This is a genomic window from Falsiroseomonas oleicola (genome assembly GCF_019029495.1).
In the GTDB taxonomy this organism is placed as follows: Bacteria; Pseudomonadota; Alphaproteobacteria; order Acetobacterales; family Acetobacteraceae; genus Falsiroseomonas; species Falsiroseomonas oleicola.
Genome location: NZ_JAERQM010000001.1, coordinates 547,689 through 776,357, shown reverse-complemented (window position 1 = coordinate 776,357; position 228,669 = coordinate 547,689). Strand labels below are relative to the sequence as shown.

Annotated in this window: 180 protein-coding genes and 1 tRNA gene (2 of these 181 running past the window's edge); 91 read left to right on the top strand and 90 right to left on the bottom strand. The window is 70.8% G+C overall.

The genetic code is table 11. The annotated features are described in order from the left end of the window. The 3 genes in view from JJQ90_RS03635 to JJQ90_RS03625 are tightly spaced (at most 60 nt apart) and all read left to right on the top strand, a layout consistent with a single transcriptional unit that may run on beyond the window. Positions 1-654: the 3' portion of a mandelate racemase/muconate lactonizing enzyme family protein gene (locus tag JJQ90_RS03635; RefSeq protein WP_216873075.1), read on the top strand. It extends 492 nt beyond the left edge of the window; 654 of the gene's 1,146 nt are visible here — the last part of the coding sequence; its start codon lies beyond the left edge, outside the window; it ends in the stop codon at positions 652-654. Between the two features lie 60 nt (positions 655-714). After that, positions 715-1,626, top strand: coding sequence for a DMT family transporter (locus tag JJQ90_RS03630; protein WP_216873074.1), 912 nt, complete (start codon positions 715-717; stop codon positions 1,624-1,626). After that, entirely contained in the window at positions 1,626-3,200 is a 1,575-nt protein-coding gene (locus JJQ90_RS03625) for a D-aminopeptidase (protein ID WP_216873073.1), read from the top strand. The genes JJQ90_RS03630 and JJQ90_RS03625 overlap by 1 nt, the downstream gene beginning before the upstream one ends. Here the strand turns inward: JJQ90_RS03625 and JJQ90_RS03620 are convergent. After that, the gene (locus JJQ90_RS03620) at positions 3,167-3,763 is read right to left on the bottom strand and encodes a class I SAM-dependent methyltransferase (RefSeq protein WP_216873072.1); all 597 of its coding nucleotides are present in this window, start codon (positions 3,761-3,763) and stop codon (positions 3,167-3,169) included. The genes JJQ90_RS03625 and JJQ90_RS03620 overlap by 34 nt on opposite strands. 140 nt (positions 3,764-3,903) lie before the next feature. On the opposite strand from JJQ90_RS03620, the gene JJQ90_RS03615 reads away from it, so the two are divergent. Both JJQ90_RS03615 and JJQ90_RS03610 read left to right on the top strand, forming a co-directional pair. Next, positions 3,904-4,632, top strand: coding sequence for a class I SAM-dependent methyltransferase (locus JJQ90_RS03615; RefSeq protein WP_216873071.1), 729 nt, complete (start codon positions 3,904-3,906; stop codon positions 4,630-4,632). 579 nt (positions 4,633-5,211) lie between these two features. Then, positions 5,212-7,302 carry a putative bifunctional diguanylate cyclase/phosphodiesterase gene (locus tag JJQ90_RS03610; RefSeq protein WP_216873070.1) on the top strand — a complete coding sequence of 697 codons (2,091 nt, stop codon included), beginning with the start codon at positions 5,212-5,214 and terminating at the stop codon, positions 7,300-7,302. Positions 7,303-7,321: 19 nt separating this feature from the next. On the opposite strand, the gene JJQ90_RS03605 is transcribed toward JJQ90_RS03610, so the two are convergent. From JJQ90_RS03605 to JJQ90_RS03595, 3 genes are read right to left on the bottom strand one after another with little or no spacing between them, the layout of a single operon-like run. Beyond that, entirely contained in the window at positions 7,322-8,698 is a 1,377-nt protein-coding gene (locus JJQ90_RS03605; protein WP_216873069.1) for an HlyD family type I secretion periplasmic adaptor subunit, read from the bottom strand. Then, on the bottom strand, positions 8,698-10,854 hold the full coding sequence (locus JJQ90_RS03600; protein ID WP_216873068.1) for a peptidase domain-containing ABC transporter: 2,157 nt from the start codon (positions 10,852-10,854) through the stop codon (positions 8,698-8,700). Before JJQ90_RS03600 ends, JJQ90_RS03605 begins: the two co-directional genes overlap by 1 nt. 50 nt (positions 10,855-10,904) lie before the next feature. Then, positions 10,905-11,903 carry a UDP-glucuronic acid decarboxylase family protein gene (locus tag JJQ90_RS03595; protein ID WP_216873067.1) on the bottom strand — a complete coding sequence of 333 codons (999 nt, stop codon included), beginning with the start codon at positions 11,901-11,903 and terminating at the stop codon, positions 10,905-10,907. Positions 11,904-12,086: 183 nt separating this feature from the next. On the opposite strand from JJQ90_RS03595, the gene JJQ90_RS03590 reads away from it, so the two are divergent. The 3 genes from JJQ90_RS03590 to JJQ90_RS03580 are packed head-to-tail and all read left to right on the top strand — an operon-like array spanning position 12,087 to position 19,824. Further along, positions 12,087-17,198, top strand: a complete 5,112-nt coding sequence (locus JJQ90_RS03590) for an alpha-2-macroglobulin family protein (RefSeq protein WP_216873066.1) — start codon at positions 12,087-12,089, stop codon at positions 17,196-17,198. Next, on the top strand, positions 17,198-19,312 hold the full coding sequence (gene pbpC / locus JJQ90_RS03585; protein WP_216873065.1) for a penicillin-binding protein 1C: 2,115 nt from the start codon (positions 17,198-17,200) through the stop codon (positions 19,310-19,312). Before JJQ90_RS03590 ends, pbpC begins: the two co-directional genes overlap by 1 nt. Positions 19,313-19,353: 41 nt before the next feature. Then, positions 19,354-19,824, top strand: a complete 471-nt coding sequence (locus JJQ90_RS03580; protein WP_216873064.1) for a DUF29 family protein — start codon at positions 19,354-19,356, stop codon at positions 19,822-19,824. Between the two features lie 166 nt (positions 19,825-19,990). Here the strand turns inward: JJQ90_RS03580 and JJQ90_RS03575 are convergent, their stop codons facing one another. Further along, on the bottom strand, positions 19,991-20,677 hold the full coding sequence (locus tag JJQ90_RS03575) for an RluA family pseudouridine synthase (RefSeq protein ID WP_329959359.1): 687 nt from the start codon (positions 20,675-20,677) through the stop codon (positions 19,991-19,993). 52 nt (positions 20,678-20,729) lie between these two features. Between JJQ90_RS03575 and JJQ90_RS03570 the strand changes: the two genes are divergently transcribed. After that, positions 20,730-21,635, top strand: a complete 906-nt coding sequence (locus tag JJQ90_RS03570; RefSeq protein WP_216873062.1) for a PfkB family carbohydrate kinase — start codon at positions 20,730-20,732, stop codon at positions 21,633-21,635. Positions 21,636-21,812: 177 nt separating this feature from the next. Here the strand turns inward: JJQ90_RS03570 and JJQ90_RS03565 are convergent, their stop codons facing one another. Together JJQ90_RS03565 and JJQ90_RS03560 are read right to left on the bottom strand one after the other, a co-directional pair. After that, positions 21,813-22,190 (bottom strand): hypothetical protein, encoded by a 378-nt coding sequence (locus tag JJQ90_RS03565; protein ID WP_216873061.1) that lies wholly within the window; start codon positions 22,188-22,190, stop codon positions 21,813-21,815. Next, on the bottom strand, positions 22,191-23,465 hold the full coding sequence (locus JJQ90_RS03560; protein WP_216873060.1) for a UbiH/UbiF/VisC/COQ6 family ubiquinone biosynthesis hydroxylase: 1,275 nt from the start codon (positions 23,463-23,465) through the stop codon (positions 22,191-22,193). A 198-nt stretch (positions 23,466-23,663) separates the two neighbouring features. Between JJQ90_RS03560 and JJQ90_RS03555 the strand changes: the two genes are divergently transcribed. From JJQ90_RS03555 to JJQ90_RS03540, 4 genes are all read left to right on the top strand, one after another. Beyond that, a complete protein-coding gene (locus JJQ90_RS03555) occupies positions 23,664-24,002 on the top strand; it encodes a P-II family nitrogen regulator (RefSeq protein WP_216873059.1) in 339 nt (112 codons plus the stop codon). A gap of 61 nt (positions 24,003-24,063) precedes the next feature. Then, positions 24,064-25,392, top strand: coding sequence for an ammonium transporter (locus JJQ90_RS03550; protein WP_216873058.1), 1,329 nt, complete (start codon positions 24,064-24,066; stop codon positions 25,390-25,392). 93 nt (positions 25,393-25,485) lie between these two features. Beyond that, on the top strand, positions 25,486-25,899 hold the full coding sequence (gene arfB / locus JJQ90_RS03545) for an alternative ribosome rescue aminoacyl-tRNA hydrolase ArfB (RefSeq protein WP_216873057.1): 414 nt from the start codon (positions 25,486-25,488) through the stop codon (positions 25,897-25,899). A 157-nt stretch (positions 25,900-26,056) separates the two neighbouring features. Next, positions 26,057-28,618 carry a DNA translocase FtsK gene (locus JJQ90_RS03540; protein WP_216873056.1) on the top strand — a complete coding sequence of 854 codons (2,562 nt, stop codon included), beginning with the start codon at positions 26,057-26,059 and terminating at the stop codon, positions 28,616-28,618. 1 nt (position 28,619) lies between these two features. On the opposite strand, the gene JJQ90_RS03535 is transcribed toward JJQ90_RS03540, so the two are convergent. Both JJQ90_RS03535 and JJQ90_RS03530 read right to left on the bottom strand, forming a co-directional pair. Next, the gene (locus JJQ90_RS03535) at positions 28,620-28,973 is read right to left on the bottom strand and encodes an MmcQ/YjbR family DNA-binding protein (RefSeq protein ID WP_216873055.1); all 354 of its coding nucleotides are present in this window, start codon (positions 28,971-28,973) and stop codon (positions 28,620-28,622) included. 92 nt (positions 28,974-29,065) lie between these two features. Then, positions 29,066-30,748, bottom strand: coding sequence for a methyl-accepting chemotaxis protein (locus tag JJQ90_RS03530; RefSeq protein WP_216873054.1), 1,683 nt, complete (start codon positions 30,746-30,748; stop codon positions 29,066-29,068). Between the two features lie 173 nt (positions 30,749-30,921). On the opposite strand from JJQ90_RS03530, the gene JJQ90_RS03525 reads away from it, so the two are divergent. Next, positions 30,922-31,530 carry a DUF4412 domain-containing protein gene (locus JJQ90_RS03525; RefSeq protein WP_216873053.1) on the top strand — a complete coding sequence of 203 codons (609 nt, stop codon included), beginning with the start codon at positions 30,922-30,924 and terminating at the stop codon, positions 31,528-31,530. A gap of 145 nt (positions 31,531-31,675) precedes the next feature. On the opposite strand, the gene JJQ90_RS03520 is transcribed toward JJQ90_RS03525, so the two are convergent. Continuing rightward, positions 31,676-32,725 carry an Ldh family oxidoreductase gene (locus tag JJQ90_RS03520; RefSeq protein ID WP_216873052.1) on the bottom strand — a complete coding sequence of 350 codons (1,050 nt, stop codon included), beginning with the start codon at positions 32,723-32,725 and terminating at the stop codon, positions 31,676-31,678. Positions 32,726-32,859: 134 nt separating this feature from the next. Here JJQ90_RS03520 and JJQ90_RS03515 point away from each other — a divergent pair, with 134 nt between their 5' ends. Next, a complete protein-coding gene (locus JJQ90_RS03515) occupies positions 32,860-34,506 on the top strand; it encodes a methyl-accepting chemotaxis protein (protein WP_216873051.1) in 1,647 nt (548 codons plus the stop codon). A 179-nt stretch (positions 34,507-34,685) separates the two neighbouring features. Here JJQ90_RS03515 and JJQ90_RS03510 read toward each other — a convergent pair whose 3' ends face one another. The 4 genes from JJQ90_RS03510 to JJQ90_RS03495 are packed head-to-tail and all read right to left on the bottom strand — an operon-like array spanning position 34,686 to position 38,263. Next, positions 34,686-35,558 (bottom strand): amidohydrolase family protein, encoded by an 873-nt coding sequence (locus JJQ90_RS03510; RefSeq protein WP_216873050.1) that lies wholly within the window; start codon positions 35,556-35,558, stop codon positions 34,686-34,688. A gap of 13 nt (positions 35,559-35,571) precedes the next feature. Next, positions 35,572-36,543 carry a tripartite tricarboxylate transporter substrate-binding protein gene (locus JJQ90_RS03505; RefSeq protein WP_216873049.1) on the bottom strand — a complete coding sequence of 324 codons (972 nt, stop codon included), beginning with the start codon at positions 36,541-36,543 and terminating at the stop codon, positions 35,572-35,574. A 26-nt stretch (positions 36,544-36,569) separates the two neighbouring features. Next, positions 36,570-37,469: an ABC transporter substrate-binding protein gene (locus JJQ90_RS03500; protein WP_216873048.1), complete on the bottom strand. Its 900-nt coding sequence runs from the start codon at positions 37,467-37,469 to the stop codon at positions 36,570-36,572. Continuing rightward, positions 37,466-38,263, bottom strand: a complete 798-nt coding sequence (locus JJQ90_RS03495) for an HpcH/HpaI aldolase family protein (protein ID WP_216873047.1) — start codon at positions 38,261-38,263, stop codon at positions 37,466-37,468. Before JJQ90_RS03495 ends, JJQ90_RS03500 begins: the two co-directional genes overlap by 4 nt. 58 nt (positions 38,264-38,321) lie before the next feature. Between JJQ90_RS03495 and JJQ90_RS03490 the strand changes: the two genes are divergently transcribed. Continuing rightward, entirely contained in the window at positions 38,322-39,146 is an 825-nt protein-coding gene (locus JJQ90_RS03490) for an IclR family transcriptional regulator (RefSeq protein ID WP_216873046.1), read from the top strand. 153 nt (positions 39,147-39,299) lie between these two features. Then, on the top strand, positions 39,300-41,702 hold the full coding sequence (locus tag JJQ90_RS03485; protein ID WP_216873045.1) for a recombinase: 2,403 nt from the start codon (positions 39,300-39,302) through the stop codon (positions 41,700-41,702). Between the two features lie 85 nt (positions 41,703-41,787). Here JJQ90_RS03485 and JJQ90_RS03480 read toward each other — a convergent pair whose 3' ends face one another. From JJQ90_RS03480 to JJQ90_RS03465, 4 genes are read right to left on the bottom strand one after another with little or no spacing between them, the layout of a single operon-like run. Then, the gene (locus tag JJQ90_RS03480; RefSeq protein WP_216873044.1) at positions 41,788-42,894 is read right to left on the bottom strand and encodes an ABC transporter permease; all 1,107 of its coding nucleotides are present in this window, start codon (positions 42,892-42,894) and stop codon (positions 41,788-41,790) included. 2 nt (positions 42,895-42,896) lie between these two features. Further along, positions 42,897-45,656, bottom strand: a complete 2,760-nt coding sequence (gene rbbA / locus JJQ90_RS03475; RefSeq protein WP_216873043.1) for a ribosome-associated ATPase/putative transporter RbbA — start codon at positions 45,654-45,656, stop codon at positions 42,897-42,899. Next, positions 45,620-46,693, bottom strand: coding sequence for an HlyD family secretion protein (locus JJQ90_RS03470; protein ID WP_216873042.1), 1,074 nt, complete (start codon positions 46,691-46,693; stop codon positions 45,620-45,622). The genes rbbA and JJQ90_RS03470 overlap by 37 nt, the downstream gene beginning before the upstream one ends. Positions 46,694-46,712: 19 nt before the next feature. After that, positions 46,713-47,012 carry a phasin family protein gene (locus JJQ90_RS03465; protein WP_216873041.1) on the bottom strand — a complete coding sequence of 100 codons (300 nt, stop codon included), beginning with the start codon at positions 47,010-47,012 and terminating at the stop codon, positions 46,713-46,715. Positions 47,013-47,223: 211 nt separating this feature from the next. Between JJQ90_RS03465 and JJQ90_RS03460 the strand changes: the two genes are divergently transcribed. Genes JJQ90_RS03460 through fabI form a run of 4 tightly spaced genes read left to right on the top strand, consistent with a single transcriptional unit; the run spans position 47,224 to position 52,349 of the window. After that, the gene (locus tag JJQ90_RS03460) at positions 47,224-49,002 is read left to right on the top strand and encodes a PHA/PHB synthase family protein (RefSeq protein ID WP_216873040.1); all 1,779 of its coding nucleotides are present in this window, start codon (positions 47,224-47,226) and stop codon (positions 49,000-49,002) included. A 5-nt stretch (positions 49,003-49,007) separates the two neighbouring features. Next, positions 49,008-50,414: a bifunctional enoyl-CoA hydratase/phosphate acetyltransferase gene (locus JJQ90_RS03455; RefSeq protein ID WP_230410322.1), complete on the top strand. Its 1,407-nt coding sequence runs from the start codon at positions 49,008-49,010 to the stop codon at positions 50,412-50,414. Next, a complete protein-coding gene (locus tag JJQ90_RS03450) occupies positions 50,411-51,574 on the top strand; it encodes an acetate/propionate family kinase (protein ID WP_216873038.1) in 1,164 nt (387 codons plus the stop codon). The genes JJQ90_RS03455 and JJQ90_RS03450 overlap by 4 nt, the downstream gene beginning before the upstream one ends. 1 nt (position 51,575) lies before the next feature. Further along, positions 51,576-52,349: an enoyl-ACP reductase FabI gene (gene fabI, locus JJQ90_RS03445; RefSeq protein ID WP_216873037.1), complete on the top strand. Its 774-nt coding sequence runs from the start codon at positions 51,576-51,578 to the stop codon at positions 52,347-52,349. Here fabI and JJQ90_RS03440 read toward each other — a convergent pair whose 3' ends face one another. Together JJQ90_RS03440 and JJQ90_RS03435 are read right to left on the bottom strand one after the other, a co-directional pair. After that, positions 52,350-55,475 carry an efflux RND transporter permease subunit gene (locus JJQ90_RS03440; protein ID WP_216873036.1) on the bottom strand — a complete coding sequence of 1,042 codons (3,126 nt, stop codon included), beginning with the start codon at positions 55,473-55,475 and terminating at the stop codon, positions 52,350-52,352. Next, entirely contained in the window at positions 55,472-56,599 is a 1,128-nt protein-coding gene (locus JJQ90_RS03435; RefSeq protein WP_216873035.1) for an efflux RND transporter periplasmic adaptor subunit, read from the bottom strand. The genes JJQ90_RS03440 and JJQ90_RS03435 overlap by 4 nt, the downstream gene beginning before the upstream one ends. Positions 56,600-56,848: 249 nt before the next feature. On the opposite strand from JJQ90_RS03435, the gene JJQ90_RS03430 reads away from it, so the two are divergent. Beyond that, positions 56,849-59,557: an HAD-IC family P-type ATPase gene (locus tag JJQ90_RS03430; RefSeq protein WP_329959358.1), complete on the top strand. Its 2,709-nt coding sequence runs from the start codon at positions 56,849-56,851 to the stop codon at positions 59,555-59,557. Between the two features lie 10 nt (positions 59,558-59,567). On the opposite strand, the gene JJQ90_RS03425 is transcribed toward JJQ90_RS03430, so the two are convergent. Next, positions 59,568-60,314 (bottom strand): 2OG-Fe dioxygenase family protein, encoded by a 747-nt coding sequence (locus JJQ90_RS03425; RefSeq protein ID WP_216873034.1) that lies wholly within the window; start codon positions 60,312-60,314, stop codon positions 59,568-59,570. Between the two features lie 346 nt (positions 60,315-60,660). On the opposite strand from JJQ90_RS03425, the gene JJQ90_RS03420 reads away from it, so the two are divergent. Beyond that, positions 60,661-62,181, top strand: a complete 1,521-nt coding sequence (locus tag JJQ90_RS03420; RefSeq protein WP_230410321.1) for an ABC-F family ATP-binding cassette domain-containing protein — start codon at positions 60,661-60,663, stop codon at positions 62,179-62,181. 48 nt (positions 62,182-62,229) lie between these two features. On the opposite strand, the gene gyrB is transcribed toward JJQ90_RS03420, so the two are convergent. Both gyrB and recF read right to left on the bottom strand, forming a co-directional pair. Next, positions 62,230-64,698 carry a DNA topoisomerase (ATP-hydrolyzing) subunit B gene (gene gyrB / locus JJQ90_RS03415; RefSeq protein ID WP_216873032.1) on the bottom strand — a complete coding sequence of 823 codons (2,469 nt, stop codon included), beginning with the start codon at positions 64,696-64,698 and terminating at the stop codon, positions 62,230-62,232. Positions 64,699-64,773: 75 nt separating this feature from the next. Beyond that, entirely contained in the window at positions 64,774-65,940 is a 1,167-nt protein-coding gene (gene recF / locus JJQ90_RS03410) for a DNA replication/repair protein RecF (protein ID WP_230410320.1), read from the bottom strand. Between the two features lie 125 nt (positions 65,941-66,065). Here recF and JJQ90_RS03405 point away from each other — a divergent pair, with 125 nt between their 5' ends. Then, positions 66,066-66,425 (top strand): hypothetical protein, encoded by a 360-nt coding sequence (locus JJQ90_RS03405; RefSeq protein ID WP_216873031.1) that lies wholly within the window; start codon positions 66,066-66,068, stop codon positions 66,423-66,425. Positions 66,426-66,478: 53 nt separating this feature from the next. Here JJQ90_RS03405 and JJQ90_RS03400 read toward each other — a convergent pair whose 3' ends face one another. Next, a complete protein-coding gene (locus JJQ90_RS03400) occupies positions 66,479-68,098 on the bottom strand; it encodes a peptide chain release factor 3 (protein ID WP_216873030.1) in 1,620 nt (539 codons plus the stop codon). A 17-nt stretch (positions 68,099-68,115) separates the two neighbouring features. Continuing rightward, positions 68,116-68,736, bottom strand: a complete 621-nt coding sequence (locus tag JJQ90_RS03395; protein WP_216873029.1) for a class I SAM-dependent methyltransferase — start codon at positions 68,734-68,736, stop codon at positions 68,116-68,118. Between the two features lie 101 nt (positions 68,737-68,837). On the opposite strand from JJQ90_RS03395, the gene JJQ90_RS03390 reads away from it, so the two are divergent. From JJQ90_RS03390 to JJQ90_RS03375, 4 genes are all read left to right on the top strand, one after another. Further along, a complete protein-coding gene (locus tag JJQ90_RS03390; protein WP_216873028.1) occupies positions 68,838-69,848 on the top strand; it encodes a hypothetical protein in 1,011 nt (336 codons plus the stop codon). Between the two features lie 29 nt (positions 69,849-69,877). Then, positions 69,878-70,843, top strand: a complete 966-nt coding sequence (locus tag JJQ90_RS03385; protein ID WP_216873027.1) for a tripartite tricarboxylate transporter substrate-binding protein — start codon at positions 69,878-69,880, stop codon at positions 70,841-70,843. A gap of 145 nt (positions 70,844-70,988) precedes the next feature. Next, positions 70,989-72,080 (top strand): methyltransferase domain-containing protein, encoded by a 1,092-nt coding sequence (locus tag JJQ90_RS03380; RefSeq protein ID WP_216873026.1) that lies wholly within the window; start codon positions 70,989-70,991, stop codon positions 72,078-72,080. 108 nt (positions 72,081-72,188) lie between these two features. Continuing rightward, positions 72,189-72,626, top strand: a complete 438-nt coding sequence (locus tag JJQ90_RS03375; RefSeq protein WP_216873025.1) for a DUF6481 family protein — start codon at positions 72,189-72,191, stop codon at positions 72,624-72,626. 183 nt (positions 72,627-72,809) lie between these two features. On the opposite strand, the gene JJQ90_RS03370 is transcribed toward JJQ90_RS03375, so the two are convergent. The 6 genes from JJQ90_RS03370 to JJQ90_RS03345 form a co-directional block, all read right to left on the bottom strand. Further along, complete coding sequence (locus JJQ90_RS03370; RefSeq protein ID WP_216873024.1) at positions 72,810-73,550, bottom strand: maleate cis-trans isomerase family protein; 741 nt, start codon at positions 73,548-73,550, stop codon at positions 72,810-72,812. Continuing rightward, positions 73,547-74,695 (bottom strand): FAD-dependent oxidoreductase, encoded by a 1,149-nt coding sequence (locus JJQ90_RS03365; protein ID WP_216873023.1) that lies wholly within the window; start codon positions 74,693-74,695, stop codon positions 73,547-73,549. Before JJQ90_RS03365 ends, JJQ90_RS03370 begins: the two co-directional genes overlap by 4 nt. Then, positions 74,685-75,947, bottom strand: coding sequence for an MmgE/PrpD family protein (locus tag JJQ90_RS03360; protein ID WP_216873022.1), 1,263 nt, complete (start codon positions 75,945-75,947; stop codon positions 74,685-74,687). Before JJQ90_RS03360 ends, JJQ90_RS03365 begins: the two co-directional genes overlap by 11 nt. After that, on the bottom strand, positions 75,944-76,924 hold the full coding sequence (locus tag JJQ90_RS03355; protein WP_216873021.1) for a Bug family tripartite tricarboxylate transporter substrate binding protein: 981 nt from the start codon (positions 76,922-76,924) through the stop codon (positions 75,944-75,946). The genes JJQ90_RS03360 and JJQ90_RS03355 overlap by 4 nt, the downstream gene beginning before the upstream one ends. A 70-nt stretch (positions 76,925-76,994) precedes the next feature. Next, positions 76,995-77,801: an enoyl-CoA hydratase gene (locus JJQ90_RS03350; protein ID WP_216873020.1), complete on the bottom strand. Its 807-nt coding sequence runs from the start codon at positions 77,799-77,801 to the stop codon at positions 76,995-76,997. Positions 77,802-77,931: 130 nt separating this feature from the next. Continuing rightward, positions 77,932-79,125, bottom strand: a complete 1,194-nt coding sequence (locus JJQ90_RS03345; RefSeq protein WP_216873019.1) for a CaiB/BaiF CoA transferase family protein — start codon at positions 79,123-79,125, stop codon at positions 77,932-77,934. Between the two features lie 93 nt (positions 79,126-79,218). Here JJQ90_RS03345 and JJQ90_RS03340 point away from each other — a divergent pair, with 93 nt between their 5' ends. From JJQ90_RS03340 to JJQ90_RS03330, 3 genes are all read left to right on the top strand, one after another. After that, positions 79,219-79,962: an FCD domain-containing protein gene (locus tag JJQ90_RS03340; protein ID WP_216873018.1), complete on the top strand. Its 744-nt coding sequence runs from the start codon at positions 79,219-79,221 to the stop codon at positions 79,960-79,962. Between the two features lie 83 nt (positions 79,963-80,045). Beyond that, on the top strand, positions 80,046-81,068 hold the full coding sequence (locus tag JJQ90_RS03335; protein WP_216873017.1) for a TAXI family TRAP transporter solute-binding subunit: 1,023 nt from the start codon (positions 80,046-80,048) through the stop codon (positions 81,066-81,068). Between the two features lie 99 nt (positions 81,069-81,167). After that, positions 81,168-83,198: a TRAP transporter permease gene (locus JJQ90_RS03330; protein WP_216873016.1), complete on the top strand. Its 2,031-nt coding sequence runs from the start codon at positions 81,168-81,170 to the stop codon at positions 83,196-83,198. A gap of 111 nt (positions 83,199-83,309) precedes the next feature. On the opposite strand, the gene JJQ90_RS03325 is transcribed toward JJQ90_RS03330, so the two are convergent. Then, on the bottom strand, positions 83,310-84,056 hold the full coding sequence (locus JJQ90_RS03325; protein ID WP_216873015.1) for a prephenate dehydrogenase/arogenate dehydrogenase family protein: 747 nt from the start codon (positions 84,054-84,056) through the stop codon (positions 83,310-83,312). A 384-nt stretch (positions 84,057-84,440) separates the two neighbouring features. Between JJQ90_RS03325 and JJQ90_RS03320 the strand changes: the two genes are divergently transcribed. Then, the gene (locus JJQ90_RS03320) at positions 84,441-85,643 is read left to right on the top strand and encodes a peptidoglycan-binding domain-containing protein (RefSeq protein ID WP_216873014.1); all 1,203 of its coding nucleotides are present in this window, start codon (positions 84,441-84,443) and stop codon (positions 85,641-85,643) included. A gap of 145 nt (positions 85,644-85,788) precedes the next feature. Here JJQ90_RS03320 and JJQ90_RS03315 read toward each other — a convergent pair whose 3' ends face one another. From JJQ90_RS03315 to JJQ90_RS03305, 3 genes are all read right to left on the bottom strand, one after another. Continuing rightward, positions 85,789-86,334, bottom strand: a complete 546-nt coding sequence (locus JJQ90_RS03315; RefSeq protein ID WP_216873013.1) for a hypothetical protein — start codon at positions 86,332-86,334, stop codon at positions 85,789-85,791. 79 nt (positions 86,335-86,413) lie between these two features. Then, on the bottom strand, positions 86,414-87,136 hold the full coding sequence (locus JJQ90_RS03310) for an SDR family oxidoreductase (RefSeq protein ID WP_216873012.1): 723 nt from the start codon (positions 87,134-87,136) through the stop codon (positions 86,414-86,416). Continuing rightward, positions 87,133-87,972, bottom strand: a complete 840-nt coding sequence (locus JJQ90_RS03305; RefSeq protein ID WP_216873011.1) for an alpha/beta hydrolase — start codon at positions 87,970-87,972, stop codon at positions 87,133-87,135. Before JJQ90_RS03305 ends, JJQ90_RS03310 begins: the two co-directional genes overlap by 4 nt. Before the next feature lie 71 nt (positions 87,973-88,043). Between JJQ90_RS03305 and JJQ90_RS03300 the strand changes: the two genes are divergently transcribed. Both JJQ90_RS03300 and JJQ90_RS03295 read left to right on the top strand, forming a co-directional pair. Next, entirely contained in the window at positions 88,044-88,526 is a 483-nt protein-coding gene (locus JJQ90_RS03300; RefSeq protein ID WP_216873010.1) for a peroxiredoxin, read from the top strand. Further along, positions 88,523-88,792, top strand: a complete 270-nt coding sequence (locus JJQ90_RS03295) for a hypothetical protein (RefSeq protein WP_216873009.1) — start codon at positions 88,523-88,525, stop codon at positions 88,790-88,792. The genes JJQ90_RS03300 and JJQ90_RS03295 overlap by 4 nt, the downstream gene beginning before the upstream one ends. 59 nt (positions 88,793-88,851) lie before the next feature. Here JJQ90_RS03295 and JJQ90_RS03290 read toward each other — a convergent pair whose 3' ends face one another. Continuing rightward, a complete protein-coding gene (locus JJQ90_RS03290; RefSeq protein ID WP_216873008.1) occupies positions 88,852-89,256 on the bottom strand; it encodes a rhodanese-like domain-containing protein in 405 nt (134 codons plus the stop codon). A gap of 75 nt (positions 89,257-89,331) precedes the next feature. On the opposite strand from JJQ90_RS03290, the gene ftrA reads away from it, so the two are divergent. From ftrA to JJQ90_RS03270, 4 genes are all read left to right on the top strand, one after another. Further along, entirely contained in the window at positions 89,332-90,330 is a 999-nt protein-coding gene (gene ftrA / locus JJQ90_RS03285) for a transcriptional regulator FtrA (protein ID WP_216873007.1), read from the top strand. A gap of 105 nt (positions 90,331-90,435) precedes the next feature. Continuing rightward, on the top strand, positions 90,436-91,011 hold the full coding sequence (locus tag JJQ90_RS03280; protein WP_216873006.1) for a GbsR/MarR family transcriptional regulator: 576 nt from the start codon (positions 90,436-90,438) through the stop codon (positions 91,009-91,011). Between the two features lie 3 nt (positions 91,012-91,014). After that, positions 91,015-92,382, top strand: coding sequence for a cytochrome ubiquinol oxidase subunit I (locus JJQ90_RS03275; protein WP_216873005.1), 1,368 nt, complete (start codon positions 91,015-91,017; stop codon positions 92,380-92,382). Next, complete coding sequence (locus JJQ90_RS03270) at positions 92,379-93,392, top strand: cytochrome d ubiquinol oxidase subunit II (RefSeq protein WP_216873004.1); 1,014 nt, start codon at positions 92,379-92,381, stop codon at positions 93,390-93,392. The genes JJQ90_RS03275 and JJQ90_RS03270 overlap by 4 nt, the downstream gene beginning before the upstream one ends. Here JJQ90_RS03270 and JJQ90_RS03265 read toward each other — a convergent pair. Beyond that, complete coding sequence (locus JJQ90_RS03265) at positions 93,386-97,504, bottom strand: NACHT domain-containing protein (RefSeq protein WP_216873003.1); 4,119 nt, start codon at positions 97,502-97,504, stop codon at positions 93,386-93,388. The genes JJQ90_RS03270 and JJQ90_RS03265 overlap by 7 nt on opposite strands. A gap of 459 nt (positions 97,505-97,963) precedes the next feature. Next, entirely contained in the window at positions 97,964-98,269 is a 306-nt protein-coding gene (locus JJQ90_RS03260; protein ID WP_230410404.1) for a winged helix-turn-helix transcriptional regulator, read from the bottom strand. A 116-nt stretch (positions 98,270-98,385) separates the two neighbouring features. Between JJQ90_RS03260 and JJQ90_RS03255 the strand changes: the two genes are divergently transcribed. Beyond that, on the top strand, positions 98,386-99,195 hold the full coding sequence (locus JJQ90_RS03255; protein ID WP_268958573.1) for an NADPH-dependent F420 reductase: 810 nt from the start codon (positions 98,386-98,388) through the stop codon (positions 99,193-99,195). 68 nt (positions 99,196-99,263) lie between these two features. Here JJQ90_RS03255 and rnhA read toward each other — a convergent pair whose 3' ends face one another. The 3 genes from rnhA to ispH are packed head-to-tail and all read right to left on the bottom strand — an operon-like array spanning position 99,264 to position 101,665. Beyond that, positions 99,264-99,710, bottom strand: coding sequence for a ribonuclease HI (gene rnhA / locus JJQ90_RS03250; RefSeq protein ID WP_216873751.1), 447 nt, complete (start codon positions 99,708-99,710; stop codon positions 99,264-99,266). 4 nt (positions 99,711-99,714) lie between these two features. Next, a complete protein-coding gene (locus JJQ90_RS03245; protein ID WP_216873000.1) occupies positions 99,715-100,695 on the bottom strand; it encodes a homoserine kinase in 981 nt (326 codons plus the stop codon). A gap of 10 nt (positions 100,696-100,705) precedes the next feature. Further along, positions 100,706-101,665, bottom strand: a complete 960-nt coding sequence (gene ispH / locus JJQ90_RS03240; RefSeq protein ID WP_216872999.1) for a 4-hydroxy-3-methylbut-2-enyl diphosphate reductase — start codon at positions 101,663-101,665, stop codon at positions 100,706-100,708. Between the two features lie 164 nt (positions 101,666-101,829). Here ispH and JJQ90_RS03235 point away from each other — a divergent pair, with 164 nt between their 5' ends. Continuing rightward, positions 101,830-102,393 (top strand): hypothetical protein, encoded by a 564-nt coding sequence (locus JJQ90_RS03235; protein ID WP_216872998.1) that lies wholly within the window; start codon positions 101,830-101,832, stop codon positions 102,391-102,393. A 79-nt stretch (positions 102,394-102,472) separates the two neighbouring features. Here the strand turns inward: JJQ90_RS03235 and JJQ90_RS03230 are convergent, their stop codons facing one another. The 4 genes from JJQ90_RS03230 to JJQ90_RS03215 form a co-directional block, all read right to left on the bottom strand. Next, positions 102,473-103,081 carry a glutathione S-transferase family protein gene (locus JJQ90_RS03230; RefSeq protein WP_216872997.1) on the bottom strand — a complete coding sequence of 203 codons (609 nt, stop codon included), beginning with the start codon at positions 103,079-103,081 and terminating at the stop codon, positions 102,473-102,475. A gap of 73 nt (positions 103,082-103,154) precedes the next feature. Beyond that, positions 103,155-103,625 carry a GlcG/HbpS family heme-binding protein gene (locus JJQ90_RS03225; protein WP_216872996.1) on the bottom strand — a complete coding sequence of 157 codons (471 nt, stop codon included), beginning with the start codon at positions 103,623-103,625 and terminating at the stop codon, positions 103,155-103,157. 312 nt (positions 103,626-103,937) lie between these two features. Then, positions 103,938-105,374, bottom strand: a complete 1,437-nt coding sequence (locus JJQ90_RS03220) for a hypothetical protein (RefSeq protein ID WP_216872995.1) — start codon at positions 105,372-105,374, stop codon at positions 103,938-103,940. A gap of 103 nt (positions 105,375-105,477) precedes the next feature. Next, positions 105,478-107,130, bottom strand: coding sequence for an electron transfer flavoprotein-ubiquinone oxidoreductase (locus JJQ90_RS03215; protein ID WP_230410319.1), 1,653 nt, complete (start codon positions 107,128-107,130; stop codon positions 105,478-105,480). Between the two features lie 99 nt (positions 107,131-107,229). Between JJQ90_RS03215 and JJQ90_RS03210 the strand changes: the two genes are divergently transcribed. The 3 genes from JJQ90_RS03210 (at position 107,230) to moaB (ending at position 110,518) form a co-directional block, all read left to right on the top strand. Next, positions 107,230-108,027 carry a uracil-DNA glycosylase gene (locus tag JJQ90_RS03210; protein WP_216872994.1) on the top strand — a complete coding sequence of 266 codons (798 nt, stop codon included), beginning with the start codon at positions 107,230-107,232 and terminating at the stop codon, positions 108,025-108,027. Between the two features lie 366 nt (positions 108,028-108,393). Next, entirely contained in the window at positions 108,394-109,959 is a 1,566-nt protein-coding gene (locus JJQ90_RS03205; RefSeq protein WP_230410318.1) for a lytic transglycosylase domain-containing protein, read from the top strand. Positions 109,960-109,978: 19 nt separating this feature from the next. Further along, positions 109,979-110,518, top strand: a complete 540-nt coding sequence (gene moaB, locus JJQ90_RS03200; protein WP_216872992.1) for a molybdenum cofactor biosynthesis protein B — start codon at positions 109,979-109,981, stop codon at positions 110,516-110,518. Between the two features lie 40 nt (positions 110,519-110,558). Here the strand turns inward: moaB and JJQ90_RS03195 are convergent, their stop codons facing one another. The 5 genes from JJQ90_RS03195 to JJQ90_RS03180 form a co-directional block, all read right to left on the bottom strand. Further along, positions 110,559-111,734, bottom strand: a complete 1,176-nt coding sequence (locus JJQ90_RS03195; RefSeq protein ID WP_216872991.1) for a M20 aminoacylase family protein — start codon at positions 111,732-111,734, stop codon at positions 110,559-110,561. A 56-nt stretch (positions 111,735-111,790) separates the two neighbouring features. Beyond that, positions 111,791-112,447, bottom strand: coding sequence for a DUF1028 domain-containing protein (locus JJQ90_RS03190; protein ID WP_216872990.1), 657 nt, complete (start codon positions 112,445-112,447; stop codon positions 111,791-111,793). A 209-nt stretch (positions 112,448-112,656) separates the two neighbouring features. Next, positions 112,657-112,890, bottom strand: a complete 234-nt coding sequence (locus JJQ90_RS27700; protein ID WP_329959354.1) for a glutathione S-transferase family protein — start codon at positions 112,888-112,890, stop codon at positions 112,657-112,659. Continuing rightward, the gene (locus JJQ90_RS03185) at positions 112,851-113,348 is read right to left on the bottom strand and encodes a glutathione S-transferase family protein (protein ID WP_230410317.1); all 498 of its coding nucleotides are present in this window, start codon (positions 113,346-113,348) and stop codon (positions 112,851-112,853) included. The genes JJQ90_RS27700 and JJQ90_RS03185 overlap by 40 nt, the downstream gene beginning before the upstream one ends. After that, positions 113,345-115,573, bottom strand: a complete 2,229-nt coding sequence (locus JJQ90_RS03180; protein WP_216872989.1) for a hypothetical protein — start codon at positions 115,571-115,573, stop codon at positions 113,345-113,347. Before JJQ90_RS03180 ends, JJQ90_RS03185 begins: the two co-directional genes overlap by 4 nt. Positions 115,574-115,701: 128 nt before the next feature. Between JJQ90_RS03180 and JJQ90_RS03175 the strand changes: the two genes are divergently transcribed. From JJQ90_RS03175 to JJQ90_RS03150, 6 genes are all read left to right on the top strand, one after another. Beyond that, positions 115,702-117,495 carry a hypothetical protein gene (locus JJQ90_RS03175; protein WP_216872988.1) on the top strand — a complete coding sequence of 598 codons (1,794 nt, stop codon included), beginning with the start codon at positions 115,702-115,704 and terminating at the stop codon, positions 117,493-117,495. A gap of 94 nt (positions 117,496-117,589) precedes the next feature. Continuing rightward, the gene (locus tag JJQ90_RS03170) at positions 117,590-118,603 is read left to right on the top strand and encodes a hypothetical protein (protein ID WP_216872987.1); all 1,014 of its coding nucleotides are present in this window, start codon (positions 117,590-117,592) and stop codon (positions 118,601-118,603) included. A gap of 28 nt (positions 118,604-118,631) precedes the next feature. Then, a complete protein-coding gene (locus JJQ90_RS03165) occupies positions 118,632-119,690 on the top strand; it encodes a hypothetical protein (RefSeq protein ID WP_216872986.1) in 1,059 nt (352 codons plus the stop codon). After that, the gene (glpK, locus tag JJQ90_RS03160) at positions 119,690-121,204 is read left to right on the top strand and encodes a glycerol kinase GlpK (RefSeq protein WP_216873749.1); all 1,515 of its coding nucleotides are present in this window, start codon (positions 119,690-119,692) and stop codon (positions 121,202-121,204) included. Before JJQ90_RS03165 ends, glpK begins: the two co-directional genes overlap by 1 nt. Continuing rightward, positions 121,201-122,379, top strand: coding sequence for an aminotransferase class V-fold PLP-dependent enzyme (locus tag JJQ90_RS03155; protein WP_216872985.1), 1,179 nt, complete (start codon positions 121,201-121,203; stop codon positions 122,377-122,379). Before glpK ends, JJQ90_RS03155 begins: the two co-directional genes overlap by 4 nt. 34 nt (positions 122,380-122,413) lie before the next feature. After that, positions 122,414-123,052 (top strand): hypothetical protein, encoded by a 639-nt coding sequence (locus JJQ90_RS03150; RefSeq protein WP_216872984.1) that lies wholly within the window; start codon positions 122,414-122,416, stop codon positions 123,050-123,052. A 22-nt stretch (positions 123,053-123,074) separates the two neighbouring features. On the opposite strand, the gene JJQ90_RS03145 is transcribed toward JJQ90_RS03150, so the two are convergent. Beyond that, positions 123,075-124,913, bottom strand: a complete 1,839-nt coding sequence (locus tag JJQ90_RS03145; RefSeq protein ID WP_216872983.1) for a class I poly(R)-hydroxyalkanoic acid synthase — start codon at positions 124,911-124,913, stop codon at positions 123,075-123,077. Between the two features lie 216 nt (positions 124,914-125,129). Between JJQ90_RS03145 and JJQ90_RS03140 the strand changes: the two genes are divergently transcribed. The 5 genes from JJQ90_RS03140 (at position 125,130) to recJ (ending at position 132,109) form a co-directional block, all read left to right on the top strand. Then, on the top strand, positions 125,130-125,660 hold the full coding sequence (locus JJQ90_RS03140) for a hypothetical protein (protein WP_216872982.1): 531 nt from the start codon (positions 125,130-125,132) through the stop codon (positions 125,658-125,660). Between the two features lie 47 nt (positions 125,661-125,707). Further along, positions 125,708-126,919 (top strand): LL-diaminopimelate aminotransferase, encoded by a 1,212-nt coding sequence (locus JJQ90_RS03135; protein ID WP_216872981.1) that lies wholly within the window; start codon positions 125,708-125,710, stop codon positions 126,917-126,919. Between the two features lie 28 nt (positions 126,920-126,947). Further along, a complete protein-coding gene (locus JJQ90_RS03130) occupies positions 126,948-128,240 on the top strand; it encodes a homoserine dehydrogenase (protein ID WP_216872980.1) in 1,293 nt (430 codons plus the stop codon). Between the two features lie 1,071 nt (positions 128,241-129,311). Further along, positions 129,312-130,316, top strand: a complete 1,005-nt coding sequence (glpX, locus tag JJQ90_RS03125) for a class II fructose-bisphosphatase (RefSeq protein WP_216872979.1) — start codon at positions 129,312-129,314, stop codon at positions 130,314-130,316. Continuing rightward, entirely contained in the window at positions 130,313-132,109 is a 1,797-nt protein-coding gene (recJ, locus tag JJQ90_RS03120) for a single-stranded-DNA-specific exonuclease RecJ (RefSeq protein ID WP_230410316.1), read from the top strand. Before glpX ends, recJ begins: the two co-directional genes overlap by 4 nt. Here recJ and JJQ90_RS03115 read toward each other — a convergent pair. From JJQ90_RS03115 to JJQ90_RS03105, 3 genes are read right to left on the bottom strand one after another with little or no spacing between them, the layout of a single operon-like run. After that, complete coding sequence (locus JJQ90_RS03115) at positions 132,106-132,987, bottom strand: amidohydrolase family protein (protein ID WP_216872978.1); 882 nt, start codon at positions 132,985-132,987, stop codon at positions 132,106-132,108. The two genes, recJ and JJQ90_RS03115, sit on opposite strands and share 4 nt — an antisense overlap. Positions 132,988-132,998: 11 nt before the next feature. Continuing rightward, a complete protein-coding gene (locus JJQ90_RS03110) occupies positions 132,999-133,985 on the bottom strand; it encodes a Bug family tripartite tricarboxylate transporter substrate binding protein (protein WP_216872977.1) in 987 nt (328 codons plus the stop codon). A gap of 14 nt (positions 133,986-133,999) precedes the next feature. Further along, positions 134,000-134,998: a Bug family tripartite tricarboxylate transporter substrate binding protein gene (locus JJQ90_RS03105; protein WP_216872976.1), complete on the bottom strand. Its 999-nt coding sequence runs from the start codon at positions 134,996-134,998 to the stop codon at positions 134,000-134,002. 269 nt (positions 134,999-135,267) lie between these two features. Here JJQ90_RS03105 and JJQ90_RS03100 point away from each other — a divergent pair, with 269 nt between their 5' ends. Continuing rightward, positions 135,268-136,059, top strand: coding sequence for a DNA-binding transcriptional regulator (locus tag JJQ90_RS03100; protein WP_216872975.1), 792 nt, complete (start codon positions 135,268-135,270; stop codon positions 136,057-136,059). Between the two features lie 156 nt (positions 136,060-136,215). Then, a complete protein-coding gene (locus JJQ90_RS03095) occupies positions 136,216-137,127 on the top strand; it encodes a DUF6282 family protein (protein WP_216872974.1) in 912 nt (303 codons plus the stop codon). A 243-nt stretch (positions 137,128-137,370) separates the two neighbouring features. On the opposite strand, the gene JJQ90_RS03090 is transcribed toward JJQ90_RS03095, so the two are convergent. Both JJQ90_RS03090 and JJQ90_RS03085 read right to left on the bottom strand, forming a co-directional pair. Continuing rightward, complete coding sequence (locus JJQ90_RS03090; protein WP_216872973.1) at positions 137,371-138,753, bottom strand: MmgE/PrpD family protein; 1,383 nt, start codon at positions 138,751-138,753, stop codon at positions 137,371-137,373. Continuing rightward, positions 138,750-139,742, bottom strand: a complete 993-nt coding sequence (locus JJQ90_RS03085) for a Bug family tripartite tricarboxylate transporter substrate binding protein (RefSeq protein WP_216872972.1) — start codon at positions 139,740-139,742, stop codon at positions 138,750-138,752. The genes JJQ90_RS03090 and JJQ90_RS03085 overlap by 4 nt, the downstream gene beginning before the upstream one ends. A gap of 238 nt (positions 139,743-139,980) precedes the next feature. On the opposite strand from JJQ90_RS03085, the gene JJQ90_RS03080 reads away from it, so the two are divergent. Beyond that, the gene (locus JJQ90_RS03080; RefSeq protein ID WP_216872971.1) at positions 139,981-141,045 is read left to right on the top strand and encodes a mandelate racemase/muconate lactonizing enzyme family protein; all 1,065 of its coding nucleotides are present in this window, start codon (positions 139,981-139,983) and stop codon (positions 141,043-141,045) included. A 5-nt stretch (positions 141,046-141,050) separates the two neighbouring features. On the opposite strand, the gene JJQ90_RS03075 is transcribed toward JJQ90_RS03080, so the two are convergent. The 8 genes from JJQ90_RS03075 to JJQ90_RS03040 form a co-directional block, all read right to left on the bottom strand. Further along, positions 141,051-142,004: a tripartite tricarboxylate transporter substrate binding protein gene (locus JJQ90_RS03075; protein ID WP_216872970.1), complete on the bottom strand. Its 954-nt coding sequence runs from the start codon at positions 142,002-142,004 to the stop codon at positions 141,051-141,053. Between the two features lie 4 nt (positions 142,005-142,008). After that, positions 142,009-142,908: an amidohydrolase family protein gene (locus JJQ90_RS03070; protein WP_216872969.1), complete on the bottom strand. Its 900-nt coding sequence runs from the start codon at positions 142,906-142,908 to the stop codon at positions 142,009-142,011. A 10-nt stretch (positions 142,909-142,918) separates the two neighbouring features. After that, positions 142,919-143,692 (bottom strand): SDR family NAD(P)-dependent oxidoreductase, encoded by a 774-nt coding sequence (locus JJQ90_RS03065; protein WP_216872968.1) that lies wholly within the window; start codon positions 143,690-143,692, stop codon positions 142,919-142,921. Between the two features lie 16 nt (positions 143,693-143,708). After that, positions 143,709-144,665: a Bug family tripartite tricarboxylate transporter substrate binding protein gene (locus JJQ90_RS03060; RefSeq protein WP_216872967.1), complete on the bottom strand. Its 957-nt coding sequence runs from the start codon at positions 144,663-144,665 to the stop codon at positions 143,709-143,711. Positions 144,666-144,687: 22 nt separating this feature from the next. Beyond that, positions 144,688-145,512 (bottom strand): amidohydrolase family protein, encoded by an 825-nt coding sequence (locus JJQ90_RS03055; RefSeq protein ID WP_216872966.1) that lies wholly within the window; start codon positions 145,510-145,512, stop codon positions 144,688-144,690. Positions 145,513-145,522: 10 nt separating this feature from the next. Beyond that, positions 145,523-146,374: an amidohydrolase family protein gene (locus JJQ90_RS03050; RefSeq protein WP_216872965.1), complete on the bottom strand. Its 852-nt coding sequence runs from the start codon at positions 146,372-146,374 to the stop codon at positions 145,523-145,525. A gap of 94 nt (positions 146,375-146,468) precedes the next feature. After that, complete coding sequence (locus JJQ90_RS03045) at positions 146,469-147,221, bottom strand: helix-turn-helix domain-containing protein (protein WP_216872964.1); 753 nt, start codon at positions 147,219-147,221, stop codon at positions 146,469-146,471. Between the two features lie 20 nt (positions 147,222-147,241). Continuing rightward, positions 147,242-148,258 (bottom strand): NAD(P)H-quinone oxidoreductase, encoded by a 1,017-nt coding sequence (locus JJQ90_RS03040; protein ID WP_216872963.1) that lies wholly within the window; start codon positions 148,256-148,258, stop codon positions 147,242-147,244. A 169-nt stretch (positions 148,259-148,427) separates the two neighbouring features. Here JJQ90_RS03040 and JJQ90_RS03035 point away from each other — a divergent pair, with 169 nt between their 5' ends. From JJQ90_RS03035 to JJQ90_RS03020, 4 genes are read left to right on the top strand one after another with little or no spacing between them, the layout of a single operon-like run. Further along, entirely contained in the window at positions 148,428-149,432 is a 1,005-nt protein-coding gene (locus tag JJQ90_RS03035; protein ID WP_216872962.1) for a Bug family tripartite tricarboxylate transporter substrate binding protein, read from the top strand. Further along, entirely contained in the window at positions 149,429-150,244 is an 816-nt protein-coding gene (locus JJQ90_RS03030; RefSeq protein WP_216872961.1) for an amidohydrolase family protein, read from the top strand. Before JJQ90_RS03035 ends, JJQ90_RS03030 begins: the two co-directional genes overlap by 4 nt. Before the next feature lie 29 nt (positions 150,245-150,273). Beyond that, positions 150,274-151,257 (top strand): Bug family tripartite tricarboxylate transporter substrate binding protein, encoded by a 984-nt coding sequence (locus tag JJQ90_RS03025; protein ID WP_216872960.1) that lies wholly within the window; start codon positions 150,274-150,276, stop codon positions 151,255-151,257. Between the two features lie 17 nt (positions 151,258-151,274). Then, positions 151,275-151,712 (top strand): nuclear transport factor 2 family protein, encoded by a 438-nt coding sequence (locus JJQ90_RS03020; RefSeq protein ID WP_216872959.1) that lies wholly within the window; start codon positions 151,275-151,277, stop codon positions 151,710-151,712. A 20-nt stretch (positions 151,713-151,732) separates the two neighbouring features. Here the strand turns inward: JJQ90_RS03020 and JJQ90_RS03015 are convergent, their stop codons facing one another. Then, complete coding sequence (locus tag JJQ90_RS03015) at positions 151,733-152,635, bottom strand: cupin domain-containing protein (RefSeq protein ID WP_216872958.1); 903 nt, start codon at positions 152,633-152,635, stop codon at positions 151,733-151,735. A 69-nt stretch (positions 152,636-152,704) separates the two neighbouring features. Continuing rightward, complete coding sequence (locus JJQ90_RS03010) at positions 152,705-153,496, bottom strand: IclR family transcriptional regulator (RefSeq protein WP_216872957.1); 792 nt, start codon at positions 153,494-153,496, stop codon at positions 152,705-152,707. A gap of 123 nt (positions 153,497-153,619) precedes the next feature. On the opposite strand from JJQ90_RS03010, the gene JJQ90_RS03005 reads away from it, so the two are divergent. Further along, positions 153,620-154,393, top strand: a complete 774-nt coding sequence (locus tag JJQ90_RS03005; RefSeq protein ID WP_216872956.1) for an HpcH/HpaI aldolase family protein — start codon at positions 153,620-153,622, stop codon at positions 154,391-154,393. A gap of 85 nt (positions 154,394-154,478) precedes the next feature. After that, complete coding sequence (locus tag JJQ90_RS03000; protein ID WP_216872955.1) at positions 154,479-155,744, top strand: NAD(P)/FAD-dependent oxidoreductase; 1,266 nt, start codon at positions 154,479-154,481, stop codon at positions 155,742-155,744. 178 nt (positions 155,745-155,922) lie between these two features. Here JJQ90_RS03000 and JJQ90_RS02995 read toward each other — a convergent pair whose 3' ends face one another. Together JJQ90_RS02995 and JJQ90_RS02990 are read right to left on the bottom strand one after the other, a co-directional pair. Next, positions 155,923-156,867: a dihydrodipicolinate synthase family protein gene (locus JJQ90_RS02995; RefSeq protein ID WP_216872954.1), complete on the bottom strand. Its 945-nt coding sequence runs from the start codon at positions 156,865-156,867 to the stop codon at positions 155,923-155,925. 29 nt (positions 156,868-156,896) lie between these two features. Beyond that, entirely contained in the window at positions 156,897-157,847 is a 951-nt protein-coding gene (locus tag JJQ90_RS02990; protein WP_216872953.1) for a LysR family transcriptional regulator, read from the bottom strand. 94 nt (positions 157,848-157,941) lie between these two features. On the opposite strand from JJQ90_RS02990, the gene JJQ90_RS02985 reads away from it, so the two are divergent. The 4 genes from JJQ90_RS02985 to JJQ90_RS02970 are packed head-to-tail and all read left to right on the top strand — an operon-like array spanning position 157,942 to position 161,853. After that, positions 157,942-158,826, top strand: a complete 885-nt coding sequence (locus JJQ90_RS02985; RefSeq protein ID WP_216872952.1) for an FAS1-like dehydratase domain-containing protein — start codon at positions 157,942-157,944, stop codon at positions 158,824-158,826. Then, a complete protein-coding gene (locus JJQ90_RS02980; protein ID WP_216872951.1) occupies positions 158,823-160,028 on the top strand; it encodes a CaiB/BaiF CoA transferase family protein in 1,206 nt (401 codons plus the stop codon). The genes JJQ90_RS02985 and JJQ90_RS02980 overlap by 4 nt, the downstream gene beginning before the upstream one ends. Further along, positions 160,025-160,990 (top strand): Bug family tripartite tricarboxylate transporter substrate binding protein, encoded by a 966-nt coding sequence (locus tag JJQ90_RS02975; protein ID WP_216872950.1) that lies wholly within the window; start codon positions 160,025-160,027, stop codon positions 160,988-160,990. The genes JJQ90_RS02980 and JJQ90_RS02975 overlap by 4 nt, the downstream gene beginning before the upstream one ends. Positions 160,991-160,992: 2 nt before the next feature. Then, a complete protein-coding gene (locus JJQ90_RS02970) occupies positions 160,993-161,853 on the top strand; it encodes an HpcH/HpaI aldolase/citrate lyase family protein (RefSeq protein ID WP_216872949.1) in 861 nt (286 codons plus the stop codon). Between the two features lie 12 nt (positions 161,854-161,865). On the opposite strand, the gene JJQ90_RS02965 is transcribed toward JJQ90_RS02970, so the two are convergent. From JJQ90_RS02965 to JJQ90_RS02955, 3 genes are all read right to left on the bottom strand, one after another. After that, positions 161,866-163,182 carry an NtaA/DmoA family FMN-dependent monooxygenase gene (locus JJQ90_RS02965; protein ID WP_216872948.1) on the bottom strand — a complete coding sequence of 439 codons (1,317 nt, stop codon included), beginning with the start codon at positions 163,180-163,182 and terminating at the stop codon, positions 161,866-161,868. 31 nt (positions 163,183-163,213) lie between these two features. Then, on the bottom strand, positions 163,214-164,503 hold the full coding sequence (locus tag JJQ90_RS02960) for an NtaA/DmoA family FMN-dependent monooxygenase (protein ID WP_230410314.1): 1,290 nt from the start codon (positions 164,501-164,503) through the stop codon (positions 163,214-163,216). A gap of 149 nt (positions 164,504-164,652) precedes the next feature. Then, positions 164,653-168,381, bottom strand: a complete 3,729-nt coding sequence (locus tag JJQ90_RS02955; protein ID WP_216872946.1) for a beta strand repeat-containing protein — start codon at positions 168,379-168,381, stop codon at positions 164,653-164,655. 125 nt (positions 168,382-168,506) lie between these two features. On the opposite strand from JJQ90_RS02955, the gene JJQ90_RS02950 reads away from it, so the two are divergent. The 3 genes from JJQ90_RS02950 (at position 168,507) to JJQ90_RS02940 (ending at position 171,066) form a co-directional block, all read left to right on the top strand. After that, positions 168,507-169,166: a DsbA family oxidoreductase gene (locus JJQ90_RS02950; protein ID WP_216872945.1), complete on the top strand. Its 660-nt coding sequence runs from the start codon at positions 168,507-168,509 to the stop codon at positions 169,164-169,166. Between the two features lie 30 nt (positions 169,167-169,196). Further along, entirely contained in the window at positions 169,197-169,754 is a 558-nt protein-coding gene (locus JJQ90_RS02945) for a LemA family protein (RefSeq protein WP_216872944.1), read from the top strand. A gap of 139 nt (positions 169,755-169,893) precedes the next feature. Then, positions 169,894-171,066, top strand: coding sequence for a M48 family metalloprotease (locus JJQ90_RS02940; RefSeq protein WP_216872943.1), 1,173 nt, complete (start codon positions 169,894-169,896; stop codon positions 171,064-171,066). Here JJQ90_RS02940 and JJQ90_RS02935 read toward each other — a convergent pair. The 3 genes from JJQ90_RS02935 to JJQ90_RS02925 all read right to left on the bottom strand — a co-directional run bounded on the left by JJQ90_RS02935 (position 170,960) and on the right by JJQ90_RS02925 (position 173,143). Next, on the bottom strand, positions 170,960-171,592 hold the full coding sequence (locus JJQ90_RS02935) for an aspartate/glutamate racemase family protein (protein ID WP_216872942.1): 633 nt from the start codon (positions 171,590-171,592) through the stop codon (positions 170,960-170,962). The two genes, JJQ90_RS02940 and JJQ90_RS02935, sit on opposite strands and share 107 nt — an antisense overlap. 8 nt (positions 171,593-171,600) lie before the next feature. Further along, entirely contained in the window at positions 171,601-172,050 is a 450-nt protein-coding gene (locus JJQ90_RS02930) for a hypothetical protein (protein ID WP_230410313.1), read from the bottom strand. A 199-nt stretch (positions 172,051-172,249) separates the two neighbouring features. Continuing rightward, positions 172,250-173,143 (bottom strand): LysR family transcriptional regulator, encoded by an 894-nt coding sequence (locus JJQ90_RS02925; protein ID WP_216872940.1) that lies wholly within the window; start codon positions 173,141-173,143, stop codon positions 172,250-172,252. Between the two features lie 143 nt (positions 173,144-173,286). Here JJQ90_RS02925 and JJQ90_RS02920 point away from each other — a divergent pair, with 143 nt between their 5' ends. Together JJQ90_RS02920 and JJQ90_RS02915 are read left to right on the top strand one after the other, a co-directional pair. After that, a complete protein-coding gene (locus JJQ90_RS02920) occupies positions 173,287-173,700 on the top strand; it encodes a cyclophilin-like fold protein (protein ID WP_216872939.1) in 414 nt (137 codons plus the stop codon). A gap of 148 nt (positions 173,701-173,848) precedes the next feature. Beyond that, complete coding sequence (locus JJQ90_RS02915) at positions 173,849-174,940, top strand: alpha/beta hydrolase (RefSeq protein ID WP_216872938.1); 1,092 nt, start codon at positions 173,849-173,851, stop codon at positions 174,938-174,940. 64 nt (positions 174,941-175,004) lie between these two features. Here the strand turns inward: JJQ90_RS02915 and JJQ90_RS02910 are convergent, their stop codons facing one another. From JJQ90_RS02910 to JJQ90_RS02890, 5 genes are all read right to left on the bottom strand, one after another. After that, positions 175,005-176,216 (bottom strand): MFS transporter, encoded by a 1,212-nt coding sequence (locus tag JJQ90_RS02910; RefSeq protein WP_216872937.1) that lies wholly within the window; start codon positions 176,214-176,216, stop codon positions 175,005-175,007. 17 nt (positions 176,217-176,233) lie between these two features. Continuing rightward, positions 176,234-177,136, bottom strand: coding sequence for an FkbM family methyltransferase (locus JJQ90_RS02905; protein ID WP_216872936.1), 903 nt, complete (start codon positions 177,134-177,136; stop codon positions 176,234-176,236). A 169-nt stretch (positions 177,137-177,305) separates the two neighbouring features. After that, positions 177,306-178,331: a class I SAM-dependent methyltransferase gene (locus JJQ90_RS02900; protein ID WP_216872935.1), complete on the bottom strand. Its 1,026-nt coding sequence runs from the start codon at positions 178,329-178,331 to the stop codon at positions 177,306-177,308. Positions 178,332-178,381: 50 nt separating this feature from the next. Next, positions 178,382-178,849 carry a thioredoxin-dependent thiol peroxidase gene (bcp, locus tag JJQ90_RS02895; RefSeq protein WP_216872934.1) on the bottom strand — a complete coding sequence of 156 codons (468 nt, stop codon included), beginning with the start codon at positions 178,847-178,849 and terminating at the stop codon, positions 178,382-178,384. A 12-nt stretch (positions 178,850-178,861) separates the two neighbouring features. Further along, on the bottom strand, positions 178,862-181,852 hold the full coding sequence (locus JJQ90_RS02890) for a bifunctional [glutamine synthetase] adenylyltransferase/[glutamine synthetase]-adenylyl-L-tyrosine phosphorylase (RefSeq protein ID WP_216872933.1): 2,991 nt from the start codon (positions 181,850-181,852) through the stop codon (positions 178,862-178,864). 17 nt (positions 181,853-181,869) lie between these two features. On the opposite strand from JJQ90_RS02890, the gene JJQ90_RS02885 reads away from it, so the two are divergent. Next, entirely contained in the window at positions 181,870-185,067 is a 3,198-nt protein-coding gene (locus tag JJQ90_RS02885) for an AsmA-like C-terminal region-containing protein (protein ID WP_216872932.1), read from the top strand. Here the strand turns inward: JJQ90_RS02885 and JJQ90_RS02880 are convergent. Further along, positions 184,988-186,715, bottom strand: coding sequence for a DUF6311 domain-containing protein (locus JJQ90_RS02880; protein WP_216872931.1), 1,728 nt, complete (start codon positions 186,713-186,715; stop codon positions 184,988-184,990). The genes JJQ90_RS02885 and JJQ90_RS02880 overlap by 80 nt on opposite strands. 144 nt (positions 186,716-186,859) lie before the next feature. Beyond that, positions 186,860-188,077, bottom strand: a complete 1,218-nt coding sequence (gene tyrS, locus JJQ90_RS02875) for a tyrosine--tRNA ligase (protein WP_216872930.1) — start codon at positions 188,075-188,077, stop codon at positions 186,860-186,862. Positions 188,078-188,140: 63 nt separating this feature from the next. Here tyrS and JJQ90_RS02870 point away from each other — a divergent pair, with 63 nt between their 5' ends. Beyond that, positions 188,141-189,235 carry an anhydro-N-acetylmuramic acid kinase gene (locus JJQ90_RS02870; RefSeq protein WP_216873747.1) on the top strand — a complete coding sequence of 365 codons (1,095 nt, stop codon included), beginning with the start codon at positions 188,141-188,143 and terminating at the stop codon, positions 189,233-189,235. 71 nt (positions 189,236-189,306) lie between these two features. Here the strand turns inward: JJQ90_RS02870 and JJQ90_RS02865 are convergent, their stop codons facing one another. Further along, the gene (locus JJQ90_RS02865) at positions 189,307-189,975 is read right to left on the bottom strand and encodes an alpha/beta hydrolase (RefSeq protein ID WP_216872929.1); all 669 of its coding nucleotides are present in this window, start codon (positions 189,973-189,975) and stop codon (positions 189,307-189,309) included. Positions 189,976-190,486: 511 nt separating this feature from the next. Between JJQ90_RS02865 and JJQ90_RS02860 the strand changes: the two genes are divergently transcribed. The 8 genes from JJQ90_RS02860 (at position 190,487) to JJQ90_RS02825 (ending at position 201,304) form a co-directional block, all read left to right on the top strand. Further along, positions 190,487-190,966 (top strand): Rrf2 family transcriptional regulator, encoded by a 480-nt coding sequence (locus JJQ90_RS02860; protein ID WP_216872928.1) that lies wholly within the window; start codon positions 190,487-190,489, stop codon positions 190,964-190,966. Further along, positions 190,950-192,062 carry a cysteine desulfurase family protein gene (locus JJQ90_RS02855; RefSeq protein ID WP_216873746.1) on the top strand — a complete coding sequence of 371 codons (1,113 nt, stop codon included), beginning with the start codon at positions 190,950-190,952 and terminating at the stop codon, positions 192,060-192,062. The genes JJQ90_RS02860 and JJQ90_RS02855 overlap by 17 nt, the downstream gene beginning before the upstream one ends. A 6-nt stretch (positions 192,063-192,068) precedes the next feature. Next, positions 192,069-193,262 (top strand): cysteine desulfurase family protein, encoded by a 1,194-nt coding sequence (locus JJQ90_RS02850; protein ID WP_216872927.1) that lies wholly within the window; start codon positions 192,069-192,071, stop codon positions 193,260-193,262. Between the two features lie 8 nt (positions 193,263-193,270). Continuing rightward, positions 193,271-193,600, top strand: a complete 330-nt coding sequence (locus JJQ90_RS02845) for a ferredoxin family 2Fe-2S iron-sulfur cluster binding protein (protein WP_216872926.1) — start codon at positions 193,271-193,273, stop codon at positions 193,598-193,600. Then, positions 193,600-194,295, top strand: a complete 696-nt coding sequence (locus tag JJQ90_RS02840; RefSeq protein WP_230410312.1) for a TenA family protein — start codon at positions 193,600-193,602, stop codon at positions 194,293-194,295. The genes JJQ90_RS02845 and JJQ90_RS02840 overlap by 1 nt, the downstream gene beginning before the upstream one ends. Then, positions 194,292-195,389 carry a tRNA 2-thiouridine(34) synthase MnmA gene (mnmA, locus tag JJQ90_RS02835; protein WP_216872925.1) on the top strand — a complete coding sequence of 366 codons (1,098 nt, stop codon included), beginning with the start codon at positions 194,292-194,294 and terminating at the stop codon, positions 195,387-195,389. Before JJQ90_RS02840 ends, mnmA begins: the two co-directional genes overlap by 4 nt. A 24-nt stretch (positions 195,390-195,413) precedes the next feature. Continuing rightward, positions 195,414-195,490, top strand: a tRNA-Met gene (locus JJQ90_RS02830). A gap of 537 nt (positions 195,491-196,027) precedes the next feature. Beyond that, the gene (locus JJQ90_RS02825) at positions 196,028-201,304 is read left to right on the top strand and encodes an autotransporter domain-containing protein (RefSeq protein WP_216872924.1); all 5,277 of its coding nucleotides are present in this window, start codon (positions 196,028-196,030) and stop codon (positions 201,302-201,304) included. Positions 201,305-201,430: 126 nt separating this feature from the next. On the opposite strand, the gene rsgA is transcribed toward JJQ90_RS02825, so the two are convergent. After that, entirely contained in the window at positions 201,431-202,501 is a 1,071-nt protein-coding gene (gene rsgA / locus JJQ90_RS02820; protein ID WP_216872923.1) for a ribosome small subunit-dependent GTPase A, read from the bottom strand. Between the two features lie 124 nt (positions 202,502-202,625). On the opposite strand from rsgA, the gene JJQ90_RS02815 reads away from it, so the two are divergent. The 5 genes from JJQ90_RS02815 to JJQ90_RS02795 are packed head-to-tail and all read left to right on the top strand — an operon-like array spanning position 202,626 to position 207,901. Further along, on the top strand, positions 202,626-204,329 hold the full coding sequence (locus JJQ90_RS02815; RefSeq protein ID WP_216872922.1) for a cation:proton antiporter: 1,704 nt from the start codon (positions 202,626-202,628) through the stop codon (positions 204,327-204,329). Between the two features lie 56 nt (positions 204,330-204,385). Continuing rightward, the gene (locus JJQ90_RS02810; protein WP_216872921.1) at positions 204,386-204,946 is read left to right on the top strand and encodes a TetR/AcrR family transcriptional regulator; all 561 of its coding nucleotides are present in this window, start codon (positions 204,386-204,388) and stop codon (positions 204,944-204,946) included. Next, positions 204,943-205,980: an efflux RND transporter periplasmic adaptor subunit gene (locus tag JJQ90_RS02805; protein WP_216872920.1), complete on the top strand. Its 1,038-nt coding sequence runs from the start codon at positions 204,943-204,945 to the stop codon at positions 205,978-205,980. Before JJQ90_RS02810 ends, JJQ90_RS02805 begins: the two co-directional genes overlap by 4 nt. Then, positions 205,977-207,182, top strand: coding sequence for an ABC transporter permease DevC (gene devC, locus JJQ90_RS02800; RefSeq protein WP_216872919.1), 1,206 nt, complete (start codon positions 205,977-205,979; stop codon positions 207,180-207,182). Before JJQ90_RS02805 ends, devC begins: the two co-directional genes overlap by 4 nt. After that, complete coding sequence (locus JJQ90_RS02795; protein WP_216872918.1) at positions 207,182-207,901, top strand: ATP-binding cassette domain-containing protein; 720 nt, start codon at positions 207,182-207,184, stop codon at positions 207,899-207,901. The genes devC and JJQ90_RS02795 overlap by 1 nt, the downstream gene beginning before the upstream one ends. A 106-nt stretch (positions 207,902-208,007) precedes the next feature. Here JJQ90_RS02795 and JJQ90_RS02790 read toward each other — a convergent pair whose 3' ends face one another. The 7 genes from JJQ90_RS02790 to JJQ90_RS02760 all read right to left on the bottom strand — a co-directional run bounded on the left by JJQ90_RS02790 (position 208,008) and on the right by JJQ90_RS02760 (position 216,944). Next, on the bottom strand, positions 208,008-208,988 hold the full coding sequence (locus JJQ90_RS02790; protein WP_216872917.1) for a Bug family tripartite tricarboxylate transporter substrate binding protein: 981 nt from the start codon (positions 208,986-208,988) through the stop codon (positions 208,008-208,010). Between the two features lie 6 nt (positions 208,989-208,994). Next, positions 208,995-209,531 (bottom strand): 3-isopropylmalate dehydratase small subunit, encoded by a 537-nt coding sequence (locus JJQ90_RS02785; protein WP_216872916.1) that lies wholly within the window; start codon positions 209,529-209,531, stop codon positions 208,995-208,997. Beyond that, positions 209,528-210,811 (bottom strand): 3-isopropylmalate dehydratase large subunit, encoded by a 1,284-nt coding sequence (locus JJQ90_RS02780; protein ID WP_216872915.1) that lies wholly within the window; start codon positions 210,809-210,811, stop codon positions 209,528-209,530. The genes JJQ90_RS02785 and JJQ90_RS02780 overlap by 4 nt, the downstream gene beginning before the upstream one ends. Positions 210,812-210,959: 148 nt before the next feature. Further along, on the bottom strand, positions 210,960-211,832 hold the full coding sequence (locus tag JJQ90_RS02775; RefSeq protein ID WP_216872914.1) for a phosphotransferase family protein: 873 nt from the start codon (positions 211,830-211,832) through the stop codon (positions 210,960-210,962). After that, positions 211,832-212,962 carry a peptide chain release factor 2 gene (gene prfB, locus JJQ90_RS02770; protein ID WP_216872913.1) on the bottom strand — a complete coding sequence of 377 codons (1,131 nt, stop codon included), beginning with the start codon at positions 212,960-212,962 and terminating at the stop codon, positions 211,832-211,834. The genes JJQ90_RS02775 and prfB overlap by 1 nt, the downstream gene beginning before the upstream one ends. A gap of 109 nt (positions 212,963-213,071) precedes the next feature. After that, on the bottom strand, positions 213,072-215,678 hold the full coding sequence (locus JJQ90_RS02765) for a penicillin-binding protein 1A (RefSeq protein WP_230410311.1): 2,607 nt from the start codon (positions 215,676-215,678) through the stop codon (positions 213,072-213,074). Positions 215,679-215,801: 123 nt separating this feature from the next. Beyond that, positions 215,802-216,944, bottom strand: a complete 1,143-nt coding sequence (locus JJQ90_RS02760; protein WP_216872912.1) for an N-acetylmuramoyl-L-alanine amidase — start codon at positions 216,942-216,944, stop codon at positions 215,802-215,804. Between the two features lie 861 nt (positions 216,945-217,805). Between JJQ90_RS02760 and JJQ90_RS02755 the strand changes: the two genes are divergently transcribed. The 4 genes from JJQ90_RS02755 to JJQ90_RS02740 form a co-directional block, all read left to right on the top strand. Continuing rightward, on the top strand, positions 217,806-221,024 hold the full coding sequence (locus JJQ90_RS02755) for an Rne/Rng family ribonuclease (protein ID WP_216872911.1): 3,219 nt from the start codon (positions 217,806-217,808) through the stop codon (positions 221,022-221,024). A 115-nt stretch (positions 221,025-221,139) separates the two neighbouring features. Then, positions 221,140-222,159 (top strand): C-terminal binding protein, encoded by a 1,020-nt coding sequence (locus JJQ90_RS02750; protein WP_329959351.1) that lies wholly within the window; start codon positions 221,140-221,142, stop codon positions 222,157-222,159. 429 nt (positions 222,160-222,588) lie between these two features. Next, positions 222,589-223,863, top strand: a complete 1,275-nt coding sequence (locus JJQ90_RS02745) for a glycosyltransferase family 4 protein (protein WP_216872910.1) — start codon at positions 222,589-222,591, stop codon at positions 223,861-223,863. A 63-nt stretch (positions 223,864-223,926) separates the two neighbouring features. After that, positions 223,927-228,669, top strand: partial view of a type I polyketide synthase gene (locus JJQ90_RS02740; protein WP_216872909.1) — the 5' portion only. 2,556 nt of this gene lie beyond the right edge of the window; 4,743 of the gene's 7,299 nt are visible here — the first part of the coding sequence; it begins with the start codon at positions 223,927-223,929; the stop codon falls past the right edge of the window.

Genomic DNA, 228,669 nt, shown 5'->3' with positions numbered 1-228,669 from the left:
GCCAACCGCGCCGCCTATGCCGCGGGCCTCGCCCGCATCGCCGCCGTGCGCGCGGCGATCGGCCCGGATGTCGACCTGATGGTCGACGCGCATTGGCGCTTCTCCCCCGGCAGCGCCGCCCAGCTCATTCGTGATGTATCCGCCGAAAATCTGTTCTGGCTGGAATGTCCGGTGGCGGAGGCCAATCACCGGGAGATCCTGCGGCTGCGCGGCCTGGCCAATGCGCGCGGCATGCGGCTGGCAGGCGCCGAGAGCCTGTCGGGCCTCGCCGCCTATCGCCCGCTGGTCGAGGCCGGCTGCTACGACGTGCTGATGCCCGATGCGAAGCACGCCGGGGGCCTCGACGAAGTCCGCCGCATCGCCGCCTTGGCGCAGACGGCGGGGGTGGAGATCGCGCCGCACAACCCCACCGGCCCGGTCTGCCACGCCCATTCCGTGCATCTCTGCGCCACCATCCCGAACTTCCTGGTGCTGGAGGTGCAATATGGGGAGACGGAGGCCTTCTTCGACATCGTCCAGGGCGCGAGCCTGCGCTTCGCCGAAGGCACGGCGGTGCTGCCCCAGGTGCCGGGCCTCGGCATCACGCTGAACCCCGGCGCCTTTCCCGCATGGAAACGCATGGACCGCCCTTGGCTGGACCCGCGCCTGGGCTGATAAATGCCGGATGATGATATCGGCAGAATGCTCTGACCTGCGCCGTCCGTCCGGCGCGCCATGATACCCGGCTGGATCGGCTTCACCGTCTCCGCCGCGCTGTTCCAGTGCTGGCGGACCGCGCAGCAGCAGAAGCTGCGCGGGCAGCTTTCGGTCAATGCGGCGGGGGTGGTGCGCTACCTCTATGGCGTGCCGGTGGGGCTGCTGATCTTCGGGCTCTACAGCGCGATCATCGGCGGCGTGCTGCCGCCGCTTTCCGTCGCGGTGCTGGCGCTATGCGCCATCGGGGGCTTCGGCCAGATCCTCGGCACCAACCTGCTCATCATGGCCTTCGGCCACCGCAACTTCGCCGTCGGCACCGCCTATTCCAAGACCGAGGCGATGCAGGCCGCGATCGTGGCCACGGTGCTGCTGGGGGAGCATCTGGCGCCGCTGGCCTGGATCGGCATCGCGGTGGGCGTCGGCGGCGTGCTGTACCTGTCGCTGGCCGGGCGCGGCACCAAGCCCAGTGAGCTGCTGCGCGGCGTGACGCAGCCGGCGGCGCTCTGCGGCATCGGCGCCGGCTTCTGCTTCGGCTTCACCGGCGTGCTCATCAAGGCGGCGAACCAGACGATGCCGGGCGCGGATGTGATCTACAAGGCGCTGCTGATCCTGGTCATCACCAATGCCATGCAGACGCTGATGCAGGGCGCCTGGCTGGCCTGGAAGGAACCCGCGCAGTTCCGCGCCGTCTTCGCCACCTGGCGCGACAGCGCGCAGGTCGGCGCATTGTCCGCCATGGGCTCCGCCTGCTGGTTCTCCGCCTTCGCGCTGGCGCCCGTGGCACTGGTGCGCGCGGTGGGGCAGGTGGAAATCCTGTTCACTTTGGCCTTCAGCCGCTTCTACCTGCGGGAGAAGGCGACGCGTTCCGACATCATCGGCGCGCTGATCGTGGTGGCAGGCGTGGTGCTGGTGCTGTGGGGAAGCCGCTGATGTCCGATCTTTCGACGCGTCTCGACCGCCTGCTGCGTGACCTGCCGCGCCGCTATCCCGGCCCGGGTGGCGCCATCGCGGTGCTGCAAAAGGGCGAAGTGCTGGTCCGCCACGCCTGGGGTTTCGCGAATGCCGAGCGGCGGATCGCCTTCACCCCGCGCACGCTGTTCCGCATGTGCTCCATCACCAAGCAATTCACCTGCGGCACCATGCTGCAGGCGGTGCCGGCACCGGAGGCGCTGGATGGGGCGATCCGCGCGCGGCTGCCGGAGCTGGGCGATGCAACGCCGGGCGTGCGGCACCTGGCGCATAACCAGTCCGGCCTGCGCGATTACTGGGCCGTCGCCATGCTGCACGGCGCGCCGGCCGAATCCGCCTTCGGCGATGTGGAGGCCGCGCGCGTCATCGCCGGGACCGCCTCCCTGCAATTCACGCCGGGCACCCGCTACGCCTACTGCAACCAGAATTTCCGCCTGATCTCCGATGCCCTGCAGGACGTCACCGGCCGCAGCTTCGCCGAGTTGCTGCGATCCCACATCTTCGGCCCCATCGGCATGGACAGCGCCATCCTTGCCGCAGAGACCGCCGCCATGCCGGACGGCACCGAAGGCTATGAGGGCATGCAGGCCACCGGCTTCCGCCCCGCGGTGAACCGGGTGATCTGGACCGGCGATGCCGGCCTCGGCGCCAGCCTGGACGACATGATCGCCTGGGAACGCCATATCGACGCGACGCGCGACGATGCCGAAAGCCTGCATGCCCGCCTCGCCGCGCCGGTCACCTTCGCCGATGGCGCCGTCGCGCCCTATGGCTTCGGCCTCGGCCGGGCGGAGGCCTTCGGCACGCCGGTCCTGGGCCATGGCGGCGCGCTGCGCGGCTGGCGCAGCCATCGCCTCTACGCGCCGGCGGAGCGCATCTCGGTCGTGGTGATGTTCAACCACCTGTCGGACGCCAATGCAGCGGCGACGGAGGCGCTCGCCGCGATGCTCGGCGCCGCCACGCCGCAGCCGGATGCCACGCTGCCGCCGCCCGACTGGCTCGGTGGTTATGTGGAGCCGGAGACCGGCCTCGCCGTGCGGATCGACAGCGCGGCGCCCGGCATGCTGCGGCTGCGCTTCGGCCATGGCGCGGAACGGCTGGAACTGCTCGCGGATGGCAGCGCCGGCAATGGCCGCACCCGGCTGCGGCCGACGCCGGAAGGCCTTCGCATGGACCGGCCCCAGGAGAACCAGGCGAGCCTGCTGCGGCCCTGCCAGGGCGTGGCACCCGCCGACATCGCCGGCCGCTACCGCTGCGCCGAGCTGGGCGCGGACCTACTGGTGTCGGATGGCGGTGGCGTGCCCTATGGCGGCTTTTCCGGCCATCTCGGCCAGGGACGGATGGAGCAGCTGGAGCCGATCGGCCCGGACCTCTGGGCGCTGCCCTGCTGGCGGGCGCTGGACCATACGCCGCCGGGAGACTGGACCCTGTCCTTCCGGCGCGACGCCAGCGGCCGCGTCAGCGGTGCGACGGTGGGCTGCTGGCTGGCGCGCGGCCTGGATTACGGGCGGGTGGCCGAGCCTCCGCCCATATAGGCGGTGGCCCAAAGGGCAAAACTCTGGTCGCGCACGACGCGGACGATGGGGAATCCGGCCGCGAGCAGCGAGGACTCCAGCGAACGCGCGGTGAAGCCGCCGCGATGGCCCATGAAGGCATTGCCCTGCGCCAGCGACCCGCCATGGCCATACAGCATGTCGAGCGGCGTGATCGGCCCCATCGGCGACATATAGGCCGGCTCCGTCAGCCGGTCCTCCGCCACCAGCTTCGCCACCTGCTGCAGGTCCGGCATGGTCATCAGCGCGAAGCCGTCCGGCTTCAGCACGCGGCGGAATTCGCGCAGTGCCAGCGGCACCTCATGCGGGAAGAGGTGTTCCAGATTGTGCGAGGACCAGACGGCATCGACCGAGCCATTCGGCACCGCCGCCATGTCGGTGATGCTGGAGACGACGTCGGGCGCCACATCCGGGTCGATATCCAGCCGGATCTCCCGCCATTCCCCGGCCGGGAAGAAATGCCCCGGCAGCTTGTCGGGCGAGGCGGCGCCACAGCCGACATGCAACACGCAGCGGGTCTGGATTTGGGGCGGAAGCGTGTCCATGCGTCGGGTTTTCCGAAACGGGTGTGGCGCCACTCTGCCGGGAAATGGTGAACGGATGCTGCATGCGCGCCATCCTTCACGCTCCGTTCAGGCAAATCCTGTCAGATGCCGCGCGAGCTGCCGCGCGGAGAAAACCCCCGATGACCCATCTGACCGAGATCATGATCGCGCCGGAGGCGCGCCTCGTCGCCCCCCTGCGCCAGGCGCTGTCGGAGGCGCTGGCCGCGCCGATCGACCGCGCCCAGGGCATCTACAATATCGACGGCATGTCCGGCGCCCGCTACCGCCACTTCATCAACGGCCTGCTGCGCAAGCTGGGCCGCACCGGCTATCTGGAAGTGGGAAGCTGGATGGGATCGACGCTGTGCAGCGCCATCCATGGCAATGCGGTGCAGGCGGTGGCGATCGACAATTGGAGCCAGTTCGGCGGCCCGCGCGATGCCTTCATGGGCAACCTGGCGCAGTTCCGCACCGAACAGGCGGCGGTGGAAGTGATCGAGGCGGACTTTCGGGCCGTGCCCTTTGCCGAGCTCGCCACCCGCCACGCGCCCTTCGAGGTCTATCTGTTCGACGGCCCGCATGAGGAACAGGACCAGCATGACGGGCTGATCGCCGCCCTGCCGGCGCTGGCCGACGAATTCGTCTTCATCTGCGACGACTGGAACTGGTGGCCGGTGCGCGCCGGCACGCATCGCGCCATCGTGCAGGGCGGGTTGCAGCTTCTGTATGGCGCGGAAATCCGCACTACGCTGGACAACACCCATCCGCAGATCGCCTTCAAGGAAAGCGACTGGCACAACGGCTATTTCGTCAGCGTGCTGCGCAAGCCGCATGCTGCCGTGCCGCAGGCCCTGCCGATCGCGGCCTGATACCAACGGCCCTTTCGCGTGACCGCTCCGGGCCCACTCAGTCGTGCCGCAGGCACGCCAGAGGCGTGACGGGCGGAAACCGCCGGTTTCCTTGGCTTCGTCGCGCCGAAGGCGCGCCTTCGGCGCGACGCACTTGCGGCGGCGCCCATTCGGGCGCCCGGACCGGTCAAGATACCGGTCCGCTGGTATGAGACCGGGCGCCCCCGGACGCGAGACAGTGGCGGCCTCCGTCAAGGAATACGCAAACATCTTCCTATAAATACGGTCGTGGACAAAAAACGAGACGATCTTGTATCATTTAGTTGCCGTGCGCGGATTCGGGAACGACCAAGGCTTGTTCCCGGCGCCGCTGCGGCCTGGCCCGAAGCTGCGGCTCGTCGATGTCGCTGTCTTGACCGGCGAAACGTGCTTCGGCCTGGAACCATTGATTTCGCAGGGATGTTCCTTGCCCCATATGGTCCGGGAGCATGAGGTGGGGCGTGAGGCGGAACGCCCGTTCTGGCGGCGGCGTGCACAGGCGCGCCTTCCGCTGCTGCGTCCGCGGCGCGTCGCCCATGGCCTGAACGCGGGCGCCCATCGATGACGGACGTCATCGACGCATCCGCCGCCACGTCTTCGGAGGCGGATGGCCGGGACCCTGCCAGCATCCTGGACCGGCTGATCGCCGCCATCTGGATCTTCGATGTCGACGAAGGCCACGTCGTCTGGGCCAATGCCGCGGCGCTGGAGGTCTGGAACGCCGCATCGATGGCGGAACTGGCATCGCGCGATCTGAAGGCGGATATGTCGCCGGCGGTGGCCCGCAGGCTGCGCCAGTACCAGGGCGACTTCATGAGCCATGATGCAAGGTTCACCGAGATGTGGACCCTCTATCCCCGCGGCGTGCCACGCCCGATGGAGGTCAGGCTCTGCGGCGTCAGGCTCGATGACGGCCGCATGGGCATGCTCTGCGAGGGGCGGGACCAGGCGCGACTTCAGCCGGAAGCGATCCGCAGCGCGGATGCGTTGCTGCATACCAAGCTGATGATCTCGTTGCACGATCTGGACGGGCGCACGCTCTATTGCAATCCCGCCGCACGGGCCAGCTTCGAGTCCCCGCATCAGGACCTGCCGTCGCGCTTCCTGCACCGGCGGGACTTCGAACGCATGATGGCGCAGCTCCACAGCGAGGCGGAGCTCAGCATGATCGCGGAGGTCGTCAGCGCCGCCGGCCAGCGCTGGCATGAGCTGACCGTCCGCTCCTGCCACGACCCGGTCTCGGGGCGTCCCTCCATCCTGGTCAGCGAGACGGATGTGACGGAGTTGAAGGAGGCCGAGGCGCTGGCGCAGAACCGCGCCCATCACGACCCCCTGACCGGCCTGCCGAACCGGCTGGCCATGCCCGCGCGGTTCAAGGCCATGCTGAGCCAGGCGGAACAGCGCGCCGCGCGGATCGGCGTGCTGTTCATCGATCTCGACCAGTTCAAGGCCATCAACGACACGCTCGGCCATCTGCACGGCGATGGCGTGCTGATGGAAGTGGCGCGCCGGCTGTCGGAGCTGCGCGTCGGCGACGATACGGTGATCCGTCTGGGCGGCGACGAGTTCCTGTTCCTCGCCACCGAAGGGCCGGGGGAGACGGGGCGCATCAATGCGCTGGCGGAGCAGATCCTGGATCGCCTGTCCCTGCCGGTGCATGCCGAGCGCCGCAAGCTGATGGTGACGCCGAGCATCGGCATCGCCTGCTTCCCCATTCACGGCACCAACGCGCAGTTGCTGATGCAGCGCGCGGACCTTGCGATGTATGAGGCGAAGGCCGGCGGGCGGAACCAGTACCGGCTGTTCGACGAAAGCATGCGCAACCAGCGGGAGGAGGAGCTTCAACTTCTCTCGGACCTGCGGGACGCGCTGCGGGACGGCCAGATCGTGCCCTACTACCAGCCGCGCTACTCGGCGACCGCGCAGCGCACCGTGGCGGTGGAGGCGCTGGCGCGCTGGATCCATCCGGAACGCGGGTTGATCATGCCCTCCGACTTCATCCCCATCGCGGAGAAGTCGGGCCTCATCAACCAGATCGGCGCCTCGATGCTGGAACAGGTGGTGCGGCAGCGTTGCGCATGGGAACGTCGGGGGCTGGACGTCTCCGTCTCCGTCAACGTCTCCCAGCGCCAGCTCTGCGAGGCGGACTTCGCCGCCATGGTGCAGCGCATCCTGCACGACAATGGCTGCGATCCCTCGCGGCTGGAGCTGGAGGTGACGGAGACGCTGCTGATCGAGGACAACCCCGTGCTCAGCGCCAACCTGGCGAAGGTCCGAAGGCTCGGCATCCGCATCGCCATCGATGATTTCGGCACCGGCTATTCGAACCTGGCCCGCCTGAACGAGATGTCCGTCGACTGCATCAAGATCGATCGCAGCCTGATCCAGGGCCTGCCGCGCAACGAGGAAATCGTGCGCCTGGTGATCGCCATGTGCAATTTCATGCAGGTCACCATCGTCGCCGAAGGCATCGAGACCCTGGCCGAGGCCGAATGGGCGCAACGCCATGGCTGCCACGAATTGCAGGGCTACTTCTACAGCCGTCCCGTCAGCGCCATGGAGGCCGAGTGCCTGATGCGCGGACAGGCCGCCTTGCCGCAGGGCATCCGGCCAGGGCGGTTGGAACCGCGCGAATGGTTCGTGGGCCACTGACCGGCAGGCGGGCGCGCTGCTACGGCTCCCGCAGGCTTTCCTGCAACCCGCGCAGCAGCGGGTTCAGGATGTAGCCGAGCACGCTGCGATCGCCGACCTTCACTTCCGCCGCCAGCGTCATGCCCGGGATCAGCGCCAGCCCCGGCGCCAGGCGCAGCGTCGTGCCTTCGGCGATTTCCACCTGGCCACGATGCACGGCGCCGCCGGCGATGCCCGGCAGCGGTTCCGTGCCGGCCGGCTGGTTGGCGCCAAAGCTCTCGCGGCTGACGGCGCGCAGCGTGCCGTGCAGCGGGCCGTGGCGCTGGAAGGGGAAGGCATCCACCTTCAGCACCACCGGATCGCCGATGCGCAGATGGCCTATATCGGCGGAGCGCAGCGTGATCTCCGCGATCAGAGGTGCATCGGCCGGCACCAGGGTCACCAGCGGCTCCGCCTCCCGCAGCACCGATCCGGCGGAACGGCGCGCCACTTCCAGCACCACGCCATCGGCTGGCGCGGTGATGGTGCTCATCGCCGCCAGCCGCGTTGCCTTGCCGAGGGATTCGGAGACGCGCACCAGCTCGCCGCGCAGCCGCACGGCTTCTTCCAGCAATTGCCGGGTCCAGTCGTCCCGGAAGCCTTCGCGCTCGGCGCGGCGGGCCTCCAGGCTGTGCGCCAACTCCTGCTGCCGGCTGCGTGCCGCCTCCAGCGCCTGCTCCGCCTCCAGCCGCGCGCTGCGGGCGGCGAGGAGGTTGAGGCGGGAGCCGATCTGGCCCTCGGTCAGGCGCAGGCGCATCGCTTCCACGTCGCGGGCGATGGCGGCACGCTCGGCCAGGCTGGATTGCTGCGCGGTCAGCGCCAGCAGTGCCTGGTCCAGCGCCCGTGCCTCCGCATCCAGGGCCTGCAGGCGTGTGGCGCGCAGCGCCTGGCGCTGGTTGTGCAGCACGGCCTGCAGCGCGGCATCGGGGTTGCCGGCCGGGGCGGGCGGCGTGCCCGCCAGCTCCGCCTCCACCCGCGTGAGCTGCGCCTGCAAGGATTGCGCCTGGGCCGCGAGGGCCTGGCGGTCGGCCTCCGCGAAGGTGGGGTCGAGCAGCGCCAGAATTTCACCCTGTCGCACCACTTGGCCCGGGCGCACGCGCCATTCGCGCAGCACGGCGCGTTCGATCGGTTGCAGCACGATGGGCGGCGCATCCGGCACCAGCCGGCCGCTGCCGGTCACCACCACATCCACCCGCGCCAGCGCTGCCCCGCCCAGCAGCGCGGCCACCAGCAGCGCCAGCAGCCAGGGGCCGCCGCCGAGGAAGCGTGAGGGCGGCTCGGCGATCAGCGCTTCCAGGTCATCCTGGAATCCGATCGCCTCCTTCGCCACCGGCGGCCGCGCGGGTTTCGCGCGGCGGCGGGCAGGGCGGAGCCGCATCAATGGATGAACTGCGTCTGCTGCTGCCATAGGTGCCGATAGATCTCGCAGCGCTCCAGCAGCACGCCATGCGGCGCGCAATCCAGCAGCCTGCCCTGTTCGAGGACGAGGATCGCATCCGACTTCACCAGCGAGGACAGGCGGTGGGAGACGATCACCATGGTCCGCCCGCGGGCGATCTCCGCCAGGTTGCGCTGGATGATCGCCTCGCTGTCCGGGTCCAGCGCGCTGGTCGCTTCGTCGAAGATCAGCAGGCGCGGCCTGGTCAACAGCGCGCGGGCGATGGCGATGCGCTGGCGTTGGCCGCCGGAGAAGTTGCTGGCACCTTCCTCCACCAGCGTGTCGTAGGACATCGGCAGCCGGTCGATGAATTCCTGCGCGCCGGCCAGCCGCGCGACCTCGATGATTTCGTCCAGTCCGGCATCCGGGCGGGTGGCGGCGATATTCGCCCGGATGCTGCCGCGGAACAGCAGGTTGTCCTGAAGCACCACGCCGATCGACCGGCGCAGATGGTTCAGGTCGATATGCCGCAGGTCGACGCCATCCAGGTGGATCAGCCCGGATTGCGGCGCGTGGATCGCCTGGATCAGCCGGGTGATGGTGGTCTTGCCGGAGCCGGAGCGGCCGACCACGCCGATCACCTGGCCTTCCTCGACCTGGAAGGACACGCGGTCCAGCGCCGGCGTCGCCGCGCCGGGATAGCGGAAGGTGACATCCTCGAAGGCCAGGCGGCCGCTGATGGCCGGGCGGGCCATGCGGGTGGTGCCGGTGCGCTCCGGCGTGGTGTTCATCACCGTGCCGAGCATGCGCACGGACAGCGCCGCTTCCTGGTATTCGTTGATGAGGGCCACGATCTGCACCAGCGGCCCGCTGACGCGCCCCGAGAGCATGGTGAAGGCGACCAGCGCGCCCATGGTCAGTTGCCCGTCGAAGACCAGCGTGGCGCCGGTGGCGAGCACCGCGATCTGCATCAGCTTCTCCAGCGCCCCGGTGGCGACGCTGCCGGCCGCACCGATGCGCCCGACGGCGGCATGCTGGCGCACCGCGGCGGCCAGCTTGCGGTCCCAATCCGCCTGGCGCGCGCCTTCCAGCACCAGGGATTTCACCGCGCGCATATTGTGCAGCGTCTCCACCAGATGTGCCTGGCGCGCGCCCTCGGTCTCATACAGCCGGTTCAGCCGCGCCCGGAAGCTTGGCACCATGGCGCCAATGACCAGCGCGATGGCCAGCGAGAAGCCCAGCACCACCGCCGTCAGCACGCCGGAATACATCGCCAGGAACAGCAGCAGGATCGGCAGCAGCGCCGCATCCAGCAGCGTCTGGAACAGCCGCCCGGTCAGGAAGTGGCGCAGCTTTTCCGTCTGCTGCATGTGTCGCACCAGCACGCCGGCGGCATGGCTCTCGAAGAAGCTCAGCGGCAGCGACAGTAGATGGCGGAAGGTGCGCGCGCCGAGCCGCGCGTCGATCTTGTTGCTGGCCAGCAGCATCAATTGCTGCCGCATATAGCCGAACAGCGCGTCGAACACCGTCAGCAGCACGAAGGCGCCGACCACCACATACAGCGTCCGCCAGGCCTGGTGGGTGATGACCTTGTCGATCAGCACCTGGAACAGCAGCGGAATCGCGAAGCCGATGAGGTTCGCCACCAGCGCGGCGATGGCGACTCCGGCGAAGCAGCGGCGGTGGCGGATGATCTCCGGCAGGAACCAGCGCAGGCCGAAGGGCTGTTCCTCATCGGTCAGGGCATGAACGCGCTTCACCAGCACCAGCGTGCCCGACCACTCGGCCAGGAATTCCGCGCGCGGCATCAGCCGCACACCCTCCGCCTCCCGCACCGGGTCGAGCACGGCGGCGACTGGCTGGCCATCGGCGTCGTCCAGGATATGGATCAGGATGACCCAGCTTCCGTCACTGCGCAGCACCAGTGCCGGATAGGCGGTGCCGAGCCCGGCGGCCTTGTCCCAGCCCGCGCGGCGCAGCGCCTGGGCCTTCAGCCCCGTCCCCTGCAAGGCGCGCAGCACCTCCGGCACCATGTCGCCATGGCCCGGCTGCGGCAGCTCATCCGGCGCGAGCTGGAGGCCGTGATGCATGGCCACCAGGAACACGCAGCGCAGGGCCGTGAGCTCCGGTGCCAACCTTCTGTCGGCGACTGTCATGCGGGTAGCCTAACCTCGCCGGGGTTGCCCGCCGGTAAACCGGAAGCGGATCAGCGCGCCGCCATTCGCGTGGTGCCGCCCGCCAGATGAACCGGCTGCCGCAGTTCCAACAGATCGGAAAAGTAGGCGATGGTCCGGCGCAGCCCTTCCTGCAAAGGCACTTCCGGCTGCCAGCCCAGCAGGCTGCGCGCCAAGGTGATGTCCGGGCAGCGCTGCATCGGGTCGTCCTGCGGCAGCGGGCGCAGCACGAAGCCGGCGCGCGACCCGGTCTGCCGCGCCACCTCCTCCGCCAGTTCGCGGATGGTGAATTCGGAGGGGTTGCCGATGTTCACTGGCCCGGTCACGCCATCCGGCGCGCGCATCAGCCGGATGATGGCGTCCACCAGGTCGTCCACGTAGCAGAAGGACCGCGTCTGCCGCCCATCGCCATAGAGCGTGATCGGCTCCCCCCGCAGCGCCTGCACGATGAAGTTGGACACTACGCGCCCATCCTGCGGATGCATGCGCGGGCCATAGGTGTTGAAGATGCGCGCGACGCGGATCTCCACCCCGTCCTGGCGGTGATAGTCGAAGAACAGCGTTTCCGCGCAGCGCTTGCCCTCGTCGTAGCAGGCGCGGATGCCGATGGGATTGACGTTGCCGCGGTAGCTTTCGCGCTGCGGATGCACCGCCGGGTCGCCATAGACCTCCGACGTCGAGGCCTGGAAGATCCGCGCGCCGAGCCGTTTCGCCAGGTCCAGCAGGTTGATCGCGCCATGGACGGAGGTGCGCACCGTCTGCACCGGATTGTGCTGGTAATGCACCGGGGAGGCCGGGCAGGCCAGGTTGTAGATCTCGTCCACCTCGACCTGGATCGGCTGGGTGACGTCGTGGCGGATCACCTCGAAATGCGGATGCGGCAGCAGGTGGCGGATATTGTCGCGCGACCCGGTGAAGAAGTTGTCGAGGCAGATCACCTCCTCCCCCTCCGCGAGCAGGCGCTCGCACAGGTGGGAGCCGAGGAAGCCGGCGCCGCCGGTGACCAGGACGCGTTTGCGGGCGCGCTTCATGCGATGGCTCCCAGAAAGGGTGGGGCTTTGCCCCGGCCCAGGCAGCCTGCGCCCAGGGGGTTTGCGAAAGTGTGAATCCGGCGGGGCGATGCCGGGGATTTTTGTCGGGCGATGGCCCCGGCCCGCTGCCGGCCGCCGCCCCGGCATGCCATGTTCCCCAAAACGCCGCGCGGGAGCCGCCCAATGTCGCCACGCTTGTTGCTGCCTGTCCTTATGCTGCTGGGCTGGCTGCTGCCGGGGGCCGCCCAGGCCTTCGACCCGCCGGGCCTGACGAATGACGCGGCGGTCTATGAGAACAGCCTGTCCCGCCGCTTCCCCGCCGGCGGCACTCCGCAGCAGCGCAGCCAGGCCGAGGCCCGCGCCCGTGCAGCGGAGGCCCGCAACGACTGGGCGGCGGCGGCAGCGGCCTGGGAGGAGCGGGCCGGCGCGGGCCAGGCCACCGCCGATCATTGGATGGCCCTCGCCCGCGCCCAGCTCGGCCGCAACCCGCCGGAGGCGCTGCGCGCGCTCCAGGCCGGCTGGCGCGCCTATATGATGGTGCCCGGCGGCGCGCCCGAAATTCCCTCCCTGACCGTGATGGCGGAGGCACTGCGGCGGCTGAACCAGCCGATGTGGCAGATCGAGGCGCTGGAGGCCGTGGTGGAACGGGCGCCGGAGGATGTGAAGCAGCGCGAACTGCTCAGCGCCGCCCGCCGCGCCGCCGGCCTGCTGGTGCGCCGCATCCAGACGGAGCCGGATGCCGAGCCGGCGCGCGCCTGCCTGACCTTCACCTCCGCCCCCGCCCGCCGCACCGATTGGCAGCCGCAGGACTGGCTGACCGCCGATCCGCCGCTGCCGGAGATGGCCGTGACTCGGGAGGGTGACGTGATCTGCGCTGCCGGCCTGCCCTGGGGCCAGACCACGCGGCTGACGCTGCGCGCCGGCCTGCCGGGTGAGGATGGGCTGCGCATGCTGCGCGACACCACGCTGCGCATCGCCATGCCGAACCGCCCGGCCCGCATCGCCTTCGACAGCCGCGCCTTCCTGCTGCCCCAGGGCCAGGACCCGCGGGTGACGGTGGCCACGGTGAATGTCGCCGCGCTGCATCTGCGTCTGGTGCGGGTCACCGAGCGCAACACCGTGCCGCTGATGCGGGACTGGCGGCCGGGCCAGGTGATGGATGAATGGGTGGCGGAGAACCTGTCGGAGGATCTCGGCCGCGTCGTCTGGGAGGGCCGCGCCGAACTGTCGCCCGCCGAGCCCAACCGCATGACCCGCAACGCCCTGCCGCTGCCGGAGGCGCTGCGCAGCGCCGGCCCGGGGATGTATGTGCTGGTGGCGCGGCCGGGGGATGGCACACGCGGGCGCGGCAGCGCCTCCCTCGCCGTGCTGGCGACTGATCTCGGCATCACCGCCTGGCGCGGGCCGCAGGGGCTGGCCGTGCAGCTTCGTGGATTCTCGGATGCCGCGCCGCGTGCCGGCGTGCGGGTGGCGCTGCTGGCACGCAACAACGACGTGCTGGCGGAAGCCGAGACCGGCGCCGATGGCCTGGCGCGCTTCGGCGCGGCGGCGCTGCGTGGCGCCGGGCAATTGGCCCCGCTGGCGGTGCAGGCCTTCTCGGGCGAGGATTTCGCCACGCTCAACCTGGAAAGCGCCGCCTTCGACTTGACCGATCGCGGGGCGGAGGGTCGGCCACATCCGGGGCCGCTGGACGCCTTCCTCTGGCTCGACCGCGGCATCTATCGCCCGGGTGAGGTGGTGCGCGTGGGCGCGCTGCTGCGCGATGGCGGCGGCCAGCCGGTGGACCTGCCGGCGCGGCTGCGCATCAAGCGCCCCAATGGCCAGGTGTTTTTCGAGAGCGTGCCGGACCGGGTGGCGGGCGCGGCCTTCGTGGCGCCGGTGACGCTCTCGGCCAGCGCGCCCGCGGGCGCCTGGACGGTGGAGGTGCTGGCCGATCCCAACGCCCCGCCGATCGGCACCACCACCTTTCGGGTGGACGCCTTCGTGCCGGAACGGTTGGAAGTGACGGCTGGCCCCACCCCCGGCCCGCTGGTGGCCGGACAGGCGCTGGATGTGCCGGTCACGGCGCGCTTCCTCTATGGCGCGCCCGGCGCCGGCCTGACCGGCTCGGCGGAGCTGCGCCTGTCTGTCGATCCACAGCCCTTCGAGGCCTGGCGCGGCTGGCGCTTCGGCCTGATGGACGAAAGCTTCACGCCGGACATGCAGGCCTTCGACGTGCCGGAGACCGATGCGGAGGGCAAGGCGACCCTCTCCCTGCTGCTGCCCCAGGCGCCGGACACCACCCGGCCGCTGCGCGCCGATGTGTCGGTGCTGATGTCGGAACCCGGTGGGCGCACCAGCGGCACGCGCCTGTCCCTGCCGGTGCGCGCCCGCGGCACGCTGCTGGCGATCCGCCCGGCCTTCGAGGGCGGGGCGGTGAATGACGGGGCGGAAGCCGCCTTCGATATCGCCGCGGTGAACCCGGATGGCGTCGCCACCAGCGGCACGCTGCGGGTGCGGCTGGTGCGGGAAAGGCCGGATTGGCGCATCGTCACCCGCGAGCGCCTCGCCCGGTACGAGACGGTGTGGCGCGACGAGCCGGTGGATTCCACCGATGTCCAGGTCGCCCCCGGCCGTCCGGCGCGCTTCGCCCGCAATCTGCCCTTCGGCCGCTACCGGCTGGAGGTGACGGAGCCGAGCGGCCTCGGCATCGCCAGCTACCGCTTCCGCGCCGGCTGGGCGCAGGCGGAATCGGCCGAGGTGCCGGACCGCGTCGATGTCGCCGCCGACCGCCGCGCCTATGCGGCCGGCGATACTGCGCGGCTGCGCATCACCCCGCCCTTCGCCGGCCGCGCCAGCATCGCCGTGCTGACCGACCGCCTGGTCTCCCTGCGGGAGGTCGAGGTGCCGGAGGCGGGCGTCGAGGTGGAGGTGCCGGTGGCCGCCGAATGGGGTCCCGGCGCACATGTCGCCGTCACCGTCTTCCGGCCCGGCAGTGCCCCGGCGGGGCGGCCCGCCCGGGCGCTGGGCCTCGCCTGGATCGGGCTGGACCCGGCGGCGCGGCGGATGGATCTGGTGATCGACTCGCCCGCCCTGGCCCGCCCGCGCACGCGCGTGGACGTGCCGATCCGGCTGGCCGGCGCCAGCGGCACCGCCATGGTGACGTTGGCGGCGGTGGATGAGGGCATTCTGCGGATCACCAATTTCGCCTCCCCCGACCCCGTCGCGCATTTCCTGGCGCGGCGTCGGCTCGGGCTCGATATCCGGGACGATTACGGGCGCCTGATCGCGCCGGCCGAGGGTGAGGCGGCGCTGCTGCGCCAGGGTGGCGATGGCAGCGAGGGTGGCGCCGGGCTGCAGGTTCCGCAGCGTCTGGTGGCGCTGTTCGAGGGGCCGGTACAGCTCGCCGCCGATGGCACCGCGACCATTCCGCTCGACCTGCCGGATTTCGCGGGCGAGTTGCGGCTGATGGCGGTGGCCTGGGATGGCAGCCGCATCGGCGCGGCGGCCAGGCCGATGACGGTGCGGGAACAGGCCGTGGCCGAGATGCTGCTGCCGCGCTTCCTGGCCCCGGGTGACGAGGCGCGGCTGCCGCTGCTGCTGCACAATGTGGAACTGCCGGCGGGCGATTTCCGCATGGCCCTGACCGCGACCGGCGCCATCGAACTCGCCGGCCCGGCCAGCTTCGACCAGTCCCTGGCCAGCGGCGCCCGCGCCCTGCCGGCGACCACCCTGCGCGCGACCATGGTGGGGCAGGGGACAGTGCGGCTCGCCGTCACCGGCCCGGATGGGTTCCGCACGGAGCGCGAGGCGGAGATCACCATCCGCTCCTCCCGCCCCCCCGTCACGGAAGTGGCGGTGAGCACGCTGGCCCCCGGTGCCACCGCGCCGCTGGCCCTGCCATCCTCCCGCTTCCTGCCGGGCACCTGGCGGGCCACGGCAAGCTGGGGTGCGCCGGTGCGCTACGACCCGCAGGCCCTTCTTTCCGCGTTGAAACGCTTCCCGCTGGATTGCGTGGAACAGGCGGCGTCCCGCGTGATGGCGCTGTCCTACGCCCCGGCCAATCCGGACACGGCGCAGGAGGATGCGGCGCTGCTCGGCCGGGCCATCGCCTCCGTGCTCGATCGCCAGACCTATTCCGGCCGCTTCGGCTATTGGAGCGCGGAGGGCCAGGTGCAGGAATGGGCCAGCCTCTATGCGACGGAGGCCCTGCTGCGGGCGCGGGCCAATGGCGCCACGGTGCCGGAGGCGGCGCTGAACACCGCGCTCCAATCCATCGAGGACGATCTGGAAGGCGGCGGCGAGACGGCGGAGGTGCTGGTCGTGCAGGCCTATCGCGTCCATGTCCTGGCGCTGGCCGGGCGCAACCGGCTGGGCGCGGCGCGGCGGCTGGCGGAACAGCTCGACCGGCTGCCGACGCCGCTCGCCAAGGCGCAGCTCGCCGCCGCCTTCGCCCGTGCCGGTGATCGTGGGCGGGCGGAGGCGATCTTCGCCGATAGCCTGGCCGCCCCGGCGCGGCAGGTCTGGCACAGCGATTTCGGCAGCGCCTCCCGCGACGCGCTGGCCACCGCCCTGCTGCTGCGCGAAAGCGGCGTGGCACAGGACCGGTTGCCGGCGCTGCTCGGCCGCCTGCCGGGGGCGGAGTTCACCCCGGCGGTCAGCAACACCCAGGAACAGGCCTGGGCCGTCGCCGCCGCCTTCGTGCTGGGCCGGGATGGCCGCCCGGCGCGCATCACGCTGGATGGCCGCGACCTGCCGGTGGCCGGCGTGGTGACCGCGCCGCTGACGGCGGCGGGTGAGGTGCGCAACCGGGGCGATGCGCCGGTGGTGCAGGCGGTGTCGCTGACCGGCGTGCCGACCTCGCCCTTGCCGGCGGCCTCGCAGGGGATGCGGGTGGCGCGGCGCTTCCTCGCGCTGGATGGCCAGCCGCTGAACCTCGACACGCTGCGCGCCGGCACCGGCTTCGTGCTGCTGATGGAGGTGCGCGCCACCACCAATGAGCAGCACCAGGCCATGCTGATCCAGGGCCTGCCGGCCGGCTGGGAGATCGCCGGGCGGCTTGATCCGGGCGAGGTCCAGGGCATGGCCTGGCTCGGCACGCTGACCGAGCCGGAGGCTCAGCCCGCCCGCGACGACCGCTACGCCGCCGCCGTGACCCTGACGGCGCGCGAGCCCCTGGCGCGCTTTGCCGTGCGGGTGCGCGCGGTGACCGCCGGGCGCTTCGAACTGCCGGGGATGGAGGCGCAGGACATGTACCGCCCCGGCGTTTTTGCACGGCAGAACGCGGCGCGGATCACGGTGCTGCCGAGCGAGTGATGCCGGAGGGAGACCGCAAAAGCCCTCTCCCCCTGACAGGGGGAGGTTGCGGCACTGCCGCAACGCCGAAGGCTGGTTGGGTGAGGGGGGCTTTGGATGGCGAGGGCGCGCCTTCCAATCCTCGATCGCCCTCACCCCAACCCGTCAGGCGGAGAGGGAGGCGCCTGGTTTTCGCTGGTTGTCTCGCCGTCACGGCCCTCGCGACCCTCTTCACCCTCGACCGCTTCTTCCCCCCCAACCTCGCCCGGCTCCACGCCGGCGTCGAAATCCTGGACCGCCAGGGCCGCACGCTCTCCACCCTGCCGGGCCCCGGCGGCATCTGGCGGCTGCCCACGGCGCCGGCCGATGTGCCGCCCCACCTTCTCGCCATGCTCATCGCCGCCGAGGATGCGCGCTTCCGCTGGCATCCGGGCTTCGACCCGCTGGCGCTGACCCGCGCCGCCTTCCAATGGGTTCGCGCCGGGCGGATCGTCTCCGGCGGCTCGACGCTCACCATGCAGGCCGCCCGCCTGCTGGAACCTCGGCCGCGCACGCTGCGCAGCAAATTCGTGGAAATGCTGCGCGCCCTGCAATTGGAAGCGCGATTCAGCAAGGACGAGATCCTGGGCATCTGGCTGACCCTGGCCCCCCAGGGCGGCAATCTGGAGGGGCTGCGCGCCGGCTCGCTCGCCTGGTTCGGCCGCCCGCCGGGCCAGCTCGACGCCGCCGAATCGGCCCTGCTGGTTGCTTTGGCCCGGCGGCCCGAGGCGCTGCGGCCGGATCGCCATCCAGCAGCCGCCCGCCATGCCCGAGACGCCCTGCTGCGCGAGCGCGCCCCCGGCGCCGGGCAGGTGAGCCCGGCGGAGCGGGAGCTTGCCCTGGCCAGCCCGGTGCCCGCCGTCCGCCAGCCCATGCCCCGCCTCGCGCCACACCTCGCCCGCCAACTGGCCCAGGGCGCGGAACCGGGCGCGCGCATCCGCACCACCCTCGACCGCGACCTGCAACGCGCGGCGGAGGCGCTGGCGGAGGACCGGCTGCTGCCCCTGTCGGACCACGCCGCCCTGGCCATGGTGGTGGCGGAGATCGAGAGCCGGGAAATCCGCGCCTTGGTCGGCGGCAGTTTCGGCGTCGAGACCCGCGCCGGCATGCTGGACCTGACCCGCGCCATCCGCTCCCCCGGCTCGGCCCAGAAGCCGTTCCTCTATGCGATGGCCTTCGAGGCGGGGTTGGCGCGGCCGGACACGCTGGTGGCGGACCTGCCCTTCCGCTTCGGCAGCTATGCGCCCGAGAATTTCTCCCGCGACTTCATGGGCCGCATCACCGCCGCCGACGCCCTGCGGCAATCGCTGAACCTGCCGGCGGTGGCGCTGCTCAGCGAGCTGGGCGTGCTGCGCTATGCCACCGCGCTGAAGCTGGCCGGCAGCCCGCCACGGATGGCGCCGGGGGCCGAACCCTCCCTGCCGCTGGCGCTCGGCGGGGCGGGGACGACCTTGCGGGAGCTGGTGGCGCTGTATGCCCTGCTCGGCGATGCCGGCCGCGCCGCGCCATTGGTGGCGCTGCCCGGGGCCGCGGCCGCGCCTGTGCAGGTCCTGCGCCCGCGCATCGCGTCCGAAGTGGCAGGCATACTCGTAAATCCCTTTCCGGGGGGCGGGCCGGAGGGGGTGGCCTGGAAGACCGGCACGTCCTGGGGCGGACGGGACGGCTGGGCGCTGGGGCTGGATGCGCGGCATGTGGCCGGCGTCTGGGTCGGTCGGCCGGATGGCACGCCGATTCCGGGCCTCACCGGGCGGGCCACCGCTTTGCCGGTGCTGGCCGCGATCTTCGCCCGCCTGCCCGCCGCGCCGCGCCAACCGCTGCGCATCCGCGCCACGCCGCGCCCCTTCGCCGAGGCCGCGGACCGGCTGCGCCTGCTGTTCCCCATGCCGGGCGCCGAACTGTCGGAGGGCGCCGGCCATGTCACGCTCCGCGCCGCCGGCGGCCGCCGCCCGCTGACTTTTTTGGTCGATGGCGCCCCGCTCGATCATCACCGTGCAAGGCGCGAGGCCGCCTGGACCCCGCCCGGCCCAGGCTTCTACCGGGTGACGGTGCTGGATGCGGATGGCGTGGCGGCGGCAGCCGAATTGCGCGTGCGGTGAGCGCGGCGAAGCCCTAGCTTCAGGCCTGGAAGGAGCCTGCGATGCCCGATGATCTCTGGCGCGACGACATCGTCACCTGGTCCGAACAGCAATCGGACCGGCTGCGCCGGCTGCGGGCCGGGGAGCGGGTGAACGATCTCGACTGGGACCATATCATCGAGGAGATCGAGAGCTTGGGGCGCCGCGAGATCGAGGCGGTGCGGTCGCTGCTGGTCCAGGCGGTGCTGCATCTGATGAAGCTGCACGCCTGGCCAGGGCATCCGGCGGCGCGGAAATGGCGGGTGGATGCGGCGGATTTCCTGATCCAGGCGCAGGATGGCTATCGGCCCTCCATGGCCCGCAGCCTCGATCTGGCGGGGGCGGTGGGCTATGCGCGGCGGCGCCTGCCGGTGCAGCGCTTCACCACGCCGGCCCAGGACCTGCCGCCGCTGGGCGCGATCCCGCTCGCGGCATTGGCCGACCCGGCCTTCACTCTCGAAGACCTCGAAGCCGCGCTGTTCCCGCCGGCTTGATATCAGGGCATGTGGACAGTTGGGCTGCGGGCGCGTCCGGCGGTACTTTTCCGCGCTGGCTGCGTCAGCCATGCTCGCCGATGGAAAGCCATCGGCTCCGCTGTCTTCCTTCCCAGCACGAAAAATCCCTCGCCGGCCGCATCCCGGTCCCAACTGTCCACATGCCCTACCCCCCGCAGGCGCGGATCGCCGCCTGCATATGCGCGGGCACCGGGGCTTCGAACCGCAACTCGGGCTCCAGCGGCAGGGTCAAGGCGCGGGCCAGAAGGTGCAGGCCACCGGCCTGGCCGCCGCCATACATCGCATCGCCCAGGATCGGGCAGCCGAGATGCGCGCAATGCACCCGCAATTGGTGCGTCCGCCCGGTCTCCGGCGCCAGTTCCAGCCAGGTGAGCCCCGCCCCGCGTCCCAGCACCCGCCAGGGGCTGCGCGCGGGATCGCCCTTCGCATCCACCTGCATCCGCCAGCCCTGCGCCGCGCTGCTGATCTTTTTCAACGGCGCCTCCACCACGCCCGATTCCCCGCCGGGATCGCCGCGCACCACGGCCCAGTAGGTCTTCTGCACCCGTCGCGCCGCGAACAGTGCGTTGATCCGCGCCAGCATCGGCGCGGTGCGGCCGAGCGCCAGGCAACCCGCGGTATCGGCATCCAGCCGGTGCGCCGGCTGCGGCAGCCGCTTCTTGCCCAGGCGCAGGGCCGGCAACCAAGCCTCCAGGCTTTCCCCCTGGCGGGCCGAAACCGGCATGCCGGCGGGCTTGTCCAACACCATCAGTTCAGGATCCAGGTGCAGGATGCGCGCGCGCAGCCAGTCGGGCAAAGCCGGCACCGCCGCAATCTCTCTTCCATGCGGCACCGCCGCAATCTCCGCTTGGCGAAACCCTCCGCGTGATGGAACCCTGGGTCGCATGACCGAGCCTGACCTCCCCCCGATCGTCGTCTGCCTGGGCAGCGTCGTCATGGACCACACTTTCCTCGTGCAGGATATCGTCCAACCCCCCTCGAAGAACCGCGCCACCGGCTACAGCCTCGGCGCGGGCGGGCTGGCGGCCAATGCCTCGGTCGCCGTCGCCCGGCTGGGCGGGCGCTGCGTCTTCTGGGGGCGGGTGGGGGATGACCTCAACGGGCCACCTTTGCTGGAGGCGCTGGCGGAGCAGGGCGTCGATGTCTCCCACTGCCACAAGGCCACGGGTGGGCGCACCCCGGTTTCCGCCGTGCTGGTGGACCCGGTGGGGGAACGCAGCATCTACGCCTATCGCGGCGACAACCTCGGCACCGATCCGGCCTGGCTGCCGCTGCATATCCTCGACGGCGCCCAGGCCTTCCTGTGTGACCCGCGCTGGGCGGAGGGCAGCGCCCGCGCCCTGGACTACGCCCGCGAACGCGGCATCCCCACCGTGATCGATGGCGAGAAAAGCGAGACGCGCCTTCTGCTCGACCTGATTCCGCGCAGCGACCACGCGGTGTTCTCCGAGCCCGGCCTGGCCAATTACGCGCCGGGCGCCCGGCCGGTGGAGGGGCTGCGCAAGGCGATCGCGGAGGGCTGCCAGGTCGCCGCGGTGACGCGGGGGGAGAAGGGCACGCTGTGGCTGACGGCGCAGGACCCGGAACCGCGCATCACCCCCGCCTTCCGTGTGATGGCCACCAATACCACCGGGGCGGGGGATGTGTTCCACGGCGCCTATGCGTTGGCGATCGCGGAGCGCCAGAAGGTGGACCGCGCCATGCGCTTCGCCTCCGCCGCCGGCGGCCTGCGGGCGCGGGATGGCGCGACGCCGAGCCGCGCGATGGTCGAGGAATTGCTGCGCGGATAGGATTTGCTCGGGGGTACCAGCGGACCGGTCTCTTGACCGGTCCGAGCGGCCGAATGGCCGCCGCCGCAAGTGCGGCGAAGCCAAGGAAACCGGAGGTTTCCGCGTCACGCCGCAGGCGTGCCTCCGGCACCACCGATTGAGGGGCCCTGGAGCGGTCACGCGAAAGGGCCGTTGGTATCACACCAGCCCGGCGATCCGCCCGATCCCAAGGCCCAGCAGCGCCAGCAGCAGCACATCCGCCACGCCGAAGCGCAGCCAGAAGTCCGGCACCGCGCGCAGCCGCGGCGCGGTGCGGATCAGCAGCAGCAGGGCCAGTCCGAACCAGCCCAGCACGGCCATCAAGGTGCCCGTGGCGGCCTGCTGGCGCGGCACCGGCGGCAGCAGCGCATCGGCGAACAGCAGCACCAGCAGCGGCACCGCCAGGAAGGCGAGGTACAGGCCGATGGCGCGCAGCGTGCGCCCGGCAAAGGCGCGGGTGACGCGCGAATCGGAGGCCGCCTGCACCACCGTGGCGGCGCCGAGCGCCAGGAACAGCAGGATGAGCGCGGCGGCCATTCAGCCCCGCATCAGCCCCTGGCCACCCAGCAAGCCACTGGCCCCGGCCATGCCCATGGCGCGCTCCGCGAAGGCGCGCTTCAGCCGGGGCATGCGGTCCACCGCCGCGATGCCGAGCCGCCGGGCGATGCGGATCGGTCCGAAATCATTGCCGAACAGCTTTTCCAGCACATGCGTCGCGCCCAGCATCAGCGCCGCATCCGGCCGGGCGCGCTGTTCGTAGCGGCGCAGCGTTGCCTGGCCGCCGGGGTCCTCGCCCAGGGTCACCGCCTCCATCACCGCCTCCGCCAGCGCGGCCACGTCCCGGAAGCCGAGGTTGAGGCCCTGGCCGGCGATCGGGTGGATGCCATGCGCGGCATCCCCCACCAAGGCGAGCCGCGTATCGGTCTGCCGCTGCGCCCAGAGCGCGGTCAGCGGATAGGACCAGCGCCGCCCGATCGGCCGGATTTTTCCGAGATGGTCGCCGAGCCGGCGCCTCAGTTCGCGCCCGAAGGCGGCGTCATCCATCGCCAGGAAGCGGCTGGCCAGGTCGCGGCGGTCGGACCAGACGAAGGCGGAGGCATGCGGCAGTTCCGCCGTGCCGAAGCCGCCCGGTCCGGCCAGCGGCAATTGCGCGAAGGGGCCATTCGGCAGGAACATCTCCAGCGCCGTGCCGTTATGCGGGCGTTCATGCGCGAAGGCGCCGACCATGCCGGTCTGGCCGTAATCGTGCCGCGTCACCGCGATGCCGGCCTGCTGCCGCAGCGGGCTTTCGCGCCCTTCCGCCGCCACCACCAGACGGGCGGCGATGAGGGTGCCGGAATCGGGGCCGGAGGTGATGCGGATGCGGGCGCCCTCCGGCGCGCGTTCCACCGATGCCTCGGCGGGGGCGAAGACGCGGAGGTTGGGCAGGCGCGGCAGGCCGGCATTCAGTGCCACCCGCAGCGCCCGGGCCTCCACCATCCAGCCGAAGGGGTCGGGGCCGACCTCGGCGCTGTCGAAATCCAGCTTGAGCGGGGAGGGGGCATGGCCCGGCCTGCCATCCGCCACGCGGATGCGATGGATCGGCTGCGGCGGCTCCGGCAGCCGGTCCCAGATGCCGGATGCCGCGAGCAGTCGTTGGCTGGTCAGGGCGATGGCGAAGGCGCGGCCGTCGAAATCCGGCAGTTCCATCGGCGGCAGCGGCGCGCGGTCCAGCACCGCGGTGGGGATGCCGGCCGTGGCCAGGGTGGCGGCCAGGGTGGCGCCGACCGGGCCGGCGCCGACGATGCAGACGGTGGTTTCGAGATCGCTCATACGCTGAAAGTCGCCCCGAAGCGGCGCTTCGGCAAGGGCGAGGCAATTGCCTAAAAAAAGGGCATTATTGTTGCGCTGCATCGCGGAACCGCCGCCCCGCAAGGCGCGAGTCCGGCGCAAAGCAAGGGGCGGGCGCTGTGGCACGTTCCTTGGATTGCATCGCAGCGATATCGCCTTGGGAAGGGGAACTGCGGCGCGATGAAGCTGGTCATGGCCATCATCAAGCCCTTCAAGCTGGACGAGGTGCGCGATGCGCTCACTCCGCTCGGCGTGCAGGGGCTTACGGTTACCGAGGTCAAGGGTTTTGGTCGCCAGAAGGGCCAGACCGAGATCTATCGCGGAGCCGAGTATCACGTGAGCTTCCTGCCGAAGCTCAAGATCGAAGTCGCCGTTGCCGCCAGCATGGTGGATGCGGTGGTCGAGGCGATCGCGGGTGCCGCGCGCACCGGCAAGATCGGCGACGGCAAGATCTTCGTCCTGGATGTGGAACGCGCGCTGCGCATCCGCACCGGGGAAACCGACGACCAGGCGCTGTAGCCGCATGTCGGGCGACAACACACCCAAGGTGAAGACCGGGGGCATGATGAGGAACGGGGGAATGACGAGGATTGCGCGCGCCGCTGCCATGGCGCTGCCGGCGCTGCTCGTATCCGGCGCGGCCTTCGCGCAGGACGCGACCATCGACACCGGCGACACCGCCTGGATGCTGACCAGCACGGCCATCGTGCTGATGATGACCGTGCCGGGCCTGGCGCTTTTCTATGCGGGCATGGTCCGCAAGAAGAACGTGCTGGCCACAATGATGCAGTCCTTCGCGGTCTGCGGCCTGGTTGGCGTGCTGTGGATGGTGCTGGGCTACAGCCTCGCCTTCGGCGACGGCAATGCCTATATCGGCGACGTCTCGAAGCTGTTCCTCTCCGGCATGGGGGAAGGCTGGGACCGTCCCTTCGTGCTCGGCTCCGGCGACGGCGCGGTGGCGACGACGATCCCGGAGAGCGTCTTCGTGACCTTCCAGATGACCTTCGCGATCATCACCGCGGCGCTGATCACCGGCGCCGTGGCCGACCGCATGAAGTTCTCCGCGCTGCTGGTCTTCATCACGCTCTGGACCCTGCTGGTCTACTCCCCGGTGGCGCACTGGGTCTGGCATCCGAATGGCTGGATCTTCGCCCTCGGCGCGCTGGACTTCGCGGGCGGCACGGTGGTGCACATCAATGCCGGCGTGGCCGGCCTGGTGGCGGCGATCGTGCTGGGCAAGCGCACCGGCTACGGGACGGAGAACATGTCCCCCTACAACCTCGCTTTCGCCGTGATCGGCGCGAGCATGCTGTGGGTGGGCTGGTTCGGCTTCAATGCCGGCTCCGCCGTCGGCGCCAATGCGCGCGCCGGCATGGCGATGCTGGTGACGCAGGTGGCAGCCGCCGGTGCGGTGCTGGCCTGGCTGGCGGCGGAATGGGCCACGAAGGGCAAGCCCTCCGTGCTCGGCGCCATCTCCGGCGCCGTGGCGGGCCTGGTGGCCATCACCCCGGCGGCGGGCTTCGTGCTGCCGGGCTCCGCGCTGGTCATCGGTCTGGTCGCTGGCCTCGCCGGCTTCTGGGGCGCCACGGCGCTGAAGCACATGTGCGGCTATGACGACAGCCTGGACGCCTTCGGCGTGCATGGCGTCTGCGGCATCGTCGGCGCCTTGATGGTGGGCTTCCTGGCCTATGGCCCGCTGTCGGGCACGGCGGCGGACCCGGCCGGGATCAGCGGCTCCATGTCGCAGTTCCTGACCCAGGTCTATGCCGTGGTCGCGGTGTTCATCTTCACCGCGGTCGCCACCTTCATCCTGCTCAAGATCGTGGATGCCATCGTCGGCCTCCGCGTGACCGAGGATGAGGAGCGCGAGGGTCTCGACGTCTCCCTGCACGGCGAGCGTCTCGGCTGAAGCTTCGGCGATCAACGAAACAGGGCGTCGGGGGGCAACCCCCGGCGCCCTTTTCATTTGCGCAGCCTTGCGTGAGGGGGCATGAGGCGCCGCATGGCCCGCATCCCCCCCATCCCCGATGACGCGCTGGAGGAACGCTTCGTGCGCTCCTCCGGCCCCGGCGGCCAGAACGTCAACAAGGTGGAGACGGCGGTGGAGCTGCGGCTCGACCTGAAGCGGCTCGACCTCGGCGAATACATGGCGCGGCGGCTGGCGACGCTGGCGGGGCGGCGCATCACCCAGGATGGGGTGCTGGTGATCCAGGCGCAGCGCTTCCGCACCCAGGACCGCAACCGCACCGATGCGCGCGAAAGGCTGGACGAGCTGCTGGCCAAGGCCGCCGAGCCGCCACCGCCGACCCGCCGCGCCACCAAGCCCAGCTATGGCGCGCAGATGCGGCGGCTGGAGGGGAAGAAGCTGCGCAGCGGGGTGAAGAAGCTGCGCAACACCCGGCCGCCGGCGGATTAACGACGCCGCAGGGGCGGCGGCCGTTCGGCCGCTCGCCCGCCTGTGGCGGGCGCAGGTCGCGCTGTAGGCAGCCCGGCAACCGAGCGGCCACCAAACACCGTTCAATCCGAACGGCTTCCGGTGTAGAGTTCCCGCAAAGCTTCAGGAACCACCCTCGATGGCCCGCACCGCCAGCACCCCGGCCGTGGGCGACCGGCTCGCCGCAGCCGGGCGCCGCTTCGCCTCACCTGCCGTCATGGCCGCCGTCCGGCGGCGGCTGGCGGAGCTGCTGGCGCTGATCCTGGTGGTGACGGGGCTGGTGCTGGGGCTGGCGCTGGCCAGCTACGATCCGGGCGACCCCTCCTTCTCCACCGCCACGGCCCAGCCCACCGCCAACCTGGCCGGGTCGCTGGGGGCGCATGTCGCGGACCTCATGCTCCAGGGCGTCGGCTACGCCGCCTTCCTGCCGGTGGCCTGCCTGATGACCTGGGCCTGGCGGCTGGCGACGCATCGCGGCCTCGCCCCCTTTCCGCTGCGGCTGGCCTGCCTGCTGGCGGCCATGCCGCTGCTGGCCGCCACCCTGATGCTGCTGCCGCTGCCCGCCGATGTGCCCGCCGCCGCCGGCCCGGGCGGCGCGGCGGGGCCGGTGACGGCGCAGGCGTTGCTCGGCCTGATGCGCGACCTGCTCGGCCCGGTCGGTGCCGGCATCGCGCATCTGGTGCTGGCGGTGCTGATGGCGCTGCTGGGCTTTGTTGCGCTCGGCCTGACGCTCGGCGAATGGCGGCGGGCCGGTTCCGCCGCCGGCGCGGTGGCCGGCAGTGCCGCCAGCGGCGCGGCGCGCCTCACCGCCTCCCGCGCCCGGCAGGTGGGGGAGCATGTGCCGCCCGGCCTGTTCACCCGTGCCGTGACCTGGCCCTTCCGCGCGATCGGTGGCGCTGTCGGCGGCGCCGTCGGCGGCGTCATGCGCCGGCGGCGGGAGCGGGAGATGCCGCTGTCCGAATTGCTGCGCAATGCCGAGGCCCTGGTGGAGGATGCGCCGCCAGCCGGCCCGGCCGTCGCGCGGCGCGAACCCTCCTTCGGCGCGCAGGAGGAGCGCGCCGCGACCCCCGCGGCCGCGCCGGCCGGGGCACCCCCCCGGGGCAAGCCCGTCGCGCCGCGCGTGGCGGAACGCGCCGCGCCGCCGAAGCCGGTGGCCAATGCGCGCCAGGGCCATCTCGACCTGCCGGATGGCCAGTGGCGCTTCCCGCCGCTGTCGCTGCTCGCCGCCCCGCCCGCCCGCCGCAACACCGGCCCGTCGGAGGAGGCGCTTCAGGGCAATGCGCGGATGCTGGAGACGGTGCTGGAGGATTACGGCGTGCGCGGCCGCATCGCCGAGATCCGCCCCGGCCCCGTGGTCACGCTGTATGAGCTGGAACCCGCCCCGGGCACCAAATCCGCCCGCGTCATCGGCCTGGCCGACGACATCGCCCGCTCCATGTCCGTCACCGCCGTCCGCATCGCCACCGTGCCCGGCCGCAACGTGATCGGCATCGAACTGCCGAATGCCAAGCGGGAGATGGTCTATTTCTCCGAGATGATGATGGCGGAGGACTGGCACCGCCACCAGGCGAAGCTGCCGCTGGCATTGGGGAAAGATATCGGCGGCGCGCCGGTGATCGCCGACCTCGCCCGCATGCCGCATCTGCTGATCGCGGGCACCACCGGCTCGGGCAAGTCGGTCGGCATCAACACCATGATCCTGTCGCTGCTCTACCGCTTCACCCCGGATGAGTGCCGCTTCATCATGATCGACCCGAAGATGCTGGAATTGTCGGTCTACGACCGCATCCCGCATCTGCTGGCCCCGGTGGTGACGGAACCCGCCAAGGCGATCGGCGCCTTGAAGTGGACCGTCCGGGAAATGGAAAAGCGCTACCGCGCCATGTCCCAGCTCGGTGTCCGCAATATCGGCGGCTACAACGAGAAGGTGAGCGCCGCCCGCGCCCGGGGCGAGGTGCTGACGCGCCGCGTGCAGGTCGGCTTCGACCCGGAGACCAACAAGCCGCTCTTCGAGGACCAGCCCCTGGCGCTGGAGCCGCTGCCGATGATCGTCGTGGTCATCGACGAAATGGCCGACCTGATGATCGTCGCCGGCAAGGACATCGAGGCCGCGGTGCAGCGCCTGGCGCAGATGGCGCGCGCCGCCGGCATCCATGTGATCATGGCGACGCAGCGGCCGTCGGTGGATGTGATCACCGGCACCATCAAGGCGAACTTCCCGACCCGCATCAGCTTCCAGGTGACGTCCAAGATCGACAGCCGCACCATCCTCGGCGAGATGGGCGCCGAGCAGTTGCTGGGCCAGGGCGACATGCTGCACATGGCCGGCGGCGGCCGCGTCAGCCGCGTGCACGGCCCCTTCGTCACCGATGAGGAGGTGGAGGCGATCGTCGCCTTCCTGCGCGAACAGGCCGAGCCGTCCTATATCGAGGAAGTCACCGAGGTGGATGAGGAGGGCGGTGGCCCCGACCTCTCCGGTATGCTCGGCGGCAATACCGATGGCGAGGCCTCGCTGTATGATCAGGCGGTGGAGCTGGTGACGCGGGAGGGCAAGGCCAGCACCAGCTTCGTCCAGCGCCACCTGAACATCGGCTACAACCGCGCCGCCAAGCTGATCGAGCAGATGGAGAAGAACGGCGTGGTCGGCGCGGCCAACCATGTCGGCAAGCGGGAAGTGCTGGCGCCGGGGCCGCGGGACTGACTCAGGTGGCGGCCAACTGCGCCGCCAGCCGCTTCGGCGCGATCAGCGAAAAACTGCGGCGCACCAGCGCCTCCACCTCCGCCCAGTCCACCCCGTCCGCCAGCCGCAGCGCGACCCAGCCCTTATGGCCGAGATAGGGTGGGCGGAAGAAGCGGTAGGGCGCGGCTTCCACCAGCACCTCCTGGCTGCCGGACGGCGCCTTGAACCACACCGCCAGCCCGTCTTCCGACCCCTGCAGCATGGCGAAGATCTTCCCGCGCACCCGGAAGGTCGGCTGTTCCCATGCCTCGACCTCCACCGATTCCGGCAGGGCAAGACAGATGCGGCGCAGCCGCTCGGCGGGGGACGGAGACATGCGGCGATCCTGGCACAGGATCGCCGCCGGCGGGTAGATCGCGCGATTCAGACCTTCGGTGCCTGCGCACCTCCGGTCATCGCGCTCTGCAATCAGGCAGCGCGGATGCCGGAGAGGAAGCCATCCACCTGCTGGCGCAGCCGCTGCGAACGCTGGGTCAATTCGCCGGAGGAGGCGCCGACCTGCGAGGCGGCTTCCCCGGTCGCCACCGCGCCCTGCGACAATTCGCCGGTGAAGCGGGAGACTTCGCGGGTGCCGGTCGCGGCCTCCGCCACCGCGCGGACGATTTCCTGCGTCGCGCTGGCCTGTTCCTCGGCCGCGGCGGCCACCTGCACGGTGATCTGGTCCACCTGGTCGATGGTCGCGGCGATGCCACGGATGGCGTCCACCGCGCCGCGCGTCTCCGCCTGCATGGCGGCGATCTGCGTGCTGATCTGTTCCGTGGCGCTGGCGGTCTGTGCAGCCAGGGCCTTCACCTCGCTGGCGACCACCGCGAAGCCCTTGCCGTGTTCGCCGGCGCGCGCCGCCTCGATGGTGGCGTTCAGGGCGAGCAGGTTGGTCTGGCCGGCGATATTGGCGATCAGCCGCACCACATCGCCGATCCGCTGCGCGGCCTCGGACAGGCTGGTGATGGCGGCGTCGCTGGCGCGTGCACCCTCCGCCGCATTGCGCGCCGCCGTGGCGCTGTCGGTCACCCGGCGGGCGATCTCGGCGATGGAGGCGCCGAGTTCCTCGGCCGCCGCGGCCACGTTCTGCACGCTGGCGGAGGCCTGTTCGGCGGCGGCGGCGACGGAGGCGGCGCGGCTTTCGCCATCGCGGGCCGTCTTGGTCATGCTGCCGGCCATGGTGTCGAGCTGGCTGGTGGCGGCGGCGACGCCGGTCAGGGCCTGTTCGGCCTCCGCCTCGAAGCCGGCGACGAGCTTGGCGACGGTCTCGGCGCGGCGGGCCTTGGCCTGTTCCTCCTGGCGGATGGCGGCGTCGGCGCGCTGCTTCTCCTCCAGCGCCGTCTTGAAGACGCGCAGCGCCGCGGCGATGCGGCCCATTTCGGTGCGTTCGGCGATGGCCGGGACCTCCGCCGTCAGGTCGCCCTGGGACAGGCGCTGCATCGGTGCGACGACGTCGGAAATGCCGCGGTTGATGGCGCGCAGCAGCATCACGGCGACGAGAATGCCGATCAGCATGGCGGCGCCCCCGCCGGCCAGCATCAGCGTGCGGGCATTGTGGAAGGTGGCATCGGCGGCCTTGGTGCTGTCGTAGGCGCCGGCCCGGTTCAGCTCCGTCAGCTCTTCCAGCCGCTGCGTCACGACACTGGCGATCGGCGAAAGCACGCGGTTGACGGCCATGGTCGCGGCGATCGGGTTCTCCGTGCGCGAGATTGCCAGCATGGCCGGCATCTCGCGCAGGTAGCTCTCGATGGCAGCGGCTGTTTGGTCGAACAGGCGCCGTTCCTCCGGGCTGCTGACCAGCGCCTCGTAAGCGCGCAGCGCCATGTTGAGATCGCCGCCTGTGGCGGACAACCGGGCTTCGACGGCCTGAAGCTGGCTAGGTTCCTGTGTCGAGGTGTGATTCCGGATGTCGATACGAATGGCGTTCATCGCGTTCCGTAGACGGGCGAGGGCTTGAATGCTGGGCAGCCAGTTCTCGTTGATCTCCACCGAGGCGTGATTCACCGCCTGCATCTTGAAGATGCCGAAGCCGCCGAGCCCGGCGATGCACAGAAGCAGGAAGGCGAAGGCGGCGATCAGCCGCTCCCGGATCGATAGGCGTGACAACATCGTGGCAAGCTCCGGCTGGATGCGGCCGCAGTATCGCCGTGCGCGCTAAAAACTTCGTGAAGACACAAATTTGTGATCGACGTTTCGCCGCGTTTCGGTCGGGCCGGCCTTTGCTTGACGCGGCGGGCACCCCTGGGGGAGCGTCCGGCACCGTCGAAGGAAAGGTCCCGACCATGCGCGCCACCCGCCTTGCCGCCCTCGCCTTGGCCGCCGCCCTGCCGGCCCTGCCCGCCCTGGCGCAGGAGCGGCCGCAATTGTTCCCGACGCGCGATGTCGCCGTCACCTATCGCGTCACCGGCGCCCGGGCGCAGGCCGGGCTGCCCTCCATGACCATCTCCTGGCTCGCCGCGCAGCAGACCATGCGGATGGATATGGGCGGCATGGGCTACATGGTCGCCGATCACCGGGCGCAGCGCGGCTTCATGGTGATGGAGCAGATGCGCATGCTGATGGACATCCCGATGGAGCAGGCCAATACCGGCCTGCCCAGCCGGGGCCAGTTCAGCCGCACGGGCAGCGACACGGTGGCGGGCCATGCCTGCAATGTCTGGAATTTCCAGGATGGCAACGACCGCGGCACCGCCTGCGTCACCGCCGATGGCGTGATGCTGCGGGCGCAGGGCAATTCCGGTGGCGAATCCGGCAGCATGGAGGCGACCCGCGTCGCCTATGGCGCGCAGGACCCGGCCCGCTTCCGCCGGCCGCAGGGCTACCAGACCATGCAGATGCCCCAGGGAATGCCGCAAGGCATGCCGGGCATGCCCGGCGCCCCGCGGCGCTGAATCATACCAACGGTCGATTTCATCGACCGTTGGTATGATTTTTCGGGCCCTCAGGCGCCGGGCGCGGCCTCCGGCCGCTTGACTCGCCGCATTCGCGGCCTCGGCCGGCTTCACCGGCCGCCGGTCGGCCATTCCTGGCGCCAGTTTACCCAGGCAGCGCCACGCCCAGCTTCGTCGCCGCGCCGCGCAGCCCGTCCCAGATGCCGGGCGCCAGCGCCACCCCATCCCGCAGGGCCGTGCGGCGACGCGCCAGGCCGGATTCGCCCGGCAGCCGCACCCGTTCCACCCCTGGCCGCGGCGTCGCGGCGCGGCAGGCGGCGGCGGTGTGGCTGGTCTGGCGCAGGAAGGCGGGCAGGCCGGCGAAGGCCTCCGGGTCAAAAAGCTGCAGGAACACGCTGGCGGTCCAGCCGGTCGGCTTGTCGGCGCGGCCATAGCCGGACAGGCCCTGGGTCATCGCCTCGTTCATCAGCGCCCAGGCATAGCCCTTCTGCCCATGATCCAGCCCGCCCGCCGGCAGCAGCGTGCCGCCCTGGCCCAGCACCTTCGGATCCGTGCTGGGATGGCCCTCCGCGTCCTGCACCCAAGGGTGCGGGTATTGCGCGCCCTGCTTCTGCAGGGTGCCGGCCATGTTGATGGTGGTGATGGAGGCGCTGACATCCATCAGGATCGGGTCGCCATCGGTCGGGATGCCCGCCGCCACCGGGTCCGGCGCCAGCACGCCGGTGATGCCGCCGAAGGGCGCGACGGCGGAGGCGGCGGAGGCGGAGGAGGACAGCACCATCATGAAGCCGCGCTCCGTCGCGCGGGTCAGATAGGCGGCGAGGCAGCCGATATGGTGGCTGTCGCCGATCGCGACGCTGTAGGTGCCGAAGGTGCCCACGCGTTCCAGCGCGATGTCGAGCGCCTTGTGCACCAGCCAGGGGCCGGGCAGGCGGCGGCCGTTCCAGCTCAGGCAGGCGCCGCGGTCGCGCAGCACCTCCGGCTCCCCCGCCTTCGTCATGCCGCCATTGGCGACATCCTCCAGGTAGCGCGGCAGCAAGGCGAGGCCGTGGGTGACATGGCCGAGCAGGTCGGATTCCACCAGTGTGGTCGCCACTGCGGCGGATTTTTCCGGGTTGAGCCCGGCCGCACCGCAAAGGTCGCGGGCGAACTGGGTCAGGCCGGCCACATCATGGCGGGGGCTGGTCTCGGTCATGCGCGTTTTCTCCTTGCCGCGTCGTTACGCGCTTCGCCCCGCGCCGTCGATCCGTCAGGGCCTGGCTTCATCTTCCGCCAATCCTTCTCTGCGAAGCTGAGACGCAGCAGACTCGCCAATCAAATGGACCTTCGATGACCCACGGCTCGGCTCAGGACAAGCGTATCGCCGCCTTCGGCCTCACCGCCTCGGATCTCGGGGTCCTCGGCACCTTGAAGAGCTTCGCCGAACAGCGGCTGCCGCAATTGCTGGTCTCGCTTCAGGGCGCCTTCGATTCCTGGCCCGAGATGCAGGCGGCACTGGCCCGGCCCGATGTGCATGAGGTGCGCGTGGCGCATTGGCAACGCGTCGTCACCGGCCAGATCGGCGAGGGCTTCGAGGCCTCGGCCGCACGGCTGGCTTCGGCCTTCCATGCCAATGGTGTGCCAGGCTTCGCCGTGGCGGTCTGCCACCACAGCGTGATGGCCGGGATCCTGCGCGATCTGGCGCTGCACCAGCCCGCGGCACGTGGCGGCGGCCTGTTCAACCGCGCCGGACGGCAGCGTGAACAGGCGGTGCGGGAGGCGCTGGGCCGCGTCGTCTGGCTCGACCTGGAACTGCTGCTGGAGACCTATGCGGCGGCGCAGGCGGAAAGCCGTGACCGCGCCATGATCGGCATGGCCGAGACCATCGAGCGGGCGGCCGGCGAGGCGGTGGCCAGGGTCAGCGGCCTGACCGGCGAGATGGCCGTCACCGCGCGCGCCATGTCCGGCACCGCATCCCGCACCGGCCGCAATGCGGAGGAGGCGGCGCTGGCCGCCGGGCAGACCCGCAGCACGGCCCAGACCGTGGCGGCGGCGGCGGAGGAGCTCACCGCCTCGATCGGCGAGATCACGCGCCAGGTCACACTCTCCGGCAGCGCCGCGCAGCAGGCGGTGGAGGCCGGGCGCGCCGCGCGCGGCAGCATCGAGGCGCTGTCGCAGCAGGCCGAGCAGATCAGCCAGGTCGCCGGCATCATCGCCGACATCGCCAGCAAGACGAACCTGCTGGCGCTGAACGCGACCATCGAGGCCGCCCGCGCCGGGGAGGCCGGGAAGGGCTTCGCCGTGGTGGCGAGCGAGGTGAAGCAGCTCGCCACCCAGACCGCGCGTTCGACCGAGGATATCAGCAAGCAGCTCGCCGCCATCCGCCTGGCCACCGGCCAGGCGGTGGGGGAGGTGGCGGAGATGGTGCAGCGGATCGGGGAGATCGACCGCGTCGTCGCCAGCGTGTCGGAGGCCGTGCAGCAGCAGGGCGCCGCGACCGAGGAGATCGCCCGCAGCATCGGCCAGACCGCGGAAGCGGCCGGCGAGATGTCGCAGCAGACCGACGCGGTGCGCGCCGCGGTGGGCGAGACCGACCGGCAGGCGGAGGCGGTGCAGGCCACGGCGGCGACTCTGGAGGAGGCGGTGGTGCATCTGCGCCATGCCGTGATCCAGGCTGTGCGCACCTCCACCGACAGCGTCAACCGCCGCCGCCACAAGCGCCATCAGGCGGACCTGCCGGCGGAGCTGGAGCTGGACGGCCAGGGCACCCTCCAGGTCCGGCTGAAGGATATCTCCGGCGGCGGTGCGCGGCTGAGCGGCGTGCGCGGGGCGCGGACCGGCGGCCGGGGGCGGCTGCGCCTGGAAGGCATGGACCTGCCGATGACCATCGCCCATGCCAATGATGCCGGCGAATGCGGCATCAGCTTCCCGGACGGCACGGCGGAGCAGCCGCGCTACGCCGCGCTGCTCGACCGGCTGAGCCGCAAGGCGGCGTGATTGGTTTTTAGGCCCTCAGTCGTGCCGCAGGCACGCCAAAGGCGTGACGGGCGGCCGCTCCGCGGCCTTGGCTCGCCGCATGAGCGGCGGCGGCCATTCGGCCGCTCGGCCCGCGGTGCGGGCCGCAGGTCAGGCTCTTCGGGCGTTGGCGTGACGGCCGCCCATCGGCGACCGCACACTCAGAAGCCGAACAGCCGTGCCGGATTGTCCACCAGGATCTTCCGGCGCGCCGCCTCATCCGCCCAGTCGCCCAGCAGGTTGAAAAGCTGCACGGAACCGACGGCATGGGCGAAGGACAGATGCGGGTAGTCGCTGCCCCAGATGATGCGGTCCGGCACCGCTTCCACCAGCGCGCGCGCCATCGGCGCCGCATCGACGAAACCGGGCGGCGTCGCCATGCGGTAGGTGCCGGTGAACTTCGCGTAGCCCTGCACATCGTCGCGCTTCAGCACTTCGATCAGCGCCTGGAAGCCGGGCTGGCCGGGGCCGTCCTTGGCCAGGAACATGCCCATATGCGCCAGGCTGAAGGGCACCGTCAGGCTGGCCAGGGTCGGCAGCAGCTCCGCCGTCAGCCAGCCCGGGCCGAGGAAGTCCAGGTGCCAGCCGATCTCGCGGCAGCGCGCCTCCAGCCGCCGGATGCGCGGCAGCATCTGGCGGGAGAAGCCGTCGATGCGCGGCTTGACCGGGGAGTAGTTGATGCGCACGCCGCGCACGCCCAGCGCATCCATCTCCGCCAGCACCGCATCCGGCACATCCTCATGCACATCGACGATGCCGCGGCAGTGGGCGATGCCCACCTTCCGCATCGCATCCAGCATGCAGGCATTGTCCTCCCCATAGGCGCTGGGCTGGACGAAGACGAAGCGCTCGATGCCGAGATGCGCGGCGAGGTCGAGATAATCCGGCAGCGGCGCCACCGGCGGCGCGTAGCGCAGCGGCTCCGGCGAGGCATAGGGGTAGCGCGCCGGATCGCCGAAGACGTGGAAATGCGCGTCGCAGGACAGCGGCGGCGCGCGGAAGGCCGGCGGGCCTTCAGCCTTGTGGTCGAGCATCTTCGCGAAATTCCTATTCCAGCTTCACCCCGGCGCGCTGCACCACCTCCCGCCACAGCGCGACTTCCCGCGCCATATGCGCGGTCATCTCGGCGGGGGTCGAATGTACCGGGGTGGCGCCGGCGGCGGCGAAGGCCTCCACCAGCTTCGGCGCCCGCAGCGCGGTGCCGATCTCGGCATTCAGGCGGTTGATCGTGCCCTCCGGCGTCGCCTTCGGCGCGGCCACGCCCCACCAGTACATCATGTCGTAGCGCGGCTGCCCGGCCTCGATGAAGGTCGGCACCATCGGCAGCGCAGCGGCGCGCTGGGCGCCCGACACGCCAAGACCATGCAGCGTGCCCGCGCGCACATGGGTGACGCCCGAGGCAAGGCTGGCGATGGCCATGTCCACCCGTCCGCTGATAACCTCCGCGATCGCGGCGGCGACGCCGCGATAGGGCACATGCAGCAGCCGCATCCCGGCGACATTGGCCAGCAATTCCATCGCCAGATGGGCGGAGGAGCCCTGGCCGCCGGAGCCGAAGCTCAGCGCCCCCGGACGTGCCTTCGCCATCGCGACCAGCGCGTTGAGGTCGCGCGCGCCAAGACCCGGCCGGACCAGCAGGATGGAGGGGCTGCTGGCGATGCGGCTGACCTGCGCCAGATCCGCCAGCGCGTCATAGGGCAGGCTGGGATAGAGCGAGGGGGAGATGGCGTAGGAATTGTCGGTCAGCAGCAGCGTCAGCCCATCCGGCGCGGCGCGGGCGGCGGCGGTGGCGCCCAGCGTGCCGCCGGCCCCGCCGCGATTCTCCACCACGACGGACTGGCCGATCTGCCCCGTCAGTTCCTGCGCCAGCAGGCGGGCAGAGATATCGGTGAAGGAGCCGGGGGCGAAGGGCACGATGATGCGCACCGTGCCCGCCGGCCAGGGCTGGGCCTGGGCGCGGGCCAGGCGCGGCAGCAGGGCAGGGGCGGCGAGCAGCGGCAGAAGATGGCGGCGTTTCATTGTTGGTGTTCCTCCCGATGGGTCGGTCACGGCGTCATGGCGGCGCGCCAGCTCGCGACCAGCGCCGCGCGCCGGCCGGGGTCGAGCAAAGCGGGGAAATCCGCATCCAATGGAATCGGCGCGATGCGGCGCGGCGGGGTCGCCAGCACCGGCCAGAAGTCACCTTCCGCCAGCGCCGCCTGGCCTTCCTCCGACACCAGGAAGGCGAGGAAGGCGGAGGCGGCTTCCGGATTGGCGGCGCGCGCCGGAATGAAGGCCAGCCGCGCCACGGCCGGCGCCGGCAGGTCGGATTCGGCGATGGCGAGGGACGGGTCGACGGCCACGGCGCGCAGCGCATAGGCCCCCAGCACATGCACCGCCAGCACCCCGCCTTCCGTCACCGCGCGCACCAGGGCCAGGGCGGAGCCGCAGAGGCGGGGCCGGCGGGCGCCCAGCGCGGCGAGGCCGGTGGCGAAGCCGGGATCGACCTGGCTGGCGCGCAGCAAGGCGAGGAAGCCCAGCCCGTTCGCCACGATATCCGGCACCCCGACCGGCCCCGGATTCGCCGCCAGGAAGGCGGCGATCTCGGCGAAGCTGCCGGCGCGCCCCGGGCCGCGCACCAGGGAGAACACCGGCTCCCGCGTCGTCGCCAGGGCCAGATCCTGCCAGGCAGCCTCCGCCGGCAGGCCATGCGCCACGCCATGCGGCTGGGCATGGCCCTCCAGCACCAGCCCCATCACCTGGTCCATGGCGCTGGACCAGACCAGGTCGGCAGTCGGCCCGCCGGCCGCGTGTTCCGCCAGGTAGCGGTCATGCAGCGCGGTGGAGATGCCGAAGACGAAATCCACCTCCACCGCAGGATGGCGCCGCGCGAAGCCGCGCAGCAGCGCCTCGCAATAGGGGCGCTCGGCGGCCGAGAGGATGGTGAGGCGGCCGCGCGCCGTCATGGCAGCAGCTTGTGCAATGTCGCCGCATCGGCCCGCGCGGCAGCCATCAGATAGCCGACATCATTGCCGGCGATCAGGAAGCGGGCGCCGAGGTCGATCAGGTCCTTCTGAAGCTCTGCATCCCCCCGGATGCCGCCGACGCCCAGCACCTTGCCATGGGCGCGGCAGGCCGCGGCGACGGTGACATAGGCCTCCCGCAGCCTGGGATTCCGCAGCTCTCCAGGAATGCCCATCTCGGTGCAGAGGTCGTTGGAGCCGATCAGCAGCACATCCACCCCCGGCACGGCGGCGATGGCATCGGCATTGGCGACGCCCTCCGGCGTCTCGATCATGCAGACCACCAGCGTGCCGGCGTTCAGCGTCTCATTGATCTGCTTCAGCGGCAAAGCGCGGTAGCCGACGCCCGGGCCGGGACCCATGACGGAGCGATGGCCGAGCGGCGGGAAGCGGGCGGCCTCGACGATGGCGCGGGCCTGGGCGGCCGTGTTCACATGCGGCAGGATGATGCCCTGCGCCCCGCCATCCAGGATCCGGCCGATCCAATCCGCCCCATGTCCGGGGGGGCGCACCAGCGGAGTCACCCCGAAGGCCGTCGCGGCGGTGCAGATGGCGGAGACGGTCTCCAGCCCGATCGGGCTGTGTTCCATGTCGACATACAGCGATTCGAAGCCGCAGGCGGCGGCCATCTGGCCGATATCGACGGTGCGGGCCTGGCGCAGCCCCATGCAGAGAACCAGGCCCCCGGCCTCCAGCCTGCGCCGCGCCGCATTCGCGGCTATACCGGTTCCACTCATACGTTCGTATTCCCCCACTTCCTCCCGACGCTAATCTCGGGTTTTCGGATTGTCCAGCATGACGGGATTTTCTTCGGTGACCGCCTTGGAGACGCGCCGCGGCGCCAGCAGCCTGGAAAAGATGCTGGGGCTGCTGGACCTGTTCACCGCCACCGCGCCCGCCTGGGCGACGGACGACCTGATCCGCGTCTCCGGCACCTCCCGCTCCACCTGCTACCGCTACATCAAGGCGCTTCAGGCGGCGGGGCTGCTGACGCCGGTGGCGGGCGGCGCCTGGATGCTGGGGCCGCGCATCATCGAGCTGGACCGCACCATGCGGCTCTGTGACCCGGTGACGGCCGGCGGCGTGCCGGCGATGCGCCGCCTGGCGGAGGAGGTGGGGCAGACCGGCCTGCTCTGCCTGCTGTTCTCCGGCACCGTGATGTGCGTGGCCGATGCCCCGGCGCCCGGCGCGCCGGAGGGGTTGTTCAGCCGGGGCCAGCGCCGGCCGCTGTTCACCGGCGCGGCCTCCAAGGTCATCCTGGCGCATCTGCCGCCGCACCAGCTTCGCGCCATCTTCGCCCGCCACCGCCCGACCATCGCCGCCGCCGGGCTGGGTGGCGACTGGGAAAGCTTCCGCCACGCCCTGCGCGCGATCAGGGAGGCCGGGCACGGCATCACCCAGTCCGAATTCCTGCCCGGAATCCTCGGCGTCGCCGCGCCGCTGTTCAATGCGGAGGGGGGCGTTCTGGGCAGCATCGGCATCGCCGCCAAGCTCGATTCCGTGCCCGATTCGGGCCGCGCCGCGCTGGCAGAGCGGGTGATGGCGGCGGCGAAGGAGGCCTGCGCGGCCATCGCGGACCAGGAACAGCTCGCCGCCCTGCCGGCCCGCGCGGTCGGCTGAAACCCGCGCGCAAGGCCGGGAAGTGCCCTGGGTCCGGCCGCGGGGAGTCCTCTGCTCGGGCTGTCGTGACTAGATATGGTAGTGACGGGCTGATCGGATCACCATATATCGTGTGGACCGCCGCGCTGATGCGGCTGCCCAAGGATGCACGAGATGGACGGTTCCCTGCCCGGCGCCCCCTATGCCCGCCACCGCCAGACCCCGGGAACCCGCTTCGGCGGGCTGCCGGTGCAAGGGCGGGCGCTGGATGCCGGGATGGGCCTGGCCGTGGCGCGGCGCACCGTCTTCCGCCCCAGCGATGCCGAGGATTTCGGCCGGGTGGCGGACCGCGTCGCGGCGGGGAATATGGGGCTGCTCGGCGCGGCGGCCGATCCGATGGAGCAGGCGCGGCTGCGCAATGCTATCGCCAGCGGCGCGCTCATCACCTCCGGCCGTCACCTCCAGCATGGCGATGCCGACCAGCCCGGCCGCAACATGGAGGTCTTCACCAATTGCGCCACGGCCGCAGCCTCCTTCAGCCTGTTCTACCTGCTGCTGAACGGCAGCGGCGTCGGCCGGGCCTATGATGACGAGTTGATGGCGGTGGACTGGGCGCAGGCGCCGAAGCTGCTGCTGCGGCTGGATGCGGCGCACCAGGACTGGCCGAAGGACCGCGCCACGCTGCACCGCTTCGCGCTCGATTTTCAGCTTCTGCCCTGGGGCACCTCGCTGGAGTCGATGACGGCGGCGCAGGAGGCCGATCTGCGCGGCTGGCTCGCGCGCGAGTTTCTGGTGGATCCGGCGCCGGCGGATGCCATCCGCCATGTGGTGGCCGATAGCCGGGAGGGCTGGGGCAAGGCGGTGGAACTGCTGGAGAGCCTGGCCTTCGAGGGTGCGGCCGACCGCACGCTGCTGCTGGATTTCTCCGCCATCCGCCCCTGCGGCGCGCCGATCGGCGGCATGCAGGGCCGCCCGGCCTCCGGCCCGCTTTCGCTGATGCGCGCCTTCGTCAATCTGCGCGCCCAGGTGATCGAGCCGGCGAAGAGCCGCGAACTGGCCCCCTGGGAACAGGCGATGCTGGTGGACCACCATCTGTCGGTGGAGGTGCAGGTGGGCGGCGCCCGCCGTGCCGCGCGCATGGCCACGAAATCCTGGCGCGACCCGGGCATCCTGCGCTTCATCCGGGTGAAATCCGAAGGCGGGCTGTGGACGGCCAACAACTCCGTCATGGTCGACGCCGCCTTCTGGGAGGGCGTGCGCGAGGCCCGCGCCGGCAGCGCCGACCCGCTGCACCGCCACGCCCTGGCGGTGTTCGAGGAAGCGACCCGCTGCGGCTACATCAATGGCGAGCCCGGCTTCATCAATGGCGACCGGCTGGAGGATCACCGCACCGGCAGCGCCTGGGACAAGCCCGTGCACGAGGATGGGCGCGATGTGCGTTCCGCCCGCTACCAGGCCGACCATGCGGTGGGGCTGCTGGCCGAGGTGGCGCGCCGCGCGAGTTCCGCGCAGTTCCCCGCCACCACCAACCCCTGCGGCGAGATCACGCTGCATGTCACCGGCGGCTATTGCGTCATCGCCGATTTCGCGCCGCTGCTGGCCTGCCCGGCGGACCATACGAAGCTGACGCCTGGCGACCTGCCGCCCGCTTTGGCGGAGGAATGGGATGCGCGGGTGGAGGACAGCGTGCGCCTCGGCGTGCGCTTCCTGATCCGCGCCAACCGCATGGACGCGCTTTATGCGGCGGAGGTCGCGCGCACCAACCGCATCGGCATCGGCCCGACCGGCCTGCATGAATGGGCCTGGATGCGCTGGGGCCTGGGCTTTGACGACCTGCTGGACGAGAACCTGTCCGCGCCCTTCTGGGCCATGCTGTCGCGCCTGTCGGATGCGGCGAAGCAGGAATCCTCGCGCTATGCGGCGGAGCTCGGCATGGCGCCGCCGGCCACCGTCACCACGGTGAAGCCCGCCGGCACCACCAGCAAGCTGTTCGGGCTGACGGAGGGCGCGCATCTGCCGGCGCGGCGGCACTATCTGCGCTGGGTGCAGTTCAAGGGCAGCCGCGCGGAGGATGGCGGCTGGACTCCGGACAGCGACCGGCTGCTGGCCGATTACGAGGCGCGCGGCTATCCGATCCGCAGCCTGTCCTCCTTCCCCGGCATGTCGATCGTCGGCTTCCCCACCCTATCGCTGATCGAGCGGCTGGGCCTGGCCGAGAAGCTGGTGACGGCGCCGGAAGCCGCGCCCGCCGCGCAGTATCACTGGCTGTCGCTGCTGGAGCGCCACTGGATCGGCGCCGAGCGCGGCAACCAGGTGTCCTACACGCTGAAGATCTACACTGACCGCCACGACCTGGCGGCCTTCCGCGACATGGTGCTGACGCACCAGCCGGAAATCCGCTGCTGCGCCATCCTGCCGAGCCGGCCGGACAATGAGCTGGGCTATGAATACCTGCCGGAGGAGGAGGTCTCGCCGGAGCGTTTCCTGTCCCTCGTCGAGGGCATCAACGATCCGGCGCTGCATGAGGCGGTGGACCTGGCGCATCTGCAATGCGCCTCCGGCGTCTGCCCCATCTAAGGCCACCGAAAGAACCCTCTCCACCCAAAGGGGGGAGAGGGCAGGGTGAGGGGGGCGCGCAGAATCAACGCCCCCTTCCCACACGCTACCGCAAGAACTGCCGAAACCGCCGCAGCGCCAACACGAACAGCGCGCCACCAATCCCCACCAGCGCCAGCAACTGCGGCCAGACCACATCCAACCCGGCGCCCCGAAACAGCACGGACTGCGCCAGCATGACGAAATGCGTGTTGGGCGCGAGCAGCATGATGGTCTGGATGACCTCCGGCATGCTCTCCCGCGGCGTCATCCCGCCCGACAGCACCTGCATCGGCAGCAGCACCAGGATCAACAGCAGCCCGAATTGCGGCATCGTCCCGGCCAGGGTGGCCAGGTAGATGCCGAGGCAGGTGGTGGCGAAAAGCTGCAAGGCGGTGCCCAGCAGGAACAGCGCCAGCGACCCCTGCAAGGGCACCTCCAGCAGCCCCTGCACCACCACCACCAGCGAGAAGGTGGCCGCCAGCAGCACCACCAGCCCCATCGACCAGATCTTGCTCGCCATGATCTCGAAGGGTGTCACCGGCATGGTCAGCAGATGCTCGATCGTCCCGTGCTCCCTCTCCCGGATCAGCGCCGCGCCGGTCAGGATGATGGAGAGCATGGTGATGGAGGAAATCACCTCATTGATCGCGCCGAACCAGGCCTTGCTCAGTTCCGGATTGTAGCGCGCGCGCAGCGCCAGCCCCACGGTGGTGACGCTCGCCCCATCCTGCCGGTTGAGGAAGCCGGCGATCTCCTCGCTGACGATGGACTGCACATAGCCGCCGCCGGTGAAGGCCTGCGTCATCCGCGTGGCGTCGACGTTGAGTTGCAGCGACGGCACCCGCCCGGCCAACAACTCGCGCTGGAAATTCGGCGGGATGTCGAGCGCGAAAGTGTCCTGCCCCGCATCCATCCGCCGATCCATCTGCTGCGCCGTGATCAGCGGCGGCAGGGTGAAGTGGGGTGGGTAGAAGGCACCGGACAGCCGCGCGGAAAGCTGCGAACGGTCCTCATCCACCACCGCGATGGCGGCCTTGTTCAGCGCTTCCGGCATGGCGGTGGAGGCGGTGTGGATGGACAGAGTGAAGGAGTAGAAAATCAGCAGCAGCAGCACGACATCCCGCGCCAGGCCACGCAACTCCTTGATGCCGAGTTGCAGGATATTGCGCATGGTCAGCGCGCCTGCTTGCGCAGCAGCAGCACGGCCAGGCCGATCAGCACCGGCCCGGCCAGCGCCAGCGGCAGGAAGGACCCGCCAAGATCGCCGAAACTCAGCGCCTTGGAAAAGGTGCCGCGCGCGATCGTCATGAAATGGCTGGTCGGATAGATCTGCCCGATGAAGGCGCCGACACCTTCCAGCGAGGACACCGGATCGGTCATGCCGGAGAACTGCACGGCGGGGATCAGCGTGATCAGCGCCGTGCCGAAGATCGCCGCGATCTGGCTGGAGATGAAGGCGGAAATCACCAATCCCATCGCGGTCGCCGCGATCACATACATCAGCGCGGCGGTGGCCAGCGCCAGGAAGCTGCCGGTGAAGTTCACGCCGAAGCCGAAGATGGCGAAGCCCGCCAGCATCAGGAAGTTCATCATCGCCAGCGCCACATAGGGCGCCTGCTTGCCGAGCAGGAATTCCAGCCGCGTCACCGGGGTGACATAGAAGTTGAGGATCGAGCCTAGCTCCTTCTCCCGCACCACGCTCAGCGCCGCCAGCATGGCCGGGATCATCATCAGCAGCAGCGGAATCACCGCCGGCACGATGGCCACCAGGGACTGCACATCCGGATTATAGCGGTAGCGGATTTCCAGCGTGAAGCTGCCCAGCGCGGCGGCGGCGGCGTGGCCTTCCCGCGCGCGCTGGGTCAGCCAGGCGGCATGCATGCCCTGCACATAGCCGCGCACCGTCTCCGCCCGCGTCGGCATGGCGCCGTCGATCCAGGCGCCGATTTCCACCGGCCGGCCGCGCGCCAGGTCGCGCCCGAAGCCGGCGGGAATTTCGATGGCCAGGCTGATCTCCCCGCGCCGCATGCGCCGGTCGAGATCGGCATAGTCGAGGATGGGCGACTGCTCGATGAAGTAGCGGGAACCGCCGATCTGCCCCCGGTAGTCGCGGCTGGCGGCGCTGCCATCGCGGTCCAGCACGGCGAAGGTCAGGTTCTCGACATCCAGGTTGATGCCGTAGCCGATGACGAACATCAGGATCAGGCTGCCGATCAGCGCCAGGGCCGTGCGGATCGGGTCGCGTTGCAACTCCAGCGCCTCCCGCCACGCATAGGCGCCCAGGCGGCGCGGATCGAAGCCGCGCGGGGCTGGGGCCGGTGCCGTGGTGTCAGGTGTCGGCGGCGCTTCGGGCGCCGTGGCCTCCGCCCCCATCGCCTCCTGCAAATGATCGATGAAGGCCTCCTCCAGCGTCGCCGCGCCACGTGCTTCGCGGATCGCCTGCGGCGTGTCGCTGACCAGCACGCGGCCGGCATGCATCAGGGAGATGCGGTCGCAGAGCGCCGCCTCGTTCATGAAATGGGTGGAGACGAAGATCGTCACCTGATCCTGCCGCGACAGCTCCGCCAGGATGCGCCAGAAGGCATCGCGCGCCACCGGATCGACGCCGGAGGTGGGCTCGTCCAGGATCAGCAGGCGCGGCGCATGGATCATCGCCACGGCCAGCGACAGGCGCTGCCGCATGCCGAGCGGCAGGGACTCGGGCAGCGCCTCCATCACCTCCTCCAGCCCGAAGCGGCGGCACATCTCGGCGATGCGGTCGGGGATGGTCTCGGGCGGCAGGTTGAACAGGCGGGCATGCAGGTCGAGGTTCTGGCGCACCGTCAGCTCGGTATAGAGCGAGAAGGCCTGCGACATGTAGCCGACATGCCGCCGCGCGGCGACGTCCTGCGCCGCGACGGGCTGGCCGAACAGTTTTGCCGTGCCGGCGCTGGCCGGCAGCAGGCCGGTCAGCATCTTCATCGTCGTGGTCTTGCCGCAGCCATTGGAGCCGAGGAAGCCGAAGATCTCGCCGCGCGGGATGCGGAAGCTGACATCGTCGACGGCGGTGAAATCACCGAAGCGCATGGTCAGGTGGTCGGCCTCGATCGCGATCTCCGCCTGCGCCGCCGCCGGGCGGGGCGGGATCGCGACAGCCTGGTGGCCGGCGCGGCGCGCCTCCGGCAGCAGGGCGATGAAGGCGGCGTCCAGATCCGCAGCGCCGGTCTGCGCCAGCAGGTCGCCCGGCGTGCCGGTGGCCAGCACGCGCCCGGCCTCCATCGCCACCAGCCAGTCGAAGCGCGCCGCCTCCTCCATATAGGCAGTGGCGACCAGCACGCTGAGGCTGGGCTGGCCGGCGCGGATGGCCGCGATCAGCTCCCAGAACTGGCGGCGCGAAAGCGGGTCCACGCCGGTGGTCGGCTCGTCCAGGATCAGCAGCTCCGGGTCGTGGATCAGCGCGCAGCACAGGCCGAGCTTCTGCTTCATGCCGCCGGAGAGCTTGCCGGCCGGGCGGTCGGCGAAGCGGGCCAGGCCGGTGCTGCGCAGCAGCCCGGCGATGCGGCGGGCGCGTTCGGCCTTGCCATGGCCGAACAGGCGGCCGAAGAAATCGACATTCTCGAAGACGGAGAGCGTGGGGTAGAGGTTCTTGCCCAGCCCCTGCGGCATATAGGCGATGCGCGGCCCGCTGCGCCGGCGATGCGCCGCCTGGGCCATGTCGCCGCCCAGCACCTCCACCCGCCCCTGCTGGATCGCCTGGGCGCCGGCGATCAGCGCCAGCAGGCTGGACTTGCCGACGCCATCCGGCCCGATCAGCCCGACCACGCAGCCCGCGGGCAGGTCCAGCGTCACCCCATCCAGCGCCTTGTTGGCGCCATGGGACAGCGCGACCTGTTCCAGCCGCGCCACCGGCGGTGCCGTCACGGCGCGATCGTCGCCCGCAGGGCGGCTGGCCATTCCGTGGCGGGGTCGAGGCGGACATAAGCGATGCCGGGCAGGCCGGTCTTCACCTGTTCCATGTGCTGGCGCAGCAAGGCGGGCGGGATTCGCAGGCGGATGCGGAACATCAGCTTCTGGCGTTCCAGCGCCGTCTCCACCGTGCGGGGCGTGAACTGCGCAGTGTCGGAGACGAAGGAGACCTCGGCGGGAATCACCAGCCTTGGTGCCGCATCCAGGATGATGCGCCCCTCCGCGCCATAGGCAGCGCGGCCGGCCTGTTCGGTGGGCAGGAAGAAGGTCATGAAGACGTCGGTGACGTCGATCAGGTTCAGCACGCGCCCGCCGGCGGCCAGCACCTCGCCGGGCTGGGAGACCAGGTATTGCACGCGGCCGTCACGCGGCGCGCGCAGCGTGCTGTCGGCGATTTCCACATCGATCCGTTGCAGCGTGGCCTGCGCGGCCTCCACCGCCGCTTCCGCATCCACCACCTGCGATTCCGCGGCACCGATGCCGGCCTCGGCGGCGGCGAGCTGGGCGCGCGCGGCACCGGTGGCGGCGATGGCGCCCTGCACGCGGGCACGGTCGTCATCCAGCAATTGCAGCGGCGCGTTGTTGCCGCGGGCGAGCTGTTCGGTGCGGGCGACGCGGCGTTCCGCCGCCTCCCGCTCCGCCTCGCGCTGCGCCAGCACGGCTTCCGCCGCCATGCGTTCCGCCTGGCGCTGGGTGACCACGCTGCCGGCGGTGCGGATGGCGATGCGCGCGCGTCGCAGCTGCGCCTCGGCTTCCCGCCGCTGCGCCTGAAGCTGGTCGGTATTCATGCGCGCGATCACCTGGCCGGCGGTCACGAAGTCGCCCTCACGCACCGCCACCTCCTGCAACCGGCCGGCGAGCTTGGTGGCGACGTCGATCTCCACCGCCTCGATACGGCCATTGCCGCTGGCGATGCCGCTGGGCAGGCCGGCGGGCTGCCAGGCACGCCAGCCATAGAATGCGGCGACGGCCGCGATCACAAGCAGCGCCACCAGGGGAAGGTAGCGCCGGGCGGTGGCCATCATGCCGCGTATCCGTCTTTAATCAGGCGCCTGGACCCTGCATCAGCTTCCACGACCTGCCAGCTTCCGCCGAATAGGCCTCCATCGCCGAGCGCAGGAACTGGCCCTGGCGCTCCATCAGATCGGCCGGGCTGCGGCAGGCGGCCAGGCCTTCCAGGAACTCCGCCTGGGCGCGCAGCCGCTGCGCGGCGAAGCTCATCGCCTCCTCCTGCAACTTGGCGGGCACGTCCATCAGCGGCTTGGTCCAATCGCCGGCGGCGAGGAACGGATTCGCCGGCATGGTGCTGGTCTGCGGCGCGGCGGCGGCCTTGTGGTTGGACATGATCGATCCCTGCCTCTTGCGGTGGAAGCACCTGCCTAGACGCCGACGCCCCGCGGGGCATTGATCTGCGTCAAGGACTCGCGACCACCGCCGCGGCTACTTCGCAGCCACGCCAAAGGCCGCCGCGATTTGTCGTGGTGCCAGTCCTGCGCTGCGATCTCACGAAATCGCGATCGTTGTTTCCGAGGCAGGACAGTGAAGGATCCATGACATGACGAAGGCTGTCACCGAGGCCTGCACGGCGCGGCGCGAGGACCCGATCGGCACCGAGGGTTTTCGCGCCATGGACCGCATGGCGGAGGCGCTGAGCGCGAAGTCCTCCTCCGGCATTTCGCGCGCCGCGCTGGCATTGGCGCTGTTCGACTGGTCCGTCCATCTGGCGCGCGCCCCCGGCAAGCAGGCGGAGTTGTTGCACAAGGCGCTGCGCAAATCCGCGCGGCTGGCCGGGGAGATGACGGCGGGCGCCCTTCATCCGGAAGCCCCGCTGTGCATCGCCCCGCTGCCGGGCGATACGCGCTTCCAGCATCCCGGCTGGCAGCAATGGCCCTTCCGCCTCTGGCAGCAGGCCTTCCTGCTCAATCAGCAATGGTGGCACAACGTCACCCATGATGTGCCCGGGGTGACGCCGCATCATGAGGAGGTGGTGTCCTTCCTGACGCGGCAGATCCTCGACATGTTCTCCCCCGCCAACCTGCCCTTCACCAATCCCGAGGTGCTGCAGGCCACCATGCAGACCGGCGGCATGAACCTGATGCAAGGGATGCGGAACTGGATGGAGGATGCGGGCCGGACGATGGCCGGCCAGCCACCGCTGGGCGCCGAGAATTTCGTCGTGGGCCGCGACGTGGCACGCACGCCGGGGCGCGTCGTCCACCGCAACCATCTGATGGAGCTGATCCAATACGCGCCGGCGACGGAGCAGGTGAAGGCGGAGCCGATCCTGATCGTGCCGGCCTGGATCATGAAGTACTACATCCTGGACCTCTCTGCGCAGAACTCGCTGATCGCCTATCTGGTGGGGCGCGGGCACACGGTGTTCTGCATCTCCTGGCACAATCCCACCGCGACGGATCGCGACCTGGGGCTGGACGATTACCGCCGGCTCGGCGTGATGGCGGCGCTGGATGCGGTGGGCGCGATCCTGCCGGAGCAGCGCATCCACGCCACCGGCTACTGCCTGGGCGGCACGCTGATGGCCATCGCCGCGGCCGCCATGGCGCGCGCCGGGGATCACAGGCTGGCCTCGCTCACCTTGCTCGCGGCGCAGACCGATTTCAGCGAGCCGGGGGAGCTGGCGCTGTTCATCGACCACAGCCAGATGCATCTGCTGGACAGCATGATGTGGGACCGCGGCTACCTGGCCGCGGACCAGATGGCCGGCGCCTTCCAGCTGCTGCGGTCCAACGACCTGATCTGGTCGCGCATGGTGCATGACTATCTGATGGGCGAACGCGCGCCGATGATCGACCTGATGGCCTGGAACGCGGATACGACGCGCATGCCCTATCGCATGCATGCCGAATATCTGCGCCACCTCTACCTCGACAATGAATTCGCGGCGGGGCGGCTGATGGTGGATGGACGGCCGGCGGCGCCGCAGAACATCCGCGTGCCGATCTTCGCGGTGGGCACCGAACGCGACCATGTCGCGCCCTGGCATTCCGTCTACAAGATCCACGCCTTGGCGGATGCCGATCAGGTGACCTTCGTGCTGACCAGTGGCGGCCACAATGCCGGCATCGTCAGCGAGCCAGGGCACCCCCACCGGCATTTCCGCATCGCGACGCGCCAGGCTGGCGATGCCTGGCAGGATGCGGAGGAATGGATGGAGCTGCACGCGCCGCAGGAGGGATCCTGGTGGCCCGCCTGGACCGATTGGCTGGAGACGCAGACGCCGGGGGACGCCGTGCCGCCACCGCCCATGGGGGCACCGGAGGCCGGCTACCCGCCACGGGACGACGCGCCCGGCACCTATGTGCTGCAAAGGTGAGGATGATGACCCAACCGCTTCTCAGAAACCGCACCTTCGACGAGATGCAGCCAGGCGAAAGCGCCTCGCTGGTCCGCATCGTCGGTCGCGACGATATCGAGCTGTTTGCCCGCGTCTCCGGCGATGTGAATCCGGCGCATCTCGACGCCACCTTCGCCGCCACCGGCCTGTTCGGCCACATCGTCGCCCATGGCATGTGGACCGGCGCGCTGGTCTCCGCCGTGCTCGGCACGCGGCTGCCCGGGCCGGGCACCATCTACCTGGGCCAGGAGCTGCGCTTCCTGAAGCCCGTCTCGCCCGGCGACGTGGTGACCGCGACCGTCACGGTGCGGGAAAAGCGGGATGCCAAGCGCATCGTGCTGCTCGACACCGTCTGCACCAACCAGAAGGGGGAGAATGTGCTGGAAGGCGTGGCGACGGTGATCGCGCCAGCCAATGCCATCGCCTGGCCACGCACGGAACTGCCGGAGATCTCGATCCGGCGGCATGACCGCTACGACGCCTTCATCGAACGCGCGCGCGGCGGGCAGATGCTCGCCGCCGGAATCGTGCATCCCTGTTCCACCGCGGCCATCCTGGCGGCGGTGGAGTTGCGCAACGAAGGGCTGCTGGAGCCCCTGCTGATCGGGCCGGAGGCGAAGATCCGCGCGGCGGCGGAAGCGGCGCGGGTCTCGCTGGATGGCATCACCATCGATCCTGTGCCGCACAGTCACGCGGCGGCCGCGCGGGGTGTGGAGCTTGCGGCCTCCGGTCGCGTCGCCATGCTGATGAAGGGCAGCCTGCACACGGATGAGCTGCTCGGCGCCGTGCTGGCGCGGGAGTCGGGCCTGCGCACCGAACGCCGCATCAGCCATGTCTATGCGATGGACGTGCCGGCCTATGCCAAGCCGCTGGTCATCACCGATGCGGCCATCAACATCCTGCCGACGCTCGAGCAGAAGCGCGACATCTGCCAGAACGCCATCGACATGCTGCGCCGGCTCGGCCTGGAACAGCCGCTGGTCGCGGTGCTGGCGGCGGTGGAGACGGTGAATCCCCGCATGCCGTCCACGCTGGACGCGGCGGCGCTGACGGTGATGGCGGCGCGCGGGCAGATCACCGGCGGGCTGGTCGATGGGCCGCTGGCCTTCGACAATGCGGTGAGCCCCGATGCGGCGCGCATCAAGGGCATCACCTCCCCGGTCGCGGGCCAGGCGGATATCCTGCTGGTGCCGGATCTGGAAGCGGGCAACATGCTGGCCAAGCAGCTTCTGTACTTCGCCGGCGCCACCGCCGCGGGGCTGGTGCTCGGCGCGCGGGTGCCGATCATCCTGACCAGCCGCGCGGATTCGCTGACCACGCGCATCGCCTCCGCCGCCCTGGCCAAGCTGCTGGCCGGGCCGGTGCCGCAGGGTGGGGTTCTCGCGCCATGAGCCAGCCGCTGCTGCTGACCTTCAACGCCGGCTCCTCCACCGTGAAGCTCGGCCTTTTCGCCATTCGGGCAAGGCGGGCCGGTCGGCTGGCAGGCGGCGTGCTGGATCTGCGGCATGCGCCGCTGGTGCTGCAGTTCGACGATCAGCGGATCGCGCTGAACGGCACGCCGGAGACCATGCTGGCCGATATGCTTGCGGCGATCGATATACGCTTCGACCTGTCGCGCCTGGCCGTCGCCGGGCACCGCGTGGTGCATGGCGGGGAGGATTTTGCCGGCCCCGCCCGGATCGATCCCGACAGCCTCGCGGCGATCGAGGCGCTGGTACCGCGCGCGCCGCTGCATCAGCCGGCCAGCCTGCGGCTGATCCACGCGCTGCGTGCCTGGCGGCCGGCGCTGATGCAGACCGCCTCCTTCGACACGGCCTTTCATCGCCAGCAGGCGGATGAGGTCTGCCGCTTCGCCATTCCGCGCGCGCTGCATGCGGAAGGCATCAGGCGCTACGGCTTCCACGGCCTGTCATACGCATCCATCGCCGCGACGCTGGCGCGCCGCGCACCGGCGCTGGCGGCGGGTCGCGTGGTGGTGGCGCATCTCGGCAGCGGTGCCAGCCTCTGCGCGCTGGAGGCCGGGGTCAGCCGCGACAGTTCCATGGGCTTTTCCACGCTAGATGGAATCCCGATGGCGACGCGCCCCGGCGCGCTCGACCCCGGCGTGCTGCTGCATCTGCTGGGCCCCGGCGGCCAGACCCTGGCGGCGGTGGAGGAGATGCTGAACCGTCACAGCGGGCTGCTCGGCATGTCCGGCCTCAGCGCCGACAGCCGCGACCTGCTGGCCAGTGACCGACCGGAGGCGCGCCAGGCGCTGGATGTCTTCACCTTCCGCATCTCGGGCGAGGTGGCACGGCTGGCGACGACGCTGGGCGGGCTGGATGCGCTGGTCTTCACCGCCGGCATCGGTGAGCACCAGCCCGCGATCCGTGCCGCCGTTTGCGCCCGCCTCGCCTGGCTGGGCGTGGTACTGGACGACGCGGCAAATGCCGCGAATGCCGAAACCATCAGCGCCGCCGGCAGCCGCATCGCCGTGCTGGTGCTGCAGACCGATGAGGAGCAGGTGGTGGCGGATGAAGCGCTGTCACTGCTGCGCGAGGAAGGAGCCTGACATGACCCCGATCGTCGATCTCGCCGGCAAGCGCGGGTTGGTGGTGGGCATCGCCAATGGCCAGAGCATCGCCGCTGGCTGCGCCACCGCCTTTCGCCAGGCCGGGGCCGAACTGGCCGTGACCTATCTGAACGAGAAGGCGGCGCCCTTCGTGCGCCCGGTGGCGGAGGAGTTGGGCGCGGCGCTGCTGCTACCCTGCGACGTGCGCATCCCCGGCCAGCTCGAAGCAGTGTTCGAACACATCGCGCGGGACTGGGGCCGGCTGGATTTCCTGCTGCACTCCATCGCCTTCGCCCCGCGCGAGGATCTGCATGCCAGCGTCGTCGACTGTTCGGCGGAGGGATTCGCCATGGCGATGGACGTCTCCTGCCACTCCTTCCTCCGCATGGCGCGGCTGGCGGCGCCGCTGATGACGCAAGGCGGCAGCATGATGACCGTCAGCTTCTACGGCGCGGATCGGGTGGTGGAGAATTACAATCTGATGGGACCGGTGAAGGCCGCGCTGGAATCCAGCGTGCGCTACATGGCCGCCGACCTCGCGCCGCGCCGCATCCGCGCCTTTGCGATTTCGGCGGGCGCCATCCTTACCCGCGCGGCCTCGGGCATCGACCGCTTCGACGAATTGCTGGACCGCGTGCGGGCGCGCACGCCCACGGGCCATCTGGTCAGCATCGAGGAGATTGGCCGCATCGCCGCCTTCCTGGCCAGCGAGGCGGCCGCGCCGATGAGCGGTTCGGTGGTGCATGCCGACAATGGCGCGCATACCGTGGCGTGATCACGCCTTGCCGCCGAAGCGCGCCGCCGCGCCCTCCGCCAGCCGCTGCACCACGGCATAGAGCGCCGGAATCACCAGCAGCCCCAGGCTGGTCGCCGCCACCATGCCGCCCAGCACGGTGAAGCCGATGGCGCTGCGCGCACCGGCCCCGGCGCCGGAGGACAGGGCCAGCGGCAGCACGCCGATGATGAAGGAAATCGCCGTCATCAGCACCGCGCGGAAGCGCTGCGCGGCGGCGATGGAAGCCGCCTCTGCCACGCTTTTCCCCGCATCGCGTTGCAGCCTTGCGAATTCGACGATCAGGATGGCGTTCTTGCTGGCCAGGGCGATCAGCAGCACCAGCCCGATCTGCGCATAAAGGCTGTTCTCCAGCCCCACCAGCGTCAGCGTCGCAGTGGCGCCCAGACCCGCCACGGCGAGGGACAGCAGAATCGGCAGTGGCAGCGTCCAGCTTTCATATTGCGCCAGCAGGAACAGATAGGCGAAGGCCAGCGCCACTGCGAGGATCACCGGCAGTTGCGCGCCGGCCCGCAACTGCTGGAAGGCGGTGCCGGACCATTCGTAGCTGTAGCCTTCCGGTAGCACCTCCGCCGCCGCCTCCTGCAAGGCCTCGATCGCCGCGCCGGTGCTGGCGCCCTCCGCCGCCTGCGCATTGATCTGCGCGGCAAGCGCCAGGTTGTAGCGGGACAGCGCATAGGGGCCGAGCTCGGTCTCGATACCCGCCAGGGCGCGCACCGGCACCATGCCGCCCTCCGCATTGCGCAGATGCACCTCCAGCACCGCATCCGGCGTGGCGCGATGCGGCGCATCGGCCTGCATCACCACCTGGTAGACGCGGTTGGCATAGGTGAAGTCGTTGACGTAGCGAGACCCGAAGAAGGTGCCGATGGTGGAGAACACATCGCCGACGCCAACCCCAAAGGCCTCCGCCCGCGTGCGGTCGAGGTTCAGCCGAATCTGCGGCACCTCTGCCGAGAAGCTGGAGGAGGCGCTGCCCACCGCCTGATGGCCGTTGGCGGCGGCGACCAAGGCGCGGGTGACCTCCGCCAGCTCCTGCGGCGATTGGCCACGCTGCGCCTGCAGGCGGAAATCAAGGCCACCCACCGATCCGGCACCCGGCAAGGCGGGCGGCGGGAAGGCGATGACCTGGGCTTCCGGGATCGCCGCGAAACGCTGTTGCAGCGTGCCGAGAATCCGTCCGAGCCCTTCCGCCTCCGCGTCACGCTCGTTCCAGGGATGCAGCGCGGCCAGGCCGAATCCGCCATTCGGTCGCGGCGATCCCTGCAACATGCTGAAGCCGGCGACCATCACCACGTCGCGCACGCCCGGCGTCTCCGCCATGATATCCCGCACCTGCGCCACCACCGCTTGCGTCCGTTCCAGGGAGGCCGCATCGGGAAGCTGGATATCCACGAAGACCGCGCCCTGGTCCTCATTCGGCACCAGGGTCGAGGGCAGGGCCATGAACAGATAGACCGCGCCGGCCATGCTGAGCAGCACCGCGCCCAGCGCCACCACGCCGCGCGCCACCAGCCAGCCGACGGCGACGACATAGCGGTCGCGCAGCCAGTCCAGCCCACGCGCAAAGGCGGCCAGCGGCCCGCGCCCCGGCGGGCTGCGATGCAGCAGGCTGGCCGCCAGCGCCGGCGCCAGCGTCAGCGCCACGACGGAGGACAGCACGAGGGCGGAGGAGATGGTGATGGCGAATTGCCGGTAGAGCTGGCCGTTGATGCCGGGCAGGAAGGCGGTGGGCACGAAGACCGCCAGCAGCACCAGCGTGGTGGTGATGATCGGCGTCGAGACCTGCGCCATGGCGCGGTGCGCGGCCTCGGCGGCGGTGATCTCCGGCGTCTCCTCCAGGATGCGCTCGACATTCTCCACCACCAGGATCGCGTCATCGACCACCAGGCCGATGGCCAGGATCAGCGCGAGCAGGCTGACCGTATTGGCGGAGAAACCGGCGGCCAGCAGCACGGCCAGCGTGCCGATGAGCGAAACCGGAATGGTCAGCGCCGGGATCAGCGTGGCGCGCCAGCTTCGCAGGAAGACGTAGGTCACCAGCACGACGATGACGAAGGTCATCGCCAGCGTCACCAGAATCTCCCGCACCGTGGCGCGGACGAAGGCGGTGGCGTCGTAGATCACCGCATATTCCATCCCCTGCGGGAAATCGCGCGCCAGCCGTTCCAGCTCCGCCCGCACCGCATCGGCGGTGTCCAGCGCATTGGCGCCGGGGGATTGGGAGATGGTCATCATCGTGGCCGGTTGGCCGCGGAAGCTGGCGCCGGCCATGTAGCTCTGCGCGCCCAGCTCCGTGCGGGCGATATCGCGGATGCGCAGGATGGCGCCATCGGCGCCGGCGCGGATGATGATCTCGCCAAAGGCCGCGGCATCCGGCAGGCGGCCTTCCGCCAGGATGGTGTACTGGTCCTGCTGCCCGGCCGGGGCGGGCGCACCGCCGGCCTGGCCGAGCGAGGCCTGCACGTTCTGTCGCGCGATCGCCGCCGCCACATCATCCGGAGTCAGCCCCAGCACCGCCATGCGATGCGGGTCCAGCCAGATGCGCATGGCATAGTCGGCGGTGCCGAGGGAGCGTGCCTCGCCCACACCCTCGATCCGCGACATCGCATCGGCGACCAGGGTGCTGGCGTGGTTGCTGACCTCCAGCGGGTTCAATGCGCTGCCCTCCGCCGTGTGGAAGGCGATGGCGAGCAGGAAGTCGGGCGACTGCGCGCGCACCGTGACGCCCTGCTGCACCACCTGCGAGGGCAGGGAGGAGGAGGCCAGCTGCACGCGGTTCTGCACATTCACCTGCGCGATATCGGCATCCGTGCCGACCTCGAAGGTCACCGTCAGCGTGTATTGCCCGGCATTGGAGCTGTTGGAGGACATGTAGATCATGCCCTCCACCCCATTCACCGCGGATTCCAGCGGCGCGCCGACGGTATCGGCGATGACCTGCGCATTGGCGCCGGGATAGTTCGCCGAGATGCTCACCGAAGGTGGCGCGATCCGCGGATATTGCTGCACCGGCAGGAACAGATAGGCGATGGCGCCGGCCAGCAGGATGACGATGGAAATCGCCGCCGCCAGCCGGGGGCGGGAGATGAAGAGGCTGGAAATCACGAGCCTTCACCCTGGCGCGAGGGACGAACCGTCAGCCCGTCGCGCAGGCGCTGCGTGCCCTGCACCACCACCGTCTCCCCCGCCTCCAGCCCGCCCGAGACGGACCAGCCCCGCGGCAGCCGCGCACCGGTTTCGATACGCCGCCGCGCCACCGTGTCGTTCTCACCCAGGATAAAGACGAAGGGGCCTTCCCGGTCCCGTTGCACGGCGGAAAAGGGCACGAGCGGCCGCCGTTCCGTCGCGCGCGCGGCGACGATTACGGTGACGAACTGGCCGGGCAGCAGGATTTCGTCCGGATTGTCGAAGATGGCGCGCACGGCGACGGTGCCGGTGTTGCTCGCCACCTCGCTGTCCAGGAAATCAAAGCGCCCGGGCAGGTCATACAGGCTGCCATTGGGCAGGCGCAGTTGCAGCGCCAGGTCGGGGGCGATGGCGCCCTCGCGCCGCTGCGCCTCGCGGAAATCGACGATCATGCCCTCGGTGACGGAGAAGACCACGCGCAGGGGCTGCAACTGCACCACCCGCGCCAGCGCGCCGCTATCCGGCCCCACAAGCGCGCCTGTGGTGAAGTTGGCGCGGCCGATGCGGCCATCGATCGCGGCCTCGATGCGCGTATAGGACAGCGTCAGGCGCGCCAGCCGTACCGCGGCTTCGGCCGCCAGCACATCCGCCCGCGCGGCATCATAGACGGCCTGGGCCTCATCCACCCGCGCCTGCGGCACGGTGTTGGTGCGGCGCAATTCGGCACTGCGCCCAAGGCTGCGCTGGGCTTCCTCCGCCGTGGCCTGGGCGCGGGACAGCTGCGCCTCGACCGAGGCCAGTTCGGCCTCATGCTGTGCCGGGTCCAGCACGAACAGCGTGTCGCCGCGCCGCACGGCGGAGCCTTCCTCGAAGGGCACCTCGGTCACAAAACCCTGCACGCGGCTGCGGATGTCGAGGCTACGGATCGCCTCCATCCGGCCGATGAACTCGGCCGGGCGGCTGACCGGTTCCGCCGTCACCTCCGCCACCATCACCGCCGGGGGTGGCGGGGTGGGCTGCGCGGTGGCGGCCAGGGTGAAGACGAGGCCGATCAGCGCCGCCGTGCCTGCCAACACGCCGCCGCGCCGCTGCATCATCGCCATACCCCGTCCCCCATTGCACCTCACCTATCCCAAGGTTTCGGCACCAAGGCGGTTGCGTCGGGTCACGCGAGCGTGTCCGCCATCCGGACCCAGCTTGACCTGAATCATGGCGCCCCGGCCCATCTACACGCGACGCTGCGCCATCGCTCGCTCGCTTCGCCAGGGCAGGGCTCTCGAATCGGGGACTGAGATCATGATGACAACTCCATACGCCAGCCGGCGGACTTCCTGCGCCGTGGGCCGCGGCTGGTGACGGCGCCGCCGCGGCCCGACATCGCCTGGCACGCGCTTTCCGCCGAGGCGGCGACGGAGCGCCTGCAATCCTCCCCCAGCGGGCTTTCAGCCGGGGAGGCGGCACGCCGCCTGGCCGAGCACGGGCCGAACCGCCTGCCTTCCGCCGCCCCGCGCAGCGCGCTGCGCCGCTTCCTCGGGCAATTCAGCAACATGCTGATCCATGTGATGCTGGCCTCCGCGGTCATCGTCGCGCTGCTCGGCCATTTCATCGATGCGGCCGTGATCCTGGGCGTGGTGCTGGTCAATGCGGTGGTCGGCTTCGTGCAGGAAGGCCGCGCCGAACAGGCGCTGAACGCCATCCAGGACATGCTGACCCCGCATGCCTCCGCGCTCCGCGACGGGGCGCGGCGCACGGTGGATGCGGGTGATCTCGTGCCGGGCGACATCGTGCTGCTGGAAGCGGGCGATCGCGTGCCCGCCGATCTGCGCCTGATCCGCGCGCGCGGCCTGCGCATCGAGGAAGCGATGCTGACGGGCGAGTCCGTGCCGGCGGAAAAGGCCGTTGCGGCGGTGGCGGAGGAAGCGCCGCTCGGCGACCGCGCCAGCATCGCCTTCTCCGGCACGCTGGTCGCGGCCGGGCAGGCGACGGGGCTGGTGGTGGCCACCGGCCCGGCGACGGAACTCGGCCGGATCAGCGGCATGATCGGCGCGGTGCAGACCCTGGCCACGCCGCTGCTGCGGCAGATGGACATCTTCGCGCGCCGGCTGACCTTCGTGATCCTCGGCGTCGCCGCTTTGCTGTTCGCCTTCGCCTGGCAACTGCGCGGCTATGCGATGGGGGATGCCTTCCTCGCCGTCATCAGCGTCGCCGTCGCCGCAATTCCGGAAGGGCTGCCGGCGGTGATGACCATCACCCTGGCCATCGGCGTGCGGCGCATGGCGGCACGGCGGGCCATCGTTCGGCGGCTGCCGGCGGTGGAGACGCTGGGCTCCGTCTCCGTCATCTGCTCCGACAAGACCGGCACGCTGACCCGCAACGAGATGATGGTGGCGGCGGTGGACACCGCCCTTGGTCGCTTCGAGGTGACGGGCGAGGGCTATGCGCCCGAGGGTGCGGTGACGCTGGAGGGCGAGCGGCCGGCGGAGGCCGCGCAGGCGCTGCTCGCCCGGCTGGCGCGCGCCAGCACCCTCTGCAACGACGCGGCGCTGCGGGAGGAGGCGAAGGATGGCTGGGTGGTGGCCGGCGATCCGATGGAAGGCGCGCTGCTGGCCTTCGCCGCCCGCGCCGGCGTGCCGGCCGAGGCCGCCCGGCTGCGCTTTCCGCGCCGGGACGAGATTCCCTTCGATTCCCGCCACCGCTTCATGGCGACGCTGCACGCCGACCATGCGGGCGCCTTCGCCTGCGTGAAGGGCGCGCCGGAACGGCTGCTGGGGATGTGCGACCGGCAGCGTGGTGAGGACGCCGATACGCCGCTGGACGCTGCCGAATGGGCAGGGCGGGCGGAGGCGCTGGCCGCGTCCGGCCTGCGCGTCATTGCCGTGGCGGAACGCGCCATGCCCCAGGGCACGACAGCGCTGGCGGAGGCGGATGTCGAAGGCGGGCTGACGCTGCTCGGCCTGCTCGGCCTGATCGATCCGCCGCGGGAGGAAGCGGTGGCGGCCGTCGCGGAATGTCAGGCCGCCGGCATCCGCGTGAAGATGATCACCGGCGACCATGCCGCCACCGCCGGCGCCATCGCCCGCCAGGTCGGGCTGCGCGGCGCCGGTTCCGTCATCACCGGCGCCGATCTCGACACGCTGGACGATGCGGCGCTGCGCGCGCGGGCGAAGGAGAGCGACGTCTTCGCCCGCACCAGCCCGGAACATAAGCTGCGGTTGGTGGAGGCCCTGCAGGCGGATGGCGCGGTGGTGGCCATGACCGGGGACGGCGTGAACGACGCGCCGGCGCTGAAGCGCGCCGATGTCGGCGTCGCCATGGGTCAGAAGGGCACGGAAGCGGCGAAGGAGGCGGCGGAGATGGTCCTGGCGGACGACAACTTCGCCACCATCGCCGCCGCGGTGCGGGAAGGCCGCACCGTCTTCGACAATATCCAGAAGGTCATCGCCTGGACCCTGCCGACCAATGGCGGGGAGGCGCTGGTGGTCATCACCGCCATCCTGCTCGGCCTGACCCTGCCGCTGACGCCGGTGCAGATCCTGTGGATCAACATGGCCACCGCCAGCACGCTCGGCCTGGTCCTGGCCTTCGAGGTGGGGGAGGCGGATCTGATGCGCCGGCCGCCGCGCTCGCCCAAGGATCCGCTGCTGTCCGGCCTGCTGGTCTGGCGGGTGGTGCTGGTTTCCGTGCTGTTCACGCTGGGCACCTTCGCCATCTTCGGCCTGTCGCAGGGGCGTGGCCTGTCGCTGGAGGCGTCACGGACGGCGGCGGTGAACACCATCGTGGTGATGGAGATCGCCTATCTGTTCAGCGTGCGGTTCGAGCGCAGCACCTCCTTCACCTGGCGCGGCGCGATGGGCACGCGGCCGGTGCTGATCGGCGTGGGCACCGTGGTGCTGCTGCAACTCGCCTTCACCTACCTGCCGCCGATGCAGGCGCTGTTCGGCACCACGGCGCTGCATCCGCTCTGGGACGGGCTGCCGATCCTGGCGATGGGGCTGGTGCTGATGCTGGTGCTGGAGGCGGAGAAGCTGCTGCGCCGCCGCCTGACGGCGCAGCGGGGGTAGGTTCCGGCGCCTACATGTGCCGGAAGGTCACCACCAGCACGTCGCGCCAGGCGGGGCGGCTGGGGTCGGCGGGCAGAACCGGGGTGACACCGTGGAAGCAGCGGCTGTCATCCACCAGGGCCGAATCCATCGGCCGGGTCAGGGTGAAGCCGCCGAGTTGCCGGCGCTGCAGGTCGTGGATGCTGGTCTCCCCGTGCAGGACATTCTCCCGATGCACGAGCATCACCAGCACCCAGTCGACGCCATCCTGGTGCATGCCTTCCGGTGTCGGCTGCCCGGCCTCATTGGGGCGGGCCTCGATGCGGAACTGGTGCATCTCGACATGCCAGCTTTCCGGGCGCACCGCGTCCGGCGTCAGCGGGTGGAACAGGCCGTGGCAGACCCGCAGCGTGGCCAGCAGGGCGGGATGCGCGGCGATGGCGTCCGCCACCGGTTCGAACCAGCGTTCGATGCCGCCATTCAGGGCGTTGTAGTCGCGGCTCTGGTAATGCGGCTGGTGCGGCTTGCGTGTGATGTCGCCGGCTGCGGAGACGGCGAAGGCGGCGAAGCGGCGGCGGCGGTAGCGGCCGCCATCGGCCATGTAGCTGTCCTGCGGCATGTCGCCCCAGTTCGCGGCAAAGCCCTGCCAGTCGGCCAGCCCGGCCTCGCCCAGCAGGGCGCCGGTCTGGGCTGCGGCGGCGAAGGCGAAGCCTTGCTCGCGCAGGTGCTGCTTCAGTGTTGCCTCGGCCGCGCTACCCGTCTCCGCCTGCTGGTCCATGTCCCATCTCCATCGGCCGGCCATCGCGCGGCCGGAAGCGGAGCATGGCCCCGGCCGGCGCGGCTGGCGAGGCGCGTTCGTCGCGGATCAGGGCTGCGCCGCATACCTCCTCCTTGCCCGGCACGCCTCGCTTCGCTAGCCTCGTTTTCCCGGCAGCCGTAACAAGAGGAGGGCCGCGGTGCATCACAGCTACCACCACCGGCGCGGCCCTGTTCCAGCCCTGCAGATGCGTTTGCAGGGCTGATCAGGCGACGAACTTTCGAGGTCTCTTTCCCGGTCAGCTCATCTTCTGACGGAGGTTCTGCGCATGGACTTCGGTCCGGCCAGGACAGTGAAAGACGACCCCATGTCCCTGATCACGCTCGAAACCCTTGGCATGTCCGTGGGTGTGCCGCTGTTCACCAATCTCGACCTCGCGATCCACAAGGGCGACCGCATCGGCTTGGTCGCCCATAACGGCGGCGGCAAGTCGACCCTGCTGCGTGTCCTGGCGGAACGCAGCGAGCCGACGGCGGGGCGCTGCCGCTACGGCCGCAACCTTCGCGTCACGCTGATGCAGCAGGACCCTGAGCCAGCCTCGCTGAAACTGCCGGTGCGCGACGTCCTGCTGCAGGCGCTGCCTGCCGAAAGCCGGGAATGGGAGGGCTGGCGGGTGGATGTCGCGCTCGGCGCCATGGACGTCCCCGCGGAGATGCACGACCGCCCCCTGGGCACACTGAGCGGCGGCTGGCAGCGGATGGTGCTGCTCGTCCGGGCCTGGCTGACGGAGCCCGACGTCCTGCTGATGGACGAACCGACCAACCACCTCGACCTCCAGTGGATCGGCCAGTTGCAGCGGTGGATCGCGGCGCTTCCGCAGGATGTCGCCCTGCTGGTCGCCAGCCACGACCGTGCCTTCCTGGACGCGGTCACCCGGCGCACACTGTTCCTGCGTCGCGAGGCCTCCGCGGAGTTCGCGGCGCCCTACGCCGCGGCGCGCGCCAGCCTGGCGGAGCTGGACGAGGCCACGGCGCGGCGGCACGAGACCGAGCTGCGCCAGGCCACCCGGCTGCGGCAGCAGGCGGCCAAGCTGCACAACATCGGCGTCAACTCCGGCTCCGATCTGCTGAAGGTCAAGACCAAGCAACTTCAGGACCGCGCCGAGCGCATCGAGGCCGCAGCCCGTCCCGCCTATCGTGAGGGATCGGCCGGGCAGATCCGGCTGGCCGATGGCAGCACCCATGCCAGGACACTGCTGACCCTCGACTCCGTGAAGGTGGCGGCGCCGGGCGGGCGGCGGCTCTTCGCCACGGGCAAGCTGCGCATCCAGCCCGGGGACCGCGTGGTGCTGCTTGGCGCGAATGGCAGCGGCAAGTCGCGCCTGCTGGGGCTGGTGACGGAGGCCATCCAGGGCCACAGCCAGCCAGGCGTGACGGTAAGCGCCACGGTGGTCGCCGGGATCTGCGACCAGACGCTCAGCCACCTGCGCCCGGAAGAGACGCTGCACGACGCCATCCGCAGCCGCTTCGCGATCGGCGACCAGCGCATCCGGACATTGCTCGCCACCGCGGGCTTTCCCGTGGAGCGAGAGGGGCACAGCATCGGGCAGCTTTCCGGCGGCCAGCGGGCGCGGCTCGCCATGCTGATCCTGCAGCTTCAGGAGCCGAATTTTTACCTATTGGACGAGCCGACCAACCATCTCGACATCGAGGGCCAGGAGATGCTGGAGGAGGAGCTGCGGCAGCGGGAGGGCGCCTGCCTGCTCGTCTCGCACGACCGGCGCTTCGTGGAGAATGTCGGTACGCGGTTCTGGCTGATCGAGCGGGGTCTCCTGCTGGAGACGGACGACCCGCGCGCATTCTTCGCAGCCGCGATGGCCGAAGGATGATCCCGGGACGCGCCGGCAGGCTTTTGCCCGGCGCGTCCTCGGCGTTCCTCACACGTCCAGATTCGCCACCTTCAGCGCATTGCCCACGATGAACTCGCGGCGCGGCTCCACCACATCGCCCATCAGCGTGGAGAAGACCTGCTCCGCATCCTCCACATCTTCGATCCGCACCCGCAGCAGGGTACGGGCGGCGGGGTCCAGCGTGGTTTTCCAGAGCTGGTCGGGGTTCATCTCGCCCAGCCCCTTGAAGCGCTGGATGGTCAGGCCCCGGCGGCCCTGGGTCAGCACGCGGTCGAAGGTGAGCAGCGGGCCGTGCTGCGTCGTCTCGGTGGCGTCGAAGGCCAGCATGGCCGGGCCGCTGGCGTAGTCGCGGGCGAAGACGTCGCGCCGCTCATCCAGCCAGCGGGCCTCGGCACTGCGCAGCGCCGCGGGGTCCAGCGCATGGCGTTCCGTCACGCCGCGCACCACGCGGTAGAGCTGGAGGCCCGCCGCGTCGGAGGTCGCCTTCCAGCCGCGCTCGCTCGGCGGCGCCAGCGCGTCCAGCCTGGTGGCCAGCAGCGCCGCCCCGGCCAGCGCCCGGTCCACATCCGGCGTCAGCGCGCCGGCGACGGCGGCCTGTTCGATGATGCCGGCCGGCACCTGGGTGGCGAGACGACGGATGCGGGACGCCACCTGGCGCAGCCGCTCCACCTCCTCCGCCAATTCCTCCCGCGCCAGTTCCCGCCCATCGGCAAAGCGTAGCCGCGCGCCGGACAGGGCCTTCTCGATGAGGAAGTCTTCCAGCGCCCGGTCGTCCTTCAGATACCGCTCCTCATTGCCGCGCTTGGCGCGGTAGAGCGGCGGCTGGGCGATATAGAGATGCCCGCGATCGATCAGGGAGGGCATCTGCCGGAAGAAGAAGGTCAGCAGCAGGGTGCGGATATGGCTGCCGTCCACGTCGGCGTCCGTCATGATGACGATGCGGTGGTAGCGCAGCTTGTCGGCGGAGAAGCCGCCGCGATCCTCCGGCCCGGTGCCGATGCCGGTGCCGAGCGCGGTGATGAGGGTGCCGATCTCAGCGCTGGACAGCATCTTGTCCATGCGCGCGCGCTCGACATTCAGGATCTTGCCCTTCAGCGGCAGGATCGCCTGGTAGCGCCGGTCGCGGCCCTGCTTGGCGGACCCGCCCGCGCTGTCACCCTCGACCAGGAACAGCTCGGACTTCGCCGGGTCCTTCTCCTGGCAATCGGCCAGCTTGCCGGGCAGGGTGCTGATATCCAGCGCGTTCTTGCGGCCGACCTTGTCGCGCGCGAGCTGCGCCGCCTTGCGGGCGGCGGCCGAGAGCACGACCTGCTCCAGCACCTGCTTGGCTTCCTTCGGATGCGTCTCGAACCAGTGGGAGAGCGCATCGGCCACCGCCATCTGCACCACCGGCTGCACTTCCGAGGAGACCAGCTTGTCCTTGGTCTGGGAGCTGAACTTCGGGTCCGGCACCTTCACGGAGAGGACGGCGGTCAGCCCCTCCCGCATGTCGTCGCCGATCAGCTCGACCTTTTCCTTCTTGGCGAGGTCTTCCGCATATTTCATCACGATGCGGGTCAGCGCCTGCCGGAAGCCGGCCTGGTGGCTGCCGCCGTCGCGCTGCGGGATGTTGTTGGTGTAGCACAGCGCCACTTCATGCGGGCTGGAGTTCCACCACATCGCCAGCTCGACCCGGATGCCCTCGGTGGCCTTGGTCACCAGGCTGATCGGCGGCTTGAAGATGGGCTCCTTGCTGCGGTCCAGCCATTCGACGAAGGCGACGAGGCCGCCCTTGAACTCGAAATGCGCCTCCACCGCCGGCACATGCCGGTCGTCGCGCAGGGAGATCTTCAGGCCGGAATTCAGGAAGGCCAGCTCCCGCAGCCGGCGTTCCAGGATCGGGTATTCGTATTCGGTCTTGGTGAAGGTGCTGGCCGCCGGCTTGAAGGTCACCTGCGTGCCGTGCATGTGCGCGGATTCGCCGACGATGGTCAGCGGCTGCACCGTGTCCCCATGCTCGAATCGAATGAAGTGCTCGCGCCCGTCGCGCCAGATGCGCACTTCCATCCATTCGGACAGCGCGTTGACCACCGCGGCGCCCACGCCGTGCAACCCGCCGGAGACCTTGTAGCTGTTCTGGTTGAACTTGCCGCCCGCATGCAGGCGGGTCAGCACCACCTCGGCGGCGGAGACGCCTTCCTCGGCATGCATGTCCACCGGGATGCCGCGCCCGTCATCGGTGACGGTGACGCTGCCATCGCCGTTCAGCACCACATCGCAGGTGGTGGCGAAGCCGGCCTGCGCCTCGTCCACCGCATTGTCGATGATTTCGAAGGCCATGTGGTGCAGGCCGGAGCCGTCATCGGTGTCGCCGATATACATGCCCGGCCGCTTGCGCACGGCCTCCAACCCCCGCAGGACGGTGATGGAGGCGCTGTCATAGGCATCCGCACCCGGATTGCTGGGGTCGGGATTCGGGCGTTCGGGCGGGTTGGCGCGCGCGGCGGCGTCGGACATGCCGGCGGAGGCTCCTGAGTGTGGCTTGAAGCCCTGCTGGAATAGGGTTTCGCGCGGGTTACGGCACTGTGCAGTCTACCGAATCGCGGCCCCCGGCACCACCCCGTGTGACATGGGGCGCAAGCCCTCCGGCGTGGCCCAAAACCCCTCCGCCAGATCGGCCAGCGGGGCGAAGATGTCGGGCTCGGTGCCGGTCAGGAAGACCTGGGCGGGCAAGCAGGCCAGGGCTTCGTACAGCGCCTCCCGCCGCGTCTGGTCCAGATGGGCGGCGACCTCGTCCAGCAGCAGCAGGGGGGCGAAGCCGCGCGCGGCGCCGATCAGCGCGGCATGGGCCAGCACCACGGAGACCAGCAGCGCCTTCTGTTCCCCGGTGGAACACAGCGCCGCCTCCAGCCCCTTCGGCAGGTGGACCAGCTCCATGTCGCTGCGATGCGCGCCCTGGGCGGCGCCGCCCGCCGCAGCATCCCGGCCCCGGCATTCGGCGAGCGCCGCGCGCAGCCGGTCCTCCACCGCCAGGGCAGGGGCCTCGTCCAGCGCCGTGGCGATGGGGCAGAGCAGGTCGAGCCGCGCGGCGGGGAAGGCGCCGGTGGCGGTGCCGGCCGCCAGCAGCAGGTTCAGTCGCTGGCACAGCGCCCGGCGCCCGGCGACGGCCGCCACCGCATGGCGGGCCATGGCATCCTCCAGCGCCGCCAGCCAGGCGGCATCCCGCCGCCCTTCCGCCAGCAGGCGGTTGCGGCCGGCCATGGCGGTGTCATGCGCCGCCACTTCCCGCGCATGGCCCGGTTCCAGCGCCCAGACCAGGCGGTCCAGGAAGCGGCGGCGGCCGCTGGCGCCGTCCTGGAACAGCCGGTCCATCTGCGGCGTCAGCCAGACGGCGCCGGCATGGCGGGCGATCTCCGCCTGGCTCTTCGCGGCCTCCCCATCCACCAGGAACTTCCGGCGGGCCTTCTCCGCGCCGGGCTCGCCGGAGGTGCCGGTGCCGATCTCGGTGAGGCCTTCCGGCCCCTCGAAGGCGCCGAAGGCGGCCCAGGGCAGAGCGGGCGCGCCGCCGGCCCGCCGGCCGATCTCCCCCGCCTTGGCCCCCCGCAGCCCGCGCCCGGGGCCGAGCAGGCTGATCGCCTCCAGCAGATTGGTCTTGCCCACGCCATTCGGCCCGGCGATCGCCACGATGCGTCCGGCGAAACGCTGCTCGAAGCTCGGATAGGAGCGGAAATCCGTCAGCCGGAGGCGCGTCAGGCGCAAAGGTGGGGCAGGGGTCAGGTTCGGGGTGTCCGGCGTGCGACCTGGGCCGGGATTAGGGCGAACGAAGGCGGAACGTCAAGGCGGGTGGCTCGCCAGGGAGGACGGGGCATGGGATGGCTGGGGGCATGACAGCGCGCCTCGCTCTTCTCCTCGCCTTGCTGGCCACGCCCGCTCTGGCGCAGCCGCCGCCCGCCTGCCTGTTCCCACGCGGCAGCGATGTGCTGGAGGAGGACTGCCTGGCCCTGTTGGCCGAACTCGCCACCGCGCGGGGCCGCTTCGAACTGCGCGGCTATGCCCAGGACCAGCAGGGACCGCGCCTCGACGGGCTGCTGAGCCGCCGGCGGGTGGAGGCGGTGGCGGAGGAACTGCGCCGGCTCGGCGTGGCCCGGGACCGCCTCACGCTGCGCACGCCGCCGGCCGAGGCGCGGGACATGCGGTTTGGCGTCGACCCGTTCCGGCGGCGGGTGGAGATCGCGCGGGAGTAGCTGGAGCGCGTGATTCAGCCATTCGGTGCCTTCGCATCTGCGGCCATCACGCTTTACCGAACCATCGCCACCAGCCCGCTCTGCTCCCGCACCGCATCGAAGCGCAGATTGGGAAACTCCTCCTCCGCCCGTTTGCGGCGCCAGTCGCTGCCGAACAAAGCGACGTATTCGCCGTCATGGTCCGTCGCGGTGTCGCCCCGGTTGGTGGTGGCCCATTTCTCGATCGCGGCACGGTCGCCGCCAGGGGCGGAGATCCAGCGCATGGTCTGCCAGCGCGTCTCATCGAAGCCGGCCGGCACGCCGTATTCGAAGGACAGGCGGGATTTCAGCACGTCGAGTTGCAACTGCCCGACCACGCCGACCACGGGGGGCGAGCCATCCAGCGGCCGGAACACCTGCACCACGCCTTCCTCCGCCAACTGGTCCAGCGCGGTCCGCAGCTTCTTCGCCAGCATCGGGTCGCCGAGGCGCACATGGCGCAGGATCTCCGGCGCGAAGCTCGGCACGCCCCGGAAATTGATGTCCTCGCCCTCGGTCAGCGTGTCGCCGATGCGCAGCGTGCCGTGATTGGCGATGCCGACCACGTCGCCGGGCCAAGCCTCCTCCGCCACCTGGCGTTCCTTGGCGAAGAAGAACAGCGGGGCGTTGACCGGCACCTGCTTGCCGGTGCGGACCTGGCGCAGCCGCATGCCCTTGGTCAGCCGGCCGGAACACAGCCGCACGAAGGCCACGCGGTCCCGGTGGTTCGGGTCCATGTTGGCCTGCACCTTGAAGACGAAGCCGGTCAGCTTTTCCTCCGCCGCATGGACCGGGCGCTTGTCGGATTCGCGGTCGCCGGGCGGCGGGGCGAAGTCGGCCAGGCCCTCCAGCAGATGGCCGACGCCGAAATCGCGCAGGGCGGAGCCGAAATAGACCGGCGTCAGCGTGCCTTCCCGGAACTTTTCCAGATTGAACTGCGCGAGGCCGGCTTCCGCCAGCAGGATGTCCTCGTAAAGCTGGGTGGCGCGTTCCTCGCCCACCAGTCCCGCGATTTTGGGATCGTCCGGCCCGCTGACCGGAATGCCGCCTTCCTCCGTCGCATCCACCGGCATCAGGCGCTTCGCCAGAATGTCGTAGGTCCCCCAGAAGGTGCTGGCGCGGCCGACCGGCCAGGCGACGGGGGCGGCGTCCAGCGCCAGGGTCTGCTGGATTTCGTCGATCAGCTCGAAGGGATCGCGGGCCTCGCGGTCCATCTTGTTGACGAAGGTGACGATCGGAATGTCCCGCAGCCGGCACACCTCGAACAGTTTCCGGGTCTGGCTCTCGATGCCCTTGGCGGCGTCCAGCACCATCACGGCGGCGTCGACCGCCGTCAGGGTGCGGTAGGTGTCTTCCGAGAAGTCTTCGTGGCCCGGGGTGTCGAGCAGGTTGAACACCATGCCGTCCCGCTCGAAGGTCATGACGCTGGTCGCGACGGAGATGCCGCGATCCTGCTCGATCTTCATCCAGTCCGACCGCGTGCGCCGGGCATTGCCCTTGGCGCGCACGGCGCCCGCCAACTGGATGGCGCCGCCCTTGAGCAGCAGCTTCTCCGTCAGCGTGGTCTTGCCGGCGTCCGGATGGGCGATGATGGCGAAGGTGCGCCGCCGCGCGGCTTCGCGCGCGACGTTGTCGAGGGCCGGGGTGTCACTCATGCGGGGGCTATAGCCTGTCAGGCCGCCCGGGCGAAGGCCAAGCGGGTCCAGTGCACGCCGCCGCGGCCCAAAGTATCGGCCGTCTCCTCCCGCCGCAGCAGCGTGAGGCCCGCGGCGCCGGCCTGGGCGACCACCTCGGCGGGATCCACCGCATGCATCACCCGGCCCTCCGGCACCGGCCCATGGCGCAGCGACAGCCACATCTGCCCGCCCGGTGCCAGCAGCCCGGCCAATACCGGCATGGCCCGCGCCCGGTCCGGGGCATCGAGGTGCATCCACACCGCCGTTAGCAGCATCAGGTCGTAGCGCTGGCCGCGCGCCACCAGGCCCGCCAGATCCGGCAGCCCGTCCTCCAGCCAGGCGAGGCGTGGCGAGGGGTGCAGCGCGGCGCCGCCGGCCCGCAATTCGGCCGTCGGCTCCACCGCCAGCACCTGATGGCCCATGGCCGCCAGGGCGGCGGCGTCCCGGCCCGTGCCGGCCCCGATATCGGCGACCCGCGCCGGGGCGGGGGGCAGCAGGTCGAGGAAGGCATGGTGAACATCGGCGAAGCTGATGCTCTCATACTGCCGCAACAGGGCCGGGGCCTCCGCCGCATAGCCTTGCGTGCCGGGGCGGGTGGGGAAGGGGGGCTCGTCCATCGCCGGACCATACCCCACCCCCCGGCCCCGTGGGTATCGGCACCCCGATCCAGGATTCAGCCCATTGACCCGGCGCGGCGCGGCGCGATACGCGGAAAGTCATGCAGCACGGCCGCCTCGCGATCCTGCACATCGGCGGGGAGAAGACCGGCTCCACCACCCTGCAGACGACTTTCGCCGCGAATCGCCCCTCGCTGGCGGCGCAGGGCATCCTCTACAGCCGTGTCGCCGGGTCGCAGAACCACCTGAAGCTGGCGCTGCATGCCACGGAGGGCCGCGGTACCGAAGACCTGCGCGCCATGGCCGGATTGCAGGATGACGCGGCCTTCGAGGCCTTCCTGCGCGACTTCCCCGCCGAATTGCAGGCCGAGGCGAAGACCAGCGAGGCCCGGCTGATCTTCTATTCCAACGAACACCTCGCCTCCCGCATCCGGGATGCGGAGGGGGTGCGGCGGCTCTGGTCGCTGCTCGGGCCGATCGCGGATGAGATCAGGGTGCTGTTCTATGTGCGGCCGCAGTCGGAACTGGTGCTGTCCGGCTGGTCCACCATGCTGAAATCCGGCGCCGCCGAGCCCTTCGACCTGGAACGCCTGCTGCGCCACGGCACGCCGCTGGACCATGCCGCCGTGCTCGACCGCTGGAGCGGCTATTTCGCCGAGCCCTACTGGATCCTGCGCGCCTATCAGCGCCAGGCCATGGCCAAGGCCGATATCGTCACCGATGTCATGGCCTGCTGCGATATCCCGGCGGAGGCGGTGCCCCAGCGCATCGCCCCGATGAACCGCAGCCTGGATGCCGAGACGGCGGAATTCCTGCGCCTGTTCAACGCCGTGGCGGGCGCATCCTCCACCGGGCGCGGCCGCCTGATCCAGGCGCTGGAGGCGATCTCGAACGGCCCGCCGCTGCGCCTGCCGCCCGAGATGGCCGAGCAGGTCGATGCCCGTTTCGCCGAGGGCAATGCCCGCCTGGCGCGCCGCCTGCTGCGGCGGGAAGCGCTGTTCCTGCCCGCACCGGCCGAGCCGGGCCGGCTGCCGACGCTGGAGACGGAAGGCGCGGTGCGCATCGCGGCGCTGCTGTGGCGGCTGGCGCAGGAGATGCCAGGCAGGCCATGATCCGGCGACCCGTCGTCGAAGAGGCCCCCATGCACCGCCGTTCCCTGCTCGCGCTTCCCCTGCTGGCCGCGGCTGCCCCGGCGATGGGCCAGGCCGCCTATCCGCAGCGCCCGGTGCGGCTGATCGTGCCCTTTCCGCCCGGCGGCACCACCGATGTGCTGGCGCGGGCCATCGCCGCCAAATGGCAGGAGGGATGGGGCCAGCAGGTGGTGGTGGAGAATCGCGGCGGCGGCGGTGGGGTGATCGGCGCCGAGGCCGCCTTCCGCGCGGCGCCGGATGGCACCACGCTGGTGCTCGGCAACAACCAGACCCATGCGACCAATGGCGCGCTGATCCCGAACCTGCCCTACGACCCGGCGGGCTTCGCCGGCATCACCCTGGTGGCCCGCGCGCCGCATGCGCTGGTGGTGCCCGGCGCCTCGCCGGCGCGGACGGTGGCGGAGCTGGTGGCGCTGGGCCGGCAGCCGGGCCGGGGATTATCCTACGCCTCCTCCTCCGCCGGCTCCTCCTCCCATCTGATGAGCGAGACTTTTGTGCGCCGGAACGGCATGAACGCCACCCATGTGCCCTATCGGGGCGCGGCGCCGGCGGCGATGGACCTGGTGGCCGGGACGGTGGATTTCATGATGGCGACCTGGGCCAGCGTTTCCACCCTGGCGGCGGATGGCCGCATCCGGGCGCTCGGCGTGGGCGGCGCCGAACGCTTCGCCGACCTGCCGCAGGTGCCGACGTTGCAGGAGCTGGGCTACGACTATGTCTCCGGCGATGCCTGGTTTGGCCTTTTCGCCCCACGCGGCACGCCTGATCCGGTGCTGACGGCCGTATATCAGGCGACGGAGGTGGCGCTGGCGGATGCCGCGGTGCGCGGGCGGCTGGAAGCGGCGGGCTTTCGCATCGCCACCATGCCCCCGGCCGAATTCGGCGCCTTCCACCAGGCGGAGGTGGGCCGCTGGGCGGCGCTGGTGCGGGACTCCGGGGTCACCCTGGCGAATTAGCGCATGGCGACCTGAGCCAGCATGACAGAAGAACCGGAATCACGCGATCAGGAAAAGCCGCCACCATCCGGCAGGCCGGCTTGTTGCTTGACGGGTCCCATGCCGGAGTTATGCTGGATTTGAAATAATCACGTCAGGATCGTCCATGTCCGGTAGCATGAGCCTGAATGATATCGGACTGAAATATAAGACGGACAAAAGCTCCGTCCACCACGACTATCTGGGTTTCTACGAGAGCTTCCTGGCCGGGCGGCGTGCGGAACCGATCAGGATTCTCGAGGTCGGCGTTCTGAATGGCGCCTCGCTCAGGATGTGGGAGGAATATTTTCCCGCCGCGACCGTCATCGGGGCCGATATCGTTCCCGCCTCCAGGAGGTTCGAGCGCGGCCGCGTCAGGATCGAGATACTGGACCAGTCGAATATCGAGGAACTGACGCAGCTTGCCGTCCGGCATGGGCCCTTCGACCTGATCATCGAAGATGGCTCCCACATGTGCGAGCACCAGATCACGTCGCTGCGGACCTTGTTCCCCTTCGTCCGCAATGGCGGCATCTATATCGTGGAGGATCTGCAGACGAACTACGGCGCCATGCTGGAAAGATACCGGGGCGTCGCCAGCGAGACCTGCATGGAATACCTGAAGAGGTGGGTCGATCTCCGGGTTTCCGACGACCAGACCGACATCGCATCCGTCGAGGATGCCTTCCTGCGGACCTATGGCCGTTCCGCCCAGTTCCTGACCTTCTATCGGCGGGCCTGCCTCATCAAGAAGAATGTCCGGGCGGTGGACCGGTCCGGCGGCGCGGGCACGCCGCTGTTGACATCATGCGCCGTGGGCGTCCCGGTGGAGGTCTTTGCCCATGTGAGCCATGCCGGCGACGTGTTCGGCGGGGAGGGCTTCATCCATTTTTCCCAGGAAAACCGGACATTACAGGGCATTTCCCTGCGCAGCGAGGCGGGCGTCCTGGAATATGCGGTCCGACCCGCCGGCGGCACCTGGACGAGTTGGATGCCGGAGGAGCAGTTCGCCGGCACGCGCGGGCAATCGAAGCCGCTGATCGGCGTCAAGGTCCGGCTGAAATCCGGCCATGACAAGGACTTCGGGCTGGAAGTGGCAGGGCGCTTCGTCGGGGGCGGTGATCCGGTCGTCGTGCCGGCGGGCGCCGAATGCGCGGCCTCGGAAGCCCATCTCCGCGGACTGCATGTCCTGCTGTTCCGAAGTGACAAATCGGCATGAAGAGGCCCGGCGTAGTGCCGGGCGGGCGCCATTCGGATGGGTGGGTTGCACCGGACGCGCAGCGATCCCCCCTTTTCGGCCGGGATGACAAAGGCTACATAGACATCCATGCAGGCACGCAAGCTATTTGACTTCAACGACCGTCGCAACGCGGCGGAAGAGGCACGGAAGAAGACGGCGGAGAAGTTCCAGTCGCTCAAGTCGCGACTCTCCGATCCGGAAGTCCAGCGCAAGCTGGCGGAGCAGAAGGCGATCGCCGACGCGCGCGCCGCCCGCCTGGCCGAACGCGCCGCCGAGAAGGCCGCCGAGGCCGCCCGAATTGCCGCCGAGAAGGCCGCCGCCGAGGCCGCTGCCGCCATCGCGCGCAAGGAAGCCGAGCGCTTGGCGATTGAGGAAGCCCAGCGCGCCCGCATCGCCGAGATCGATGCGCAGAACCGCAGTCAGATCCTCGACGCCGAGAAGAAGGCCCGCGCCCTGGCGATGGCCGCCGAGCAGAAGGCCAAGCGCGACGCGCGCTACGCCGCCCGCAAGCAGCGCACCAAGTAGCCTGGACCACACCGCCGCAACCGTGGCGGAGCAGGACGACGAAACCCCCGGCCCTCCGGGGGTTTTTGTTGTTGGAGCGTGATGCGTTCACCGTCGTTCACGCACCACGCTCTCCCCTTTTGTTGGTCGCATGACTCAGACCAGCGGTGCCGTCGCACCTTCGGTCATCATGCTCCGAGCGGGTCAGAGCTTCTCCGCCAGTTCCGGACAGCACATCGCCAGCGCCGCGCTGGCCCGCAACCCCAGCCGCCGTGACGCGGCAAAGGCGCAGGCGAGATTGGAGGAGACCATCGGCACGCCGATGCGCCCCGCCATCCAGCCCATCGCATCGATGGTCGGCATCCCGGTGCCGGAGAGCAGCACGGCGCAATCCGCCGGCGGCGCCAGCTTCGCCAGGCCGTCCGCGACCTCCTCCGGCGACAACTCATAGGCCCGGAAGGTGTCGGAGATCTTGTAGCTCTCCACCAGTTCCAGCCCGGCGGCCCGCCAATAACGCTCCGCCCGTTCCGTCAGCCAGCCGGGATAGGGCGAGAACAGCAGCAGCTTCGGGCGCCCCAGCGCCGCAAGCGATTCCGCGATGGCGCGCGCGGCCAGCAGCACGGGGCGGCCGGCCGCCGCGCCCAGCCGGTCCTGCAGCGCCGCATCCTCCTCCGGTGGCTGGGCGTAGCTCGGCCCGGTGATGCCGACCACCACCGCATCCAGCGCCAGCGCCCCGAAATCCCCGAAGGACTCGGCGATCGCGGCCGGATATGCGGCGTTGCGCTGTTCCAGCGTGGTGCCGGGCATCACCGGCAGGCGGGTGACATGCAGCGCCACGCGTGGCGGCAGCAGGTCCCGCAATTCCGGCTCCACCGCCGGATTGGCGGAAGGGGTCAGCAGGCCGATGCGATGCGTCGGCAAATGGCGTGGTTCCGGCCAGTTCATCGCGGCATCCCCACCTTCGCCAGGTCGAGCATCGACGCCTCCCGCGCCCAGACCAGCTTCTGATCGTCCGTCAGCGCCGCCATCCGCGCCACTTCCTCGCCAGGGCTGGCGGCGACGCGGCTGTCGGTGCGCGGCAGCAAAGCCTCCCGCACCACGCCAAGCCGGGCATCGGCCCAGTCCTGCAAAAGCTGCTCATCCTCGCCACCCAGCACCAGGTCGAGCGTCGCGGCCAGGGTCATGGCGTCGTGGATGCCGGCATTCATGTTCATGCCGCCGCGGGTATTGGTCAGATGCGCCGCATCACCCGCCAGCAGCACGCGGCCAGCGCGATAGGCGGTGGCCATGGCGCGCTTCACGCCATAGACGTCGCGCCCCTCGATCTCCATCCCGGCCGCCTGCGGCAGGAAGCGGGCGATGCGGGCGCGGGCGTGATCCTCCGCCATCGCCTCGGCATCGGTCATCTCCGGCGCGATGCGGAAGATCAGCCGCCAGACGGTCGGCATGCGCAGCAGGGAACAGGAGCCGGTTTCGTCATAGAGGTAGCCGAGCCCGTCCAGCCCCGGCACCACCTCCCGCAGATCCAGCGGCGTCAGCAGCCGCAGCACGCGATGGGCGTAGTCATTGGTCTCGGCCGCGATCCCCGCCAGGCTGCGCAGCGCGCTGGAGGCGCCGTCGCAGCCCACGGCGTAGCGGGCGCGCAGCGTGCTGCCATCGGCCGCGCGCAGCGTGACGCCGGTATCGTCCTGGCTCATCCCCACCACCCCGGCCTGGAAGCGTACGCACCCCAGGGGCAGGGCCGCGAGCAGGGCGGGCGTCAGATCCTGCTGTTCGCGGTGCCAGCGGAAGGGAAAGCCGGTTTCCGCCCCCAGAATGCCGAGGTCGATGCCCGCCGCCTCCCCGGTATCGGAACGCCGCCAGAGGATGCGGTCCACCCGCACGCCGCCGGGCAGCAGCGCCTCCAGCACCCCCAATTCGTGCAGGGCATCCAGCGTCGGCGGATGGAAGGTGGAGGCGCGGGAGGCGGCGGAAAGACCCTCCCGCTTCTCCAGCACCCGCACGGCGACGCCGCGCCGGGTCAAGGCGAGGGCGAGGGCCAGCCCGACCGGGCCGGCGCCGGCAATCACCACCTCCGTCTCATCGAACATGGAACAGGCCTTCCGCCGGGGCATCGCGCAGCAGCGTGGCGATGGCGCGGTCAACCCCGGCCTCGCCCAGGGCCGGTGTCGCGAAGCGTGTGAATTTGCGCAGGGTCTCGGCCTCCGTCATCGGATGGCCGGGATCGCCGGTGACGTGGTGGATGGTCTCGGACAGGCCATCGATGGTCACGGTGGCGCCGCGCAGGCCGGCGGCGGTCAGCGCCGGGTCCTCCACCAGTTCCACCGAAGCCTCCAGTGCCCGCAGGGCGGGATCGGCCAGCGCGGCCTGCGTATAGGCGGCGGGGCCGAGATCGCCCTGGGCCAGCGCCGCGGCCACCGCCCAGCTCAGGCTGAATTGCGCCGAAATCGCCGCACGTGGCGCGCGGTTGCCGGCATAGCGCAGCGCCTCGGCATAGGTGGCGACGGTGACGCGGGCGGGCGGCGCCGTCAGGCGTGGGCGCAGCGCCAAAGCGGCGGCGGCGGCGTAATGCGCGTGGCGGACGCCGGCAAAAGGCTTCTGGTAGCTTTCCTCCAGCAGCCATTCGCCGGCCGGCGCCGTGACGGCGGGCGTGTCATGGCCAAGGGCAATACGCCGTGCTTCCGCGAAGCCGGCCTCCGGCGCGTCCATCCCGGCGGCCGCGGCGGCGGCGGCCATCTGGCCGAGCAGCGCGGCATGGGCCGGAAAACTGTTGCGGCCGTCCATGCCGGCGGCGATCGGCGCATAGATGGCAAAGGGAATCTGGCAGGCGGTCAGCCGCACCGCGCGCGCCACGCCCGCCGCATCCTGCCCCATCAGCCGCGCGGCGCAGGCGGCGGCGCCCAGGCTGTGCCAGGACCCGTCCACATGCATCCCCGGCTTGATCCGCCAGGCCTCCCCAGCCCGGGCCGCCACCTCATAGCCGAGGGCGAAAGCGGCGAGCGTCAGGCGCGGATCGGCGCCCTGGGCGCGCGCCACCAAAGCGAGCGGCGCCACCGGCAGGGCCGGCCGACCATGGGCGCGGGCCAGCCCCTCATTCGCCTCGTCCCAGCAGGTGGCGGCGGCGAGCACGGCGGCGGCGGCGGCCGGCGCGAGGCGCGCCCCGGCCAAGGCCACATCCCCCGGAAACCCCGCCTGCATCGCCTGCGCGAAGGCGGCGACGCGCGGATGGCCGAGCCCGGCCAGGGCGCAGCCCAGGCTGTCCAGTAGCAGCAGCCGGGCCCGGGCTTCCGCCGTGCCGCTCGGGCCGGCGAAGGCCCAGTCGATGACGGGAAGCAGGGTCAATCCGCGCGCGCGCCGGACTTGGCCACCGCCTCCCGCCACACCCGGCGTTCCCGTTCCATCAGCGGGGTCAGCGCGGCGCGGCCCTGCGGCATGGCATCGGCCTGGCGCTGCGTCAGTAACGCCGCCCATTCCGGGCTTCCGAGCACGCGGCCGAAGGCGGCTTCCAGCGCCGCCAGCATCGGCTCCTCCAGCCGGGACTGGGCGAAGACGCCATACCAGGGGCTGGCATCGAAGCCCGGCAGCGTCTCCGCCACGGCCGGCACATCCGGCATGGCGCGGAAGCGGCGGGCGGAGGTGACGGCAATGGCCTTCAGCGCGCCACCCGCACCCACCTGCGGGGCGGAGGTGGCGAGACCGTCGAAGGCGAAGGGGATGGTGCCGGCGACCATGTCCGTCAGCAGCGGCGCGCTGCCGCGATAGGGCACATGCGTCAGCTCCAGCCCCGCGACCGAACCCAGCAATTCCATGGAGAGATGCGTGAAGGAACCGACGCCGTTGGAGCCATAGGGCATGCCGCCCGGCGTCGCCTTCACCTTGGCGATCAGCCCGGCGAGGTTCGTCACATCCGGCATGGCGCGCGGCGAGATGACCAGCAGGTTGGGCTGCTGCGCCAGCATGGCGATCGGCACGAAATCGACATCCGGATCGTAGCTGAGGCGGTTGAACATCGCCTTGTTGATGGCGATGATGCCCTGCGTCGCCACCAGCAGCGCATGGCCATCCGGCGTGGCGCGGGCCACCGCCTCCGCCGCCAGGTTGCCGCCGGCGCCGGCGCGGTTCTCGACCACCACGGGCTGGCCGAGCACGGGGGTCAACTGGTCGGCCACCGCGCGCGCCAGGATATCGGTCAGCCCGCCGGGGGCGAAGGGCACCACCAGCCGGATCGGCCGGCTCGGGCGCCAACTGCCTTGGGCCTGGGCGAGCATTGGCGCGGCGAGGGCGCTTCCCAGAAGCAGACGGCGGGTGACGGGCAGCATGGGCAGGACTCCTGAAATCGTCCCGACAAATGCACCCGCAACACGCCGCCCGTCCAGAGTGGGCCGGGCGTCAGCGGCCCTTGAACTGCGGCGGGCGCTTTTCCAGGAAGGCGCGGCGGCCTTCGACATAGTCCTCGCTGGCGAAGCAGGCCTTGACCATGGCGTCGCAGGCGGCCTCATTGGCCTCGCCACGATCCTTCAGTGCCTGGCCGATGATGAACTTGGCGCTGCCGACCGTCAGCGGCGCATTGCCGGCGATGGTCTTCGCATAATCCGTCACGAAGGATTCGAGCTGGTCGTTCGGCACCACGCGGTTCACCAGGCCCATCACGCGCGCATCCTCGGAGGACCACTTCTTCGCGGTGAAGAAGATTTCCTTGGCGAAGGAGGGGCCGACCAGGTCGACCAGCTTGCGCAGGCCGTGCAGCGGATAGCCCAGGCCGAGCTTGGCCGCCGGCACGCCGAAGCTCGCACTCTCCCCGCAGATGCGCATGTCGCAGCACACGGCCAGCGCGGTGCCGCCGCCGATGCAATGGCCCTGGATCATGGCGATGGTGGGCTTCGGGCAATCGTAAACGGCATCGTAGGCGCGGGCCGTCTGCGCCTGATAGGCGGCGACCGCCGCTTCGCCGCTGCGCTCGCTCTCGAACTTCGAGATATCGGCGCCGGAGACGAAGGCGCGGCCCCCGGCCCCGGTCAGGACAACCACGCGCACCGCCGGATCGGCGGTGAAGTCCGCCATGATCCGCTCCAGCGCTTCCCACATCTCCATTGAGACGGCGTTGTGCCGTTCCGGGTTGTTGAAGGTCACCCAGCCGATGCCGTCCGCCTTGCGGGCCAGCATCTTCTCCGAACCCGTCACGATCATGCCGTCCATCGACCCACCCTCTCCACATGAAAAGCCCTCTCCCCCGCTTGGGGGGAGAGGGTTGGGTGAGGGGGGCGTGCCGAAACGGGACGCCCCCTCACCCGACGCCCCGAGCCTCTCCTCTCGGAGAGGCAAAACCTCAGACCACCTGGCGCTTGTGCAGGTCGGCGATGGTCGCCGCATCCAGGCCCAGCCCGGCCAGCACTTCATCGGTGTGCTCGCCGATTGCCGGCGGATGCGTGACGATGCGCGACGGCGTGCGCGACATGTCGATCGGCTGGCCGACATAGGCCACGTTGCGGTCGCCGCCGTTCAGGGTCTGGGCGATGCCGAGATGCTGCACCTGCTCGTCGGCAAAGACCTCATCCACCTTGTTGATCGGGCCGCAGGGCACGCCGAGGTCGTTCAGCGCCTTCACCCAATGCGCGGTGGTGTTGGTCTTGGTCACCTCCTCGATCATCGCATTCAGCGCGTCGCGGTTCTCGCTGCGCAGGGCGCCGCTGTTGAAGCGCGGGTCGGCCTTCCATTCGGGCTTGCCGAGGCCATCCGCGCAGCGTTCCCAGATGCGCTGGCCGCTGGCCGCGATGTTCATGTAGCCGTCGCTGGTCTGGAAGACGCCGGTCGGGATGCTGGTCGGGTGGTTGTTGCCCGCCTGCTTCGGCACCTGGCCTTCCATCAGCCAGCGGCTGGCCTGGAAGTCCAGCATGAAGATCTGCGCCTGAAGCAGGCTGGTCTGCACCCACTGGCCCTTGCCGGAGACTTCCCGCTCCAGCAGCGCGATGAAGATGCCCTGTGCGGCGAAGAGGCCGGCGCAGAGATCGGCGATCGGGATGCCGACGCGCACCGGGCCCTGGCCCGGCAGGCCGGTGATGGACATCAGCCCACCCATGCCCTGGGCGATCTGGTCGAAGCCCGGGCGGGTGGCATAGGGGCCGTCCTGGCCGAAGCCGGAAATGCTCGCATAGACCAGCTTCGGGTTCACCGCCGACAACGCCTCGTAGTCGATGCCGAGCCGCGTCTTCACATCCGGCCGGAAGTTCTCGACCACCACATCGGCCTTCTCGACCAGCTTCTTCAGCAGGGCGACGCCGTCCTTGTCCTTCAGGTTCAGCGTGATGCCGCGCTTGTTGCGGTGCAGGTTCTGGAAGTCGGAGCCCTGGCGCGGCCCACCCATCGGGTCGCCCTGGTCCAGCCCTTCCGGCATCTCGATCTTGATGACATTGGCGCCCCAATCGGCCAATTGCCGCACGCAGGTGGGGCCGGAGCGGACGCGGGTCAGGTCGAGGACGGTGAAGCGGGACAGGGCGGTTGATGCCTGGGGGGTGGCGGCCATGGCGTTTCTCCTTCGCGGTGGGTCTGTCTAGCACCGCCCCGGGTATCGGCAAACTGTTGACAGGTTGCAGTTGCGCCGGCCAGGGTGCCTGCCATGGAGGACTCCGTGGATCGCCCCTCGGCGCTTGATATCGTGCGCACCCGCTCCCTCGCCTCGCTGGTCTCGCAGGAGATCGAGGCGATGATCCTCGACGGCCGCCTGCCGGCGGGGGAAAGGCTGAACGAACAGCAGCTTGCCCTGCGCCTCGGCGTCTCCCGCGGCCCGGTGCGAGAGGCGGTGCGGGGGCTGGAGCGGTCGGGCCTGGTGGTCTCCGTCCGCAACCAGGGCAGCTATGTGCGCAGTGTCAGCGCGGCGGAGGCGCTGGAAATCTACGACCTGCGCGCGGCGCTGACCGGCTTCGCCTGCGCCCGCCTGGCCGGCACCGCCACGCCCGCCCAGCGCGCGGAGCTGGAGGCGCTGGTGCTGCGGATGGAAGCGGCGCGGGAGGCGGATGCGGCGCCGGCCTATTATGCCGCCAACCTGGAATTCCATGCGGCGCTGCTGACCCATGGCGGCGGGCCGCGTGGCCTGCGGATCTACGAGGATCTCGGCAACGAGCTGCACCTGTTCCGTCGCCGCGCCCTGGTGGAGCCGGAGAATATGCGGGAGAGCAATGCCGAGCACGCCGCCATCCTGGCCGCCATCACGGCGGGCGATGCGGCGGCCGCCCGCGTGGCGGGGGAGGCGCATATCGCCGGCGGCAAGCGCCGCTTCCAGGCCACCGATGCCAGCCGCCCGGCCATGCCGGGGGCGGTGGAGCCGGTGGTCACGGCGCGGCGGCGCCGGCGCGCCGGCTGAGCGCCGGAGGGCAAGGTTGTCGCCAGGCCCTTTCCCCGACTAGGCTGCGCAGCCACTGGCCGATTCCAAACGGGGACAAGCAAATGAACGAATTTTCCATGACGCGGCGTGGCCTGGGCCTCGCCGCTGTCGGCGCCGCCATGGTGCCCGGCCTCGCGGCCGCCCAGGCACCGCAATTCTTCCGCATCGGCACGGGCTCGGCCGGCGGCACCTACTACCCGATCGGCGGCATCATCGCGAACGCGATCTCCTGCCCGCCGGGCGCGCCCTGCAATGCGGCCGGCGCCACCGATGGCGTGCCGGGCATGGTCGCCGTGGCGGTCGCCACCCAGGGCAGCGTGCAGAACGTCAACCTGATCCAGTCCGGCAATGCCGAGGCGGGCTTCACCCAGTCCGACGTGGCGCATTGGTCCTACACCGGCACCGGACTGTTCGAGGGCCGCCCGAAGGTGGATCGCCTGCGCTTCGTGGCGCATCTGTTCCCGGAACACATCCACGCCGTGGTGCGCCGCGACAGCGCCATCCGTGGCTTCTCCGACCTGTCCGGCAAGCGCATCGCCATCGGCCTGCAGGCCAGCGGCGCGCGCATCGGCGCGGAGATGATCCTGGAGGCCAATGGCCTGCGGGCGGGGCGTGAATACACCGCCGAATTCCTGAACCAGGCGCAGGGGACGGAGCGGATGCAGGATCGCGGCCTGGACGCGACCTTCACCGTGGTGGGCTACCCCGCCGCCGCCTTCACCGAATTCTGCAGCCGCGCCGGCTGCCGCATCCTGCCGATCGCGGGCGCCGAGGCGCAGAAGGTGATCGAGCGCGCCCCCTTCTACGGCACCGGCACCATCCCGCGCACGGCCTATGAGGGGCTGGAAGCCGACATCCCGACCCTGACGGTGGGCGCCGTGCTGGCGGTGCGGGACACGGTGCCGGAGGCGACGGTCTATGCCATCACCCGCGCGCTGTGGTCCGACACGACCCGCGGCCTGCTGGACCGTGGCCATGCCAAGGGCCGCGAGATCGTCAAGGAAGGCGCGCTGACCGGCCGCGGCGTGGTGCCCTTCCACCCGGGCGCCGAGCGCTACTACCGCGAAAACAACATCCTGCGCTGATCCGCGCCGGCTGAACCTGCCCCGCCCGGCCCACGCGAAAGCGTCGGGCCGGGTTCTGCGTTCTGGACTGTTTCAATTTTCCCTGCCGAGGCCCTGACCATGAGCGGCTCCCCCGCGCCCAACAAACTTGATTTGGAGGCCGCGGCGCGGCTGGAGAAGGAGGCGGATACCGAACTGCGCTTCCGCGACCTGCGGGGCTTCACCGCCCGGCTGGTCTCCGTGCTGCTCGTGGCCCTGTCGGTCTTCCACTACTACACCGCGGGCTTCGGCATCCTGACCGAGCACTGGCACAAGGCGATCCACCTGGCCGCCGTGCTCAGCCTGATCTTTCTCCTGTTTCCGGGCGGGTTTCTTTCCGTGGGTCCGCGCATCGGCGGCGTGCCGGTGCTGGACTGGATCTTCGCGGGCGCCATCGTCGCGGCCACCATCTACCTGCCACTGATCTTCGATGACCTGACCTTCCGCATCGGCAATCCCAGCCAGACCGATGTGGTCATGGGCACCATCATGGTGGTGCTGGTGCTGGAGGCGACGCGACGATCGATGGGGCCGATCCTGCCCATCATCGTCTGCATCTTCATCGGCTACGCCTTGTGGGGGAACCACCTGTCCGGCGTGCTGGCGCATCCGGGCTCCGACTGGTCCGGCTTCGTCAACCATGTGTATCTGACCGGCGAGGGCATCTTCGGCATCCCGGCCAAGGTCGTCGCCACCTTCGTCTTCCACTTCGTGCTGTTCGGCGTGATCGCCACGCGCATGGGGCTCGGGCAGTTCTTCATCGACCTGGCCAGTGTGGTGGCCGGGCGGTATCCGGGCGGGCCGGCCAAGGTCGCCGTGCTGGCCTCGGCCATGTTCGGCTCCATCAGCGGGTCCTCCATCGCCAACACCGTCACCACCGGGTCGCTCACCATCCCGGCGATGAAGAAGATCGGCTACAAGCCGCATTTCGCGGGCGCGGTCGAAGCCGCGGCGAGCGCCGGCGGGCAGATCACCCCGCCGATCATGGGCGCGGCCGCCTTCGTCATGATCGAGTTCCTGGAAATCCCGCTCACCACGCTGCTGATCGCGGCGGCGGTGCCGGCGGCGATGCACTTCTGGGGCGTCTTCGTGCAGGTGCATTTCGAGGCCAAGCGCCTCGGCCTGCGCGGGATGGAGCCGCATGAGATTCCGAAATTGTGGCCCACGGTGCGCGACGGCTGGCCCACGGTGATCCCGCTGGTCGCCCTGGTCTGGGTGATCGTCGATGGCTACACGCCCTATCTGGCCGCCTTCGTCGGCATCACGCTGTGTGTCATCGTGGGCTTCCTGAACCCGCGCAACCGGCTGACGCTGCGCGACCTGTGGGACGCGCTGGACATGGGCGCGCGCTACGCGCTGGCGGTGGGCGCGGCGGCGGCGGCGGTCGGCATGGTGGTGGGCGTGGTGACGCTGACCGGCGCCGGCTTCCGCGTCGGCTTCATCGTGACCCAGGCGGCGGCCAGCACGGCGCAGTGGTTCGCCCCGATCTTCGAGATCCTGCCCCCGGCCTTCGGCACCCTGGCCGGGCTGACCCTGTTCCTGACCCTGCTCTTCGTCGCGCTGATCTGCATCGTCATGGGCGCGGGCATCCCGACCACGGCGCTGTACATCGTGCTGGCGGCGATCGCGGCGCCGGCCGTCATCCAGCTCGGCGTGCCGCCCCTGGCCGCGCATCTGTTCATTCTCTACTACGGCATCCTGGCGGATCTGACGCCGCCGGTCTGCGTCGCGGCCTATGCGGCGGCGGGTATCGCCGGGTCGAATCCCTTCCGCACCGGGCTGACCGCCTTCCGGCTGGGTTCGGCCAAGGCGACGGTGCCCTTCGTCTTCGCCTATGCGCCGGTGATGCTCATCATGGTGGATGACTTCACCCTGTCGAGCTTCCTGTTCGTCACCATCACCTGCGCGCTGGGCGTGCTGGTGCTGGGCCTCGGGCTGACCGGCTATGCCTTCACCCATATGGGGATCGGGGCGCAGATCGGCCTGGTGGTGGCGGCGCTGCTGACCATCTCGCCCAGCGGCCCGATGAGTGCCGTGGGCGCGGCGATCGCCGTGCCGATCCTGGCCTGGAATTTCGTGCGCAGCCGGCGGGGGATGGCCGCGCCGGCCTGAGACTGGGTCAGCTTCATACTTGCGGGCCGGTCTCTTGACCGGTCCGAGCGCCCGAATGGGCGCCGCGGCGAGTGCCGCGTCGCTCAGTCGCCGGAGGCGGCATCCACGGTATCAGACCGGGTGTTCCAGCGCCCGGCCCATCTCCGCCGTCAGCTCCAGGAACTGGGCGCGCACCCCGGCGGCATATGGGTTGGCGCGCTCGATGGCGTCGAAGACGCCGGGCGGGTCGTGCCGCACCATGCCGACCGCCTGCATCAGCAGGTCGAAGCTGCGGGTCGTCATGCGGCTGGGCAGGGGCTCCATCCGCACCAGCACGGCGGCGATCAGATGCGTCAGGCCCTGCGCCACCGCCATGTCGCGGTCATGCGCCTCCGGCGTCGTCAGAACCACGCGCAGCCGCAGGGCGTGCCGCAGGAAGGCGCCGATGCGGAAGGCGGCGCGGCCGCGGATGGGGCAGAGCGCCAGCTTCAACCCGGCAATGCCATCGCGGGCGCTTTGTGGCCCGAACAGCGGATGGGTGCCGACGATCTCCACATCCGGCGGCAGGCCGGCCAGCATCGCCCGGGCCGGCACGAGTTTCACCGAGCCGACATCCACCACCACCGCGCCGCGCCGCAGATGCGGGCGCAGCGCCGCGATCACCGTCTCGAAGCGATCCACCGGCACCGCCAACACCACGATCCGGCAGGCGGCGGCGGTGGCCAGGTCGGTGAAGGTCACGCCCTCCTCCGCTGCCAGCTCCGTGGCGCTGTCATGCGCCAGCAGGTCGCAATGGGCGCGCAGATGGCGGGCCATCAGCCGGCCGAAGGCGCCGAAGCCGATCAGTCCAATTATGGGGCGGTGTGAGGCGGCCGTCATCGCGCGAACTCCAGTGGGGGCGCTTCGACGACTGGCGGGTCTTGCTTGGGATCAACCGCCAGGGACGAGGCGGTTGAGGGATATGATGCACCCGGCCGCTAGGAGAGCGGCGCGTAATACCGGCAGAGGGTGGCGGTGCGGATCATGCGAGCATCAAGTCCGCGGCGCGGCCCGCTGTCAAGCCAGGGCCAACCACCGGGTGTCCGGGATGGGCGGATGTCGCCATCTGGTTGCCGCGACGAACATCAGAAGTTACATAAGTAACGTGCAATAAAGGCACCCCGCGTTTCACCGTCGTTTCAAAGCATTGCGTTGACATCCAGTTGCGTTGTTCTGCGTGACCCGCAGGGAACAGGCTGCCGCACCCCTTCCGGAGTGCCGCCCGTGCCCCTTCGATCCGAGAAGCTTGCCGGCAATGCCGTTCTTCGCCAGGTCGAGACCAAGGCCCGCAAGGGCCTCGGCATGGGCCGCGCCACCAACGACACCACCGCCATCCGGCTGGTGCAGGAAGCGCTGAAGACCCTCGGGGAGGATCTGGGCGGGGATTGGGTGCCGCCCTCCTCCGGCCTCGGCTGGTACGGTCAGCACACGGTGAATGCGGTCTATTCCTTCCAGAGCAAGGTCTGGCCGACCAATGCGGCGGAATGGGATGGCGTGGTGGGGCAGAAGACCCTGCGCGCGCTGGATGCCGGGCTGCTGGGCGGCGTCGCGCCGCAGCCCGGCCCCACGCCGGAGGGTGGCGCCCAGCCACCGCCGGGAGTGCTGCCGACCGAGAGCGACTGGCGGCGCATCAGCTTCGATCCGCCGCTGTTCATCGCCTTCGGCTACAAGCTCTCGATCGTCGATCCGGTCTTCATGCCGCTCTACAGCCGGGTGCTGGCCGAACTCGGCGTGCATCTGCCGCATGGTGGGGATCTGCTGCTCGCCTCCATGCGGCGCGTCGTCGGCGCGCTGGACCTCGGCAACATGATGGTGACCGGCAACCTGCTGGGCGTCACCACGCGCCGCGGCGCCTTGCCGCTGACCCTGCCGCAGGCCATCGAACAGGCGAGGAAGCTGGGGGCCGGGCCGCAGATGGTGAAGGCGCTGGAGGGGCTGGAAGACATGCTCGGCCATGTTCCGACGGCCGCCGCCGCCAGTGTGGGCCTCGTGCTGATCGTGGCGACCGGCTTCCCCAATGTCGCCGCCATGCATGGCCATGTCTCCGGGCCGAATGACGAGGCCACCTTCAACTTCGCCATCGGCAATACCAAGGGCCTGACCAAGATCCTCCAGATCGCCATCGAGCGTGGCGGCAACCTGTCCGACCTCATCAACGCCGGCGGCGCGATCTACGACACCTACAAGAATCTCAGCGACATGAAGTCGAAGGCCATCGTGGTGATGGATGTGCCGGGCCTGTCGATCGGCGCGGATGTGGGCTTCTCTGCCTCGCGCAGCCATTTCTACGCGATGGATTATGAGGCGCTGGGCCGCAAGCTGGCGGATCTGGTCCGCGCACCGGTCACCACCATGGCGCCGCAGCGTCCGCGGCTCAAGGTGACGGCGCCGCAGCAGAGCCTCATGCGGGTGCGCCGGCCGATCTGACAAGCCGGCTTCCAGGGAAGCCGGTTCATCAACGGCGGGACCTGCGTCCGCCGAAGGCGGGCAAGCGGCCGAATGGCCGCCGCGGCAAGTGCCGCGTAGCCAGGTCCCCGGAGGAGGCGCCGGCGCCTGAGGCCCCAATGAAACGCTACCGCGGCGACTCGGCGCCCTTGGTGACGGCCAGGAATTCCGGGCGGCGCTCCGCAAAGCCCGACACCTCGCCGACGCAGACCGTGGTGGTGCGGCCGCGTGGGGTTTCCAGGACGACGAACAGGGTGCGGATCTGCTGGGCCCGGGCGGGAATGCCGTCGCGCGGGCGGATCATGCCCTCCATCAACAGGCCCGCGACCTCGCCCTGCCGGTAGGTCTCCTGCTGCTGGATGTCATAGAGGGCGGACATGGTGCGGATCACGGTGTCGCGCCATTCGGGGGACTGCATCGTCTCGTTCAACCGGTCCTGGCTCAGCCCGGCATTTCCAGGCGCCTCGGCGAAGGCCACCTGGCAGCCGGTGTCGCGGTCATCCGGCCGACGCACCCGGAAGATCGCGGCATAGGGCGCGCGCGGCGGGGCCACGCTGGCCTGGTAGTTGGGCGGCGGCGTGACGGAAAGGCCCGTGGTCGGGTCCCGCATCGGCTGCGCCAGCGCCGCACCACCCAGGGCGCAGAGCGCCGCAGCCATCATCGTCACCCGCATCGCCCGTCCTTTCGTGCCGTTGCCGCCGGACAACGCGGTGGGCCGCCCGGCGATACGCGGCTCCGCCGGACGTGAAGCCTCAGACCGGCGCCAGCCCCACCGTCAGCCCGCCGCAGACATACAGGACCTGCCCGGTGACGAAGCCGCTGCGCGCATCCAGGAAGAACTGCACGCCATTGGCCACATCCTCCGGCGTGCCGAGGCGCTTCACCGGCACGCCCTCGATGATCGCGCGGGTGCGCGGGCTGTTGTCGGGATTGGCGCGCTTGAACAGCTCCGTCGCGATCGGCCCCGGGCCGATGGCGTTCACCGTGATGCCATCGGCGGCGAGTTCCAGCGCCCAGGTCCGCGCCAGCCCGATCAGCCCGGCCTTCGACGCGCCATAGGCGCTGCGCAATTCCTTCCCCAGGGCGGCGCGGGAGGCGATGTTGACGATGCGGCCGAACCCCGCGGCGCGCATCGCCGGCAGCAGCGCCTGGGCGGAGAGTACGGCGCTGCGAAGATTCACCTCCATCACCGTGGCGAGGTCCTCGACCGAGGTCTCCTCCAGCGAGGCCGGCTTCACCACGCCGACATTGTTCACCAGCCGCGTCGGCGCGTGCTGCGCCACAACCCGCGCCAGCACATCCCGCGTCATCGCCAGGTCGCCGAAGTCGCAGGCGAAAAAATCCTCGACGGGGAGGGGGGTTTCGGGCGCGCGCAGGTCGAGGTTCACCACCCGCCAGCCGGCTTCCGCCGCGCGTCGCGCGATGGCGCGGCCGATGCCGCCCGAGCCGCCGGTCACCAGCACCGTTTCCGTCACCTGTAGGTTTCCTCCAGCCAATAGCCCAGCCGATCCGCCAGGCTTTCCCAGCCGAGATCGAGCATCATCGCATGGCCCATGCCGTCCAGCAGGGCGAAGGGCGCGGCGTGCCAGGTGGCGGTGCGCACCACCGAATCGGGCGGCACCAGCGGGTCGCGCCGGCCGCCGAAGACCACCGCGGGCTTGCCGAGACCCCAGGCGGAGGGCACCGGCTGTGGCGCCTGCGCCTCCAGCACCGCCAGCCGGCTTTCCGGACGCAGCCGTGCCAGGTGGTGCAGCGCCTGGCTGTCGGGCAGGCCGGGGCCGAAGAAGGCGCGGCGCAGCGGCGCCAGCTCCGCCGGGCCGGGCTCCGTCATCCGTGCCACGGCGCGCCACAGCGGCGGGTCGGCCATGGCGAGGCGCCAATTGGCCCAGGCCAACCCCTCCGGCGGCGCGGGCGCCAGCAGGGCCATGCCCGCGACCTCCGGCGCGTCGAGCATGCGCTGCGCCACCAGGCCGCCGAGCGAATGGCCGATGACCACCACGCGGCGGTGCAGCGCGGCCAGGGCGGCGCGGGCATCGGCCAGGTAGTCGGCGAGGCTGGCCGGGGCCTGCGGGCGTCCCGGGTTGAAACCGGGGGCGAAGACGGCATGGCCGGCGGCGGCCAGGCGTCCCGCAAATCCCTCCGCCCAGACCCAGGCGCCGCAGGATGCGCCATGCAGCAGCAGCAGCGCCGGCGCGCCGGGGCGCGGGGCCGGGGGGTCCCAGGCGAGCATGGTGCCGCGGGCGAAGGCAAGTTCGTGGGGGTCGGGGGCGCGCATCACCGGCATGGTGGCAAGGCCCGGCGTCGGCGACAACGGGGAAGCCGTCAGATGGACGCGGCGCCCCGATCTGCTTTAATGCCTTTCAAGAATAGGAGACCCATCGAATGACGATCCAGCTTGGCGATACGATTCCGGCCGTGAAGGTCATGCAGGCCACCGCCGAGGGGCCGAAGGAAGTGGCGACGGATGCGCTGTTCGCGGGCAAGACCGTGGTGCTGTTCGGCGTGCCGGGCGCCTTCACCCCCACCTGCTCCGCCAAGCACCTGCCGGGCTTCGTGACCCAGGCGGCGGCGCTGACGGCGAAGGGCGTGGACGTGATCGCCTGCATGTCGGTGAACGATGCCTTCGTCATGGGCGCCTGGGCCAAGGACCAGGGGATCACCGACCAGGTGGTGATGCTGGCCGATGGCTCCGCCGCCTTTACCAAGGCGCTGGGCCTGGAACTCGACCTGACGGCGCGCGGCCTGGGCGTGCGCAGCCAGCGCTTCGTGCTGGTGGCCAAGGACGGCAAGGTGACGCATGTCGCCGTCGAGGCGCCGGGCGCCTTCGAGGTTTCCAAGGCCGAGGCGGTGCTGGCCGTCCTGTGACGAATCCGGCCGCGTATGCGCTGTTCGCCTGGCAGGCCGGCTGGGTGTTCACGCTGCGCAGCATGCAGCTTGGCACCGATCCGGTCGGCGCCAGCGCGGCGCTGGCTGAAATGGTGGCGGAGAAGCAGAAGGCCTTCGCCGATGGCGCCTTCGCCGCCGGCCGGGCCCTGCTGGCGGGCTCGCGGCCGGACGTGGTGGCGGAGGCCGCGATGCGCCCGGCGCGGCGCCGGGTGGCGGCGAATATGCGGGCGCTGCGCAAGGGCTGACACAGGCGGGCTGACCTTGGGCGGCATCGCCGCGGGCACCGCGGCCCGGGTGGCAGGCGTCACGCCGCCGCCTCGGCGCGGGCCAGGGCGAAACCCTCATCAATCCATCCGGTGATGCCGCCCGCCATGATCTTCACCGGCCGGCCGAGCTGCGCGAGCCGCAGCGCGCCCCTGGCGGCGCCATTGCAATGTGGCCCCGCGCAATAGGTGACGAAGACCGTCCCCTCCGGCCACTCCGCAAGCCTGGAGGCGATGATCTTGCCATGCGGCAGGTTGATCGCACCCGGCACATGGCCCTGCGCGAACAGGGTGGGGCTGCGCACGTCCAGCAGCACGAAGTCGGGCGTGCGGGACAGCGCATCATGGACGTCCCAGCAATCGGTCTCGAAGCTGAAGCTGGCGGCGAAATGCGCGCAGGCGAGGTCGGCGGCGGCGGCGGGGATGGCGGTGACGGCGCTGGGCATGGCGAGGTCCTTGTGTGGCCCGGCCATGTCACCGAACGGGGCAGGGACTCGCAATTGGCATGACTGCCATAGTACATGAAGATCATGCCAAACACCTCCGGCCCGCTCGTCGTGGTGCTGCTCTATGACGGCCTCTGCACCTTCGAGTTCGGGATTGCGGCCGAGATCTTCGGCCTGCCCCGGCCGGAGATGGGCGAGGGCTGGTACCGCTTCGCCAGTTGCGCGATCGAGGATGGCCCGCTGCGCGCCCAGGGCGGCTTCCGGCTGACGCCAGACCACGACCCGGAGCTGATCGACCAGGCCGATATCATCGTGGTGCCTGGCTGGCGCAGCGCCAGCGCGCCGGTGCCGGAGGCGCTGTGCCAACGGCTGCGGGTGGCGCATGGCCGGGGCGCACGCCTCGTCTCCCTCTGTTCCGGGGCCTTCGTGCTGGCGGCGACGGGGCTGCTGGATGGCGCCACGGTCACCACCCACTGGCGCTATGCGGAGGCTCTGCGCGCGCGCCATCCCTCCATCGCGGTCGACCATGCCTGCCTCTACCGCGCGCATGGGCGGCTTCACACGGCCGCCGGCAGCGCGGCGGGGATCGACCTGCTGATCGAGATCATCCGCCAGGATTTCGGGCCGGAGGCCGCCAATTCGGTGGCGCGACGCCTGGTGATGCCGGCGCATCGCACCGGCGGCCAGGCCCAGTTCCTGGAACGGCCCGTGCCCGCCCGGCACCAGGCGGAGGTGGCGCCGCTGCTCGACCGGATCCGCGCCGACCTCGCCGCCCCCTGGACCTTGCCGGGCATGGCGCGGGAATGCCGGATGAGCCTGCGCACCTTCATCCGCCGCTTCACCGAGGCAACGGGCGCGCCCCCCGGCGCCTGGCTGGTGGCGGAGCGTGTCGAGGAGGCCAAGCGCCTGCTGCGTGCCAGCCAGCGCGGCATCGAGGAGATCGCCGCCGGTGTCGGCCTCGGGACGCCGGACACGCTGCGGCATCATTTCCGCAGGCTGGTCGGCGTCAGCCCCCGCGAGTACCGGCTCCGCTTCGGCCAGGGCCTTCCCAATACCGGCGGTCCGGTCTCTTGACCGGTCCGAGCGCCCGAATGGGCCGTTGGCATGAGCGCACGGATTCCCATTGACGTAAGCCTGCGCGGTCCGATATTTCAGAAATTCCTGAAATGTCGGACCGTCATGAACCTCCCACCCCTCGTTCAGGCCTTCGTGCTGCACTTTGGCGAAATGGGCAGCCGCTGGGGCATCAACCGCACCGTGGGGCAGATCTACGCCCTGCTCTACGTCGCGCCAGACCCGCTGAATGCCGAGCAGATCGTTGATGCGCTGGGCGTCTCCCGCTCCAACGTCTCGATGGGGCTGAAGGAATTGCAGGCCTGGAACCTGGCGATCCCGAAGCACATTCCGAACGATCGCCGGGACCATTTCACCACGCCGGACGATGTCTGGCAGATCCTGCGCACCTTGGCGGAGGAGCGGAAGAAGCGGGAGGTGGACCCGACGCTCTCCGTGCTGCGCGAATTGCTGATGCAGTCCCCCGGCAGCGCCGAGGAACGCCACGCCCAGCAGCGGATGGCGGAAATGCATGGCCTGATCGAACAACTGACCACATGGTACGACGATGTGAAACGGCTGGAGACCGAAAGGCTCGCCTCCCTGCTCGCGCTCGGCGCAAGGGTGACGCGGCTGCTGGACACCAAGGACAAGGTCATCGGGCTGATGCGCGGTCGCGCCAGCCCCGGCAAGGAGGGCTGAGCCATGGACCCCATCGTGCTGGCGCGCATCCAGTTCGCCGCCAATATCTCCTTCCACATCCTGTTCCCCACCATCACCATCGCGCTCGGCTGGGTGCTGATGTTCTTCAAGCTGCGCTTCGTGGCGACGAAGAACGAGGCCTGGATGGATGCCTACCGCTTCTGGGTGAAGGTCTTCGCCCTGTCCTTCGCGCTCGGCGTCGTCTCCGGGATTACGATGTCCTTCCAGTTCGGCACCAACTGGCCGGGCTTCATGGAGAGGGTGGGCAATATCGCCGGGCCGCTTCTGGCCTATGAGGTGCTGACCGCCTTCTTCCTGGAGGCGACCTTCCTGTCGATCATGCTGTTCGGCTTCAAGCGCGTGCCGGGCTGGATGCACACCGGCGCGACCTTCCTGGTGGCCTTCGGCACGACGATGTCCGCCTTCTGGATCATCGCGCTGAATTCCTGGATGCACACCCCGGTCGGCTTCGAGATGCGCGACGGCGTGGCGCATGCGACGGACTGGTTCGCCATCGTCTTCAACCCCTCCATGCCCTATCGCCTTTCGCATATGCTGGTGGCCAGCGCGCTGACCGTGGCCTTCCTGCTGGCCGGCATCTCCGCCTGGCGCTGGCTGCGGGGCGACCGGGCGGAAGGCGTGGGCAAGGCGCTGCGCACCGGCATCGTCATGGCGGCCCTGCTGGCGCCGCTTCAGATGTTCATCGGCGACCTGCACGGGCTGAACACGCTGGAACACCAGCCGGCCAAGGTCGCCGCCATGGAGGCGAATTGGGAAACCCGCGGCCACGTGCCGCTTGTGCTCTTCGCCTGGCCCGATGAGGCGGCGCGGGAGAACCGCTTCGAGATCGCCATACCCTCCGGCGCCAGCCTGATCCTGCGGCATGAAGCGGCGGGCGTGGTGCCCGGGCTGAACGACTTCGTGGGCAACCACCCGCCGGTCGCGCCGGTGTTCTTCGCCTTCCGCGTCATGGTGGGCATCGGCGTGCTGATGATCGGCATGGGATGGCTCGGCGCCTGGTACCTGTTCCGCCGCGGCGCCCTGCCGAAGCTGCTGCTGCGCGGCTTCGCGCTGATGAGCTTCGCCGGCTGGGTGGCGACCCTGGCCGGCTGGTATGTGACGGAGATCGGCCGCCAGCCCTGGCTGGTGACCGGCGTGCTGAACACCGCCCAGGCCGCGGGGCCGGTGCCGGCGGCCTCCATCGCCGGCACGCTGGCGATGTACCTGGTCATCTATGTCCTGCTGCTGATCGCCTACATCACCACCATCTTCCGCCTGGCCCATGCCGGCCGCCTCACCGAGAAGACCGAGGGCACCATGGTGAAGCCCGGCAGCGCCCCCGGCGACATCGTCAAGGAGATCCCGGCATGACCCCCTTCCTGCCCGCGGAATGGCTGCCGCTGATCTTCGCAGGGCTGATGGCGCTGGCCATCCTCGCCTATGTGGTGCTGGACGGCTTCGACCTCGGCGTCGGCATCCTGCTGGAGACGGTGGACCAGGAATCCGACCGCGACCGCATGATCGCCGCGATCGGCCCCTTCTGGGACGCCAATGAGACCTGGCTGGTGCTGGGCGTGGGACTGCTGCTGGTGGCCTTCCCGACCGCCCACGGCATCATCCTGACGGCGCTGTACCTGCCCGTGGCGCTGATGCTGGTGGCGCTGATCCTGCGCGGCGTCGCCTTCGAATTCCGCGCCAAGGCGGCGGACGATGCCGCGAAGCGCCGCTGGGACCGCTGGTTCTTCCTGGGTTCCCTGGTCGCGGCGCTGTCGCAGGGCTGGATGCTCGGCCGCTATGTGCTGGGCTTCGCCGAGGGCTGGGCGGCGACCGGCTTCGCGCTGATGTCGGCGATCGGGCTGGCCATCGCCTATGTCTTCATCGGCGCCTGCTGGCTGATCTGGCGGACGGAGGGCGCCCTGCAGGCCCATGCCATCACCTGGGCGCGGCGGGCGCTGTGGCCGGTGGCACTCGGCATCCTGCTGGTTTCCGCCGTGACGCCCCTGGTCAGCGCCCGCATCGCCGCGCGCTGGTTCGACTGGCCGGGCCTGCTGATGCTGGCGCCGCTGCCGATCCTGACCGCGCTGCTGCTGTTCGGCCTGGCGCGGATGCTGATGCGGATGCCGCTGGCCGAGGATGCCTGGCACCACATTCCCTTCTGGGGCGCGACCGGCCTGTTCGTGCTGTTTTTCACCGGCCTCGCCTGGTCCTTCTTCCCCTATGTGGTGCCGGAACGCCTGACCATCTGGGAAAGCGCCAGCGCGCCCGAAAGCCTGACCATCATCCTGGCCGGGGCCTTGTTCGTGCTGCCGGTGATCGTGCTCTACACCGTGTTTGCCTGGCGGGTGTTTGGCGGGAAGGCGCGGGATTTGACGTATTACTGAGGGGGCTGATTCACTGGAAGCTTCTTCGCCGAGGGCTTTTTCGGGCGCGATCCTGAAGGAACCCCCGGCGGTGTTACATCCATGACCACAACGCGCAGGGTGTGGTCGGAGCTGTCCACCATGGATTGGAGCGCATGTTCGAGTTGAAGCGCACTTCCGATGCCGTCGCCGGAATCCGGATGCGTCAGATTTCTCCGTCCACACCAGAAAACGAGGTAAACACCCCGGCCCGCCGATGAAGGCTCGCGGGCATAGCCTTCACCGAGCTGGTCTCTCCAGGCGGTCCAGAGCTTTGGGTGCCACTCCCCCTTCACCTCGACGGGCAGCGTGACCGACAGCGATCGCACTTTGATGTCGCACCTGTCGTCACCAGACACCCTTGCTTCCACGCTGGCCGCCAAGCCGGCGGCGTCGAACCGTCCCGCGAGCAACCCGCACAGGTGGTCGCGGCAGTCGTTCTCGATCTTTGGACGGAGTGGGCGACTGTCCCAGAAGCCCTTCCACCGGTTCTCCTGGGTGGTGCGCAACTCGGCGTCGAGCGACCGGAGATGGTCCTCCGCGAACGCCAGCAGGTCGTCGGCGCTGGCTGGCGCCCCCGCACGCAGCGCGCCCGCCAGCGCCTCCGGCGACGGCGTCTCCCAACCGCGGCGGATGTCGTCGCGCCGCCGGCGCGCGAGGGCGTGGCGAAGCATCGGGGAATGCGGGGCGAGCGACGCGTCCGCCGCAAATGCCTCCAGTGCGGCTCCGGCCTCCGGCAGCGGGTCCGCGGCGATGGCGTCGAACTGCCGCGCCACAAAGTTCGCGAGGTCGGCCGCGCAAGGCGACGAGAATATGCCGACCGGCCGCGGCGCGGGCGGCCAAGACGGGCCGCAGCGGTGCACGAGGAATATGCGGTGCGCCAGGCGCAGCGGTCGCCGAGCCCCCGACGCGAATCCGCGCGTCAACTCGCCGGTCCGTTCGGCTAGGTCGGCAAGACGGTTTTGGTCGGAGTCGAGAGCCTGACCAATCCGTTCCTCGAATTCCTCCGGCGCGAGCATCCAAGCCGCCACGAGCATAGGCCATCGTGCGTCATGACGGTCCCCGACGGCATCCAGCCGCCGGCGCAGGGCTGCGAGTAGCGCGTCGGCCGGAAGGTCGGCGAGGGCGGCGTCGAGGACAAGGTCCACGGCGCTTCCGCAAGACACCCGTTCGATAAGGTCGGGGAGCAGCAAACGCTTCACCGCCCCAAAGGCGGGGTCCCGAAGGGCCTCGTGAAGGCCGGCGACGAACTGAAGCCCTGCCTCGATCTGTGGCAGCAGAAAGTCCCGCATGGCGGCGGCGGTGTCGGCCGGCAAGGTTCTGGTGACGCAGCCGGGCCACTCCCGCTTTTGGCGGTTGCCGACAGATGTAGGCGCGACGAGTGCGAGAACCATGAGCGAAACCAGCCGCTCGTGAGAGAGCTGTGGCATCCCCTCGCTGCTGTCCTCGAACAGCAGATCAGCGCCGAGCACCCACGCGTGGGCAAGCTTGTAATCCCCGCCTCGAACGCGGAGGCCGGCGAACTCCGCCGGAGAGGGTAGCCATCCATTGGATGCGAGGAGGCGCAGCCCCGCTCTCGCCGCGGCGGCAACCTCGGTATCGGCCTCCCGGGATAAGCGCTCGAACGGGGCGGCCTGCTTGTCCTGCTCGCCCGCCCCAATCAAATAGCCGAGGCACACATCGGCGCACCATAGCAACGCGTTCTGCGCGGTGCCGTCAGCGATCTGCGGCAGCTTGTCTCGGAGCCGGCGAAGGTTCTCGGCCCGCTGCAACCCATCCTTGTTCTGCTGTTTGCGCTGCCGCAGCGCTTGGTGCCTTTGCCAGTAATGCTTCTCGTCCGGCACGGCACATATCCTGCCGCTCGCGACAAGCTCCGCAAGGTCAGGGTGACGCTTCGCTTCTTCACAGACTCTCTCAAAAAGTTCGTACGCCTCCACTCTGTCGAAGCAGAACTTAAGGCAAAATCGGAACAGCAGTTCTCGACGAAACGGGTCAGCCTCCGAAAGCCCGCGCTCCAGAAGCCGCCAGCCTCCATCCTCCGGCCATATCCACCAGGGGGCCAACTGCCTCAGATTGTAGGACGCTGCGTACGCCATTTTCGGTGTGTCCCGGTCTCCCAGTTTCGTCGCCGCGATTGCCATTGGCGCGAAGAGGTCAGCTCGGGCGGCGAAGGCGGCAGCCATCGCCTTGTCGTTGTCGCGTTCATGAGCGTTGATGATCGTCAGCCACGCGACAAGGCGCGCGGCCTCGTCTGCGTCGAGCGTCGGCAGCGCGCGAGGCAGCAGCGCCCGGGCAACACGCGCGAGGTCGTAGGTCGGGCCGAATGTTGGTCGCGGTCCGGTCACCCATGGCTGCGCCGCCCAGATGTCGAGGACGGCCGCTTCCGCCCCTGGCGGCACGAGGTCGGGAAGGTGCCATTCGATGTGCGCGTGCCTGGTCGTGCGCTCGCTGCCGCCGGCGAAGAACTCTGCGAAGTTGGCCAGGTCGGCCAAGTCGAGATGGTCGGGGTACAGCTGGACGAGAAGGCGGGCCGCCAAGGCCCTAGCGCCGCCAGGATCGCCGCTTCGCAACAGCTGCCGGAATACCCCTACAGCCACGGATGCATCGCCCGCGCAGGCGCGTAGCAGGGCCAGAATAGCATCGACACGTCCGTCCTCTGGCACCGAGGCGTCGAGCACGATGTTGGCAAGCGTCGCAACTAGTTCGGGGAGTGGCTGGCCTTCGGAAAGCGCTTCGAGCACGCAGGACGCCAGCTGGCCGGGCCAGGGTCGACTCTCAAGGACCTCTTGCAAGGCGCCAGCCAGGGCGGGTGAAGCGAGCGGGGCCAAGCGCGCCTCGCCCCACAGGCCGCTGCGGAAGAAGGGATCGCGGCGCTCCAGCTCGGCCAGCGCCGCGAGCAGCGCGCGCAGTGCGGCGGGGCCGAGCTCTCCGGGGTCGCCGTAGGCGAGGACACCATAGGGGTCGAGGCGCACGAGGCTTTCCGCCCGCGCTGGCAGCAGCGTGGTGACCCACGCGAACAGCCCGCGCAGGGAAGGGTGCGGCTCCGGATGCCGCCCTCGCAGGAGCGCCTCGACACGTCGCAGCGGAAGGCCGCGCTCCGCCACCCGGCGCACAAGGAACCGCGCAGCCAGAAACTCGGCCACTGTGCGGTGCTGAGGCACGAAGCGGTCCGCGCCGACGGCGGAGAAGAGGCGTGAGGCGAGTGCCGCGCGCAGCGCGTCTCCGTCTGTTCCTTCCGGGTCGAGGTCGCCCAGTGAGACGTCGCGATCGTCGGCTGGAGACTCGAATGCAACTGCATCCCGGTCAGCAAGCAGCAACGCTGAGCACGCCAGTCCGGCCGCGTCCAGCACGGCGGCGGATGGCGGCGGACGGTGTGTGTGGTGCAGCCGGGGGCGCTCGCGGTTGGCCTCCCGGGCCAGGAGATCCGCGGCCGTCTCGTACAGAGCTCGGCGCGACGAAGGGAGACCGCCGCCTTTAGATGCAACGTCCAGCATCAGCAGCAAAGTCTGTGGGTTGCGAAGGAGGGGGTTGAGCCTGGCCTCGTCCACCTGCCGCAGGAACGCCGCGGGCTCCTGCCCTCGGGCGCGGACGAGCGCCTCGACACTTGCGTCGTCGAGCGGCCGTAACCGTACAGCCATCAAGGAGCGTTTGCCCGCCGCGTCCCTCAGCACCCGCGCGCCGGCGAGGGCAGACCAGTCAACCGGCCGGCACGATAGCCAGAAGCGCGGTTGACCGCATTCGTGCAGCTTCCGTGCGACCGCGTCAGCCGGGTTCGACGGCCCGCCGGCCAGCGCCTCATCGAGCGCGTCTAGGAAGAGTGATGTGCCGGGAGCGGCCAACGAGGCCGGCCTAGCGAGAAATTCGCGAACCGGGATGTAGCTCCCGCCAAAGAAGCTTGCAGCCTCTGCCATGCAGGTTGTCTTGCCGCTGCCGGGGTCGCCTAAGACCAGGACGCATGCGTCGTCGGGAAGGTCCCGTAAGCGCAGAATGCGGCGCTCCGAGCGCGGATCCTCTTCGATGACTTCGACGGTACGCTCTGCGCTAGCTACGGCGTCCTCCTGGCACGGCGGCAGCGGAGCTTCTTGGCCGTCCACCTTTACAATGCCTTTCGGACCAGATCACTGCCGATATGAAATAGCAAGCCGCCGTTGACCGACCAAGCTCCGCTGCACCGAAACAAATTATGTGGAACAGCGGAACGGGGATGGCGGTAAGTGCGCGCGGCAGCTGTCGGCTTTATCATTGCCTGACACCTATCCCCCCGCATCCCATTGATATTCGGCAGGCCGCTGGAGCATCGCCTGTCATCGGTGTGGAGCAAAGCGTGTCATCAGCCGAACTTTGTGGAGCATAGCCTGTCATCAGGCGACGGGCTTCCGATGCGACCTCCCAAGCCGCCACAATCTGCGGGTGGCTGCGGGCAAGTCAGCGACAAGGAGAAGGCATGAAGACCTCCGCCATGCTCCCACCTGCCGCTGAGGCATCCAGCCGTCCGTCCGGATGGCGTTCACTGACGCTCAGCGTCCTGACCAGCGCGGCACCTCCAATGCATGTCACTGGTCGGCAGGCATCCCCCCTGTCGCTTCACGACGCAGGAAGGCCCAGTCGATGAGCGCCTCCACCGACGGTCCTAATGCGAGGCCCATGGGGCTCAGGGCGTAATCGACCCTTGGAGGCACCTGCGGGTAGACCGTGCGCGTGACGATGCCGTCCTTCTCCAGTTCCTTGAGTTGCTGGATCAGCATCTTTTGGTTCACGCCCTCGACGCGGCGCTCCAGCTCAGAAAACCGCAGCGGCGCCTTGGCAGCGAAAAGCTGGACGATGATGACGATCTTCCATTTGCCCTCCAGCACGCGCAGGGCCTCGCTGGTGGCGGCGGCCCAGACAAGTTGCTGCTTCGGATCCTCGCATCGCCAGTCCCGGTCCGTCACACGCATACCTCCCGGTGGGTAACCCACCGTTTGGTGGGTTCTTGATGAAAGGCGCAGCTGCCCACAGTTCTCGGGGCGAAGCAACGTCTATCGATCAGGATCAGGACATGAAGATCGGCATCCTCGGCACGGGCAATATCGGCAAGACGCTGGTCCGCGAATTGAGTGCGGCAGGGCACGACGTGAAGGTGGCCAATGCCCGGGGTCCGGAGACGATCGGGCCTGAGCTTCTGTCCTCGGGGGCCCGTGCGGTTACGGCACCGGAAGCGTTCAAGGACGTCGAGGTCGTCATCCTCTCCATCCCTCTCAACCGCATCCCTGACATCGCGCCGCTTGTCGCCGGGCTGCCGGACGACACTGTGGTGATCGACACGTCCAACTATTATCCGTTCCGCGACAACCGGATCGAGGCGATCGAGGGCGGGCAGGTCGAAAGCCTCTGGGTCAGCGAGCAGTTGGGCCGTCCCATCGCGAAAGCCTGGAACGCGATTGGCTCGGCCTCCCTCGCCAAAAAGGGCAAGCCAGCAGGCACGCCCGGCCGAATCGCCATCCCCGTCGCGGCGGATCGTGACCGGGATCGCGAGGTCGCCATGGCGCTCGTCGGGGACACGGGTCTGGACGTGTTCGATGCAGGCCACCTTGCGGACTCGTGGCGCCAGCAGCCAGGAGCTCCAGCGTACTGCACCGACCTGACACGTGAGGAGATGGGATCGGCGCTGGTGGCCGCAGAACGGGACCGCTTGCCGAAGCGCCGTGACCTCGGGGTCGCGGTCATGCAGGAGCGCATCGGTGACAGCACCACCAACCCGGATGAGGATTGGGGCGTTCGTCTGGTTCGCGTGATCAACATGTGACGCGACCGGGTGCGGCACGTCTAAAGGGTCAGAACGACGGGTTATGGGTCATCCGACAGCAGCCGCCTTCAAAGCCCCTCCCGCGCCCGCGTCGCCAGCACATCCGCCCGCTCGTTCATCACATCGCCATTGTGCCCGCGCACCCAGCGCCATTCCACGTCATGCGGCTTCGCCGCCTCCAGCAGGCGCTGCCATAAAGGATAATTCGCCACCGGCTGCTTCGCCGCGTTGCGCCAGTTGTTGCGCACCCAGCCCTTGATCCAGCGTTCCATGCCGTTGCGGACATATTCGCTGTCGGTGTGCACCACCACGCGGCAGGGTTTTTTCAGCGCCTCCAGCGCGGCACAGGCGGCGGTGAGTTCCATGCGGTTGTTGGTGGTAGCGGCCTCGGCGCCGGTCAGCTCCTTCTCCGTCGGGCCGGAGCGCAGGATCGCGGCCCAGCCGCCGGGGCCGGGATTCGGCTTGCAGCCGCCATCGGTCCAGATCTCGACGAAGGGCCGGTCTTCCACCGGCACGGAGTCAGGCGCCGATGGCACCGGGGCTCTCCACCTGCGCGAAAAAGCGCAGCTTGCGCAGATATTCCAAGGGGTCCTTCCGGGTCACCAGCGCATCCGCCGGCGTATGGGTCCAGTCATAAAGCCGCGTCAGCAGGAAGCGGATCGCAGCCCCCCGGCACAGCGCGGGCAGCGCCAGGCGCTCCGCCGGGGCCAGGGGGCGCACCGCGGCATAGGCACCGATCAGCGCCCGCGCCTTGGTCAGGTTGAAGGCGCCATCCGCCTCGAAACACCAGGCGTTCAGGCAGACGGCGATGTCATAGGCGAGCAGGTCGGTGCAGGCGAAGTAGAAGTCGATGATGCCCGAAACCCGCGGCTGCCCTGCCGCATCGGGCAGGAAGAACACATTGTCCGGAAACAGGTCGGCATGGATCTGCCCGACCGGCAGGGCGCCCGCCGCCGGCCAGGCGGCGAGGATGGCGCCCAGATGACCGTCCAGCTCCGCCATCAACCCGGCCTGCACCTCATCGCCCCGGCCCCGACAGGCCTCCAGCAAGGGCGCCCAGCCCTGCGGCCCCAGCGCATTCGGCCGGCGCCCCGCAAAATCGCCGCTGGCGGCATGCAGCCGCGCCAGCGAATCGCCCAGTGGCGCAAGATGCTCCGGCCGCACCCGGCGCGGCCAGACGCCTTCCAGGAAGGTGCAGATAGCGGCCGGCCGGCCGCACAGCGCCCGCAGCGCCTCCCCGTCCCGCCCGCGTACCGGCGTGGGGCAGGCGAGGCCCGCCTGCGCCAGATGCTCCATCAGCCCGAGGAAATAGGGCAGCTCCGCCGGATCGACGCGCTTCTCGTACAGCGTCAGCACGAAGTCGCCGCGTTCCGTGCGCAGCGCGTAGTTGGAATTCTCCACCCCCTCGGCGATGCCGCGGAAGGCAATCAGGCCGCCCAGCTCGTAATCGGCCAGGAAGGCGCGCAGCGCCTCGTCGGTCACCTCGGTATAGACAGCCATGGAAGGGGGTCTATTCGGCCGCCAGGGCCGGGGGAAGGCGGAACACCACCTTTTCCTCGGCCACCACCACTTCCTCCACCGCCAGTTCGAAGCGGGTGGCGAGCTTCGCCAGCACCTCCTCCACCAGCACTTCCGGCGCGCTGGCGCCGGCGGTCAGGCCGATGGTGGTGCAGCCATCGGCGATCGAGGGGTCGAGCGCCGCGCCGCGCTGCACCAGCAGCGACCGCGCGGCGCCGGCGCGGCGCGCCACCTCCGCCAGCCGCACGGAATTGCTGGAATTCGGCGCGCCGACCACGATCACCAGCTCCGCCCCCCGTGCCGCGATGGCCTTCACCGCGGCCTGGCGGTTGGTGGTGGCGTAGCAGATATCCTCCTTCGCCGGCGCCACCAGGTCGGGGAAGCGGCGCTGGAGGATGGCGATGATATCGGCGGTGTCGTCGACCGACAGGGTGGTCTGGGTGGTGAAGGCCAGCGGCTCGCCGGCTGGCGGCTGCACCGTCTCGGCCTGGGCGGCGTCCTCCACCAGTGTCACGCTGCCTTCCGGCAGTTGCCCCATGGTGCCGATCACCTCGGGATGCCCGGCATGGCCGATCAGCAGGATGTGGCGGCCGCGCGCATGATGGCGCTCCGATTCGCGATGCACCTTGCTGACCAGGGGGCAGGTGGCGTCGAGGGCGAACATCTGCCGCCCGGCGGCCTCGGCTGGGACCGACTTCGGCACGCCATGGGCGGAGAACACCACGGGGCGGCCATTGTCCGGGATTTCGGACAGTTCCTCGACGAAGACGGCGCCGAGGCGCTCCAGGTTTTCCACCACGAAGCGGTTATGGACGATCTCATGCCGCACATAGACCGGGGCGCCGTGGCGCTTCAGCGCCTCCTCCACGATCTTGATGGCGCGGTCCACGCCGGCACAGAAGCCGCGCGGTCCGGCGAGAAGCACGTTCAACCGGGGCTTGGTCTCGGGCATCACGGATCCTGCTTGGCGGCTGCGTCGCCCGGAGACCTCGCGGTGCCGGGGATGGTCGGACGGCGCCGGCGATGCGATAGACGCAGCGTGGCGACGATGCGCCATCTTACCGGCCGCCGGCCCCGGTTCAAAGGGGGACTGGCTTCGAAGGGGAAGTGGCCCGCATGGCAATTCACAGCAACCGCAATCGCCTGGCCGTGCTGGCCGGAATGGGCCTGCTGGCGGCCTGCGGCGGCGGCAGCCTGCCCGGCACCCCGGCGGGCAACCAGGCGCCCTGCCCACGCATCGCCATCCTGGCCGATGGCGCCGACCTGACCCGCTTCCGGGGCGGTGCCAGCGGGGATCTGACGGCGCTGACCGCGGATGCGCGGATCGCCGGCTTCGATGCGAGCTGCGACTATACCAGCCGCGACCGCAGCGGGCTGGAAGTGCGGCTGACCCCCCGATTCGATGTGGAACGTGGCCCGGCGGCCGAGGGCCGCACGCTGGACCTGCCCTGGTTCGTCGCGCTGAGCGATGCGGCGGACAGCGCCGTATTGGACCGCCAGGCTTTCACCACGCGCGTCGCCTTCGGCCCCAACGTCGCCCGCACCACCCTGGCCGGCCAGACGGCAAGGCTCACCATGCCGCTGGGCCAGGGCCGCCGCGCCACGGACTATACCCTGCGGATCAGCCTGCAATTGACGCCGGAAGAACTGGCGCTGAACCGGGCACGCGGGCCACGGTAGCTGACAACCCCTCTCCACCCAAAGGGGGGAGAGGATGGGTGAGGGGGGCCAGGATGCGGAACGCCCTCACCCTTCGACCTCACCCCTCCCGCTGCTTCCGGGCCGCCAGCGCCGCCGGGCGGTTCAGGGCCGCATCCAGCCAGGCCTTCACCTTCGGGAAGGGGCCGAGGTCGAAGCCATTGGCCCAGGCGCCGTAGAGCACGCTGGCCAGGTTGCAATCCGCCATGGTGAAGGTGGCGCCCAGCAGCCAGGGGCCGCCCTGCGCCAGATGCGCCTCCAGCACCTCCAGCCTTTGCGCCAGCGCGGCGGCGCCGGCGGCGGCCAGGGCCGCGTCGCGCTGCTCGGGCGGGCGGATGAAGGTGTTGTAGGCCCATTGCATGGCATTGGGCTCGGCCTCGGTCGCGGCCCAGAGCGTCCATTGCAGCACGCGCGAGCCATCATCGCCGGCCGGCATCAGCGGCGCGCCGGCCTTGGCGCCGAGATGCAGGTTGATCGCCAGGCTCTCGAACAGCATGAGCCCGCCATCCTCCAGCGCCGGGATCTTCCCATTCGGGTTGACCGGCGCCATGGCGTCGCGCAGCCCGGGGCCGAAGCCGACCGGCACCACCTCATAGGCCAGGCCGGCCTCCTCCGCCGCCCAGATGCAGCGGAAGGCGCGGCTGCGGGCGATACCGTGGATGCGGAGCATGTTGTTCGATTCTCGTGCGGTTGCGGGACAAATCTGCCCCGCAACCGCTGGCGCGGCAATCAGGGCCGATAGATCAGGCGGGGGCGTCGCCGGTATCGGAGATCAGCCCGGCCGCCTTGATGCCGGCCACGGCGCAGATCTCGTCCTTGTCCGACAGGTCGCCGGAGACGCCGACCGCGCCCAGCACGGCGCCATCCGCCGCGCGCACCAGCACGCCGCCCGGCACCGGCACGGCGCGGCCCCCGGCCAGGTCGGACAGCGCGTTCATGAAGCCGGACATGGACTGGCTGCGCCGCGCCAGCTCGCGGGACCCGAAGCCCAGCGCCATGGCGCCATAGGCCTTGCCCCAGGCGATGTCGGGGCGCAGCAGGCTGCTGCCATCCTCCTTCAGCGCGGCCTTCAACTGGCCGCCGGCATCCAGCACCACCACGGTCAGCGGGGCGAGGCCGAGTTCACGCCCCTTCGCCAGGGTGGCGTCGAGGATGATGCGGGCGGCTTCGGCGGTGATGCCGTGCTGGAATCCACCGGGGGCGGCATGGGTCATGGGGTTTCGCTCCAAGAAAGTCAGGCTGTTCCTCTGCCCGCAACCGGCCGGCTCGGGAAGGGGGCAGCGCGTGATGGCCGCAGGTGCGAAGGCACCGAAGGGCTGAATCACGCGGATATACCCACGGCCCTTCCGCGTGACCGCTCCAGGGCCCCTCAATCGCCGGGCGGAAACCTCCGGTTTCCTTGGCTTCGCCGCACTTGCGGCGGCGGCCATTCGGCCGCTCGGACCGGTCAAGAGACCGGCCCGCTGGTACTGGAGCGTGATGGCCGCAGGTGCGAAGGCACCCGAGGGCTGAATCACGCGATCCAGCTAGCGGATCGGCAGCACGACCGGGCCGATCGCGCCGCCCTCCGCGAGCTGGGCGGTCAGGTGCAGCAGCCGCGCTTCCTCCGGCACGGTGAACTCCACCAGGATGCGTGGCGGGTCGCCGGCCAGCAGCGCCGCATCCGGCACGCCGACGGGCACCGTCACGGGCTCCCCCCCCGGCTCCACCCGCCAGGTGATGGCGGTCAGGGCGGCGCGGAAGGGGCCGGCGATGGGCAGGGGGTTGAGCTGGCCGGGGCTGAGGAAGCCGGGCTGGTACAGGGTGAAGACGCCCTGGCGCTGCAGCGCCTGCCGCGCCGCCGCCCGGATCGCCGTCGCCGGGTCGATCTGTGCCACGACCTCCGCCGAGGCCTGCCCGTCCCGGTCCAGATAGCGCAGGCGCAGCGTATTGGGTCGGAAGGGGCGGGGCTGGCGCAGGGTTGGCGCGGGGTCGCCGGGCGCCTGCGGCACCTCCGCCCAATCCGTCCCATCCCAAAGCTGCACCGCCCGCGCCGGCTCCGGCACGATGATGGGGATCAGCAGGGGCTGGCCCGGCGCGCCGGGCGGCGGGGCCAGGGTGTTCACCGACAGCCGCCGCGCCGCCATCTCCCCTACCCAGTCGAGCGTCGCCACGCCCTGGCGCAGCGCCTCGGCACGGCGAGGGTCGAGGAAGGTCGCGGCGAAGGTGGCGAAGCGGTCCGGATCGGCAAATTCCGCCAGCACCGGGACGATGCGGGCGGCGGTGGCGATGGTCGGCCCCTGCGGCAGGGTGGCGGCGATCAGCGCATGCGCCTGCGCTGCCTGGGCCAGCGGATCCTCCGGCAGCAGCGCCGACAGGTCGGGCGCGCGCAACGCTGCGAGCCGGGCGGCGGTGCCGGGGGGGAGGGCGGCTGCCTCCAGCACCGGCCTCGACTGCGGCCAGCGCATCAGCGCGCCATGCAGCAGCAGCGCATCCGGGCGCGGTTCCGCCGCCCTGCGCAGCGCCTCCGCCAGATCGGCGGCGGCACCGGCACGATCGCCACGGCCATCGCGCAGCAGCGCATTGAACAGGAATTCATCGGCCGAGGCGGGGTAGGGGCGTGGCTGTGGCCAGGGCTGCGACAGGGCCAGGCGCAGCCGTGCCGCCTCCCAGGGCGGATCGGGCATGGTGCCGAGATGCCGGTCCTGCCAGGGGGTGACCGAAGGCAGCCAGAGTGCGAGCAGCCCGCGCGGCCCCGCGACGGCCGCCTCGGCCAGGGCCAGCAAGGCGAAGACGGGCAGCAGCAGGGCGGCGGCCTGGGCGAGGCGCGGCACCACCCGTCGCAGCGGCAGGCCGAGCCCCAGCAGCAGCGCCAGCGCCAGGGTCAGGAGCCCCGCGGCGGGGGCGACCGGCTGCGCCAGGTCGGCCGCCACCGCCACCCCCAGCACCGGCAGGGCGAGCAGCAGCGCGGCCAGCGGGCGCATCGGGCGCCGCCGCGGGCGCCGAAGCGTCATGGCCGGCGGCACGGCCCGCACCCCCTCGCCGCGCGGCATTGCGACCATGCCGGGTCCAGGCCTGGAGTGGCTTCTACATGCCGCCGATATAGGCGGGGCCGCCGCCGCCTTCGGGCGCCTTCCAGTCGATGTTCTGCAGCGGGTCCTTGATGTCGCAGGTTTTGCAATGGACGCAGTTCTGCGAATTGATGACCAGATGCATCTCGCCCTCGCCATTCCCGGCCTCGGCGCCCACCGCCTCATAGACCGCCGCGGGGCAGTAGCGGCTTTCGGGCGAGGCAAATTTTTCCCAGTTCGTGCCCTTCCAGGCCGCGGGGTCGCGCAGCACCAGATGGCTGGGCTGGTGTTCCTCATGGTTCGTGTTGGACAGGAACACGGAGGACAGCCGGTCGAAGGTCAGCACGCCATCCGGCTTCGGATAGGCGATCTTCTTCGCCTCCGCCGCCGGCTTCAGCGTCTCGTGGTCGGCATGGTGGCTCCAGGTCCAGGGCGCCTTGCCGCGCAGCACATAGGTATCCAGCGCGGCGGCGGCCATGCCGCCCCAGAAGCCGTATTTCGCGAAGCCGGGGCGGATGTTGCGCACGCCGGACAGTTCGGACCAGACCCAGCTTGCCTGCAGCGCCGTCGGATAGGCGTCCAGCACCGCCGGCGGAGCCTCCCCGTCCAAAGCGGCGGCGATGGCCTCCGCGGCGACCATGCCGGACTTCATCGCGGTGTGGGTGCCCTTGATCTTCGGCACGTTCAGGAAGCCGGCGGTGTCGCCCACCAGCATGCCGCCCGGGAAGACCAGCTTCGGCACGGCCTGTAGCCCACCCTCATTCAGCGCCCGGGCGCCGTAGCTGATGCGCTTGCCGCCTTCCAGGAAGCCGCGCACCGTCGGATGGGTCTTGAAGCGCTGGAATTCGTCGAAGGGGGAGAGCCAGGGATTCGGATAGTCCAGCCCGACCACGAAGCCGACCGAGACCAGGTTCTCGCCGAACATGTACAGCCAGGACCCGCCATAGGTGTCGGAGGACAGCGGCCAGCCGGTGGAATGCCACACCAGCCCCGGCTTGTGCTTGTCCTTGGGGATTTCCCAAAGTTCCTTCATGCCGAGCCCGAAGGTCTGCGGCGCCACGCCTTCCCGCAGGCCGAAGGTCTCGAACAGCTTCTTGGTCAGGCTGCCGCGGCAGCCCTCGGCGAAGACGGTGTAGGTGGCGCGCAGTTCCATCCCCGGCTCATAGGCCGGACCCTTGCTGCCATCCTTCAGGATGCCGGCGACGCCCGCCACCACGCCCTTCACCTGCCCATCCTCGATGAGGGTGTGGGAGGCGGCGAAGCCCGGATAGATCTCGACTCCCAGCGCCTCGGCCTTGGCGCCGAGCCAGCGGCAGACATTGCCGAGGGAGACGACGTAGTTGCCCTCATTGTGCATCTGCGGCGGGGTCGGCAGCTTGAAGCCGCGCGACTCGGTCAGCAGCATGAAGCGGTCGTCGGTCACCGGGGTGGCGAGCGCCGGCGGATCGTCGCGCCAATCCGGGAACAGCTCATCCATCGCGCGGGGTTCGAGCACGGCGCCGGACAGGATATGGGCGCCGATCTCGCCGCCCTTCTCCACCAGGCAGACATTGGTGTCGGGGCGCGCCTGTTTCAGCCGGATGGCGGCGGCGAGGCCGGCAGGGCCACCGCCCACCACCAGCACATCGAATTCCATGCTCTCCCGGGCTTCGGCCACGTCACCGGACATGCGCTGTTCCTTCGGCGTTCCAACAGACCCCGCATGTAGCGTTGCTGCCCATTGCGCGGAACCCCGAAGCGGCCCGATATCGCCCCCATGCAGGCAGGAATGCGCGAGGAACTGCTGGCCGCGCTGCGGCTGCAGCTGGATTGGGGGGTGGATGAGGCGCTGGAAGACGCGCCCATCGACCGATTCCGCGCGCCCGCACCTGTCCCGGTTGCGGCGCCCCCGCCCGAACTGGCGCAGCCGGCGATCCGCGCCGCGCCGGCAGCACCCCTGCCGCCCGGCCTGCCTCCCGCGGTCCTGGCCGCCGGCAGCCGGGCCGCCGCCGCCCAGGATCTGGCGGCGCTGCGCCAGGCCATCGCCGAGACCGACAGCCCGCTGCGCGACACCGCCACCAACCTGGTCTTCGCCGATGGCGTGGCCGAAAGCGGTCTGATGATGATCGGGGAGGCGCCGGGCGCCGATGAGGACCGGCTCGGCCGGCCCTTCGTCGGCCTTTCGGGCCAGTTGCTCGACCGGATGATGGCCAGCATCGGGCTGGAGCGGTCGCGGAATTTCTACCTGACCAACATCCTGCCCTGGCGCCCGCCCGGCAACCGCACGCCGACGGATGGCGAGATCACGCTGTTCCTGCCCTTCCTGCTGCGTCACATCGCCCTGGTGCGGCCGCGCCATATCGTGCTGCTGGGCGGCACCCCGGCCAAGTCGCTGCTGCGGGCGAAGGAAGGCATCACCCGGCTGCGCGGCCGCTGGCACCAGATGGAGACCGGGGAGGGGAAGCTGCCGGCCCTGCCCACCCTGCACCCCGCCTATCTGCTGCGCAGCCCGGCCGCGAAGCGGGAAGCCTGGATGGACCTGGTATTGTTGCGACGCACACTGGATGGTGATGTCGCAAGCGGCTGAAAAATAATGCCTTAACAAAATGCGGTAACGGACTGATTCACCAAGTAGCGTCTTAAAAACTTTAATTGTCTTCAGATTCAGGGGTTGTCAGCCGATCACGCCACGCCTTACGGGTGGCCCGCCATGCAAGCGCTCTGCCAAATGGCCCGGCGTTCTCCATTTTCCGCAGCCTTCCGGCTGCTGCTTCTGGGGACGACGTTGACGCTGGGGGTTCAGGCACCTGCCGTCGCGCAACGGGTCGACCAGACCGCCATGAGCGTCCCACGCCCTGCATCGCAGGGCCGGGCCGCCGGGTTCCCGCAACCCCTAGCGCCATCCGATGCGGCGCGCCTTCGGCATATCTTCGACCTGCATGCCAGGAACGAGATGCCGGCCGCGGCGCGCGAGACGGAACGGCTGGAAGACCGCCGCCTGCTCGGCCATGTGCTGGCCGATCGCTGGCTGCGCCCGGGGGTGGAGCCGCCGCTGCCGCAGGTGGTGGCCTGGTTGACCGACTATGCCGACCATCCGGATGCCCCCGCCATCCATGCCATCCTGGTCCGCCGCGCCCCCGCCGGCATGGCCCTGCCCGCCCCACCGCGGGAGGACCGCCTGGCCGATGGCGCCGAGGAGGTGCCGGAGGAGCGCGAGCCGCCGACCCGCCGCATCAGCCGCAACCCCAGCCTGGACCGTTCGGTGCGCGACAGGGCGCGGGACGATGCGGAAGCCGCCCTGGTCCAGATCGAACGCAGCCGCGCCAGCGGCGCCTATGCGGCGCTGCTGCGGGCGGAAGTCGCGCAGATCCTGTTCCAGCAGGGGAAGGATGAGGAAGCCTTCCGCATCGCCTCCGCCGCCGCCCGTGAATCCGGCGGCAGCGCCTTTCCGGGCTATATCGCCGGCCTGGCCGCCTGGGCGCTGAACCGGCCGGAATCCGCCCTGGCCTATTTCGAACACGCCGCGCGGTCCGAGATCGCCGCCCCGGCGACCCGCGCCGCCGCCGCCTTCTGGACCGCCCGCGCCGCCGTGCGCGCCCGCCGGCCCCAGGCCTATGTGCCCTGGATGATGCAGGCGGCGCAGGAACCGCGCACCTTCTACGGCCTGGTCGCCCGCCGCGCCCTCGGCCTGCCGATGGGCTTCGCCTGGCAAAGCGAACTGGCCGGGGAGGGGGAAGCCGCCGCGATGGCGGAGACCGCCGCCGGCTGGCGCGCCCTGGCCCTGCTCCAGATCGGCCAGCCGGCGCGGGCGGAGGCGGAACTGCGTGCCTTGTGGCCGCGGGTGCAGGGCAATGCCGGCGTGGTGCGCGCCATGCTGCTCGTCGCGTCCCAGTCCAACATGTCGGAGCTCGCCTCCCAGCTCGCCACCCTGTCGCAATCGGCCGATGGGCGGCCGCGCGACTTCGCCCGCTTCCCGCTGCCGCGGCTGGAGCCGATGCACGGCTTCCGCATCGATCCGGCGCTGCTCTACGCATTGGCGCGGCAGGAATCGAATTTCGATCCGCGTGCCGTTTCCCCGGCCGGGGCGCGCGGCATCCTGCAGATCATGCCGGCCACCGCCAGCTATGTGACCGGCGACAGCAGCCTGCGCGGGGCCAATGTGGCGCGGCTGCACGACCCGGGCTTCTCGCTGGAGGTGGGGCAGCGCTATGTGCATTACCTGGCCCGGATGGGGCAGGTGGATGGCGACCTGATCCGGCTGCTGGCGGCCTATAACAACGGCCCCGGCAACCTCTCCCGCTGGCTGCCGGCGGTGCGGCACCGCACCGACCCCTTCCTGTTCATCGAGAGCATCCCGGTGGGTGAAACGCGCGTCTTCGTGCAGCGGGTGCTGGCCTATTCCTGGATCTACGCCGCAAGGCTCGGCCTGCCCTCGCCCTCGCTCGATGCGCTGGCCACGGGGCGGTTCCCCCAGTTCCAGGGGACGCCAGCGGTCGCGGCGATGCTAGTCTCCCGCTGAGTAATCAGGGGTGATCGCCATGCCGATCGACGAGTCACGCAAATTCCTGCCGGTGCGCATCGCGGTGCTCACCGTCTCCGACACCAGGGACCTCGCCTCCGACCGCAGCGGGGATACGCTGGTCCAGCGCATCGAGGCCGCCGGCCATGTGCTGGCCGCGCGCGCCATCCTGCGCGACGAGGCGGGGCTGATCGAGGCACAGCTTCGCGCCTGGATCGCCGACCCGCAGGTGGACTGCGTCATCACCACCGGCGGCACCGGCATCACCGGCCGGGACGTAACGCCGGAGGCTTTTGCGCGCGTGCTGGAGAAGGAGATCACCGGGTTCGGCGAGCTGTTCCGCATGCTGAGCTATGCGAAGATCGGCACCTCCACCATCCAGTCTCGCGCCATCGGCGGGGTGGCGGGCGGCACCTATCTCTTCGCGCTGCCCGGCAGCACCGGCGCCTGCAAGGATGCCTGGGACGACATCCTGGTGCATCAGCTCGATGCCCGCTTCCGGCCCTGCAACCTGGTGGAGCTGATGCCGCGGCTGCAGGAACACCTGCGCGCCGCCTGAAGGCTGGCCCTACTCCCTGGGGAGAGGGCCTCCCCGCGCCTCAGCCGCGCCGCAACTCCTGCTCCACGATGCCGGCGAAGAAGCTGGCGCCGATCGGCAGCAGGTCGTCGTTGAAGTCGTATTGCACGGTATGCACCGGCGCGCGGCCCTTGGCGCCGGCGGCCTGGCCCAGCTTGATATAGGCGCCGGGCTTCTCCAGCAGCATGTAGGAGAAATCCTCCGCCCCCATCACCGGCGGCATGTCGCGCCGCACCTTGCCCTCGCCGAGCAGCCGCGTGCAGATGTCGGCCGCCAGCCGCGCCTGTTCGGCATGGTTGATGGTGGGCGGGTAGCCGCGCTGATAGGTGAACTCCGCCACCGCGTCATGCGCCGCCGCCGTCGCCTCCACCACCCGTCGCATGCTGGCCTCCACCAGGTCCTGCACGGCGGGGTTCAGCGTGCGCACGGTGCCGGACAGCTTCGCCTCGTCCGGGATGATGTTCTGCGCCGTGCCGGCATGGAACTGCGTGGTGGAGATCACCGCCGATTCCAGCGGATCGACCCGCCGCGCGACGATGGTCTGGATCGCGCCCAGGATCTGCGCGCCGACCATGATCGGGTCGATGCCGCCATGCGGCCGCGCCGCATGGCCGCCCCTGCCGCGCACCGTGATGAAGAACACGTCGGCCGCCGCCATCATCACATCGTCGCGAATATCCGCCTCGCCCAATGGAAGGGAGGGGTCGTTGTGCATGCCGTAGACGCTGTCGCAGGGGAAGCGCGTGAACAGGCCTTCCTCCATCATCACCCGCGCCCCGCCGCCGCCTTCCTCCGCCGGCTGGAAGATGAAATGCACCGTGCCGTCGAAGTTGCGCGTCTCCGCCAGGTACTTGGCCGCGCCCAGCAGCATGGTGGTGTGCCCGTCATGGCCACAGGCATGCATGACGCCCGGCGTGGTGGAGGCATGCGGCAGGCCCGTCGCCTCCGTCATCGGCAGCGCATCCATGTCGGCGCGCAGGCCGATGCTCCGCCCTGATCCCCCTTGGCCGCGCAGCACGCCGACCACGCCGGTGGTGGCGATGCCGGTATGCACCTCGATCCCCCAGGAGGTCAGCAGCTTCGCGACCTGCGCGGCGGTGCGATGCTCCTCGAAGCGCAGTTCGGGATGCTGGTGCAGGTCGCGGCGCCAGACCTCCATCTCCGGCTGCATCGCCGCGATCCTGTTGTTGATCGGCATTTTCTCGGGACCTTTCGGAGACGGATGGGTGGCGGGATGCCTGGTGGATGACGTGTTCAGAGGGCGATGGCGTCGTCGGGATTCAGCACGCGCACGACATAGGCCTCGACCAGCGGCGCGTATTCCTCCCACAGCGCGCGCAGCGCCGGGATGGGTTGCGCATGGCCATCGGCGCGCAGATCGACCAAAGCGAAGTCGTGTGGGCCGTAGACCAGCAGGCTGGCGGAGCGGACCTCGCCATGTTCGCCGCCCGCCGCCTCCCCGGCCTCCAGCCCCCGCACCAGACGCTCGGCCAGAGGCAGGCCGGGATCGGCGAGGAAGCCTGCCACCATCGCCGCCGGCACCTGGTCACTCGAAAGGATATTGCCGATCGCCACCACATCCGGCCCATGCGCCGCGCCGAATTCGCGCTTCACATGCCGGCCGTGGAAATGCGCGGTGCGGCCTTCCGCATCGATCGCCGCCAATTGCCGCCAGCCATGGTCGGGGGTGGAGGCGACCAGCGCCGCCACCGTCTGTTCCGCCGTGCAGCCGGAGCGCAGCAGGCCGAGGCCGCGCGGGCCGAGGCGGGGGTCGGTGCGATGCTGCGTCAGCACCGCGCCGAGGCCCGGCGCCACCGCATGCACCCGGGCACCGACGGCGAGGGAGGAGGTGGTGGCGGCGGCGCCGAACTGGCCGGTACGGGCGCAGCGCGCGATCAGGGAGAAGGTCATCAGGCCTCGGTCAGCGTTCGATCCGCCATCAGGCCATGCCCCGGCGCCGCAGGCCAGATGTCATACCCGATCCGCTGACTGGAACCTGCGCCCGCCGAAGGCGGGCGAGCGGCCGAATGGCCGCCGCGCCAAGTGGCGCGTAGCCAAGCCGGCGGATGCCGGCGCCGGCGATTGAGGTGGTGATCGGTCACGATCACCGGGGTTTTCCATCAATCGAAGCCGGGCGCCTGCCGCGCCAGGCCGCCATGCGCGTCCAGCATCCGCTGCCGCCAGGCCTCCACCGGGTCATCCGCTGCCAGCAGCCGGAAGGGGCTGACGCAGCGCGCCCATTGGAAGCCGCCGAAGACGATGGCATCCGCCTGGGACGGCGCCGCACCGCCCAGGAAGTCCTGGCCGCGCAGCATCATGCGCAGCGGATGCAGGTCGCGGCGGAAGGCTTCCACCTGCCGGTCCGATCCGCCTGCACCGCCTCCAGCGGCATGCCGAAGCGTGCCTCCCGGCTCTGGCGGAAATAGGCGGTGTCGTCGGCATGCAGCACCTGCACGATATCCGCCACCACCAGCTTCACCAGGCCCGCATTCACCACCGCATCCGCCCAGGCATTGACGAAGCGCGCCAGGGCCAGGCCGCCCGGGCCGCCGAACAGGCTGGGCTGGTCGTGATAGGTGGCCTCCAGATACTCCGCGATCGCCAGGCTTTCGGTGACCACGCGGTCGCCATCCAGCAGGACCGGCACCTTCTCCGCCCCATGCGCGGCGATGGCGGCGCGTTCGGAGAAGCGCCAGGGGATGGTCTCCACCGGCAGGCCCTTGGCCGCCAGCGCCAGCTTCACCCGCCAGCAATAGGGGCTGAAGCGCCGCGCCGGATCGGCGCCGGCCAGGTCGTACATCCGCAGGGTCATGGAACCTCCTCCAGCTCGCCGCGCCGGACCGCGGCGGCGCCCTCCGTATCGCCCAGCTCGGTCAGCCGCAGCGCGATCTCCTGCCGCTCCGCCTCGTCGCCTTGCGCCGCGCGGGCGCGCAGCGCGGCCAGCAATTCGGCCCGGCGGCCGCGGGATTCCAGCATCGCCTCGTAGCGCAGCGACCAGTTGCGGCCGAGCGTCTCCTCCGCCACGCCGCGCAGCATCGGCCGCGCATCCTGCGGCGCCGCCGCCAGCACCAGGAACAGCGCCTGTTCCCGGCCCTGGCGCGGCAGGCGTGGCAGCAGGGCGCGCAGCGCCCGCTCGCCCTCCGCCACGCCCTGGCCGCGCAGCAGCGCCAGCACCAGGCCGGGGCCGAAGCGGTCCGGATCCTCCGCCGTGCGCGCCCGCAGCAGCGCCACGGCCTGGGCCGGCGCCAGCACGGAGACCAAGGCGAGCCGCGCCGTGCCGGCCTCATTCGGTTCCGCCGCGCCACGCAGCAGGGAGCCCAGCGCCGGGTGCTGCCCGGCGCCGAGGAAGGCCGCGGCCCCCGTCACCTCTGGCGCCGCGGCCAGCAGCAGCACCACGCGGTCGCTGGCGGCGACGTCGGTGGTCCAGGCCAGCAGGTTGAGCGCCGCGGCCAGGCTGTTGCCGTTCAGCGGCCGGGCGAGGCCGACCGTCACCGACACTTCCTCCGTGGTCCAGCCCTCCGGCAGTGCCGGCAGGGCGCGCAGCGCCGTGGCGGCGGCCTCCGCCAGAGCCGCCTGCCGGCCCTGGGCCGCCAGGGTCAGGGTGGAGGCCAGCGCGGTGGCGGAGGCGGTGCCGCCGCCGGCCAGGAAGCGCGTGGCATCCGCCGTGCGCCCCTCCGCCAGGGCCAGCCGCAGCCAGGTCTCCCCGGCCACCGGCCCGCCGTCGCGCAGCCGTTCCAGCAGCGGCAGCGCGGCGGCGCGGCGTGGCGGGCGGGCGGCGAGTTCGGCGAAAAGCCGCAGGTTGCGCGGCCCGGATTCGCCCGCCTCGATGGCGCGCCGCAGCCGTTCATGCGCCGCCTGGTCCTGGCCGAGTTCGCGCAGCACGAAGGCGAGGCCTCGTGCGCCCTCCACCGAATCCGGCGGCAGGTCCAGCGCCTGCTGCGCCAGGCGGCGGGCGAGGGCGCGGTCGCCGCGGGCCAGCGCCAGCTCCGCCGCCAGCGCCGGCCGGCTGAGGAGGCGCTGCGGGTCGATCTGCGCGAGCAGTTCCAGCTGGTCGGCCGCGGCCTCCCGCAACTGGGCCGGCAGCGCCGCCGGCCAGGCCTCGGGCGGCAGCAGGGCGGCGACGGCGAAGGCCTCCTCCAACTGGTCATGCGCCAGCGCCAGCTCGATCAGCAGCGCGCCGCCGCCGGGCGGCAGCCCTTCGGTCGCGCGCAGCGCCAGCAGCCGGGCCAGCGCGGCGCCGCCCCAGCCGGCGCGGGATTCAGCCTGGGCCAGCAGCAGGGCGGTGTCGGGGCGGTTCTGCGCCGCGGCGGGCAGGCCCTCCAGCAGGAACAGCGCGAGGTCGGGGCGGCCCTCGCTCAGCAGGACGCGGCGCAGCGCCTCCATCAGGTCGGGCGCGGCCTCGGCCAGCAGCGCGCCCATCGGTCGCATCGCCATCGCCGGGTCCGGCAGCCGGGTCGCGGTCCGCATGGCGCGCAGGGCGATCTCCGGCGTCGGCATGCGCTCCAGCGCCGCGAGCAGCCCGGCGAAGGCGCCGGCGGCATCACCGTCCTCCAGCCGCAGGGTCGCCAGGCGCAGGGCCTCCACCTGGCTGATGGCGCCGAGGGCGGAAAGCCGGTCCAGGGCGCGGCGGGCGGCGGCAGCGTCGCCGAGCTCGCTGTGCAGCTGCATCGCTTCCCGCAGCGATGGGGCGTCCCCGGTCAGGGCATGCAGCCGTTCCAGGACCTGGGCGAGCTGATGCGGGCGGTGGCCGGCGCGCAGATAGGCGGCCAGGCGGCGCAGCGGCGCGGGGTCCTCCGGATTGGCGGCGACGGCGCGTTCCAGGCTGGCGGCGGTGCGGTCGGTCGCCGGCCGGGTCGAATCGGCCAGGCCGCTGGCCGGCGCGGCGGGTGGCGGCAGGAAGCTGGCGGTGGCCAGGGCGGCGCTGGCGGCGAGCGCGAAGGCCAGCCCGAAGCGCTGCGCCGGGGCCATGCCGGGCAGCAGCCAGCCCAAGGCAGGCGAGGGGGGGGCGGGCGCGGCGGGGATGGCGGTGAAGGACATCGCCCGGCAACAGGTAGCGGTGTCCTCGCCGGCCCGCCAGGGGCGAACCCTGGCGCGATGCCGCCGCTGTCGATATTGCTGGACGCGGCTCGTGGATCGGAGGCGATGGCAGGTTCAGGGATTCGCGCGTGAAGATGCCGATGGCCTCCTCGGGGCGTCGCCGCGTCGTCGTGACGCCGCAGGGTGGTGGAGTGCCCCCGGCGGAGCCGCGTCAGCCGTCACCTGCGCCGGCGCGGCCGGAAGCCGCCACGCCGCCCGGCATCGCCGAGGCGGTCGAGGCGCCGCGCCCGGCGGATGCGTCCGTCGAGGACCCCTGGGCCGCCCCCTGGGCGACCGCCGCCACGCCAATCCCCGCCGCACCGCTTCCCCCTGAACCGGCCCCCACCCCGCGGCGGCGCTTCCCCTGGCCCTGGCGCCGTGCACGCTCGGCGGAGGCGGCCGTGGCGCGGTTGCGGGCGCTGCCGGAGCCCGCGCCAGCCGAACCAGCCTTGGCGGAACCCCCAGAAGCTGAGGCGGCGCTACCCGACTCCGCCGCGCCGCGCCCCGTGCCGCCACCGGCCCCGCCGCTGCCCAGCCTGCCGCTGGCCGGAATGCCGCCGCTGCCCCTGCCATTGCGCGCGCTGGTGGAGGGCTTTGGCGCGCTCCTGCTGCTGGCGCTGGTCGACCGGCTGGTGACCGGCGGCACCGGCTTCTCGCACTGGCCGGCCTCGCCCTTCATGCTGCCGGTGCTCTATGTCGCGGCCCGCTACGGCATGCTGCCCGGTGTCCTGGTGGCGGCGGCGGCCGGCGTGCTGCGCCTGGGCCTGGCTGTCACCGCCAGCGCCTGGACCACCGGGGCCTGGGTGCTGCCACTGGTCTGGCCGCTGATTGCGGCGGCGATCGGCGCCATGACCGATCTGCGCCGCCGCCGCCTCGCCGCCGCCGAAGCCGCCGCGGCCGCCGCCGCCGAGGATCGCGCGGCCATCGCCGAGGCCAATCAGCGCCTGGCCGAACGGATGCTGGAGCTGGAGGGGCGGCTGAACGGCCGCCTGCAGGCGGGCACCGCCATCTTCCAGGCCGCCCGCATCATGGGCCAGGGGACGGAAGGGGTGATCCGCGGCGCCACCGGCCTGCTGCGCGCGGCGACCGGCTGCACCGCCTGTTCCTTCTGGCTGGCCGAGGACCGCACCCTGCACCTCGTCGCCGCCGAGGGCTGGCCGCAGGGCGCGCCCCTGTCCCACACTTTGCTGCCCGGGCCGCTGACCGATGCCATCCGCCAGGGCCGCGGTGCCCTTGTCGCCACCCGCCTCGCCGACCGGCTGGCCCTGGGGGAGGAGGGGGTGCTGGCCGCGCCGGTGCTCTCGCCCTGGGACGGGCTGCTGCTCGGCATGGTGAAGATCGAGGAGATCGGCTTCCAGGACTTCGGCCTGGATACCATCGCGGCGCTGGAAGCGGCGGCCGGCTGGATCGGCGGCGCCCTGGCCGAGGCGCGGGCGCGGGAGGCTTCCGAATCCGCCGGCGGCATCGCCGGCCTCCAGGGTCCCGCCACGGCCGGCGGGCTGATGGTGCCGGGGGAGGAGGCCGGGCGTGCCATCACGGTGATGACCGGCCTTGCCCGCCGGCTCGGCTTCGACCTGGCGCTGCTCTCCGCCGAAATCCCCGCCGGGCCGCGCGCGGCGGCGGCACTGGAGGCGACGCGGGCGGCGATGGCGGAGGCCTTCCGTGGCTCCGACCTGCTGCTGGAGGCGCGGATGGAGGATCGGCGCCTGTCCATCCTGCTGCCCGGCACCGCCGTGGCCGGGGCGGAGATCGCCGCGACCCGGCTGCGCGCCCTGCTCGCGGCGCGGGCGCCGGGTGCCACGGCGCAGGTGGTCGTGGGGGTGGCGCTGCTGCATGGGCTGCGTGGCGGCGGCTGGCAATCGGCGGGGCTGCATGGCCGCTAGCCCGGTGGTGGAACGACGCCGGAGCCAACGCCGCGGCGCCGCGCGCCCCGCATCGGAACGGCGGGGCGTTCGCGCGCTGCGGCCGGGGGAGGCGATGGGGCTCGCCCCCCTGCTGGTCGGGCTGACGCTGACGCAGGCCGTGGTGGCGCTGCTGCTCGGCCTGGGCTGGTGGGGCGCGGCGCTGGCGCTGCATCTGGCCTGCTGCCTCGCTCTGCCGCTGATCCGCCCGATCCTGCCGGAGGAGGGCTGGTCCGGCGCGGTGGCCCGGCTGCTGTTGGCGCTGCTGCCGGGGCTCGGCCCGCTGGCGGTGCTCGGCGCCCTGGCCGCCCTGGCGCTGGGCATGCCGCGCCGGCTGCGCGCCGCGGTGCCGCCGCTGCCGGAGGATCCGCTGGATGCGCGGCTGGAGGCTCTGGCCACGGCGCGGCCGGGCACGCTGCCGGATGGGCTGCTGCTGGAATCGCTGGCCGATGTGCTGCGCTGGGGCCATGCCGGGCAGAAGGCGCGGGCGCTGGACATCGCCGCCGATCCCGCCCGCCCGGCCGGCGCGGCCCTGCTGCGCCTGGCGCTCGGCGATCCCGACCCGGCGGTGCGGGCGCGGGCGGAGGCGCTGCGCCCCGCGGTGGAACAACGCCTGCTGGACCGGGCGGAGGTGCTGCACGCCGCCGCGCGCGGCGCCGCGGGGGCGGAGGGTCTGGCGACACAGCGGGCGCTGGCCCGGGCGCTGGACCGCGCCGCCCTGTCCGGCCTGCTGGAGCCGGCCGCCGCCGATGCCGCCAGGGCCGAGGCGGCCGGGCTGTGGCAGGCGCTGGCCGAATCGGCCGGCCCGGCCGGCGATGCCGAGGCCGAGGCGGCGCTGGGCCGCGCCTTGCTGGCGCTGGGCGACCTGCCGGCGGCCCGGCTGGCGCTGGACGCGGCGGTGATGCGCGGGGCGGCGGGGGAGGCGAGGCTCGCCTGGCTGGCGGAATGCCTGTTCCGCGCCCGCGATTTCGCGGCGCTGGAAGCCCTGGTGCAGCGCTGGCGACCGGCGCTGGAGCATGCGTCGCGGCGAGGCGCCACCGGGCCCGAGGCCGGCGCCTGGCGGCTCTGGCTTTCGGCGACTCAGCGATGAGCGGGGCCCAGCGATGAGCGGGGGGCGAATGATCCAGGGCGCCGCCGGGGCACTGGTGGCCGGCGCCTGGCTGGGGCCGGCGCTCGCCATGCTGGTCGGGCTCGGCCTGCTGCGGCTGGCCGGCGCGGAGGAGGGATTCCTGCTGCTGCTGACGCTGGTCGGCCTGTCCCTGCTGCTGGGGGCGCCGGCGGCGGTGCTGGCGGCGCTGCGCGGCGTGGTGGCGGCGCCGCTCGGCCTCGCGGCCGGGGCCACGCTGCTGCTCGGCTTCCTGCTGTTCCACCTGGAGGAGGTGATGCCGGTGCGGCAGGCGTTGCCGGCGGCGGTGGCGGCGGCGGCCCTGGCCATGCTCTGGGGCGGGCTTGGCGTGGCGGCCGGGCTGGGCCTGTCGCCGCTGCCGGGGATCGGCGCCGGGCTGCTGCTGGCCGGCGGGCTGGCCTTCGGGCTCGGCGGGGTGGCGGGGGCGCTGTGGGGGCTGGCGGCGGGGGCGGCGCTGGCCGGCTTCCTGGCCGCCGTGCCGGCCGCCGCGGCGCGTATCAGGCCGAAGGCCCTGGCCGGGCCGGCGGCCTGCGGGCTGGCATTGGCTCTGGCGGTGGTGGCCGCGCCGCTGGTCGCGCTGCTGTCCGGCGGGCCGGTGATGGCGCTGACCCTGCCGCTGCTGGTGGCATTGCCCGGCCTGGTGCTGGTGGCGCTCGCCCGGTCGCTGCCGCCCTTCGGCCTGGCCAGCGGGCTGCTGGTGGTGCAGGCGCTGGCGGTGGCGCTCGGCCTGCTGCTGGGGGGCGCGCCGGCCGGGGCCGGGATCGTGATGCCGGAATCGCTGGCGCTCTATCAGATGGCGCTGATCGGCGCCGGCTTCCTGCCCGCCTTCGCCGCGCTCCAGGCGGTGCTGCTGGGCCGTCCGGCGCCGGGGCCGGCGATCCTGTCGGCGCTGCTGCTGGCCGTGCTGTCGGCGGGGCTCGGGCCGCTGCTGACCCTGGCGGCGCCGGAGCTGGCCGCGCATGCTGCGCTGGTCGCGCCGCTGCTGGCCACGGGCTTCGCCTTCTGGCTGGTGCTGCGCGATCCGGAGGATGCGGAGGAGGACCCGGCGTGATGAAGGACCTGCTGCTGGCCATCGACCAGGGCACCACCTCCACCCGCAGCATCCTGCACGGGCCGGATCTGACGCCGCTGGCCAGCGCCCAGCGGCCCCTGGCCCAGCACTTCCCCGCCCCCGGCTGGGTGGAGCACGAGCCGGAGGAAATTTGGGCGGCCACGCTGGCGACGATGCGCGATGCGCTGGCCCAGGCTGGCGTGGGGCCGCAGGCGCTGGCCGGGATCGGCATCACCAACCAGCGCGAGACGACCCTGCTCTGGGACCGCCGCAGCGGCCGGGCCGTCCACCGCGCCATCGTCTGGCAGGACCGCCGCACCGCCGCCCATTGCGCCCGGCTGGCGGCGGAGGGCGCGGCGCCGCTGATCGCGGAGCGCAGTGGGCTGCTGCCGGACCCCTATTTCTCCGCCACCAAGCTCGCCTGGCTGCTGGACAATGTGGGCGGCGCGCGGGCGGCGGCGGAACGCGGCGACCTCGCCTTCGGCACCGTCGACAGCTTTCTTCTATGGCGGCTGACGGGCGGGCGGGTGCATGCGACGGATGCGACCAATGCGGCGCGGACCATGCTGTTCGACATCCGGCGTGGCTGCTGGGACGGCGATTTGCTGAAGCTGTTCGGCATCCCCGCCGCCCTGCTGCCGGAGGTGCGGGACAATGCCGCCGAATTCGGCATGACCGAACCGGGGCTGCTCGGTGCCGCCGTGCCGGTGCGCGGCATGGCGGGGGACCAGCATGCGGCGATGCTCGGCCAGGCCTGTTTCGCGCCGGGCATGGTGAAATCCACCTATGGCACCGGCTGCTTTCTGCTGCTGAACACCGGCGACACCGCCGTGCCCTCGAAGAACCGGCTGCTGACGACGCTGGCCTGGCAGTTGGACGGGCGGCGGACCTATGCGCTGGAAGGCGCCATCTTCATCGCGGGCGCCGCGGTGCAATGGCTGCGCGATGGCCTCGGCATCATCAAGGACGCCGCCGAGAGCGGGGCGCTGGCGGCGCGGGCCGACCCCGCCCAGCCGGTCTATTTCGTGCCGGCCTTCACCGGCCTCGGCGCGCCGCATTGGGATGCGGAGGCGCGCGGCGCCATCCTCGGCCTGACCCGCAACACCGGCCCCGCCGAGATCTGCCGCGCGGCGCTGGAGGCGGTGGCCTTCCAGACCCGCGACCTGGTGGAGGCGATGCAGGCCGATTGGGGCGCGGCGGGGACCACCGTGCTTCGGGAAGCTGTTCCCATGACCACCCTGCGGGTGGATGGCGGCATGACCGCCTCCGACTACGCCATGCAGGCCCTGGCCGACCTTTTGGGCGCGCCGGTGGACCGGCCGGAGGTGCAGGAGACCACGGCGCTGGGCGCCGCCTACCTGGCCGGGCTCCAGGCCGGGCTGTTGCCGCCGCCCGGCCCGGCGGTGGCGCATTGGCGGCTGGACCGCCGCTTCCACCCCGCCATGCCGCGTGCCGAGGCCGACCGCCGCCATGCCGGCTGGCAGGATGCGGTGCGGCGGGTGCTGACGCGATGAGCGCGCTCGCAGCCCTCGGCCTGACCCGCATCATCAACGCCGCCGGCACCGTCACCCGCCTGTCCGGCGGCATCATGGCGCCGGAGGTGGTGGCGGCGATGGCGGAGGCCTCCGCCGTCTGCCTCGACATGCTGGAGGTCCAGGCCGCCGCCTGCCGGGAGATCAGCGACGCGACGGGGGCGGAGGCCGGAATCGTCACCGGCGGCGCCTCCGCCGCCCTGCTGCTCGGCGCAGCCGCCTGCCTGGCGGGGCTCGATCCGCGGGCGATGAACGCGCTGCCGGCGGCGGGACCCCGGCGGGACTTCGTCATGGCCCGCAGCCAGCGCAACATGTACGACCGGGCGCTGGAAGTGGCCGGCGGGCGGATCGTGGAGGTCGGCATCCCGGACCGTTTCTCGGGCGCCGGGGTGCGGGACGCCTCGGCGGCGGAGCTGGCGGCGGCGATCGGGCCGCAGACGGCGGCGGTGTTCTGGGTCGCCCAAGATTGGTCGGAACCGCCGCTGGCGGAGGTCGTGCGCCTGGCCCATGCCGCCGGGGTGCCGGTGCTGGTGGATGCGGCGGCGCAATTGCCGCCCTTGGCCCATCTGCGCGGCTTCCTCGATGCCGGGGCCGATCTCGTCGCCTTTTCCGGTGGAAAGGCGATCGGCGGGCCGCAGGCGAGTGGCATCCTGGCCGGGCGGCGGGACCTGGTGGCCAGCGCGCTGCTTCAGATGCTCGACCTGGATGTGCCGGAGGGCCAGTTCCGCCTGCCCGCCGAATTCGCCGGCAACCAGGCGCTGCCCTTCCTGCCGCGCCACGGCATCGGCCGGTCCTGCAAGGCGGGGAAGGAGGAGGTGGTGGGGCTGCTGGTGGCGCTGCGGCGCTTCCAGGCGGAGGGCGATGCGCCCCGCCGGGCGCGGATGCAGGCGCGGTTGGAGGCGGTGCGGGCGGCGATGGGCGACACGCCCGCCGAGATCACCCCCGGCGCCACGCCGCTGCTGCTGATCCGCTGCGCCGATCCCGCCCAGGCGGCGCGGATGGAGGCGCTGCTGCGCGCCCGGCGGGTGCATCTGAACCAGGGCCGGATGCGGGAGGGTGTTCTGGTGGTGCATCCCGCGGCGCTGGTGGAGGATGACCTGATGGCGCTGGGGCAGGCCCTGGCGTCAGCCTTCGCCTCTGCCGGCAAAGCCGGTTAAGCTCGGGGCCGTGACACGCCGGGAGATCCCTTTCATGCGGCCTGCGCTGATGGCGCTTTCGATCCTGGCGCTGGCCGGTTGCGCCGAGCTGCGCGCCCCGCCGCCCTCCGCCCGCATCCCCGCCGTGCTGGGAGCGGGCAATGCCGACCCGCTGCGGGATGCGGTGGGGCAGGCGGCGCTGGCCTATGCCGATGGTGGGCGGTCGCTGTCCAACAACCCCGCCGCCATGGCGCGGGCGGCGGCGCAGGTGGAACTGATGACGGTGGAGTTCCAGCGCGACCTGCGCTGGGCGCCATTGCCCTCCGGCGTGTTGTTCGAGCTGCGCGGGGCGAGGCTGGAAGGCCGCGCGGCGCTCGGCATCCGCGCCGGCGCCGATCCGGATGCGGTCGTGCGGGCGCTGGCCGCCGCGCATCTGGCGCTGCGGCGCGATGACCGGGCGGCTGCCGCCGCGGCCCTGCGCGCCGAATTGTTCGAGCCGGGCGGGGCGGAGAGCCTGGCGCTGCTGACCCGCCCCGGCCCGCTGCCGCAGGGGCGCATCGCCACCTCGCTGGCGCGGGATGAGGTGGAGCGGCTGGCGCGCAGCCGGGTCTGGGGCCTGACCGGCGCGCTCGACCCGCATTCCGGCTGGGTGGATCCGGAGCCGGGGCGGGGGCTGGGCATCGGGCCGCGCTGAGGGATTCCCTCAGCGCCCATCACTAATCCTTCGCCTGCACCCGCACATAGCTGCCGGGGGCATCGCCCAGCCCGGCATCGGCGGGCTGGCGGGCGGGCACCATCTCCTTGTCGATGGCCGTGACCCAGCGCTGCCAGTCCGGCCACCAGGACCCGGCGAGCTCCGTCGCGCCCTTGAACCAGTCATCCGGATCGGGTGGCAGGCTGGTATTCACCCAGTGGCTGTATTTGCCCGAATCCGGCGGGTTCACCACGCCGGCGATATGGCCGGAGGCGGCGAGGACGAAGCGGGTCTTGCCGCCATAGATCTGGGTGGCGCGATAGGTGGATTTCCACGGCGCGATATGATCCTCCCGCGTCGAGATCAGGTAGCTCGGCACCTTGATCCTGCGCAGGTCGAGCTTCACCCCGGCCAGCTCGATGGTACCCGGCTTCACCAGGTCGTTCTGCTGGTACATGCGGCGCAGGTAGAAGCTGTGCATCTTCGCCGGCATGCGCGTGGAATCGTCGTTCCAGTAGAGCAGGTCGAAGGGAAACGGCTCCTGCCCCATCAGGTAGTTGTTGACCACGAAGGACCAGATCAGGTCGTTGGCGCGCAGCATGTTGAAGGTGGTCGCCATCTCCCGCCCTTCGAGGAAGCCCTTCTTCGACATCTTCTCCTCGATGCCCAGAAGCTGTTCCTCGTCGATGAAGACGCCGAGTTCCCCGGCCTCCTCGAAATCCGTCATGGTGACGAAATAGGTGGCGGATTTGATCCGCGTGTCCTTCTTGGCGGCCATATGCGCCAGGGTGGAAGCCAGCAGCGTGCCGCCCAGGCAATAGCCGATGGCATTGACCGCCTTCTCCCCGGTCGCGGCCTCGATCGCGTCGAGCGCCGCATAGGGGCCTTCGCGCATGTAGTCCTCGAACCCCTTCTCCGCGAGGTTCTCGTCCGGATTGACCCAGGAGACGACGAAGACGGTATGGCCCTGCTCCACCGCCCAGCGGATCAGGCTGTTCTTCGGGCGCAGGTCGAGGATGTAGAACTTGTTGATCCAGGGCGGCAGGATCAGCAGCGGGCGCTTCAGGACCTTCTCGGTGGTCGGCGTGTACTGGATCAGCTCCATCAGGTCATTGCGGAACACCACCTTGCCGGGGGTGACCGCGATGTTCTCGCCGACCTTGAACTTGCTGTCGTCGGTCATGCGGATGCGCAGGTTGCCCTTGCCGCGCTCCAGGTCGGCCAGCAGGTTGGACAGGCCCTTCAGCAGGTTCTCCCCGCCCGTCTCCGCAGTGCGGCGCAGCACTTCCGGATTGGTCATCAGGAAGTTCGAAGGGCTCATCGCATCGACGAATTGCCGGGTGTAGAAATCCACCTTCTGGGCCGTCTTGTTGTCCAGCCCCTCCGCCCCCTGCACCACATTGGTGAAGTAGCGGGCCGAGAGCAGGTAGGACTGGCGGATGAAGTCGAAGACCTCATTCTCCCGCCACGCCTCGTCCTTGAAGCGCTTGTCGCCCTTGGTTTCCTCGATCACGGGGGCGGAGGTCTCGCCCATCATGCGCCGGGCGGTGTTCTGCCAGAGCGTCAGGTAGTCCTGCCAGAAGCCGATCTGCGCCTGCATCAGCCGCGCCGGATTGGCCATCAGCCGCGTCGTCATGTCGAGGAAGGCGCTGCCGATATGCAGGGGATCGGGGCCGGCCGCGGGGGCGCCATCGGACTGGCGCTTCAGGAAATCGCCGACGATGCGCTGCCCGCGTTCCGCCACATCCGCCATGGTGCGGGAGACCAGCGCCGGGTCGGGCAGGCGGAAGCTGGCGGCCGCGCCCTTGTCGCCGGCCTCCGGAGCCCCGGAACCCGGCTTCGAACCATCCTGTTGCGCCATGCGCCCCCCAAAAGCCCATCCCGGCCCGGCTGCTCGGGTGACTCTTCCCGCCGAGACCCGCCTTGGCGCTTTCGCCCGCGGGTGGTTCGGGGTAACCCCCTGCGCAGGAGAATTGGCGCGAAGGATTGGGAAGCCATGCACCCGCGCGTCGGATGCCACGGGAAACATCGGGAAGGTAGGGCCCGCGGGGCGTGCGATCAAGCGCGCGCGCCCTTGATGCTGGCCTGCGCCCTGCTGCTGGCCGGTTGTTCCGGCGGCGTGCCGCAGGATATCGACCCGCGCTACTGGTGGCGCAATGTCAGCGGCGGCTATCTGGATGGGCGCGAACCGCCGCCGGGCCGCGATGCGCCCTATCCCAACCTGGCGACCGTGCCGCCCCGGCCCACGGTGCCGGACGCCGCCGAGCGCGCCGCACTGACCGAGGCGCTGGCGGCCGACCGCGCGGGATCGCGCAGCGAGCTGACCGGTTCCGCCACGCCGCGTCCAGCGGGGGAGGGGGTGCCGGCGCCGCCCGTCATCGCCGCCTTGCCGCCGGTGCGGCTGGACCCGGTGCCCGCGCCAACCCCGCCGGTGCCCAGCCAGCCGGCCGTGGTCGCGCCTGCCGCCGCCGCCCCGGATGCGCCGCCACCGCCGCCCGCCGCCGCGGTGCCGCCGCCGCTTTCCGGCCCGCCGGCCGCGCCTTCCGGCGACCTGCTGGCCCCGCCGCCACCGCCGGGCGCCGATCTGCTGGCGCCTCGCCGGGACTGACGCCTTCCGCTATACTTCCGCCCCCTTCATCCACGGACCCGACCAAAATGACCGAGGAGTTCCACCGCATCCGGCGCCTGCCGCCCTATGTCTTCGCCGAGGTGAACTCGGCGAAGGCCAAGGCGCGCGCAGCCGCCGAGGACATCGTGGACCTCGGCATGGGGAATCCGGACAGCCCGACGCCGCCGCATATCGTGGCCAAGCTGATCGAGGCGGTCGCCGACCCGCGCACCCATCGCTACAGCGCCTCCAAGGGCATTCCGGGCCTGCGCAAGGCGCTGGCCGGCTATTACGAGCGCCGCTTCAACGTGAAGCTGAACCCGGAGACGGAGGTGGTCGCCACCCTCGGTTCCAAGGAAGGCCTGGCCAATCTGGCGGCGGCTATCACCAGCCCGGGCGACACCATCCTGGTGCCCAACCCCTCCTACCCCATCCACCAGTTCGGCTTCGTGCTGGCCGGTGCCTCCGTGCGCTCCATCCCCTGCACGCCGGACGATGCGATGCTGGAGGCGCTGGACCGCGCCGTGCGCCATTCCGTGCCGAAGCCCACCGCGCTGATCGTGAATTTCCCGTCCAACCCGACGGCGATGCTGGCGGACCTGTATTTCTACCGGAAGATCGTCGAATTCGCGCGCAAGCATGAGATCTTCATTCTTTCGGATCTCGCCTACGCCGAAATCTACTTCGGCAGCGCGGTGCCGCCGTCGATCCTGGAGGTGCCGGGGGCCAAGGATGTGGCGGTGGAATTCACCTCCATGTCCAAGACCTACAACATGCCGGGCTGGCGCATGGGCTTCGCCGCCGGCAATCCGCGGCTGATCTCGGCGCTGACGCGGGTGAAGTCCTATCTGGACTATGGCGCCTTTGCGCCGATCCAGATCGCCGCCGCCGCCGCGCTGAACGGCCCGCAGGACTGCGTGCAGGAGATGCGCGACCTGTACCGCGAACGCCGCGACGTGATGGTGAAGGGCCTCGCCTCCGCCGGCTGGCAGGTGCCGGTGCCGGAAAGCTCCATGTTCCTCTGGGCGCCGATCCCGGACCGCTTCAAGCATATGGGTTCGGTCGACTTCTCGAAGCTGCTGCTGGCCAAGGCGAAGGTCGCGGTCGCGCCGGGCATCGGCTTCGGCGAGCATGGCGACGGCCATGTCCGCATCGCGCTGGTCGAGAACAGCCAGCGCATCCGCCAGGCGATGCGGGGGATCAAGACCTTCCTCGCCGCCGACAATGCCGGCCCGGTCGAGCACCCTGACGCCGCCTGAACTGGCCGCCTGAACTGGATTGAAGAGCATGACCAAGCCGCTTTCCGTCGCGGTTGCCGGCCTCGGCACCGTGGGTGCCGGGGTGCTGACCCTGCTGCGCGACAATGCCGCGACGATCGCGGCGCGTGCCGGCCGGCCCATTGCCGTCACCGCCGTCTCGGCCCGCGATCGCACGCGGGATCGTGGCGTCTCCATCGCCGGGCTGCGCTGGTATGACGACCCGGTGGCGCTGGCGCATGACCCGCAGGTGGATGTGGTGGTGGAGGCGATCGGCGGCACGGAAGGCCAGGCGGCCGATCTGGTCCGCGCGGCGCTGAACGCCGGCAAGCCGGTGGTCACCGCCAACAAGGCGCTGCTCGCCGTGCATGGCGCCGAACTGGCCGAACTGGCCGAGGCCAAGGGCGTCGCCCTGTCCTACGAAGCCGCTGTCGCGGGCGGCATCCCGGCCATCAAGGCGCTGCGGGAAGGCCTGGCGGCGAATGACATCACCCGCGTGCTGGGCATCCTGAACGGCACCTGCAACTACATCCTGACGCAGATGCGCGAGCGCGGCATCGAATTCGCCCAGGCGCTGAGCGAGGCGCAGAAGCTCGGCTATGCCGAGGCCGATCCGGCCTTCGACGTGGATGGCATCGACGCCGCCCATAAGCTGGCGATCCTGGCCGCGCTGGCCTTCGGCCGCCCGGTGGATTTCGGGGCCGTGCATGTGGAGGGCATCCGCGCGATCTCGGCGCTGGACATCAAGCTGGCGGAGGAACTGGGCTACCGCATCAAGCTGCTCGGCATCGCCCGGCGGACGGAGGCGGGGATCGAGACGCGGATGCACCCCTGCATGGTGCCGGTGGCGCACCCCATCGCCCGCGTCGATGGCGTGTTCAACGCGGTGGTGGCGGAGGGTGATTTCGTTGGCCGCATCGTGCTGGAAGGCCGTGGCGCCGGGGCGGGGCCGACCGCCAGCGCCATCTGCGCCGACCTGATCGACATCGCCCGTGGCCGCACCACCCCGGTCTGGGGTGTCGCGACACGGGACCTGTCGCATGCGCCCTCCGTGCCGATGTCGAAGCGCGTCGGTGCCTATTACCTGCGGCTGATGGTGGTGGACCGCCCCGGCGTCATCGCCGATGTCACCGCCGCGCTGCGCGACAATGCCATCAGCCTGGAATCCATGCTCCAGCGCGGTCGCGCGCCCGGGGAGGCGGTGCCGGTGGTGGTCACCACCCATGATTGCGAGGAGGCGCAGATGCGCGCCGCCATTGCCCGGATCGAGGCCTTCGAGGCGGTTCTGGAAGCGCCGGCGCTGATCCGGATCGAGACGCTTTGACCCTGGCCAGGCTTCAGCTGTCGCAAAGACAATTAGGCGATTGGCGCGGGGGGGAGTTAAGGCTGGTCGATGGACCTTATGAAACCAGCTCGTACCATAAATTCCACAGATGCGGCGGGACGATACTCGGAGAAAAACTGTCGTATCTCGACGTGTAGCGATCGGGCCCATGTAAGCGGATTTCGCCCATCATTATTAAAAAATTCCTCCCTCTTCCTCACTAAATCGGACATTGGTTCTTGAAAGTGGAGGGTGGCATTTCTGTATCGGCGTAGTTCTTCCCCCTTCTGGGGAATCATGTGCTGAATCGACCCCCAGTGGACCTGAAGATTTAGGTCTTTTGACCAAGTTATTGATGAATAAAACTGAACTACTTCCTTGCTAGCGAAAGCTTCGGCGACGACATATAGTGTCGCGAGCCAGAGTTGCGCATAGGACTGATATCTTACCGTTTTAATATTGGAAAGTTTACCTTTTGCGATTAGTTCCTTGTGAAGGCTGTGTGTCTGTTCGAACATAATGTCAGATGCCTGAAAATAGTAATCATGAAGTCTGATTAGGAGATCGTTTTCAGGCGGCGGCATTTCGATGGGCATGGGGCGCTCCTAGCGAAAATATGATTTATACGAAATGATCGGGGCTGGGCTCGGAAATTACAATAAGAAAAAATACGACGGCAGCAAATACACGAGCCGAGAGGAAGCTTGTCAGCGCATCAGTAGTGCTTGGCCATGCTGAGCCAGTTTTTCACGTCGCCAAAGATGTTCTCGATGCAGTGGCGTTGGCGTTAGAAGGTCGTGCCATGGGGATAGCGAGCTTGCGCGCCTGTTTGGACGGCATCGAGGCGTGATGCTGCGGTTGAGCAAAACGAATGCGGAACCACTTGGCGCCGCCGCCAAGCCCCCCGCCCGCTGCTGGCCGCCTGCGGTGCCGTGATCTCCGTCATTCCCTGATCCGCCATTCCCCCCTTCCCGGCGGGCGCTGAACGGGGCAACAAGCCATTCTGGCGAGCGCGCTGTCTGCGGCGGCGCGCACCGCACCACCCTGCCGCACTGATCCGGAGGATTTTCCGTGGCCGATCTCGAACGCCAGGTCCATGTGGACCGCAACCTCGCCCTCGAACTCGTCCGGGTGACGGAGGCCGCGGGCCTGGCCGCCAGCCGCTGGATGGGCCGGGGCGACAAGAACGCCGCCGATGGCGCGGCGGTGGAGGCCATGCGCCGCGCCTTCGACACCGTCGCCATCTCCGGCACCGTGGTGATCGGCGAGGGCGAGATGGACGAGGCGCCGATGCTCTATATCGGCGAGAAGGTCGGCCTCTATGCCAAGGCCGGCGGCGGGCCGGAGGTGGATATCGCGGTCGATCCGCTGGAGGGCACCACCATCACCGCCAAGGGCGGCCCCAACGCCATGGCGGTCGTTGCCCTGGCGCAGAAGGGCGGCTTCCTGCACGCCCCCGACATCTACATGGACAAGATCGCGGTCGGCCCCGGCCTGCCGGACGGCGTGGTGCATATCGATGCCTCGGTCGAGGAGAACCTGACCAACCTCGCCAAGGCCAAGGGCCGCAGCATCAACGACCTGGTCGTCTGCCTGCTGGACCGCGACCGGCACAAGGAGATCATCAAGCGCTGCCGCATGGCCGGAGCGCGCATCATGCTGATCCCGGATGGCGATGTCTCCGGCGTGGTCGCCGTGTCCCAGCCCGAGACGGGCGTGGACATGTATCTCGGCAGCGGCGGCGCGCCGGAAGGGGTGCTAGCGGCGGCGGCGCTGCGCTGCATCGGCGGCCAGATGCAGGGCAAGCTGGTCTTCGAGAATGACGACCAGGTGGCGCGGGCGCTGGAGATGGGCATCACCGATCCCAACCGCGTCTATTCCATGACCGACATGGCCAAGGGTGATGTGATGTTCGCCGCCACCGGCGTCACCACCGGCCCGATGCTGCGCGGCGTGCGCCATTTCGGCAGCGGCGCGGTGACGCATTCCATCGTCATGCGCTCCAAGTCCGGCACCGTCCGCTATGTGGAAGGCCACCACAACTTCGCGCTGAAGCCCGCGGCCTTCACGGCTTGAACGACGCGGCCGTCTTGCCGGCGCCGCCGGGTGCGGAGGTGGCGCTGGGCGTCGCCCGCAGCGTGCTCGGCCGGCGCTGGATCTGGCGGCAGGGCGATGCGCGGATCGGCCTCGGCATCGCCCAGCGGCTGGCGCTGCCCGAGCTGGTCGGGCGGCTGCTGGCGGCGCGCGGCGTGGGCGTGGAGGCGGCGTCGGATTTCCTGGAGCCGACGCTGCGCGCCCTGCTGCCCGATCCCTCCACCCTGCGGGACATGGATGCGGCCGCGGCGCGGCTGGCCGATGCCGCCCAGGCCGGGGAATCCGTGGCGGTCTATGGCGACTACGACGTGGACGGCGCCTGTTCCGGCGCGCTGACCGTGCGGCTGCTGCGGGAGCTGGGCTGCCGCGTCGTGCATTACGTGCCGGACCGGCTGAATGAGGGCTATGGGCCGAACCCCGCGGCCATCGCCACGCTCTGCGCGCGCGGCGCCACGCTGATCGTCACCGTCGATTGCGGCATCGCGGCGGAGGTGGCGCTGGAGGCCGCGCGGGGGCGCGCCGATGTGGTGATCCTCGATCACCACAAGGCGGAAGGCCCGGTGCCGCTGGTGCGCGCCGCGGTCAATCCGAACCGGCTGGACTGCACCAGCGGCCTCGGCCATCTCTGCGCCGCCGGCGTCGCCTTCCTGGCCGGCATCGCCACGGTGCGGGAGCTGCGCCGGCGCGGCGCCTTCGCCACCCGGCCGGAGCCGAAGCTGCTCGACCTGCTGGACCTGGTGGCGCTGGCCACCGTCTGCGACGTGATGCCGCTGACCGGGCTGAACCGCGCTTTGGTCGCGCAGGGGCTGAAGGTGATGGCCAGGCGCAGCCGCGCCGGCATTGCCGCGCTGCTGGAGGTGGCGATGGCCAAGGATGCGCCCACCGCCCATACGCTGGGCTTCCTGCTCGGCCCGCGCATCAACGCCTCCGGCCGCATCGACGAAAGCGACCTCGGCCTGCGCCTGCTGCTGGAGGATGACCCGATCGAGGCCCGCGCCATGGCGGAGCGGCTGGATGTGGTGAACAAGCGGCGGCAGGACGTGGAGGCCGATGTGCTGACCGCCGCCATGACGGAGGCCGAGCGCCAGGCGCAGCGCGGCCATCCGGTGCTGCTGGTGGTCGGCCAGGGCTGGCATCCCGGCGTGGTCGGCATCGTCGCCGGCCGCATGAAGGAGAAATACAACCGCCCGGCCTGCGTCGCCGGCCTGTCGGAGGGCCTGGCCAAGGGCTCCGGCCGTTCCGTGCCGGGGGTCGATCTCGGCGCCGCCATCATCGCCGCGCGGCAGGCGGGGCTGCTGGCGACGGGCGGTGGCCATGCCATGGCCGCCGGCTTCTCCTTCCCCGCGGAGAAGGAGGGGGAATTCCACGCCTTCCTGGATGAACGCCTAGCCCATGCCGCCAACCTGCCCGGCGCCGCCGACCTGGCGCTGGAAGGCGCGCTGACGGTGCCCGGCGCGACGGTAGAGGTGGCCAGCCAGATCACCCGCCTCGCCCCCTTCGGCGCGGGGAATGAGGAGCCGGTCTTCGTGCTGTCCCGCGCCCGGGTGGTCCGCGCCGATCGCGTGGGGAAGGAGGGCGGCACCATCCGCGCCTTCCTGGAAGGGGAGGGCGGCAGCGGTCGCCTCAAGGCCATCTGCTTCCGGGCCAAGGAAGGCCCGCTCGCCGCCGCCCTGCTCGGCGGCGGCACGCTGCACCTGGCGGGGCATCTGCGGGCGGAAAGCTGGAATGACAGCGTGACCGCCGGCTTCCATGTGGTGGATGCGGCGCCGGTTTAGCCGGGGGCCTGTTCCGGAAAATCATAGAGCCGGCGGGCATTGTCGGAGAGGATGCGGTTGCGCACCGCCTCCTCCGGCGCCCAGTCCAGCATCAGGTCCAGCAGGTCGCCGTCATTCGGCATGACGCGGCCCTGCATGTTCACATGCGGCCAGTCGGAGCCCCAGACCAGCCGTTCCGGCGCATGCGCGACCAGGGCCTGGGCCAGGGGCGTGACGGAGGCATAGGGAAAGTCCTCCTTCGTGCAGCGCATCGGCCCGGACAGCCGCACCCAGATCCGGCCGCTGTCCAGCATCCGCAGCAGGGTGCGGAAGGCCGGCTGGTCGACGCCGCCAGCGGCGGGCACCGCGCCGAAATGGTCCAGCACCACCGGCCCCGGCAGCGCCATCAGCCGGTCCGCGAAATCCTCCAGATCCCCGGGCGAGGGGTAGAACTGCACCACCCAGCCGAGCTCCGCCGCCATCGCCGCCGCGGCCTCCGACAGATGCGGCAGATGCGCGCCGTGATGCGGGCTGACGAAGCGCAGCCCGCGCACGCCGAGGCCATGCAGCCGCGCCATCTCCGCCTGTGTCGTCCCCGGCTTCAGCAGCGCGACGCCGCGGAAATGCTGCGGGAAGCGCGCCAGCGTGTGTTCCAGATGCGTGGTGTCCATGCCGTAGCCGCCGCCGCTGACGATCACGGCATGGTCGATGCCGAGCGCCTTGTGCAGGGCGATGCAGGTCTCCGGCAGCGCATCCTCCGAGATGTACTTGCTGCCGGGATCGAAGGGGTACTGCGCGGCCGGTCCGAACAGATGCACCTGCCCATCCACCGAACCCGGCGGGCAGACCAGGCGCGGCGTCCCGGGGTTCGGATCGGGCGGCGGCGTCAATGGGGGCATGCGTTGCTCTCTCACTCGGCGCGGATATTGGCGTCGCGGATCACCTGGCGCCACAGCGGGATCTCGCGGGCGATGATGGCGCGGAATTCCTCCGGCGTGGTGCCGACCGGCTCGACGCCGGAGCGGTCGAGCCGCGCCATCACCTCCGGGTCGCGGGCGGCCGCCATCAGCGCGCGGGACAGGGCGGCGATGGCCTCGGCCGGCGTGCCGCTGGGCGCCACCACGCCCATCCAGAGAATCCCCTCGAAGCCCGGCAGGCCGTGCTCGGCGATGGTCGGCACATCGGGCAGCTTCGGCGAGCGTTCCTTGCTGGCGATCGCCAAAGCGCGGATGGAGCCTTCGGCCATGCTGGCGGCAGAGGTCGCCAGGCTGTCCAGCTTCAGTTGCACGCGCCCCGCCACGAGGTCGGTGAAGGCCGGCGCCGCGCCGCGATAGGGCACGTGCAGCACGTCCAGCCCCAGTCGCTTCAGCATCAGCTCCATCGTCACATGCGGGTGGGACCCGATGCCGGCGGAGGAATAGGTCAGCTTGCCGGGATTGGCCCGCGCATAGGTCACGAATTCGGCGAAGGTGGTGAAGGGCGCGGCGCGCGGCGCGATCAGCAGCTCCGCGATCTGCGCAACCAGGGAGACCGGGATGAAGTCGCGTTCCGGATCGAAGCCGCTGTTCAGGCTCAGGCTGGGATTGATGGTGTGGTTCGGCGCGGTGAACAGCAGCGTGTAGCCATCCGGCGTCGCGCGGGCCACGCGCTGCGTGCCGACATTGCCGCCGGCGCCGGGCGCGCTGTCGATGATGACATTGCCGCCCAGCAGCTCCGCCACCTTGCCCATCACCAGCCGCGCCGTGACATCCACGGTGCCGCCGGGCGGGAAGGGGACGATCAGGCGGATCGGCTGGTCCGGATAGCCCGCGGCATGGACGGCGGGCGCGGCGAGCGTGGCCGCCAGCGCGCCGCCGCCAGCCAGCAGGCCGCGGCGGGTCGGGGTGGTGATGGGCATGGCGCCTGTCCTCCTCATTGCCGCTCGATGGCGGCGCGGTCGATCACCTGGGCCCAGAGCGCGATGTCGTGCCGCAGCAGCGCGCCCATCTCGGCCGGCGTGTTCGGCGCCGGCTCGACACCCAGGGCAAGCAGCCGCGCCCGCATGGCCGGCATGGCCAGGATCTCCCGCAGATGGCCGTTCAGCAGCTCGATGACCGGTTGCGGCGTGCGGGCCGGCGCGAACAGCGCGTTCCAGCCGGTGACGGCGTAATCGGCGAGGCCGGCCTCCCGCAGCGTCGGCAGGTCGGGCAGAAGCTGGGACCGCCTTTCGCCGGTGCTGGCGATGGCGCGCAGCACGCCACCCTCCAGCGCGCCGCGCACGGCGGCATAGGATTCGAAGGCGATCTGCACATCGCCGCGCTGCGCCGCCGTCAGCACCTCCGGCGTGGTGCGATAGGGGATGACGGTGGCATCCAGCCCGGCGGCGACGCGCAGCCATTCCGCCGCCAGGTTCTGCGTGCTGCCCGGGCTGATGGTGCCGATCGCCAGCCGCCCGCCATTGCGGCCGGCCGCCAGCACATCCTGCACCGAGCGCAGCGGCGAGTTGGCGCCCGCCAGCAGCAGCAGGTCGAAGGACACCATGGCGGAAATGGCGGTGAAATCCGCCACCGGGTCATAGGGCAGCGACCGGAACAGCGACTTGTTGATGGCATTGCCGGTGCTGAGGATCATCAGCGTCTGGCCATCTGGTTCCGCCGTCGCGCCGATGCGCGCGGCGACCGCGCCGCCCGCCCCCGGCCGGTTGTCCACCACCACCTGCTGGCCGAGGCGCTGCGACAATTGCTCCCCCACCAGCCGCGCCGTCAGGTCCGCCAGCCCGCCCGGCCCGAAGCCGATGACAATGCGGATGGGGCCGGAGGGGAAGTTCGCCGCCTGCGCCCCGCGCCCGGGCAGAAGGCCGGCGCCGGCACCCAGAAGCGCGGCGCCGAGCAGCCGGCGACGGCCAGCCGTCGCGGCATGGGACTGCGTCATGTCTTGTCCTCCCTGGTCGGCGCCTTGGCTCGATGCGCGCAACCTGTTCGGCGGGGTGCCAGGCTGACAAGCACGCTCTGCCCGCATTCCGTCTGACGGAAGGCCCGGTGACACCGCTGGCGGTGCGCTTGACTTGCCGGCATTCCAGGATGCGGAATGTCCGCCTGGAGGAAGGGCCGAATGCAGGTCATTGTGATCAGGCGCGCCCGCCTCGCGATCAGGCGCGCCCGCCTCGCGCTCAGGCGCGCCCGCCACGGGCGACCCCGCGCATGAGCGGCCCCCCCGTGCAATCCGTGCTGCGGGCGCTGGACCTGTTGAAGGAGCTGAACCGCCAGCGCCACACCACCGTGGACCAGTTGCACCGCGCCACCGACCTGCCCAAGCCCACCATCATGCGGCTGCTCGGCACGCTGACCACCGCCGGGCTGGTCGCCAAGGGCGAACGCGGCCTCGGCTATCGCATCACCTCCCAGGTCGCCACCCTCAGCTCCGGCTTCCATGGCGGGCCATTGGTGGCGGAGGCCGGGCGTGCCTGGGCGGTGGACCTGACGCGCCGCCTGAAATGGCCCGTGGCGATCGCCGTGCCGGACCAGGGGCGCGTCGTCATCAGCGTCAGCACCATGGCCGACAGCGCCGTCTCCCCCTTCCACGCCACCGTCGGCGTGCGCTTCAGCCTGGTGACGCGCGCCATCGGCCGCGCCTACCTGGCCTATTGCCCGGAGGAGGAACGGCAGATCCTGCTGCGCCTGCTCGCGGCCTCCCCCGACCCGGAAGACAACCCGCCCAACCTGGAACGCGTGGTGCAAGGCATGGTCGCCATGGTCCGCCGGCAAGGCTATGCGCAGCGCGACCCGAAGGTGGAGCCGCGCAATTCCAACACCGTCGCGGTGCCGATCATGCTGGGGGAGTCCGTCGCCGGCACGCTGGGCCTCAGCTACTTCCGCTCCGTCGTCAGCCACGCCGTGCTGGCGGACCAGCTCGTGCCCGCCTTGCAGGAGGCGAGCCGGCAGATCACCGCTTCCATGGAGCGGCTGCAGCAGGGCCAGGCGCGCAGCGCCTGAGCCATGATTCCACGATGCGGAAAGGGGGCAATTTGCACTCCCGCGCGCCCCGTCTTGTCGCCGATGATACCACCACCCCACGGCACGGAACGGGAGGAAAGCGGGCCGCCATCACGCTGCCCGCGGATACGCCATGCGTGAAAAGGAACCGTCGCGATGAATGCCGACCCGCAGTTGATCGACAGCCTGATGCAAGGCGCCATCGACCTGCATTGCCACAGCGGCCCCTCCGTCATGGCCCGCGCCGTGAACCATGAGCAGGCGCTGGAACAGGGCGCCGCCGCCGGCATGCGCGCCGTGCTGTTCAAGGACCACTACTACCCCACCGGCCCCTTCGTCGACGTGCTGAAGGAAGCCGGCAAGGCCACCATCGCCGAACCCATCGGCAGCATCGTGCTGAACAACTCCGTCGGCGGCATCAACCCCTTCGCCGTCGAACCCGCGGTGAAGACCGGCGCCAAGGTGGTCTGGATGCCCACCGTCTCCGCCGCCAACCACATCCGCGAAGGCCACCGCAAATCCCTGCTGCCGACCAAGGGCAAGATGCTGAAACAGATCGGCCTGTCCGTGCTGGACGCGCGCGGCGACCTGCTCGACCCGGTCAAGCACGTGCTCGACATCATCGCCGAACACGACGTCGTCCTGTCCTGCGGCCACCTGCATATCAGCGAAGTCTGGCCGCTGTTCGACGAAGCAAAAAAACGCGGCTGCAACCGCCTGCTGGTCAACCACCCCAGCTACACCGTCGGCGCCTCCCTCTCCGACGTGAAGGAACTGGTCTCGATGGGGGCCTGGATCGAACACTCGATCTGCATGTTCATCCCGAACCGGATGAAGGTCTACGACGAAGCCTTCCTCAAAGCCCTGATCGACGCCGCCGGCATCGACCGCACCTTCTTCGGCTCCGACCTCGGCCAAACCAACGCACCCCTGCCCGTCGAAGGCTTCCGCCAAATCATCGGCCTGTGCCTCTCCATCGGCTACAGCCCCGACGACATCCGCAAAATGGTCAGCACCAACGCCGCCCAACTCGCCGGCCTGGGCGCGAACACCGCAACGGGTGGCTGACAGGGGTTGAGGTTGCCGTGGGTTGCTTGCAGGGGGACGCTGTCCCCCTGCACCCCCTGCCAAAGGGACAGTGGTCCCTTTGGAAACCCATTTAAGGGGTAGGCGAAAGGAGGGGCACTGAGCATCCGCTTGTCCCGACGCGCCCGCCGTGCCCCTCCTTTCGTCTACCCCTAAGTCGAGGGTTCGAAGGGGCCACTGCCCCTTCGCGGGAGGGGTGCGGGGAGGGCAGCGCCCTCCCTGCGATCACCCGCGCACCCTAACCCCTTCCAGCACCGGCGCGATGTCGTCCAGGCGGTCGAGTTGCAGCAGTTGGGTGATGGCTGTTTCGGCCTGGGTGGCGGTGAGGGTGTCGCGGGTGTTGGCTTGGAATTTGGTGATGATGTCGGTGTGGGACAGGGGGTTGTGGCGGGTGCCGCGCATGTCGGTGATGCGGTGGGTCAGGCGGCGGCCGTCCTGCGTCAGCACGGTGACGCAGCCGCCGGAGCGGGTGGGGTTGGTGGTGGGGTCGTCTTCGTAGGTCACCTTGTCGGCCAGGGCGTTGATCACGGGGTCGCGCAGGCTGGATTTGGCGTAGGCGTCCTTGTCCATGCGGCCGAGGACCAGGGCTTCGGCGACGGTGTGTTGCAGGCTGATGCGGCCGTGCCAGGTGGTGGCGGGGCGGCGCTTGTCGGCGGCGGGTTCGCACATGGTGGCGAAGGAGCGTTGGCCGATCTGGCAGATGACCTGGGCGATGTCCTCGGGGCGCAGGTTGTGGGTGTCGCGCAGGGCGATGGCTGCTTCGATATGCGGCATCATGGTGAAGGCGCAGGGGTGGACCTTGGAGGCGATGTTCAGCACTTCCCAGGACGTGCCGAGGCCGTCGCAGAGTGCGTCGAAGCGCAGGTCGTCGCGGCCCTGGATGTGGCTGCGGAACCAGCCGAAGCGGCCGTCGAAGACCGGATCGGGGCCGGAGATGCCGGCCTGGGCCAGCGCCACGGCGCGCAGGGCGCCGGTGGCGGCGAAGCCCACATGCATCATCTTGGTGGAACTGCCGTCTTCGAAGGAGGCGTTGATGCCGGCGGAGAGGCTGCCGGCGGCGCCGATGGCGTCGGCGGTGGTCTGCGCATCCAGCCCGCGCAGTTTGGCCAGCGTATAGGCGCCGCCGAAGACGCCGAAGACGGCGGTGGGATGGAAGCCGAGATTGTGCAGCCGCACGGGCGTGATCCGGCCGAGCCGGCAGGTCAGCTCGCTGCCCACCAGCACGGCTTCGATGAGTTGCCGGCCGGAAAGGCGGCGGCGCTGGGCTTCGGGGAAGGCGACGGCGACGCAGGGTGCGGTCGGGTGGATGAAGCTTTCGATATGGGTGTCGTCGAATTCCAGCACGGCGGTCATCACGCCGTTGACGAAGGCGGCGGCCATCGGCGCGACGTCTTCCGCCTCGCCCAGGATATGCGCGCCGCCACCGCCTTCCAGTGCCAGCGCGGCGCGGCGCGCGGCGGTGACGAGGGGCAGCGGCTTCGCGGCGAGCATGACGCCGATCAGGTCGAGGATGCGCAGCTTGGTGCTTTCCACGACCTCGGCCGGGACGCTGTCGAGCGAGAGGTTGGCCGCCCACTGGGCGGCCTGCTGGTTCAGGCTGGACGTCATTGGGCGGAGATTCCGCTGCTGCGGATGATGGCGCCGAATTGCCGCGTATCCTCCATCAGATCATCTGCGAGTTGCGCGGGGGTGCGGTAGCTGGGCACGACGCCGACGCGGGCGAGGCGTTCGAGGAAGGCCGGTTCGCGCAGCATCGACTCGACATGGCCGGAGAGCAGCGTGACGATCTCGGGCGGCATGTTGGCGGGGCCCATCAGCGCCTGCCAGCCGGAGGTGCGGACATTCGGGTAGCCCTGTTCGGCGAGGGTCGGGATGTCCGGGAATTGCGGCAGGCGGCGATCGCCCACGGCGGCCAGGCCGCGCAGGCGGCCCTGCTGCACATGCTGGATCACGACCGTGTCGATCATGAAGTCGATATCGCCGGTCAGCATCGCCTGCACGGCGGGGGCGGAGCCGCGGAAGGGGATGTGCTCGGCGGCGAATCCGGCCTCGCGGCGGAACATCTCCGTCATCACATGCAGGGTCGATCCGATGCCGGAGGAGCCGTAGTTCAGCCGACCCTGGTTGCGCTTTCCGTATTCCACCAGCTCCGCCAGCGTGGTGATCGGCAGTCCGGGGCGCACGGCCAGCAGCCGCTGCGATTCGCTGATATTGGCGATGGCGGTGAAATCCTTCACCGGGTCGAAGCCGACATTGGCCATATGCGGCAGGATGGCGAAGATGGCGTTGCCGGCGAGCATCATGGTGTAGCCATCGGGCGCGGCGCGGCTGATCGTGCGGGCGGCGATGGCGCCGCCGGCGCCGCCCTGGTTCTCCACCACCACCGGCACGCCGAGTCGTGCGGACAGCGATTCCCCCACCAGCCGGCCGACCAGGTCACCCGTGCCGCCGGCGGCATAGGCGACGACCAGGCGCAGCGGGCGTTCCGGGAAGGTGGCCAGTGCGGGTCGCGCGAATCCGGCGCCAAGAAGCAGCAGAAGGGCGAGCAGCAGGCGGATGCGCCCGGCCCGGAATGGCGAAGGCTGTGGGATCGGCATCGCGAGGACTCCATGTCGGGATGAGGGGTTCTGCGGTCCGTCTCCAGCGCAGGCATCCTGCGGCGCATTGCGCGCTTCGCTTTCCCGGCAACAGCTCCCTGTCGCCAATCTAATGCGGGATTCCGCGTCTCGCGGGACTATCTCACGGCGTTCCGCATTCCGGAATATCGATGGATTTCGACGCGAACCGGGCCGCGGACATGGCAGCTTCGGCGCAGAGGAAGCGGGAGAATCGAGGGTGCCCATCGTCACAGCCGAACTGCGTCCCTGCACACAGCGCCAGGCGGATCCGGGTTGGAAATTCGCCCGCGCCACGGTCGCGGAATTGCAGGGCTGGGTCATCGTCCTGACCGATGAGGATGGCGTGACCGGCCTGGGCTACGCGCATGCGATCCCGGCCATCACCACCCATGGGCCGGGCGCCGAGGCGGCGCTGCATTTCCTGCGGCCGCTGGTGGTCGGGCGCGATCCGGCGGAGCTGGCCGCGATCATGGATCTGGTCGAGACGACCCTGGTCGGCAACCGCTCGGTCAAGGCGGCGATCGACATGGCGCTGCATGACCTTCAGGCGCGCCGCGCCGGCCTGCCGCTGTCGGCGCTGCTCGGCGGGCGCTATCGCGACCGCATTCCGCAATCGCGCATCCTGCCGATCAAGGCGCCGGCGGAGATGGCGGCGGGCGCCGCCGCGCTGGTGGCGAAAGGCTACCGCACGCTGAAGCTGAAGCTGGCCGGCGATGCCGCGCTCGATGCGCGGCGGGTGGCGGAGGTGCGGGCGGCGGTGGGCGCGGAGGTGACGCTGACGCTCGACCCGAACCAGTCCTACAGCGCCAAGGGTTTCCTGGCGGCCTGGCGGCGGCTGGAGCCGCAGGACATCGCCTTGGTGGAGCAGCCGGTGCCGGCCGCGGACTGGGAAGGTCTCGCGCTGATAACCCGCACCCTGCCGGTGCCGATCGAGGCGGATGAGACGGTGGAGACGGTGGCCGATGTGCTGCGGGTGGTGCAGGGGCGCGTCGCCGATGTGGTCAATCTGAAGCTGACCAAGCTCGGCGGCGTGCGCAACTTCGTCACCGCCGCGCGCATCCTGGAAGCCGGACAGATCGCCACGCGCATGGGCGCGGCCTTCGGTCCGGCGCTGCTGCAGGGCGCCTCCGCCCACGCCGCCGCGTCGCTGCGGAACCTGCCCTTCGCCTGCGAGCTGTCGGAGCACGACCACATCCTGGACGATCCGTTCACGCCTCTGCCCATCGAGGACGGCGTGATCGCCGTCCCCGTCGGGCCTGGCTGCGGGATCGTCTATGCCTGAGCCTTTCAGCGCAGGTTGAGCTGTTCGATCAGCAACGCCATGGCCCGGTCCTCCGCGGCCAGGGCCTGGGTGAACTGCGCGCGGTCCTGCAACAGCACCTCGTTGAAGGCGCGCCGCATCGCCTGGGCGTAGCTGGGCGTCGCGGCGGCGTCGCGGAAGACCTGGTCGAGCCGTTGCAGAATCGGCTCCGGCGTCTGCTTCGGCGCGAAGAAGCCGAAGCGCGTCACCAGATCCACATCCAGCCCGATCTCCGTCAGGGCGATGAGGTCGGGCAGCGCGGCGCTGCGCGTCGCGCCGGTTTGCGCCAGCGGCAGGATGCCGTGCGATTCGACGGTCGGCATGATGATGCCGGGCGCCCCCACCACCAGGTCGATGTCGCCGGCGAGCAGCGCGGTCATGGCCGGCGCGATGCCGGCATAGGGCACATGCAGCAGCTTCACGCCGGCGGCGCGCGCCATCGCTTCGCCTGCCAGATGCGGGGAGCTGCCGATGCCGGGCGAGCCGAAGGAGATGCTCTCGGGCTGCGCGCGGGCGGCCGCCAGCATCTCCTGCGCCGTGCGATGGCGGAAGCCGCGCTTCGCGGCGACGATGATCGGCAGGGCGACCAGGTTGCAGACGGGCGCGAAATCCATCGCCGTATAGGGCTGGTTCTGGATGCGCGGCACGACGGTGAGCGCGGCGGTACCGCCGAAGAGCAGCGTGTAGCCATCCGGCGTGCTGGTGCGGACGCGGTTGGCCCCGATGCCGCCACCACCGCCAACGACGGATTCGATCACCACGGGCTGGCCCAGGCGCTGCGCGAAATCGTTCTGCAGCAGCCGGATGTACTGGTCCGTGCCACCCGCGGCATAGGGCACGATCACGCGGATGGCGCGGCTCGGATAGTCCTGCGCCAGGGCCGGCGCGGCGGCCAAGGCGGCGGCCGTGGCGGCAAGGGCGTGGCGGCGTGTGATGGGCATGGGTCTAATCCTCCCTGGTCCAGCGCAGCGCGCGGCGAACCGCGCCGCTGAACAGTTGTTCCTTGTCCTGCTGCGAGATTTCGCGCGTGTGCAGCAGGTGGTGCAGCGCGTCGGCGTAGGATTTCCAGTCCGCGCGCGGCGGCGCGCCCGTGGCGCCCGCGCGATCCGGCACGCCCCAGCGCAGGCGCGTGAAATCGCTCGCCCACATACAGCGCTCCGGTCCGAAGGCGCGCAGGATGCGATGGAGCTGGGGCCAGACATCGTCATGCGGAAAGGCGGCGCGGGAGACGAGCGGCACGCCGCACCACTTCACGAAGACATTCGGATAACGCGCCAGTTCCAGCAGCCCGGGAAGCGCCGCCCAGCGATCGCCCTCGATCTCCCGGCGCAGGGACTGGGTGATGCCGAAATGATCGACGATGATGGTCAGCTCCGGATGCCGCTCCGCCAGCGGCTGCAGCGCCGCGGCGAAACCATGGGCGGAGAAGAACATCGGGATGTCGTAGCGCGCCGCCAGCGCCCAGTAGCGATCGAAGCCGCCGCCCTGGAAGGTGTCGTTCAGCCGCAGCGCCACCTCCGGGTCACGCCGCACCTCGGCATAGTTCGTCACCAGCGTGCGGCAGCCAAGCATGCCCTTGCGAGCGCGGAAGCCCGCCATCCGTGCTTCCAGTTCTTCCGAGTTGTGATCCATCACCTCGACGGCGGCGAAGAGTTCCGGATAGCGCGTGATGCAGGCCTCGTTGAAGGCGGGGCGCGCCACCACCACGGCCCGGTCGACCCGCACGCAATCCAGCGCTTCCCGCGCCAGTTCCACATGCACCGCGTCGCGCGTCGCCGGGTCCAGCGGTGGGTCGAAGGGCTTGCCCGCGGCCGGTTCGTGGATCTGCGCGTCGATGATCTCCAAGCGCCGGCCCTCAGAGATGCCGGCCGCAATCGACCAGCAGCGCGGTGCCGGTGGTCAGGCGCAGATGCGTGACGGCGGCGACCACCGCGAGCGCCACGTCATCCGCCTGGCAGACGATCTTCAAGGGCGTCAGCGCCGCCTGCTTCAGCACCGCGTCGCGGCTGCGGCCCGGCACGAAGCCGGTATCGACGGCGGCGGGAGAGACGCCGATGACGCGGATTTCCGGCCCCAGCACACGCGCCAGCGACAGCCCCATCGTGTCCAGCGCGGCCTTGGAGGCGCAATAGGCGATGCTGCTGCCCAGCCCGTTCATCGCGGCGAGGGAGGAGATGTTGACGATCACCGCATCCCCGCTGCGCTTCAGCAACGGCGCGAAGGCGCGGATGGTGGAATAGGGGCCGCGGACATTGGTGATGAGGATGCGGTCGAAGGTCTCGTCATCCAGCGCGTCGAGATCGGCATGCGGCACGGCGCGGGTGGTGCCCGCCGAATTCACCAGCACATCCGCCCGGCCCAGCTTCGCCTCCACCTCCGCCGCTGCCGCGCGGATCGCGGCGGTGTCGGCCATCGGCAGGTGCAGGGCGATATGGCCGTCGCCCGGCAGTTCCGCCGCCAGCGCCTCCGCACGGTCGCGGCCGTTGTTGTAGCCGATGGCGATCGTCGCCCCCTGCTCCGCCAGGCGTCGGGCGGAGGCGGCGCCGATGCCGCTGCTGCCGCCGGTGATCACCGCGACCTTGCCGCGCAGGCCGTAGGGGCCGAGGGCGCCCTGGTTCACATCGCTCATTCGCTTCGCTCCTGTTTCAGCCGCCCGTCAGGTTCAGCGCGGTCAGAAGCTGCGCCGTCGCGGCATCTTCCGCCGCGAGGAAGCTCTGGAAACGTGCCTGGTCCAGCAATTCCACCTCGTTGAAGGCGCGTTGCATGGCCTGGGCATAGGCAGGGTCGGCGCCGCCTTCCAGCAGCAGCCCCGACCAGCGGGCGATCACCGCGTCCTCGGTGCCCTTCGGGGCGAAGAAGCCGAAACGGGTGACGAGTTCCACATCCAGCCCCGCCTCGCGCAGCGTCGGCAGATCGCGCAGCACGGCGATGCGTTGCGCGCCGGTCTGCACCAGCGGCACCACGCCGCGTTCCACCAGCGGCATGATATTGCCGGGCGCGCCCATCACCAGATCGATGTCGCCGGCCAGCAGGCCCACCACGGCCGTGGCGATGCCGGAATAGGGCACATGCAGCAGCTTCACGCCGGCCGCCTTGGCCATCGCCTCCGCCACCAGATGCGGCGTGCTGCCGACGCCGGGCGTGCCGTAGCTCAGCCCCTCCGGCCTCGCGCGGGCTTCGCGCAGGAAGCCGGCGAAGTCGGTGAAGCGCGCGCCCTGGCGGCCTGCCAGCACATAGGGGATGGCGATCAGATTGGCGATCGGCGCGAAATCCGCGATGGAATAGCCCAGCCTTTGCAGGCGCGGCACCGCCGTCAGCGCGCCGGTGCCGGCGAAGAGCAGGGTATAGCCATCGGCCGGAGCGGTGCGCACCCGGTTGGCGCCGATGGCGCCGCCGCCGCCGGTGACGGATTCGATGACGATGGGCTGGCCGAGCGCCTGGGTCAGCCGGGCCTGCAAGGGCCGGATGAACTGGTCCGCGCCGCCCGCCGCATAGGGCACGATCACGCGGATCGCGCGGTTCGGATAGGCCTGGGCGCGGGCGGATCCCGTGGTCAGGACAAGGCTCGCCGCCGCCAGGGCGCTGCGTCGGGTGATGGTCATCGAAACCCTCCCTTGCTTGCTGTCACGACGTCATGCGGAAAAGCCGCGACGGATTGGTCCAGAGAATCCTGTCGCGATCGGCCGCCTCCGGCACGACGCGGTGCAGCGCCGCCAGCAGCGGGCCGAAATCGGTGCGGGCCTTGGCGCGCAGGAAGGGCCAGTCGGAACCCCAGATGCAGCGATCGATGCCGAAAGCCTCGATCAGCGCGGCGATGTAGGGATCGGTATCGACATAGGGCGAGCCGGTCTGGCTGAAGCGGAACACGCCGGACAGCTTGATGACGGCATCGCTGCCGCGACCAAGTTCCAGCAGCGCCCGGAAGCCCTTTTGGCGCAGACCGCCCGGCAGTTCGGGGCGGCCGGAATGGTCGATGATGACGGGCAGCTTCGCCGCGCGCAGCGCGGGCATCGCGGCGATCAGGGAGTCGCCGTGGTGATAATGCACCTGCGCGAACCAGCCGACCTCCCGCGCCCGGGCCAGCGCGCGCTCCCCCATCGGGCCGAGCAGTGGTGGGCTGGTCGGGAAGTCCAGATTGAAGCGGATGCCGACGATGCCGCCTTCCACCATGCGGTGGATTTCCGTCTCCGGCGTCGCATCCGGCAGCAGCGCGACGCCTTTCAGCCGCCCGCCGGATGCCGCGATGGCTTCGAGCATATAGGTGTTGTTGGCACCGTAGCCGCCAAGCGGGTTGATCAGCACGCCATGGGTGAAGCCGTGGCTGGCCAGCACCTGCAGGAATTGCGGCGCGGTGCCGAGCTCATTCGCCTGGATATCGAAGCCGCGATCGCCGCCCCAGCCCTGGCGGGTGAGGTCGAAGGCATGGGCGTGGGAATCAACGGCCGGCATGATCGATCTTTCAGAAGCCGTAGAGGGTGGCGGGGTTGTCCACCAGCAGGCGTTGCCGGTCCTCCGGCGTCGGGGCGAAGTCGGGGATCAGGTTCAGCAGCTCCATCTCATCCACCGGTGTGGTCAGGTTGGGATGCGGGAAGTCGGTGCCCCAGAGCACGCGATGCGGCGCCGCGCGCAGCAGGGCGCGGGCGAAGGGCAGGGCCTCGGTGAAGGGCGCGCGGGTCATGCGCTCGATGCCGCTCAGCTTCACCCAGATCCGGTCGTCGCCCAGCAGGTCGAGCAGCCTGCGGAAGGCCGGGCCTTCCACGCCGAGGGCGGGATCGACGCGGCCCATATGGTCGATCACCACGGGCATGCGCAGCGCGCGGATGACCTCCGCCATTTCCGTCACGCCATCGCCCTGCAACTGCATCACCATGTGCCAGCCGAGCGGCCGGGCACGGTCCGCGGCGCGATGGAACAGCGCCATGTCCGGCGCGCCGCCGAGCGCCTTGATGAAGTTGAAGCGGATGCCGCGCACCCCGGCCGCCTTCATCTCCCGCAGCTCGACCTCGGTGGTCGCATCGTCGATCATGGCGACGCCGCGATAGCGGTCCGGGTCGCTGTGCAGCGCGTCCAGCATGGCGCGGTTGTCGGTGCCATGGCAGCTTGCCTGCACGATCACCGCGCGCTGCAGGCCCAGCTTGCGGTGCAGCGCCGCCAGGACCTCCTTCGGCCTGTCCTCCGGCGTGTAGCGGCGGCTGGGCGCATAGGGGAAGCGTTCGGCGGGGCCGAAGACGTGGCAATGCGCGTCGCAGGCCAGTGGCGGTATGGCAAAGCGCGCCTGGCGCGGCGCATCGTCCTGGCCTTCGGCCTGCATGTCGTTTCCCCGGTTCCTGCGGGAAGCTAGGGCGCGGACTCCCCGGCGCAGAAGGCGGAACTGGTGCCGTTCCGCATCCCGGAATTCCGGCGGGTCAGGACGGCCGCAGCCGCTCCAGCGCCGCGGTGATCTCGCGGCTCGCCTGATGCAGGGCCGGCACCATCTCCCCGACCAGCAACGGCTGGCTGACCGCCGAGCGGAAGAAGCTGAGGCCGATGGTGCCCGCCACGGCGCCATCCAGCAGGATCGGCACGGCGACGGTGTTGGAGTTGCGCGGCTCCACCTTCGGGTCGCGCAGCGCATAGCCCTGGCGGCGCACCGTCACCACGATCATCCGCGCCACCCGCGCCAGGTTCGGCGGATTGTCCTCGGGGTCTGTCGAGGCGGCGAGAAGGCCCAGCAGGTCGCGGCGTTCCGCATCCGGGCAATGGGCCAGGTAGGCGCGGCCCAGCGCGCGGGTCAGCAGGCTGTGGCGCATGCCGATGGTGGCATGGAAGGGGGAGAGGGTGCTGCTGGCCGCCGTGCTGACGCTGATGGCGATGCGCCCGCCATCGCGGACGGCGATCGCCGCCGGCCAGCGCAGCCGGCGGGTCAGCTCCACCGCCCAGGGCCGCCCCGCTTCCGCCACCAGCGGCCCATCCTGGATGCCGGCGCTGAGCCGCTGCACGTCAGAGGTGACGCGGTAGCCGATGCCGCGTTCGCCCTTCATCACCAGCCCGGCGCTGGCCAGGGTGGCCAGCAGGCGCATGACGGTCGGCTTCGGCAGCAGGGTCGCGCGGTGCAGCTGGTCCACGGTCGTGTTCTGCTGCCTGTTCAGCTCCCGCAGGATCGCCAGGGCGCGCAGCACGGACTGGACCGGCGGCTCGGTCAGGGGTTGGGTTCCGGTATCTGACTCGCCAGGGCGGAGACGGTCAGCACCAGCTTGCCGATCTGGGCATTGGCATCCAGCACCGCCTGTGCCGCGCCGGCCTGCTCCAGCGGGTGCGTGGCGCAGATATGGGTGCGGATGCGGCCATCCTCCAGCAACGGCCAGACCTGCTCCACCAGTTCCCGCGCGATGCGGCCCTTATAGGCGGGGGGGCGGGCGCGCAGGGTGGAGCCGGTGAGCGTCAGGCGGCGGATGTAGATGTCGCGCGTGCTGATCTCCGCCATGGGCGCGCGATGGCTGGCGATCAGCACCAGCCGGCCATCGGGGGCGAGCAGCGCCATCTCCAGCGGCGTGTAGTCGCCGCCCTGGCCGTCGAGGATGACATCCACGCCCGCGCCGCCGGTCAGTGCCCGCACCTGGTCCGGCCAGTCCGCGTCCCGGTAGTCGACGACGTGATGCGCGCCATAATCCAGGCAGACGGCACGCTTGGCGGCGGAACTGCTGGTGGCGATGACGGTGGCGTTGCGCAACTGCCGCGCCATCTGCATCGCCGCCATGCCGACGCCGCTGGTGCCGCCCTGCACCAGCAGGGTCTCGCCTTCCGCGATGCGGCCGAGCCAGAACACGTTGTTCCAGGCGGTGAAAAACACCTCCGGCAGCGTCGCCGCCTGGGCGAAGCTGAAGCCGCGCGGAATCGGCATGCATTGCGGCGCCGGCACCCGGCAGAACTCCGCATAGCCGCCGCCGGAGACCAGCGCACAGACGGCATCGCCCAGGCGAGGCCAGGCGACATCGGGCGCCACGGCCTCGACGATGCCGGCGACATCGAGGCCGGGGATATCGGTGACGCCGGGCGGCGGCGGATAGAGCCCCTTGCGCTGCTGCACATCCGGCCGGTTCACCCCGGCGGCGGCGACACGGACCAGCACCTCGCCCGGCCCGCATTCCGGCACCGGCCGTTCCGCCATCGCCAGCACCTCCGGCCCGCCCTTGCCCCTGATCTCGATCACCCGCATGCGCCATCATCCTCCATGACCCGCAGCTAAGCATGGCGCATCGCCCGCCTGCGTCGCCGATCCCCCACCATTCCGGCCTGCGGAATGGCCGCGGACGGCGCTGGATGGGGTCGGCGAAGTCGCTAGCTTGGCCAAAACAGCGCGGGATCATGCGCTGCGGAGGACGTTCATGCTGCCCGGACAATCACCGGCTGCCGACCCACATCGCGCGCCTTTTCGTCGACGCCATCTGCTGGCGACGGGCCTCGCCGCCCTGGCAGCGCCCGCGCTGGCGCAGGAGGCCTGGCCGCAGCGCGGGGTGCGCATCACCGTGCCCTTCGCGCCCGGCGGCACTACGGACATCCCGGCGCGGATCATCGCGGAGCATCTGGCGCGACGGCTGGGCAAATCCTTCGTGGTGGAAAACCGCTCCGGCGCCGGCGGCGCGCTGGGCATCCGCACGGTGGCGCAGGCCACGGATACGCATGCGCTGCTGCACAGCACCTCCGCCGTCGCCATCCTGCCGGCCTTGCAGCGCGACCCGGGATTCGATCCGCTGACCGACCTGGTGCCGGTCACGCTGACCGCCGCCTCGCCGATCCTGCTGATGGTGCGCGCGGACTCGCCGTTCCGCGACCTGGCGGCCTATCTCGCGCGCGCCAGGGCGGAGCCGGGCGGCGTGAGCTTCGGCACCGCCGGCATCGGCACCACGGTGCATTTCGCCGGGGAGGTGCTGCGCGCCCGGGCCGGGCTGGACCTGCTGCATATTCCCTATCGCGGCTCCGCCCCCTCCGCCACCGCGCTGCTGGCAGGCGAAGTCGCCTCCGGATTCCTCAGCCCGATCGAGGTGCTGCCGCATATCCGCGCCGGTCGCCTGCGCCCGCTTGCCACCTGCGGCCGCCGCCGCAGCCCGCTGCTGCCGGAGACACCCACCATCACCGAGCTGGTGCCGGAATATGATGGCGTGGAGCTGTGGTTCGGCCTGTTCGGGTCCCGCGACCTGCCGGCGGAGGCCGTGGCGACGCTGATGCGCGAACTCGCGCCATTGCGCACAGGCGCGCCGTTGGCGGAGCGCATGGCGGAACTGGGCGCGGAGACGCTGCTCGATGGGCCGGGGCCGCTGGCGGCGCGCATGCGGGCCGAGGTGCCGCTCTGGCAATCCATCGCCACTCGCGCAGGAATCCCACGCGAATGAATGAGAGCACCACCGACACGCCGCTGGTCGACACGCATTTCCATCTCTACCTGAAGGACATGCCGCTGACGCCCTGGGCCTGGCACCACCCGCCCGAGGATGCTTCCGCCGAACGCTTCATCGAGGTGATGGACCGGCACGGCATCGGCTTCGGCGTGGTCGCCGCGGCCAGCCTGCACGGCCAGTACAACGACTATGTCATCCGCTGCCTGCGCCGGAATCCGCGCCTGCGCGGCACCGCCTTCGTGCAGCCGGAGACGGACATGTACACGCTGGAGCGGATGAAGGCCGATGGCATCGTCGGCATCCGCCTGTTCTTCCGCCGCGTGCCCAACCCCCCCGACCTGACCAGCCCCGAATACCGCCTGCTGCTGCGTCGCGTGCGCGACCTGGACTGGCATGTGCACACGCTGGTCAGCAGCCCGATGCTGCCGGAGGTGATCCGGGCGGTGGAAGGCGCCGGTGTGAAGCTGGTGATCGACCATTTCGGCAAGCCGGACGAGGCGCTGGGCGTGAACTGCCCCGGCTTCAAGGCGCTGCTGGCGGCGGTGGAGCGTGGCCGCACCTGGGTGAAGATGTCCGGCGGTTTCCGGATGCCGTCGAAGGATCTGGCGCGCGGCTACGCCCAGGCGCTGCTGCGCGTCTCGGGCGGGGAGCGGCTGATGTGGGCCAGCGACTGGCCCTTCGCCGCCTTCGAGGATCGCGTGACCTATGCCGAGACCATCGCCGATCTGCAGGACTGGGTGCCGGATGCGGCGACGCGCCGGCTGATCACCGGCGACACGCCGATGCGGCTGTATTTCGGCGCCTGACAATGACGAAATCCCAAGGGAGCAATCGGATGTCCAAGATCACAAGGCGGCGGATCGGTGGCCTCGCGCTCGGCGCCGGCCTCATCGCGGCATCGCGCCCGGCCACCGCGCAGGCCTGGCCGAACCGGCCTGTCACCGTCGTCGTGCCCTGGCCGGCGGGCGGGTCCACGGATGTGCTGGCGCGCGCCGTCTCCCGCAACTTCTCCGAACGCTTCGGGCAGCCCTTCGTGGTGGAGAACCGCTCCGGTGCCAATGGCAATATCGGCGCCGCCTCCGTCGCCCGCGCGGCGCCGGATGGGCATACGCTGATGGTCACCACCAACGGCCCGATCACGAACAACACGCTGCTGTTCAGGTCGATGCCCTTCAACCCCTCCACCGACCTGACACCGGTCGCGCTGCTGGCGGAGCTGCCGATCGTCATGGCGGCGCGCAGCCAGATGCCCTATCGCAACGTGCAGGAGCTGATCGCCTTCGCGAAGGCGAATCCGGACAAGGTGAATTGCGGCACGCCGCCGCTGGGCTCCGCCGCGCATCTCGCCATCGAGCTGCTGATGCACCGCACCGGCATCCGCCTGAACCTGGTGCCCTATCGCGGCTCCGCGCCGCTGACGAACGACCTGCTGGCGGGCGCGGTCGATATGGGGATCGATCTGGTCACCACCTATCTGCCGCATATCCAGGCCGGCACGCTGCGCGCGCTGGGCGTCACCTCGGCCGAGGCGATTCCGCAATTGCCGGGCGTGGCGACGGTGCAGGCTCAGGGCGTGGCGGATTACCGCGCCACCGGCTGGATTTCCCTGCTCGGCCCGGCACGGATGCCGGCGGATGCGGTGGCGAAGCTGAACGCCGCAAGCAATGCCTATCTCGCCATGGACGAGACACGCTCGCTGCTGGTGCCGCTCGGCCTGACGCAGTTGGGCGGCACGCCTGCCGACCTGACCCGGCGCATGGCGGCGGAGGTCGAGCTGTGGCGCCCGATCATTGCCGCCGCCAACATCTCCGTTGAGTGAACAGGACGATCAGACCCATGGCTTTCGACGAATTGCGCATCCGGCAGGAGCTGGAGATCCTCAACATCGCCTTCTGGCACGACGTGGATTCCAACTGGGGCCGCAACGCGCATGAGCATTTCACGGAAGACGGCGTCTACACCACCAGCCACAAGGCGCGGCAGGGGCGTGAGGCGATCCGTGGCTTCTATGCGGAGCGCGAGGGGCGAGGCGACCGCGTGGCGCGGCACCTGATCCACAATTTCCACGTCACGGTGCAGGACGCGGACCACGCCACGGCGGAGTGGACCATGTGCCTCTATGCCGAGGATGGCGTGGCGCCGCTGCTGTCGGAACCGCCGATCCTGATCGGCGCGGTGACGGATGAATGCGTGCGCGGCGCCGATGGGCGCTGGCGCTATGCCGCGCGCACGACGAAGCCGCTGTTCAAGGGCAGCCGGCCGACCTCAGGCTGAGGCCGGCCATGGCGCGCGGATCATCCCTCCGGCGCGGGATAGTCCGCCGCGTTCAGCACCCAGCCCGGCTTGGCCGAAAAATCCATGCGCGGCGGGCAGAAGATGTCCACCATCTGCCCGGCCTCCTCGGCGCGGGAGGTGTGGATGCTGGGCGGCGGGATGACGGTGACGGAAGGCGCGCCGCACAGCTCGTGCTCATCCTCCCGCCACTGGGTCTGGTCCGGCGTCCAGGGCCAGCGGATGTGGTGGGTGTAGGACCCGTTCAGCACCAGCGAGCACTGCTCGAAATCGTCGTGGTGATGCGGCGACAGCTTGCGGATGTCGCGCGGGCCGGCGGCGGGGTCCAGGTAGTTCACCATGAAGGTGGTGCAGCGCCAGATGCGGCCGAAGCGCCCCGGCTCCTTCGGCACGTCCAGCGTGTAGTCGCGGATGCGGAAGCCATCTGGCGGCGTCGGCCAGTCCTGGATCGGCGGGATGCGCGGATCGGGTTGCAGGTAGCGATCGGCATTGCTGCAGCGCGCGGCCAGGTCCTCGGCGCGCGGCGTGAACAGCCGCACGATGCGGCCCTTGCCGTGCAGCGTGATGCGGCTGTCGCCCGGCGGGATGAAGGCCAGCGAATGGCCCTCCACCGTCTTCGTCTCGGCGCCGGCGGTGATGGTGGCGGAGAGGCCCGGGTCGGGCAGCAGCAGCACGTATTCATCGGGCTGGCCCTGGCGCGCCAGCACGGCGCCTTCGGTCACCTCCGAATAGGCAATGACAAAGTTGCGGCCGCGCACCAGCCAGGTGCGGGCGCCATCCGCCGCCGCCTGCGGCTCCTTCTCGTAGAACTTCGCGTAATCCGCGGGGGCGTAGGGGCCGTCCACGGGTTTGGTGCCGCTGGCCGGGGCGAGCGCGGCGCGGGGGTCGGAAGCATGATAGGCCATGGCGTTCGCTCCAGCCCGTCTTGTTCTGATGAACGAGACAATGTTATGTCAGATGGAGCAGTCTTGTTGTCACCCCGCGGCGCTGTCAAGCGTCCAGCCGAGGCGTGCGGAGATCCGCGCCGCCGCTTGCCGCACCTGCTGGATCTGCGCCGCCGCCGGTTCCCGCCGGATGAACTGGATGGAGCCGAGCAGCGCGATGGCGCCGACCATGCCGCCGCCGCCCTCGAAGATCGGCGCGGCCAGGGCATTCACGCCGACCATGCTTTCCTCCGCCGCCGTGGCCCAGCCCTGGGCGCGGATACGCTCCAGCTCCGCGCGCAGCCGTTCCGGATCGGTGATGGTGTGGGGGGTGCGCAGGTCGAGGCGGGAGAGCAGCACGCGGTCGCGCAGCGCGGGCTCCGCATGGGCCAGGGTCAGCTTGCCCTGGGCGGTGCAGTGCAGCGCCATCAGCGCGCCGGTCTTGGCCGAGATCTCGATCATGTCCTGGCCAGGCAGCGTCGCCAGCACCACCGCGCCCGCCGGCTCCGCGCGGCTGAGCACCACGGTCTGTCCGACGCGGTCGCGCAGCGCGCGCATCTCCTCCCGCGCCATGGTGGCGAGGTCGAAATTCTCCGAGACCGTGCGGCCGAGCGTCACCAGCCGGTGGCCGATGCGGTAGCGTTCCTGCGCCTGCACGATGTAGCCGGCTTCCAGCAGGGTGCGCAGATGGCGGTGGATGCGGCTTTTCGTCGTCTCCAGCGCGCGGGCGAGTTCGGTGACGCCGACATCGCCGCGCTGCTGCGCCAGATGTTCCAGGATCAGCAGGGCCATGGCGACGGCCTGAAGCCCCTCGCCATGGGTCGGTCCGTCGATGCGCGGCATGGAAGGCCTCCCCGGCTCGGCTTGACAGCGATGTCTGTCCTGTCAGTGTCTCTATCAACGACTATATGTTCCGTTTATCAGAACATCTATCGCGCCGTCAACGCCAGCCGTCAGGACCGATCCATGGCCATTCCCGAACACAGCTTCCGCGCGCGGCTTGCCCGTGGCGACCGCCTGGTGGGCAGCTTCATCAAGACGCCGACCCTGCACGCCACGGAGATCCTCGGCGGCATCGGCTTCGATTTCGTCGTGGTGGATGAGGAGCATTCGCCCTTCGACCGCGCCGCCACCGACGCGGCGCTGTTCGCCGCGCGTGCCACCGGCGCCGCCGGGCTGGTGCGCGTGCCCAGCCCGGCGCCGCACCATCTGCTGTCGGTGCTGGATTGCGGCGCCACGGGCGTGCTGGTGCCCCATGTCGCCAGCGCCGCCCTGGCCGCGCAGGTGGCCGCCTCCTGCCGCTACCGCGGCGGCAAGCGCGGCTATTCCGGCAGCGTCCGCGCCGCCGGCTATGGTGGCGGCAGGATGTGGGACTACATCGAGGCCGCCGATGCCGCCGCCACCGTGGTCGCCCAGATCGAGGATCCGGAGGCGCTGGACGAGATCGACGCCATCGCCGCGACCCCCGGCATCGACGCGCTGTTCATCGGCCGTGGCGACCTGACCGCCGCGCTCGGCGCGCCCACCAATGATTCGCCGCCGATCCGCGATGCGGTGGAGCGCATCGCCGCCGCCGCGAAACGGGCCGGCAAGCCGGTGATGGTCTTCGTCGGCGGGATGAAGGAGGCGGAATGGCTGGCCGGCATCGGCGCCACCGCCTTCGTCTATTCCTCCGACCAAGGTTTCATGAAAGCCGCCGCCGCCAAGGCGCTGGCGGAGATGCGGGCGCTGGCGGGATAGGCGCGCGGCTTGACGCTCCGTCCCCGCAGTCGCAAGGGATGGAGCGCCGCCGGCCGTCGTGCCGGCACAGCCACAGGACCTGCCCATGCCGGAGACAGCCCCCGCCAGCGTGCTCGTGATCGGCGCCGGCATTGTCGGCATGGCGCTCGCCTGGCGGCTGCGGCAATCCGGCGCCAGCGTCACCGTCGTGGACGCGGACCTGCCGGGGGAGGGTGGGGCCAGCTTCGGCAATGCCGGGGCGATCAGCGCCAGCTCCGTCGCGCCGCTGGCCATGCCGGGGCTGCTGCGCCAGGTGCCGCGCATGCTGTTCGACCGCCGGGCGCCGCTGCATGTCCCGGCCGGCTACTGGCTGCGCGCCGCGCCCTGGCTGGCGCGCTTCGTCGCCGCCGCCCGCCCCGCCGCCGTCACCCGCGCCACCGCCGCGCTGGACGCGCTGCTGCATCTGGCGACGGAGCAGCATCAGGCCCTGGCGCGGGAGATCGGCGCGCCGGAGCTGTTGCGGCCGCATGGCCAGCTCTACCTGTATCGGAACGAGACGCAGCTCGCGAAGGACAAGGCGAGCTGGGACATCCGCCAGGCGCATGGGGCGCGGCTGGAACGGCTGGACCGCGCCGGGATCGAGGCGCTGGAACCCTCGGTCGGCGCCGCCTATCAGCGCGCCATCTTCCTGCCGGACCACGCCCATTGCGCCTCTCCGCTGCGCTATGTGCGGGCGCTGGCGCAGGCCTTCCAGGCCGCCGGCGGCACCATCCTGCGCGACCGCATCACTGCATTGACCACCCGCGACGGCCGCATCAGCGGTGCCCAGGGGCAGAGCGGGCTGCATGCGGCGGAAGCGGTGGTGCTGGCGGCAGGCGCCTGGTCGGCGCGGCTGGCGGCGCCGCTCGGCTACCGCATCCCGCTGGAATCGCAGCGCGGCTACCATGTGGACCTGACGGAATCGGGCATCGCCCTGACCCGGCCGGTGATCCCGGCCGACCGCAAGGTCTTCATCACGCCGATGGAAGGTGCCCTGCGCGTCGCCGGCACGGTGGAATTCGGCGGGCTGGACCGCGTGCCGGACGCCACCCGCGCCAATCTGCTCTATGACGACCTCGCCGCCGTCTTCCCGGATGCGCGGGTGAAGCGTGCCGAGGGCTTCTGGATGGGCCATCGGCCCTGCCTGCCGGATTCGGTGCCGGTGATCGGCCCGGCGCAGCGGGTGCCGGGCCTGTTCTTCGCCTTCGGCCATGGCCATCTCGGCCTGACCGGTTCGGCGCCCACGGCGGAGATGCTGGCCCCCGCCGTGCTCGGCCGCCCAAGCAACCACGACCTCGCGCCCTATGCGGCGGAGCGTTTCGCCGGGGCGTGAGCTTTCACAACCCTCAGTCGTGCCGCAGGCACGCCAGAGGCGTGACGGGCGCGGCCTCCGGCCGCTTGGCTTCGTCGTGCCGAAGGCACGCCTGCGGCGTGACGCATAAGCGGCGGCGCGTCGGGGCAGTGCCCCGACCGGGACGCTCGGACCGGTCAGGAGACCGGTCCGCATGCAATCAGCCCAGCGCGGGCAACTTCGCCCGCGCATCGTGCCGGCCGAGCCGGGACAGCAGATACTCCACCTCATCCCGCGCGGTCGCCGACATCGCCGCGCCGGGGCGGCGCTGCGCGTCGGAGGCGATGATGCCGCGGCGCATCAGCACGTATTTCCGCACGGCGAGGCCGACGCCCGGCTGCAACTCGTAGCGGATCATCGGCAGATGCGCGTCGAACAGGTCCTGCGCCGCGTCGCGCTTCCCTTCCCGGGACAGGCGCACGATGTCCACCAGCATGTCGGGGAAGGCATAGCCGGTCATGGCGCCATCGGCGCCGCGCGCCATTTCGAAATCCAGGAAGATGCCGCCATTGCCGCAGAGGATGCTCAGCGGCCGCATCGAGCCTTCCGCCTGGAAGCGGCGCAGCGCGGTGATCTTCTCCAGCCCCGGCCAGTCCTCATGCTTCAGCATGACGCAGGAGGGCAGGTCCATGACGATGCGGCGGATCACCGTGGGCGTCATCTGCACCTGGAACAGCTGCGGATAGTCCTGCAGCACCCAGGGGATGTCGCTGCCGATCGCCTCCACCGCCTGGTGGAAATAGGCCACCACGGCATCGTCGTTCCGCAGATGGTTCGGTGGCGCGATCATCACCCCGGCGGCGCCGGCCTCCATCACGCCGCGCGCCAGGGCGCGCATCGCGGCGAAGCCCGGCGCGGTGACGCCGACGATGATGCCGGCCTTGCCGGCGCGGCTGATGATGCGGCGGCTGACGGCGAGGGATTCCGCGCCATCGAGCTTCGGCGCCTCACCCATCACGCCGAGGATGGTCATGCCATCGGCGCCCGCGGTGCCGAGGTAGAAATCGGTCATCCGGTCCAGGCTCGGCTCATCCAGCCGCCCATCCGGATGGAAGGGCGTGGGCGCGATGACGTAGACGCCCTTGGCGGTGACATCGAGTGGCATGGACCGGTTATCCTCCGAGAAGGCGCGGATCATCCCCGCGGCGCGGCGACCCGTAAAGCCCCGCGCCCGGCGCGGGAAGGCCTGGCCGCCGCGCTTTCGCCGCCCAGCCGCGCCACGATCTCCGTCATCAGGCTGCGCGCCGCGGGCGAAAGCTGCCGCGCGCGGGGGCTCAGCAGGCCGACCCGCCGCGTCAGCGCCGGGCGCAGCAGGCGCAGCGTGGTGAGGTTGGGCGGCATCGGCTCCGGCAGGGCGGAGGCGGGCAAAGCGATGATGCCGCAGCCGGCGGCGACCATGGCGAGCGCAGTGGCCAGGTGCCGCACCTCCACCCGCCAGGTGGTGTGCACCCGCGCCTGGTCCAGCGCGGCATCGACCAGGCGGCGATTCTCGCTGATGGCATGGGTGGAGACCATCTTCTCGTCCCGCAGCTCCGCCCAGGCGACGGCGCCGCGCTCCGCCAGCCGGTGGTCCTTCGGCAGCACCAGGAAGAAGGGTTCCTCGAACAGCGGCACGCGCTCCACATTCCAGCGCTCCGCGCCGATCGCGGCCAGGGCGAAGTCGATACGGTTCTGCTCCAGCATGGTGCGGATTTCGGTGGCGGAGCTTTCATGCACCACGACCTCCGACTGCGGCCAGCGCGCGCCATGGGCGGCCAGCAGCGGGCCGAGATGGCGCAGCGCCAGGGTCGGCAGGCAGCCGATTTCAATGCGCTGGCCCTGGTCCGGGTCCACCGCGCGGCGAATCGCCTCCCGCAGCCTGGCGATCGCCTCCTGCGCCTCGGGCAGCAGGGAGGTGCCGGCGGCAGTCAGGCGGATCGGCTGGGCACGGCGGTCCAGCAGCTCCGCCCCCGTCACCGCCTCCAGCCGCTGCAGGCGGCGGGTGAGGGCGGGCTGGCTGAGGCCGAGGCGGCTGGCGGCATGGCGGAAGGAGCCGAGCTCCGCCACGGCGATGAAGGCTTCCAGCCCGGGCAGGTCCAGATACATGGCCGGGATGATGCACCAGACGCATCACGTGGTCACCATATTGCATTGGACGTGGCGCGCTGGCGGGGCGAGAGTCGGGGCTGGAGGAAACAAGATGCCCGATACGCATGTCGACACCAGCGCCATGGCCGGTTGGATCGGCCGCCAGGAAGTGCTGGAGGATGAGGTGGCGCTGCCCATCGTCCGCCGCCTGGCCGCCCTGCTCGACCTCGACCCGCTGAGCTATCGCCGTGGCGACGCGCTGCCGGAGGGGTGGCATTCGGTGTTCTTCGCCCCGGTCGCGCGGCAGTCCCAGCTCGGCCCGGATGGCCACCCCCGCAAGGGCGACTTCCTGCCGCCAGTGCCGCTGCCGCGCCGCATGTTCGCCGGCCGTCGCCTGCGCTACCTGGCGCCGGTCACCATCGGCGCGGAAATCCGCCGCACCTCCACCATCGCCTCCATCACGCCGAAGACCGGCCGCACCGGCCAGATGATCTTTGTCCGTGTCGACCATGTGGTGGAGATGGACGGCAAGCCGGTGCTGACCGAGGCGCATGACATCGTGTACCGGGAGGAAGCCAAGCCCGGCGCCGGCGCGCCACCCAAGGCGGAGGCGAAGGTGGAACTGCCGCCGGCCGATGACAGCCAGGTCTATGCGCCGCAGACGGTCACGCTGTTCCGCTATTCCGCGCTGACCTATAACGGCCACCGCATCCATTACGACCAGCCCTATACGACGCAGGAGGAGGGCTATCCCGGCCTCGTCGTGAATGGCGGGCTGCATGCGCTGTATCTGCATGAGATGGCGCGGCGGAACCTGCCCGACGGCAAGCTGGGCCGCTTCTCCGTGCGCAATGTGAATCCCTTCTTCGTCGGCCGTGAGGGCGAGTTGCGCTGCAGCCGTGCGGCGGATGGCAGCCTTTCGCTCTGGGCGGTGAACGAGCAGGGCAAGATCGTCGCCCAGGCCGAAGCGGCCGCCGAACCGGGCGAGATGGTGTGAGCGACGCCCCGGCGAAGCGCGGCCCGCTGGCGGGCATTCGCGTTCTGGACTGCACCGGCGTGATCGTTGGCCCAACCTCGACGCTGCTGCTCGCCGTGCAGGGCGCCGAGGTCATCAAGGTGGAGCCGCCGGAGGGCGACCTGATGCGGCGGCTCGGTGGCAAGGCGCCGCCCGGCGCGCCCGGCATGTCGCCCAAGTTCATGCATTTCAACCGCAACAAGCGGTCCATCGTGCTCGACCTGAAGGCGCCGGAGGGGCAGGAGGTGATCCGCCGCCTGGCCGCCACCAGCGATGTCTTCGTCAGCAACATGCGGCCGCGCGCTTTGGCCTCGCTGGGCCTGACCTGGGAGGTGCTGTCGGCGCTGAACCCCCGCCTGGTGCATTGCACCATCGCGGGCTTTTCCAGCGGCGGCCCCTATGACGGCGCGCCGGCCTACGACACCATCATACAGGGCCTGTCCGGCGTCGCCGCCTGCCTGGAGGCGGTGATCGGCGAGCCGCGTTTCGCCCCGTTCGTCCTCACGGACCACATCGTCGGCATCATCGCCGCGCAATCCATCTGCGCCGCGCTGGTGGCGCGCGCGACGACCGGGGAGGGCCAGGCGATCGAGGTGCCGATGTTCGAGAATGCGGCGGCCTTCGTGCTGTCCGAACATCTCGGCCAGCGCACCTTCGACCCCGAGGGCAGCTTCGGCGACCCGCGCATCATGACGCCCGATGCGCGGCCGATGAAGACGAAGGACGGCTATATCTGCGTCTCCGCCAATACCGATCCGCAGGCGCGCGGATTCTTCGACGCCATCGGGCGGCCGGAATTGAAGGACGATCCGCGCTTTCGCAACGTCGCCGCGCGGCTGGCCAATGTCGCCGACTATTTCGCGCTGCGTGCCGAGGTGATGCTGGAACGCGACACCGCCGAATGGGTGGAACTGCTGCGCCAGCATGACGTGCCCGCCATGCCCTACCACACGCTGGCGAGCCTGCTGGACGATCCGCAACTGCGCGGATCAGGGGTGCTGACACAAGAAGAAGGGGAGGAACACATGCTGGGATTGCGACACGCAAACCGCTTCTCGGGCTCCGGACTGCCGGAGTCGCGACTGGCACCGCGCCAGGGCGAACATGCCGAGGCCATTCTGTCGGAACTGGGCTACGACGCCGCCGATCGTGCGCGGCTTCAGGGCAAGGAGATCGTGGCATGAACCGGCGTGACCTTCTGCTGGCCGCCGCCGGCACGCTGGCGACGCCGGCCCTGGCGCAGGCCCCCTGGCCGAGCCGCCCGATCCGCCTGATCGTGCCCTTCCCCCCCGGCGCGGCGAATGACACGCTCGGCCGCGCCATGGCCGACCAGCTCTCGCCCCGCCTCGGCCAGCCCGTGGTGGTGGAAAATCGCGGCGGCGCCGGCGGCACCATCGGGTCGGAGGCGGTCGCACGCGCCGCGGCCGATGGCTACACGCTGCTGCTCGGCCATATCGGCACGCTGGCGGTGAATGTCGCCATGTATCCGAACCTGACCTACAGCCCGGTGCGGGATTTCGCGCCGGTGGCGATGATCGCCACCACGCCCAACGTCCTCGTCGTGCATCCGCGCCAGCCCTATCAGGACATGCGCGGCATGTTCGACTATGCGAAGGCCAATCCGGGCAGGCTGCGCTACTGCACGGCGGGCAATGGCAGCGCCGGCCATACGGTGATGCTCGCCTTCCTGCATGAGACGAAGCTGGAGATGGAGCATGTGCCCTATCGCGGCCTCGGCCCGGCGCTGAACGACCTGGTGGCGGGGCATGTGGATCTGAGCTGGGGCGGCGCGCCCACGGTGATGCCGCTCGCCCGCCAGGGCCTGCTGCGGGCGCTGGGCGTCTCCAGCGGCCAGCGCGTGCCGAGCCTGCCGGATCTGCCGACGGCGGCGGAGACCGTGGCCCCCGGCTTCGACGCGGTGCCCTGGTATGGCATCGCGGCGCCCACCGGCACGCCGGCCGCCATCGTCAACCGGCTCAATGCCGAGATCAATGCGAGCCTGAACACGCCCGAGGTCTCGGCCCGGCTGCGACAGGATGGCGCGGAACCCTCCCCCACCACGCCGGAGGCCTTCGGCCAGTTGATCCAGCGCGAAGTCGCGCGCTGGAGCGAGCTGATCCGGGCCGCCGGCGTCACGGCGAACTGATGATGCACCAGACCCCCCGCGCCGCCATCTGGCGGTCCATGCTCTATGTGCCGGCCAATGTGCCGCGCTTCGTCGCCAAGGCGCCGGCCTCCGGCGCTGATGCCATCATTCTCGACCTGGAGGACAGCGTGCCGGTGGCGCAGAAGGCGGCGGCGCGGGAGGGGCTGGCGGAGGCGGTGGCCACCTGCCGCACCGGCCCCGCCGCCGTGCTGGTCCGCATCAACCGCCCGCTGCGCCTGGCGGTGCGGGACATCGAGGCCGCGGTCGCCTGCGGCGCGGATGGCATCCTGGTGACCAAGGCGATGGATGGCGGGCATGTCCGCCTGATCGCCGAGATCCTCGATGATCTGGAAGGCGCCACGCCGCGCTGCCGGCTGCTGCCGCTGATCGAAAGCGCGGCGGCGGTGGAGCGCATGGCGGAGATCGGCGCGGCCTCCCCGCGCGTCACCGCCTTGCTGGTGGGGGCGGAGGATCTGGCGGCCGAGATCGGCTGCACCTCCGACGACGAGGTGATGGTGGCGATCAAGCGCCGCATGGCCGTGGCCGCCGCGCAGGCGGGGGTGGCGGCGATGGGCACGCTGGGCTCCATCGCGGATTTCCGCGACCTGGAGAAGCTGCGCGACACCGTCGCGCGGTCCCGCCGCGCCGGCTTCACGGGCGGAAGCTGCATCCACCCGGCGGTGATCCCGATCCTCAACGAGGGCTTCGCACCCAGCGAGAAGGAGCTGGATCTCGCCCGCCGCCAGATCGCGGCGGCCGAGGCGGCGGAGGCGGAGGGGCGCGGCTCCTTCGAGGTGGATGGGCGCATGGTGGATGAGCCCATCCTGCGTCGCGCCCGGCGCATCCTGGCCGCGGCGCGCTGAAGGCGCGCCCCTTCAGAACTCCAGCAGGTTGTCGCGGAACTGTTCATGCGCATAGGCGCGGCGCACCAGGCCGCGCGCCTGCAGGGCCGGCACCAGCCCATCGGCGATCTCCGCCACGCTGCGCCGGCTGACATCGCCGAGGGAGAGCAGGAAGCCATCGCCGCCGGCTTCCTGCATCGCCTCCGCCATCTGGGATGCCACCGCATCCGGCGTGCCGGTCAGCTCCACCGATCCGGCATTGCCGCGATAGGCCAGCATCGCCTCCCGCAGGCTGCGCTTGCCGGCGACGCGCTTGAACTCATCAAGGGATTGCTGGTGGCCATTGGTGTGCAGCTCCAGCTGGTTCACCGGCGTGTCCAGGTCGTAGCGGCCGAAGTCGATATTCGTGATCTTGCCGAAATGCGCCAGCATCAGCGGCACCTGCGCCTCCGCCCGCGCCTTGCGCTGGCTGCGGCGAAGCTGCGCTTCCTCCATCGTCTCGCCGAGCGTGGGGGAGACCAGGAACAGGATCTTCACATGGTCGGGGTTGCGGCCCTGCGCCACGGCATGGGCGCGCACATCGTCACGATAGGACTTCATGGCGGCCGCCCCCTTCACGCCGGCCACCACCGTATCCGCATGCAGCGCCGCGAAGCGCTTGCCGCGCGGGCTGCCGCCGGCCTGGGCGATGACGGGGCGGCCCTGGAGGCAGGGTCCGGAATTCAGCGGGCCGCGCGTCTTGAACCACTGCCCCTCGAAGTTCGCCGCATGGACCTTCGTGTGGTCCACCAGCACGCCGCTGGCGGTATCGGCCAGGATCGCGCCCGGCTCCCAGCTGTCCCACAGCGCATTGACGGCGGCCATGTATTCATCGGCCATGTCGTAGCGCAGGTCATGTTCGGGCATCCCCGGCATGCCGTAGTTCATGGCGGCGAAATCGCTGCTGCCGGTCACCATGTTCCAGCCGATGCGGCCGGAGGAAACCTGGTCCAGCGTGGCCACCAGCCGCGCCAGCAGATAGGGCGGATAGGCGAAGGTGGACAGCGTCGGCACGATGCCGATGCGCTTCGTCGCGGCGGCCAGCAGCGTGGCCACCACGCTGGGGTCCTGGCGCGGCACGGACAGGCCATTGGCCAGGTAGATCTCCCGCGATCCGCCATAGCTTTCCCCGACATAGGAGCTGTCCTCGATCAGCACATAGTCGAAGCAGGCGCGTTCCAGCGCGCGGGCGATGTCGCAGAACAGGTCCGGCACCATCCAGTCGCGGCCGATCGCGCCGGTCCAGGGCTCACCCCAGGCCTGGACGGAGGAGCCCTGGAGGAACCAGCCGAGGTGGAACGGTCGCGTCATGGCAAGGGGTCTCGTCTGTGAAGGGAAGGGGTCAGGCCGCGGCCAGGTTCTCGCGCAGGGTGCGCCCGGCATAGGCGCCGCGGAACAGGCCCCGGCGTTGCAGTTCGGGCACCACCAGGCGGCAGACATCCTCGAACATGCGCGGGAAGACCGTGGGGAAGATGACGAAGCCGTCGCAGGCGCCGGCGGTGAACCAGGCCTCCATCTCATCGGCGATGCTCTGCGCGGTGCCGACCAGCAGGTTGCGCGGTCGCGCGGCGGCCTCGGCGAAGCTGATCTTTTCCTTCTGCATCAGTTGCAGCACGCGGTCCTGCGATCCGGTGATGCCCTGGTGGCCCTGCGCCGCCGCCACCGCCTCCGCCGTCCGGTGTTGCGACAGGTCGGCGCCGAGCAGCGCGGAATGCAGCATGGTCTGCGCCTCCGGCTCGATCAGCGATTGCAGGTAGGCGGCCTTCTCCCACGCGATCGCCATCGTCTCGCCCAGCACCATGGCGCAGCCGGGCAGCACCTTGCAGCCGTCCGGCGCGCGGTCGTGGTTCGCCATCCGCGCCCGGATGTCGTCGCGGAAGGCCAGCGCATCGGCCTGGCTGTGCGGCGTGCAGAACACCGCCTCCGCCCAGCGCGCGGCGAAATCCCGACCGCGATCGGAGGCCCCGGCCTGGAGCAGCACCGGCCGGCCCTGCGGCATGCGCGGCAGGCTCAGCGGGCCACGGGTGCTGACCCAGCGGCCCTTGAAATCGGCGTAGCGCACCTTGGCGGGGTCGATGAAGACGCCCTTCTCCCGGTCCATGACGAAAGGGTCCGGGTCCCAGCAGTTCCAAAGCGCGTCGCAGGCTTCCAGCACCTCATCCGCGCGGTCGTAGCGCTGCTCCTTCGGCGGGATGCTCTCCATGCCGAAGTTGCGCGCCTCCAGGTCGGTGGCGGAGGTCACGACATTCCAGGCCGCGCGCCCGCCGGTCAGGATGTCGAGCGAGGCCAGGCTGCGGGCCAGGTGGTAGGGGTGCTGGAAGGTGGTGGACAGCGTGGCACCGAGGCCGAGATGCCGCGTGACCCGGCCCATCACCGGCAGGACCGTCATCGGGTCGAGGTAGCTGATCTGCCCGCCCTTGCGCAGATAGGCGTCGAAATTGCCGCCATGGATGTCGGGCAGGCCGAAGGTGTCGGCGAAGAAGCAGGCATCGAAGCAGGCGGCTTCCAGCACGCGCGCGATATGCTCGTAGCGTTCGGGCGCGAGGATGTCGTGCAGGTCTGATTCGGGGTGTCGCCACGCGCCCGGATGGTTCGCGGTCGGCCCGGTCTTCAGATAGGCGACCAGGTGCATCCGCCGCCCTGTCATGGTGCGGAGGCGCCCGAAAAGGCGACGTCACGAAGCATGCAACCTCCACGAGCTGCGGGGGGTTTGCCGTCGGATTGTTCTGGCGCTTCGTGGCAGCTTGGCCGGGCCGCGCCTGCGGCGCAACCCGGGGCCGATCAGCCATACAGCGCGGAAAGCTGCTCCGGCGTCATGCTGAAAAGCTGGTCGCGGCTGAAGGGGGTTTCCTGCCGCGCGCGCAGCGCCGAAAGCTGCGCCGTGGTCACCGCCGCCACCTGGGCTGTGGACAGCGCCTGCACCGCCGTGGTGGTCAGGCCGAGGAAGGAGTCGGGCGCGATCGCCGCGACATCGGCGGTGGATAGCGCGGCGACCTGAGTCGCATCCATCGCCGCCAGCGCGGCCCCGGTCAGCGCCGCCATCTGCGCCGTGTCCAGCGCGCCGACCTGCGCCGGCCCCATGCCGCCGAGCTGCGTCGCGGTCAGCGCCGCCACCTGCGTCGTCGCCAGGGCGGCGATCTGGCTGGTGCCGAGGGCCAGGAACTGCTGCGGCCGCAGCGCCGCGATCTGCGTCGCGCCGAGCGCCGCCACCTGCGCCGTGCCGAGGCCCGATGTGCCGGAATAGGACAGCCCCGCCACCTGGCCCGTGCCCATCCCGGCCAGCACGGTGGTGGACAAAGCGGCGACCTGTGACGCGCCCAGCCCGCCGATCTGCGTCACGCTCAGCCCCTGCATGCGGGTGCCGAGCAGGTCGATCTGCACCGTGGTCAGCCCGGCCAAGGCGGGCGCCGCCAAGCCGCCGATCTGCGTGCTGGTCAGCGCCGCGAGGTCGGTGGCGGCCAGGGCCGCGATCTGGCTGGAGACCAGCCCGCCGATCTGGCGGGAGGACAGCTCCCCCAGCCGTCCCGCCGCCAGGCCCATATCCAGCCCGGCGATGCCGGTGGCGGAAAGCGCGGCGAGCTGTGTGCTGGCCAGCGCCGCGAGCTGCGTGGAATCCAGCGAAGCCACCTGCGCCGAGCCCAGCGCCGCCATCTGTGCCGTGCCGAGAACCGCCAGCCCCGTGGTGCCCAGCCCCGGCAGGGCCAGCCCGGCGGTGGCGGCAGGGGTCAGCGCGGCGAGTTGCGTGGTCGCCAGGAAGCCGATCTGGGTGGCGGAAAGGCTGGCGATCTGGGCGGAGCCCAGCCCGGCCACCTGGCTGGTCGCCAGCGCCGCGAATTGCGCCGAGTCCAGCGCCGCCACGCCGAGCCCGGCGAGGCCCGAGGCGCTCAGCGCCGCGAGCTGCGTGGTGGCCAGCGCGGCCACGCTGCTGCTGGACAGCGCGCCAAGCTGCGCCGAGCCCAGCGCCACGAGTTGCGTGCTGCCGAGCGCGTCGAAGGCGGTGCTGGACAGCCCGGCCAGCGCGGTGCCGGACAGGGCCGCCACCTGTGCCGTGCCCAGCGCCGCGACCTGCGTCGTGCCCCAGGCGCCGGCCGTCGCGGTGCCGAGCGCGGCGATGCCGGCGGTGGACAGCGCGGCCAGCGCCTCCGTCCCCAGCGCCGCGACGCGCGCGCCGTCCAACGCGCCCAGCTGCGTCGCGGTCAGGGCGGCGAGCTGGGTGGTGCCGAGGCTGGTGAGCTGGTCCGAGGCCGCGGCCAGCAGTTGCGCCGTGCCGAGGGCCGCCACCTGCGCCCCGGTCAGCGCGGCGAGGTTCGCACTGCCGATACCGGACAGCGCCGCGCTCTCCAGCCCCGGCAGCGCGGCGGGCGACAGCGCCGCCCATTGCCCGCTGGCCAGCCCGGCCAAAGCGGTGCTGGTCAGCGCCGCCACCTGGGTGGAGACCAGCCCCTGCAGCGCGCTGGTGGCCAGGGCGGCGATCTGTGTCGCGCCGAGTTGGCCGATCTGGCTGCTGCTCAGCGCCGCCAATTGCGCGCGCTTCAGCACCGCCGCCTGGTCGGTGGAGAGCACGGCGAGGTCCGCCGCCTCCAGCCCCATGATGCCGGCCGCCGTCAGCGCGCCGATCTGCGCCGTGCCCCAGAGCGCCGGCGCGCCATCCGGCAGCGCCTGCACCTGGTAGCGGTCCAGCGCCGCGACCTGGGTGCTGGTCAGCGCCGCCACCTGGCTGGTGGCGAAGGCGCTGAGCTGGGCGCTGCCGAGGCCCATCAATTGCAGCTTGCCCAGACCCTGCACCGCGAGGGCCTGCATCGCCTCCCCCTGCAGGCCGCCCAGCGCCGCGCCGGCGAGGCCCGCGACCTGGGTGGTCGACAGGGCGGCGATCTGCGTCGCGGCGAGCGCGGCAAGCTGCGTGCTGCCCAGCGCGCCGAGCTGCGCCGTGCCCAGCGCCGCCATCTGGCTGGTTCCGAGCGCCGCCAACTGGCCGCTACCCAACCCGGCCAGCGCCGCGCTGCTGAGCGCCGCGACCTGGCGCGTGCCCAGCGCCGCCAGGCTGGCGGTCGGCAGGGCGCCGATCTGCGTCGCGGTCAGGGCGCTGACCTGGCCCGTGGTCAGCGCCGCCAACCCGGTATCGCCCAGCGCCAGCAGCCCGGCGGTGCCAAGCCCTGGCAGGGCGCCGCGCGCCAGCGCCGCGATCTGGGTGGTGCCCAGCGCCGCGACATCCGCCGTGCCGAGCCCGGCCAGTTGCGCGGAGGTCAGCCCGCCCATCTGCGTCGTCGTCAGTGCCGCGATCCGGCTGCTGCCGAGCGCGCCAAGCTGGGTGGTGGTCAGCCCGCCAATGGCGGCGCGGGACAGGCCGGCCATGCGGTCCGGCGCCAGCCCGGTCAGCGTCGCCGTGCCCATGCCGGCGATCTGCGCCGGCTTCAGCGCGGCCAGTTGCGCAGTGCTGAAGGCAGCCCATTGCGCGGTGGAGAGCGCGTCGAAATCCGACCCATCCACCGCCGCGAGCGCCAGCGGCGTCAGCGCGGCGATCTGGGTGGTGGACAGCGCGGCCATCTGCTCCGCCGTCATGGCCTTCGCCTGCACGGCGCCGAGCGCGCGCATCTGCGCCGTGGTCAGCGCCGCCGCCTGGGTGGTGCCCAGCGCCTGCACCTGGCCCAGGCTCAGCATCGCCATGGCGGAGGCGGAGATGGCGGCGAGCTGGGACTGGTCCAGCGCCGCCAGCCCCTCCGGCTGCATCGCCGCCACCTGGCGCGCGGTGAAGCCGGCGATCTGGGTGCCGGACAGGGCACTCAGCGCCGTGCTGGACAGGCCGGCGACCTCGGCGCCGGAGAAGGTGGCGAGCTGCTTGGCATCCAGCGCGACGAGCTGGCTGGGGGCCAGGGCGGTGATCTGGCTGGCGGTCAGGGCGGTGGCCTGGCTGCGGCTCAGCGCGCCGATCTGCGTGCTCGCCAGGGCGGCGAGCTGCGCCGTGCCGAGGGCGGCGATGCCGGCATTGCTGACGCCGGCGAGCTGCGTCGTGGTCAGCGCCGCGATGGTCTCCGTGGCCAGGGCCGCCATCTGGGTCGGCCGCAGCGCCGCCATCTGGCCGCGCGTCAGCGCCGAGGTCTGCGTGGTGCCCAGTGCCGCCAGGGTGTCCGTGGGCAAGGCGGTCAGCGCCGCCGGCTTCAGCGCGGCCAGTTGCGTGGAGGCGAGCGCCGCCAGCCCCGCTGTGCCGAGCGCCGCCACCTGCGTGGCGCCCATTCCGCTGGCAGCCGAAGTGCCCAGCGCGCCAAGCTGGGTGCTGGCCAGGGCGGCGATCTGGGTGGTGGCGAGCGCCGCGACCTGCGTCGATTTCAGCGCCGCGAGCTGGGTGGTCGCCAGGGCTGCCAGCTGGGTGCTGGCCAGCCCGGCCAAGGCGAGCCCGGGCAGCCGGCCGATCACCTCCGGCTCCAGCATCCCGATCTGGGTCGTGGACAGGTTGGCCAGCACGCCGGCCAGGTGACGGGCATTGGCCGCGCTGGTCGTGGCGGTGATCTGCAAAGGAAGTCTCGGCCTTTTGTCCCAGCCTATCTTGCGGGGGCATTGGCTAACGGCCTGTGAAGCCCGGCGGCCTTGACCATGGGGCGGGCATGGTGCGAGGTCAGCCCGCAACCAGGGAGGCCGGCATGCGCAAGCTCGACATCATTTCCGACGCCATCTGCCCCTGGTGCTGGATCGGCAAGCGCAACCTGGATGCGGCGCTGGAACTGCTGGCGGCAGACGGGCTGCGCTTCGAGATCCGCTGGCGGCCCTTCCAGCTCAACCCCGAAATGCCGGCGGAGGGCGTGGCCCGGGCCGAATACCGCGCCCAAAAGTTCGGCTCGGAAAGCCGGGGGCGGGAGCTGGACGGCAATGTGGCGCAGGCCGGCCGCGCCGTCGGGCTGGATTTTCGGCACGAGCTGATGCTGCGCACCCCCAATACCGTCGCCGCCCATCGGGTGATCCGCATGGCGGAGGCGAGCGGCCTGCAGCACGCCGTGGTGGAGGCGCTGTTCCGCGGTTATTTCCAGGAAGGCCGCGATGTCGGCGATGCCGCGACGCTGGCCAAACTCGCCGGCGGCGCGGGGATGGACGCCGCGGCGGTGGCCGGGATGCTGGCCGGCGAGGCGCATCGGGCGGAGGTGCTGGCGGAGGATATGGCGGCGCGGCGCGGCGGCATTTCCGGCGTGCCCTCCTTCCTGATGGACCGCCATCTGCTGTTCAGCGGCGCCATGCCGGCCGAGCGCATGGCCGATGCCTTCCGGCAGGCGGATACCATCCTTTCGGAACGCGCCTCGGCGGCGTAGCCTGCCAGGCCATCAAGGGGGTTGCCGCGCATGGAATGGGTGCTGCTCGGGATTGTCGTCCTGCTGCTGCTGTGGCTGGTCGTCATCTACAACCGCCTGGTCTCGCTGCGGCAGGCCGTCGCCCAGGCCTGGGCGGATATCGAGGTGCAGCTCAAGCAGCGCCACGACCTGATCCCCAACCTGGTGGAGACGGTGAAGGGCTATGCCGCGCATGAACGCAGCACGCTGGAGGCGGTGATCGCCGCCCGCAACACCGCCGTCCGCGCCCAGGGGCCGGAACAGGCCAGCGCGGCGGAAGGCCAGCTCGGCGCCGCGCTCAGCCGGCTTTTCGCGCTGTCGGAGGCCTATCCGGACCTCAAGGCCAATACCAACTTCCTGTCGCTTCAGGGCGAGCTTTCCAATGTGGAGAACCTGCTGGCGGCCGCCCGGCGCTTCTTCAACAACAGCGTCGCGGAATACAACGCCTCCATCCAATCCATCCCGGCGGTGTTCTTCGCCGGCTCGCTGGGCTTCGGCCCGCGCGGCTTCTTCGAGCTGGATGAGAATGAGCGGGCAGCGACCAAGAACGCCCCCCAGGTGAAGTTCTGAAATAGTCTGAAATCGCCGCGCGGGGATGTTGCGGCATTCCTGCGCCGGGTCCGGCCCCCGGCCGCTTGGCGAGCCGTGCTCGCGGCGTCGCCCCGCCAGACGCGCCGGATAGGCAGGTTGATACCAGGGGAATGAGGCCATGCTGCCCACGCTGGGCTTGCGGACGCATATCTGGAACACCGGCCTGCGCACGCTGCTGCTGCTGGCCGGCTTCCCGGTGCTGCTGGCGATGATCACCTGGTCCGTCGCCCTGCTGCTGTCGGCGTCGGAGGCGGAGGATTTCAATCAGGGGCTGGCGCAATCCTTCCGGCTGCTGCCGGCGGCCTTCCCCATCGCGCTGCTGATCTCCGCCATCTGGTTCGCCATCGCCTGGTTCTCCAACCAATGGATCCTGGACATGGTCTCCGGCGCCCGCCCCGTGACACGGGCGCAGGAACCCGCGCTGTGGGACATGACGGAGGCGCTGGCCGTCAGCCGCGGCATGCGCATGCCGCGCCTCGCGGTGATCGAGACGGAGGCGCGCAACGCCTTCGCCAGCGGCCTGACGCGCGACAAGGGCGCGGTGACGGTGACGCGCGGGCTGATGCAGGCCCTCACGCCCCGCGAATTGCGCGCCGTGGTGGCGCATGAGCTGACCCATATCCGCAACGGCGATGCGCGGCTCGGCGTGGTCGCGGCGGTCTTCGCCGGCGTCATCTCCATGGTGGGGGAGGTGATGTGGCGCGGCGTCGGGCGCGGCGGCTTCCGGATGGCGCGCCGCCTGCCGCGCAGCTCCTCCGGCAACGGCAAGGGCAAGGGCGGCGCCATGCTGCTGGTGCTGCTGGCGCTGGCCGTGGCGGCGCTGGCCTGGGTGCTGTCCGTGGTTCTGCGCATGGCGCTGTCGCGCAACCGGGAATACCTGGCCGATGCCGGGGCGGTGGAGATGACGGCGGACCCCGACGCCATGGCCAGCGCGCTTCAGAAACTGGCGGGGGGGCGGGAGGCGATGGAGGGCATGCCCGGCCAGGTCCGCGCTTTGCTGCTGCATGACGGCGCCAACAGCCTCGGCCCGCGCTGGTTCGCCACCCATCCGCCGATCGAGGCGCGGATCGAGGCCCTGGTGCGCCATGCCGGCGCGCGCCCACCGCCGCCCGAGATTCCGCCGCCCGAGGCGCCGCCCCAGGCGGTTGCGATGGAAGACCCGGACGCCACCAGGGCGCCCTGGGTCACGCCCCCAGCAGCGCCCGCAGCCGACGCACCGCACTTCCCGGCGTCGTCACCACCGGCAATCCCGTGGTGGCGGATACGGCCTGGGCCGCCCGGGCCAGGCTGAACTGGCCGAGCAGGATCACGTTGCAGCCCGCGAGCTTCCGGGCCGCCTCCGCCGCCAGCCGGTCATGCGCCTCCGCATCGCCGGCATCGAGCGCGGCCAGCGCGCCTTCCGCCAGGCAGGGCACCACCTCCACGCCCGGCGGGAATTCCGGCGGCATGGAGGCAAGCGTGCCGGGGAAGGTGGCCAGCAGGCCGATGCGCCGGCCCATCGCTACCGCCTCCTCGATTGCCGCCTCATTCGGCTTCAGCACCGGGATCGGGGCCAGGTCCGCGGCCACCGCCGCGATGCAGGGGCCGAAGGCGGAGCAGGAGAACAGCACGCCATCGGCCCCGGTGCCGCGCGCATAGCGGCCGAGGGTGAGAAACCGCTCCGTCATCGCCGGCGTCAGCGCGCCATCCCGCGCCAGATCGGCCGAGAGGCTGTCATCCAGCAGGTTCATCAGCCGCGCCTCGGGCCAGAATTCGGCGAAGGCGGCCTCGATCGGCGGCGGCGAGTGCCGCAGGGCATGGATCAGCGCGATGCGCATGGCGGCGTTCAGTTCCCGACGCAGCGCTGGAGCGGGGAGGGGAATTCGGTGCAGTTCGGGAAGGCGATCTCATTCGGCCCGCGCCGCTCCACCCGCAGCGTGTTCGGCCCCGTGGCGCAACCGAAGCCGAGATCGGCCGGCAGGCGGGAGGCGAGCGGCCCGGTCGGCCCCTGCGCCGGGACGAAGCGGAATTCCAGCACATCCGGGCTGGCCTGGACCGTCTCGATGATCCGCTGGCGATAGGCGACGTCGAAGACGGAGGCGCGCAGCACCACATCCTTGGTGAAGATCACCGCGGGCTGGCCGGTGCAACTCGGCCCGCTGGTCGCGCCGGGCGGGTAGATGCCGCCGGTCCAGGACCCGAACACCCAGGCATGCGGCGGATCGCCCTGCTGCTGCGCCCCGGCGCTTCCGCCCAGGACCATCGCCGCCGCCGCCACCAGGACCCACTGTCGCATGCCGCGCTCCTTCATCAGTTGGTGGCAGCATAGCGCGGGGGAGGGGGGTGCGGCTATCGGTGTGGGGGTGGGGGTGGCGCGGTGTTGCTCGGGGGTGGGGAGGGGGCTGTTTCAGAGCAGGCCAGGAACGTTTCGATATGATCCGGGGTGGACCTTCAGGCGACACAACTCTTTCAGGCGGCGATGCGGTTCGTCCGCCTCACTCCCTGAAACGCAGCGCCTTCGCCAGCAGGGCGAAAGCCGGCGTGGGCTGACGTCGGCTCGGATAGTAGAGATGGTAGCCCGCAAAGGGCGGGCACCAATCGGCAAGCACGCGCACCAGTCGACCCTTTGCGAGGTGCGCGCGCGCCTGGTCCTCGAACACGTAGGCCAGACCCAGCCCCGCGAGGGCCGCCCTCAGCAGCGGGGGTGCCACGTTGAACACCAGCGGTCCTTCGGCGCGCACGCGGAGTTCGCGCCCGTCCTTTTCAAACTCCCAGGCGTAAACGCCGCCATGCGTCGGCAGGCGGATGTTGATGCAGGCGTGGCCGATCAGATCCTGTGGCGTCTTCGGTGGCGGCCTCCGCTCGAAATAGGCAGGCGCACCGACCACCGCCATGCGCAGCTCCGGCCCGATGCGCACCGCGACCATGTCCTTGCCCACCAGTTCCCCGATGCGGATGCCGGCGTCGAAGCGCCCGGCCGCGAGATCGGCGAGCGTATTGTCCACATGCACCTCGACCGTGATGTCCGGATAGGCTGGGAGCAGCCGCTCAAGCGCCGGCCACAGCACCGTCTCGGTCGCGTGCTCCCCCGCGGTGATGCGGATGGTGCCGGACGGCTTCTCCCGCAGGTCGCCGAGCGCGGCGAGTGCCGCCTCGATCCCGTCGAAGGCCGGGCCCAGCGCTCTCAGCAGGCGCTCACCGGCCTCGGTGGGGGCGACGCTGCGTGTCGTGCGGTTCAGCAGTCGGAGCCCAAGCCGCGCCTCCAGCCCGCGGAGCGTTTGGCTCAGCGCCGAGGGTGAAACGCCGAGCTGCGCCGCGGCGCGCGTAAAACTCCGCTCCTGGGCCACGGCGCGGAAGGCCTGGAGGTCATTCAGGTCGGCCTGCGGCATTATGAAGTCCTGCTTCAAGGTCCATGCGGATTCTACCGGCTAATCGCGCCGGACCGCACCTGTCATCTGTTCCGCCACCTGCAACAGGCATCGGGCCGTGGCCGGCCGCCGCCACGACGCGGCTCCATCCTGGAGAAGACCACATGCTGAAATCCATCATCGGGGCGGCGGTCCTGACCGCCTCCCTCTCGGCGGGACCCGCCACGGCCCAGGAGCGCATCCGGATATCGTCCGAGTGGGGCGAGGTCGTCGCCGAGCTTGCCGACAACGCCGCGACGCGCCGGCTCGTTCAGATGCTGCCGCTGTCGATCCCGATGCGCGACCACCTTCGGCAGGAGAAGACCGGCCGGCTGCCCGAGGCCCTGCCCTCGGCAGAACGGCAGGTGGACTTCGCGGCCGGAACCCTGGGTTTGTGGGGCGCGAGCGACTTCGTAGTCTACACCCGAAGCGGCCGCGTTCCATCACCCGGCATCATCGTGCTCGGCCGCGTCACCGGCGATGTCTCGATCTTCGACCGACCGGGCGCCGTCACCATCCGTGTCGAGCGCGGCCGGTGACGGCCATGGCTGCGCCGGGCCTGGCGCGTGATGACCGTGCCCACGGCATCGCATCCGACGCCCCGATGTCTGGTGCGGTCCCCGCCATGAAGCTGCGCGCAGGCGCGCTGATGGATTCAAACCCCATGCACCGCAAGGAGATACGCCGATGAATGACACCCTCGAAGGTCCGGAGCAGGCCCGCAACCCGGCTGGCGATCTCAGCCGCCGCGGCCTGCTGCACCTGACCGCCGCCCTGTCGATGCTCAACCTCCCCTCCGCAAAGGCCCAGGACATGTCGAACGGCGCCAACAACTTCTACACCAGCGACCGGGTGACCACGCAGAAAGTCGTCTTCAAGAACCAGTACCAGATGAACGTCGCAGGCAACCTCTTCACGCCCAACGGCCTCGACCGAAACGCGGCGACTCCGGCGATCGTGGTGGGGCATCCGATGGGCGCGGTGAAGGAGCAGAGCGCCAATCTCTACGCCACCAAGATGGCGGAGCAGGGTTTTGTGGCGATGTCCATCGACCTCCCTTTCTGGGGCGAGAGCGAGGGCCAACCCCGCAATCTGGTGGCGCCCGATGCCTATGCCGAGGCCTTCAGCGCCGCGGTGGACTTTCTCGGCACCCGGCCCTTCATCGACCGGAACCGGATCGGCGCGATCGGGGTCTGCGGCAGTGGCAGCTTCGTCGTCAGCGCCGCCAAGATCGACCCCCGCATGCGCGCCATCGCGACCGTCAGCATGTACGACATGGGTGCTGCCACCCGCGATGCGCTCAACAAGTCGCAGACGGTGGAGCAGCGCAAGCAGATCATCGCGGTGGCCGCCCAGCAGCGCTATGCGGAATTCGCCGGTGGCGAGACGCATTATACCGGCGGGACGGTGCATGCGCTGGCGGCGGACACCCACCCGGTCCAGCGCGAGTTCTACGACTTCTACCGCACACCGCGGGGTGAGTTCACGCCCGCGGGCGGGTCGCCGCTGCGCACGACGCATCCCACGCTGACCAGCAACGTCGGGTTCATGAACTTCTATCCGTTCAACGACATCGAGACGATCTCGCCGCGTCCGATGCTGTTCATCACGGGGGACCAGGCGCACTCGCGAGAGTTCAGCGAAGACGCCTACAGGCGCGCAGCGGAGCCGAAGGAGCTTCACTACGTGCCGGGTGCAGGACATGTGGACCTGTACGACAGGGTGGATCTCATCCCGTTCGAAAAGCTGGCGTCGTTCTTCCGGCAGCATATGGCCTGAAGCCCCGCCTGCGGGTGGCATTGCTCGGAAGGGCCGCCTCCGAGCCGCCGCCCCGCGAGGGACTCTAAGCCGTCGCCCCCGCCGGCTTCGGCAACGGCGGGTCCTTCACCGGCAGATGCACCAGCGCCGCGAAGGCCGAGGCCCCCACGCCGATCCACCACATCATGTCGTAGGACCCGGTCATATCCAGCACCACGCCGCCCATGAAGGCGCCCGTGAAGCCGCCGAGCTGGTGCCCCAGGAAGACCAGCCCAAAAATGGTCGCCAGCCAGCGCGTGCCGAAATTCCGCGCCACCAGCGCCACGGTCGGCGGCACGGTGGACAGGTACAGCAGCCCCATCAGGGCGGAGAAGATCATCACCGTCGTCGTCGTCTTCGGCACCAGCATGAAGCCGGTGATCAGCACGCCCCGTGCGGCATAGATGATGACCAGCAGTTCCCGCCGCTTCCAGCGCTGCGTCAGCTCCCCGGCCGCCAGCGATCCCCCGATGTTGAACAACCCGATCAGCCCGATGGCGCCGGCGCCCACCGCCACCGGCAGGCCGCAGTAATGCACGAAGCCGGGCAGGTGGGTGGTCAGGAAGGAGATGTGCAGGCCGCAGACGAAGAAGCCGAAGAACAGGTACCAGAAGCTCGGCGTGCGCAGCGCGCGGGACAGCGCCTGGCGCGCCGTTTCCTCATCCTTGGGCGCCACCTTCGGCCGCGGCGGCTCGGCCAGGGGCAAGGCGAGGGGGATCATCATCAGGGCGGTGGCGGCCATCAGCGCCAGCGTCACCTCCCAGCCCAGCGTGCCCAGCCCGATGCCGGCCAGCGGCACCACCAGGAACTGGCCGAAGGAGGAACCGGCGGTGCCGAGCCCCACCGCCCGGCCGCGATGCGATTCCGGCAGCAGCCGGGTGAGCGTGGCGATGATCACCGGCATGCCGGCGGCGGAAACCGCCACCCCCATCACCACGCCCGCGAAGAAGGTGAAGACCCCGAGCGCCGAGGCCATCAGCATGCCCAGGATGCCGATGGCGTAGAGCACCGCCCCGCCCATCACCACCGCCCGCCCGCCATAGCGGTCCGCCAACTGGCCGCAGATCGGCTGGCTGACGCCGTTCAGCAGCACCTGAAGCGCGATGGCGAAGGAGAAGCCGGAGGCGGTCCAGACATTGGCCTCCGTCATCGGCGCCAGGAACAGGCCGAAGGAATTGCGCAGCCCCATGGCCAGCGCCGCACACAAGACGCCGCAGGTGATGAGCACGGCGGCGGTGGTGGCGGGGCGGGCGGTCATGGGGGCCTCCTCGGTGGTCAGGCCAGGGCGGGAAGCTCCCGCGCCGCCAGGATGTTGCGCACACCGTCGGTCATGGCGCCGAGTGTGGCGGGTTCCACCGCCTCCAACTCGGAACGGTTTCCGATATTCCAGAAACGAAAGCCCAACTGGCTGAAAAGCTGAACCAGTTCGCTCGCGCTGCTGCCCTGCGCCGCCAGCATGCCCGGCGCGAATTCGAACATCACCTTGGCATTGGGGGAGCGGGCGAGCAGCTTGCGCATGCCGGAGATGGCGCGGGCCTCCGTACCCTCCACATCCATCTTCACCACATCGACGCGGAAGTCGGGGTCGGGGAAGAATTCGTCCGGCGCCACCACCCGGCAGGCCACGGTCTGGCCGCCCTCCGGCACATGCCCCGGCGTGACGGTGATATGGCCGCCGCCGCCCCAGGCCCAGGAAAACACCAGCTCCGCCACGCCTTCCCCGGCGCCGACCGCCATGTTGTTCACCCGGGCATGGCCCGACAGCCCGTTCACCGCCAGCGACCGCGCGAGCAGGGCGGCGAAGCGCGGATTGGGCTCGAAGGCCTCGACCCGCCCGGTCGGCCCCGTCGCCAGGGCACCCAGCAGCGTATAGACGCCGAGATGCGCGCCGAGATCGAGCACCGTATCGCCGGGGCGGATCAGCTTCTCGAACAGAGTCGTGTAGTTGGTCTCCCAGGTGCCGTCGATCAGCAGATGGGGCGCCAGGTCGTTGCCGCGGGTGTCGACGAACATCTTGAGCCGGCCCTGGAGGACCGTCAGCGCCGTGTGATCGCCCAGATAGGCGGTGGGCGTGTAGTGCAGCGGATGTGTGCGGGCCGCGAAATAGGCAACAATATGTTCCATCCGCTGCTGCAGGCGCAGCAGCCGGCTGGGCAACGACATCAGGTCACGCAGCATCCGGCAAGCGGTCTCCGATCGGGCGCGGCGCAGGCGGCCGCTGCCCGGACGGGCATGCGGCCCCGCGGGCGAGGACAAGGCGGGGGATGGCATCTCCGCCCGGCACCCGGCCCCTGTAGCCGAAGCGCTCAAAAAAAAGAAGGTTCGGAGACGCAGCGGGAATGGCCGATCACCCCGCTTTGCGCAGGGCAAGGCCGAAGGAGGTCAGGATCAGCGCGCCATGACGGTATTTCGGCCGAGGCGGCCCATCCGGGCGCACCGAGACCTCGGCATCCAGCGGATCGAGGCCGGGATGCAGGTTCACCGGCAGCATCTCATGCCCCTGTGCCTGGATCTGGGCGGCCAGGGCCTCCAGGTCCCGCCGGCGCAGGGCGGCCAGGGTGGGGTGGTCCACCGTGGCGGTGTCGGAGCGGATGTTGAAGCTGAAGGTGTGCACGGACAGCCCGCCGGGGCGCAGCAGGCGAAGACTCTCCTCCAGGAAGGTCGTGGCGGCGGCGAGGGAGCCGATGCGATCGAGCGCGGAGGCCGACCAGCAGAAGTCGAACTGCCCGTCGAGATCGGCGGGCAGGTGGTTCATGTCGACGTGCCGATAGCCCACCATCTCCTCGAAATCCGTCAGGTGCAGGATATCGGGGTGGAACAGCGCCATGTGCTGGGCGCCGGGTGGCAGGGCAGCGTCTTCGGGCTGATCGCCCTTGTCCGTCGCCAGCACCTTCACCCCGCGGGAGGCGAGCAGCGACGGGATGCGTTCCCGCCCGACGCCGAGGCCGAGGCCGAGCTTGCCCGGCGCGATCATGCCATGCGTGGCGAGCAGGGACACGATCCAGGTCTGTTCCCAGCTACGCCGGCTGCGGGTGGGCTGCATGCCCATCGCTTCCGCGATCTCGGTGAAGGACGGATCGTCGAATTGCGCGGCGGTGCACATCTGGCCGACCGGCTCTTCCAGGCTCGGCGGGGCGAAGCGAAACGGGAAGGCGGGGTCGGCGGGGGGGCGCAGCAGGAAGTTGGGCATGCCGTAGCTCGGCACGCCATCCACGCCGGCGTCGAAGAACTCGTAGAACTCCCAGGTATTGGAAAAGGCGCGGCGCAGGGTTGCCATGTCCCGCAGGCCACGATGCGCCTCCACCTCCTCCGGCGAGAAGGGGTCGCGGCCGATCAGCAGGCGGAAGGCCCAGGTCACCGCCTCGGCGCTCAACGGCTTTTCCGGCGTCCCGGAAACCTGCCCCTGTCCGACCTGCTGCTGCATCACAATCCCTTCGCGGCTTCCAGAACCTGGGCGGCATGCGCCTCCGGCTTCACCTTGCGCCACACCTTGGCGATGCGGCCCTCGGCGTCGACCAGGAAGCTGCTGCGCTCCATGCCCATGTAGGTCTTGCCATACATCGACTTCTCGACCCAGACCCCATAGGCCTCCGCCACCTTGTGGTCGGCATCCGAGGCCAGCGGGAAGGTCAGGTTGAACTTCTGGGCGAATTTCTCGATCGGCTTCATCGCGTCCGGGGAGACGCCAATCACGGTCAGGCCGAGCTTGCCGAGCTGGGGCAGCGCCTCCTGCACCCCGCAGGCCTGCTTGGTGCAGCCGGGGGTGTCGGCCTTCGGGTAGAAGTACAGCAGGAAGGGCTTGCCCTTCAGCTCCGCCAGGCTGACCTGGCGGTCGCCGGATGCGGGCATGGCGAAATCCGGCGCGGGCGCGCCCTCGGTGGCTGCGGACATGCGTGTCTCCGGTTACGTTTCGGGGTCGCCGATATGGCGGGTGAAGCTGGCGCGCACCTGCTGCGCGACGCGGCGCATCTGTGCGCGGAACGCCGGTTGGTCAACCGCCGGCTCCGGCAGCAGCTTCGCGGTGGCCGAGAGCAAGGCGAGGGCAACCGGCTCGGGCAACGATTCCTCCGGCCATCTTCCGACGGTCAGGCGCAGATGCGCGGTGATGGCGCGCCACAGCCGGTCGGCCTCCACCAGCGCCTCCGCCTCCGCCGCCGGCAGGATACCGGCCTTGGCCAAGGCGGCGAAGGCGAGGCGGGTGGTGGGGGAGATGATGGCGGGCAGGCGCTGGGCATGGGCCACCTGAAGCGCCTGGGCGATGAATTCCACCTCCATCAGCCCGCCCGGCATGTGCTTCACATCCCAGGGGCCGTCCGCCGGCAGGTCGCGCCGCAGCCGGGCGCGCATGGCCCGGGCATCCTCCAGCACCTGGGCCGCATCGGCGGCGCGCGCCTGGGCCTGGCGGATCGCCGCCTCCACCTTGCGTTTCAGCGATGGCGCGCCGGCCACGAAGCGGGCGCGGGTCAGCGCCATGCGTTCCCAGGTCCAGGCCGATTCCGCGTGGTAGCGGGCGAAGGCGGAAAGCGAGACGGCGACCGGCCCCTTCGAGCCGGAGGGTCTGAGGCGCATATCCACCTCATACAACCGCCCCTCCGCCCCCGGCGCCGTCATGGCGCCGACCATCTGGTTGGCCAGCCGCGCGAAGTACTGGGAGGGCGCGAGCGATTTGGCGCCCCCCGTGCTCTCGGCCGCCTCCGCCGCATGGTCATAGACCAGGATCAGGTCGAGGTCGGAGCCCGGCAGCATGTCCCGCCCGCCGAGCTTGCCCAGCGCCACCACCCCCAGCGCGCCGCCCTGCACCTTGCCATGGCGCTTCGCGAAGTCCTGGGTGATGCGCGGCAGCAGCGCGCCGATCGCGGCATCCGCCAGGGCGCTGCGGGCGAGGCCCGCCGCATCGGTATCCAGCCGGCCTTCCAGCGCGGCGGCGTCGATCTCGAACTTGCCCTCCGTCACCATGCGCCGGGCGGCCTCCAGCGCCTCCTCCAGGAAGCGGGCGTCCTTGACCAAAGCGGGCAGGGAAATGGCGGGGTCGGTGCCGGGGGCGGCGTGGCCGGCCAGCAGCCCGTCCAGCGCCGCCGCGTTGCGGGCGAAATGATCCGCCAGTTGCGGCGCGGCCCCCAGCACGAAGGCCAGGCGATCCAGCAGCGCCGGGTTGCGCGCCAGCAGCGACAGGACCTGCACCCCGGTGCTCATCCGCGCCAGGGCCGCGTCGAAGCGCATCAGCGCCGCATCCGGTTGCGGCTGGCGGGCCAGGGCGGCCAGCAGGGCCGGCATCAGCGCCGTCAGCAGTTCCCGCGCCCTTTCGCTGCGGGTGCCGCGGGTGCGGCCATGGTGCCAGCCGCGCACCGTCGTGGCGACCGCGGGGGGGTTCTGGAAGCCCAGCGCGCGCAGGGTGGCCAGCGTCGCCGGGTCGTCCTCCACCCCGGTGAAGACCAGGTCGCCCTGGGCGCCATCGGCAGAGCTCAGCTCGGGCGAGGCCTCGAACAGCCCCGCATAGCGCCGCTCGACCCGCTTCAGATGGCCGGTGAGGGCCGTGCTGAAGGCCTCCGTCGTGGGATAGCCCATGAAGGAGGCGATATTGGACAGGCCAGGCGCATCCTCCGGCAGCCTGTGCGTCTGCCGGTCCGCCACCATCTGCAGGCGGTGTTCCACCTGGCGCAGGAAGCCATAGGCGTCGGCGAGGTCCGCCGCCGCGCGCCGGTCGATCTTGCCGGCGGCGGCCAGCGCCGCCAGGGCGCCGAGCGTGGTCGGGTCGCGCAAGGCGGGGTCGCGGCCGCCCCAGATCAATTGCAGCACCTGGACGGTGAACTCGATCTCCCGGATGCCGCCGCGGCCGAGCTTCACGTCATGGCCGGCGACCTGCACCTCCGCATGCGCGCCCTTATGGCCCTTATGGGCGTGGATCTGGCGCTTGATGGAATGGATATCGGCGACGGCGGCGAAATCCAGGTGGCGGCGCCAGACGAAGGGCCGGATCTCGCGCAGGAAATGCTCGCCCAGCGCGCGGTCCCCGGCCACCGGCCGCGCCTTGATCATGGCGGCGCGTTCCCAGTTCTGGCCCATGCTCTCGTAATAGGTGATGGCCGCCGGCAGGCTGACGGCGAGCGGCGTCGCCGCCGGGTCGGGGCGCAGGCGCAGGTCGGTGCGGAAGGCGTAGCCATCCTCCGTCCGCTCCTCCAGCAGCCGCACAAGGTCGCGGGCGAGCCGGACATAGATGGCGCCGGCCCGGTCGCTGTCGTAGGTTGCCGCCTCCGGGTCATACAGAAGCATGAGGTCGATATCCGAGGAGTAGTTCAACTCCCGCCCCCCGAGCTTGCCCATGCCGAGCACGATCAGCCCGGAGCCGCGGCAGGTCGCGCGCGGGTCATGCTTCGCGGCGCCGCCGGCCAGCTTCAACTCGCCCCGCAACTGCGCCTCCCGCAGCAGATGGGCGCAGGCATAGTCGGTGCAGGCATCGGCGAGGTCGGAGAGCGCGCCCGTCACCCGGTCCAGCGCCCAGAGGCCGGTGATATCCGCCACCGCCGCGATCAGCGCGGCCTGCCGCTTGGCCTGGCGCAGCAGGCTGGCGACGCCGGCGCGCGTCGCCGTGGGGTCGGCGCGGCCCAGCGGGTCCAGTGCCAGGGCGAAGGCCGCATCGGGGCCGCGCTCCGCCAGCCGCAGCAGCGTGGCCGATTCGCGCAGCGCCAGATCGGCCAGATAGGCGCTGTGCCCGCCCAGCGCGGCCAGCAGCGCGGCGCCTTCCGCCGTGGTGGCGTAGCCACGCTCGGCGGCCCCGCGCTCGGCGAAGCGGGTGGCGAGCCGGGCGGCGGCCTCCGGGTCATGCGGCCGCGGCAGGGTTTCGGCGGCCCTGGCCGGGCGCGGCGTTGCGGGGTCCGGGGGGCGTGTTCTGGGCATGGAGGTCCAGGGTGGCGATGAGGCAAGCCGCCGGTCAAGTGGCGCGGGAGGCGCATCGCGCCCTGCACCTGCTGTTCGGCCTGGCGCTGCTGCTGCTGCTGGCCGCCGGCGGCGCTGCCTGGCGGCTCGCCCAGGGGCCGATCGAACTGCCCTTCCTGGCCGAGGCCATCGCCGAAAGGGCCAATGCCTATGTAGTCCCTGGCACCGCGCCCGATGCGCGGCTGGAGGTGGGGCGGGTCAGCATTGGCTGGCAGGGCTGGCGTGACGGGCATCTGACACCGCTGGAACTGCGGCTGAGCGACGTCCGCCTGCGACAGCCGGAGGGCGTGGTGGCCGCCGAATTGCCGGATGCCGCCGTGACCCTGTCCCTGCCCTGGCTGCTGCGCGGCGAATTGGCACCGCGACGGCTGGAATTGCTGCGGCCGGAACTGACCTTGCGGCGCGATGCGGCGGGGCAGGTGGCCCTGCTGGTCGGTTCGGGGACCCCCGGCGAGGCGCAGGCGGGTGGGCAGGAGGGTGGCGCCGGGCTGGATGAGTTGGTGGCGGAGCTGATGCGCGCGCCCTCCGACGCCACACCGCTCTCCGCCCTGCAATCGCTGCGGATCCTGGGCGGGCGAATCACGGTGGAGGATGCGGCGCTCGGCAAGACCTGGGTGCTGGATGCGGCGGATGTGACGTTGCGCCGGCGGCTGGGCGGGGGGTTGCTGGGCGATGCCGAGGCGACGCTTCTGCTCGGGGCGGAACGGGTGCCGGTCTGGATCGGCGCGGAAATGACCACATCCTCCACCGACGGCCCGGCGGAGCTTGCGCTGCGGCTGCGCCTGCCGGAGCTGCGCCCGGCGCAGCTTGCCGCGGCGGCGCCCGGGCTGGCGCCGCTGTCCCGGCTGGATGCGACCGTGCGGGTCGAGGCGGAGGTCCGGATGGGCTCGGATGGCACGCTGCGCGATGCCAGCGCGCGGCTGGCCACGGAAGCGGGCGTGCTGGATCTGGGGGAGGGCCGGCGCCTCCCTATGGGGGGGCTGGAGGTGGCGCTGGTGGGGACCCGGGACCGCATCACCCTCACCCAGGGGCGGCTGCGTCTGGATGGTCCGACGCCGCCCGTCCTGACCCTGGGGGGGGAGGCGCTGCTGCGGGAGGGGCGGTGGCGCGGCGCCGCGACCCTCGGGCTCGACCGCGTCGCCATCGCCGATCTCGGCCGCCACTGGCCGGAAGGGCTGGGCACCAGCGTGCGAAGCTGGATCACCCAGAACCTGACCGCCGGCATCGCCCGCGACGGGCAATGGCGGATCGAGGCGGAGGCGGGGGCCGGGCTGGAAGCGCCGCGCGTCACCAGCCTGACCGGGACGCTGGAAGTGGCGGAGGCCACGGTCCATTGGCTGCGCCCGATCCCCCCCGCCGAACGCGCCGCCGGCCGGGTGACCTTCGGGCTGGAGGAGATTTCCATGCGCGTCACCGGCGGCCGGCAATCCGGCGGCCAGGTGACGCTGCGCGACAGCAGCGTTCGCTTCCTGCTGCCGCCCGGCGCGCAGGAAACCGCGGCGATGGAGATCAACCTCGCCGGGCCGATCCCCGATGCGCTGGCGGTGGTGCAGCACCCGAGGCTGCGCCTGTTCGAGCGTCGTCCGCTGCCGATCAAGGATCCGCGCGGCAGCATGGAAGGCAGGCTGACCATCGGCTTCCCGCTGCTGGCAGACCTGCCGGTGGCCCTGCTGCAACTGCGCGCCCAGGCGCGGCTGCGGGATGTGCGGATGGCCGATGTGCTGCTCGGCCGGCCGCTGGAACGCGGCACGGTGGACCTCACCGTGGACAATAACGGCCTGCGTGCCAGCGGCACCGCGACCCTGGCGGAGATCGCGGCCCGGCTGACGGTGGAGATGGATTTCCGCGACGGGCCCGCCAGCCAGGTGGTGATGCGGGAGACGGTGCGGGCGGAGACCGATGCCAGCCGGCTGGTGGCGCTCGGCCTGGCCCTGCCGGAGCTGGTGGAGGGCGCCATCGGCCTGGATGTCCGCAGCGAACGCCGGCGCAACGGCCAGGGCCGCGCGCATGTCCGCGCGGAACTGCGCCATGCGCGGCTGATGATCGATCCGCTCGCCTATGCCAAGCCACCGGGCCAGCATGCCGGCGGCGAGATGGTGCTGCGTCTGGCCGGCGACCGGCTGGAGGCGATCGAGAGCTTCCGGGTGGAGGCGGCCGATCTGCGCCTGCGCGGCGCGGCCAGCTTCACCGGCGCCACCCGGCTGGAACGTATCACCATCACCGAGGGGGTGGTGGATGGCAGCCGTTTCAGCGGCGAGGCGCGGCCCCCCGCCAGCCCCGGCGCCCAGTGGTCGGTGGCGCTGCGCGGCGCCGTGCTCGATCTGCGCCGCGCGCTGGCGGAAGATGGCCCTGCTCCGGACCCGGCGTCGGAGGCGGCCGGCGATCAGGGTCCCGCCTTCGCCGCCGATGCGCGGTTCGAGCGCGTGCTGCTGGGTGAGGGGCGTGAACTGGCGGCTGTGGTGGCGCAGGCGCGCATCGATGGTCGGGGCGTGCTGCGTGCCGGGACGCTCGCCGGCCGCGCCGGGCCGCGCGGGCGGTTCGAGGCGGTGATCCAGCCCGCCGGCAATGGCCGCAGCCTGCAACTGGAGGCGGAGGATGCCGGGGCGCTGCTCGGCAGCTTCGACGTGCTGCGCAAGCTGGAAGGCGGCCGGCTCTCGGTGCGGGCGCGCTATGCCGGCAACCATCCTGGCGCCCCGCTGCAAGGCAGCGCGGAGATGACCGATTTCGCGGTGCGCGACGCGCCTGCGGTCGCCAAGCTGCTGCAGGCGATGACCCTGTATGGGCTGGTGGAGGCGGTCTCCGGCCCCGGCCTGGGCTTCTCCCGCCTCGTCGCACCCTTCTCCCTGACGCCGGAGGTGCTGACGCTGGGGGAGGCACGGGCCTTTTCCGCCTCCCTCGGCCTGACCGCGACCGGCACGCTGGACCGCCGGCGGCAGCGGCTGAACATGACGGGCACCATTGTGCCAGCCTATTTCTTCAATTCGCTGCTGGGCAATATCCCCATCCTCGGCCGGCTGTTCGCGCCGGAGGCCGGGGGCGGGCTGTTCGCGGCCACCTTCCGCGTCACCGGGCCGGCGGAGGACCCGCAGGTCAGCGTCAACCCTCTGGCGGCATTGACGCCGGGCTTCCTGCGGGGGTTGTTCGGGATCGGTCAGCCGGTGCCGGGGCGGCCATGACCGGCACCGGCCCGCGCCAGCCCGGCGCCAGCACCCAGATGTCATCGAAGCGCGCCAGCAGGTCCAACGCCGGGTTGAGGCCGGCGCGGGCCGCCGCCAGCATGACCTCGTTACCCAGCACATAAAGGCTGCCGGGCTCATGATCGCCGGCGGCCAGCCGCCGGGCGGTGGCGGCGTTCAGCGCGGCGACCGCCTCGGGATCGATGCGGGCGAGATAGACCGCATCGGTGGGCAGGCCACGAGTCGCCGCCAGCACCGCCACCTCCTCCCAATGCCTTGCCTGCATGCCGGTGGGGGCCAGGCGGATGCGCGTGTACTGCAGGCTGGCCTTCAGCCAGAAGGGATCGTCCAGGCGCAGCGCCGCGGTGGCAGGCGCCGGGCGGAAGAAGTGGGCGAGCCGGTCGAAGCCCGGCCGCAGGTCGATCACCTGCACCGCCAGCGCCGCGGCCAGCACCAGCCCCGTCCACCGCCCACCCAGCGCATGGGCCAGGGCGGCGATGGCGCCGAGGATCAGCGCATAGGCGACCGGCCAGAAGAAGCGGACGGAGGCGCGCAGCGCATCGGCGATGTCCTGCAACCTGTCCGATGGCTCGGCCAGCACCGCGACCACCTGCCCACCAAGGCTGATCCGGTGGGTGATGGCCAGCGCCAGCAGCGCGGCGAGCCCGGCCAGCAGCGGCCAGTGACGCCAGAGCCCCGGCCGTGGCCGCAGCAGGAAGGCCAGCGCCCCGCCCGCCAGCAGCAGCAGCGTGCCGAGGCCAAGATAGCTGTCTGCCGTCTCCAGATGGTCCGGCCGCGGCAGTTGCGGCAGCAGCCCACCCCAATGGCTGGGATCAAAGGGCGCCAGCAGGTCGAGCTGCATCTGCCCATAGCCGCCCCAGGTGCCGCCCATGCCGCCGCCGAGCAGGAAGAACCCCGCCGCCCAGAGCCCCGCCACCCCCGCGCCGGGCACGGCCAGCGCCTCCACCGCCAAAGGCAGCTTGCGACGATCCGCGGGCCAGGCGCGGGCGAGCCAATCCGTTGCCCATAGCCCGGCCACCATCGGCAGCAGATAGGCATGGATGAGCGACGCCGCGAGCATCAGCCCCGCCCAGGCCAGCAGTCGTCGCCAGGGCGCCGCTGGCGTCAGGCACAGATACAGCGCCGCCAGCAGCAGAAACTGTCCGGCGAGTGCGAAATGCCCGCCCATGCGCTGCAGCAGGATCGGCTGAAGCACGAACAGCGCGGCCCCGGCCAGCCGGGCCAGAGGGTCCGGCGTGAACAGCCCGATCAGCCGCCAGGCGAGCAGGGCCTGCAGCGCGCCGCAGGCGAACAGCCACATCCCCCAGTATTGCGGCACTTCCACCAGCCCGCGCAGCGCCTTGAAGGCGAAGGCCAGCAGCGGGATGGAATCCGAATAGAAGATGGAGGAGCCGACCTCGAGCCCCCAATCCGGATTGGCGCCGGGCGGCCACATCCAGGGGGCGCGGCCAAAGTAGGTCCAGCCGAGCCAGTACTGCACCGGGTCCGGCCCGATCGTGCCTTCCAGCATCCAGCCGGTGTTATGGGCGGGCAGGATCTGCCAGCCATAGATGGCGGCGACGAGGCCCATGCCGATGGCAAGGGCCGCCAGGGCGCCGACCCAGGCCGAAATGCGCATGCGCCGCATGGCAACCTCCGCCTCAGCCGGTGGGGAGACCGGCCCAAGGGGCAGGATCGGCGCGGAACATGGCGAATTCATGACCGAATATTCACACCCCCGCGACGACCGCGGGGCGGAAGAAGGAACCGGCCGGCGGCCGGTCCCCTTCGGTCAGGCGGGGCGCACCAGCAGGTGACGCTTCCGGCCGAGCGAAAGTTTCGCGGCGCCGTCGCGCAGATCCGCAACGGTCACCGCCTGTGCCGGATCGGCCACGGCGGTGTCGTTCAGGCGGATGCCGCCCTGGGCGATCAGCCGCCGCGCCTCCCCCTTGCTGGCGACGAATTTCGCTTCCGCCAGGATATCCACCACGGCGGCGGGCAAAGCGGTGGCATGGCTCGGCAGGGTCTCGGCCGCCTCGCCCTGTTCGAAGGCGCGGCGGGCGGTCTCGGCGGCGGTTTCGGCGGCGGGGCGGCCGTGCAGCAGAGCGGTGGCCTCGGTGGCCAGCACCTTCTTCGCCTCATTGATCTCGGCGCCGGCCAGCGCGCCGAGGCGCGCCACCTCCGTCATCGGCAGGTCGGTGAACAGGGCCAGGAAGCGGCCGACATCGGCATCCTCGGCATTGCGCCAGAACTGCCAGTAGTCATAGGGCGCCAGGCGATCGGGATTCAGCCAGACCGCGCCCGAGGCCGTCTTGCCCATCTTGGTGCCGGAGGCGGTGGTCAGCAGCGGCGTGGTCAGCCCGAAAGCCTCCGCGCTGGCCATCCGGCGCACCAGGTCGGCACCCATGATGATATTGCCCCACTGGTCGGACCCGCCCATCTGCAGCGTCACGCCCAGCCGCCGGTGCAGTTCGAGAAAATCGTAGGACTGCAGCAGCATGTAGTTGAATTCGAGGAAGCTGAGCGGCTGGTCGCGGTCCAGCCGCAGCTTCACGCTGTCCATGGTCAGCATGCGGTTGACGCTGAAATGCCGCCCGACTTCCCGCAGGAAGGGGATGTACTTCAACTCATCGAGCCACTCGGCATTGTCGAGCATGACGGCGTCATCGGGGCCGAACCGCAGGAAGCTGTCGAAGCTGCGGCGGATGCCGGCCTTGTTCACCTCGATCTGCGCATCCGTCAGCAGCGGGCGGGCCTCGTCGCGGAAGGAGGGGTCGCCGATCTTGGTCGTGCCGCCGCCCATCAGCGCCACCGGGCGATTGCCGGTCTGCTGCAACAGGCGCAGCAGCATGATCGACATCAGATGGCCGACATGCAGGCTGTCCGCCGTGCAGTCGAAGCCGACATAGGCGGTCACCCGGCCCTGGGCCGCGAGACCCTCCGCATCCGTCACCTGATGAACGAAACCGCGCTCGCGGGCGGCGTGCAGGAAGTCCTGGGTGGCGGTCATGGCGGGTCTTGGTGGTCCCTGGGGCTTTCGGAAGTGACGGCGGCGTAGCACGTTGGGGGGATGCTGCGAACCATTGGTCTGATGAGCGGAACCTCCCTCGACGGGGTGGATGCCGCCTGGGTGGAAACGGATGGGGAGGCGATCGGCCGCCTCGGCCCGGTGCTGACCCTGCCCTACGCCCCCGCGCTGCGGCGCGACCTGCGCGAATTGCTGGACCGCGCGGCGGAGATCGGGCCGGACGATCCCTTCCTGGCGAGTTGCGTGGACCGGCTGACGGAGCGGCATGTGGAGGCGGTGCGCGCCGTGGGCTGGCCGGCCGATGTGGTGGGCTTCCACGGCCAGACCATCCTGCACCGGCCCTTCCGGCCCGGGCTGAATGCGAAGGGCTTCACCTGGCAGGTGGGCGACGCGGCGCGGCTGGCGCGGGAGACGGGGATGACCGTCGCGCATGATTTCCGCTCGGCCGATGTGGTGGTGGGCGGGCAGGGGGCGCCGCTGGTGCCGGTGGTGCATGCGGTCATGGCGCGGGACCTGCCGAAGCCGCTCGCCATCCTGAACCTCGGCGGGGTCGCCAATGTGACCTGGATCGGCGCGGATGGCACGCTGCTGGCCTTCGACACCGGCCCGGCCAACGGCCCGCTGGACGACTGGGCGCGGCGCGCGACGGGCGAATCCTATGACCGCGACGGGCGCCTGGCGCTGGCCGGGCAGGCGGATGGCGGGGTGCTGGCGCCGCTGCTGGCGCATCCCTGGCTGGCGGCGCCGCCGCCCAAGTCCCTGGACCGGCTGGATTTCGACCGGGCGCTGAAGGAAGCCGGCGCGGCGGGCCTGTCACCGGCCGATGGCGCGGCGACCCTGGTGGCCTTCTGCGCCATCTGCGTTGCGGCGGCGGCCCGGCACTTCCCGGAACCGCCGGTGCAATGGCTGGTGGCCGGCGGTGGGCGGCGCAATCCGGCGATGATGCGCGCCTTGGGCGCCGCATTGGCCGAGCCGGTGCGGGCGGTGGAGGTGGTGGGCTGGAACGGGGATGCGCTGGAGGCCCAGGCCTTTGGGGTGCTGGCGGCCCGGGTGTGGCGGGGTCTGCCGCTGACCTTTCCGGGGACGACCGGGGCGCCGGGGCCGACCCTGGGTGGGCGGCTGGTGGGGCCGTTGTTGTAGGCGGGGGATTACGGCGCGGCCCCCCTCACCCAACCCTCTCCCCCTGTCAGGGGGGAGAGGGCTTAGCCGGATCAATCCGCAGCCAGCGCCATGCGGTTGCGGTTCAGCGCGCCCATCACATGGTCTTCCGCCGCCGCGGCCACCTGCTCGGCCTGGGGCGGGGTGTAGATATGGCCGGCGCCGGGCATCACACGGTAGTCGATGGCGATGCCCTTCTGCGTGTTCAGCTTGTCCACCAGCTTCCGCACGCTGCCTTCCGGCACCAGCTCGTCATCCGCGCCGTGCAGGATCAGCCCGTTGCAGGGGCAGGGGGCCAGGAAGCCGAAGTCGTAATGGCTGGCCGGGGCGGAGATGGAGACGAAGCCGCCCATCTCCGGCCGCCGCATCAGCAACTGCATCCCGACATAGGAGCCGAAGGAATAGCCCGCGACCCAGAGCGAGGAGGCGTTGGGATTCACCGCCTGGAGGAAGTCCAGCGCCGCCGCGGCGTCCGAAATCTCGCCGATGCCGCCATCATAGCGGCCCTGGCTGCGGCCGACGCCGCGGAAATTGAAGCGAAGGGTGGAGAAACCCATCGTCTGGAAGCGCTGGTACAGCGCGTGAACGACGCGGTTGTTCATGGTGCCGCCATGCAGCGGATGCGGGTGCAGGATCAGCGCGACCGGCGCATTGGCCTGCTTCGCGTGGTTGTAGCGACCCTCAAGCCGGCCATCGGGCCCGGCGAACATGACTTCAGGCATCGTTCTGTCGATCCAGTCCATGTTGGGCCCAGATCGAAGCGGGTGCCGCCTGGCATCCGCCCGACATGGGCCATGGCCGAAGGCAAGCGAGCGCAGGGCGCCAGCCTCCAGGCCGTTTGGGGAACCCACGCGCCGCGACCGCGGCCTGTCCTGGGCCGATCCCGAACCACCACCGACATCCTGGTGGACCCGTCTGCCGATTGTTGACTCCGGCAGTCGGGAACAATAGCTTCGAACCGACGACGGGGGTCGCCAGCCTTCGGCCTAGGTCGTGGTTCTGGTGGGTGCGGCACGCCCGCGCCCTTCGGACACCCCCGGGCAGGTTCCCAAGCCCTGGGGTTCACCCAATATAGGTGAGGCAGGGGCAGGTTTCATATCGGATTCACGGCATGGCGAGCATGTTCTTGCGACTTGATCGCGTGTAGGCCCGCTATTGTGCGGACGTTCGTGCCTCCGCTTCACCGTGCCGGCCCGTCTTTGGGCGGGAAAACAATCAGGACGGGAGTGCCGGATGAGGCTTTCCACCCGCGGTCGATATGCCGTGATGGCCATGGTGGAGCTGGCCGCCCGCGACGGTGACGATGCCGAAGGTCGCTGCGGCGCGCGCGGCCAGGTCAGCCTGGCGGAGATCGCCCAGGCCCAGCGCCTGTCGCTCGCCTATCTCGAACAGCTTTTCGGTCCGCTGCGCCGTGGCGGCCTGGTGGTCTCCACCCGGGGTCCCGGCGGCGGCTATCGCCTGGCGCGGCCGGCGGCGGAGATTTCCATCGCGGCGATCGTCGAAGCGGTGGATGAGCCGATCCACGCCACCCGCTGCGAGGAAGGCAGCGCCGGCTGCCTGGCCGGGGAACGCTGCCTGACCCATGACCTCTGGGCGGAGCTGGGCAACCAGATCCGGCTGTTCCTGGATGGGGTGACGCTGGCCGATGTGGTCGCCGGCCGGATCTGCGGCCGTGCCATCCCGCCGCTGCTGGCGGATGTGGCCGAGGCCTGACCGCGTGGCGCTCTACCTGGACGCCAATGCCACGGAGCCATTGCGGCCGGAGGCGCGGGCGGCGGTGCTGGCGGCGCTGGACCTGCCGGGCAATCCCTCCTCCGTCCATGCCGCCGGCCGCGCGGCAAGGCGGGTGCTGGAGGTGGCACGGGACCAGGTGGCAGCGCGGTTCGGCGCGGCGCCGGGGGATGTGGTCTTCACGGCAGGCGGGACGGAGGCCAATGCGCTGGCCATCCACGGCCTGTCCGCCGGGCGCCGGGTGCTGGTCGGTGCCACGGAACATCCGGCGGTGCTCGCCGCCGCGCCCGGCGCCACCCTGCTGCCGGTGCGGGCGTATGGAACGCTGGACCTCGATGCGCTGGCGGCGGCGCTGGATGGCCCGCCGGCGCTGCTCTGCGTGATGGCGGCCAATAACGAGACCGGCGTGCTGCACCCGATGGCGCAGGTCGCGGCGCTGGCGCGGGCGCATGGCGCGCTGCTGCATGTGGATGCGGTGCAGGCGGCGGGGCGGCTGCCGCTGTCGCTCGCCGGGCTGGGTGCGGATAGCCTGGCCATTTCGGGCCACAAGCTGGGCGGGCCCAAGGGCGCGGGGGCGCTGCTGCTGCGGCCGGGGCTGGCCCTCGCCCCGCTGATCGCGGGCGGCGGCCAGGAACGCGGCCGGCGCGGCGGGACGGAGGCGCTGCCTGCCATCGCCGGCCTCGGCGCGGCGGCGCAGGCGGCGGAGCCTGACGCCGCCGCGCGGCTGGCCGCGCTGCGCGATGCGATCGAGGCCGCCTGCCTTGCCATGGGTGCCCGGGTGGCGGGGCAGGGCGCGCCGCGCCTGCCCAATACCACCTGCCTGATCCTTCCCGGCGCGGCGGCGGAGACGCAGGTCATCGCGCTGGATCTCGCCGGCATGCAGGTCTCGGCGGGCGCCGCCTGCTCCTCCGGCAAGGTCGGGCGCAGCCATGTGCTGGCGGCGATGGGGGAGGTGGAGGGCGGCATCCGCGTCTCCCTGCCCTGGAACGCGCCGGAAGATGCGGCGGAGCTTTTCATCCAGGCTTGGTCGGCCATGCGCGATCGCCTCTCCCGCCGCGCCCTGGTCGGGGCCAGATAATCGGCCATGACCCGCGCGAACCAGCCCATCTACCTCGACAACCACGCCACCACCCCGGCCGACCCGCGCGTGCTGGCGGCGATGCGGCCCTGGTGGGAGGCGAATTTCGCCAATCCCGGCTCGGTCGAGCATGTGATGGGGCGGGAGGCGGAGGCGGCGGTGGCCGAGGCGCGCGGCCATGTGGCCGAGCTGATCGGGGCGGAGCCGAACGAAATCCTGTTCACCTCCGGCGCCACCGAATCCAACAACCTCGCCATCAAGGGCGCCGCGCGCTTCGCCGCCAGCCAGGGCAGCGAGCGCCGCCGGGTCATCACCCTGGCGACCGAGCACAAATGCGTCCTGGAAAGCGTCAAGGACCTGGCCGCCGAGGGTTTCGGCCCGCTGATCCTGCCGGTGCGGCCGGATGGGCTGCTCGATCTGTCCGCGTTGGAGGCGGCCCTGGGCGAGGCGCCGACGCTGCTGGTCTCGGTCATGGCGGTGAACAATGAGATCGGCGTGGTGCAGGACCTTTCCGGCATTGGCGCGCTGGCGAAGGCGCATGGCGCGCTGTTCCATACGGATGCGGCGCAGGCGGCGGGGCGGATTCCGCTGGATGTGGCGGAGATCCAGGCCGATCTGCTCTCGCTGTCGGCGCATAAGCTCTACGGGCCGAAGGGTATCGGCGCGCTCTATGTCCGCCGGCGGCCTCGGGTGCGGCTGGCGCCGCTGTTTTCGGGCGGCGGGCAGGAGCGGGGGCTCCGCTCCGGCACGCTGCCGGCGCCGCTGATCGTCGGCTTCGGCGAGGCCTGCCGGATCGCGGCGCTGGAAGGCCCGCTGGATGCCGGCCGCATCGCCGGGCAGCGCGCCCGTTTCCAGGCCGCGCTGGCGCAGGCGGTGCCGGGCCTTGTCGTCAATGGCAGCACGGAGGCGCGGGTGGCCGGCAACCTGTCGCTCTCCTTCCCCGGCGGCGTCTCCGCCCAGGACATCATGGCGGCGGCGCCGGAGATCTGCGTCTCCACCGGCTCGGCCTGTTCCTCGGCCGAGGTCGAGCCCTCCTATGTGTTGCAGGCGCTGGGCCTGCCGCCCGCCCAGGCACGTGCAACCTTGCGCATCGGCATGGGTCGCTTTACGTCGCCCATGGATGTGGATCGAGCGGCCGCGGCCCTGGCCGCCGCCTGGCGCCGGGCCATGGAGTCCTCAGACAACAGCGCGGCGGAGTAGAGGCTGACATGCCGAAGATGACCTTCATCGAGCGGAACGGGACGCACAAGGAAGTCGATGCGCCGCTGGGCCTTTCGGTGCTCGAGATCGCGCATAAGCACGGCGTCGATATCGAGGGTGCGTGTGAGGGTTCGCTCGCCTGCTCCACCTGCCATGTGGTGGTGGATGCCGGCTGGTACGGCAAGCTGGCCGATGCGACGGAGGATGAGGAGGATATGCTCGACCTCGCCTTCGACCTGCAGGAGACGTCGCGCCTCGGCTGCCAGATCATCATGACGGACGCGCTGGACGGGCTGGTGGTGAAGCTGCCGGCCGGCACGCGCAACGCCGGCGGCTGATGATGCAGCCCTGGGAGGATTTTGGCGCCGAGGGTGGGCTGTTCCGCCGGCTGCGGGCCGGCTGCGCGGCGGATTGGCAGGCCTATACCTGGCATGACTTCTGCCGCCGCCTGTCCGACGGCAGCCTGCCGCTGGCCGCCTTCCAGGACTTCCTGATCCAGGACTATCTGTTCCTGATCCAGTTCGCCCGCGCCAAGGCGCTCGCCGTGTTCAAGGCCGAGAGCCTGGAGGCGATGCGGGAGAAGACGGCGTCCATCCAGGCGATCCTCGCCGAGACGACGATGCACCTGACCTATTGCGCCGAATGGGGCATCCCGGAAGCCACGGTCCGCGCCACGCCGGAATCGGCGGAGACCGTCAGCTATACGCGCTACGTCATCGATCGCGGCCTGGCCGGCGACATCCTGGACCTGGAAGTGGCGCTGGCCCCCTGCACGGTGGGCTATGCGGAGGTTGCGCTGCGCATCCTGGCCGACCCGGCGCGGAAGGTGCAGGGCAACCCCTACCAGAGCTGGATCGAATCCTATTCGTCGGACGGCTACCAGGCCCTGGCCCGCGCTGCCGCAGCCCGCATCGACGCGCTGGGCGTGACCCATGGCGGCGAGGCCCGCTTCCCCATGCTGGCCGCCACCTTCGGCGAGGCGGCGCGGCTGGAGCAGCGCTTCTGGCAGCAGGGGCTGGACGCGGCGGGATGAGAATTCTGGTCGCAATGTCCGGCGGCGTGGACAGCAGCGTCGTCGCGGCGCTGCTGGTGGAGCAGGGGCATGAGGTGGTGGGCGCCACCCTCCAGCTCTACGACCACGGCGCCGCCATCCAGAAGAAGGGCGCCTGCTGCGCCGGGCAGGACATCCACGACGCGCGCCGCGTGGCGGAGACGCTGGGCATCCCGCATTACGTGCTCGACCGCGAAAGCCGCTTCCGGGCCGCCGTCATCGACGATTTCGCGGCGACCTACGCCCGTGGCGAAACCCCCATCCCCTGCATCCGCTGCAACCAGACGGTGAAGTTCCAGGATCTGGTGGAGCTGGCCCGCGACCTGGGCTGCGAGGCACTGGCCACCGGCCACTACGCCCGCCGCGTGGAAGGCGCCGAGGGCGCGGAGCTGCACCGCGCCGCCGACCCGGTGCGCGACCAGTCCTACTTCCTGTTCGCCACCACCCGCGACCAGCTCGATTTCTGCCGCTTCCCGCTGGGCGACATGCCGGACAAGGCGGCGGTGCGCGCGGTGGCGGAGCGCCTGGGCCTGGCGGTGGCCGCCAAGCCGGACAGCCAGGACATCTGCTTCGTGCCGGAAGGCAGCTACGACCGGCTTGTGGCGAAGCTGCGCCCGGAAACCGCCGAGCCGGGTGAGATCGTCGATACCGAGGGCCGCGTGCTCGGCCAGCACCAGGGCATCGGCCGCTACACGGTGGGACAGGGGCGGGGCCTCGGCCTGGGCGGTGGCGCCGGGGAGCGGCTGTTCGTCTCCGCCATCGAGCCCGGCCGCCGCCGCATCGTGGTGGCCCCGCGCGCCGCCCTGGCGCAGCAGGCGGCCGTGGCTGGCGAGGTGAACTGGCTGATCGACCCGCCCGCCACGCCGCGCCCGGTGCAGGTGAAGCTGCGCGGGCGAGAGGCGCCGCGCGCGGCCACGGTCGCCTGGGATGCCGATGCCGGCCTGCTGCACCTGGCCCTCGCCGAGCCGAATATCGTCGCCGCCGGCCAGGCCTGCGTGGTCTATGACGGCGATCGCGTGCTCGGTGGCGGCTTCCTTCGCGCGGCGAAGATTGACAGCGGCGAGGCGGCGGCGTAATCGCGGCCCCGCCTCAGGCTACGGGGCGGCGTAGCTCAGCTGGTTAGAGCACGGCACTCATAATGCCGGGGTCAGCGGTTCAAGTCCGCTCGCCGCTACCAACACCCCCCCCTAAAGATCAGCAGTTCGCAGGCTGCCACGGATTGGCGTCCGGGTCGCCTGCGCGGGCTGATCGGACCTGTGCGAAGACGGCTCCAAACCGGACGCTCCGGCCACCCTGAACCCGACGTCGGGCGGCCTCCGCGCGTAAAGCGGCGCGGCGTTTGCGCTGCCGACAGCGCCTGGGGGCGCTCGACGAGAGCGTGCCCCGGTTCAAGCACACCACCATCCACCTCACCCCGGCTTGCGCAAGCGCGCCGCGGGAGTTCGTTGCCCCGGCAACCAGCCGTATGCCCGGTTCGATCGGGACCGCCGCAACGGGCATTCATCCAATGGAGGCCCCCTTTACAGTCGGGCTGTTAAGTTTGCATAAATCATCTGCATCGCAGTCTGCAACGACAGCGCTTGCGGATTTGCCAAGCGTTCGACAAGGGGAAGTTATTGTCGTGATTATTAATATTAAAAATCGGCCACCAATATCGCATGGATCGGGAAACTACGCGGCCGCGACGGTCACGGCCGCGACTGCTGCCGGGCTGATGTTTTTGCCGTCCGTTGCGATGGCGGCCTGCAACGTCACGGGCGGTGATCTCTACACCGGTGGCTTCCTTACCTGCGACACCACGGGTGCCGACCTGCGTCTGCTCGGCGGCAGCCCGGTCATCGAGGTCACGGACCATGTCATCACCAGCGGCTTCCTCAACGTCAGCACCCGGCCGACCCAGAACAGCCCGCTCGATATCACGCTGACGATCAGCAACACCTCGATCAACTCACCCGACTACAGCGCCGTGACGGTCTATTCGGGCTTCGCGGATACCGACATCGACATCACGCTCGACCAGGTGACGCTGGTCTCGGGTGACAACCCCGGCGGGGTCTGGGTCCGCAACGAGATCGGCGGCAACATCGTGCTGACCGCGAGCGGCGTGATCACGGCGTCCGGCAGCGACAGCCCCGCCATCACGGCGACGACCAATGACGGTGGGGTCCGCATCACCAATAGCGCCACGATCACCTCCAACGGTGGCCGCGGCATCTATGCCGATGGCGGCTACAACAGCACCGATCCTGTCGTTGTCAGCGTGAGCAACAGCGGGACCATCCAGGCCCATGCTGCGGGCATCCGTGTCATCGGGTATAACGGCCTGGCATCGATCGACAATTCCGGCGACGTGACATCGACCACGCTGCAGGGTCTCATTGCCTGGACTCCGAACGGCACTGTTGAGATTGTCAACTCGGGCAATGTCACGGCGGATGCCCATATCGGTGTCCAGGGTGCGGCTGGCTCAGGTAATATCTCCATCACGAATACCAGCACGGGTCGCATCCAGGGCCAGCGTGGCGTGGTGGCGGCGACGGACAGCGGCACGGTCAGCATCGACAACGCCGGCACCATCACCGCGACCGGCCATGCGATCGAGACCGGCAACACGAACGCGACGGTGACGAACTCCGGAACGATCGAGACGACGACGCCTGGCGGCACCGCCATCGCCTTCGGCACCGGCGACAACACGCTCGTCATCATGCCCGGCTCGACCATCACCGGCCTCGTGACCAATGGCAGTGTCAGCGGCGGTGTCGAGACGATCGGCGTCAACACCCTGACGCTTGGCGGCACCGGCAGCGCCAGCTTCGACGTGAGCGAGATTGGCCGCACACCCACCCAGCGCGGCCTCGTGCTCTCGGGCGGCGTCCACACGGGCAGCGGGACCCCTGATGGCGGCCAGTATCAGGGCTTCAGCAACTTCACCAAGACTGGCAGCGGCACCTGGCAGCTGACCTATGGCAGCGGTGCCGGCCTCGCGGACCAGAACTGGGTGATTTCGGAAGGCACCCTGGTCGGCGACACGACAACGCTGCGGGGCTCGACCATCACGAACAATGCCTCGCTCGTCTTCGACCAGGCCAGCAACGGCACTTTCGCCGGCAGCATCGGCGGCACCGGCAACCTCTACGTGAATGGCGCCGGCACGCTGACCATGACGGGCGCCAGCGCCTATACCGGCAACACCTATCTCCGCGATGGCGGCTTCACCATCGCCAATGGCGGCTCCGTGGGCAGCCAGCACAGCGTCATCGGCTGGATGACCGGTGATGACGCGACGGCGACCGTGACCGGCGCTGGAAGCCAATGGACCAATACCGGCAACCTCTATGTCGGAAACGAGGGCAACGGCACGCTCAACATCACCGATGGCGGTGTTGTCACCAGTGCCAGTGGCTATGTGGGCACGGTGTCCGGCTCGCAGGGAACGCTGGCGATCGACGGCACCAATTCCGCCTGGCGGATGACCGGCGCCTTCATCGCCGGCTACGAAAGCGGCACGAACGCGAATGTCACCATCAGCAATGGTGGGCAGCTGCGGTCGGTGATCGGCACCCTGGGTGACCTGGCGGGTTCCGAGGGCACGCTGACCGTCACCGGCGCCGGCTCCAGCTGGGAAGCCTATAACGACAGCACGGACTATGCCGGGTTCATGAATGTCGGCCGTCTGGGCACCGGCACGCTGACCGTCGCCGATGGTGGCGCGGTCACGGCCTATCGTCTCTACATCGGCACTGAAGCGGGATCGACCGGCACCGTCGCGGTCTCGGGCCAGGACTCCTCGATCGCCACCGAGCATCGCCTGTATGTTGGCACCTACGGCACCGGCACGCTGACCGTCTCCGAGGGCGCGAATGTGACGGCGGATCGGATCAACGTCGCCTACCTCAGTGGCTCGACCGGCACGCTGAACATCGGCGCGGCGGAAGGCGACTTGGCGGTCGCACCCGGCAGCATCGTGACGAACGACATCTTCCTCGGTGCCGGCAACGGCAGGCTTGTCTTCAACCACACCGACAGCGCCGGTTTCGAACTGGCTCCCAATATCAGCGGCGGTGGCCAGATCCGCCAGATTCAGGGCAATACCGTCCTCAGCGGTGACAACAGCGGCTTCGCCGGCGACATCACCATCACCGGCGGCGGGCTTGGCATCACCGGCACCACGAATGCCAATGCGCTGACGATGACCGGGGCGCAGGACGCGCAGCTCACCGTGAATGGCGTGCTGACAACAAGCTCGGCCTCGATCGAAGCCGCCGCCAACCATGCCAGCACCGTGCAGGTCTCCGGCGACGGGGCGAGCTGGGTGTCGGGGTCCGTGCAGCTCGGCCGCAACGCCGACTCCACGGGCAGCGTCACGATCAGCGATCGCGCGAGCTTCGAGACGCAGAACGGCTTCTATATCGGCGCCGGCGGCACCTTCACGGTCTCCGGCCAGGGCAGCTCCGCCTTCATCGGTTCGGCCAATCGGGGGCTTGCGGCGGACTGGAACAGCTCCGACGGCTGGCTGAGCGCGGATGGCGGTACCATTTCCGTCTCGGGCGGCGCCCATCTGCGCGTCGATGGCGGCTATATCGGCGCGGATACCACGGCCCTCGCCACCATGAACGTCAGCGGCGCAGGCACCACCTTCGCCAATGATCTCAACCTGTATATCGGCGGCACTGGCAACGGCACATCCGGCCGTGGCCAGCTCAGCGTCACCGATGGCGCCATCGTCACCTCCTACACCGCCGCGATCGGCGTCGATGCGAATTCGGTCGGCGCCGTACTGCTCTCCGGCGAAGGCACCGGCTTCACCGTCGACACGCGCAGCGGCTATGCGGGCAATCTCCGCGTCGGCTTCAACGGCAACGGGACCCTGGTGGCCCGCGATGGCGCCTCTGTCTCCGCCGCGAACATGATCCAGATTGCCTCCAATGCCGGCTCTACCGGCGTCTTCGCCATCGGTGCGCTGGAGGGTGAGGCCGCGGCGGCCGCTGCGGGCAGCATCCATGCCGGGACGAACGGTATCGTCTTCGGCGCCGGCAATGGCAGGCTTGTCATCAACCACACGGGCACGAACTACACGCTCGGTGCCAATATCACGGCGCCGGTGAATACCGCGGGCCAGATCAATGTCCTGAGCGGCAACACCACGCTGAGCGGTGATATCAGTGGCGCCGTCACGCTCAACAAGGCAGGGCTCGGCACGCTGATCCTGATCGGCACCAACACCTATACCGGCGGCACCTATATCAACGAGGGCACGCTGCAGATCGGCAATGGCGGCACCACCGGCAGCCTGATCGGCACCATCCACAACAACGCCAATCTCGTCTTCAACCGCTCGGACAACTACCTCTTCCCCGGCACCATCACAGGCAATGGCGCGGTCAGCTTCGCCGGCGGCGGCACCGTGTTCTTCGAGCAGGCGGATGCCTATAGCGGGCCGGTCACCGTCGGCGCGACGAGCTTCGTCCTCGCCAATGGTTCCACCTCGGGATCAACCTATACCATCGGCGCGGAGGGGACGATTTCGGGCAGCGGCACGATCGCGGGCCTGATGGTCAACAGCGGCGGCAGGGCCGCGCCCGGCTATTCGCCCGGCACGCTCTCCGTCGCCGGCAACGTCACCTTCAATGCCGGCTCGACCTATGAGGCGGAAGTCTGGGGCGACGGCACGCATGACCGCATCGCCGCGACCGGCACCGCCACCATCAATGGCGGCACCGTGGCCGTGGTCGCACAGTCGGGCTATATGCGGCACCTCGCCCGCTACGAGATCCTGACGGCGGATGGCGGCGTCAGCGGCGCCTTCGACGCGGCGACCAGCAATCTCGCCTATCTCACGCCCGTGCTCGGCTATGAGGCCGATGCCGTGGTGCTGACGCTGGCGCGCAACGATATCGCCTTCCGCGACTATGCGACGACGCGCAACCAGACGGCGGCGGCGGATGCCATCCAGGCGCTCGGCCTCGGCAATTCGGTCTATGAATCCGTGCTCGACCTGACAACGGGTTCCGTGCCCGCCGCCCTCGACGCCCTCTCGGGCGAGCTGCATGCGGCGATGCCGGGCATGCTTTCGCAGCAGTCGCGCTTCCTGCGTGAGGCGGTGAGCGCCAGGTTGCGGGATGACCGGCTGGCCCTGGCGGGCACGCAGTCGGCGCTGGACGGCCGGGCCACCGCCTGGATCCAGGGCTTCGGCGACTGGTCGCATCTGGGCGGGAACGGCAATGCCGGCTCCGTCACCAGCAATGTCGGCGGCGTCTTCATCGGCATCGACCAGCGGCTGGATGAGAACTGGAAGGCGGGCGTCGTGCTGGGCGTCAGCCGCACCGGCTTCCACGCCAATACCCGCAACTCCTCCGGCAACGCCGACAATATGGAGCTTGGCACCTATCTCGGCGGCCAGTTTGGCGCGCTCAACCTGCAGCTCGGCGCCTCCTATGCCTGGCACGACGTCGACACCAAGCGGCACATCGTCTTCCCGAATGCCAACAGCACGGCGCGTGCCGGCTATGGCGCCAATACCGCGCAGGTCTTCGGCGAGGCCAGCTTCCGCATCGACCTCGACCCGGTCCGGCTGACGCCCTATCTCGGCCTGGCCTATGTCAATACCGGCGGCGAGAGCTTCACCGAAACCGGCTCCAATGCCGCGCTTTCGGGCCGGATCGGTTCGCTGGACACCGCCTACAGCACGCTTGGCCTGCGCTCCGAGGCCGAGGTCACCCTCGGCGGCAGGACCTTCCGGCCGCAGGCGAATATCGGCTGGCAGCACGCGATCGGCGATGTTGCCGGCACGGCGAGGCTCGCCTTCGACAATGGCGGCGCGGGCTTCCAGGTGGGTGGCGTGCCGATCGCGCGGGATGCCGCGATCATCGGCGCGGGGCTCAGCTACGACATGGCGCCTGGCCTCTCGCTCAACCTCTCCTACCGGGGGCAGTTCGCGCAGGATGCGCAGAGCAACGGGGTGCGGGGCACGCTGTCCCTCGCCTTCTGAACCGGTGGCGGGGGGGCATTTGAGCCCCCCCTGGCTCCAGCAGGGTCGCCTTCGGCACGCGGGCGACCCCGCGATGGGGCAGGGGATCAGGCCCTCGGGTGATCGCGGGTGTTTCGCGCCTGTTCCTCAGGACGGGTCCCGCAGATCCCGCTTGGTGGACCGATACGCCCTCTGCTGCGCGGCCTGGCGCCGGTGTTCCATCTCCTGCGCCATCCGGTCCCTCGTCACGCCCAGGGCCGCCAGCTCAGCGCTCAGCTTCTGGAAATGCGCCCAGCGCTGGGCGTCGAGTCGGCCATCCTCCAGCGCGGCGCGCACCGCGCAGCCGGGTTCGTTGCCGTGCCCGCAGTCGCTGAACCGGCAGTTCCGCGCCAGCGCCTCGATGTCGTCGAAGACCGTGCTGAGCCCCTCATCCGCGTCGATCAGCCCCACCTCGCGGATGCCGGGCGTGTCGAGGATCAGCCCGCCACCGGGCAGCAGGATGAGCTGGCGGTTGCTCGTGGTGTGACGACCCCGGGCATCCGCCGCGCGGATCTCCTGCGTCGCCATCCGCTCCTCGCCCAGCAGCGCGTTCACCAGGGTGGATTTGCCGACGCCCGAGGAGCCGATCAGCGCGCAGGTCTCGCCCGGCGCGATCTGCGCCATCAGGCCGTCCATGCCCAGGCCCTGGCGCACCGAGACCACCAGCACCGGGCAGCCCGCGGCCAGGGCGGCGATCTCGGCGGCCTGGGCCTCGGGCTCTGCGCAGAGATCGGCCTTGGTCAGGACCACGACCGGCCGGGCACCGCTCTGCCAGGCGGCGGCGAGAAAACGCTCCAGCCGGCGCGGATTGAGGTCGGCATTCATCGAGGTGACGACGAAGACCACGTCGATATTGGCGGCGATGACCTGAAGCGTCTGCAGGCTGTCGGCGGCCCGGCGCACGAAGGCGGTGCGGCGCGGCAGGATGGCATGGATGGTGGCGGTGCCGTCATTGGCCTTGGCAGACAGGGCCACCCAGTCGCCGGCGGTGGGAAGGCCCGCCTCCCGCGCCTCGTGGCGCAGGCGTCCGGAGATCCTGGCGCTCAGGGTGCCCTTATCGGTGAGCACCATATGCGCCTCGCGCTGCTGGACGATGATGCGTCCGGGGATATGGCCGGCGCGGTCATGCGGCTCGAAGGCCTGCCGCCATGTGTCGGACCAGCCATAATGTTCGATCAAGGGCGGGACTCTCCCAGGGGACGGCCCTTCTAGCACCAAACGCGTGGCAGGCCTCCCGTTCCCCACCCTATCCGCCGTCCCGCCGACACGGCATGCTGTTGCCATGCCGCACGGACCCGATCCCATGCTGGCGACGATCGTCGCCTGCATCCTGCTTGCCTTCATCTTCGGTACCGGCGCCCGCATGCTGCGGCTGCCGGCGCTGATCGGCTATATCGCCGCGGGCGTGCTGATCGCCCCCTACCTGCCCGGCGCGGTGGCGGAGCGCGGCATGGTCACCGCCATGGCGGAGGTCGGCGTGGCGCTGCTGCTGTTCAGCATCGGCCTGCATTTCCGCCCCGCCGACCTGCTGGCGGTGTGGCGGGTGGCGGTGCCGGGGGCCGTGGTGCAGATCGGCATCGCGCTCGGCGCCGGCGCGCTGGTGGGCATCGGGCTGCTCGGCCTGCCCGCGGCGCCATCGCTCGCCTTCGGCCTGGCGCTGGCGATTTCCTCCACCGCCGTCGCCACCAAGTCGCTGGAGGAACGCGGCAAGCTCGGCGGGCCTGTCGGGCGGCTGGCACTCGGCTGGCTGGTGATGCAGGACCTGGTGGTGGTCTTCGCCCTGGTGCTGCTGCCGGCGCTGGCCGGCGGCGCGGGGGCGGGGGCCGGGCCGATGCTGCTGGGGCTCGGCAAGGCGGCGCTGTCGCTGGCCGCCTTCGTGCTGCTGATGGCGCTGGTCGGGCGGCGGGTGCTGCCCTGGGCGCTGCAATGGGTAGCGCGTACCGGGTCGCGGGAGTTGTTCACCCTGGCGGTGCTGGCGGCGGCGCTGGGGGTGGCGGTGCTCGCCTCCTCCCTGTTCGGCGTGTCCTTCGCGCTGGGTGCCTTCTTCGCCGGTGTGCTGCTGGGGGAGAGTGATGTCGGCCATCAGGCGGCGGCGGAAGCCACGCCGCTGACCCGCATCTTCTCCGCGATCTTCTTCGTCTCGGTCGGGCTGCTGCTGGACCTGACCCAGGTGGCGGACCAGCCTTTGGCGGCGCTGGCGGCCACGGTCAGCGTCATCCTGACCATTGGCGGGTCGGTGCTGGCGCTGCTGCTGGCCTTCCGGGTGCCGCCACGCATTGCCCTGCTGGTTGCCGCCGGCCTGGCGCAGATCGGCGAATTCTCCTTCCTGCTGACCGAGGTCTCGATCGGCCAGGGCCTGCTGCCGGACACGGTGCGCGGCCCGGTGCTGATGGCCGCCATCGGCAGCATCATCGCCACGCCCCTGCTGCTGAAGGCGGCGGAGGCGCTGGCACCGGGCTTGGAACGGCGGCTGGCCGGCCGCAAGCCCGCCACGGCCCCGCGCCCGCCGCCGATCCCCTGGCCGGTGCTGACCGACCACGCCATCGTTGTCGGCGCCGGCCGGGTCGGGTCCACCATCATCGGCGCCCTGCGCCGCCACCACCTGCCGCTGATCGTCATGGAGGAGGATCGCGCGGCGGTGGAGCGGCTGGCGGCGGAAGGCGTGCCCGCCATCTGGGGCGATGCGACCCGGCCGGAGGTGATGGAGGCCGCGCATCCCGAACGCGCCCGCATCCTGGTTCTGGCCCTGCCCGGCGCGCTGGAGGCGCGGGAGGTGCTGCGCCTGGTGCGCCAGGCCAATCCCAATATCCAGACCGTCGTGCGCAGCCATTCCGAGACCGAGACCATCTGGCTGGAGGCCGAGGCCGGCGTCGGGCTGGTGATGATGGGGGAGCGGGAGATCGCGCTCGGCATGGCCGATTTCGCCATGCAGCGCCTGGGCCTGGCCGCCAGCACGGCGCAGGCGACGGTGGATGTGCTGCGGCGGCGGCCGGCCGAGGGCGTCTGATCCGCTATACCGTCCGGCCGGTTGACTTACCGTCCGGCCGGTACATCTAACGGGATATGGTCGACTCCCAAACCGATTCCCGCACCCGCATCCTCGACGCCGCCGAGGCGATCGTGCAGGCGCGGGGCGTGCCGGCCCTGACGCTGGAGGCCGCGGCGCGGGATGCCGGCATCTCCAAGGGTGGGTTGCTGTACCATTTTGCCTCCAAGGAGGCGCTGCTGACCGGCCTGCTCGGCCGGTTGGCGGAGGCCATGGCGGTGGATTTCGACAAGGCGGTCACCAGCCAGCCGGAAGGCTCCGGCCGCACCGCCCGCGCCATGCTCGCCTGGGCCTTCGGCGCGGCGGTGCCGGGCTGCGAGTTGCAGGACCGCGCGGCGGCGGTCTTCCTTGCCGCCTTCCACCACGACCCGGCCCTGCTCGACCCGATCCGCGCCGTCTTCGCCCGGATGCGGGCGGCACTCGCCCAGGACGGGCTGCGGCCGGGCGCGGCCCAGGCCATCATGTGCGCCACGGATGGGCTGTTCATGTCGCATGTCTTTGGGCTCTATCGTCTGACGGAGGCGGAGTTGGCAGAGGTGCGCGAGGCCCTGGACATGCTGCTGGAACCTGCCCGATGACCCGCCGCGGCCAATTCCTGACCCTTGCCGTGGTACTGCTGGCGGCGGCCGGCGGCGCCTATGTCGCGCTGGGCGGCACCGCCGCCACGCCGCCGCCCGTCGCCGTGGCACCCACTGGCCCCATCGGGGTCGGCGCGCTGGGGCGGGTGGAACCGGCCTCGCGCATTCGCCGTCTCGCCCCGGGCAATGCGCAGGAAAGCCCGCGCATCGCCCGGCTGCTGGTGCAGGAGGGCAGCGAGGTCCGCGCCGGCCAGGTGGTCGCGGAATTCCAGGATGCGGCGCTGAAGGATGCGGCGCTGGCCCAGGCCGAGGCGCAACTCGCCCAGGCCCGCGCCAGGCTGGCCCGCACCCGCGCCGGCGGCCGCGAATCGGAGGTGACGGCCCAGCGCGCCCGCGTCGAGGCGCTGCGCAACGCCGAGGCCAGCGCGCGGCGCGAGGCCGAGCGGGCGGAGCGCCTGCAACGCAGCGGCGCCGGCGCCGAGGCGACCGCGGAGCGCAACCGCTTCGCCGCCAACCAGGCCCGCGCCGAGCGGGCGGAGGCGGAAGCCGCGCTGGAGTCCCTGCTCGGTCCGCGCCCCGAGGACCTTGCTTTGGCCGAGGCTGAATACACCGCCGCCGAGGCGGCCCTGACCCGCGCCCGGGTGGAGGCGGCGCTGGCCCGGCTGCGCGCCCCGATCGACGGCACCGTGCTGCGGGTTCTGGCGCGCGCGGGGGAGGCGGTGTCCAGCGACGGCGTGCTGGAAATGGCCGACCTGACGGCGATGGATGTGGTGGCGGAGGTGTTCGAGACCGACCTGCCGCGGCTGCGCCAGGGCGCGCCGGCCGAGGTGGTGGTGCCGGGGGTGCCGCAGCGCTTCGGCGCGACGGTGCGCGAGATCGGCTGGCAGGTGCGCCGCACCACCCAGGCCGGCACCGACCCCGTCGCCGCGGTGGATGCGCGGACGGTGGAGGTGCGGCTGGCGCTGGATGCGGCCGGCGTGGCGGCGCTGGCGCGGCGATCCAACATGCAGGTCCAGGTGGCGATCCGGCCGTGAGCGGCGCCGTCCTCGCCGCGCGCCGGTCACCGGGCTTCGCCGCCAGCACCCTGCTGGCGGTGCGCCTGGCCTGGCGGCAATTGTGGTCGGAGAAGGCGCGGCTGGCCTCCGCCATCGCCGGCGTCATGTTCGCCTGCGTGCTGGTCTTCATGCAGCTCGGCTTCCGTGCCGCGCTGTTCGACAGCGCCACCGCGCTGATCGCCGCCATGCGCGGCGACCTGTTCCTGATGCACCCCCTGACCACCGCCAGCTTCCGGTCCGAACCACTGCCGCGGGTGCGGGCCTGGCAGGTGCTGGCACTGCCGGAGGTGGAGCGCACCGTGCCGATCTACCTGGCCCAGGCCACATGGCGGAACCCCGAGACCGGCACGCGCCGGGCCATCCAGCTCGTCGGCGTCGATACCGATGCGGGGGTTGTGGATTTCCCGGGCCTGGAACCGCTGCTGGACCGGCTGAAGCGCGCCGACACCATGGCCTTCGACCAGCGATCCCGCCCCGAATTCGGCCCCGTTGCCCAGATGCTGGCGGAACGCGGGCCGTTCGAGGTGCAGGTCGGCAACCGGGACATGGAGGTGGTGGGCCTGATCGAGATCGGGCCGTCCTTCGGCGCGGATGGCAATATCGTGCTGTCCGACGTGAACTTCCGCCGCGTGGTGAAGGAAAGGCAGCTTTCCTCCATCGACCTGGTCGCCATCCGCCTGCGGCCGGGCGCCGATGTGCTCGCCGCCCAGGCGCGGCTGCGCGCCTTGCTGCCGCCGGATGTGATGGTGCTGACCCAGGCGGAGCTGACGGCGCATGAGCGTTCCTACTGGGAGGATACGACGCCCATCGGCTTCATCTTCTCCTTCGGCAGCCTGATGGGCCTCGTCGTCGGCATGGTCATTGTCTACCAGATCCTGTTCAGCGACATCGCCGGCCATCTGAAGGAATATGCGACGCTGAAGGCCATGGGCTATTCCAATTTCTACCTGGCCCAGGTGGTGCTGGGCGCGGCGCTGATCCTGGCGGTGGCGGGCTTCATCCCGGGCTTCGTGGTCTCCGCCCTGCTGTATGACGTGATCGGCAGCGCCACCTTCCTGCCGCTGTCGATGGACGTGCCGCGCGCCACAACCGTCTTCCTGATGATCTTCACCATGTGCGGGGTGGCCGGGCTGCTGGCGATGCGCAAGCTGCGCGACGCCAATCCGGCGGACATGTTCTGATGGTGGCCCCCACGCAGGCGGAAGCTCCCGTGCTGCTGCGGGGCATCACCTTCGCCTATGGCGAGGGTGAGCTGCGCAAGGCGGTGCTGCGTGACGTGGACCTGACGGTGGCGCCGGGCGAGATCGTGCTGCTGACCGGCCCCTCCGGCAGCGGCAAGACCACGCTGCTGACGCTGATCGGCGCGCTGCGCGCGATGCAGGAGGGCAGCGCCCGGGTGCTGGGGCAGGAATTGCGCGGCGCCAATGAATCCGCCCGCGTGCGCCTGCGCCGCAACATCGGCTTCATCTTCCAGAACCACAACCTGCTGGGCTTCCTGACCGCGCGGCAGAATGTGGCGATGGCGCTGGAACAGGATGCGGCCCTGTCCGAAGGCCAGCGCCTGGCCCGCGCCGCGGAGCTTCTGGCCCAGGTCGGCCTGGCCGAGCATCTGGACAAGCCGCCCTCGCAACTCTCCGGCGGCCAGCGCCAACGCGTCTCCGTCGCCCGCGCCTTGGCCGTGGACCCCGGGCTGGTGCTGGCGGACGAGCCCACCGCGGCGCTCGACAAGGCCAGCGGGCATGAGGTGGTGCAGCTTCTGCGCGGCCTGGCGAAGTCGCGCGGCGTGCCGATCCTGCTGGTGACGCACGACCCGCGCATCCTGGACATCGCCGACCGCGTGGTGGCGATGGAGGATGGCCGCATCGTCAGCGCCACCGCGCAGAACAACGCGGCGGCGTGAAGGGGTATTGCTGATCCTCAGGCGCCGGGCCGCATTCGCGGCCTCGGCCGGCGTGACGCCGGCCGCATGGGTCAGCCTCCACGGGCGTCGGGGTCAGGCGCTCCAACTACTCCAGCTTCACATTCCCAAGGCGCACCGCCTCCCGGTAGATGTCCAGCTCGTCGCGGACCACCTGGCCGTAATAGGCGGGGGTGATGTCGGCGGCGGGCGGGATCATCGCGCCCAGGCTGGTCAGCCGGTCCCTAACCGCGGGGTCCGCCAGCGCGGCGGCCAGCGCGGCGGCGAGCTTCTCCACCACGGCGGACGGCGTGCCGCCCGGCGCCAGCAGGCCGAGGGTGGTGCTGAGTTCCGCCTGCACCAGCCCGGCCTCGCGCAGCGTCTCCACATTCGGCAGCAGCGGCGACCGGGTGGCGGAGGCGATGCCGATGATGCGTGCGCGGCCATCCATGTGCAGCGGCAGCGCGCTGGAAAGCTGGTCGAAGACCACCGGGATATTGCCGGCGATCAGGTCGTTCAGCGCCGGGCCGGTGCCGCGATAGGGCACATGCACCAGCCCCGCATTGGTGCCGGCGTTGAACAGCTCGATCGCCAGATGCGCGCCGGAGCCGATGCCGGCCGTGCCGGCGGACATGCCGCCCGGCGTTGCCTTGGCGCGTTCGACGAAGGCCGCCAGCGTGGTCGTGGTGATGTCCTTCGAGACCATCATCACGATCGGCACGCGATAGGCCATGCCGATCGGCGCCAGGTCGCGCAGCGGATCATAGGGCAGGCGTTCCATCGCCACCGGGAAGATGGAAACCGGCGCGGTGCCGGTCAGCAGCATGGTGTAGCCATCCGGCCGCGCCTTCGCGACCAGGTCGGTGCCGACGATGCCGCCCGCGCCCGCGCGGTTGTCCACCATCACCTGTTGCCCCAGCGCCTGGCTCATCGCCGGCTGAAGCAGGCGCGCGGTGAAATCGACATTGCCGCCCGGCGGATAGCCGACGACAAGCCGCACCGGCCGGTCGGGGAAGGTCTGTGCCCGGGCCGGGCCGACCGCCGCCATCAATGCGCCGCCACCCAGGATCGTCATGCGACGTGTGAGCATCTTTCTCTAGCCTCCTTGAGCCTGTGTCGCGCGGCGCGCCGCGAATTCCCGTTCCAGCAGCGGAATCGATCCCCCCGCCTGCCAGATCTGCACCATGCGCTCGGAGAAGGGGCGCGCCCGCAACGCGCCCCCATCGGGCAGGGTCACCAGGCCCGTCGCGGGATCGGCGGAGATCACCTGCCCATCCTCGACACCGCCATGGATGCCGGGGCAGATCATCACCGGCAACCCATGATTCAATGCGCGGCGCAGGAAGCCGGAATCGCAGGATTCCACCACCACCACGGCGATGCCGGAGGCGCGCATGGCGACGCTGACCTCGACATGGTTGTGATGCGCGAAGTTCCGCCCGCCGACCACGATGTCCCCGGGCCGCACCTCGGCCGGAAATTCTGGGCGCAGCCGGCGGAAGCACATGGCGCGCAAGGCGTCCTCGTCGAATTCCTTGCCAAAGCTGTCGCGGATGATGGCGAATTCGATGATGCCGTCATCGCCATGCACATCGTCGCCGAACTTCCAGACGCGGCCGGTGGGGACGCTCATCGCGCAGCCTCCGCCAGCATCGGCCGGGGATCGACGATCTGCCCGGCGATGGCCGAGGCCGCGACCACCGCGGGGCCGGCCAGGAAGACGCGGGAGGTGCGGTCGCCGTTGCGGCCCTGGTAGTTGAACTGCTGGGTGGAGATCAGCACCTCATTCGCGTTCAGCACGCCCTGGTAGCCCCAGCAGGTGGTGCAGCCGGGGGCGAGGATGGTGGCGCCGGCCTCCGCCAGATCGCCCAGGATGCCTTCCTTCGCGGCCTCCACATAGACGCCGCGGCTGCCCGGCGTGACATAGAGCGTGACATGCGGTGCGACCTTGCGGCCCCGCAGCAGCCGCGCCGCCTCCCGCAGGTCGTCCAGCCTTCCATTGGAGCAGAAGCCGATGGTGGCCTGGTCGATATGCAGCCCCGCCGCCTGTTCCACCGGCACCGCGCCATGCGCATCCGGCGGCACCGTCACCATCGGCGCGATGGCGGACAGGTCATAGGTCAGCTCCGTCATGTAGACGGCGCCGGGATCGGCCCGCACCGCCTGCCAGGGCCGTCCCGCATCCCGCGCACGGACATAGTCCAGCACGCGGTCATCCGGCGTCATGATCCCGGTATAGGCACCGCTATGGAACAGCGAGGCGAGCAGGGTCTGCCAGTCGTCCAGGCTGAGCGTGGCGAGCCCCGGCCCGTCGAATTCCACGCAGCACTGCAGCAGCCGCCCGTCGGGGCTGCAATCTCGCAGGATGGTCTGGATGACGTCCCGCGCCGTCACACCGAAGCCCAGCCGCCCGGTCAGGGTGATGCGGGCGGAGGGTGGCACGGCGATCCAGTTGCCATCCTGGATGATGGCGACGATTACCTCCGTCGAGATCGGCAGGTTCAGCGCGCCCAGCGCGCCGATGCTGGCGATATTGCCCTCGTCCGAGAAGATCAGCGTGCCCGGCCGGGCGAAGCCGCGTTCCGTCAGTACCAGGTGGCGCAGCCCGTTGCCCGGGCCGAAGAAGTTCTCGATGCCCTGCCGGGCGCACCAGTCGCGCAGGGTGCGATGCGTCTCGTGGTGGTGGGAGCCCATGGCGGCGGAGGTGGAGTGGTCGATGACCATCACCGCCTTGTCGGGGCGCGGGATGCGGTCGACGCCGATGCGTTCCAGGTTGCGCTTGTGGCCCGGCCAGAACAGCTCCTGGCAGGCGGTGTAGTCGGGCGTGACGGTGACGTATTCGCCGACCTCGACATGATCCCGCCCGCAATGCGCGGCGATGATCTTCTGGGCGATTGTCTGGGGCGCAGCCATGCTCACCACCATGCCGTCCCCGCCGCCGCGAGGCCAGCTTTCCCAATCCGCATCCACCCTCCTCGACCCATCCTGCGCCGCGTCTCCGCGCGGCGTCCACATCAAGGTTTATAGGTCAGACTTATGGCTGATGAACAGGGGTGGATCGTCACGGCAGCCGCGACACCCAATCCTCCAGGTTCCGCAGCAGCCCGAACTCGGCGATCTGTGCCTCGGTCGACTCGCCGAATTCCATCAGCCGCTGCAATCCGGTCAGCAGGGCGATGCGGGCGCGGTCCAGGCGAAGGCCGGTCAGCGCCTCGTAGCGGGACATCATCCGGTCGGTCAGATCCGGCGCGATGAAGCTCGGTGCCAGGAAGTCGCGATGCAGCGGGCCGAAGCCGCTGCTGCCGAAGTCGAAGACGCCGCGCAGCCGGCCCGCCGCGTGGTCGAAGGCGAGGTTCCAGCCATGCGTGTCGAAATGCCCGAAGACGATGCCGCCCGGGTCCGGCGGCAGGGCCGTGCAATCCGTGGCGATCCGCGTCGCCACCGGGCGCAGGACTTCCGGCAGGCGTGGCCAGGCCTCGCGCAGGATCGCCTCCGGCGACGGCCAGTCCCAGACCGGCCCGGCGCCGGCTTCCGTCAGAAGCGCGGGGTCCAGGCGATGCAGCGCTGCCTGAAAGCCGGCCAGATCCTCCGGCAGGCGCTGCCGGGCGGCCTCCGGCAAAGCGGCATACTGTGCCGGCACCAGGGTGCCGCCGGGCAGCTTGGCATGCCAGGCGAAGCAGGGTGGGCCGGCATGAAAATGCGTGCGCGGCACGGCGAGCGGCACTGCCGGCGCGATCACCGCCAGCATCCGGGCTTCCCGCGCCAGGGCCGCCACGCCGCGTTCGAAGCGTGGGAAGCGGAAGATCAGCCGGTCGTCCACATCGATGGCCTGGCTTTCCCAGCCATCGGTCAGCAGCGTGAATCGGGCGTCTGCGAGGTCCGGGAAGGCGGCGAGGATGACGGCACTCAGGGCCTCCGGCACCGCCTCCGCCATCAATCGGCCTTGGCGCTGGCCTCGGAGCGGGTGGTGCCGACGCGCAGCGCCAGGGCGGCGGCCATGAAGTCGTCGATTTCGCCATCCAGCACCGCGGCGGGATTGCCCTTCTCCACGCCGGTCCGAAGGTCCTTCACCATCTGATAGGGCTGCAGGACGTAGCTGCGGATCTGGTGGCCCCAGCCGATATCGGTCTTGCCGGCCTCGACGGCGTCGCTGATCGCCTCCCGCTTGCGCAGTTCCAGCTCATACAGCCGCGCCTTCAGCATCTCCATGGCGATGGCGCGGTTCTTGTGCTGGCTGCGGTCCTGGGTGGAAGCCGCGACCACGCCCGTCGGAATATGCGTGAAGCGCACGCCCGACTCGGTCTTGTTGACGTGCTGCCCACCGGCGCCGGAGGCCCGGAAGGTGTCGGTCTTCAGGTCGGCCGGGTTGATCTCGATCTCGATCCGGTCGTCGATCACCGGATAGACATAGACGCTGGCAAAGCTGGTCTGGCGGCGGGCGGCGGCGTCGAAGGGGCTGATGCGGACCAGGCGATGCACACCGGTTTCCGTCTTCAGCCAGCCGAAGGCGTTGTCGCCGGTCACCTGGATGGTGGCGGACTTGATGCCGGCCTGCTCGCCGTCGGATTGCTCGGTCAGGGTCAGCTTGTAGCCGCGCTTTTCCGCCCATCGGCTGTACATGCGCAGCAGCATCTCGGCCCAGTCCTGGGCCTCCGTGCCGCCGGCGCCGGCATTCACTTCCAGATAGGCGTCGTTCTGGTCGGCCTCGCCGGAGAGCAGGCTTTCCGTCTCGCGATGCTTCACCTCGGCCGCATAGCTCTTGAGGTCGGCGACCGCGGCATCGGCGATGGCGGCATCGCCCTCCGCCTCCGCCAGCTCGATCATCTCCAGCGCATCGGCGACATTGCGCTCCAGCGCCTGGACGCCCTCGATCTGCGCGGCCAGGCGGTTGCGCTCGCGCATCAGCGCCTGGGCGGCATCCGCCTTGTTCCAGAGGTCCGGGTCCTCGGACTTGGCGTTCAGTTCCTCCAGCCGCCGCAGCGCCTCATCCCAGTTGAGATGGGCGCGCAGCAGGGCGAGGCCCTCGGCGATCTGGGTTTTGAGGTTCTCGGCATCTGCGCGCATGACGGGTTACCTAGAGCCGGCCCGCGCGGCTGTCGAGACATCGGGCGGATCGGGCGGGAGATGCAGCCTCTCCACCCCAGGGGATGGAGAGGGCTTTGCCGCGCAACCGTCAGTACAAGCCGCCCAGGTTGCTGTCGACGCTGGCCGCCGCCGTGGTCGGGGCTTCGCCGGCCAGCGGGTCGACCGGCGGGCGGGCGCTGTTCTCGGTGCCGGGCTTGAAGGCCTCGAAGATCGTCTGGCCGTTCGGCAGTTGCATCCGCACCAGGGCCACGCCCGGCGGGGCGCGGAAGGGAATCGGCGGGCTGTCGCCGAGCGCCGCGGCCATCACGTCGCGGAAGATCGGCGCGGCATTGCTGCCGCCGGTCTCGCCATTGCCCAGGCTGCGCGGATCGTCGAAGCCGACCCAGACGGCGACGACGAGGTCCGGGGTGAAGCCGACGAACCAGTTGTCCTTGAAGTCGTCCGTGGTGCCGGTCTTGCCCGCCACCGGGCGGTTCAGCCCGGCCCCGGCGCGGGCGCCCGTGCCGCGCTGCACCACGCCCTGCAGCATGCTGGTCATCTGGAAGGCCGAGACCGGGTCTGTCACCTGGGCGCGGGTTTCCGTCAGCTCCGGCGGGCGGCCGCCCGGTTCGGATTCGCAGGCGCGGCATTCGCGGGCATCGGTGCGCCAGACCAGGCGGCCCTGGCGGTCCTGCACGCTGTCGATCAGGGTCGGGATCACCTGCCGCCCGCCATTGACGAAGCTGGCATAGCCGGCCGCCTGCCGCACCACCGTGGTCTCCCCGGCGCCGAGCGACATGGCCAGCACGCGCTGCATATTGGGGATGACGCCGAAGCGCGCCGCCACCTCCGCCACCGCCGGCATGCCGACCTGCTGGGCGAGCCGGATGGTCACCAGGTTGAGGCTGCGTTCCAGCGCGCTGCGCATGGTCACCCAGCCCTGCGGCGCGCCGCCGCCGTAATTGCCCGGGCGCCACATGCCCTGCGGCGTCATGATCTCCACTGGCCCGTCCAGCAGAAGCTGGTTCGGCGGAATGCCGGCCTCCAGCCCCGCCAGGAAGACATAGGGCTTGAAGGAGGAGCCGGGCTGGCGCAGCGCCTGGCTGGCGCGGTTGAACCAGGACCGCTCGAAGGACCAGCCACCCACCATGGCCAGGACGCGGCCGGTATTGGGGTCCATCGCCACCACGGCGCCCTCGGCCTCCGGCATCTGGCGCAGGGCGAGGCGTTCCGACTGGGCGGCCGCGCGGCCCTGGGCCGGGCTGGCGGCCAGGGTCTCGACCAGCACCACGTCGCCGGGCGACAGCACATCCTGCATGCGCCGCGGGGCGCCGCCGACGCGGCCATCCCGCACCGGGCGGGCCCAGCCGGAGACCTCGGAAAAGTTCAGCGTGCCGGTGCGGGGCTGCGGCGCGGTGCGGCCATCCGGCCGTTCCAGCCAGGCCATCCGCGCCTCCCGGTCGCGGACTTCCAGCGCCACGGCGAGGCGCCATTCCGGCATGGCGCCGGGCGGGCGGGTCTGCGCCTGCAGCGCCGGCAGCCATTCGGTGGGGCTGGCGGAGATCCGCGCCACCGGGCCGCGCCAGCCGCCACGGCGGCGGTCATAGGCCAGCAGGCCGTTGCGCAGCGCCGTTTCGGCCTCGCCCTGAAGCACGGGGTCGAGCGAGGTGCGCACCACCAGGCCGCCCATGGTGGTCTGGTCGGCGCCGAAGCGGGCGACCAGCTCGCGCCGCACCTCCTCGGTGAAGTACTGGCCGACGGGGACCACATCCGGGCGCCGCTGCGGGCGGGGGATCAGCGGCTCGGCGCGGGCGCGGGTGGCGTCGGCGGTGGTGATCGCGCCGTCTTCCGCCATGCGGCCGATCACCCAGTCGCGCCGGCCGACGGCGGCTTCGGGGAAGCGGGCAGGGTTGTAGTTGTTCGGCGCCTTGGGCAGGGCGGCCAGGAAGGCGGCCTCCGCCACCGTCAGGTCGTCCAGCGACTTGTTGAAGTAGTTCTGCGCCGCCGCCGCCACGCCATAGGCCTGCTGGCCCAGGAAGATCTCGTTCAGGTAGATCTCCAGGATGCGGGCCTTGGGCATCGCCTGCTCGATGCGCAGCGCCAGGATCGCCTCCCGCACCTTGCGCATCAGGGTGCGGTCGTTGCCGACCAGCATGTTCTTGGCGACCTGCTGGGTGATGGTGGAGGCGCCGGCCATGCGCCGGCCGGAGCCGAGCTGTTCCAGGTTGGTCACCACCGTGCGGGCGATGCCCATCGGGTCGACGCCGTAATGCGACCAGAAGCGCTGGTCCTCGGCCGAGATGAAGGCCTGCTGCACATGGGCGGGAATCGCCTCGATCGGCACGAAGACCCGGCGTTCCTGCGCCAGCTCCGCCATCAGCCGGCTGTCGCCGGCATAGATGCGGCTCATCTGCGGCGCCTGGTAGTCGGCCAGCCAGCGATAGTCCGGCAGATCGGCGGAGGCGGAGCGATACAGCGCATAGCCCGCGCCCGCCCCGGCCAGGGCGGCGGCCATGCCCAGGACGACGACCGACTTGGCGACGAAGCCCATGGTGCCGAACAGCCAGGACCGGCGGCGCGGGGTGCGGGGCGTGCGGGGGCGGCGCGGCGGGCGGCCGCCAGCGCCACCCTGGTCCGGCGCGGGGTCCGGGGTGGTTGCGGCGGCGGCGGTGCGGCCCACCATGGGGCCTTCAGCGCGGAGGTCGTGGCTATCCATGGCTCACTCATACACTGTCGGGCGCGGCGCGGCCCATGCCGGAGTTTCGCGTCTGGCTTGCGCCCGCGGAGACGTGTCCCGCATCTTGGGTGGCGCGGTGCCCGCCGCCAGGGGCCGGCGAGACTAGCCGAACACCGCCGCCGTCGCCCGCCCTTGGGCCAGCCAGGCGTGAATCGCGCGGCCCATGGCGCGGGCCAGCTTCGCGCGGTGGTCGGCGCGGCGCAGCGCGGCCTCATCCTGCGGGTCCGAGAGAAAGCCCATCTCCACCAGGACGGAGGGCACATCCGGCGCCTTCAGCACCATGAAGCCGGCCTGGCGATGGGCATTGTTCAGCATCGGCACATCCTCCCCCAGTTCCGACACCACATGCCGCGCCATCAGGGCGCTGCCGGTGCGGGTCTCGGCGCGGACCAGGGACATCAGGATGGCCTGCACCTCCGGCGGCACGGCGGGCAGGCGCAGCCCGCCGGCGCGATCCGCCAGATTCTCCCGCCGCGCCAGGGCGCCGGCCAGGGAGTCGGAGGATTCGCCCAGGGTATAGACGCTGGCGCCCCGCGCGCCCGGGGCGCTGTCCGCATGGATCGAGACGAAGAGGGCGGCCTGCCGGCGACGGGCGAATTCCACCCGGTCGCCGAGCGGCACGAAGCGGTCATTGCCGCGGGTCATCGCCACCCGGCAGCGGCCGCCGGCCTCCAGCACCCGCTTCAGCTGCAGGGCGGCGGCCAGCACGATGCGCTTTTCCTGCGTGCCGGCGCGGCCAATGGCGCCGGGGTCGCGGCCGCCATGGCCCGGGTCGAGCACCACCAGCGGCAGGCTTTCGGCCCGCGCGGTGCGTCCAGCCGCTTGGGCCCCGCCTTGGGCCATGGTGCCGCTGCCGCCGGCCAGCCGGGCGAAGGCGGCGGCGGAGCCGGGCACCAGCTCGATCACCAGCCGTGTGCCGCTGGCCTCCGCCCTTTGCAGGGCCACGGGGGCGGAGAGGTCGAGCCGCAGCCGGCCGCGCTCCACCCGCGCCCCGCGCACCGGCCCTGCGCCGCGCAGGCTGGTGGCGGCGCGCCAGGCCTGGCCCGGCACCTCCAGCAGCAGCCGGTTCGGGCGGCGGGCGGCGATCAGCCGCCAGGACGCCCCGGCCGGCAGGGTAATGGTGAGGCGCGCCCCCGGCCCCACCCCTTGCAATGTGGCGCCGGTGACGGCGGCCAGGACTTCACGCGGCGCGGGCAGCGCCGCAAGGCCGAGCACGAGGCTCGCCAGGGCTCGACGTCCGAGCATGGGTTTGGACCCCCCTAAGTTTCCGGCGGCATCGCGGCCCGGTCTGGGCCATGCCGCCCGGCACGCCACGCCCCTGATATGGCCAGTCCTACGGCCAGGGACGCGGAAGGTCGGACCACCCCCCGGTGCCGACCTCAAGGCCCAGAATGCCACATCCTGCCCGTGGGTTGCCAGGGAAGGTTGAGAGCTGGGATGAGATTCGCGTGGCCGGGCGTGGCCCCTGGCCCTTTTGCAGGTGCGGCGTGACGGCGCCTTGTGGAGCGCGGACTTGCCGCCTATGGTGACCTGCCCCGGTGGCATCCGCCGCCGGCCTGGTTTGCGTGTCGCGCGGCCGTCCCTCCCCAGATCTGCCCGCCTTGTCGCGGCGCAGGGGGTGTCGGGTCAATGGCCGAGATCCTGGCATGGGGGAGGGACCTTGTTCCTCTCCGTGCTTCGCCAGGAACAGCGGTGCCTGCCCGGCCGGCGTGGAGCCTGCGTGGCCGTCACGTTTCCCTGGCGGAAATCCTTCGATGGAAATCCGCCGGCGGCACGGAACCGGCCCGCAGGCCTGCCGCCCGCCCGATTGCGCCTGCGACCGGCGCCCCGCCTGGGGCCGCCGATTGAAGGGTTTCCGGGGCAGCGCGAGGCGCGCCCGCCGGGACCGGTTTGCCTGGAGTGATCCAGGTGCATCGGCCCCACTGAACCCAACAGGGCCTGCCCACGGACCCCCGTGCAAGGCCCGCCGCGACAAGGACCGGATCGCCGCCGCATGGACGATTTCCTGCCGCCGATCCGTCCTGTCTCGGGCCCCGCCACCCCCTGTCGCCGCGACCGGCCCACCGGTGATCCCCCTGGGCAGCGCGGTGCGGAGTCCTCTCCCCCATGACCAAGCGCATGCTGATCGACGCATCCCACCCCGAGGAAACCCGGGTGGTGGTGCTGGATGGCAACCGCCTCGAAGCCTTCGACATCGAGTCGGCGAACAAGATGCCCCTCAAGGGCAATATCTACCTGGCCCGCGTCGTGCGGGTCGAACCCAGCCTGCAGGCCGCCTTCGTCGAATATGGCGGCAACCGGCACGGCTTCCTCGCCTTCGGCGAAATCCACCCCGACTACTACCAGCTTCCCGTCGCCGACCGGCAGCGCCTGATCGAGATGCAGCAGGCCGAGGCGCGCGAGGAGCAGGAGCGCGAGGAGGCCGAGGACGCCGCGCGCGAGGTCGATGAGGCGCTGAACGAAGCGCTGGAATCCGCCGTCGCCGGGACGGCCCGGGAGATCGAGGGTGAGGCGCAGGAGGCGGCTGCCGCCCCCGAAGCTTCCTCCGACGCGCCGGATGAGGGATCGGAGCGCGGCGACACCGCCATGCCGATGGCGATCGAAACCGAGCGCCGCACCGGCCCGGCCGTGCCGGAAGGCGATGAGGCCGAGGGCGACGCCGCCGAGGATGCGGCGCTGCGCGAGGAGGCCCGCGAGAATGCGGAGGCCGCCCAGGACAATGCCGATTCCGATGCCGATGGCGCCGAGTCAGGTGACCCGGACTCGGCGGGTTCGGAGCCGGGGGGGCTGGACTCGGGCGAAAGCGCCACCGATGGCGAATCCGCCGGCACCGACGCCCCGCGCGCCGCCCGCGGCCCGCGCCAGGATCGCGGTGAGCGTGGCCGTGGCCGGCGCGACCGTGGCGGTCGCGACCGCGATTCGTCGCGCGGCGACCGTGACGGCCCGCGTGATGCTCCTCGGGGCGAGGATGATGTGGAAAGCGTCGGCAATGCCGATGCGCCACCGCCCGAATCCGTCGGCGGCAGCACCGAGGACGACGCGCGCGAGCGCCGCATCCCGCCGCGCTTCCTGCGCCACTACAAGATCCAGGAGGTCATCAAGCGCCGCCAGATCATGCTGATCCAGGTGGTGAAGGAGGAGCGCGGCGGAAAGGGTGCCGCGCTGACCACCTACATCTCGCTCGCCGGCCGCTTCTCCGTGCTCATGCCGAACAGCCCGCGTGGCGGCGGCGTCTCCCGCAAGATCACCTCCACCGGTGACCGCAAGCGGCTGCGGGAGATCATCGACGAGCAGCAACTGCCGCAGGGCATGTCGCTGATCGTCCGCACCGCCGGCGCCCAGCGCCCGAAGCCGGAAATCAAGCGCGACTGCGAATACCTGCTGCGCCTGTGGGACGGCATCCGCGAGCGCACCTTTGCCAGCACTGCCCCCGCCCTGATCTATGAGGAGGCGGACCTCATCAAGCGCTCGATCCGCGACGTCTTCGGCAAGGATGTCGAGGACGTGCATGTGGAGGGCGAGCAGGCCTATCAGGATGCGCGCGACTTCATGCGCATGCTGATGCCGCAGCATGTGAACAAGGTGAAGCCGGTGCGCGACGGCGTGCCGCTCTTCGCCCGCTTCGGCGTCGATGCCCAGCTCGATGCCATGCACAGCCCGAATGTGCAGCTCAAGTCGGGCGGCTATATCGTCATCAACCAGACCGAGGCGCTGGTCTCCATCGACGTGAACTCCGGCCGCGCCACGCGCGACCGGCACATCGAGGACACCGCGCTGCGCACCAACCTGGAGGCCGCTGACGAGGTGGCGCGCCAGCTTCGCCTGCGCGACCTGGCCGGGCTGATCGTCATCGACTTCATCGACATGGAATCGGCCCGCAACGACGCGCAGGTCGAGCGCCGGTTGAAGGAGGCCCTGAAGCAGGACCGCGCCCGCATCCAGGTCGGCCGGATCAGCCATTTCGGCCTGCTGGAGATGTCGCGCCAGCGGCTGCGCCCCTCGGTCGTCGAACACGCCTATGTCGCCTGCCCGCATTGCCAGGGCCGCGGCCTGGTCCGCAGCGTGGAAAGCAGCGGGTTGCAGGTGCTGCGCGCGATCGAGGAGGAAGGCGCCAAGCGCCGCGCCGCCGAGATCGTGGTGCATTGCGCCATGCCGGTGATGCTGTGGCTGCTGAACCTGAAGCGGGAGCGCCTGGGCCAGATCGAGCAGCGCTTCGGCATGCGCGTGATGGTGCAGCCGGACGACACGCTGATCCCGCCGGCGCTGCGCATCGAACGCACCCGCGCCGCCAATCCGGATGCGATCGCGGAACGCCCCTCCGCCCTGCGCATGGATTACGCGCCGGAAGCCGAGGTCTTCGAGGCGCCCGAGCCCGAGCCGGTCGAGCCGGAACCTGTGGCCGAGGTCGCAGCCGCGCCGCGTGCCGAGGCTCCGGCGGAGCGTCCGGCCGAGGGTGCCGAGGGTGAGGCTCGCCGCCGCCGCCGCCGCCGCCGCCGTGGCGGCCGTCGCGATGGGGTGGAAGGCCAGGCCGGGGACGCCCAAGGTGAGTCGGAGGAGTCCGAGGAGGGTGAGGACGGCGCGGAGCCGACCGAGACCCCGGTGGCCGCCGCCGAGCCCGACGCCGTTGCTGATGCCGCCGTGGCCGACGCCGCCGTGGCCGGCGAGGTCGAGGCCGTCGAATCCGACACCGATGAGGGTCCGGAGGATGAGGCCGCGCGCCGCCGCCGCCGCGGCCGTCGCGGTGGCCGTCGCCGGCGCGAGGAGGGTGAGGGCACGGCCGAGCCGGTGCAGGCCGCTCCGAGCCCGGCGCCGCTGAGCCCGACCCCGGCCCAGGCCCCGCCGCCGCCGCGCCGCGCGCCGACCCCGGCGGACCCCTTCGCCGGGCATATGGACGACATCTTCATGGCGATGGAGGCGGCCGAGCAGGCCGCCGAGCGCGCCGCGACCATCCGTCGTCCCAGCCCCGCCCCCGTCGCGGCCGCCCCGGCGGCTGTCGTGCCGCCAGTGGTAGCGCCGGTGGTTGAGGTGTCGGCGGTCGAGGTGCCGGTGACGGTCGAGGCTTCGGTGGCTGAGGCCCCCATGGCTGAGGCTCCGGTGGCTGAGGCTCCGCTGGCCGAGACGCCCGCGGCGGTGGCGGAAGCGCCGGTTGCCGCGCCGCCGCCGGCTGAGGCAGCGCCTGCGGAAGCCCCCGTCGCGGAGGCTCCTGCCGCGCCGGAACCCGCGGCGGCGACGGAGCCGCTGGCCGCGCCGCCGGTCGCGCCGATCGTGCTGGGCGAGGGCGCGCCGGCCGACCTGCCGCGCAAGCGCGGCTGGTGGCGCGCCTGATCTGAAACCTGTCGTTCAGGCGCCTCGCCCGGTTGCGGCGCGGCGCCTGAGCGGCAAGGATACCCCCAGAACCGCCACCCGGCTGACAGGGTGGCGGCGGGTGGGAGATCCAGGCGTGGCGCAACTGACCGTCCTCGAACCGGAGGGCATGTATCCGGACACCCTGCTGGAGCAGGAGGTGTTCGGCCCCGGGGTCGACATCCTCCATGGCGGCGCGCCGCATACCGGCACGCTGGATGCGCTGCCGGATGACCTCTGCGCCAAGGTCGATGGCCTGCTGATCTTCCGCCACTGGCTCCAGCCCAAGGACCTCGCGCGCTTCCCGAAGCTGCGCGTGGTGGTGCGCATGGGCGTCGGCTACGACCGGCTGGACCGCGCGACCTGCGCCGCCCGCGGCATCACCGTCTGCAACGTGCCCGACTACGGCACGCAGGAAGTGGCGGACCATGCCGTGTCCCTGGCGCTGGCCCTGCGGCGCGGCATCATCCTGCATCATGACCTCCAGCGCGCCGACCCGCCGGCGCCCTGGCGCTATGTCGACAGCCCGCTGATCCGCCGGGCGGAGGTGCAGGGTTTTGGCATCGTCGGCCTCGGCCGCATCGGCATGGCTGTGGCGCTGCGCGCCAAGGCCTTCGGCTTCAAGGTGCGCTTCTACGACCCGCATCTGCCCAATGGCGTGGACCGCGCGCTCGGCATCACCCGCTGCCGGACGCTGGAGGAGTTGATGTCCGGCGCCGATGTGCTGTCGATCCATGCGCCGGACACGAAGGAGACGCGCGGGATGATTGGCGCGCGGGAACTGGCCTGGCTGCCGGAAGGCGCGATCGTGGTGAACACCGCGCGGGGCACCAGCCTGGATATCGATGCGCTGGAAGCCGGGCTGCGCGGCGGCCGGATCGCCGGTGCCGGGCTGGACGTGATCCCGGTGGAGCCGCCGGTGGACCCGGTGCCCGGCCTGCTCGCGGCCTATCGGCGGCGGGAACCCTGGCTTCAGGGGCGGGTGGTCATCACCCCGCACAGCGCCTTCCACACGCCCGAAGCCTGGTTCGACATCCGCCGCAAAAGCGCGGAAACGATGCGGGATGTGCTGCTGTTGGGGCTTCGCACCAATGTGATCGCGCCCGATCACGACTAGGGCCTGTGGACAGTTGGGTTGCGGGCGCGTCCGGCGGTGCTTTTCCGCGCTGGGTGCGTCAGCCATGCTCGCCGATGGACAGCCATCGGCTCCGCTGGCTTCCTGCCCAGCACGAAAAATCCCTCGCCGGCCGCATCCCGGCCCCAACAGTCCACAGGCCCTAGGCCCGACCTCGAATGGCAATGCCGGATGATGACGCCGCTAGGCGCCATCTCTGAAATGTGTTGAAAAAAAGAGATTGACCCGTTAGCGGAATCCACACAGTCTTGTGAGGCACGAAGCGGCTGATGCCGCGACATTATTGCACCGCACGCGGCAGCGGTCCCAAGGATCTCGGGTATCACTGTGTTAGGCTGCGGTAAGTCACCGCGCTCTGGGGCGCGCCCGCCATTCCGGGGGGCGGCGAAGACATGGGGAGGTCGTAGGGGTATGCATGTCTTCCTCGACATCTCCCGCCTGCTGACGGTGGCCCATCGGCCGGCCCCTTCCGGCATCGACCGGGTGGAAATGGCCTATGCCCGGCACTGGATGCTGCATCACCCGCAGAACTGCACCTTTGTCGCGGAAGTTCCCCTGCTCGGTTTCGCCGCCCTGCCGCTGTCGCTGGTGCGGGAACTGGTGGCGGCCCTGGAGGAATCCTGGGAAAGCGGCACCCGGCTCGCCGCCAATGCCGCGCGCCGCGCCCGCCTGGCGCTGCCCTTCGGCCGCCCCGCGATGAACGAGGCCCTGCGCAAGCCCGGGCCGAAAAGCTTCCTCCTCGTCTCCCACCGTGCGCTGGAACGGCCCGGCCGCATCGCGGCCATGCGGCGCAATGGCTGCCATTTCGTGCCCCTGATCCACGACCTGATCCCTTTGCAGCATCCGGAATTCGCCCGGGACGGACAGGCCGAGCGGCACAAGCGGCGCATCGTCACCACGGCCGCGCTCGCCGATGGCATCATCGTCAATTCCGCGGCGACGGCGGAGGAATTGGCGCCCTGGCTGTCGGCGCGCAATGACCGGCCGCTGATTGCCGTCGCCCCGCTGGGCGTCAGCCCTTCCAGCGTGGATGCGCCGCCGGTTTCGCTGCGCCCCTATTTCGTCGCCCTGGGCACCATCGAGCCACGCAAGAACCACCTGCTGCTGCTGAACCTGTGGCGCCAGTTCGCCAACGCCATGGGCGGCGCCGCGCCGCGCCTCGTCGTGGTGGGCCGTCGTGGCTGGGAGAATGAGAACGTGCTGGACATGCTGGAACGCTGCTCCGCCCTCGACGGGCTGGTGCGCGAATCCGGCTCCCTGCCCGATCGGGAGGTTGCCTCCCTGCTGCGCGGCGCGCGGGCCCTGCTGTTTCCCTCCTTCGCCGAGGGCTTTGGCCTGCCGCTGGCGGAAAGCCTGGCGCTCGGCGTGCCCGCTCTGGCCTCCGACCTGCCGGCGTTGCGGGAGGTGGGGCGGAAGGTGCCGGACTACCTGGACCCGCTGGACGGCCCCGCCTGGCGCAATGCGGTGCTGGACTACGCCCGGCCTGACAGTCCTGGCCGCCGCGCCCAGCTCAGCCGGCTGACACAATGGCGTCCGCCAAGCTGGGATGAGCATTTCATTGAAGTGGAACAACTATTCAGCGACCTCGTGCGACGACCGACGGAACCCTTGGCGCCGCGCGTCAGTGAGCCCCACCACGACATGGTCCGCCGCGGCACCGCGCGGCGTGACGAGGGCATGCCATGAGGCACCCCATTTCCCGGCCGCGCGCCCAGGCGCCGGGGCGTCTGCGCTGAGCGCGACCCCCGCATGACCCCCGCCCGCCACCGCCGGGCGGCCCAGAACCGCAGCGTCCGCCCGATCGCCATCCTTGGCGTGGGTTGCCGTCTGCCGGGGGCCGCCGATCCCGCTTCGCTGTGGTCGATGCTGGCCGCCGGCAGGGATGCCGTGTCGACGCTGCCGGCCGACCGCTTCAACCAGGCGCTGTTCCTGCATCCGCGCCGCGGCGAGCCGGGGCGGTCCTATACCTTCGCCGCCGGCACCATCGGCGATCTGCGCGGCTTCGATGCCGGCGCCTTCGGCATTTCCCCGCGCGAGGCAGCAGAGATGGACCCTCAGCAGCGCCTGCTGCTGGAGGTGACGCTGGCGGCGATGGAGGATGCCGGCTGTCGACCCTCCGCCTTGGCGGGGCGGGACATCGGTGTCTTCGTCGGCGGGTCCTCCACCGACTACAGCGACCTGCGGCTGCTGGATCACAGTGGCGGCGATCGCTACTTCATGACCGGCAATGCGCTGTCGATCCTGTCCAACCGCCTGACCAATGTCTTCGACCTGCGCGGCCCGGCCGAGACCATCGACACCGCCTGCGCCTCCTCCCTCGTTGCGCTGCATGCTGCCTGCCAGGCTTTGGCGGATGGGCGGCTGGAGGCGGCGGTGGTGGCGGGGGTGCAGGTGCTGCTCTCGCCCTTTCCTTTCGTCGGCTTCTCCCGCGCTTCCATGCTCTCCCCCACCGGGCGCTGCCGCGCCTTCGATGCGGGGGCGGATGGCTATGTGCGGGCAGAGGGCGCGGCGGCCTTCCTGCTGAAGCCGCTGGATGCGGCGCTGGCGGCAGGCGATGCGATCCGTGGCGTGGTGCTGGCCAGCGGCGTCAGCGCGGTCGGCCGCAGCATCGGCCTGTCGCTGCCGAGCCGGGACGCGCAGGCGCGGCTGATCCGGCAGGTGATGGCCGATGTCGGCGCCACGCCGGACCGGATGGCCTATTACGAGGCGCATGGCACCGGCACCCAGGCGGGCGACCCGGCGGAGGCCTGGGCCATCGGCCAGGCCGCCACCGGCCGTGCCACGCCGCTGCCGGTGGGCTCGATCAAGACCAATATCGGCCATCTGGAGCCGGCCTCCGGCGTCGCTGGCCTGCTCAAGGCCATGCTGGTGCTGGAAAAGCGCCAGGTGCCGCCCAGCCTGCATCAGGCCCAGCCCAATCCGAACATCGATTTCGCCGCCCTGAACATCCGCGTGCCCGGGACGCTGGAGGATCTGGCGGCCATCGAACAGCCGGTCGCCGGGGTGAATTCCTTCGGCTTCGGCGGCACCAATGCCGCCGTCCTGCTCGGCCCGGCGCCGCCGCCGAAGCGCCAGGCCACGCCGCCGAAGGGCGCGCCACAGCCGCCACTGCTGCTCTCCGCCCGCTCCAACGCCGCCCTGTCCGCCCTGGTCGCGAGCTGGGAGACCCGGCTGGCCGCGGCGCCAGTGGCGGAGGTCGCGGCGCTCGCGCGCGGCGCGGCGCGGCACCGGGACCTGCATGCGCATCGGCTGGTCCTGCGCGGCAGCGATGGCCCGGCCCTGGCCGGCGCGCTGGCCGCCTGGCGGCGGGCGGAACAGCGGCCGGCGGCGGCGACGCCCGGCGGGCTGTGCTTTGTCTTCAGCGGCAATGGCGCGCAATTCGCCGGCATGGGCCGCATCGCCCTCGCCACCTCCGCCCCCTTCCGCGCCGGCATGGCGCGGGCGGATGCGGCGCTGGCGCCGGTGCTCGGCTGGTCGCCTTTGGCGATGCTGGAAGCCGGCGTCACGGCGGAACAGCTCGCCGGCACCGACATCGCCCAGCCGCTGCTCTTCGCCATCCAGGTGGCGAGCCTGGATGCGCTGGCCGCCGAAGGCCTGCGCCCGGACCTTGTGCTCGGCCATTCGGTGGGGGAGGTGGCGGCCGCCCATGCCGCCGGGCTGCTCGACCTGCCCGCCGCCGCGCGGCTGGTGGTGGCGCGTTCGCGCCAGCAGCACCGCACCCGCGGCCAGGGGCGCATGGCAGCCCTCGGCGCCACCCCGGCCGAGGCCACGGCGCTGATCGCCGAGGCCGGGCTTGCGGGCATGGTCGAGATCGGCGCCATCAACGGCCCGGCCGCTGTGACCCTGGCCGGGCCGGAGGCGGCACTCGCCACTTTGCGCCAGGCGGCGGAGGCGAAGCGCCACGCCTATGTGGCCCTGGACCTGGACTATGCTTTCCACAGCGCGGCGATGGAGCCGGTGCGGGAAGGGCTGCTGGGCGACTTGCTCGGCCTCGCCGGCCAGCCCGGCCAGGTGCCGATGATCTCCACCGTGACGGGGGAGATGCTGGCGCCGGAGGCGGTCGGTGCCGTCTATTGGTGGCGCAACCTGCGCCAGCCGGTGCGTTTCGAACCCGCCTTGCGCACGGCGCTGGCGCAGGGCGCCCGGCTGTTCCTGGAAGTCGGCCCCAACCCGGTGCTGCAATCCTATATCCGGGAGACGGCCCGCGCCGCCGCGGTGGAGGCGGCGAATCTCGTCAGCCTGAGCAAGCGGGACGGGGAGGGGGCGGACCCTTTCCCCGCCATCGCCGACCGCGCCTTCGCCGCCGGCGCCGATCCGCGCCAGGGCCCGGCCTTCACCGGCCCGGCCACGCACGGCCTGCCGCCGACGCCGCTGGACCGCAAGCCGGTCTGGCAGCCGGAGACGGTGGAGGCCAGCCATCTGGTGGACCCGGTGCTGGACCATCCGCTGCTCGGTTTCCGGCGGGGCGAGCCGGGCGTCTGGCATCGCGCCATCGATACGGAGCTGTTTCCCTGGCTGGCCGATCACCGGCTGGGCGCGGATGCGGTGCTGCCGGCCTCCGGCATGCTGGACATGGCGCTGGCCGCCGCCCGCGCCCGCTTCCCCGAGGCGCCGGCGCTGGAGGTGGCGGAATTCCGCATCCTGCGCGCCGCGACGCTGGAGGAAGGCCGTGCCCGCGAATTCCGCTGCACGCTGGAGGCGGAGGGCGGCTTCCGCATCGAGGGTCGCCGTCGCCTGTCCGAGGAAGCCTGGGCGCTGCATGCCGAGGGCGAGGTCCGCGCCGCGACCCTCGCCGCGCTGGCGCCGCCCGCTCTGCCGCCCGGCCCCGGTGGCGCGCCGAAGGCGATGGATGGCGCGACGCTGCGCGGCATCGCCGCCCGGCTGGGTCTGACCTACGGCCCGGCCTTCGCGGCCGTGGACAGTGTGGCGCCCACCACCGTGCCCGGCCAGGTGCGGGTGCGGCTGGTGCTGCCCGATTCCGCGCCGCCGGATGCCGCCTTCCTGCTGCATCCCTCCCGCCTCGATGGCGCCATGCAGGGGCTGTTCGCCCTGCTGGCCGAGACGCCGCCGCCGCCCGGCACCGGGCTGGTGCCGGTGCGCTTCGCGCGGCTGGTCGCCCTGCCGGGGGCCGCCGCCGCCGTCACGGCGGAGGTCACGCTGACCCGGCGCGGCGCGCGTTCCGCCACCGCGCGGCTGGTGCTGCGCGACGCGCTCGGCAATGTCGTCGCCCGCGTCGAGGATGCGGTGTTCCAGCGTTTCGCCCTGCCGGGGCAGAGCGCCGCCACCGAAGCCGCCTATCGCATCGGGCTCGCCCCCGCGGCGGAAGGCGCGCCGCCCGCGCCTGCCCTGGCTCCGGCGCTGGAAGCGGCGCGCGCCGCCGCCGCCGGGCTCGATCTGACCGAGGCCGCGCTGCTGCTGGAGGCGCATGTCGCCGCCGCCGCCCAGGGCCTCTATGCCGCCGAGCCCACCTTGCATGAGGCCGCGCCCGAGGCCTCGGCCTATGAGGCCTTCCTCCGTCGTGCCCTGGTCGAGGACGGGGCGGCGGAGCCGGCGGGCAAGGGCGGTGGCGGCATCCGCCTGCTGCCCGACAATGCCCTGCCGGAGGCCGCCGAGATCTGGCGCTCCGTCCTGGCGGAACAGCCTGGCCTGGCGCTCGATCTGGCCTGGATCGCGGAGGCGGCGGAACGCCTGCCGGAGGCCCTGCGTGGCCGGTTGCGCGATCTGCCGCCGCCGCCGCCCCAGGGCGAGGCGATGGCAAGGCTGGCGGAGGCGCTGGCCGCCGCGGTTGGCGCGCTCGCCGCCGCCTGGCCGGAGACCCGGCCGCTGCGCATCCTGGAAGTCGGCGCCGCCAGCGGCGTTCTGGCCCGTCGCGTGCTGGCGCGCCTGGCGCCGCTCGGCCGCGCTTTGGTCTATGTCGCGGCCGGCGATGGCCGCGTGCCGCTGCCCGAATTGCCGGAAGGCATGCCGGCCGGCAGCGAGATTCGTGGCGTGGTCTGGGACCCGCTCGGCGATGCGCCGCCGCCGCTGGTGGCCGACCTCGTCATCGGCCTGGCCCCCGCCGCCCGCGCCCGCGCCGGCTCCGCCTTGACCACCGCGCTGCGCCCGGCGCTGGCGGAGGGTGGGGCGCTGCTGCTGGTGGAACCGCTGCCCGGCCGCGTCTGGACTTTTGTCTGTGGGCAGGACCCGTCCTGGTGGACTGGGCTCGGGCCGGAGACGGTGGGCGGTTCGGCCGGTGGTGCTTTGCCGGATGCCGCGCTCTGGCTCGGCCGGCTGGCCGAGGCCGGGTTCCGCGCCACGGTGGCGGAGGAACTGGCCTGCGCGCCCTGGCCGGCGCTGCTGCTGGCGGCCGAACCGCCGCCGCCGCCCGCCGCCGCCCAGCCGGCACCGCCGCGCAGCCTGATCCTGGCCGACATCGCCTCCGCCCCTCTCGCCGCCGCTTTGGCCGCGCGGCTGACGCGGCGCGGCGGCATGGTGGAACAGGCGGCGCTGGAG

What these genes read in the sequence shown, in the direction of transcription:
- JJQ90_RS03630 (WP_216873074.1), top strand. Translation starts at nt 715, where the DNA reads ATGATACCCGGCTGGATCGGCTTCACCGTCTCCGCCGCGCTGTTCCAG.
- JJQ90_RS03625 (WP_216873073.1), top strand. Translation starts at nt 1,626, where the DNA reads ATGTCCGATCTTTCGACGCGTCTCGACCGCCTGCTGCGTGACCTGCCG.
- JJQ90_RS03620 (WP_216873072.1), bottom strand. Translation starts at nt 3,763, where the DNA reads ATGGACACGCTTCCGCCCCAAATCCAGACCCGCTGCGTGTTGCATGTC.
- JJQ90_RS03615 (WP_216873071.1), top strand. Translation starts at nt 3,904, where the DNA reads ATGACCCATCTGACCGAGATCATGATCGCGCCGGAGGCGCGCCTCGTC.
- JJQ90_RS03610 (WP_216873070.1), top strand. Translation starts at nt 5,212, where the DNA reads ATGACGGACGTCATCGACGCATCCGCCGCCACGTCTTCGGAGGCGGAT.
- JJQ90_RS03605 (WP_216873069.1), bottom strand. Translation starts at nt 8,698, where the DNA reads ATGCGGCTCCGCCCTGCCCGCCGCCGCGCGAAACCCGCGCGGCCGCCG.
- JJQ90_RS03600 (WP_216873068.1), bottom strand. Translation starts at nt 10,854, where the DNA reads ATGACAGTCGCCGACAGAAGGTTGGCACCGGAGCTCACGGCCCTGCGC.
- JJQ90_RS03595 (WP_216873067.1), bottom strand. Translation starts at nt 11,903, where the DNA reads ATGAAGCGCGCCCGCAAACGCGTCCTGGTCACCGGCGGCGCCGGCTTC.
- JJQ90_RS03590 (WP_216873066.1), top strand. Translation starts at nt 12,087, where the DNA reads ATGTCGCCACGCTTGTTGCTGCCTGTCCTTATGCTGCTGGGCTGGCTG.
- pbpC (WP_216873065.1), top strand. Translation starts at nt 17,198, where the DNA reads ATGCCGGAGGGAGACCGCAAAAGCCCTCTCCCCCTGACAGGGGGAGGT.
- JJQ90_RS03580 (WP_216873064.1), top strand. Translation starts at nt 19,354, where the DNA reads ATGCCCGATGATCTCTGGCGCGACGACATCGTCACCTGGTCCGAACAG.
- JJQ90_RS03570 (WP_216873062.1), top strand. Translation starts at nt 20,730, where the DNA reads ATGACCGAGCCTGACCTCCCCCCGATCGTCGTCTGCCTGGGCAGCGTC.
- JJQ90_RS03565 (WP_216873061.1), bottom strand. Translation starts at nt 22,190, where the DNA reads ATGGCCGCCGCGCTCATCCTGCTGTTCCTGGCGCTCGGCGCCGCCACG.
- JJQ90_RS03560 (WP_216873060.1), bottom strand. Translation starts at nt 23,465, where the DNA reads ATGAGCGATCTCGAAACCACCGTCTGCATCGTCGGCGCCGGCCCGGTC.
- JJQ90_RS03555 (WP_216873059.1), top strand. Translation starts at nt 23,664, where the DNA reads ATGAAGCTGGTCATGGCCATCATCAAGCCCTTCAAGCTGGACGAGGTG.
- JJQ90_RS03550 (WP_216873058.1), top strand. Translation starts at nt 24,064, where the DNA reads ATGACGAGGATTGCGCGCGCCGCTGCCATGGCGCTGCCGGCGCTGCTC.
- arfB (WP_216873057.1), top strand. Translation starts at nt 25,486, where the DNA reads ATGGCCCGCATCCCCCCCATCCCCGATGACGCGCTGGAGGAACGCTTC.
- JJQ90_RS03540 (WP_216873056.1), top strand. Translation starts at nt 26,057, where the DNA reads ATGGCCCGCACCGCCAGCACCCCGGCCGTGGGCGACCGGCTCGCCGCA.
- JJQ90_RS03535 (WP_216873055.1), bottom strand. Translation starts at nt 28,973, where the DNA reads ATGTCTCCGTCCCCCGCCGAGCGGCTGCGCCGCATCTGTCTTGCCCTG.
- JJQ90_RS03530 (WP_216873054.1), bottom strand. Translation starts at nt 30,748, where the DNA reads ATGTTGTCACGCCTATCGATCCGGGAGCGGCTGATCGCCGCCTTCGCC.
- JJQ90_RS03525 (WP_216873053.1), top strand. Translation starts at nt 30,922, where the DNA reads ATGCGCGCCACCCGCCTTGCCGCCCTCGCCTTGGCCGCCGCCCTGCCG.
- JJQ90_RS03520 (WP_216873052.1), bottom strand. Translation starts at nt 32,725, where the DNA reads ATGACCGAGACCAGCCCCCGCCATGATGTGGCCGGCCTGACCCAGTTC.
- JJQ90_RS03515 (WP_216873051.1), top strand. Translation starts at nt 32,860, where the DNA reads ATGACCCACGGCTCGGCTCAGGACAAGCGTATCGCCGCCTTCGGCCTC.
- JJQ90_RS03510 (WP_216873050.1), bottom strand. Translation starts at nt 35,558, where the DNA reads ATGCTCGACCACAAGGCTGAAGGCCCGCCGGCCTTCCGCGCGCCGCCG.
- JJQ90_RS03505 (WP_216873049.1), bottom strand. Translation starts at nt 36,543, where the DNA reads ATGAAACGCCGCCATCTTCTGCCGCTGCTCGCCGCCCCTGCCCTGCTG.
- JJQ90_RS03500 (WP_216873048.1), bottom strand. Translation starts at nt 37,469, where the DNA reads ATGACGGCGCGCGGCCGCCTCACCATCCTCTCGGCCGCCGAGCGCCCC.
- JJQ90_RS03495 (WP_216873047.1), bottom strand. Translation starts at nt 38,263, where the DNA reads ATGAGTGGAACCGGTATAGCCGCGAATGCGGCGCGGCGCAGGCTGGAG.
- JJQ90_RS03490 (WP_216873046.1), top strand. Translation starts at nt 38,322, where the DNA reads ATGACGGGATTTTCTTCGGTGACCGCCTTGGAGACGCGCCGCGGCGCC.
- JJQ90_RS03485 (WP_216873045.1), top strand. Translation starts at nt 39,300, where the DNA reads ATGGACGGTTCCCTGCCCGGCGCCCCCTATGCCCGCCACCGCCAGACC.
- JJQ90_RS03480 (WP_216873044.1), bottom strand. Translation starts at nt 42,894, where the DNA reads ATGCGCAATATCCTGCAACTCGGCATCAAGGAGTTGCGTGGCCTGGCG.
- rbbA (WP_216873043.1), bottom strand. Translation starts at nt 45,656, where the DNA reads ATGGCCAGCCGCCCTGCGGGCGACGATCGCGCCGTGACGGCACCGCCG.
- JJQ90_RS03470 (WP_216873042.1), bottom strand. Translation starts at nt 46,693, where the DNA reads ATGATGGCCACCGCCCGGCGCTACCTTCCCCTGGTGGCGCTGCTTGTG.
- JJQ90_RS03465 (WP_216873041.1), bottom strand. Translation starts at nt 47,012, where the DNA reads ATGTCCAACCACAAGGCCGCCGCCGCGCCGCAGACCAGCACCATGCCG.
- JJQ90_RS03460 (WP_216873040.1), top strand. Translation starts at nt 47,224, where the DNA reads ATGACGAAGGCTGTCACCGAGGCCTGCACGGCGCGGCGCGAGGACCCG.
- JJQ90_RS03455 (WP_230410322.1), top strand. Translation starts at nt 49,008, where the DNA reads ATGACCCAACCGCTTCTCAGAAACCGCACCTTCGACGAGATGCAGCCA.
- JJQ90_RS03450 (WP_216873038.1), top strand. Translation starts at nt 50,411, where the DNA reads ATGAGCCAGCCGCTGCTGCTGACCTTCAACGCCGGCTCCTCCACCGTG.
- fabI (WP_216873037.1), top strand. Translation starts at nt 51,576, where the DNA reads ATGACCCCGATCGTCGATCTCGCCGGCAAGCGCGGGTTGGTGGTGGGC.
- JJQ90_RS03435 (WP_216873035.1), bottom strand. Translation starts at nt 56,599, where the DNA reads ATGGCGATGATGCAGCGGCGCGGCGGCGTGTTGGCAGGCACGGCGGCG.
- JJQ90_RS03425 (WP_216873034.1), bottom strand. Translation starts at nt 60,314, where the DNA reads ATGGACCAGCAGGCGGAGACGGGTAGCGCGGCCGAGGCAACACTGAAG.
- JJQ90_RS03420 (WP_230410321.1), top strand. Translation starts at nt 60,661, where the DNA reads ATGTCCCTGATCACGCTCGAAACCCTTGGCATGTCCGTGGGTGTGCCG.
- gyrB (WP_216873032.1), bottom strand. Translation starts at nt 64,698, where the DNA reads ATGTCCGACGCCGCCGCGCGCGCCAACCCGCCCGAACGCCCGAATCCC.
- JJQ90_RS03405 (WP_216873031.1), top strand. Translation starts at nt 66,066, where the DNA reads ATGACAGCGCGCCTCGCTCTTCTCCTCGCCTTGCTGGCCACGCCCGCT.
- JJQ90_RS03400 (WP_216873030.1), bottom strand. Translation starts at nt 68,098, where the DNA reads ATGAGTGACACCCCGGCCCTCGACAACGTCGCGCGCGAAGCCGCGCGG.
- JJQ90_RS03395 (WP_216873029.1), bottom strand. Translation starts at nt 68,736, where the DNA reads ATGGACGAGCCCCCCTTCCCCACCCGCCCCGGCACGCAAGGCTATGCG.
- JJQ90_RS03390 (WP_216873028.1), top strand. Translation starts at nt 68,838, where the DNA reads ATGCAGCACGGCCGCCTCGCGATCCTGCACATCGGCGGGGAGAAGACC.
- JJQ90_RS03385 (WP_216873027.1), top strand. Translation starts at nt 69,878, where the DNA reads ATGCACCGCCGTTCCCTGCTCGCGCTTCCCCTGCTGGCCGCGGCTGCC.
- JJQ90_RS03380 (WP_216873026.1), top strand. Translation starts at nt 70,989, where the DNA reads ATGTCCGGTAGCATGAGCCTGAATGATATCGGACTGAAATATAAGACG.
- JJQ90_RS03375 (WP_216873025.1), top strand. Translation starts at nt 72,189, where the DNA reads ATGCAGGCACGCAAGCTATTTGACTTCAACGACCGTCGCAACGCGGCG.
- JJQ90_RS03370 (WP_216873024.1), bottom strand. Translation starts at nt 73,550, where the DNA reads ATGAACTGGCCGGAACCACGCCATTTGCCGACGCATCGCATCGGCCTG.
- JJQ90_RS03365 (WP_216873023.1), bottom strand. Translation starts at nt 74,695, where the DNA reads ATGTTCGATGAGACGGAGGTGGTGATTGCCGGCGCCGGCCCGGTCGGG.
- JJQ90_RS03355 (WP_216873021.1), bottom strand. Translation starts at nt 76,924, where the DNA reads ATGCTGCCCGTCACCCGCCGTCTGCTTCTGGGAAGCGCCCTCGCCGCG.
- JJQ90_RS03350 (WP_216873020.1), bottom strand. Translation starts at nt 77,801, where the DNA reads ATGGACGGCATGATCGTGACGGGTTCGGAGAAGATGCTGGCCCGCAAG.
- JJQ90_RS03345 (WP_216873019.1), bottom strand. Translation starts at nt 79,125, where the DNA reads ATGGCCGCCACCCCCCAGGCATCAACCGCCCTGTCCCGCTTCACCGTC.
- JJQ90_RS03340 (WP_216873018.1), top strand. Translation starts at nt 79,219, where the DNA reads ATGGAGGACTCCGTGGATCGCCCCTCGGCGCTTGATATCGTGCGCACC.
- JJQ90_RS03335 (WP_216873017.1), top strand. Translation starts at nt 80,046, where the DNA reads ATGAACGAATTTTCCATGACGCGGCGTGGCCTGGGCCTCGCCGCTGTC.
- JJQ90_RS03330 (WP_216873016.1), top strand. Translation starts at nt 81,168, where the DNA reads ATGAGCGGCTCCCCCGCGCCCAACAAACTTGATTTGGAGGCCGCGGCG.
- JJQ90_RS03325 (WP_216873015.1), bottom strand. Translation starts at nt 84,056, where the DNA reads ATGACGGCCGCCTCACACCGCCCCATAATTGGACTGATCGGCTTCGGC.
- JJQ90_RS03315 (WP_216873013.1), bottom strand. Translation starts at nt 86,334, where the DNA reads ATGCGGGTGACGATGATGGCTGCGGCGCTCTGCGCCCTGGGTGGTGCG.
- JJQ90_RS03300 (WP_216873010.1), top strand. Translation starts at nt 88,044, where the DNA reads ATGACGATCCAGCTTGGCGATACGATTCCGGCCGTGAAGGTCATGCAG.
- JJQ90_RS03290 (WP_216873008.1), bottom strand. Translation starts at nt 89,256, where the DNA reads ATGCCCAGCGCCGTCACCGCCATCCCCGCCGCCGCCGCCGACCTCGCC.
- ftrA (WP_216873007.1), top strand. Translation starts at nt 89,332, where the DNA reads ATGAAGATCATGCCAAACACCTCCGGCCCGCTCGTCGTGGTGCTGCTC.
- JJQ90_RS03280 (WP_216873006.1), top strand. Translation starts at nt 90,436, where the DNA reads ATGAACCTCCCACCCCTCGTTCAGGCCTTCGTGCTGCACTTTGGCGAA.
- JJQ90_RS03275 (WP_216873005.1), top strand. Translation starts at nt 91,015, where the DNA reads ATGGACCCCATCGTGCTGGCGCGCATCCAGTTCGCCGCCAATATCTCC.
- JJQ90_RS03270 (WP_216873004.1), top strand. Translation starts at nt 92,379, where the DNA reads ATGACCCCCTTCCTGCCCGCGGAATGGCTGCCGCTGATCTTCGCAGGG.
- JJQ90_RS03255 (WP_268958573.1), top strand. Translation starts at nt 98,386, where the DNA reads ATGAAAGGCGCAGCTGCCCACAGTTCTCGGGGCGAAGCAACGTCTATC.
- JJQ90_RS03245 (WP_216873000.1), bottom strand. Translation starts at nt 100,695, where the DNA reads ATGGCTGTCTATACCGAGGTGACCGACGAGGCGCTGCGCGCCTTCCTG.
- ispH (WP_216872999.1), bottom strand. Translation starts at nt 101,665, where the DNA reads ATGCCCGAGACCAAGCCCCGGTTGAACGTGCTTCTCGCCGGACCGCGC.
- JJQ90_RS03235 (WP_216872998.1), top strand. Translation starts at nt 101,830, where the DNA reads ATGGCAATTCACAGCAACCGCAATCGCCTGGCCGTGCTGGCCGGAATG.
- JJQ90_RS03230 (WP_216872997.1), bottom strand. Translation starts at nt 103,081, where the DNA reads ATGCTCCGCATCCACGGTATCGCCCGCAGCCGCGCCTTCCGCTGCATC.
- JJQ90_RS03225 (WP_216872996.1), bottom strand. Translation starts at nt 103,625, where the DNA reads ATGACCCATGCCGCCCCCGGTGGATTCCAGCACGGCATCACCGCCGAA.
- JJQ90_RS03220 (WP_216872995.1), bottom strand. Translation starts at nt 105,374, where the DNA reads ATGCGCCCGCTGGCCGCGCTGCTGCTCGCCCTGCCGGTGCTGGGGGTG.
- JJQ90_RS03215 (WP_230410319.1), bottom strand. Translation starts at nt 107,130, where the DNA reads ATGTCCGGTGACGTGGCCGAAGCCCGGGAGAGCATGGAATTCGATGTG.
- JJQ90_RS03210 (WP_216872994.1), top strand. Translation starts at nt 107,230, where the DNA reads ATGCGCGAGGAACTGCTGGCCGCGCTGCGGCTGCAGCTGGATTGGGGG.
- JJQ90_RS03205 (WP_230410318.1), top strand. Translation starts at nt 108,394, where the DNA reads ATGCCGGCCGCGGCGCGCGAGACGGAACGGCTGGAAGACCGCCGCCTG.
- moaB (WP_216872992.1), top strand. Translation starts at nt 109,979, where the DNA reads ATGCCGATCGACGAGTCACGCAAATTCCTGCCGGTGCGCATCGCGGTG.
- JJQ90_RS03195 (WP_216872991.1), bottom strand. Translation starts at nt 111,734, where the DNA reads ATGCCGATCAACAACAGGATCGCGGCGATGCAGCCGGAGATGGAGGTC.
- JJQ90_RS03190 (WP_216872990.1), bottom strand. Translation starts at nt 112,447, where the DNA reads ATGACCTTCTCCCTGATCGCGCGCTGCGCCCGTACCGGCCAGTTCGGC.
- JJQ90_RS03185 (WP_230410317.1), bottom strand. Translation starts at nt 113,348, where the DNA reads ATGACCCTGCGGATGTACGACCTGGCCGGCGCCGATCCGGCGCGGCGC.
- JJQ90_RS03180 (WP_216872989.1), bottom strand. Translation starts at nt 115,573, where the DNA reads ATGTCCTTCACCGCCATCCCCGCCGCGCCCGCCCCCCCCTCGCCTGCC.
- JJQ90_RS03170 (WP_216872987.1), top strand. Translation starts at nt 117,590, where the DNA reads ATGGGGCTCGCCCCCCTGCTGGTCGGGCTGACGCTGACGCAGGCCGTG.
- JJQ90_RS03165 (WP_216872986.1), top strand. Translation starts at nt 118,632, where the DNA reads ATGATCCAGGGCGCCGCCGGGGCACTGGTGGCCGGCGCCTGGCTGGGG.
- glpK (WP_216873749.1), top strand. Translation starts at nt 119,690, where the DNA reads ATGAAGGACCTGCTGCTGGCCATCGACCAGGGCACCACCTCCACCCGC.
- JJQ90_RS03155 (WP_216872985.1), top strand. Translation starts at nt 121,201, where the DNA reads ATGAGCGCGCTCGCAGCCCTCGGCCTGACCCGCATCATCAACGCCGCC.
- JJQ90_RS03150 (WP_216872984.1), top strand. Translation starts at nt 122,414, where the DNA reads ATGCGGCCTGCGCTGATGGCGCTTTCGATCCTGGCGCTGGCCGGTTGC.
- JJQ90_RS03145 (WP_216872983.1), bottom strand. Translation starts at nt 124,913, where the DNA reads ATGGCGCAACAGGATGGTTCGAAGCCGGGTTCCGGGGCTCCGGAGGCC.
- JJQ90_RS03140 (WP_216872982.1), top strand. Translation starts at nt 125,130, where the DNA reads ATGCTGGCCTGCGCCCTGCTGCTGGCCGGTTGTTCCGGCGGCGTGCCG.
- JJQ90_RS03135 (WP_216872981.1), top strand. Translation starts at nt 125,708, where the DNA reads ATGACCGAGGAGTTCCACCGCATCCGGCGCCTGCCGCCCTATGTCTTC.
- JJQ90_RS03130 (WP_216872980.1), top strand. Translation starts at nt 126,948, where the DNA reads ATGACCAAGCCGCTTTCCGTCGCGGTTGCCGGCCTCGGCACCGTGGGT.
- JJQ90_RS03115 (WP_216872978.1), bottom strand. Translation starts at nt 132,987, where the DNA reads ATGCCCCCATTGACGCCGCCGCCCGATCCGAACCCCGGGACGCCGCGC.
- JJQ90_RS03110 (WP_216872977.1), bottom strand. Translation starts at nt 133,985, where the DNA reads ATGCCCATCACCACCCCGACCCGCCGCGGCCTGCTGGCTGGCGGCGGC.
- JJQ90_RS03105 (WP_216872976.1), bottom strand. Translation starts at nt 134,998, where the DNA reads ATGACGCAGTCCCATGCCGCGACGGCTGGCCGTCGCCGGCTGCTCGGC.
- JJQ90_RS03100 (WP_216872975.1), top strand. Translation starts at nt 135,268, where the DNA reads ATGAGCGGCCCCCCCGTGCAATCCGTGCTGCGGGCGCTGGACCTGTTG.
- JJQ90_RS03095 (WP_216872974.1), top strand. Translation starts at nt 136,216, where the DNA reads ATGAATGCCGACCCGCAGTTGATCGACAGCCTGATGCAAGGCGCCATC.
- JJQ90_RS03090 (WP_216872973.1), bottom strand. Translation starts at nt 138,753, where the DNA reads ATGACGTCCAGCCTGAACCAGCAGGCCGCCCAGTGGGCGGCCAACCTC.
- JJQ90_RS03085 (WP_216872972.1), bottom strand. Translation starts at nt 139,742, where the DNA reads ATGCCGATCCCACAGCCTTCGCCATTCCGGGCCGGGCGCATCCGCCTG.
- JJQ90_RS03075 (WP_216872970.1), bottom strand. Translation starts at nt 142,004, where the DNA reads ATGCCCATCACACGCCGCCACGCCCTTGCCGCCACGGCCGCCGCCTTG.
- JJQ90_RS03065 (WP_216872968.1), bottom strand. Translation starts at nt 143,692, where the DNA reads ATGAGCGATGTGAACCAGGGCGCCCTCGGCCCCTACGGCCTGCGCGGC.
- JJQ90_RS03060 (WP_216872967.1), bottom strand. Translation starts at nt 144,665, where the DNA reads ATGACCATCACCCGACGCAGCGCCCTGGCGGCGGCGAGCCTTGTCCTG.
- JJQ90_RS03055 (WP_216872966.1), bottom strand. Translation starts at nt 145,512, where the DNA reads ATGCCGGCCGTTGATTCCCACGCCCATGCCTTCGACCTCACCCGCCAG.
- JJQ90_RS03050 (WP_216872965.1), bottom strand. Translation starts at nt 146,374, where the DNA reads ATGCAGGCCGAAGGCCAGGACGATGCGCCGCGCCAGGCGCGCTTTGCC.
- JJQ90_RS03040 (WP_216872963.1), bottom strand. Translation starts at nt 148,258, where the DNA reads ATGCGGGTGATCGAGATCAGGGGCAAGGGCGGGCCGGAGGTGCTGGCG.
- JJQ90_RS03035 (WP_216872962.1), top strand. Translation starts at nt 148,428, where the DNA reads ATGCTGCCCGGACAATCACCGGCTGCCGACCCACATCGCGCGCCTTTT.
- JJQ90_RS03030 (WP_216872961.1), top strand. Translation starts at nt 149,429, where the DNA reads ATGAATGAGAGCACCACCGACACGCCGCTGGTCGACACGCATTTCCAT.
- JJQ90_RS03025 (WP_216872960.1), top strand. Translation starts at nt 150,274, where the DNA reads ATGTCCAAGATCACAAGGCGGCGGATCGGTGGCCTCGCGCTCGGCGCC.
- JJQ90_RS03020 (WP_216872959.1), top strand. Translation starts at nt 151,275, where the DNA reads ATGGCTTTCGACGAATTGCGCATCCGGCAGGAGCTGGAGATCCTCAAC.
- JJQ90_RS03015 (WP_216872958.1), bottom strand. Translation starts at nt 152,635, where the DNA reads ATGGCCTATCATGCTTCCGACCCCCGCGCCGCGCTCGCCCCGGCCAGC.
- JJQ90_RS03010 (WP_216872957.1), bottom strand. Translation starts at nt 153,496, where the DNA reads ATGCCGCGCATCGACGGACCGACCCATGGCGAGGGGCTTCAGGCCGTC.
- JJQ90_RS03005 (WP_216872956.1), top strand. Translation starts at nt 153,620, where the DNA reads ATGGCCATTCCCGAACACAGCTTCCGCGCGCGGCTTGCCCGTGGCGAC.
- JJQ90_RS03000 (WP_216872955.1), top strand. Translation starts at nt 154,479, where the DNA reads ATGCCGGAGACAGCCCCCGCCAGCGTGCTCGTGATCGGCGCCGGCATT.
- JJQ90_RS02995 (WP_216872954.1), bottom strand. Translation starts at nt 156,867, where the DNA reads ATGCCACTCGATGTCACCGCCAAGGGCGTCTACGTCATCGCGCCCACG.
- JJQ90_RS02990 (WP_216872953.1), bottom strand. Translation starts at nt 157,847, where the DNA reads ATGTATCTGGACCTGCCCGGGCTGGAAGCCTTCATCGCCGTGGCGGAG.
- JJQ90_RS02985 (WP_216872952.1), top strand. Translation starts at nt 157,942, where the DNA reads ATGCCCGATACGCATGTCGACACCAGCGCCATGGCCGGTTGGATCGGC.
- JJQ90_RS02975 (WP_216872950.1), top strand. Translation starts at nt 160,025, where the DNA reads ATGAACCGGCGTGACCTTCTGCTGGCCGCCGCCGGCACGCTGGCGACG.
- JJQ90_RS02970 (WP_216872949.1), top strand. Translation starts at nt 160,993, where the DNA reads ATGCACCAGACCCCCCGCGCCGCCATCTGGCGGTCCATGCTCTATGTG.
- JJQ90_RS02965 (WP_216872948.1), bottom strand. Translation starts at nt 163,182, where the DNA reads ATGACGCGACCGTTCCACCTCGGCTGGTTCCTCCAGGGCTCCTCCGTC.
- JJQ90_RS02960 (WP_230410314.1), bottom strand. Translation starts at nt 164,503, where the DNA reads ATGCACCTGGTCGCCTATCTGAAGACCGGGCCGACCGCGAACCATCCG.
- JJQ90_RS02950 (WP_216872945.1), top strand. Translation starts at nt 168,507, where the DNA reads ATGCGCAAGCTCGACATCATTTCCGACGCCATCTGCCCCTGGTGCTGG.
- JJQ90_RS02945 (WP_216872944.1), top strand. Translation starts at nt 169,197, where the DNA reads ATGGAATGGGTGCTGCTCGGGATTGTCGTCCTGCTGCTGCTGTGGCTG.
- JJQ90_RS02940 (WP_216872943.1), top strand. Translation starts at nt 169,894, where the DNA reads ATGCTGCCCACGCTGGGCTTGCGGACGCATATCTGGAACACCGGCCTG.
- JJQ90_RS02935 (WP_216872942.1), bottom strand. Translation starts at nt 171,592, where the DNA reads ATGCGCATCGCGCTGATCCATGCCCTGCGGCACTCGCCGCCGCCGATC.
- JJQ90_RS02930 (WP_230410313.1), bottom strand. Translation starts at nt 172,050, where the DNA reads ATGCGACAGTGGGTCCTGGTGGCGGCGGCGGCGATGGTCCTGGGCGGA.
- JJQ90_RS02925 (WP_216872940.1), bottom strand. Translation starts at nt 173,143, where the DNA reads ATGCCGCAGGCCGACCTGAATGACCTCCAGGCCTTCCGCGCCGTGGCC.
- JJQ90_RS02920 (WP_216872939.1), top strand. Translation starts at nt 173,287, where the DNA reads ATGCTGAAATCCATCATCGGGGCGGCGGTCCTGACCGCCTCCCTCTCG.
- JJQ90_RS02915 (WP_216872938.1), top strand. Translation starts at nt 173,849, where the DNA reads ATGAATGACACCCTCGAAGGTCCGGAGCAGGCCCGCAACCCGGCTGGC.
- JJQ90_RS02910 (WP_216872937.1), bottom strand. Translation starts at nt 176,216, where the DNA reads ATGACCGCCCGCCCCGCCACCACCGCCGCCGTGCTCATCACCTGCGGC.
- JJQ90_RS02905 (WP_216872936.1), bottom strand. Translation starts at nt 177,136, where the DNA reads ATGCTGCGTGACCTGATGTCGTTGCCCAGCCGGCTGCTGCGCCTGCAG.
- bcp (WP_216872934.1), bottom strand. Translation starts at nt 178,849, where the DNA reads ATGTCCGCAGCCACCGAGGGCGCGCCCGCGCCGGATTTCGCCATGCCC.
- JJQ90_RS02890 (WP_216872933.1), bottom strand. Translation starts at nt 181,852, where the DNA reads ATGCCCAGAACACGCCCCCCGGACCCCGCAACGCCGCGCCCGGCCAGG.
- JJQ90_RS02885 (WP_216872932.1), top strand. Translation starts at nt 181,870, where the DNA reads ATGAGGCAAGCCGCCGGTCAAGTGGCGCGGGAGGCGCATCGCGCCCTG.
- JJQ90_RS02880 (WP_216872931.1), bottom strand. Translation starts at nt 186,715, where the DNA reads ATGCGGCGCATGCGCATTTCGGCCTGGGTCGGCGCCCTGGCGGCCCTT.
- tyrS (WP_216872930.1), bottom strand. Translation starts at nt 188,077, where the DNA reads ATGACCGCCACCCAGGACTTCCTGCACGCCGCCCGCGAGCGCGGTTTC.
- JJQ90_RS02865 (WP_216872929.1), bottom strand. Translation starts at nt 189,975, where the DNA reads ATGCCTGAAGTCATGTTCGCCGGGCCCGATGGCCGGCTTGAGGGTCGC.
- JJQ90_RS02860 (WP_216872928.1), top strand. Translation starts at nt 190,487, where the DNA reads ATGAGGCTTTCCACCCGCGGTCGATATGCCGTGATGGCCATGGTGGAG.
- JJQ90_RS02855 (WP_216873746.1), top strand. Translation starts at nt 190,950, where the DNA reads ATGTGGCCGAGGCCTGACCGCGTGGCGCTCTACCTGGACGCCAATGCC.
- JJQ90_RS02850 (WP_216872927.1), top strand. Translation starts at nt 192,069, where the DNA reads ATGACCCGCGCGAACCAGCCCATCTACCTCGACAACCACGCCACCACC.
- JJQ90_RS02845 (WP_216872926.1), top strand. Translation starts at nt 193,271, where the DNA reads ATGCCGAAGATGACCTTCATCGAGCGGAACGGGACGCACAAGGAAGTC.
- JJQ90_RS02840 (WP_230410312.1), top strand. Translation starts at nt 193,600, where the DNA reads ATGATGCAGCCCTGGGAGGATTTTGGCGCCGAGGGTGGGCTGTTCCGC.
- mnmA (WP_216872925.1), top strand. Translation starts at nt 194,292, where the DNA reads ATGAGAATTCTGGTCGCAATGTCCGGCGGCGTGGACAGCAGCGTCGTC.
- JJQ90_RS02825 (WP_216872924.1), top strand. Translation starts at nt 196,028, where the DNA reads ATGTTTTTGCCGTCCGTTGCGATGGCGGCCTGCAACGTCACGGGCGGT.
- JJQ90_RS02815 (WP_216872922.1), top strand. Translation starts at nt 202,626, where the DNA reads ATGCTGGCGACGATCGTCGCCTGCATCCTGCTTGCCTTCATCTTCGGT.
- JJQ90_RS02810 (WP_216872921.1), top strand. Translation starts at nt 204,386, where the DNA reads ATGGTCGACTCCCAAACCGATTCCCGCACCCGCATCCTCGACGCCGCC.
- JJQ90_RS02805 (WP_216872920.1), top strand. Translation starts at nt 204,943, where the DNA reads ATGACCCGCCGCGGCCAATTCCTGACCCTTGCCGTGGTACTGCTGGCG.
- JJQ90_RS02795 (WP_216872918.1), top strand. Translation starts at nt 207,182, where the DNA reads ATGGTGGCCCCCACGCAGGCGGAAGCTCCCGTGCTGCTGCGGGGCATC.
- JJQ90_RS02790 (WP_216872917.1), bottom strand. Translation starts at nt 208,988, where the DNA reads ATGCTCACACGTCGCATGACGATCCTGGGTGGCGGCGCATTGATGGCG.
- JJQ90_RS02785 (WP_216872916.1), bottom strand. Translation starts at nt 209,531, where the DNA reads ATGAGCGTCCCCACCGGCCGCGTCTGGAAGTTCGGCGACGATGTGCAT.
- JJQ90_RS02780 (WP_216872915.1), bottom strand. Translation starts at nt 210,811, where the DNA reads ATGGCTGCGCCCCAGACAATCGCCCAGAAGATCATCGCCGCGCATTGC.
- JJQ90_RS02775 (WP_216872914.1), bottom strand. Translation starts at nt 211,832, where the DNA reads ATGGCGGAGGCGGTGCCGGAGGCCCTGAGTGCCGTCATCCTCGCCGCC.
- prfB (WP_216872913.1), bottom strand. Translation starts at nt 212,962, where the DNA reads ATGCGCGCAGATGCCGAGAACCTCAAAACCCAGATCGCCGAGGGCCTC.
- JJQ90_RS02765 (WP_230410311.1), bottom strand. Translation starts at nt 215,678, where the DNA reads ATGGATAGCCACGACCTCCGCGCTGAAGGCCCCATGGTGGGCCGCACC.
- JJQ90_RS02760 (WP_216872912.1), bottom strand. Translation starts at nt 216,944, where the DNA reads ATGCTCGGACGTCGAGCCCTGGCGAGCCTCGTGCTCGGCCTTGCGGCG.
- JJQ90_RS02755 (WP_216872911.1), top strand. Translation starts at nt 217,806, where the DNA reads ATGACCAAGCGCATGCTGATCGACGCATCCCACCCCGAGGAAACCCGG.
- JJQ90_RS02745 (WP_216872910.1), top strand. Translation starts at nt 222,589, where the DNA reads ATGCATGTCTTCCTCGACATCTCCCGCCTGCTGACGGTGGCCCATCGG.